At 64.0% G+C, this 230,686-nt stretch carries 203 protein-coding genes, 3 tRNA genes, 1 other RNA gene and 1 pseudogene (1 of these 208 cut by a window edge); 125 read left to right on the top strand and 83 right to left on the bottom strand.

What is annotated here, in order from left to right; genetic code table 11:
- From lysM to gcl, 4 genes are all read right to left on the bottom strand, one after another.
- Positions 1-269: the 5' portion of a peptidoglycan-binding protein LysM gene (gene lysM / locus BLV45_RS12350; protein ID WP_090533300.1), read on the bottom strand. The gene continues 229 nt to the left of window position 1, outside the view; only the first 269 of its 498 coding nucleotides appear in the window; its start codon is at positions 267-269; the stop codon falls past the left edge of the window.
- A 443-nt stretch (positions 270-712) separates the two neighbouring features.
- Positions 713-1,696 carry a 2-hydroxy-3-oxopropionate reductase gene (locus BLV45_RS12345; protein ID WP_245753250.1) on the bottom strand — a complete coding sequence of 328 codons (984 nt, stop codon included), beginning with the start codon at positions 1,694-1,696 and terminating at the stop codon, positions 713-715.
- Positions 1,693-2,502 (bottom strand): hydroxypyruvate isomerase, encoded by an 810-nt coding sequence (hyi, locus tag BLV45_RS12340; protein ID WP_090533296.1) that lies wholly within the window; start codon positions 2,500-2,502, stop codon positions 1,693-1,695. Before hyi ends, BLV45_RS12345 begins: the two co-directional genes overlap by 4 nt.
- Positions 2,503-2,547: 45 nt before the next feature.
- Positions 2,548-4,323 carry a glyoxylate carboligase gene (gcl, locus tag BLV45_RS12335; RefSeq protein WP_090533294.1) on the bottom strand — a complete coding sequence of 592 codons (1,776 nt, stop codon included), beginning with the start codon at positions 4,321-4,323 and terminating at the stop codon, positions 2,548-2,550.
- Between the two features lie 323 nt (positions 4,324-4,646).
- Here gcl and BLV45_RS12330 point away from each other — a divergent pair, with 323 nt between their 5' ends.
- Positions 4,647-5,558, top strand: a complete 912-nt coding sequence (locus tag BLV45_RS12330; protein WP_090533291.1) for a LysR family transcriptional regulator — start codon at positions 4,647-4,649, stop codon at positions 5,556-5,558.
- A 45-nt stretch (positions 5,559-5,603) separates the two neighbouring features.
- Here the strand turns inward: BLV45_RS12330 and BLV45_RS12325 are convergent, their stop codons facing one another.
- Together BLV45_RS12325 and BLV45_RS12320 are read right to left on the bottom strand one after the other, a co-directional pair.
- Positions 5,604-5,993: a cupredoxin domain-containing protein gene (locus tag BLV45_RS12325; RefSeq protein WP_090533289.1), complete on the bottom strand. Its 390-nt coding sequence runs from the start codon at positions 5,991-5,993 to the stop codon at positions 5,604-5,606.
- A gap of 11 nt (positions 5,994-6,004) precedes the next feature.
- Positions 6,005-6,901, bottom strand: a complete 897-nt coding sequence (locus BLV45_RS12320; protein ID WP_090533287.1) for a metallophosphoesterase family protein — start codon at positions 6,899-6,901, stop codon at positions 6,005-6,007.
- A gap of 143 nt (positions 6,902-7,044) precedes the next feature.
- Here BLV45_RS12320 and BLV45_RS12315 point away from each other — a divergent pair, with 143 nt between their 5' ends.
- The 9 genes from BLV45_RS12315 to BLV45_RS12275 all read left to right on the top strand — a co-directional run bounded on the left by BLV45_RS12315 (position 7,045) and on the right by BLV45_RS12275 (position 13,674).
- The gene (locus tag BLV45_RS12315) at positions 7,045-7,776 is read left to right on the top strand and encodes an RNA polymerase sigma factor (protein WP_090533285.1); all 732 of its coding nucleotides are present in this window, start codon (positions 7,045-7,047) and stop codon (positions 7,774-7,776) included.
- On the top strand, positions 7,766-8,638 hold the full coding sequence (locus BLV45_RS12310; protein WP_090533283.1) for an anti-sigma factor family protein: 873 nt from the start codon (positions 7,766-7,768) through the stop codon (positions 8,636-8,638). The genes BLV45_RS12315 and BLV45_RS12310 overlap by 11 nt, the downstream gene beginning before the upstream one ends.
- A gap of 262 nt (positions 8,639-8,900) precedes the next feature.
- The gene (rpsF, locus tag BLV45_RS12305; protein ID WP_090533281.1) at positions 8,901-9,275 is read left to right on the top strand and encodes a 30S ribosomal protein S6; all 375 of its coding nucleotides are present in this window, start codon (positions 8,901-8,903) and stop codon (positions 9,273-9,275) included.
- Between the two features lie 41 nt (positions 9,276-9,316).
- Complete coding sequence (priB, locus tag BLV45_RS12300) at positions 9,317-9,616, top strand: primosomal replication protein N (protein ID WP_090533279.1); 300 nt, start codon at positions 9,317-9,319, stop codon at positions 9,614-9,616.
- 2 nt (positions 9,617-9,618) lie between these two features.
- The gene (gene rpsR, locus BLV45_RS12295; RefSeq protein ID WP_074264854.1) at positions 9,619-9,894 is read left to right on the top strand and encodes a 30S ribosomal protein S18; all 276 of its coding nucleotides are present in this window, start codon (positions 9,619-9,621) and stop codon (positions 9,892-9,894) included.
- Positions 9,895-9,921: 27 nt separating this feature from the next.
- Positions 9,922-10,374 carry a 50S ribosomal protein L9 gene (rplI, locus tag BLV45_RS12290; RefSeq protein ID WP_090533278.1) on the top strand — a complete coding sequence of 151 codons (453 nt, stop codon included), beginning with the start codon at positions 9,922-9,924 and terminating at the stop codon, positions 10,372-10,374.
- Between the two features lie 155 nt (positions 10,375-10,529).
- The gene (locus BLV45_RS12285) at positions 10,530-11,918 is read left to right on the top strand and encodes a replicative DNA helicase (RefSeq protein WP_090533276.1); all 1,389 of its coding nucleotides are present in this window, start codon (positions 10,530-10,532) and stop codon (positions 11,916-11,918) included.
- Between the two features lie 117 nt (positions 11,919-12,035).
- A complete protein-coding gene (locus BLV45_RS12280; protein WP_090533273.1) occupies positions 12,036-12,662 on the top strand; it encodes a DUF47 domain-containing protein in 627 nt (208 codons plus the stop codon).
- Position 12,663: 1 nt separating this feature from the next.
- On the top strand, positions 12,664-13,674 hold the full coding sequence (locus BLV45_RS12275) for an inorganic phosphate transporter (RefSeq protein ID WP_090533270.1): 1,011 nt from the start codon (positions 12,664-12,666) through the stop codon (positions 13,672-13,674).
- Between the two features lie 29 nt (positions 13,675-13,703).
- Here the strand turns inward: BLV45_RS12275 and BLV45_RS12270 are convergent, their stop codons facing one another.
- The 13 genes from BLV45_RS12270 to BLV45_RS12210 form a co-directional block, all read right to left on the bottom strand.
- Positions 13,704-14,510, bottom strand: a complete 807-nt coding sequence (locus tag BLV45_RS12270) for an SDR family NAD(P)-dependent oxidoreductase (RefSeq protein ID WP_090533267.1) — start codon at positions 14,508-14,510, stop codon at positions 13,704-13,706.
- A gap of 99 nt (positions 14,511-14,609) precedes the next feature.
- The gene (locus BLV45_RS12265; RefSeq protein WP_090533264.1) at positions 14,610-15,851 is read right to left on the bottom strand and encodes a C40 family peptidase; all 1,242 of its coding nucleotides are present in this window, start codon (positions 15,849-15,851) and stop codon (positions 14,610-14,612) included.
- Between the two features lie 213 nt (positions 15,852-16,064).
- A complete protein-coding gene (locus BLV45_RS12260; RefSeq protein WP_090533262.1) occupies positions 16,065-17,891 on the bottom strand; it encodes a PhoH family protein in 1,827 nt (608 codons plus the stop codon).
- A gap of 101 nt (positions 17,892-17,992) precedes the next feature.
- The gene (locus BLV45_RS12255; RefSeq protein WP_090533260.1) at positions 17,993-18,226 is read right to left on the bottom strand and encodes a hypothetical protein; all 234 of its coding nucleotides are present in this window, start codon (positions 18,224-18,226) and stop codon (positions 17,993-17,995) included.
- A gap of 21 nt (positions 18,227-18,247) precedes the next feature.
- On the bottom strand, positions 18,248-18,709 hold the full coding sequence (locus BLV45_RS12250) for a peroxiredoxin (protein WP_090533258.1): 462 nt from the start codon (positions 18,707-18,709) through the stop codon (positions 18,248-18,250).
- A gap of 142 nt (positions 18,710-18,851) precedes the next feature.
- Positions 18,852-19,748, bottom strand: coding sequence for a polysaccharide deacetylase family protein (locus tag BLV45_RS12245; protein ID WP_090533256.1), 897 nt, complete (start codon positions 19,746-19,748; stop codon positions 18,852-18,854).
- Between the two features lie 15 nt (positions 19,749-19,763).
- Positions 19,764-20,810 carry a bifunctional UDP-4-keto-pentose/UDP-xylose synthase gene (locus BLV45_RS12240; RefSeq protein ID WP_090533254.1) on the bottom strand — a complete coding sequence of 349 codons (1,047 nt, stop codon included), beginning with the start codon at positions 20,808-20,810 and terminating at the stop codon, positions 19,764-19,766.
- Entirely contained in the window at positions 20,807-21,745 is a 939-nt protein-coding gene (locus BLV45_RS12235) for a formyltransferase (RefSeq protein WP_090533252.1), read from the bottom strand. Before BLV45_RS12235 ends, BLV45_RS12240 begins: the two co-directional genes overlap by 4 nt.
- Entirely contained in the window at positions 21,742-22,794 is a 1,053-nt protein-coding gene (locus BLV45_RS12230) for a glycosyltransferase (protein WP_090533250.1), read from the bottom strand. Before BLV45_RS12230 ends, BLV45_RS12235 begins: the two co-directional genes overlap by 4 nt.
- Before the next feature lie 6 nt (positions 22,795-22,800).
- A complete protein-coding gene (locus BLV45_RS12225; protein ID WP_090533248.1) occupies positions 22,801-23,952 on the bottom strand; it encodes a DegT/DnrJ/EryC1/StrS family aminotransferase in 1,152 nt (383 codons plus the stop codon).
- A gap of 93 nt (positions 23,953-24,045) precedes the next feature.
- Entirely contained in the window at positions 24,046-24,417 is a 372-nt protein-coding gene (locus BLV45_RS12220) for an SMR family transporter (protein ID WP_090533246.1), read from the bottom strand.
- 34 nt (positions 24,418-24,451) lie between these two features.
- Positions 24,452-26,209 carry a glycosyltransferase family 39 protein gene (locus tag BLV45_RS12215; protein ID WP_090533244.1) on the bottom strand — a complete coding sequence of 586 codons (1,758 nt, stop codon included), beginning with the start codon at positions 26,207-26,209 and terminating at the stop codon, positions 24,452-24,454.
- Positions 26,210-26,404: 195 nt separating this feature from the next.
- Entirely contained in the window at positions 26,405-26,779 is a 375-nt protein-coding gene (locus tag BLV45_RS12210) for an Mth938-like domain-containing protein (protein ID WP_090533242.1), read from the bottom strand.
- 564 nt (positions 26,780-27,343) lie between these two features.
- Here BLV45_RS12210 and BLV45_RS12205 point away from each other — a divergent pair.
- From BLV45_RS12205 to moaE, 6 genes are all read left to right on the top strand, one after another.
- Complete coding sequence (locus BLV45_RS12205; RefSeq protein ID WP_090533240.1) at positions 27,344-28,591, top strand: pyridoxal phosphate-dependent aminotransferase; 1,248 nt, start codon at positions 27,344-27,346, stop codon at positions 28,589-28,591.
- 71 nt (positions 28,592-28,662) lie between these two features.
- Positions 28,663-29,994 carry a homoserine dehydrogenase gene (locus BLV45_RS12200; protein WP_090533238.1) on the top strand — a complete coding sequence of 444 codons (1,332 nt, stop codon included), beginning with the start codon at positions 28,663-28,665 and terminating at the stop codon, positions 29,992-29,994.
- Positions 29,995-30,002: 8 nt separating this feature from the next.
- Positions 30,003-31,454, top strand: coding sequence for a threonine synthase (thrC, locus tag BLV45_RS12195; protein WP_090533236.1), 1,452 nt, complete (start codon positions 30,003-30,005; stop codon positions 31,452-31,454).
- 271 nt (positions 31,455-31,725) lie between these two features.
- Complete coding sequence (locus BLV45_RS12190; protein WP_090533234.1) at positions 31,726-32,964, top strand: molybdopterin molybdotransferase MoeA; 1,239 nt, start codon at positions 31,726-31,728, stop codon at positions 32,962-32,964.
- A 31-nt stretch (positions 32,965-32,995) separates the two neighbouring features.
- Entirely contained in the window at positions 32,996-33,253 is a 258-nt protein-coding gene (gene moaD, locus BLV45_RS12185; protein WP_090533232.1) for a molybdopterin converting factor subunit 1, read from the top strand.
- 10 nt (positions 33,254-33,263) lie between these two features.
- A complete protein-coding gene (gene moaE / locus BLV45_RS12180) occupies positions 33,264-33,734 on the top strand; it encodes a molybdopterin synthase catalytic subunit MoaE (RefSeq protein WP_090533229.1) in 471 nt (156 codons plus the stop codon).
- Positions 33,735-33,751: 17 nt separating this feature from the next.
- On the opposite strand, the gene BLV45_RS12175 is transcribed toward moaE, so the two are convergent.
- Positions 33,752-34,291: a group III truncated hemoglobin gene (locus BLV45_RS12175; protein ID WP_090533227.1), complete on the bottom strand. Its 540-nt coding sequence runs from the start codon at positions 34,289-34,291 to the stop codon at positions 33,752-33,754.
- A 463-nt stretch (positions 34,292-34,754) separates the two neighbouring features.
- Here BLV45_RS12175 and clpB point away from each other — a divergent pair, with 463 nt between their 5' ends.
- Positions 34,755-37,352: an ATP-dependent chaperone ClpB gene (clpB, locus tag BLV45_RS12170; RefSeq protein ID WP_090533862.1), complete on the top strand. Its 2,598-nt coding sequence runs from the start codon at positions 34,755-34,757 to the stop codon at positions 37,350-37,352.
- Between the two features lie 135 nt (positions 37,353-37,487).
- Here clpB and BLV45_RS12165 read toward each other — a convergent pair whose 3' ends face one another.
- The 10 genes from BLV45_RS12165 to trxA all read right to left on the bottom strand — a co-directional run bounded on the left by BLV45_RS12165 (position 37,488) and on the right by trxA (position 47,622).
- A complete protein-coding gene (locus tag BLV45_RS12165) occupies positions 37,488-37,925 on the bottom strand; it encodes a YidB family protein (RefSeq protein WP_090533225.1) in 438 nt (145 codons plus the stop codon).
- 128 nt (positions 37,926-38,053) lie between these two features.
- Positions 38,054-38,596, bottom strand: coding sequence for a ComEA family DNA-binding protein (locus BLV45_RS12160; RefSeq protein WP_090533223.1), 543 nt, complete (start codon positions 38,594-38,596; stop codon positions 38,054-38,056).
- Positions 38,597-38,879: 283 nt separating this feature from the next.
- On the bottom strand, positions 38,880-40,262 hold the full coding sequence (locus BLV45_RS12155) for an MATE family efflux transporter (protein ID WP_090533221.1): 1,383 nt from the start codon (positions 40,260-40,262) through the stop codon (positions 38,880-38,882).
- Positions 40,263-40,264: 2 nt separating this feature from the next.
- Positions 40,265-42,019, bottom strand: a complete 1,755-nt coding sequence (locus BLV45_RS12150) for an ArnT family glycosyltransferase (RefSeq protein ID WP_176954144.1) — start codon at positions 42,017-42,019, stop codon at positions 40,265-40,267.
- A 289-nt stretch (positions 42,020-42,308) separates the two neighbouring features.
- Complete coding sequence (locus BLV45_RS12145; RefSeq protein WP_090533217.1) at positions 42,309-42,572, bottom strand: type B 50S ribosomal protein L31; 264 nt, start codon at positions 42,570-42,572, stop codon at positions 42,309-42,311.
- A 138-nt stretch (positions 42,573-42,710) separates the two neighbouring features.
- Positions 42,711-43,562, bottom strand: a complete 852-nt coding sequence (locus BLV45_RS12140) for a M90 family metallopeptidase (RefSeq protein WP_090533215.1) — start codon at positions 43,560-43,562, stop codon at positions 42,711-42,713.
- Between the two features lie 3 nt (positions 43,563-43,565).
- Positions 43,566-45,122 carry an MFS transporter gene (locus BLV45_RS12135; RefSeq protein WP_090533213.1) on the bottom strand — a complete coding sequence of 519 codons (1,557 nt, stop codon included), beginning with the start codon at positions 45,120-45,122 and terminating at the stop codon, positions 43,566-43,568.
- The gene (locus BLV45_RS12130) at positions 45,119-45,667 is read right to left on the bottom strand and encodes a MerR family transcriptional regulator (RefSeq protein WP_090533211.1); all 549 of its coding nucleotides are present in this window, start codon (positions 45,665-45,667) and stop codon (positions 45,119-45,121) included. Before BLV45_RS12130 ends, BLV45_RS12135 begins: the two co-directional genes overlap by 4 nt.
- Positions 45,668-45,819: 152 nt before the next feature.
- Positions 45,820-47,082: a transcription termination factor Rho gene (gene rho / locus BLV45_RS12125; RefSeq protein ID WP_090533209.1), complete on the bottom strand. Its 1,263-nt coding sequence runs from the start codon at positions 47,080-47,082 to the stop codon at positions 45,820-45,822.
- A gap of 213 nt (positions 47,083-47,295) precedes the next feature.
- Positions 47,296-47,622: a thioredoxin TrxA gene (gene trxA, locus BLV45_RS12120; protein WP_006048864.1), complete on the bottom strand. Its 327-nt coding sequence runs from the start codon at positions 47,620-47,622 to the stop codon at positions 47,296-47,298.
- Between the two features lie 433 nt (positions 47,623-48,055).
- Here trxA and ffs point away from each other — a divergent pair.
- The 8 genes from ffs to BLV45_RS12080 all read left to right on the top strand — a co-directional run bounded on the left by ffs (position 48,056) and on the right by BLV45_RS12080 (position 56,243).
- Positions 48,056-48,154, top strand: an RNA gene (gene ffs, locus BLV45_RS12115) — signal recognition particle sRNA small type.
- Between the two features lie 203 nt (positions 48,155-48,357).
- On the top strand, positions 48,358-50,907 hold the full coding sequence (locus BLV45_RS12110; protein WP_090533206.1) for a DNA polymerase III subunit gamma/tau: 2,550 nt from the start codon (positions 48,358-48,360) through the stop codon (positions 50,905-50,907).
- Positions 50,908-50,991: 84 nt separating this feature from the next.
- Positions 50,992-51,318: a YbaB/EbfC family nucleoid-associated protein gene (locus BLV45_RS12105; protein ID WP_007182071.1), complete on the top strand. Its 327-nt coding sequence runs from the start codon at positions 50,992-50,994 to the stop codon at positions 51,316-51,318.
- Between the two features lie 115 nt (positions 51,319-51,433).
- Positions 51,434-52,030: a recombination mediator RecR gene (gene recR / locus BLV45_RS12100; protein WP_090533204.1), complete on the top strand. Its 597-nt coding sequence runs from the start codon at positions 51,434-51,436 to the stop codon at positions 52,028-52,030.
- 77 nt (positions 52,031-52,107) lie between these two features.
- Complete coding sequence (locus tag BLV45_RS12095) at positions 52,108-53,313, top strand: CaiB/BaiF CoA transferase family protein (RefSeq protein WP_090533202.1); 1,206 nt, start codon at positions 52,108-52,110, stop codon at positions 53,311-53,313.
- A gap of 117 nt (positions 53,314-53,430) precedes the next feature.
- Positions 53,431-54,468 carry an ABC transporter substrate-binding protein gene (locus tag BLV45_RS12090; protein WP_090533200.1) on the top strand — a complete coding sequence of 346 codons (1,038 nt, stop codon included), beginning with the start codon at positions 53,431-53,433 and terminating at the stop codon, positions 54,466-54,468.
- Positions 54,469-54,565: 97 nt separating this feature from the next.
- Positions 54,566-55,378, top strand: a complete 813-nt coding sequence (locus BLV45_RS12085) for an ABC transporter ATP-binding protein (protein ID WP_090533198.1) — start codon at positions 54,566-54,568, stop codon at positions 55,376-55,378.
- A 40-nt stretch (positions 55,379-55,418) separates the two neighbouring features.
- Positions 55,419-56,243 carry an ABC transporter permease gene (locus BLV45_RS12080; RefSeq protein ID WP_090533196.1) on the top strand — a complete coding sequence of 275 codons (825 nt, stop codon included), beginning with the start codon at positions 55,419-55,421 and terminating at the stop codon, positions 56,241-56,243.
- Between the two features lie 107 nt (positions 56,244-56,350).
- Here BLV45_RS12080 and BLV45_RS12075 read toward each other — a convergent pair whose 3' ends face one another.
- A complete protein-coding gene (locus tag BLV45_RS12075; protein ID WP_090533859.1) occupies positions 56,351-57,325 on the bottom strand; it encodes an NADPH:quinone oxidoreductase family protein in 975 nt (324 codons plus the stop codon).
- A gap of 160 nt (positions 57,326-57,485) precedes the next feature.
- Here BLV45_RS12075 and surE point away from each other — a divergent pair, with 160 nt between their 5' ends.
- From surE to rlmD, 6 genes are all read left to right on the top strand, one after another.
- On the top strand, positions 57,486-58,244 hold the full coding sequence (gene surE, locus BLV45_RS12070; RefSeq protein WP_090533194.1) for a 5'/3'-nucleotidase SurE: 759 nt from the start codon (positions 57,486-57,488) through the stop codon (positions 58,242-58,244).
- Positions 58,241-59,311, top strand: a complete 1,071-nt coding sequence (locus tag BLV45_RS12065; protein WP_090533192.1) for a protein-L-isoaspartate(D-aspartate) O-methyltransferase — start codon at positions 58,241-58,243, stop codon at positions 59,309-59,311. Before surE ends, BLV45_RS12065 begins: the two co-directional genes overlap by 4 nt.
- 5 nt (positions 59,312-59,316) lie before the next feature.
- Positions 59,317-60,258: a peptidoglycan DD-metalloendopeptidase family protein gene (locus BLV45_RS12060; RefSeq protein WP_090533190.1), complete on the top strand. Its 942-nt coding sequence runs from the start codon at positions 59,317-59,319 to the stop codon at positions 60,256-60,258.
- An 11-nt stretch (positions 60,259-60,269) separates the two neighbouring features.
- Positions 60,270-61,361: an RNA polymerase sigma factor RpoS gene (rpoS, locus tag BLV45_RS12055; protein WP_090533187.1), complete on the top strand. Its 1,092-nt coding sequence runs from the start codon at positions 60,270-60,272 to the stop codon at positions 61,359-61,361.
- Positions 61,362-61,365: 4 nt separating this feature from the next.
- Entirely contained in the window at positions 61,366-62,154 is a 789-nt protein-coding gene (locus BLV45_RS12050; protein WP_090533185.1) for a 3'-5' exonuclease, read from the top strand.
- 185 nt (positions 62,155-62,339) lie between these two features.
- Complete coding sequence (rlmD, locus tag BLV45_RS12045) at positions 62,340-63,707, top strand: 23S rRNA (uracil(1939)-C(5))-methyltransferase RlmD (RefSeq protein ID WP_245753247.1); 1,368 nt, start codon at positions 62,340-62,342, stop codon at positions 63,705-63,707.
- Between the two features lie 134 nt (positions 63,708-63,841).
- On the opposite strand, the gene BLV45_RS12040 is transcribed toward rlmD, so the two are convergent.
- Positions 63,842-64,642, bottom strand: a complete 801-nt coding sequence (locus BLV45_RS12040; RefSeq protein ID WP_090533856.1) for an outer membrane protein assembly factor BamD — start codon at positions 64,640-64,642, stop codon at positions 63,842-63,844.
- Positions 64,643-64,803: 161 nt separating this feature from the next.
- Here BLV45_RS12040 and BLV45_RS12035 point away from each other — a divergent pair, with 161 nt between their 5' ends.
- The 6 genes from BLV45_RS12035 to phaR all read left to right on the top strand — a co-directional run bounded on the left by BLV45_RS12035 (position 64,804) and on the right by phaR (position 72,361).
- Complete coding sequence (locus BLV45_RS12035; protein WP_090533181.1) at positions 64,804-66,060, top strand: RluA family pseudouridine synthase; 1,257 nt, start codon at positions 64,804-64,806, stop codon at positions 66,058-66,060.
- Positions 66,057-66,890 (top strand): peptidoglycan editing factor PgeF, encoded by an 834-nt coding sequence (gene pgeF, locus BLV45_RS12030; RefSeq protein ID WP_090533178.1) that lies wholly within the window; start codon positions 66,057-66,059, stop codon positions 66,888-66,890. The genes BLV45_RS12035 and pgeF overlap by 4 nt, the downstream gene beginning before the upstream one ends.
- Positions 66,891-67,456: 566 nt before the next feature.
- Entirely contained in the window at positions 67,457-69,358 is a 1,902-nt protein-coding gene (phaC, locus tag BLV45_RS12025; RefSeq protein ID WP_176954159.1) for a class I poly(R)-hydroxyalkanoic acid synthase, read from the top strand.
- Between the two features lie 134 nt (positions 69,359-69,492).
- Positions 69,493-70,674, top strand: a complete 1,182-nt coding sequence (locus BLV45_RS12020) for an acetyl-CoA C-acetyltransferase (protein WP_090533174.1) — start codon at positions 69,493-69,495, stop codon at positions 70,672-70,674.
- Between the two features lie 229 nt (positions 70,675-70,903).
- Positions 70,904-71,644, top strand: a complete 741-nt coding sequence (locus BLV45_RS12015; protein ID WP_090533172.1) for a 3-ketoacyl-ACP reductase — start codon at positions 70,904-70,906, stop codon at positions 71,642-71,644.
- Positions 71,645-71,779: 135 nt separating this feature from the next.
- Positions 71,780-72,361: a polyhydroxyalkanoate synthesis repressor PhaR gene (phaR, locus tag BLV45_RS12010; protein WP_090533169.1), complete on the top strand. Its 582-nt coding sequence runs from the start codon at positions 71,780-71,782 to the stop codon at positions 72,359-72,361.
- Between the two features lie 109 nt (positions 72,362-72,470).
- On the opposite strand, the gene BLV45_RS12005 is transcribed toward phaR, so the two are convergent.
- Positions 72,471-72,755 (bottom strand): helix-turn-helix domain-containing protein, encoded by a 285-nt coding sequence (locus tag BLV45_RS12005; RefSeq protein WP_090533165.1) that lies wholly within the window; start codon positions 72,753-72,755, stop codon positions 72,471-72,473.
- Positions 72,748-73,083 carry a transcriptional regulator gene (locus BLV45_RS12000; RefSeq protein WP_090533160.1) on the bottom strand — a complete coding sequence of 112 codons (336 nt, stop codon included), beginning with the start codon at positions 73,081-73,083 and terminating at the stop codon, positions 72,748-72,750. Before BLV45_RS12000 ends, BLV45_RS12005 begins: the two co-directional genes overlap by 8 nt.
- 291 nt (positions 73,084-73,374) lie before the next feature.
- On the opposite strand from BLV45_RS12000, the gene BLV45_RS11995 reads away from it, so the two are divergent.
- The 7 genes from BLV45_RS11995 to BLV45_RS11965 all read left to right on the top strand — a co-directional run bounded on the left by BLV45_RS11995 (position 73,375) and on the right by BLV45_RS11965 (position 79,946).
- Entirely contained in the window at positions 73,375-73,677 is a 303-nt protein-coding gene (locus tag BLV45_RS11995; protein WP_090533854.1) for a type II toxin-antitoxin system HigB family toxin, read from the top strand.
- A 5-nt stretch (positions 73,678-73,682) separates the two neighbouring features.
- Positions 73,683-74,045 carry a helix-turn-helix domain-containing protein gene (locus tag BLV45_RS11990; RefSeq protein WP_090533158.1) on the top strand — a complete coding sequence of 121 codons (363 nt, stop codon included), beginning with the start codon at positions 73,683-73,685 and terminating at the stop codon, positions 74,043-74,045.
- 480 nt (positions 74,046-74,525) lie between these two features.
- The gene (gene rimO, locus BLV45_RS11985; RefSeq protein ID WP_218133540.1) at positions 74,526-75,863 is read left to right on the top strand and encodes a 30S ribosomal protein S12 methylthiotransferase RimO; all 1,338 of its coding nucleotides are present in this window, start codon (positions 74,526-74,528) and stop codon (positions 75,861-75,863) included.
- A 3-nt stretch (positions 75,864-75,866) separates the two neighbouring features.
- Positions 75,867-76,793, top strand: a complete 927-nt coding sequence (locus tag BLV45_RS11980; RefSeq protein ID WP_090533153.1) for a sugar kinase — start codon at positions 75,867-75,869, stop codon at positions 76,791-76,793.
- 76 nt (positions 76,794-76,869) lie between these two features.
- Positions 76,870-78,054, top strand: a complete 1,185-nt coding sequence (bktB, locus tag BLV45_RS11975) for a beta-ketothiolase BktB (RefSeq protein WP_090533150.1) — start codon at positions 76,870-76,872, stop codon at positions 78,052-78,054.
- Positions 78,055-78,093: 39 nt separating this feature from the next.
- Positions 78,094-78,690 carry a hypothetical protein gene (locus tag BLV45_RS11970; RefSeq protein WP_090533148.1) on the top strand — a complete coding sequence of 199 codons (597 nt, stop codon included), beginning with the start codon at positions 78,094-78,096 and terminating at the stop codon, positions 78,688-78,690.
- Positions 78,691-78,761: 71 nt separating this feature from the next.
- Positions 78,762-79,946 (top strand): cystathionine beta-lyase, encoded by a 1,185-nt coding sequence (locus tag BLV45_RS11965; RefSeq protein ID WP_090533147.1) that lies wholly within the window; start codon positions 78,762-78,764, stop codon positions 79,944-79,946.
- A gap of 83 nt (positions 79,947-80,029) precedes the next feature.
- Here the strand turns inward: BLV45_RS11965 and serB are convergent, their stop codons facing one another.
- Positions 80,030-80,869 (bottom strand): phosphoserine phosphatase SerB, encoded by an 840-nt coding sequence (serB, locus tag BLV45_RS11960; RefSeq protein ID WP_090533145.1) that lies wholly within the window; start codon positions 80,867-80,869, stop codon positions 80,030-80,032.
- 218 nt (positions 80,870-81,087) lie between these two features.
- Between serB and BLV45_RS11955 the strand changes: the two genes are divergently transcribed.
- On the top strand, positions 81,088-82,326 hold the full coding sequence (locus BLV45_RS11955; RefSeq protein ID WP_090533143.1) for a cytochrome P450: 1,239 nt from the start codon (positions 81,088-81,090) through the stop codon (positions 82,324-82,326).
- Positions 82,327-82,486: 160 nt separating this feature from the next.
- Here BLV45_RS11955 and BLV45_RS11950 read toward each other — a convergent pair whose 3' ends face one another.
- Complete coding sequence (locus BLV45_RS11950) at positions 82,487-83,425, bottom strand: LysR family transcriptional regulator (protein ID WP_090533141.1); 939 nt, start codon at positions 83,423-83,425, stop codon at positions 82,487-82,489.
- A gap of 169 nt (positions 83,426-83,594) precedes the next feature.
- On the opposite strand from BLV45_RS11950, the gene BLV45_RS11945 reads away from it, so the two are divergent.
- Complete coding sequence (locus BLV45_RS11945; protein ID WP_090533852.1) at positions 83,595-84,611, top strand: zinc-binding alcohol dehydrogenase family protein; 1,017 nt, start codon at positions 83,595-83,597, stop codon at positions 84,609-84,611.
- 201 nt (positions 84,612-84,812) lie between these two features.
- Complete coding sequence (locus BLV45_RS11940; protein ID WP_090533139.1) at positions 84,813-85,361, top strand: DUF6013 family protein; 549 nt, start codon at positions 84,813-84,815, stop codon at positions 85,359-85,361.
- A 91-nt stretch (positions 85,362-85,452) separates the two neighbouring features.
- Here the strand turns inward: BLV45_RS11940 and BLV45_RS11935 are convergent, their stop codons facing one another.
- A complete protein-coding gene (locus BLV45_RS11935; protein ID WP_090533137.1) occupies positions 85,453-86,268 on the bottom strand; it encodes an ABC transporter permease in 816 nt (271 codons plus the stop codon).
- Complete coding sequence (locus tag BLV45_RS11930; RefSeq protein WP_090533135.1) at positions 86,265-86,996, bottom strand: ABC transporter ATP-binding protein; 732 nt, start codon at positions 86,994-86,996, stop codon at positions 86,265-86,267. The genes BLV45_RS11935 and BLV45_RS11930 overlap by 4 nt, the downstream gene beginning before the upstream one ends.
- A gap of 102 nt (positions 86,997-87,098) precedes the next feature.
- Between BLV45_RS11930 and BLV45_RS11925 the strand changes: the two genes are divergently transcribed.
- Positions 87,099-89,456 (top strand): AsmA family protein, encoded by a 2,358-nt coding sequence (locus BLV45_RS11925; RefSeq protein WP_090533850.1) that lies wholly within the window; start codon positions 87,099-87,101, stop codon positions 89,454-89,456.
- 118 nt (positions 89,457-89,574) lie between these two features.
- Here the strand turns inward: BLV45_RS11925 and BLV45_RS11920 are convergent, their stop codons facing one another.
- Entirely contained in the window at positions 89,575-90,072 is a 498-nt protein-coding gene (locus tag BLV45_RS11920) for a hypothetical protein (RefSeq protein ID WP_090533132.1), read from the bottom strand.
- A gap of 396 nt (positions 90,073-90,468) precedes the next feature.
- Here BLV45_RS11920 and BLV45_RS11915 point away from each other — a divergent pair, with 396 nt between their 5' ends.
- From BLV45_RS11915 to BLV45_RS11905, 3 genes are all read left to right on the top strand, one after another.
- A complete protein-coding gene (locus BLV45_RS11915; protein ID WP_090533130.1) occupies positions 90,469-92,079 on the top strand; it encodes a sensor histidine kinase in 1,611 nt (536 codons plus the stop codon).
- A 63-nt stretch (positions 92,080-92,142) separates the two neighbouring features.
- Positions 92,143-92,670 carry a response regulator gene (locus tag BLV45_RS11910; protein ID WP_090533848.1) on the top strand — a complete coding sequence of 176 codons (528 nt, stop codon included), beginning with the start codon at positions 92,143-92,145 and terminating at the stop codon, positions 92,668-92,670.
- A 64-nt stretch (positions 92,671-92,734) separates the two neighbouring features.
- A complete protein-coding gene (locus BLV45_RS11905; protein ID WP_090533128.1) occupies positions 92,735-94,738 on the top strand; it encodes a hybrid sensor histidine kinase/response regulator in 2,004 nt (667 codons plus the stop codon).
- Between the two features lie 106 nt (positions 94,739-94,844).
- Here BLV45_RS11905 and mscL read toward each other — a convergent pair whose 3' ends face one another.
- The 4 genes from mscL to mfd all read right to left on the bottom strand — a co-directional run bounded on the left by mscL (position 94,845) and on the right by mfd (position 101,466).
- On the bottom strand, positions 94,845-95,285 hold the full coding sequence (gene mscL, locus BLV45_RS11900) for a large conductance mechanosensitive channel protein MscL (RefSeq protein WP_090533126.1): 441 nt from the start codon (positions 95,283-95,285) through the stop codon (positions 94,845-94,847).
- Between the two features lie 231 nt (positions 95,286-95,516).
- Positions 95,517-96,566 (bottom strand): threonine/serine dehydratase, encoded by a 1,050-nt coding sequence (locus BLV45_RS11895; RefSeq protein WP_090533124.1) that lies wholly within the window; start codon positions 96,564-96,566, stop codon positions 95,517-95,519.
- Positions 96,567-96,639: 73 nt separating this feature from the next.
- The gene (argE, locus tag BLV45_RS11890; protein WP_090533122.1) at positions 96,640-97,872 is read right to left on the bottom strand and encodes an acetylornithine deacetylase; all 1,233 of its coding nucleotides are present in this window, start codon (positions 97,870-97,872) and stop codon (positions 96,640-96,642) included.
- 111 nt (positions 97,873-97,983) lie between these two features.
- Entirely contained in the window at positions 97,984-101,466 is a 3,483-nt protein-coding gene (gene mfd, locus BLV45_RS11885) for a transcription-repair coupling factor (protein ID WP_090533120.1), read from the bottom strand.
- Between the two features lie 118 nt (positions 101,467-101,584).
- Here mfd and ispD point away from each other — a divergent pair, with 118 nt between their 5' ends.
- Both ispD and ispF read left to right on the top strand, forming a co-directional pair.
- The gene (gene ispD, locus BLV45_RS11880; protein WP_090533846.1) at positions 101,585-102,295 is read left to right on the top strand and encodes a 2-C-methyl-D-erythritol 4-phosphate cytidylyltransferase; all 711 of its coding nucleotides are present in this window, start codon (positions 101,585-101,587) and stop codon (positions 102,293-102,295) included.
- A 33-nt stretch (positions 102,296-102,328) separates the two neighbouring features.
- Positions 102,329-102,808 (top strand): 2-C-methyl-D-erythritol 2,4-cyclodiphosphate synthase, encoded by a 480-nt coding sequence (gene ispF / locus BLV45_RS11875; protein ID WP_090533118.1) that lies wholly within the window; start codon positions 102,329-102,331, stop codon positions 102,806-102,808.
- Between the two features lie 165 nt (positions 102,809-102,973).
- Here the strand turns inward: ispF and BLV45_RS11870 are convergent, their stop codons facing one another.
- The 5 genes from BLV45_RS11870 to ompR all read right to left on the bottom strand — a co-directional run bounded on the left by BLV45_RS11870 (position 102,974) and on the right by ompR (position 107,878).
- Positions 102,974-103,924: a GSU2403 family nucleotidyltransferase fold protein gene (locus BLV45_RS11870; RefSeq protein WP_090533116.1), complete on the bottom strand. Its 951-nt coding sequence runs from the start codon at positions 103,922-103,924 to the stop codon at positions 102,974-102,976.
- 441 nt (positions 103,925-104,365) lie between these two features.
- Positions 104,366-104,890, bottom strand: a complete 525-nt coding sequence (locus BLV45_RS11865) for a carboxymuconolactone decarboxylase family protein (RefSeq protein WP_090533114.1) — start codon at positions 104,888-104,890, stop codon at positions 104,366-104,368.
- A gap of 75 nt (positions 104,891-104,965) precedes the next feature.
- Positions 104,966-105,514 carry a peroxiredoxin gene (locus BLV45_RS11860; protein ID WP_090533112.1) on the bottom strand — a complete coding sequence of 183 codons (549 nt, stop codon included), beginning with the start codon at positions 105,512-105,514 and terminating at the stop codon, positions 104,966-104,968.
- 233 nt (positions 105,515-105,747) lie between these two features.
- Positions 105,748-107,097 (bottom strand): ATP-binding protein, encoded by a 1,350-nt coding sequence (locus tag BLV45_RS11855; protein ID WP_090533111.1) that lies wholly within the window; start codon positions 107,095-107,097, stop codon positions 105,748-105,750.
- A gap of 46 nt (positions 107,098-107,143) precedes the next feature.
- On the bottom strand, positions 107,144-107,878 hold the full coding sequence (gene ompR / locus BLV45_RS11850) for an osmolarity response regulator transcription factor OmpR (RefSeq protein ID WP_006048917.1): 735 nt from the start codon (positions 107,876-107,878) through the stop codon (positions 107,144-107,146).
- A gap of 227 nt (positions 107,879-108,105) precedes the next feature.
- On the opposite strand from ompR, the gene BLV45_RS11845 reads away from it, so the two are divergent.
- Both BLV45_RS11845 and BLV45_RS11840 read left to right on the top strand, forming a co-directional pair.
- Positions 108,106-108,438: a hypothetical protein gene (locus BLV45_RS11845; RefSeq protein WP_090533109.1), complete on the top strand. Its 333-nt coding sequence runs from the start codon at positions 108,106-108,108 to the stop codon at positions 108,436-108,438.
- A gap of 287 nt (positions 108,439-108,725) precedes the next feature.
- Positions 108,726-109,997, top strand: a complete 1,272-nt coding sequence (locus BLV45_RS11840; protein WP_090533106.1) for a DUF1501 domain-containing protein — start codon at positions 108,726-108,728, stop codon at positions 109,995-109,997.
- Positions 109,998-110,039: 42 nt separating this feature from the next.
- Here BLV45_RS11840 and BLV45_RS11835 read toward each other — a convergent pair whose 3' ends face one another.
- Positions 110,040-110,876: a squalene/phytoene synthase family protein gene (locus BLV45_RS11835; RefSeq protein WP_090533104.1), complete on the bottom strand. Its 837-nt coding sequence runs from the start codon at positions 110,874-110,876 to the stop codon at positions 110,040-110,042.
- Between the two features lie 228 nt (positions 110,877-111,104).
- On the opposite strand from BLV45_RS11835, the gene BLV45_RS11830 reads away from it, so the two are divergent.
- Positions 111,105-111,191 (top strand) — tRNA-Leu (locus BLV45_RS11830).
- Between the two features lie 201 nt (positions 111,192-111,392).
- On the opposite strand, the gene BLV45_RS11825 is transcribed toward BLV45_RS11830, so the two are convergent.
- Together BLV45_RS11825 and BLV45_RS11820 are read right to left on the bottom strand one after the other, a co-directional pair.
- Positions 111,393-111,845 (bottom strand): MarR family winged helix-turn-helix transcriptional regulator, encoded by a 453-nt coding sequence (locus BLV45_RS11825; protein ID WP_090533102.1) that lies wholly within the window; start codon positions 111,843-111,845, stop codon positions 111,393-111,395.
- A 64-nt stretch (positions 111,846-111,909) separates the two neighbouring features.
- Complete coding sequence (locus tag BLV45_RS11820) at positions 111,910-113,055, bottom strand: glycerate kinase (protein WP_090533100.1); 1,146 nt, start codon at positions 113,053-113,055, stop codon at positions 111,910-111,912.
- A 451-nt stretch (positions 113,056-113,506) separates the two neighbouring features.
- Between BLV45_RS11820 and tig the strand changes: the two genes are divergently transcribed.
- The 8 genes from tig (at position 113,507) to BLV45_RS11780 (ending at position 122,681) form a co-directional block, all read left to right on the top strand.
- Positions 113,507-114,853, top strand: a complete 1,347-nt coding sequence (gene tig, locus BLV45_RS11815) for a trigger factor (protein WP_090533097.1) — start codon at positions 113,507-113,509, stop codon at positions 114,851-114,853.
- A gap of 143 nt (positions 114,854-114,996) precedes the next feature.
- On the top strand, positions 114,997-115,650 hold the full coding sequence (clpP, locus tag BLV45_RS11810; RefSeq protein WP_090533095.1) for an ATP-dependent Clp endopeptidase proteolytic subunit ClpP: 654 nt from the start codon (positions 114,997-114,999) through the stop codon (positions 115,648-115,650).
- Between the two features lie 185 nt (positions 115,651-115,835).
- The gene (gene clpX, locus BLV45_RS11805) at positions 115,836-117,107 is read left to right on the top strand and encodes an ATP-dependent Clp protease ATP-binding subunit ClpX (RefSeq protein ID WP_090533094.1); all 1,272 of its coding nucleotides are present in this window, start codon (positions 115,836-115,838) and stop codon (positions 117,105-117,107) included.
- Positions 117,108-117,310: 203 nt separating this feature from the next.
- Positions 117,311-119,731, top strand: a complete 2,421-nt coding sequence (gene lon, locus BLV45_RS11800; protein WP_090533092.1) for an endopeptidase La — start codon at positions 117,311-117,313, stop codon at positions 119,729-119,731.
- 349 nt (positions 119,732-120,080) lie between these two features.
- Complete coding sequence (locus BLV45_RS11795; protein ID WP_007585907.1) at positions 120,081-120,353, top strand: HU family DNA-binding protein; 273 nt, start codon at positions 120,081-120,083, stop codon at positions 120,351-120,353.
- A gap of 107 nt (positions 120,354-120,460) precedes the next feature.
- Positions 120,461-120,536, top strand: a tRNA-Val gene (locus tag BLV45_RS11790).
- A gap of 46 nt (positions 120,537-120,582) precedes the next feature.
- A tRNA-Asp gene (locus BLV45_RS11785) sits at positions 120,583-120,659 on the top strand.
- 87 nt (positions 120,660-120,746) lie between these two features.
- Positions 120,747-122,681, top strand: a complete 1,935-nt coding sequence (locus tag BLV45_RS11780; RefSeq protein WP_090533090.1) for a SurA N-terminal domain-containing protein — start codon at positions 120,747-120,749, stop codon at positions 122,679-122,681.
- 119 nt (positions 122,682-122,800) lie between these two features.
- Here BLV45_RS11780 and BLV45_RS11775 read toward each other — a convergent pair whose 3' ends face one another.
- Together BLV45_RS11775 and BLV45_RS11770 are read right to left on the bottom strand one after the other, a co-directional pair.
- Positions 122,801-123,139 carry a hypothetical protein gene (locus tag BLV45_RS11775; RefSeq protein ID WP_090533088.1) on the bottom strand — a complete coding sequence of 113 codons (339 nt, stop codon included), beginning with the start codon at positions 123,137-123,139 and terminating at the stop codon, positions 122,801-122,803.
- Between the two features lie 140 nt (positions 123,140-123,279).
- Positions 123,280-123,969, bottom strand: coding sequence for an arylesterase (locus BLV45_RS11770; protein WP_090533086.1), 690 nt, complete (start codon positions 123,967-123,969; stop codon positions 123,280-123,282).
- Here BLV45_RS11770 and BLV45_RS11765 point away from each other — a divergent pair.
- The gene (locus tag BLV45_RS11765; RefSeq protein ID WP_407671002.1) at positions 123,854-124,657 is read left to right on the top strand and encodes an ABC transporter ATP-binding protein; all 804 of its coding nucleotides are present in this window, start codon (positions 123,854-123,856) and stop codon (positions 124,655-124,657) included. The two genes, BLV45_RS11770 and BLV45_RS11765, sit on opposite strands and share 116 nt — an antisense overlap.
- Positions 124,658-124,735: 78 nt before the next feature.
- Here BLV45_RS11765 and pgi read toward each other — a convergent pair whose 3' ends face one another.
- From pgi to BLV45_RS11750, 3 genes are all read right to left on the bottom strand, one after another.
- Positions 124,736-126,358, bottom strand: a complete 1,623-nt coding sequence (gene pgi, locus BLV45_RS11760; RefSeq protein ID WP_090533845.1) for a glucose-6-phosphate isomerase — start codon at positions 126,356-126,358, stop codon at positions 124,736-124,738.
- A 355-nt stretch (positions 126,359-126,713) separates the two neighbouring features.
- The gene (locus BLV45_RS11755) at positions 126,714-128,327 is read right to left on the bottom strand and encodes an NAD(P)H-hydrate dehydratase (RefSeq protein WP_090533081.1); all 1,614 of its coding nucleotides are present in this window, start codon (positions 128,325-128,327) and stop codon (positions 126,714-126,716) included.
- Positions 128,328-128,543: 216 nt separating this feature from the next.
- A complete protein-coding gene (locus tag BLV45_RS11750; protein WP_090533079.1) occupies positions 128,544-129,845 on the bottom strand; it encodes an FAD-dependent oxidoreductase in 1,302 nt (433 codons plus the stop codon).
- Positions 129,846-130,148: 303 nt separating this feature from the next.
- Between BLV45_RS11750 and purL the strand changes: the two genes are divergently transcribed.
- The gene (gene purL / locus BLV45_RS11745) at positions 130,149-134,216 is read left to right on the top strand and encodes a phosphoribosylformylglycinamidine synthase (protein ID WP_090533077.1); all 4,068 of its coding nucleotides are present in this window, start codon (positions 130,149-130,151) and stop codon (positions 134,214-134,216) included.
- Positions 134,217-134,334: 118 nt separating this feature from the next.
- Here purL and BLV45_RS11740 read toward each other — a convergent pair whose 3' ends face one another.
- The 5 genes from BLV45_RS11740 to BLV45_RS11720 all read right to left on the bottom strand — a co-directional run bounded on the left by BLV45_RS11740 (position 134,335) and on the right by BLV45_RS11720 (position 138,251).
- Positions 134,335-135,114, bottom strand: a complete 780-nt coding sequence (locus BLV45_RS11740; RefSeq protein ID WP_090533075.1) for a peptidylprolyl isomerase — start codon at positions 135,112-135,114, stop codon at positions 134,335-134,337.
- A 10-nt stretch (positions 135,115-135,124) separates the two neighbouring features.
- Positions 135,125-135,439 (bottom strand): BolA family protein, encoded by a 315-nt coding sequence (locus BLV45_RS11735; RefSeq protein ID WP_090533074.1) that lies wholly within the window; start codon positions 135,437-135,439, stop codon positions 135,125-135,127.
- Positions 135,440-135,442: 3 nt separating this feature from the next.
- Entirely contained in the window at positions 135,443-135,973 is a 531-nt protein-coding gene (locus tag BLV45_RS11730) for a septation protein A (RefSeq protein ID WP_090533072.1), read from the bottom strand.
- A 195-nt stretch (positions 135,974-136,168) separates the two neighbouring features.
- Positions 136,169-136,597, bottom strand: a complete 429-nt coding sequence (gene msrB / locus BLV45_RS11725) for a peptide-methionine (R)-S-oxide reductase MsrB (RefSeq protein WP_090533070.1) — start codon at positions 136,595-136,597, stop codon at positions 136,169-136,171.
- A gap of 97 nt (positions 136,598-136,694) precedes the next feature.
- Positions 136,695-138,251 (bottom strand): protein adenylyltransferase SelO, encoded by a 1,557-nt coding sequence (locus BLV45_RS11720; protein WP_090533068.1) that lies wholly within the window; start codon positions 138,249-138,251, stop codon positions 136,695-136,697.
- A 139-nt stretch (positions 138,252-138,390) separates the two neighbouring features.
- Here BLV45_RS11720 and BLV45_RS11715 point away from each other — a divergent pair, with 139 nt between their 5' ends.
- The 10 genes from BLV45_RS11715 (at position 138,391) to BLV45_RS11670 (ending at position 149,470) form a co-directional block, all read left to right on the top strand.
- Entirely contained in the window at positions 138,391-140,070 is a 1,680-nt protein-coding gene (locus BLV45_RS11715; RefSeq protein WP_090533066.1) for a 3-(methylthio)propionyl-CoA ligase, read from the top strand.
- Positions 140,071-140,265: 195 nt separating this feature from the next.
- Positions 140,266-142,350, top strand: coding sequence for a 3-hydroxyacyl-CoA dehydrogenase NAD-binding domain-containing protein (locus tag BLV45_RS11710; protein ID WP_090533064.1), 2,085 nt, complete (start codon positions 140,266-140,268; stop codon positions 142,348-142,350).
- Positions 142,351-142,376: 26 nt separating this feature from the next.
- Positions 142,377-143,003, top strand: coding sequence for a bifunctional nicotinamidase/pyrazinamidase (gene pncA / locus BLV45_RS11705; protein ID WP_090533062.1), 627 nt, complete (start codon positions 142,377-142,379; stop codon positions 143,001-143,003).
- A 52-nt stretch (positions 143,004-143,055) separates the two neighbouring features.
- A complete protein-coding gene (locus BLV45_RS11700; RefSeq protein ID WP_090533060.1) occupies positions 143,056-144,234 on the top strand; it encodes an acetyl-CoA C-acyltransferase in 1,179 nt (392 codons plus the stop codon).
- A gap of 189 nt (positions 144,235-144,423) precedes the next feature.
- Entirely contained in the window at positions 144,424-145,449 is a 1,026-nt protein-coding gene (locus tag BLV45_RS11695; RefSeq protein ID WP_090533058.1) for a glycosyltransferase, read from the top strand.
- A 122-nt stretch (positions 145,450-145,571) separates the two neighbouring features.
- Positions 145,572-145,874: a Dabb family protein gene (locus BLV45_RS11690; RefSeq protein WP_090533056.1), complete on the top strand. Its 303-nt coding sequence runs from the start codon at positions 145,572-145,574 to the stop codon at positions 145,872-145,874.
- 9 nt (positions 145,875-145,883) lie between these two features.
- On the top strand, positions 145,884-146,381 hold the full coding sequence (locus tag BLV45_RS11685) for a PaaI family thioesterase (protein ID WP_176954142.1): 498 nt from the start codon (positions 145,884-145,886) through the stop codon (positions 146,379-146,381).
- A gap of 63 nt (positions 146,382-146,444) precedes the next feature.
- On the top strand, positions 146,445-147,443 hold the full coding sequence (locus BLV45_RS11680) for an NADP-dependent oxidoreductase (RefSeq protein WP_090533054.1): 999 nt from the start codon (positions 146,445-146,447) through the stop codon (positions 147,441-147,443).
- A 76-nt stretch (positions 147,444-147,519) separates the two neighbouring features.
- Positions 147,520-148,389 carry an SDR family oxidoreductase gene (locus BLV45_RS11675; protein WP_090533052.1) on the top strand — a complete coding sequence of 290 codons (870 nt, stop codon included), beginning with the start codon at positions 147,520-147,522 and terminating at the stop codon, positions 148,387-148,389.
- Between the two features lie 97 nt (positions 148,390-148,486).
- Positions 148,487-149,470: an alpha/beta hydrolase gene (locus tag BLV45_RS11670; protein WP_090533050.1), complete on the top strand. Its 984-nt coding sequence runs from the start codon at positions 148,487-148,489 to the stop codon at positions 149,468-149,470.
- 23 nt (positions 149,471-149,493) lie between these two features.
- Here the strand turns inward: BLV45_RS11670 and BLV45_RS11665 are convergent, their stop codons facing one another.
- Together BLV45_RS11665 and ygfZ are read right to left on the bottom strand one after the other, a co-directional pair.
- Complete coding sequence (locus BLV45_RS11665; protein ID WP_090533045.1) at positions 149,494-150,315, bottom strand: NRDE family protein; 822 nt, start codon at positions 150,313-150,315, stop codon at positions 149,494-149,496.
- 63 nt (positions 150,316-150,378) lie between these two features.
- Entirely contained in the window at positions 150,379-151,443 is a 1,065-nt protein-coding gene (gene ygfZ / locus BLV45_RS11660; protein WP_090533043.1) for a CAF17-like 4Fe-4S cluster assembly/insertion protein YgfZ, read from the bottom strand.
- Between the two features lie 79 nt (positions 151,444-151,522).
- On the opposite strand from ygfZ, the gene mltG reads away from it, so the two are divergent.
- The 8 genes from mltG (at position 151,523) to otsA (ending at position 158,624) form a co-directional block, all read left to right on the top strand.
- Positions 151,523-152,533, top strand: a complete 1,011-nt coding sequence (mltG, locus tag BLV45_RS11655) for an endolytic transglycosylase MltG (protein ID WP_090533041.1) — start codon at positions 151,523-151,525, stop codon at positions 152,531-152,533.
- On the top strand, positions 152,533-153,153 hold the full coding sequence (gene tmk / locus BLV45_RS11650) for a dTMP kinase (RefSeq protein ID WP_090533039.1): 621 nt from the start codon (positions 152,533-152,535) through the stop codon (positions 153,151-153,153). The genes mltG and tmk overlap by 1 nt, the downstream gene beginning before the upstream one ends.
- A 94-nt stretch (positions 153,154-153,247) precedes the next feature.
- Positions 153,248-154,288: a DNA polymerase III subunit delta' gene (locus BLV45_RS11645; RefSeq protein ID WP_090533038.1), complete on the top strand. Its 1,041-nt coding sequence runs from the start codon at positions 153,248-153,250 to the stop codon at positions 154,286-154,288.
- 54 nt (positions 154,289-154,342) lie between these two features.
- Positions 154,343-154,849, top strand: coding sequence for a GNAT family N-acetyltransferase (locus tag BLV45_RS11640; protein WP_090533035.1), 507 nt, complete (start codon positions 154,343-154,345; stop codon positions 154,847-154,849).
- Positions 154,850-154,933: 84 nt separating this feature from the next.
- Positions 154,934-155,725, top strand: a complete 792-nt coding sequence (locus BLV45_RS11635; RefSeq protein WP_090533032.1) for a TatD family hydrolase — start codon at positions 154,934-154,936, stop codon at positions 155,723-155,725.
- 51 nt (positions 155,726-155,776) lie between these two features.
- Positions 155,777-156,544, top strand: a complete 768-nt coding sequence (locus BLV45_RS11630) for an ankyrin repeat domain-containing protein (protein ID WP_090533029.1) — start codon at positions 155,777-155,779, stop codon at positions 156,542-156,544.
- A 116-nt stretch (positions 156,545-156,660) separates the two neighbouring features.
- Complete coding sequence (locus BLV45_RS11625) at positions 156,661-157,017, top strand: Rap1a/Tai family immunity protein (protein WP_090533027.1); 357 nt, start codon at positions 156,661-156,663, stop codon at positions 157,015-157,017.
- A 197-nt stretch (positions 157,018-157,214) separates the two neighbouring features.
- Entirely contained in the window at positions 157,215-158,624 is a 1,410-nt protein-coding gene (gene otsA, locus BLV45_RS11620; protein ID WP_090533024.1) for an alpha,alpha-trehalose-phosphate synthase (UDP-forming), read from the top strand.
- A gap of 91 nt (positions 158,625-158,715) precedes the next feature.
- Here the strand turns inward: otsA and BLV45_RS27510 are convergent, their stop codons facing one another.
- The gene (locus tag BLV45_RS27510) at positions 158,716-158,874 is read right to left on the bottom strand and encodes a hypothetical protein (RefSeq protein ID WP_176954141.1); all 159 of its coding nucleotides are present in this window, start codon (positions 158,872-158,874) and stop codon (positions 158,716-158,718) included.
- Between the two features lie 171 nt (positions 158,875-159,045).
- On the opposite strand from BLV45_RS27510, the gene BLV45_RS11615 reads away from it, so the two are divergent.
- Entirely contained in the window at positions 159,046-160,113 is a 1,068-nt protein-coding gene (locus BLV45_RS11615) for a glycosyltransferase family 4 protein (protein WP_090533022.1), read from the top strand.
- A 93-nt stretch (positions 160,114-160,206) separates the two neighbouring features.
- On the opposite strand, the gene BLV45_RS11610 is transcribed toward BLV45_RS11615, so the two are convergent.
- The 3 genes from BLV45_RS11610 to BLV45_RS11600 all read right to left on the bottom strand — a co-directional run bounded on the left by BLV45_RS11610 (position 160,207) and on the right by BLV45_RS11600 (position 162,265).
- Positions 160,207-160,794 (bottom strand): BPSL1445 family SYLF domain-containing lipoprotein, encoded by a 588-nt coding sequence (locus BLV45_RS11610; RefSeq protein ID WP_090533020.1) that lies wholly within the window; start codon positions 160,792-160,794, stop codon positions 160,207-160,209.
- A 363-nt stretch (positions 160,795-161,157) separates the two neighbouring features.
- Positions 161,158-161,607 carry a hypothetical protein gene (locus BLV45_RS11605; RefSeq protein ID WP_090533018.1) on the bottom strand — a complete coding sequence of 150 codons (450 nt, stop codon included), beginning with the start codon at positions 161,605-161,607 and terminating at the stop codon, positions 161,158-161,160.
- Positions 161,608-161,965: 358 nt separating this feature from the next.
- Entirely contained in the window at positions 161,966-162,265 is a 300-nt protein-coding gene (locus tag BLV45_RS11600; protein ID WP_090533016.1) for a PsiF family protein, read from the bottom strand.
- Positions 162,266-162,512: 247 nt separating this feature from the next.
- Here BLV45_RS11600 and BLV45_RS11595 point away from each other — a divergent pair, with 247 nt between their 5' ends.
- Together BLV45_RS11595 and BLV45_RS28060 are read left to right on the top strand one after the other, a co-directional pair.
- Positions 162,513-162,809 (top strand): YciI-like protein, encoded by a 297-nt coding sequence (locus tag BLV45_RS11595; RefSeq protein WP_090533014.1) that lies wholly within the window; start codon positions 162,513-162,515, stop codon positions 162,807-162,809.
- A gap of 380 nt (positions 162,810-163,189) precedes the next feature.
- The gene (locus BLV45_RS28060) at positions 163,190-164,344 is read left to right on the top strand and encodes a transposase (RefSeq protein ID WP_090533012.1); all 1,155 of its coding nucleotides are present in this window, start codon (positions 163,190-163,192) and stop codon (positions 164,342-164,344) included.
- An 87-nt stretch (positions 164,345-164,431) separates the two neighbouring features.
- Here BLV45_RS28060 and BLV45_RS11585 read toward each other — a convergent pair whose 3' ends face one another.
- Positions 164,432-165,946, bottom strand: a complete 1,515-nt coding sequence (locus BLV45_RS11585; RefSeq protein ID WP_090533010.1) for a mannose-1-phosphate guanylyltransferase/mannose-6-phosphate isomerase — start codon at positions 165,944-165,946, stop codon at positions 164,432-164,434.
- 603 nt (positions 165,947-166,549) lie between these two features.
- On the opposite strand from BLV45_RS11585, the gene BLV45_RS11580 reads away from it, so the two are divergent.
- From BLV45_RS11580 to BLV45_RS11525, 12 genes are all read left to right on the top strand, one after another.
- Positions 166,550-167,968 (top strand): undecaprenyl-phosphate glucose phosphotransferase, encoded by a 1,419-nt coding sequence (locus BLV45_RS11580; RefSeq protein ID WP_090533008.1) that lies wholly within the window; start codon positions 166,550-166,552, stop codon positions 167,966-167,968.
- 88 nt (positions 167,969-168,056) lie between these two features.
- Positions 168,057-169,484, top strand: coding sequence for a UDP-glucose dehydrogenase family protein (locus BLV45_RS11575; RefSeq protein WP_090533006.1), 1,428 nt, complete (start codon positions 168,057-168,059; stop codon positions 169,482-169,484).
- Between the two features lie 31 nt (positions 169,485-169,515).
- Positions 169,516-169,959, top strand: coding sequence for a low molecular weight protein-tyrosine-phosphatase (locus BLV45_RS11570; RefSeq protein ID WP_090533004.1), 444 nt, complete (start codon positions 169,516-169,518; stop codon positions 169,957-169,959).
- Positions 169,953-171,128, top strand: coding sequence for a polysaccharide biosynthesis/export family protein (locus BLV45_RS11565; RefSeq protein ID WP_090533000.1), 1,176 nt, complete (start codon positions 169,953-169,955; stop codon positions 171,126-171,128). Before BLV45_RS11570 ends, BLV45_RS11565 begins: the two co-directional genes overlap by 7 nt.
- Positions 171,129-171,240: 112 nt before the next feature.
- Positions 171,241-173,448: a polysaccharide biosynthesis tyrosine autokinase gene (locus BLV45_RS11560; RefSeq protein WP_245753242.1), complete on the top strand. Its 2,208-nt coding sequence runs from the start codon at positions 171,241-171,243 to the stop codon at positions 173,446-173,448.
- Positions 173,449-173,467: 19 nt separating this feature from the next.
- A complete protein-coding gene (locus BLV45_RS11555; protein WP_090532996.1) occupies positions 173,468-174,391 on the top strand; it encodes a glycosyltransferase family 2 protein in 924 nt (307 codons plus the stop codon).
- A gap of 46 nt (positions 174,392-174,437) precedes the next feature.
- Complete coding sequence (locus tag BLV45_RS11550; RefSeq protein WP_090532994.1) at positions 174,438-175,637, top strand: glycosyltransferase family 4 protein; 1,200 nt, start codon at positions 174,438-174,440, stop codon at positions 175,635-175,637.
- 2 nt (positions 175,638-175,639) lie between these two features.
- Positions 175,640-177,103, top strand: coding sequence for a glucose-6-phosphate isomerase (locus BLV45_RS11545; protein ID WP_090533840.1), 1,464 nt, complete (start codon positions 175,640-175,642; stop codon positions 177,101-177,103).
- Positions 177,104-178,318 carry a glycosyltransferase family 4 protein gene (locus BLV45_RS11540; RefSeq protein ID WP_090532992.1) on the top strand — a complete coding sequence of 405 codons (1,215 nt, stop codon included), beginning with the start codon at positions 177,104-177,106 and terminating at the stop codon, positions 178,316-178,318. It begins immediately after the preceding gene.
- A 75-nt stretch (positions 178,319-178,393) separates the two neighbouring features.
- On the top strand, positions 178,394-179,560 hold the full coding sequence (locus tag BLV45_RS11535) for a glycosyltransferase family 4 protein (protein ID WP_090532990.1): 1,167 nt from the start codon (positions 178,394-178,396) through the stop codon (positions 179,558-179,560).
- Between the two features lie 264 nt (positions 179,561-179,824).
- A complete protein-coding gene (locus BLV45_RS11530; RefSeq protein ID WP_090532988.1) occupies positions 179,825-180,088 on the top strand; it encodes a helix-turn-helix domain-containing protein in 264 nt (87 codons plus the stop codon).
- Position 180,089: 1 nt separating this feature from the next.
- Entirely contained in the window at positions 180,090-181,439 is a 1,350-nt protein-coding gene (locus tag BLV45_RS11525) for a type II toxin-antitoxin system HipA family toxin (protein WP_090532986.1), read from the top strand.
- Positions 181,440-181,604: 165 nt separating this feature from the next.
- On the opposite strand, the gene BLV45_RS11520 is transcribed toward BLV45_RS11525, so the two are convergent.
- From BLV45_RS11520 to BLV45_RS11500, 5 genes are all read right to left on the bottom strand, one after another.
- Positions 181,605-181,904 carry a type II toxin-antitoxin system RelE/ParE family toxin gene (locus tag BLV45_RS11520; protein WP_090532984.1) on the bottom strand — a complete coding sequence of 100 codons (300 nt, stop codon included), beginning with the start codon at positions 181,902-181,904 and terminating at the stop codon, positions 181,605-181,607.
- Entirely contained in the window at positions 181,901-182,176 is a 276-nt protein-coding gene (locus BLV45_RS11515; protein WP_090532982.1) for a YlcI/YnfO family protein, read from the bottom strand. The genes BLV45_RS11520 and BLV45_RS11515 overlap by 4 nt, the downstream gene beginning before the upstream one ends.
- Before the next feature lie 92 nt (positions 182,177-182,268).
- Positions 182,269-183,312 (bottom strand): GDP-mannose 4,6-dehydratase, encoded by a 1,044-nt coding sequence (gmd, locus tag BLV45_RS11510; protein WP_090532980.1) that lies wholly within the window; start codon positions 183,310-183,312, stop codon positions 182,269-182,271.
- Positions 183,313-183,337: 25 nt separating this feature from the next.
- Positions 183,338-184,018 (bottom strand): SGNH/GDSL hydrolase family protein, encoded by a 681-nt coding sequence (locus BLV45_RS11505; protein WP_090533838.1) that lies wholly within the window; start codon positions 184,016-184,018, stop codon positions 183,338-183,340.
- Positions 184,019-184,116: 98 nt separating this feature from the next.
- Positions 184,117-185,199, bottom strand: coding sequence for an acyltransferase family protein (locus BLV45_RS11500; protein ID WP_090532976.1), 1,083 nt, complete (start codon positions 185,197-185,199; stop codon positions 184,117-184,119).
- A 506-nt stretch (positions 185,200-185,705) separates the two neighbouring features.
- Here BLV45_RS11500 and BLV45_RS11495 point away from each other — a divergent pair.
- The 3 genes from BLV45_RS11495 to BLV45_RS11485 all read left to right on the top strand — a co-directional run bounded on the left by BLV45_RS11495 (position 185,706) and on the right by BLV45_RS11485 (position 192,032).
- Positions 185,706-187,892, top strand: a complete 2,187-nt coding sequence (locus BLV45_RS11495) for an NHL repeat-containing protein (RefSeq protein ID WP_407671009.1) — start codon at positions 185,706-185,708, stop codon at positions 187,890-187,892.
- A gap of 160 nt (positions 187,893-188,052) precedes the next feature.
- Complete coding sequence (locus BLV45_RS11490) at positions 188,053-189,519, top strand: flippase (RefSeq protein ID WP_090532974.1); 1,467 nt, start codon at positions 188,053-188,055, stop codon at positions 189,517-189,519.
- Positions 189,516-192,032, top strand: a complete 2,517-nt coding sequence (locus tag BLV45_RS11485) for a glycosyltransferase family 4 protein (RefSeq protein ID WP_090532971.1) — start codon at positions 189,516-189,518, stop codon at positions 192,030-192,032. The genes BLV45_RS11490 and BLV45_RS11485 overlap by 4 nt, the downstream gene beginning before the upstream one ends.
- 94 nt (positions 192,033-192,126) lie before the next feature.
- Here the strand turns inward: BLV45_RS11485 and BLV45_RS11480 are convergent, their stop codons facing one another.
- Complete coding sequence (locus BLV45_RS11480) at positions 192,127-193,317, bottom strand: acyltransferase family protein (RefSeq protein ID WP_090533836.1); 1,191 nt, start codon at positions 193,315-193,317, stop codon at positions 192,127-192,129.
- A gap of 262 nt (positions 193,318-193,579) precedes the next feature.
- Here BLV45_RS11480 and BLV45_RS27505 point away from each other — a divergent pair, with 262 nt between their 5' ends.
- Positions 193,580-193,726, top strand: coding sequence for a hypothetical protein (locus BLV45_RS27505; protein ID WP_176954137.1), 147 nt, complete (start codon positions 193,580-193,582; stop codon positions 193,724-193,726).
- A 273-nt stretch (positions 193,727-193,999) separates the two neighbouring features.
- Positions 194,000-194,893: a UTP--glucose-1-phosphate uridylyltransferase GalU gene (gene galU, locus BLV45_RS11475; RefSeq protein ID WP_090532969.1), complete on the top strand. Its 894-nt coding sequence runs from the start codon at positions 194,000-194,002 to the stop codon at positions 194,891-194,893.
- 13 nt (positions 194,894-194,906) lie between these two features.
- Here the strand turns inward: galU and BLV45_RS11470 are convergent, their stop codons facing one another.
- Positions 194,907-195,569 (bottom strand): phosphoribosyltransferase, encoded by a 663-nt coding sequence (locus tag BLV45_RS11470; protein ID WP_090532968.1) that lies wholly within the window; start codon positions 195,567-195,569, stop codon positions 194,907-194,909.
- A 271-nt stretch (positions 195,570-195,840) separates the two neighbouring features.
- Between BLV45_RS11470 and BLV45_RS11465 the strand changes: the two genes are divergently transcribed.
- The 14 genes from BLV45_RS11465 (at position 195,841) to BLV45_RS11400 (ending at position 214,293) form a co-directional block, all read left to right on the top strand.
- Positions 195,841-198,150, top strand: a complete 2,310-nt coding sequence (locus BLV45_RS11465) for a putative bifunctional diguanylate cyclase/phosphodiesterase (protein WP_090532967.1) — start codon at positions 195,841-195,843, stop codon at positions 198,148-198,150.
- A gap of 343 nt (positions 198,151-198,493) precedes the next feature.
- The gene (locus BLV45_RS11460; protein WP_090532964.1) at positions 198,494-200,725 is read left to right on the top strand and encodes a tellurite resistance TerB family protein; all 2,232 of its coding nucleotides are present in this window, start codon (positions 198,494-198,496) and stop codon (positions 200,723-200,725) included.
- Positions 200,726-200,730: 5 nt separating this feature from the next.
- Complete coding sequence (locus BLV45_RS11455) at positions 200,731-202,029, top strand: ATP-binding protein (RefSeq protein ID WP_090533834.1); 1,299 nt, start codon at positions 200,731-200,733, stop codon at positions 202,027-202,029.
- Positions 202,001-204,241: a DEAD/DEAH box helicase gene (locus tag BLV45_RS11450; RefSeq protein WP_090532962.1), complete on the top strand. Its 2,241-nt coding sequence runs from the start codon at positions 202,001-202,003 to the stop codon at positions 204,239-204,241. The genes BLV45_RS11455 and BLV45_RS11450 overlap by 29 nt, the downstream gene beginning before the upstream one ends.
- A gap of 82 nt (positions 204,242-204,323) precedes the next feature.
- Positions 204,324-205,097, top strand: coding sequence for a GntR family transcriptional regulator (locus BLV45_RS11445; protein ID WP_090532960.1), 774 nt, complete (start codon positions 204,324-204,326; stop codon positions 205,095-205,097).
- Positions 205,097-206,848, top strand: coding sequence for a fumarate reductase/succinate dehydrogenase flavoprotein subunit (locus BLV45_RS11440; protein ID WP_090532958.1), 1,752 nt, complete (start codon positions 205,097-205,099; stop codon positions 206,846-206,848). Before BLV45_RS11445 ends, BLV45_RS11440 begins: the two co-directional genes overlap by 1 nt.
- A gap of 12 nt (positions 206,849-206,860) precedes the next feature.
- A complete protein-coding gene (locus BLV45_RS11435) occupies positions 206,861-207,106 on the top strand; it encodes a 4Fe-4S dicluster domain-containing protein (protein WP_090532956.1) in 246 nt (81 codons plus the stop codon).
- A gap of 36 nt (positions 207,107-207,142) precedes the next feature.
- Entirely contained in the window at positions 207,143-208,570 is a 1,428-nt protein-coding gene (locus BLV45_RS11430; RefSeq protein ID WP_176954136.1) for an ABC transporter substrate-binding protein, read from the top strand.
- 121 nt (positions 208,571-208,691) lie between these two features.
- Entirely contained in the window at positions 208,692-209,471 is a 780-nt protein-coding gene (locus tag BLV45_RS11425) for an ABC transporter permease (protein WP_245753238.1), read from the top strand.
- The gene (locus BLV45_RS11420) at positions 209,468-210,256 is read left to right on the top strand and encodes an ABC transporter ATP-binding protein (RefSeq protein ID WP_090532950.1); all 789 of its coding nucleotides are present in this window, start codon (positions 209,468-209,470) and stop codon (positions 210,254-210,256) included. Before BLV45_RS11425 ends, BLV45_RS11420 begins: the two co-directional genes overlap by 4 nt.
- Positions 210,257-210,298: 42 nt before the next feature.
- On the top strand, positions 210,299-211,294 hold the full coding sequence (locus tag BLV45_RS11415) for a HEAT repeat domain-containing protein (protein WP_090532948.1): 996 nt from the start codon (positions 210,299-210,301) through the stop codon (positions 211,292-211,294).
- Positions 211,291-211,581, top strand: a complete 291-nt coding sequence (locus BLV45_RS11410) for a gamma-butyrobetaine hydroxylase-like domain-containing protein (protein WP_090532945.1) — start codon at positions 211,291-211,293, stop codon at positions 211,579-211,581. Before BLV45_RS11415 ends, BLV45_RS11410 begins: the two co-directional genes overlap by 4 nt.
- A 313-nt stretch (positions 211,582-211,894) precedes the next feature.
- Positions 211,895-212,818, top strand: a complete 924-nt coding sequence (locus BLV45_RS11405) for a LysR family transcriptional regulator (RefSeq protein ID WP_090532943.1) — start codon at positions 211,895-211,897, stop codon at positions 212,816-212,818.
- A 125-nt stretch (positions 212,819-212,943) separates the two neighbouring features.
- On the top strand, positions 212,944-214,293 hold the full coding sequence (locus BLV45_RS11400) for an MFS transporter (RefSeq protein WP_090532941.1): 1,350 nt from the start codon (positions 212,944-212,946) through the stop codon (positions 214,291-214,293).
- Between the two features lie 152 nt (positions 214,294-214,445).
- Here the strand turns inward: BLV45_RS11400 and BLV45_RS11395 are convergent, their stop codons facing one another.
- Genes BLV45_RS11395 through BLV45_RS11375 form a run of 5 tightly spaced genes read right to left on the bottom strand, consistent with a single transcriptional unit; the run spans position 214,446 to position 220,048 of the window.
- Entirely contained in the window at positions 214,446-215,261 is an 816-nt protein-coding gene (locus tag BLV45_RS11395) for an IclR family transcriptional regulator (RefSeq protein ID WP_090532939.1), read from the bottom strand.
- Positions 215,251-216,159, bottom strand: a complete 909-nt coding sequence (locus BLV45_RS11390; RefSeq protein WP_090532937.1) for an alpha/beta fold hydrolase — start codon at positions 216,157-216,159, stop codon at positions 215,251-215,253. Before BLV45_RS11390 ends, BLV45_RS11395 begins: the two co-directional genes overlap by 11 nt.
- 1 nt (position 216,160) lies before the next feature.
- Positions 216,161-217,495: an alkyl sulfatase dimerization domain-containing protein gene (locus tag BLV45_RS11385; RefSeq protein WP_245753209.1), complete on the bottom strand. Its 1,335-nt coding sequence runs from the start codon at positions 217,493-217,495 to the stop codon at positions 216,161-216,163.
- Between the two features lie 21 nt (positions 217,496-217,516).
- Positions 217,517-219,079 (bottom strand): alkyl sulfatase dimerization domain-containing protein, encoded by a 1,563-nt coding sequence (locus BLV45_RS11380; RefSeq protein ID WP_245753207.1) that lies wholly within the window; start codon positions 219,077-219,079, stop codon positions 217,517-217,519.
- Between the two features lie 51 nt (positions 219,080-219,130).
- Entirely contained in the window at positions 219,131-220,048 is a 918-nt protein-coding gene (locus tag BLV45_RS11375) for a LysR family transcriptional regulator (RefSeq protein WP_176954134.1), read from the bottom strand.
- A 159-nt stretch (positions 220,049-220,207) separates the two neighbouring features.
- Between BLV45_RS11375 and BLV45_RS11370 the strand changes: the two genes are divergently transcribed.
- Together BLV45_RS11370 and BLV45_RS11365 are read left to right on the top strand one after the other, a co-directional pair.
- The gene (locus tag BLV45_RS11370; protein ID WP_090532930.1) at positions 220,208-221,455 is read left to right on the top strand and encodes a metal-dependent hydrolase family protein; all 1,248 of its coding nucleotides are present in this window, start codon (positions 220,208-220,210) and stop codon (positions 221,453-221,455) included.
- A 52-nt stretch (positions 221,456-221,507) separates the two neighbouring features.
- Positions 221,508-222,830 carry an MFS transporter gene (locus tag BLV45_RS11365; RefSeq protein WP_090532927.1) on the top strand — a complete coding sequence of 441 codons (1,323 nt, stop codon included), beginning with the start codon at positions 221,508-221,510 and terminating at the stop codon, positions 222,828-222,830.
- A gap of 53 nt (positions 222,831-222,883) precedes the next feature.
- Here BLV45_RS11365 and BLV45_RS11360 read toward each other — a convergent pair whose 3' ends face one another.
- Positions 222,884-223,612 (bottom strand): Crp/Fnr family transcriptional regulator, encoded by a 729-nt coding sequence (locus tag BLV45_RS11360; protein ID WP_090532925.1) that lies wholly within the window; start codon positions 223,610-223,612, stop codon positions 222,884-222,886.
- A 168-nt stretch (positions 223,613-223,780) separates the two neighbouring features.
- On the opposite strand from BLV45_RS11360, the gene BLV45_RS11355 reads away from it, so the two are divergent.
- From BLV45_RS11355 to BLV45_RS11340, 5 genes are all read left to right on the top strand, one after another.
- Entirely contained in the window at positions 223,781-224,968 is a 1,188-nt protein-coding gene (locus tag BLV45_RS11355; RefSeq protein ID WP_090532923.1) for an acyl-CoA dehydrogenase family protein, read from the top strand.
- Complete coding sequence (locus BLV45_RS11350; RefSeq protein WP_090532921.1) at positions 224,965-226,155, top strand: acyl-CoA dehydrogenase family protein; 1,191 nt, start codon at positions 224,965-224,967, stop codon at positions 226,153-226,155. The genes BLV45_RS11355 and BLV45_RS11350 overlap by 4 nt, the downstream gene beginning before the upstream one ends.
- 44 nt (positions 226,156-226,199) lie before the next feature.
- On the top strand, positions 226,200-226,346 hold the full coding sequence (locus BLV45_RS27500) for a hypothetical protein (protein WP_176954133.1): 147 nt from the start codon (positions 226,200-226,202) through the stop codon (positions 226,344-226,346).
- Positions 226,343-227,167, top strand: a complete 825-nt coding sequence (locus tag BLV45_RS11345; protein ID WP_090532919.1) for an enoyl-CoA hydratase/isomerase family protein — start codon at positions 226,343-226,345, stop codon at positions 227,165-227,167. Before BLV45_RS27500 ends, BLV45_RS11345 begins: the two co-directional genes overlap by 4 nt.
- A 149-nt stretch (positions 227,168-227,316) precedes the next feature.
- Positions 227,317-228,504 (top strand): lipid-transfer protein, encoded by a 1,188-nt coding sequence (locus tag BLV45_RS11340; RefSeq protein WP_090532917.1) that lies wholly within the window; start codon positions 227,317-227,319, stop codon positions 228,502-228,504.
- Positions 228,505-228,805: 301 nt separating this feature from the next.
- Here BLV45_RS11340 and BLV45_RS11335 read toward each other — a convergent pair whose 3' ends face one another.
- Together BLV45_RS11335 and BLV45_RS11330 are read right to left on the bottom strand one after the other, a co-directional pair.
- Positions 228,806-230,236, bottom strand: a complete 1,431-nt coding sequence (locus BLV45_RS11335) for an ISNCY family transposase (protein WP_090532915.1) — start codon at positions 230,234-230,236, stop codon at positions 228,806-228,808.
- Positions 230,237-230,433: 197 nt separating this feature from the next.
- Positions 230,434-230,686: pseudogene (locus BLV45_RS11330) on the bottom strand (ISNCY family transposase); the annotation flags it as partial.

Here is a 230,686-nt window from a genome sequence, read left to right as displayed (position 1 = left end):
GCCGCGACGAGGATTTTTTCTTTCGTCGCCTGGTCAGGCGCTTCGCCCGAGACGGTGACGGTATGGCTCGCGCCGTCGTACGCGACCTGCAGGTTGGTGGCGTTCAGGCCCTGAACGTTGATGTAGTTCGCGATGGCGTCGCCGGCAATCTTGTTCAGTGCGTCGACATCCACGGGTGCCGCTGGATCCGCCTGCGCGGCTTGAGCCGGTGCCGCTGCCGTGCCGAACAGTTTTTCGCCTGCGTCCTTGATGAAACTGAGAATACCCATCGATCGTTCTCCTGACGTGATGAAGAGGGCGTATGCAGCCCCTGGGAATCTGATCGCGAACAACCAGACAGAACCGATCAATTGTAGGAAAGAATGCCGGGGAGATGTCAAAAAAGGTTGGAGCAGACGGCCCGGCCATGAGAGCCGGGCGCGTGCGTGGAGAAACATGAAATCCGACAGCCGGACACCCGACGACGACGTCTGACCGACCAAGGCTTCCCCGGCATCGCCGGGCGCCGCTGCGGACCCCACTAAGCCGCTCTCAGCCCAGAGCGGCCCGATTTGCCTTACCCGTCACGCGTGCCGCGCAGCGGACAAAGCGCCCCACTGATCTGGCCGCCGCGCGTGTGGCGGCGGCCATGTTGTACTGCATACGATATATCTCGACCCGCTAGCGCTGCGATGTCTGATGCATACGCGAACACGCTGGCGGGCCGCGTGAATCAGGCTGCTTTTGCTTCCTTGCCGGGCGCCTGCGCAACTTCGAAATTCGCCATGATTTCCAGCGCGCGCACCATCGCCGAGTGATCCCACGCCTTGCCGCCGTTTGCCGCGCACACGCTGAACAGCTGCTGCGCGCTCGCGGTATGGGGCAGCGCGATACCGAGCTTGCGCGCGCCATCGAGTGCGAGGTTCAGGTCCTTTTGATGCAGTTCGATACGGAAGCCCGGATCGAACGTACGCTTTGTCATGCGTTCGCCATGTACTTCGAGAATGCGCGACGACGCGAAGCCGCCCATCAAGGCTCGGCGCACGCGCTCCGGATCGGCGCCCGAACGCGCGGCAAACAGTAGCGCTTCGGCGACAGCCTCGATGTTCAGCGCGACGATGATCTGGTTCGCGACCTTGCACGTCTGGCCCGCGCCGTTGTCGCCGATGAGCGAGATGTTCTTGCCCATCAGGTCGAAGAGCGGCTTTGCGATGTCGAACGATTTTTGCGGGCCGCCCACCATGATCGTCAGCGTCGCTTCACGTGCGCCGACTTCGCCGCCCGATACCGGCGCGTCGAGGTAGTCGCAGCCGAGTGCGTTGATCTTCTTCGCGAACGCCTGGGTTTCGAGCGGCGAAATCGAGCTCATGTCGATGACGAGCTTGCCTTTCGTGAGACCGTTCGCGACGCCGTCGTCGGCGAACAGCACGTTGGCGACGTCAGGCGTGTCCGGCACCATCGAGATGACGATGTCGGCGGCTTTCGCGACGGCAGTCGAATTTTCAGCGACCGTGGTCTGCGTGCGCAGGTCGTCCGGCACCGGATACGCGCCGTTGACGATCAGCGTGTGACCGCCCTTGATGAGGTTGCGCGCCATGTGCGCGCCCATGATGCCGAGACCGATGAAACCGATTTTTGCCATTGATGTGTCTCCGTGATGCCGGGTTGATCGTTCGAAACCGTGCGATGTCGCTTGCTGGGCGTGGTCGTTGCTTATGCGGCGACGTGTGCCGCACCGCGTGACTGGCCGGCGACGCGCTGGACCCAGTCGAGCCCGGCGGTCGTCGTCGTGCGCGGCTTGTATTCACAGCCGACATAGCCTGCGTAGCCGAGCGAATCGAGCAGTTCGAACAGGAACGGGTAGTTGATTTCGCCGGTGCCCGGCTCGTTGCGGCCGGGGTTGTCGGCGAGCTGGATGTGCGCGATCTGCGGCAGGTTCTTTTTGATCGTCGCCGCGAGTTCGCCTTCCATGCGCTGCATGTGATAGATGTCGTATTGCAGGAACAGGTTGTCCGAACCGACGGTGCGAATCACGTCGAGACCTTCCGACGAGCGGTTCAGCGCGAAGCCGGGAATATCGTACGAGTTGCACGGCTCGACCAGCAGCCGGATGTCTTCTTTCTTCAGCGCCTGCGCGGCAAAACGCAGGTTGTCGACGATCGTCGAGCGCGCCTTGTCCGCGTCGATGCCGGCCGTCGGAATGCCGACGAGGCAGTTCAGCTGCGGCACGTTCAGCGCCTTCGCGTATTCGATCGCGCGCCCGACGCCTTCCTGGAACTCGCCGACCCTCTCCGGCAGACACGCGATGCCGCGCTCTCCCGCCTCCCAGTTGCCCGCGGGCAGGTTGTGCAGCACCAGCTTCAGGCGGTTCTGCTGGAGACGTTCGGCCAGTTCGGCCGCCTTGAACGGATAGGGGAACAGGAATTCGACGGCGCTGAAGCCCGCGTCTGCCGCCGCCGCGAAGCGGTCGAGGAACGGGACTTCGTTGAACAGCATGGTCAGGTTGGCTGCGAATTTCGGCATGATGTCAGTGGTTTCCGGCTGGTCGGTCAGTTGAAAAAAAGAAGCTCAGTCGAGTGTGCTGATCGCGGTCGGCGCGTCTTCGTGCCGTGCGGCGAGTTCCTCGAACTCGTTGACCGCGTCGATCTCGGTGCCCATCGAAATGTTCGTCACACGCTCCAGAATCACTTCGACGATCACCGGCACGTTGAACTCGGAGAGCATCGACTGCGCGCGTTGCAGCGCCGGCTTCAGTTCTTCCGGCTTGAACACGCGGATCGCCTTGCAGCCGAGACCCTCGGCCACCGCGACGTGATCGACGCCATAGCCGTGTACTTCCGGCGCGTTGATGTTGTCGAACGCGAGCTGCACGCAGAAGTCCATGTCGAACGCGCGCTGCGCCTGACGGATGAGCCCGAGGTACGAGTTGTTCACGACCACGTGGACGTACGGCAGGTTGAACTGCGCACCGACGGCCAGCTCTTCGATCATGAACTGGAAGTCGTAGTCGCCCGAGAGCGCGACGATCGGACGTTGGGGGTCGGCTGCGCGCACGCCGAGCGCGGCCGGAATGGTCCAGCCCAGCGGGCCTGCCTGGCCGCAGTTGATCCAGTTGCGGGCCTTGTACACGTGCAGGAACTGCGCGCCGGCGATCTGCGACAGACCGATCGTGCTCACGTAGCACGTGTCGCGGCCGAACACCTGGTTCATCTCTTCGTACACGCGTTGCGGCTTGATCGGCACGTTGTCGAAGTGCGTCTTGCGATGCATCGTGCGCTTGCGTTCCTGGCAATCCGCGACCCATGCGCTGCGGTCCTTCAGTTTGCCGGCGGCCTTCCATTCCTTCGCCACTTCGACGAAGAGTTCGAGCGCCTTTTTCGCGTCCGACACGATGCCGAGATCCGGGCCGAACACGCGGCCGATCTGCGTCGGTTCGATGTCGACGTGGACGAACTTGCGGCCCTTCGTGTAGACCTCGACGCTGCCCGTATGACGGTTTGCCCAGCGGTTGCCGATGCCGAGCACGAAGTCGGAGGCGAGCATCGTGGCGTTGCCGTAGCGATGCGACGTCTGCAGGCCGACCATGCCGGCCATCAGCGGGTGATCGTCGGGAATCGCGCCCCATGACATCAGCGTCGGAATCACCGGCACGCCCACCGTTTCCGCGAACGCCACGAGCAGGTCTTCCGCGGCTGCGTTCAGCACGCCGCCACCGGAGACGATCAACGGCTTGTCCGAATCGTTCAACAACGTCAGCGCGGCTTCGATCTGCTTGCGCGTGGCGGCGGGCTTGTAGACCGGCAGCGGTTCGTACGTGTCGATGTCGAATTCGATTTCGGCGAGCTGCACGTCGATCGGCAGGTCGACCAGCACCGGACCCGGACGGCCCGAGCGCATCAGGTGGAACGCCTGCTGGAACACGCGCGGCACGAGCGCCGGCTCGCGCACGGTGACCGCCCATTTCGTGACCGGCTTCGCGATCGATTCGATGTCGACGGCCTGGAAGTCTTCCTTGTAGAGACGCGCGCGCGGCGCCTGACCGGTGATCGCGAGAATCGGAATCGAGTCGGCCTGCGCGGAATAGAGACCGGTGATCATGTCGGTGCCGGCGGGGCCCGACGTGCCGATACACACGCCGATGTTGCCCGGTGACGCCCGCGTATAGCCTTCGGCCATGTGCGACGCGCCTTCGACGTGCCGTGCCAGCACGTGGCTGATGTTGCCGGCCTTGCGCATCGCCGAGTAGAACGGGTTGATCGCGGCGCCCGGCACGCCGAACGCGGTATCGATACCTTCCCGTTCGAGTACGAGTACGGCTGCGTCGACGGCTCTCATCTTGGCCATGAATGTCTCCTGAATGTCTTTGAATGCTGTCTGAACTGCGTCGGGCGTGCCGTTGCAGGCTGTTGAGGTCCACTTTAGGCCTCACCCGAAGGTTTGATAAGATCGGTTCAGGTCGCTTATTTCGAAACAAAAAGTATGGAATGCGGTTTCTGCGCGGGTAGCGCGGAAAAATCGCGACAGCAACCATCTGGATGGGGCCGGAGTAAGTGCTTTGCATGGGGCCGCAGTAAGCGCTAAAGCGCTAACTCCGGCCGACCGCAGGTGCCCTGCATGGGGCCGGAGTAAGTGCTGAAGCACTAACTCCGGCCGACAGGAGACAGAAAATGGACCGCTTCAAGCAGATCGAAACCTTCGTGCGCGTCGCCGACGCGGGGAGCCTCGCGGCCGCGGCGCTGGAGGAGGGCGTGTCGCCCGTGATCCTCGGGCGGCGCATCGACGCGCTCGAAAAGCGGCTCGGCGTGAAGCTGATGTACCGCTCGACGCGGCGGCTCGTCGTCAGCGAGGAGGGCACGGCGTTTCTCGAGCGATGCCGGGGGCTCCTGACCGAGTGGGATCAGGCCGAAAACGAACTGACGGCGGGACGGCGCGCGGTGAGCGGCCATCTGATCGTCTCGGCGCCGGCCGCTTTTGGGCGCAAGCACGTGGCGCCGCTCGCGCCGGCATTTCTCGCCGACAAGCCGGAGCTGCAGCTGTCGTTCAATCTGACCGATCGCGTGGCCGATCTCGTGCGCGAGGGTTACGACCTGTCGATCCGCATCGGCGGCGCCGTCGATCCGAATTTCGTCGCGGTGAAGCTGGCGACGAACCGGCGCGTCGTCTGCGGCACGCCCGAATATTTCCGCAAGCACGGCCGGCCGAAAACGCTCGAGGACCTGCCGCGGCACAACTGTCTCGCGTTCAACCTGCAGGGCGGCCAGAACCGCGGCTGGTATTTCCGGCGTAACGGCAAGCTGGCGACGGTGCGCGTCGGCGGCACGCTCGACTGCAACGACGGCGAACTGCTGCACCGCTGGGTGTCCGAAGGACTCGGTCTCGGCTGGCGCTCGACGTGGGAAGTGCAGCAGCAGCTCGCGCGCGGCGAACTGGAAACCGTGCTCGACGAATTCGCGCTGCCCGACTACGACATCCTCGCGGTGTATCCGCAGCAACGCTATGTGCCGGCGAAGGTGCGCTACTTCATCGACTATCTGAAGGACATCTACGCGCGCGACGATTACTGGAGCAGCGTGGCGTAGCCAGGGTGCGCCGCCGCCGCGTTGCGGCGGGCGGCGCTCAGACGCTCACGCGACCACGAGCGTTCCGTTCATCGTCTCGTGCCCCGATCCGCAGAAAATGTCGCACAGGAATTCGACGTTCCCGGCCGTGCCCGCCTGCGCCGGCAGCCTGACGGTCGCTCCGGGCGGCACGTCGGCGCGCACGCCCAGTTGCGGAATCGAAAAGCCCATGATGATGTCCTGCGCCGTCAGTTCGAAGATCACTTTTTCGTTCGGCGCGAGTTCGATCCGGTCCGGCGTAAAGATGAACTTGCGCGCGTGGACCTTGATGACGCGCGGCCCGGCGGCTTTCGCGTCGAGACGGGCGAGCGCGGCCGCGCCGCCGGCGGCCGCCACGAGCAGCCAGCGCCGGCGAGCGGTCGATGCCGGCGCGTGGAATCCGGTAGTTTTCTGCATGGTCGGGCTCCTTACGAGACGTCACGGATCGGCATTTCATTGAGCACGAATGCGCCCGGTGCGGTGCCGGCCTCGACGCGTCGCCAGCCCAGTCCACGATAGGGCGCCGACGCATCCCACGGAACCGGCAGGCGCTTTTCCTGCGACCCGGGCGCGGGCAGCGGAAACATCAGCGAGCGCGCGGCGTGATGCGCGATGCGTCCGGTCATCGTGTGATTTTCCTGATGGATATGGCCGTAAAACACGGTGACGTTGTCGTGCTGCTGGAGCACGTCGATGACCGCTGCGCCGTCGCGCGTCGCCCAGTCCCACTTCGGCGCGAGATCGAACAGCGGACGATGCGTGAAGATCACGATGCGGGCGTCTTTCGGCTGCTTCTTCAGGTCGGCGGCGAGCCATGCGATCTGCGCTTCGCCGACGCGGGCTGCCGGATCCGACACGTTGTCGAGCGTCACGAAATGCACGCCCTTGTGGTCGAACGTGTAGTGCGTCTCGCCGAAATGCTCGCGGTACGCCGCGCCGTTATCGAGGCTCGCGTCGTGCTCGCCGGGCATCAGATACAGCGGCTTCACGTTCAGCCCGCCCACGATCGACTGGAACTCACGCATGCGCGCGTGGCGCGTCGCGGTGTCGTCGGTGGTGTGCGTGAGATCGCCCGTGAAAATGACGAAGTCCGGCGCGGCGGGCAGGGCGTTCACCGCGGCAATGGCCTTCGGTAACGTGCCTTTCGCATCCGGATTGACGGCAGGACCCTCGAAGCCCCAATGGGCATCCGAAAGCTGGACGAAGAAGAAATCTTCGTCGCGCGCCCAGCTCCAGCCGGGCAACGCCGACGCGAACGTTGCGCCGCCGAATGCGGCCAGTTTCAGGAAATCGCGCCGTTTCAGGTGATTCAGGCCACTCGACATGATCGCTCCTCGCGTGTTGGGTTGCCTGTCCAACCAGGATTTTGCGATTCTTATTCCTGATTTATTTTTGCCGGGACGCCGCGCGAGCGGGAATAAACTCGGCTTGCGACCAGTATCGCAGCCGTGAAGCCAGGAGGGCCCGCGTGCGCCAGACCGATACCACCAGCAGGGGAAGAAACGACGAAGCTGAACGCAGCCGTCGTTTCCAGACACTGGCGCTGCCGCATCTCGATGCCGCCTTCAACCTCGCGCGCTGGTTGTCGGGCAATGCCAGCGATGCCGATGACATCGTCCAGGAAGCCTTTATGCGCGCGTTCCGTTTCTTCGATACGTTCCGTGGCGACAATGCGCGGCCATGGCTGCTCGCGATCGTGCGGCGCACCTGGTACACGGAATGGCGCCGCAGGACGAATTCGCATGAGGTGACCGGATTCGACGATTCGCACGAAGAGGCCGCGTTCGACGGCTGGAGCCCGGCGAGCATCGACCCGCAGGCACTGATGATCCGCGAGGAAGACGTGCGGCGCGTGCATGTCGCGCTGAAACAACTGCCGGTGGAGTATCGCGAGGTGCTGATCCTGCGGGAACTGGAGGAGCTGAGTTACCGCGAAATTGCGATCGTCGCCGATCTGCCGGTCGGGACGGTCATGTCGAGGCTCGCGCGCGGGCGACGCCGGCTGGCGGTGGCGCTGAGCGCGCTGGAAGCGCGCGGCGTCAAGGCTGGGCGCACGGATGCCGACGACGCGCGCAACCGCGCGGCGGACACCCGGGCGGCACATCCGGACACGCTCGATGCGCCGCCATCCGGCTGGGCGCCCCGCGATCCGGGCGCCGCGGCCGCGGGCGCAAACCAGGAGACGCCAGATGGACTGTAACGAAGTGCGTCCGCTCATCGATGCCAGTGCCGACCGCGAACTCTCGCCGGTCGATGAACGCCGTGTGCAGCAGCACATCGCGGGCTGCGCGGCCTGCCAGCGCGAAACGGAGATCGTGCGGGTACTGGCGGGCACGATCCGTCAGGCCGGCTACCATCGCGCGCCGGATGCGCTCAGGGCGCGGATCGTCGCGGGGTTGCCGGCGGCCGCGCTTTCTTCACCGCCTGAGGGTGCGCGCAGACGCGCCTGGCGGTTTCCGCGGTTCGATGGCTGGCGCCTGCCGGTGGGCGTGGGGGGCGGCGCGGCAAACAGCGGGACGGCCGGATCGGGCTGGCTGACGGTGCTGGTCATCGCACTGTGTGCGGCTGTCGCCGGCGTCACGCTGACGCTGCGCCGTCCCGCCGACGCCAGTCCGTTCGTCGACGAACTGGTGTCGAGTCACGTCCGGGCGCAACTGTCGGGACGCGACATCGATATCATTTCGACGGATCAGCACACCGTGAAGCCGTGGTTCAACGGCAGGCTCGACTATGCGCCGCCGGTGGTGGATCTCACGGCGAGCGGTTTTCCGCTGGCCGGCGGCCGGCTGGATTACCTCGACCACAGGCGGGTGGCGGTGCTGACCTACCGTTACCGCAAGCATGTGATCGATGTGTACGTGTTTCCCGACACCGCGAACCGGGCGGGCGGCGACGCTGGCGCGTGGCCGGGCTCATCCGGTGCGACGCTGGTTCGCGACGGTTATTCGCTCGTGCGCTGGCGCGAGGACGGCATGGTCTGGTGGGCCATCACCGACGCCGCGCCCGATGCGCTGAGCGCGCTGGAAACCGCGCTCAAGGCCCGCCCGCAGCCATCGGAGTGACGTTTTCGGACCGGTCGCCACGATTTGCGCGTCCGGCCGGTTGATGGGTCAAAGCGCCTGCGCCGGCCTTATCCAGCAAAAGCGGGGCGCTGATCGTCGAGCCACACGATAAGCCGTTGAAAACACGACCGAAACGGCGCGAAAACCGGTGTAATGTCTTGCGTGCCGACCCCATTCGTGTTATATTCTCCGGCTTCTCACTTGCCACACCGGATCCGACGCCCGGGTGGCTTCTATCCATAAGTCAGCACAAGGAGTGAATATGCGTCATTACGAAATCGTATTTATCGTGCATCCCGATCAGAGCGAGCAGGTGCCCGCCATGATCGAGCGCTACAAGACCACGATCACGTCGCACGGTGGCCAGATCCATCGTATCGAAGACTGGGGCCGTCGCCAGCTGGCCTACATGATCGAGAAACTCGCGAAGGCACACTACGTCTGCATGAACATCGAATGCGATCAAACCACGCTCGACGAGCTGGAGCACGCATTCAAGTTCAACGACGCGGTTCTGCGTCACCTCATCGTCAAGCAGAAAAAGGCTGAAACCGGCCCGTCGCCGATGATGAAGGAAGTGCAGCGCGAAGAAGCCAAGAAGGCGGCTGCCACGCAACCGTCCGAAGCGCAGGCTTAAGACATCGTTATTTAAGCCATCAGGATTAAAGCGTCGCTCTCGTGAACAGGCTGCAACTGACAGGCAGCGTCGTCGAACGCGAACCGGTGCGGTACACCCCCGCCGGCGTTCCGATTGCAAGCTGTACGTTGCTTCACCGCACGGAAGTCGTCGAAGCCGGGATTAAACGGCAAGTCGAACTGACCATGCCGGCGGTGGCCGCCGGCGAGACGAGCGGCAGGCTGGAAAAGTGTGGAATGGGCGTCGAAACGCTCTTCACCGGTTTTCTGGCCAAAAAGAGCCGCAACGCCCGAACCCTGGTGTTTCACATCACAGAATTGCAGGACATTGGAAAGGACTGAACATGCCCCGCCCGACTGGTAAGAAATTCGACAAACGTCGTCAGCAACAAAATCCGCTCTTCAAGCGCAAGAAGTTCTGCCGTTTCACGGCAGCTGGTGTCGACCAGATCGATTACAAAGACATCGAAACGCTGAAGGACTTCATCGGCGAGAACGGCAAGATCACGCCGGCGCGTCTCACGGGTACGAAGTCGCACTATCAACGCCAGCTGGACACGGCAATCAAGCGCGCGCGTTTCCTCGCGCTCGTGCCGTACACCGACCAGCACAAGGCCTAACCCGACGACGCAACAAGGAGCATCCGAATGCAGATCATTCTTCTCGAAAAAGTCGTCAACCTGGGCAACCTGGGCGATATCGTCAAGGTCAAGGACGGTTACGCACGTAACTTCCTGATCCCGAACAAGCGCGCCCGCCGTGCCACGAAGGAAGCGATCGCTGAATTCGAAGTCCGCCGTGCGGAACTCGAAAAGGTCGCCGCTGAAAAGCTGGCAGCCGCTCAGGTCCAAGGCGAAAAGCTGGCAGGCTCGACGGTCCAGATCGGCCAGAAGGCTGGCGTCGACGGCCGTCTGTTTGGCTCGGTGACGAACGCCGACATCGCTGACGCGCTGGTCAAGCAAGGCTTCGCTGTTGAAAAGGCGCAAGTGCGTCTGCCGGAAGGTCCGCTCAAGCTGGTCGGCGACCATCCGGTTCAGATCTCGCTGCACACCGACGTGCTCGTCGACGTGACGGTGTCGGTGCTGGGCGAACACGCTTAAGACGGTCGGGTAACACAGTAGTATTCGCCAGGCTGTTTCTGGCACACAGGCGGGAGCCGGGAAACCGGCTCCCGCCTTTGCGTTGTGCGGCGCCCGGCGTCGGAGGCCGTCTTTATGGTTTCCCGACGCCGCCATTTGCACGATAATCCGTCTCCATGAACGCACCGTCGAAAGATCCCCAGCTCGAATCGCTGAAAGTCCCGCCACACTCAATCGAGGCCGAACAATCGGTACTCGGCGGCCTGCTGCTGGATAACGCGGCGTGGGACCGCATTGCGGATTTCCTGTCGCAGAGCGATTTTTACCGCTACGACCACCGGATCATCTACGAACACATCGGCAAGCTGATCGCGGCGACGCGTCCTGCTGACGTGATCACGGTTTTCGAGGCACTCGGCACGGCGGGCAAGGCGGATGACGTCGGCGGTCTGGCCTATCTCAACGCGCTCGCGCAGAACACGCCGAGCGCGGCGAACATTCGCCGGTACGCGGAAATCGTGCGGGATCGGGCGGTGTTGCGCCGCCTCGTTTCGGTCGCCGACGAAATTTCGGCCGACGCGTTCAATCCGCAAGGCAAGGAAGTGCGCCAGCTGCTGGACGAGGCCGAATCGAAAGTGTTTTCGATCGCCGAAGACGGCGCGCGCGGCACGCAGGGTTTCCTGGAGATCGGGCCGCTGCTCACGCAGGTCGTCGAGCGGATCGACACGCTGTACCACACCGCGAATCCGAGCGACGTCACGGGGACGCCGACAGGTTTCGTCGACCTCGACCGGATGACGTCGGGCATGCACGGTGGCGAGCTGATCATCGTCGCGGGGCGGCCTTCGATGGGTAAGACCGCGTTTTCGATGAACATCGGCGAATATGTCGCGGTCGAGTATGGTCTGCCGGTGGCCGTGTTCTCGATGGAAATGCCGGGCACGCAGCTCACGATGCGTATGCTCGGGTCGGTTGGCCGGCTCGACCAGCACCGCATGCGAACCGGGCGCCTGACCGACGAAGACTGGCCGAAGCTCACGCACGCCGTGCAGAAAATGAGCGAGGCGCAGATTTTCATCGACGAAACCGGCGGTTTGAACCCGATGGAACTGCGCTCGCGGGCGCGACGCCTGTCGCGTCAATGCGGCAAGCTCGGCCTCATCATCATCGATTACCTTCAGCTGATGAGCGGTTCATCGTCGGCGGGCGAGAACCGGGCAACCGAAATTTCCGAAATTTCCCGTTCGCTGAAGAGTCTCGCGAAGGAACTCGACGTGCCGGTCATCGCGCTCTCGCAGTTGAATCGCGGTCTGGAGCAGCGGCCCAACAAGCGCCCGATCATGTCTGACCTGCGCGAATCCGGCGCTATCGAGCAGGATGCCGACGTGATCCTGTTCATCTATCGTGACGAAGTCTATAACCCGGACAGTCAGGACAAGGGCACCGCCGAGATCATCATCGGTAAACAGCGGAATGGTCCGATCGGGCCTGTTCGGCTCACGTTCCATGGTCAATTTACGAAGTTCGACAATTTTGCGGGCGCGCAGAATTTCTACGGCGAGTAAAGCCAGCGCGGCCTGATCTGTTGTAAGGACGCCCTCACAAGTGCGGCATCCGGGCCACGACGGTACAATATTGCGGTTTTATGTCAGTCATATTCGTGGCCAATTTCCGGGATCCCAATGTTCGGTCGATTCATGCCCACCGAGGGCAAGTTCTTTGAATATTTCAACGCGCATGCCGCCTGCATCATGTCGGCGAGCCGCGAACTCGAGCTCCTGATCGATAACCTGTCGGATGCCGAGATCCACAAGCAAAACGTGCAGGCCGCCGAAAAAGCCGCCGACAAACTGACGCACGAAACAATCGACCTGCTGCACAAGACCTTCATTACGCCGCTCGACCGCGACGAGATCCACAAGCTGATCACGACGATGGACGACATCCTCGACCTGATGGAGGACGTCGCGACCGCCATTTCGCTGTACGACGTACAGGCCGTTACCTCCGAAGCGAGCCAGCTGGCGCATATCTGCACGGCGACGAGCGAGCGTGTGCAGTTCGCGGTCGGCCTGTTGTCGGACATGAAGCAGGCGAGCCAGATCCTGAAAGCGTGCGAAGACATCGACCGCCTCGAATCGGAAGCGGACCGCGTGCTGCGTGCCGCGATATCGAAACTCTTCCGCGAAGAAGACAATGTAAAGACCCTGATCAAGCTCAAGGCAATTTACGAACTGCTCGAGACGATCACCGACAAATGCGAGGATGTGGCCAACATCATCGAAGGCATCGTGCTGGAAAACGCCTGAGATGCAATCGATTCAACTCGCTATCTGGGTCGTCGTTGCCCTCGTTGCCGTTGCGCTCGTATTCGACTTCATGAACGGCTTCCACGACGCCGCGAATTCGATTGCGACCGTCGTGTCGACCGGTGTCCTGAAACCGCAACAGGCGGTGGCCTTCGCGGCGGCCTTCAACGTCATCGCGTATTTCATCTTTCACCTCAAGGTCGCGCAGACGGTCGGCAAGGGCACGATCGATCCGCAAATCGTCGACCATTACGTCATATTCGGCGCGCTGGTCGGTGCGATTGGCTGGAATATCGTCACGTGGTACTACGGCATTCCGTCGAGCTCGTCGCATGCGCTGATCGGTGGCCTTGTCGGCGCCGCGCTCGCGAAGTCGGGTTGGGGCTCGCTCAACCTCGACGGCCTGCTGAAAACGGTCGCGTTCATTTTCATCTCGCCGCTGCTCGGCTTCGTGCTCGGATCGTTCTTCATGCTGGCGGTGTCGTGGCTCTACTTCCGTACGCCACCCAGCAAGGTCGACCGGCGCTTCCGGCGTCTCCAGATGGTATCCGCGGGTTTGTACAGCCTCGGCCATGGCGGCAACGACGCGCAGAAAACCATCGGCATCATCTGGATGCTGCTGATCGCGACTGGCTACGCTTCGGCAACCGCCGACGCCCCGCCGATCTGGGTGATCGGCGGCTGTTATCTGTCGATGGGCCTCGGCACGCTGTTCGGCGGCTGGCGAATCGTTCGCACGATGGGGCAGAAGATCACGAAGCTCAAGCCAGTGGGCGGTTTTTGCGCCGAATCGGGTGGCGCGATCACGCTCTTCATCGCTTCCTCGCTCGGCATTCCGGTATCGACCACGCACACGATTACCGGCGCGATTGTCGGCGTGGGCGCGACGCGAAAGCTGAGCGCCGTGCGCTGGGGCGTTGCGGGCAATATCGTCTGGGCCTGGGTTCTCACGATTCCGGCTTCCGCGGTGCTCGCCGCGGCCGGATGGTGGGTCGGACACCATCTGTTGTAAATCCTTGAAGCCTCGCGCGCCGGCTCGCATCAGATGAGCGGCGAGCTGCCCCCATCCATCGGGATGATCGCCCCGGTGACGTAGCTTGCACGCCGGCTCGCGAGGAACAACGCGACGTCGGCGATTTCTTCCGGCTTCGCGTAACGCCCAAGCGGCACCTTCGCCTGTCCGCGCGTGAGCGCCTCGTCCGTGCCGATGCCTTGCTGGCCGGCTTCCAGCTTCAATGCTTCTTCAACACGTTCCGTGAGCGTGGCGCCCGGATTGATCGCGTTGATCCGGATGCCGTAGCGTGCGTAGTAGTGCGCCAGCCCCACCGTGGCCAGCATCAGCGCCGCGTTGGCGGCGCCGCCTGCGATATGAATGTCGCTGGCGATCTTCCCGCCCATGCCGATGACGTTCACGATGGTGCCGGGCTCCGATCCTCCGCCCGCCTTGATGCGCTCGACCATCCTGCGCAGCACTTCCTGCTGCGGGTAGATGTATGGAAAATACTTCGCCTCCATCGTTGCCTTGAACGCAGCGGCATCGAGTGTTTCCGGGTCGTAGCGTTTCGCCGCCCCGGCGCTGTTGATCAGGATATCGATCGGCCCCATCGCCTGACTGGCTTCCTCCACGACGTCCGCCGCGCTGCGGGGCTCGTGCAGATCCGCGCGCGTTAAATGCACATGCAGACCTTCTTTCGCCAGTTGCTCGCGGGCACGGGCGAGATTGGCGGGATCGCGCGACACGATTGCAACCTTCGCGCCTTCCGTTGCGAACGCGCGTGCGCACGCAAGCCCGATTCCCTTGCTGCCGCCTGTGATCAGTACCACCTTGTTTTTCAGACCGAGATCCATCGCATGTCACCCGCTATCAGGAGAATATGGGCAACGATAGCAGAGCCCCAGACCTGCGGCGAGTCGGCCGAACGGCATATGGACTGGGTCGGGGGAAAGTCAGAAACTGCCGTTGGCAAAACGGGCAATCGGATCGTCGCCGGATTGCGTGGGCGCGGGAAGGGGGCGAGAGGCGGTGGAGGCGCGCATGATCCGTACGCCATCATCGGCGTCGGGTTGCGACGGTTGTTGTATTTGCCCGGCTTCTTGTCGCGCCTGCTGTGCCTGGCGCGCAGCGACAGCCGCGGGCGGCGGCGGTTCGAAGGCGTCGGCAGCGGCGTCGATCGCGTCTGGTGCCGGGGTGGCGGTGCTCGAAGGCAGCGATGGGCGCGAAGATGTGGAAACGTCGGTCTGGAGCGGTGCATCTGCTGCTTGAGCTTGTGCAGCACCAGAGATGGCGGCCGGCGAAGTTGCACCCGCCGCGCGTGCCTGCATCTGGGCGGCCGTCATGCCGGGCGGAGGCGGCTCGAACGGATCGGCGGATGCTGGGCGAGGGGCGGCAGGAACAGCTGCGAGCGCGGCCGGCTGCGTTGCCGTCGCGAAGGTTGCAGCGGGCGCGGCCGGCTGCGTTGAACGCGGCGTGCTGACGACGGTTCGCGTCAAAGGCGCGGTGGAAGTGCCACCTGCAACTGATGAAACCCCAGCCCCGTACGCGGATTGCGGGGGCGGCGAGCGCGAAGCCGTTTGCGATGGGGCCGAGCCGCTGGACTCCGGCGTGGCGGACGCCTGATAAGTCGGCGTATCGAACGGCGCGGGTTTGCCGGCGGGTGGCGCAACGCGGCGGATGCCGTCGAACCGCTTCGCCCAGTAGGGGTTCGTCAGATAGTCGATCCGCACGGTGCCGCCGGTCGATGGCGCGTTCACGAAGCGAAGCTTGCCGACGTAAATGCCGACGTGCGAGTGCGGCCGTCCGGTCGTGTTGAAGAAAATCAGGTCGCCAGTGGCGATTTTATCGGGTTCGACCGACTCGCCGCGGCTGCTCATGTCCGCCGTCGTGCGGGGCAGATTGACCGATGCCGCCCGCGACACCACGTAGCGCACCAGCCCGCTGCAGTCGAAGCCGCTGTCCGGCGTGTTGCCGCCCCAGCGATAGGGCACGCCGACAAGGCTCATCGCCTGAATCGAGATTTCCTCGCGCCCGACGGTGTGATCGACGAAATTGGGGAAGCCAGGCGGAATGGTCCGGTATGCGCCCGCACTCGACGTGGCCGAACTGGCGGGCCCACGCGTCGTCTTCTGCGGCGCGCCCGAGCAGGCGGCGAGCAGAAGCACGATCAGCAGCGAAAACCCGGTTCGGCGCATGGCGACGCGGACGGGCGTAAGCGCCCGCTTAAGGCGAAGATGTGCCGATGGTAGCCCGTCCGGCGTGGGCCAGGCAATAAAACCTCATGATTTACTTGAAGTTCGTGCGCTAACTGTTGTTGTCGCGAAACGGGGATCGAACCGGCAAAGTCATGAAAAAAGCCGCGCCGGAGTGACCCGGCGCGGCTTTCCGACCCGTCAGACTGATAAAAACTACAGGATTTCGGAAGCGTAATCGGCCAGTCGCGAGCGTTCGCCGCGAGCCAGCGTCACGTGTCCGCTGTGCGCCCAGCCCTTGAAGCGGTCGACCACGTAAGTCAGGCCCGAACTGCCTTCCGTCAGGTACGGCGTGTCGATCTGCGCGATATTGCCGAGACAGATGATCTTCGTACCCGGACCCGCCCGCGTGACAAGCGTCTTCATCTGCTTCGGCGTCAGGTTCTGCGCTTCGTCGATGATCAGATATTTGTCGACGAACGTCCGGCCGCGCATGAAGTTCATGCTCTTCACCTTCAGGCGCGAGCGGATCAGTTCCTGGGTGGCGGCGCGTCCCCATTCACCGGCGGCGTCGTCGGTTTTCTGGAGCACTTCGAGGTTGTCGTCGAATGCGCCCATCCACGGCTGCATCTTTTCCTCTTCCGTGCCGGGCAGGAAGCCGATGTCTTCGCCGACCGGCACCGTCGCGCGCGTCACGATGATCTCGTTGTAGCGCTTGTCGTCGAGCACCTGCGCGAGGCCCGCGGCCAGCGCGACGAGCGTCTTGCCGGTACCCGCCTGACCCAGCAGCGTGACGAAATCGATTTCCGGATTCATCAGCAGATTGAGCGCGAAATTCTGCTCACGGTTGCGCGCCGTGATGCCCCACACGTTGTTCTTGTGATGGCCGTAGTCGCGCAGGGTCTGCAGCAGCGCGGTCTTGCCGTTCAGTTCGCGAACGAGCGCGTGGAACGCCGGCTCGCCGTTCTGCGGCTCGAGGTAGACGAATTCGTTGACGAGCATCGACGCGCACAGCGGACCGGTCACGCGGTAGTACGTCGTACCGGTCTTCGTGTCCTGCCAGCTTTCCATGCCCTTCGCGTGCTTCGTCCAGAAGTCCTGCGGCAGCGCGCGAATGCCCGAATAGAGCAGGTCGCTGTCTTCGAGAACCTGGTCGTTGAAATAGTCTTCAGCGGGCAGGCCGAGTGCGTGTGCCTTGATCCGCATGTTGATGTCTTTCGACACCAGCACGACCTGGCGGTCCTCGCGATCGCGCTGCAACGCGCGCACGACACCCAGAATCTGGTTGTCCGCCTTGCCTTGCGGAAGGCCTTCAACCGGCTCGATGTGCGTGAGCTTCGTCTGGAAATACAGGCGTCCGGCGGCCTCGCGGCTGCCGAGGCGCGACAGCGAAATGCCTTCCGACATCTCGCCCGCGTTGGCGACGAGCGCGTCGAGCGTCCGGCTGACCTGGCGCGCGTTACGCGCGACTTCCGACATCCCTTTCTTGTGGTTGTCGAGTTCTTCCAGCGTCATCATCGGCAGATAGACGTCGTGTTCCTCGAACCGGAACAGGCAGCTCGGATCGTGCATCAGCACGTTCGTGTCCAGCACGAAGAGCTTGCGGATTTCGATCTCGTTCGTTTTGCGGCCACGGTTTTTCGCCGTGCCACGGGTGCCCGGAGCGGCCGCGGCGGGCGTGGCCGCGTCCGCCTGCTTGCCCGCGCGGGCAACGACGGGTTGTGCAGCGGGCTGCTCCGGCTCGGCACGGGCCGGCACCGGTTGCAGCAACGCGGCGGTCTGTTTCTGCCGGCGTCCGCGCGCGGGCGCTTCGGCGGCGGGTGAAGCCGGAACGGGGCGCAGCGTCGTGGCGGCGTTGGCCGCATGCGACATCGGCGGCGCGACATTGGCGCGGCCGATGTCTGCTACTGGTGCGGCTGTCTGTGCAGGCTCGCCTTCGTGCGCCTGTTTGCGGGCGGATTTCGCCGCCGGGCTGGCTTTCACCTTGTATTCATCAGGCGGCAGGAGATTGCCGAGCTTGCTGGGTGCGGTAGGCAAAGGCATGGTTTCCCTCGAAAAAAGCGGGTCACATATCGTGCGTCGCCTGTCGCATCCTGTCGTGCCCGATTTGCGCACGCAGTTTGCGTCCGGAGACGCGCTTTGGTCTAGAAATGCCGGTTCGCCTGAGTTTCGATGAGCTCCTCGAGGAAAACGCGTTGCTGAACGAAAGAGCGGCTTCGCGCAAATAAAAAAGCCGCCGCCCCGACAAACGGAGCAAGCGGCTCGACTTCGGTCGTCGCGTGGCGCCTCACTTCTTCGGCGGCGGTATCGAACCCGGCGTCAAAGTTGCCATTGAAGGCGGCACAGCGGCGGAAAGAATGGGATGGACAGTCACTCATTGCAGCCCAATATAACGCGCCTCAAAGGCCTTGTACAGTTTCCAGGATCTCGTCGACGTGTCCCGGCACCTTGACGCCGCGCCATTCGTGACGCAGCACGCCGTCGCCGTCGATCAGGAACGTCGAGCGCTCGATGCCACGTACTTCCTTGCCATACATTTTCTTCAGTTTCATGACACCGAAGAGCAGACACAGCGTTTCTTCGGGATCCGATACCAGCGTAAACGGCAGTTCGAGCTTCGACTTGAAATTGTCGTGCGAACGGACGCTGTCGCGCGACACGCCGACGATCTCCGCGCCGGCCTTTTTGAACTTCGGATACAGGTCGCGGAACTGCAGGCCTTCGGTCGTGCAGCCCGGCGTGTTGTCCTTCGGATAAAAATACAGCACCACCTTCTTGCCCCGCAGACTGGACAGCGTGAACTCGCCGCCGGTCGCGGCAGCGGTGAAGTCGGGGACGGGTTGGTCGACTGCGATAGGCACGAGGTTCTCCGTTTGTTATTGGCCGGCGCACCGCGATGAAACGGCGACGCCGGATCTTGAGCTTCGAGCGGGGAAATCAGGCGAATCGGCAAACCAGCAAACCGGCGCGGTACACGGACTGGCCCGCGGAGCGCGGCGCGGATCAGTCAGGCTGGACGATCAGTTCACCGGAGCGGCCAAGAATTTCACCCCACGTGACAGGGTACGATGGCAGCGTGTCGCGGTCCAGCGTGGCGTGGTAGTCGCCCATGGTCGCGAACGTGTAACCCTGCGCGCGCCAGCCGTCGAGCAGCTGTTCGAACACGGCCGCGAGTTTCTGCCCCTCGAGTTCCGCATGCAGGGTGAACACGTGATCGCGCGGATTATTCCCGGTGAGTTTCAGATACCAGGCCGCCACGTTGCCGGTATCCACGCCGTCGACACCCAGCACTTCGTCGAGTGTCGGCAGGGTGGTGGGCATCTGCACGTGCGACAACTGCCGCCCGTTCACGACCGGGAAGTACGGCGAATGGCCACGGCCGTCGGACGCATACTGCATGCCCCACGCGTCGATCTGCTCGAACGCATCGCCGTTCATCTGCCAGCCGGCCGCGCCGTGCGTGACGGGCGGCGAACCGAATACCTCGATGAAGCGCGCGTGGCTTTTCTGCATCTCGCCGATGGTCCATTCGCGCGAACGTGTACGCACGTTGTCCTGCCAGTACACGTGATCCCATGTATGGATGCCGCACTCGAAACCGGCCTCGTGGATCGCGCGCATGTCGGACGCGGCACGCGCGCCGACGTCGGGACCGGGCAGCAGCACGCCGTACATCAGTTGCTTCACGCCGTAATGCTCGACCACCGAGGTGCGCGACACCTTCTTCAGGAACCCCGGCCGCAGCACCCGGCGCATCGCCCAGCCGGTGTGGTCGGGGCCCAGGCTGAAAAGGAACGTCGCGCGCGCCTTGAAGCGGTCGAAAATGCGCGCGAGATTCGGCACGCCTTCACGCGTGCCGCGCAACGTGTCGACGTCGATCTTCAGAACGATACGAGGCAAGGTCGGCCCTCTGTTTTACTGCTGTTCGACCAGCGCGCGCGCTTCGCCCACATGCCCGCGATACGCTTCGAAAATCTTGCGCAGTGCTTCGTCGAACGTGGAAACCGGCTTCCAGCCGAGCTCCTGCATCGTGTTGTCGATCTTGGGCACGCGGTTCTGCACGTCCTGATAGCCGGCGCCGTAGTAGGCACCCGACGACGTCTCGATCAGTTGCACTTTCTTCGCCGTCTCCGCGTATTCGGGGAATTCGGCGGCGAGCGCAAGCATCTTGTGCGCCAGTTCGCGCACCGAGAAGTTGTTCACCGGATTGCCGATGTTGTAGATCTTGCCCGACGCGACGCCGCCCTTGTTCTCGATGATTTTCATCAGCGCGCCGATGCCGTCGTCGATATCGGTGAACGCGCGCTTTTGCGCGCCGCCGTCGACGAGGCTGATGTTCTCGCCGCGCACGATGTGGCCGAGGAACTGCGTGACCACGCGCGAGCTGCCTTCCTTCGGCGTGTAGATCGAGTCGAGGCCCGGGCCGATCCAGTTGAACGGACGGAACAGCGTGAAGTTCAGGCCTTCCATGCCGTAACCCCAGATCACGCGGTCCATCAGCTGCTTCGAGCACGCGTAGATCCAGCGCGGCTTGTTGATCGGGCCGTAGGTGAGGGCCGATTCATCCGGGTCGAACTGTTCATCGGAGCACATGCCATAGACTTCCGACGTCGACGGAAATACCAGATGCTTGCCGTACTTGACGGCCGAACGCACGATCGGCAGGTTCGCCTCGAAGTCGAGTTCGAACACGCGCAGCGGCTGCTTCACATAGGTAGCCGGCGTGGCGATCGCGACGAGCGGCAGGATCACGTCGCACTTCTTCACGTGATACTCGACCCACTCCTTGTTGATCGTGATGTCGCCTTCGAAGAAGTGCATCCGCTCGTGGTTGACGAGGTCGCCGAGGCGCTCGGTCTGCATGTCCATCCCGAACACTTCCCAGTCGGTCGTTTCGAGAATGCGTTTGGACAGGTGATGGCCGATGAAGCCGTTCACACCCAGAATCAGGACTTTTTTCATGAAGGATGGCGGGAAGAATGAATGAGCTGGGCGAACCCGGCGGGGGTGACGACAGTTTCCTGTCCGTCGCGCTGGTGCCGCAATTCGTGGATCGCGATCGCGCGGCCGTCGCCGCATATCGCAAAAACGGCATTATCGCTTACGTGCAGACCCGGCGGCAAATCCGACTGGATCGCGCCCGGCCGCGTGAGCCGCGCGCGCGCGACGACGTACCGTTCGCCGCCGATCTCGGTGAAGGCGCCCGGGTAGGGCGGCGCGACCGCGCGGATCAGGTTGTACACCTGCTGCGCGGGCTTGCTCCAGTCGATACGGCCGTCCTCGGGCTTGCGGCCGCCAAAGTAGCTGCCCTGCGCCAGGTCGTTCGGCAGATGCGGCGCCTCGCCGGCCAGCAGCGCGGGCAGCACGCGCCAGAGCGTCTGTTCGGCCGCGACGGTGGTCTTGTCGAAAACCTGCGCGGCGGTGTCGTCGGGCAGGATCGGCACGGGCGTCTGCGCGAGGATCGCGCCGGCGTCGGGCTTCGCGGCCATCTCGTGCAGCGTCGCGCCGGTTTCCGTTTCGCCGTTCAGCACGGCCCAGTTGGTCGGCACGCGGCCGCGGTATTTCGGCAGCAGCGAGCCGTGCATGTTGTACGCGCCGCACGCGGCCAGCGCCAGCAGGTCGACCGGCAGCATATGCCGGTAGTAGAACGAGAAGATGAAATCCGGCCGCGCGGCGCTCACCGCCGCGCGCAGTTCGGCGCTGTGCGGGTCGGCCGGCGTCACGACCGGAATGCCGTGTTCGGCCGCGACGGAGGCGACGCTGCCGAACCAGATGTTCTCGGTCGGGCTGTCTTCGTGCGTGACGACGAGCGCGACGTCGACGCCGCGCGCGAGCAGCACCTGCAGGCAGCGCACGCCGACGTTGTGATACGCGAATACGACCGCGCGTGGTTTCATGGTTGCGAGTCCTGGTCGATCACCGGCGCGTTCTGCAGGTTCTGCACACCCTGCACGACGGTTTGACGCGGCGTCTGCGTGACGGCCGCGCCGTCGCGCTGTTCGAGGATGGTCTGCACCAGATAGCGCGGCCGCGCGCGCACCTGCTGATAGATGCGCCCAATATATTCGCCGAGCAGCCCGAGCGCGAAAATGATCACGCCAAGCAGGAAGAACGTGATGGCGAACAGCGTGAACACACCTTGCACTTCCGCCCCGATGATGAAGCGGCGAATCAGCAGCAGCACGAAGAGCCCGGCGGATCCGAACGAAAGAATCACGCCGATGAACGACAGCCATTGCAGCGGCACCACTGAAAACCCGGTCACGAGATCGAAGTTCAGCCGGATCAGGCTGTACAGCGAATACTTCGATTCGCCCGCGAAACGCTCTTCGTGCGCGACCTCGATTTCAACCGGGTTCTGCGCGAACGTGTATGCGAGCGCCGGGATGAACGTGTTGATTTCGCCGCACCGGTTGATCGTGTCGATCACCTGGCGGCTGTACGCGCGCAGCATGCAGCCCTGATCGGTCATCTTGATGCGCGTGATGCGCTCGCGCAGACGGTTCATCGCGCGCGACGCCTTGCGCCGGAAGAGGCTGTCCTGGCGCTGCGTGCGGATCGAGCCGACGTAGTCGTAACCTTCGCGCATCTTCGCGACGAGCTTGGCGATTTCCTCGGGCGGATTCTGCAGGTCCGCGTCGAGCGTGAGCATGATCTCGCCGCGCGACTGCTCGAAGCCCGCGAGAATCGCCATGTGCTGGCCGAAGTTGCCGTTCAGCAGGATCACGCGCGTCACGTCCGGCCGCACGCGAAACTGTCCGGCGAGGATGGCGGCGGACCTGTCGCGGCTGCCGTCGTTGATGAAGACCACTTCATAGGTCGTGCCCAGCGCGTCGAGCGCTGGATACAGGCGATCGAAGAGAGCCGGGAGACCCTGTTCCTCGTTGTACACCGGAATGACGATTGAAACTTCCGGCACGACGGAGTGATGTTCCGTTTGACTCATTTCCGCTTATTTTCCGTATTGTTCGCAAATTTCATTGAGCGCGCGGCACACACGCGCCACGTCGCCTTCGTTCATCAGCGTGAAGAGCGGCAGCGTGACCGTGGTCGCGCCGAAGCGCTCCGCGTGCGGGAACATGCCTTCCCTGAAGCCGCGCGCGCGATACAGCGAAAACAGGTGAATCGCCGGGTAATGCACGCCCGAGCCGATCCCGCGCTCCTTCAGTTGCGCCATGAAACCGGCGCGGTCGAGCGACAGCTTTTCCAGCGGCAGCGTGATCTGGAACATGTGCCAGTTGCTGTTTTCGAAGTCCGCGAGCGGCAGGCCCACGCCGAGCCTGACCGCGGCGCCGCCTTCGAGGCCCGCGAAATACGCGCGCGCGAGCTTTTTGCGCTGCGCGATGAAGCGTTCGAGATGCGGCAGCTGGCCGAGACCGACGCGCGCCGCGACGTCGGTCAGGTTGTATTTGCCACCCAGCACGTCGCAGTCCATGCCGTCGAAGCCGGTCCGCGTGATGCCTTGCAGGCGGTATTTCTGCGCGAGGATCGCTTCGTCTTCGTTGTTGAGCACGAGCGCGCCGCCTTCGATCGACGTCAGGTTCTTGTTCGCGTGGAAGCTGAACGACACGATATCGCCGATCCTGCCGATGCGCTCGCCTTTCCAGGTCGAGCCGAACGCCTGCGCCGCGTCTTCGATCACGCGCAGCTTGTGCGCGCGGGCGATGTCGTACAGGCGGTCCATGTCGACGGGCAAGCCGGACAGGTACACCGGAATGATCGCCTTCGTGCGCGGCGTGATCGCCTTTTCGAGCAGGCCGAGGTCGATGTTGCGCGTTGTCGGGTCGATGTCGACGAACACCGGCGTCGCGCCCGTTTCGATGATCACGTTGCTCGTCGAGACCCACGACGCGGGCGTCGTGATGACTTCGTCGCCTTCCTTCACGCCCGCGATACGCAGGCCGATTTCGAGCGTCGCCGTGCCGGAATTGAACGTGCGCACCGGACGGCCGCCGCAGAATGCCGACAGCGCCGCTTCGAACTGCTGGTTCTGCGGGCCGGTCGTGATCCAGCCGGAACGCAGCACGTCGGCCACGCCCTGAATCGTTTCTTCATCGATTTCCGGACGGACGAACGGTAAAAACGGAACGGTTGACTCGGTCATGAATGCAGTGCTCTATAAAAAGTGTGCAAATTCGCGCTTCGGCGGGTGATGCGGGGTCCGGCCAGTTGCGCCACGCGCGCCGCGCAATTCCGGCTAGCTTCGCGCCAGCACGACAACGCCAACGAGAATGATGCCGATGCCGACCAGCTTCTGGACCGACATGATTTCACCGAACAGATACCAGGCGGCGAAGGCGTTGACGACATACCCGAGCGAGAGCATCGGATAGGCAATCGATACGTCCACCCGCGACAGCCCCACGACCCACACCGCGACGCTGATCACATAACAGGCGAGGCCGCCGATGATGGGCGGCTGCGTCGCGAGCCGCCACGCGACAGGAATGATGTTCGCACGGGTGAATTCAAAGTGTCCAACGGCATTCGTGCCCGCCTTCAGCAGCAACTGGGCGCCCGCGTTCAGCGAAACGCCCGCGAGAATACAGAAAAGGGAAACAGGGTTCATCGGCGAGAAGCGGTCCCGTAGTTGATATATGGGGTCACTGTTGCGGTTTTTCCACGTCTGGTTTTTCGGTGCCCGATTTTTCGGCATCCGGCTTTTCCACGGCCGGTTTTTCCACGCCCGGCTTTTCCACGATCACGCGGCGCGAATCGCGTGCGACGACCTGCATCGGCACATGCTGGGCCGACAGATCGCTGAAACGCTGGGTTGTCATCAGGGCCAGCCCATACGGCTCCGCGTCCCAGCGCTGGATCCATTCGGCGATGGTCGGCACCCATTTCTGCGGTTCGACGGTGACGCCGAAACGCAGTTCGTCCGGATTTTCGACCATGATCATCGTGTGACCGACGTAGAACGGCATCGTATGGTCGAGCACGCCGACCGAATAGAACGGGGCGTCGGGCGGCAGCTTCGCGATGGCGGCGCGCACGGCCGGCGCGAGCGGGGCGCCCGAGCTCAGGCGGCCGAACACGTCGTGCCCGGTGCCGGCGATCGTGCCGAGCAACACCCAGCCGGCGGCGAACGCGACCGTCGCGCCGACAATGCCGCCGCGGCTGCGGCGGTTGATCCAGAGCGCGACGATCGTCAGCACGAAGGCCACGGCGAGCGCGGCGTACACCCAGACCTGAAACGCGCGGTACAGCTCGTTCGGGTTGCGGGCGTTGCCGGCGCGGCTCAGGAAGATCGCGCCAAACGCCGCGACGACGAAAAACACCGCATAGCCGGCCAGATGCCGGCGGAATTCATCGCGTTTGAGAAGCGGCAGATACATGCCGAGCAGCAGCGCGAGCGCGGGCGCGACGGGCAGCGTGTAAGAGATCAGCTTCGAATGCGAGGCGCTGAAGAACAGGAAAATGAACGCCGACCAGACGATCAGCAGCATCGGCGGTGAAAAGCCGTTTGGCTGGCGCGGCACGCGCAGCGCGTGCCGGATGCTTTGCACGCTGACCGACAGCCAGGGCAGGAAGCCGACCAGCAGCACGGCCACGAAATAGTAGAACGGGCCGGGGCGATTCTGTTCGGGCGTCAGATAGCGCTGGAACTGCTGCACGATGAAGAAGAAATTCAGGAACTCCGGATTGCGCTGCTGCACGAGCACGAACCACGGCGTCGCGATCGTGAAGAACACGATCAGGCCGCTCACCAGATACAGACGCTTCCAGATCGCCCAGTCGCGCGCGATGAGCGTATAGAGCACGAGCGTCGTGCCCGGCAGGATCACGCCGATGAGGCCCTTCGACAGCACGGCGAGCGCCATCGTCCCCCAGCACAGCCACATCCAGAGCCGTACGTGGTTCGCGGGCACGTTGGGGCGCTGCGCGAGGAGGAGCGAGCATAGCGTGACTTCCATCCAGAACGACAGGCCCATGTCGAGCGTGTTGAAGTGGCCCATCAGGTTCCAGTACGGCGAGCTCGCGAGCACGATCGCGGCGAAGACGCCCGTCGCGGCGTTGAAAACGCGCGCGCCGGTAAAACCGATGAGCAGCACGCCCGCAAAGCCCGTCAGCGCCGTATAGAGACGCGCCTGCCATTCACCGATGCCGAACCACGCGAACGTGAGCGCGTTGAACCAGGTTTGCAGCGGCGGCTTCTCGAAGTATTTGTAGCCGTTGTAGCGCGGCGTGATCCAGTCGCCGGTCACGAACATTTCGCGTGCCATTTCCGCATAGCGGCCTTCGTCGCTTGGCAGAAGGTGGCGCCAGCCGAGCGGCACGAACCAGATTAGCGCAAGCACGAGGATCAGCAGCAGGATCGCGGTGCGGTTGAGCGGTAGCCGTGACGGCGTATCGTTCATGTGGAATCAGCCTGTTTGTCTTTGCCGCGTACGCGGCATGGTGAAGTTGGAACCCGTGGCGCCGGACGCGCGCCCGTTCGCCCGGCATGCGCGACCTGGTGGGCACGCTCCCGCCGCCCGCCGCGCCTGCCTGTGCGACGAATGCCGCGCAGTGTACGTCACCGGCGTGACACGGCCATCGGTGCGCCGCGCCAGCTAGCCTTCGATCAGCAATGCGGCCGCGACCTTGCGGCCCTCGGCCATCAGGATGTTGTAGGTTCGGCAGGCGGCCTTGAAATCCATCGTTTCGACGCCGATGCGGTGTTTCGCGAGGGCGGCCGTCAGGCGTGGATGCGGAAAACGCAGGCGCTCGCCGCTGCCGAAAATGACGACTTCCGGCGCAGGCGCGATCAGAAGCTCGAAATGCTCCGCGCTCAGCGCTTCGAACGAGGAGACCGGCCAGGCAATGACGGGCGCCTCTGGCAGCACGATAATGCTGCCCTGATGGCGCACGAGGTTGATTTCGACGTAGTCGGGCCCGTAACCGGTAACCGTGTTGAGGGCGCCGCTGGAATCCTGATGTAGTTTCAAATTCGTGATCCGGGGTCGTCGTGGAGCGTGTGTCAGATGCCGTGCGATGTTCTTACGTGATGCCGGTGCGCCCGCGGTGACCGCCGGGGGCGGGCCGCGTGTGCCGGTCGGACCGGCGCGCATTGTAAAGGTTTCGCGCAATTTGACACGAAATAGCCGAAAAGGCCCGCCAACGCGGTTGGTGCATTGCGGAACCCGGCCAAAATCCGCTAAATTATAACTTTTTAGCCGCCCGGCGGCGCCCCCTTGCTTCGCGCGTCGCCACAAGCAGCGCCGGAGCGCTCCGCCAGACGGCGGCCGGACGCGATCAGACCGGTTCGTACCCCCGCGCATGACCGGCCCACCCGGGTCCGGCTTCCCGTCTTCAGGTTTTCGCAATCCGGCTTGTCCCGACTGATCCCGGCTGCAACATCCAGACCGGCCTGTCTGGCCGACCGATGTGACCGGCTCACCTGGCCGACCTGTGTGACCGGGCCCGGGAGGCTGGACTCATATGGCAGACTAAATGGCTGATTCCACTGGCTGACCGGCCAGGCAGACCCGCCGACTGATTTACAGGACCTTGTGCCCGCCGTGAAACCGATTCTGAAATCCAACAAGCTGTTGAATGTCTGCTACGACATCCGCGGGCCCGTTCTCGAACACGCGAAGCGCCTCGAGGACGAAGGCCATCGCATCATCAAGCTGAATATCGGCAACCTCGCGCCGTTCGGCTTCGACGCGCCGGACGAAATCATCCAGGACATGATCCGGAACCTGCCCGCTTCGTCGGGCTATTCCGACTCGAAGGGCGTTTTCTCCGCGCGCAAGGCGATCATGCACTACGCGCAGCAGAAGAACGTGCAGGGCGTCGAGCTCGACGACATCTTCATCGGCAACGGCGCGTCCGAGCTGATCGTGATGGCGCTTCAGGGCTTGCTGAACGACGGCGACGAAGTGCTGCTGCCCGCGCCGGATTACCCGCTGTGGACGGCGGGCGTGAGCCTCGCGGGCGGCACGCCGGTACACTACATCTGCGACGAATCGAACGCCTGGATGCCCGACCCGGACGACATCCGCGCGAAAATCACGCCGAACACGCGTGCGCTCGTCGTGATCAACCCGAACAACCCGACCGGCGCGCTGTATTCCGACGCGCTGCTGCTGGAACTGATCCAGATCGCGCGCGAACACGGTCTCGTGATTTTCGCCGACGAGGTCTACGACAAGATCATCTACGACGGCAAGACGCACACCGCGATCGGCTCATTGTCGGAAGACGTGCTGACGGTCACGTTCAACAGCCTGTCGAAGAGCTACCGTTCGTGCGGTTACCGTGCCGGCTGGATGTTCATTTCGGGCCTGACGGGCGAAAACCGTCGCCGCTCGAAAGATTATGTCGAGGGGCTCGGCATTCTCGCCTCGATGCGGCTGTGTCCGAACGTGCCGGGTCAATACGCGATCCAGACGGCGCTGGGCGGCTATCAGAGCATCAACGACCTGATTGTGCCGACCGGGCGCCTCTACAAGCAGCGCGAACTCGCGTACGACATGCTGACGGCGATTCCTGGCGTAACCTGTGTGAAGCCGCAGGCCGCGTTGTACATGTTCCCGCGTCTCGACCCGAAGATGTATCCGGTCCAGAACGACCAGCAGTTCATTCTCGACCTGCTGCTCGCGGAGCGCGTGCTGCTCGTGCAGGGCACCGGTTTCAACTGGACCGCGCCGGACCATTTCCGCGTCGTGTTCCTGCCGAACGTCGACGATCTGGCGGATTCGATCACCCGTATCGCCCGTTTTCTCGACGGCTACCGCAAACGGCATATGCCATAAGGTCAGGTGTTCAACGCCATCGCCGCACGCAATACTGTTCCCTTAATCTCTTACTCGAAAACACACGCTGCATGGAACCGATCAAAGTTGGACTGCTGGGCTTCGGCACGGTAGGCAGCGGCACCTTCACCGTACTGCGCCGCAACCAGGAAGAAATCAAACGTCGCGCGGGTCGCGGTATCGAAGTCACGCGCATTGCCGTGCGCAACCCGGCGAAGGCGACTGCCGCGCTCGGCGATGCGGCCGGCGCCGTGGAGGTCACGGACAACTTCGGCTCGGTGGTCGACGATCCGTCAATCGACATCGTCGCGGAAATGATCGGCGGCACGTCGATCGCACGCGAACTCGTGCTGCGCGCGATCCGCAACCGCAAGCACGTGGTCACCGCCAACAAGGCGCTGCTCGCGGTGCATGGCACGGAGATTTTCGAGGCGGCGCGCGCGAATGGCGTGATGGTGTCGTTCGAGGCGGCCGTGGCCGGCGGCATTCCGATCATCAAGGCGCTGCGTGAAGGGTTGACGGCGAACCGCATCCAGTACATCGCCGGCATTATCAACGGCACGACGAACTACATCCTGTCGGAAATGCGCGACCGCGGCCTCGATTTCGCGACGGCGCTCAAGGCCGCGCAGGAACTCGGTTATGCGGAAGCGGACCCGACGTTCGACATCGAAGGTGTCGACGCCGCGCACAAGGCCACGATCATGAGCGCGATCGCGTTCGGCGTGCCGGTGCAGTTCGATCGCGCGTACGTCGAAGGCATCAGCAAGCTCGCCGCAATCGACATCACATATGCCGAAGAACTCGGCTATCGCATCAAGCTGCTGGGCATCGCGCGCCGCGCGGAAAAGGGCATCGAGCTGCGCGTGCATCCCACGCTGATTCCGGAAAAGCGTCTGCTCGCCAACGTCGAAGGCGCAATGAACGCGGTCGTCGTGCATGGCGACGCGGTGGGCTCGACGCTGTACTACGGCAAGGGCGCGGGCGCGGAGCCGACGGCTTCCGCCGTGATCGCCGATCTCGTCGACGTGACGCGCCTGCACACGGCCGACCCGGAGCATCGCGTGCCGCATCTGGCGTTCCAGCCGGACAGCCTGTCGAGCACGCCGATCCTGCCGATCGACGAAGTGACGAGCGGCTACTACCTGCGCCTGCGGGTTGCCGACGTGACCGGCGTGCTGGCCGATATCACGCGCATTCTGGCCGACCGGGGAATCTCGATCGACGCGCTGCTGCAGAAGGAATCCGAGCACGTGGACGCGAAGGGCAAGGGCGAAACCGACATCATCCTGATCACGCACGAAACGGTCGAAAAGAACGTGAACGCGGCAATCAGGACGATCGAGGCGTTGAAGACCGTCGTATCGCAGGTCACGAAGCTGCGCATGGAAGCGCTGAACTAGGCAGACACATGAACTACATCTCCACGCGCGGCGCCGGTGCCGGCGAGCGCCACACCTTCTCCGACATCCTGCTCGGCGGTCTCGCGAAAGACGGCGGCCTGTATCTGCCCGCGCAATACCCGCGCGTCTCGTCCGGTGAACTGACCCGCTGGCGCACGCTGCCGTATGCGGATCTCGCGTTCGAGATCCTGTCGAAATTCAGCGACGATATTCCCGCGGAAGACCTGCGCGCGCTCACGCGCCGCACATACACGGCCGAAACCTACTGCAACGTGCGCGACGACGAAAGCGCCGCGCAGATCACGCCGCTGAAAACGCTGGGCGTCGAAAACGGCGCGCCGCTGTCGCTGCTGGAACTGTCGAACGGCCCGACGCTCGCGTTCAAGGACATGGCGATGCAGCTGATCGGCAACCTGTTCGAATACGCGCTTGCAAAGCACGGCGAGACGCTGAACATTCTCGGCGCGACCTCGGGCGATACCGGCAGCGCGGCCGAGTACGCGATGCGCGGCAAGAAGGGCATTCGCGTCTTCATGCTGTCGCCGCATAAAAAGATGAGCGCGTTCCAGACGGCACAGATGTACAGCCTGCAGGATCCGAACATCTTCAACCTGGCGGTCGAGGGCGTGTTCGACGACTGCCAGGACATCGTGAAAGCCGTCTCGAACGATCACGCGTTCAAGGCGCGGCACCGGATCGGCACGGTCAACTCGATCAACTGGGCGCGCGTCGTGGCGCAGGTCGTGTATTACTTCAAGGGCTATTTCGCCGCAACGAAATCGAACGACGAACGCGTGTCGTTCACGGTGCCGTCGGGCAATTTCGGCAATGTCTGCGCGGGTCACATCGCGCGGATGATGGGTCTGCCGATCGAGAAGCTCGTGGTCGCGACGAACGAAAACGACGTGCTCGACGAATTCTTTCGCACCGGCATCTATCGCGTGCGCAAGTCTGCCGAGACGTATCACACGAGCAGTCCGAGCATGGATATCTCGAAGGCGTCAAACTTCGAACGTTTCGTGTTCGACCTGCTGGGTCGCGACCCGAAGCGCGTGCTGCAGCTGTTCCACGACGTCGAGGAAAAGGGTGGTTTCGATCTGGCGGCGAGCGGCGATTTCGCGCGCGTCGCGGAGTTCGGCTTCGTGTCCGGGCGCAGCAGCCACGCTGACCGCGTCGATGCGATTCGCGACGTGTTCGAGCGTTACGACACGATGATCGATACGCACACCGCCGACGGCCTGAAGGTGGCGCGCGAGCATCTGCAACCGGGTATCCCGATGATCGTGCTGGAGACGGCGCAACCGGTCAAGTTCGGCGAGACGATCCGCGAGGCACTGCAGCGCGAACCGGAGCGGCCAGCCGCGTTCTCGGGCATTGAAGCGCTGCCGCAGCGGTTCGAGGTGCTGCCGGCGGATGCCACGCGCGTGAAGGACTTTGTCGCGGCGCATACGGTCGATTAAGCAGGCAACCGCGCGCCTCCGGGTAGACCGCAGCGAGTTATTACAGTCAGAAGACCCATGAACGGCCATGACGGGCCTCGCGACGCGAGGCTGGCGTCATGGCCGTTCTGCCATCTGTGGTTCCACCATCTGTGACCCAGGCCCTGGCCGGATGGCCGACATGCCGGCTTGCACGCCCGTCGAAGGCCGCCGCCCGCTACAATGTTCTTTTCGGTCCCGCGCATTCGCCCAATCGATGTCCACGCCCACTTATCCCGCGCCTCGTGCGCCGATGCTTTCGACTGCCGAAGCGCTCGTCACGCTGCTCGGCGCGGCCCGCGCGGTCGAGGGTACCGAAACGTTGCCCACGCTTGGCGCGCTGAACCGCGTACTTGCCGCCGACGTCGTCTCGTCGCTCGACGTGCCACCCATGAACACCAGTTCGATGGATGGCTACGCGGTGCGCGTCGCCGACCTGTCGCAGGGCGATCGCCGGCTGCCCGTGTCGCAGCGCATCCCGGCCGGTCACGCGCCGCAGCCGCTCGCGGCCGGCACGGCGGCGCGCATCTTCACGGGCGCCACGGTGCCGCCGGGCGCGGATGCCATCGTCATGCAGGAGCAGGCCGAAGCCGACGGCAGTGAAGTGTCGATCCTGCACACGCCGAAAGCCGGCGAGTGGATCACGCAGCAGGGCGCGGATATTCGCAGCGGCTCGGTGATCCTGCCCGCCGGCACGCGCCTGACGCCGCAGGCGCTGGGGCTGGCCGCGTCGGTCGGAAGCGCGTCGCTGACGGTGGCGCGACGTGTGAAAGTCGCGGTCTTCTTCACCGGCGACGAACTGACGATGCCTGGCGAGCCGCTCAAGCCGGGCGCGATCTACAACTCGAATCGCTTTACGTTGCGCAGTCTGCTGGAAAACCTCGGCTGCGACGTGACGGACTACGGCATCGTGCCCGACCGGCTCGACGCGACCCGCGCCACGCTGCGCGAGGCGTCGCAGGCGCACGATCTGATCCTGACCTGTGGCGGCGTGTCGGTTGGCGAGGAAGACCACGTGAAGCCCGCAGTCGAGGCGGAAGGGCATCTGTCGATGTGGCAGATCGCGATGAAGCCCGGCAAGCCGCTCGCGTTCGGCGCGGTGCGGCGCGCGGGCGGCGACCGGGCCAATGCCGCTGCGTCGGCGTCGAATGAAACGTATTTCATCGGCCTGCCGGGTAATCCTGTTTCGGCCTTCGTCACGTTTCTGTTGTTCGTCAGACCGTTCATCCTGCGGGTTGCCGGCGTGCGCACCGTGTCGCCGCGCGCGTTGTCGCTGCGCGCCGATTTTTCGCAGTCGAAGGCGGACCGTCGCAATGAATTCCTGCGCGCGCGCATCAATCCGGCGGGCGGCCTCGAACTGTTTCCGAACCAGAGTTCGGCCGTGCTGACATCGACGGTGTGGGGCGACGGGCTGATCGACAATCCGCCGAATCACGCCATTACGACCGGCGAGACCGTGCGGTTCATTCCCTTTTCCGAATTGTTGGGTTGACGGCTGTCGCCAGCCGCGCCCAGGACAGAACATGAAGATCCAGCTGAAATATTTTGCGAGCGTGCGTGAGGCGGTCGGGATCGCGGACGAATCCGTGGTGATCCCCGACGGTATCGCGACGCTAGGTGACGTGCGCGCCTGGTTGCGCGTGCGCGGCGGTGCGTGGGCCGAGGCGCTTGCCGAAGGCCGCGCGTTGCGGATGGCCTGTAACCACGTCATGACCGACGCCAGCACACGCGTCACCGAAGGCTGCGAAGTCGCGTTTTTTCCGCCGGTCACGGGCGGGTGAGGAGTCTCCGATGACCGTTCGCGTCCAGACCGAGGATTTCGACCTGACAACCGAGGTCGCCGCGCTGCGCGCCGTGAACCCGAAGGTTGGCGCGGTGGCGTGCTTCGTCGGCACGGTTCGCGATCTGAACGACGGCAGCATCGTCGAGACGATGGAGCTCGAACACTATCCGGGCATGACGGAAAAGGCGCTGGAAGCGATTGTCGCGACGGCGCGCGAACGCTGGCCGGGCATCGAGGTCCTGATCGTGCATCGGGTCGGCAAGCTCTATCCGCTCGACCAGATCGTGCTGGTCGCGACCACCGCCGCACATCGCGGCGAAGCGTTCGCTTCGTGCGAGTTCGTGATGGATTATCTGAAGACGCAGGCGCCGTTCTGGAAGAAGGAAAAGACCGGGCAAGGCGAGCGCTGGGTCGATGCGCGCGTCACGGACGATGCTGCGTTGGCGCGCTGGGGTCTGGAGTCGGGTAACGCGAAGTAGCCAGTCGATCGCGCGGCTCAATCCTCCGTCGAACGGCCGACGATCTTCGTCGGAAATGGCTCGCCGCGTGGGCGCGGCGTATCGGGCGCGTCATCGTCTCTGTGCCGGCGCGGCGCGAGTCGTTCCAGCAACGCTTTCTGTTCCTCGGGGATCGTGTAATCCCAGCCAAATTTCGATAGCTGCAGACTCTGCGCGATACGCAGCGCGGGCTCCATGAAACGCACGGCAGCCGCGGGCTCGTAGCGCGATTCCACGGTATCCAGGAACAGGTACAGCCAGCGGCTGAAATGCTGCGGCTCGATGCCCGGCAGTGGCTGGTGCGCCTGCTGCACGTTCCCGCGATATCCTTTCTGGCCAAGCACGATGCTCGACCAGAATGTACACATCTTCGGTAAATGTTCGTCCCAGCGTCCCGCAAGCTTCTGCTCGAAGATGGGGCCCAGCATCGGGTCGGCCTGGACGCGGTCGTAGAACACATAGACGAGCGTGCGGATGTTCTCTTCGGTCGGTTCGGGCTGGCGCGCGACGGCCGGCTGGGGCGGAAAAGTCGGATTCATTGGGTGAGCACAGTGAAAAAGTCAGCGCACACGACGCGGGCACGCTGTAAAGCAAAACCGGGCGATGTTGCCTGAAGCTGCAACCAGGCGACAACCCGGCGATATCTGACCACCAGCCCGGCCTGTCGCACAACGCGAAAAAGCATCGTCAGACAGGCGAAATAGTTACATTAAGACTACATCTTATTGTGTACATGCAGGATCGACAACCCTCGCGCCGACGTGGTCTGCATGCGATCCGCGAACTCGTCCGGCACCAACCGGCCGAACCACTTGCCGTGCCGCTCAGGATCGGGCAGATTGTTCCGGTCGCACGGATGTGCATCGCCTCCGGCCGACGCTGAAACGGGCGTCGGCAGTTTGTTGGCGAATTTGAAAAAAAACGCCAGTCGAGTGCGATCAGGCGCTTGAAACCCGCATAAAACGCCTCATTTTGGTGATATTCGAAATTGGAGGTCTCTTGATGAGAATCGACAAACTCACCACCAAATTCCAGGAAGCATTGGCGGATGCGCAAAGCCTGGCTGTCGGTCACGACAATCAATACATAGAACCGGTCCACGTTCTTGCCGCGCTCGTCGCGCAGCAGGACGGTTCGGCCCGCTCGCTGCTCTCGCGCGCAGGCGTCCACGTGCAGCCGTTGCAAACCGCGCTGAACGACGCGATCACGCGCCTGCCGCAGGTGCAGGGCACCGACGGTAACGTGCAGATCGGTCGCGACCTCACTGGCCTGCTCAACCAGGCCGACAAGGAAGCGCAAAAGCTCAACGACACGTTCATCGCGAGCGAGATGTTCCTGCTCGCCATCGCCGACGACAAGGGCGAGGCGGGCCGGCTCGCGCGCCAGCACGGCCTGTCGCGCAAGTCGCTGGAAGCGGCGATCGTCGCGGTGCGCGGCGGCTCGCAGGTACACAACCAGGACGCCGAAAGCCAGCGCGAGGCGCTGAAGAAATACACGGTCGACCTGACCGAGCGCGCCCGCGCCGGCAAGCTCGATCCAGTGATCGGCCGTGACGACGAAATCCGTCGCTCGATCCAGATCCTGCAACGTCGCACGAAGAACAATCCGGTGCTGATCGGCGAGCCGGGCGTGGGCAAGACGGCGATCGTCGAAGGCCTCGCGCAGCGCATCGTCAACGGCGAGGTGCCGGAGACGCTGAAGGGCAAGCGCGTGCTGTCGCTCGACATGGCGGCGCTGCTGGCGGGCGCGAAGTATCGCGGCGAGTTCGAGGAACGCCTGAAGGCCGTGCTCAACGACATCGCGAAAGACGAAGGTCAAACCATCGTCTTCATCGACGAAATCCATACGATGGTGGGCGCCGGCAAGGCCGAAGGCGCGATGGACGCGGGCAACATGCTGAAGCCGGCGCTCTCGCGCGGCGAGCTGCATTGCGTCGGCGCGACCACGCTCGACGAATACCGCAAGTACATTGAAAAGGACGCGGCGCTCGAACGCCGGTTCCAGAAGGTGCTGGTGGACGAACCGTCGGTCGAGGCGACCATCGCGATCCTGCGCGGCCTGCAGGAAAAGTACGAGCTGCACCACGGCGTCGACATCACCGACCCGGCGATCGTCGCGGCGGCGGAACTGTCGCATCGCTACATCACCGACCGGTTCCTGCCGGACAAGGCCATCGACCTGATCGACGAAGCTGCGTCGAAGATCAAGATGGAAATCGATTCGAAGCCGGAAGAGATGGACCGGCTCGACCGCCGGTTGATCCAGCTGAAGATCGAACGTGAAGCTGTCAAGAAGGAAAAGGACGAAGCGTCGCAGAAGCGCCTGCAACTGATCGAGGAAGAAATCGAGCGGCTCGACCGCGAATATTCGGACCTCGAAGAAATCTGGACGGCGGAAAAAGCGGCGGTGCAGGGCAGCGCGCAATTCAAGGAAGAGATCGAGAAAACGCGCGCGGAAATCGTGCGTCTGCAACGTCAGGGCAAGCTCGAAAAAGTCGCCGAACTGCAGTACGGCACGTTGCCGCAGCTCGAGGCCCAGTTGAAGCAGGTCACGCAGGCCGAGGCGCAGGAGCAGAACAATCCGACGCGTCCGCGGCTGTTGCGCACGCAGGTCGGCGCGGAGGAAATCGCGGAAGTCGTATCGCGTTCGACCGGCATCCCGGTGTCGCGGATGATGCAGGGCGAGCGCGAAAAACTGCTGCAGATCGAAGAGAAGCTGCATGAGCGCGTCGTCGGCCAGGATGAGGCGATCGGCTCGGTGGCCGATGCGATCCGCCGTTCGCGCGCGGGCCTCGCCGATCCGAACCGTCCGTATGGTTCGTTCCTGTTCCTCGGGCCGACGGGCGTCGGCAAGACGGAACTGTGCAAGGCGCTCGCTGCGTTCCTGTTCGATTCGGAAGATCATCTGATCCGTATCGACATGAGCGAATTCATGGAGAAGCACAGCGTCGCGCGACTGATCGGTGCGCCGCCGGGTTATGTCGGTTACGAAGAGGGCGGCTATCTCACGGAAGCCGTGCGCCGCAAACCGTACAGCGTGATCCTGCTCGACGAAATCGAGAAGGCGCATCCGGATGTGTTCAACGTGCTGCTGCAGGTGCTGGACGACGGTCGCATGACCGATGGCCAGGGGCGCACCGTCGACTTCAAGAACACGGTGATCGTGATGACGTCGAACCTTGGGTCGCAGGTGATCCAGTCGATGGTCGGCGAGCCGCAGGATGCGGTGAAGGACGCGGTCTGGGAAGAGGTGAAGCTGCACTTCCGGCCCGAGTTCCTGAACCGGATCGACGATGTGGTCGTGTTCCACGCACTCGATCGCTCGAACATCCAGTCGATTGCGCGGATCCAGTTGCAGCGCCTGCAGGAACGGCTTGCGAAGCTCGACATGGAGCTCGTCGTGTCGGACGCCGCGCTGGAACACATCGGCAAGGTCGGCTACGATCCGCTCTTTGGCGCTCGACCGTTGAAGCGCGCGATCCAGCAGGAGATCGAAAATCCGGTCGCGAAGCTGATTCTGGCTGGCAGGTTCGGTCCGAAGGATGTGATACCGGTCGACGTGGACAACGGCACACTCGTTTTCGAGCGCGTCGTGCATTAAGGCGGTACGCCGGCGTCGGCCGTGATTACGGTGCTGGTTCGGGCATGTCGTTCTGGTACACGACGCAGCGGTCAAGGCAGTGAAAAGGGCAGCGATTTCGCTGCCCTTTTTTTCAAGCGTGCGACCGTCCTGATATCAAGCCGTCTTGTCGTTCTTGCCGAGGAGCGCGCTGAGACCGCCAAGCGCGCCGAGAACCGTCGTGGCGTTGAGCTTGCCTTCGGCCGGCACTTCGCCTTCGGGCGTCGCCGCGTTCACCACGTGCGGCAGGATCTGCGAGAGCAGACCGCTGACCTGCTCGGGCGCCACACCCGCCTTCGACGCGAGATTCGTGACGGTGTCCGAACCAAGCACGCTGTGCAGCGTGTCCGGCGAGATCGCCTGGTTCTCGCCGTTGCCGACCCACGAACTGATGATGTCGCCGGCGCCTTTATCCTTGAATTGCTGGATCAGGCCGTTCAGGCCGCCCGGCTGGTTGTTCACGAATTCGAGCGCGGTGGCGATCAACGCCTGCTGCCCGCCACCGCCTTCAGGTGATTTACCAAGCAGGGAACCGATAGTGTCAAGTAGGCTCATGGCTGTCTCTCTGGAATGCCGGCACGACAGATATGCGCCAGCGGATGAAATGCGCCGCGCGGGGGCACGGCGGGGATGACGCGGATCGAACGGGCGGGGGCGCCAGCGCGATCTTCAGATGTCGAACCTCAGGCGCCCGATGCTGCCGATGCGGCCTTGGCCTTCTTCGACTTTTTCTTCGATGCTTTCGTGTCCGATGCGCTCGCTGGTGCCGCCGCCGCAGTGGTAGCCGGTGCCGAAACCTCTGCGGCCGCCTTGCTCTTTTTGGACTTCTTCGTCGAAGGTGCCGCCGCTGCGGGTGCGCTGGCGGGTGCCATCGCCGTCGTGGCGGCAGGTGCCGCCGGCTTGCTCACCGGTTTCGCCGCTGCCGGCGTGGCGGCCTTCGCGCCACTCGGCGGCGCCGTCGAACCGTTGATCGTCAAACCGGCCGCTTCAAGATTGACTACCGACTTGGTGCCGATTCCCTTCACGCGTGTCGCGAGATCGTCGGCGTCCTTGAACGGGCCGTTTTTGGTCCGTTCGTCGATGATCGCTTTCGCATGGACCGGGCCGATGCCCTTCACCGATTCAAGCGCGGCCTGATCGGCCGAATTGACTTCGACGGCCATCGCGAAACCGGCGGAAAACGACAGGACAAGCGCAACGCAGAGCATTAACAGCTTCTTCAGCATGGCAGACACTCCATTGAGGGCAAAAAAAGTAGCCGGGAACGGACGACGCATCCAGTCAGCAGGCGCTGGCTTCAAGCATAGGATAGATTGCGCGCCCTTTTTATGAAAGCGCTCGATTTATACCCATCGATTCGTGACAAGTAAATCAATACCGGTATTTTTTGACAACTCTTGGCGTGAATAAAGCCCATGAGCGGGGAAGGAAGGCGGGCGCAGCCTGCCTGCGTGTGATCGAAGTGATGCGTTTTGCGTCGCTTCGGAGCCGGGCGCAATACGGTTACGGCTACGCGACGGGGCCGGTGTGCGGGGTACGCGCGCCGGCACGCAGATGGCGCGCGCTGACCGTGCGCCAGTAGAGTGCAAGGCCGATGCCTGCGAGCGCGAGACTCGCCGCATTGGCGACCCAGAAACCGCGTGCCCCGGTGAACCATGCGGGAATCGAACCGCTGACGTTGAAGCCGAGCAGATAGCCGCCGCCAAGGCCGACGCCCCACAGCGCGACGGCATAGATCACGGTCGGCACAACGGCCACGCGATACGCGCGCAGCACGAACGCGGTGGTGATCTGGAGCGCGTCGAAGAGGTGATAGACGATCACGATCAGCACGAGCGGCATCGCGGCCGCCGCGACCTGCGCGTTCGACGTGTAGCCCGCGATGATGAAAGGCCGCAGCACAAGCACGATCACCCCGTAGCAGCACGCGATCGCACATGCCATCAGGATGCCGTGCCGCGCGAGCGTGTGGGCATCGGCGGGACGCTGCGCGCCGAGCGCCTGGGCGACGAGCGTCGAGGAGGCGATGCCGATCGAAAGCGGCGTCATGTACAGCACCGCACCGAGATTGCCGGCGATCTGGTGGCCGGCGAGCGTCGTCGTGCCGAAGCGCGCGATGAAGAGCGCCATGAACGTGTAGGACGTGACTTCGATCAGGTACGACAGGCCCATCGGAATGCCAAGCTTCAGCAGCGCGGCCTGACGCTTCCATACAGGCCAGCAGAAGCGCGAGAAGGTGGCGAACGGCCGGAAGATGTCGAGACGCACCAGCAGCGTCATGCCGACGATCGCGAGCACCCAGTTGATCGCGGTACTCGCGAGCGCGCAGCCGGGGCCGCCGAGCGCGGGCACGCCTGCGCCACCAAAGATGAACCACAGGTTGAGCGGAATCTTGAGCAGCAGCGCGCCGACCTGCAGGATCATGACGAGTCGCGGCTGCCCCACGGCGTTGGTCAGCGAACTGTAGACGCGAAACGCGAGGCTCGCGGGCAACCCGAACGAGAGAATCTGCAGGTACGCGACGGTACGCTCACGCAGCGCCTCGGGCGCATGCGCGATGCGCAGCAGCGGCCCGGGAAAATACAGGATCGAACAGCCGAGCGCCATCAGAACCAGCGCGAGCCACAGCGCCTGGCGCACTTCCTCGCCGATCTCGCGGTCGCGCCGCGCGCCATAGAGCTGTCCGGCGATCGGCTGCAGCGCGGTGAGAATGCCGGTCAGGCCGATATACACCGAGATATAGATCGACGAGCCGAGGCCGAGTGCCGCGAGATCGATCGCGGAATAGCGTCCGACCATCGCCGTGTCGATCACGCCGAACGCGATGATCGCGAGTTGTCCGATCAGCACAGGCCACGCGAGCGCGGCGATTTTCCGCACGTCGGCGAACATGGTCAGCCCGGTTTCTGACGCGGGTTGCGGCGTTTGACGGGCGGTTTCGGGCGGTCGATGCGGACATACAGACGGAAACGTTCGTCGCGGTCAGCAACGCGGCGGCCTTCCCACACCAGCTTCCAGACGAAGTTCGACATCGAGCTGGGTTCGCCGAAATCCTGCGTATCCTGGCGCAGGATCACGTCGCAGTCTTCGTCGAACGAAAAATGCATCCGGCCGAAATAGGCGAAAGTGGCGATCTGCGCATCGCCGAGACGGACCGGCGAGATGCACGTGTAGTCATCCGGCAGATGGCTTGCGATCTGCTGCGCGACGTCCTTGTACGTCCGGCTGTAGTTCACCACCGGCAGCCAGAGCGTCATCAGCAGCACCCACATGAGCGTCGTGCCGGCGCTCGAGAGCACCACGCTGCGCCACAGCACCTTCGGATGCCGGGCAATACGCCATTGCACGAGCGCGAACCAGCAGATCGTGACGGCCACGGCGCACAGGAACGACAGGATCTTGAACTGCGGCGTGAAGCCGGGCGCGAGACGCGCCAGATTGCGCGCGAGCGGATGCGGAAAACCTGTCATTCCGGCAAGCCACACGAGCCACACAAAACTGCCGAGAATCGTGAAGCTCAACACCGCGAACCAGTCGATCGCGTTGATCGTGCCGCGCTTGAGCGTGGGCAGCGCGAACGTGGCGAGCACCGCGAGCGCGGGCAGCAGCAGCATGTAGAGACGGTTCGTCGAATGGCTTTGCAGCACGACGAGAATCAGCAGCGGCGCGATGACCGACAACGGAATCGCAACGTGTGGCGCGCGGCGCAATCCCGACCAGCTGAACCACGCCCAGATGGCGAGCGGCCACGCGGGCCACGTGAAGAGCGGCAGGTTTTTCAGCGCATAACGCAGCACCGAGCCGGGCGGCCCGCCGAACGTGTTGATGCTGACATGCACCCACTGGTGGAGGAACCAGACGGCATCGTCGGGGAATGCGACCAGCGCGGCGACCGGCCACGCGACCGACACAACCAGCGCGACCGGCAGACCCGCCAGCAACAGCCAGCGCAGTTGCGCGTCGCGCACGATGAGCGTCATCACCAGCGTCCCGACCAGCAGTGCGCCCACCAGCACGGGATTGGCGGTCATCGCGACGAGCCCGAGCGCCAGCCCCCAAAGCAGCGAGCCTTGCACGGGCTTGTCGATCATCCGCACGAGTCCGTACACGAGCATCGCGATACAGACGAACTGCGCGAGTTGCGGCGTGGTTTCGTGGCCGCGCTCGGCAAGACCGAAACAGGCGAGCAGAATCAGCAGTGCGCCGTCGGCGAGCGTGCGGCCGTAGTCGCGCGGCTCGGGCTCGCCGCCGAACGCATACTTGAACGGCTGCACTTCGGGCCTGCGGCCGAGCAGATACGCGGCGTACCAGACGAACGCGCAGGCCGCGCAGAACAGCAGGCCGGTGAACACGCGTGACGCGTTGCTTGCATCGACCCACGGCGACAGCACGCGGATCGCGATGGCGCCGAGCCAGTAACCCAGTGGACCATCCGACGTGATGTATTTGCCGACGATGTTCGGCAACATCCAGTCGTGCGCGGTGCCTTTCGCCATGGTCCACATGACGCCGAAGCCGGCGGCATCTTCGTTCTTCCACGGGTCGCGCCCGAAGAGCCCGAACGACGCGTAGACGATACAGATGGCAAGCAGTAGCCAGCGCGGTAGCGCGCTGGTGGCGGAGGCAGTCAGACGGACGACAGATCTCATGCAGTTGGGCGGTGGTATCGGATAAACGGGCTGGCGGGCGGCGGGCGATGTGTCCGGGCGTGGCCGGCCCTGAGCATCCGGCATTGTAGACGGGCGGCATGGCGCGCGTCACGGCGGATGGCAGGCGGCAACAGCGAGATTGCAACAAGTTGGCAACGGCTGCGCCGGCAAGTCACCCGGCTACGGGGCGTGTGCGATTGCTTCGTAAAATACGGAGACAAAAAAAGGGCAGCGAATGCTGCCCTTTCTGCATCGACCGGCTCGTGAACACGCCGGGATCGAAGCCGTATTACGTGGTCGCCTTGCCCGTGGCACGCGCGCCGAACTTCTTGTTGAACTTCTCGACGCGGCCGGCCGTGTCCATGATCTTTTGCTGGCCGGTGTAGAACGGATGCGATTCCGACGACACTTCGATCTTGGCGAGCGGGTACGTCTTGCCTTCGAATTCGGCCGTTTCGCGCGTCTGGATGGTCGAGCGGGTCACAAACTTGAAGTCGATCGACATGTCGACGAACAGGACTTCGCGGTAATCGGGGTGAATGCCTTCTTTCATGGTCTTTCCTTTAATCTGGCGGTAGCCAACCCGCGTGCCGTTGCGAACCGACGCAGCGGACTTCGGCGCGAGCCACTTGCCTAAGGTCGAAAAACGGCGATTATGCCAGAAAATCAGTCGCTTGACGAATTTCCTGGGCTATTTCGCGGGAACAGGGCTGGTTTCCGGCAATAACGCGCCCACACGAGCCGGATCCTGCCGGTAAAAGCGGGCCAGAAGGCGATAAAGCTCGGGATATTCGGCTTCGAACGCCCGCGGCTGCACGAAGAGCGCCTCGCTGCACACGGCAAAAAACTCCGACGGATGATCGGCCGCGTACGGGTCGATCAGCGAATCGCGCTCGAAGCGCGCCCAGCGCCGCTCGGATATGCCGTCGACCTTCGCGCAGAACTGGTCGTAGGCTGTGTCGAACACGTCGGCCCATGCGGTGGCGTCGAGCGGCGCGTGCCAGCGGCGAAAAAGCGGCGGGTGGCCGTCGGCTTCGCCCGTCAGCATGTCGATCTTGTGCGCGAACTCGTGAATGACGACGTTGTAGGCATCCGTGCCGTCGGTCATCTGCGCGTCTTCCCACGACAGCACGACCGGGCCGCCTTCCCACGCCTCGCCGCTTGCGTCCTGCTCGATTTCATGGACCACGCCGTCTTCGTCTTCCACCGTTTTGCGGATCACGAACTCGCCGGGGTAGACGATCACGCCCACCCAGCCGCGATAAAGATCGAGGCTCAGGTTCAGCACCGGCAGCGACGCCTGCGCCGCGATGGCGACCGTCATCGCGTCCGTCAGTTCGAGTTCGTGCGCGGTCGAAAACGACTTTTGCGCGATGAAAAGGCTCGTCAGCTCGCGCAGGCGCACAAGATCGGCGGCTTCGAGGTGCGCCAGAAAGGGCAGGCCCGCGAGCGTGGATTCCCATAGCGCATCGGGGATCGCGTGCGTGCGCAGCGCGCGGTCGCGGCGGCGGGAGTCGAACCAGTGGGTGAGTTTCGAGAGCATGGGTCAGTCGATCTGTTTTTGCCACGCGGCGAAGATTCCGCCGCAGACGGCCACGCCGATCAGAAAATAGAAGCCGTCCAGCGACGCAAGGAAACTCGCCTGCTGCTCCAGCATCCGGCTCACCTGAACTACCGCCAGCGCATGCGCTTCGCTGATTGAACGTCCAGCGGCGGCGAAACCGCTCGTCAACGTCGCGATCGTGCTCTGGAACACTGGATTGTACGGATTCGCGAATTCGGCGAGGCGCGACTGATGCAATGCCCGCCGGTGCTGCTCGACGATGATGACCGACGCCGTCGCAAATGAAATCGTCAACTGGCGCACGACGTTCTTCAGCCGGTAGCCGTGCGTGAACTCTTCGATCGCGAAGATCCTGAACGTCAGGTTGGCCACCGGCAGAACGATGAAAAGCAGCAGCAGGCCGCGCAGCAGCAGCGGACCGATCAGCGCGCGCTGGTCGACGTCAGGCGGCATATGCGCCATCCACGCCGCGACCAGCGCGGCAATGGCGAAGCCCGGCACGATGATCCACTTCTTGCGCGGCAGCAGCTTTGCGTAGCGCAGGTAGACGAAGAGCGCTGTCGACGAGATCAGCGAGGTGACGCCGACGAGCCGCCCCGCATTTTCCACGGGATAACCGAGCCCCTGTTCGAGAAAGCGCGACACCAGGTAACTGAAGCCGGTGGATTCGTAGTAATAGAACATGTACAGCACGAGGCCGACCTGGAAGGTCTTTTCGCGCAACGCATTGAGCCGCATCAGCGGCGACGGATGATGCCACTGCTGGTACGCAAACCACGCGAGCCCGACGATACCCGCGACTGTCAGCATGATCAGACCCGGCGACGCGCTGAAGAGCTGGTAGCGCACCTGCTGCATGACGATCTGCAGCGCGCCCTGTGCGAGGGCGAAGATGATGTACGGCCAGAAGTGCGATGCGCCGCGTTCTTCCGGCAGGAGGTTGCCCGAGTCCGGCAACGCGAGCAGCGCGAGGCCGGCGAACAGGACACCTGCCGGCGCGCTGCACATGAAGAGCGCGCGCCAGTCGAAATGCGCGACGAGCTGCCCGCCGGCGAGCGGCGCAAGCGCGCTGCCGAGCACGATCAGGATGAGAAAGGCGCGCGTCGCGCCGGCCCGCTGCTGTGGCGTGAAACTGATCTGGATCAGGATGCGGCAGGTGCCCATCATCGGACCGATGAAGTAACCCTGGAAGCCGCGCGCGAACGCCAGCTGGAACGATGTTTCGCACAACGCCGCGGCGACTGCGCCCGCCGAAAACAGCAGCATGCAGCCGGCCACGTAGCGCCTGTAGCCAAAGCGCTCGACCCACCATTGCTGTTGCAGGATGCCGAGCACGGCCGCGACCGCGTACGCACTCGACGACCACACGAGCTCATCCGGCGACGCGTTGATCCCGCCCGCGATATAGCTCGCGAAGAACGAGAAGATCGCGTTGTCGAAATAGTCGAGACCGGTGACGAGCGCCAGCACCCACGGAAAGAAATCGCCGCGCAGCTTCGTGGCGCCGAAAAGCGGCACGCGTGAGGAGGCCGCGCTCATGCGGCGTCGTCTCCGGGAGGGGCTTTCTTGCTGAGCCTCACCGCCGCGCCCGACGACGCCTGCGCTTTCTTTTTCAGGCCGGCCGCGTTGCGTTGCGCGAGGAGTGCATCGGCGCTTTCGCCGGCAAGCCGGCGTTGCACGTAATCGAGGTCGTCGCCGAGTTCGGCTTTGAGGTTTTGCACTTCCTTCAGCTCACGGCGCGCCGAATCGATGCGCGCATTGAGCGCGTCGACCCGTTGCGCGAGCGCGTCGCGGATTTCCAGCAGGGATTGCGTGGAGTAGCGGTTGCGTCCGCCTTCGACGGTTTCTAGCGGACGCTTGAGCATCTCCGTGATGCCCTGTAGCGAGAATCCCAGCGCCCGGAAACGCAGGATGCGGGCGAAACGTTCGAGATCGTCGTCGTCATAGAGACGATAGCGGCCTTCGCTGCGGGTTGGCGTGACGAGTCCACGCTCTTCGTAGTATTTGAGCGTGCGCGGGGTGACGTTCAGGCGTTTCGCCGCATCGCGAACGGTCAGCAGGTTGGGGCTTTCTTCACTCGGCATGGCGGCGCGGGGACGTTCGGAGTCTGCGTCGCATTATAGTTCAACGTACACGTATACGTACAGGTTGCAACCCGGCGCGATCCGCGGACGAAAAAAAACCGCCCGCGAATGAACGCGGACGGTTTTCTGATGCCTGCTGCGGAACGCTAAACTCAGCTGCCGCGACGCATCATGTCGAAGAACTCGGAGTTGCTCTTCGTCTGGCGAATCTTGTCGAGCAGGAATTCCATCGATTCGACTTCGTCCATGTCGTGGATGAACTTGCGCAGCACCCAGATCTTCTGCAGCACTTCGGGCTTGATCAGCAGCTCTTCGCGGCGCGTGCCCGACTTGTTCAGGTTGATCGAAGGGTACACGCGCTTTTCAGCAAGACGGCGCTCAAGGTGTACTTCCATGTTGCCGGTGCCCTTGAATTCTTCGTAGATCACGTCGTCCATGCGGCTGCCGGTTTCGATCAGCGCCGTGCCGATGATGGTGAGCGAGCCACCTTCCTCGATATTACGGGCCGCGCCGAAGAAACGCTTCGGACGTTGCAGCGCGTTGGCGTCGACACCGCCGGTGAGCACCTTGCCCGAGGCCGGCACAACCGTGTTGTACGCACGCGCGAGACGCGTGATCGAGTCGAGCAGAATCACGACGTCGTTCTTCATTTCGACGAGGCGCTTGGCCTTTTCGATCACCATTTCGGCGACCTGCACGTGGCGCGCGGCCGGTTCGTCGAACGTGGAGGCGATCACTTCGCCGGCTACCGAACGCTGCATTTCGGTCACTTCTTCCGGACGTTCGTCGATCAGCAGCACGAACAGCACGATATCCGGATGGTTCTGTTTGATCGCGTGCGCGATGTGCTGCAGCATCACGGTCTTGCCCGACTTCGGCGAGGCGACGAGCAGGCCGCGCTGGCCCTTGCCGATCGGCGAGATCATGTCGATGATGCGGCCCGTGACGTTTTCCTCGCCGCGCATTTCGCGCTCGAGCAGCATCACCTTGTTCGGGTGAAGCGGCGTCAGGTTTTCAAACATGATCTTGTGCTTCGAGGCTTCGGGCGGCTGGCCGTTGACCTTGTCGACCTTCACCAGCGCGAAATAGCGCTCGCCGTCTTTCGGCGTGCGGACTTCGCCTTCGATCGTGTCGCCGGTGTGCAGGTTGAAGCGGCGGATCTGCGACGGACTGATATAGATATCGTCCGTGCTCGCGAGATACGACGTTTCCGGTGAGCGGAGGAAGCCGAAACCGTCCGGCAGCACTTCGAGCGTGCCGTCGCCGAAGATCGTGTCGCCTGCCTTGGCGCGCTTTTTAAGAATGGCGAACATCAGTTCCTGCTTGCGCAGGCGATTGGCACTTTCGATCTCGAGGCCATTGGCCATCTCGATCAATTCGGACACGTGCTGAGTCTTAAGCTCGGATAAATGCATACGGAGAACCCGCCGGGGAGGAGAAGGTGCGACGAAATGGAATCTGGGAGGAGAAGTGAGCGGAACCGCTCAGGGACTTACACGTCTTTTCGACGTTTAATTGATTCTAGCATAGCACATGCCGGATTCCGCCTGTGCAGCGGAAAAGCCTGTTCACGGGGCGCGTTGTTGTCCGGTGACAACAACGCGCCCCGGGCGCATCACAAGACCGGCTTAAAGATTGCCGTCGAGGAACGCGGTGAGTTGCGACTTCGACAGCGCGCCGACCTTCTGGGCAGCAACCGCGCCGTTCTTGAAGAGGATCAGCGTGGGGATGCCGCGCACGCCGAACTTGACCGGCGTGGATTGATGCTCGTCGACATTGATCTTGGCGATCTGCAGGCGATCCGCGTAGTCCTTCGCGACTTCGTCGAGGATCGGCGCGATCATCTTGCACGGTCCGCACCATTCGGCCCAGAAGTCGAGCAGCACGGGTTTGTCGGATTTGACGACGTCCTGTTCGAACGATGCGTCGCTGATATGCTTGATTTGTTCGCTCATTGTATGAATACCTCTATCGGATCGCGGTCGCCCTGATGGCTCGCCACGATACATCAAACCAGGAAAACTTCTGTTCGCCTCGCCGCATTCATCGCCTGGCGGGACACCCTTCGGCACTACCCGATGGACGCGCCGCAGACCGTGACGTTACGGGTCATTCGTACGCCAGTTTAGCCTAAATCGCTATGCGTTGCCGGTGGTGATAGTAGTGATGCCGGCAGGGCAATATGCCGATCCCTGGCGTTTCGTAACGTCTGTTCCACATCGGTCTGTGCATTTGCACGGTGTGCTGCTTCAGTGCTTATCTGGTGACGCGCGCAAGTAAATACAAGAGCGATGAACGCACGGCGGCAGGGCGCTGTGTGCTGATCGTCGCGCGTTTCGCCGCCATCAGGAGTCGCGTTATGCGGCGACCGGTGATAGAATGCTTCGTGACGGGCCTCCTCGCATGGAGGGATGGTCAACCTGGTCAGGTCGGGAACGAAGCAGCCACAGCCGTTTTCCGCCAGTGCCGAGGGTCGGGCTCGTCACCTTCCTCCTTTCCGCAGTTCGCGTTTTTCCTCTCTGCTGGTTCTGTCTGCTCCCGCGTTTTCGCTTCCACGTTTTGCGTTCCGGTCGACTGCCGTCCCTGGTTTTCTGCTATCGATTCGTTAGCAAAATACAATGAAGCGGCAGCCTGTCGTCGGGTCGTTCCGATTCGTCTTTGCGCATCATCGTTGCTGATACAATTTCCGGATGACCTATCAAGTTCTCGCACGCAAGTGGCGGCCGAAGGATTTCGCGTCGCTCGTCGGACAGGAGCACGTGGTGCGCGCGCTCACGCACGCGCTCGACGGCGGGCGTCTGCATCACGCCTATCTGTTTACCGGAACCCGGGGCGTCGGCAAGACGACGCTGTCGCGGATTTTCGCCAAGGCGCTCAACTGCGAGACCGGCGTGACCGCGACGCCGTGCGGCGTGTGCCGCGCGTGCCGCGAGATCGATGAAGGCCGTTTTGTCGATTATGTCGAGATGGACGCGGCGAGCAATCGCGGCGTCGACGAGATGGCGGCGCTGCTCGAGCGCGCGGTCTACGCGCCGGTCGACGCGCGCTTCAAGGTCTACATGATCGACGAAGTACACATGCTCACGAACCACGCCTTCAACGCGATGTTGAAGACGCTGGAGGAGCCGCCTTCGCACGTCAAGTTCATCCTCGCGACGACCGATCCGCAGAAGATTCCCGTGACGGTGCTCTCGCGCTGTCTGCAGTTCAATCTGAAGCAGATGCCTTCGGGGCACATCGTCTCGCATCTCGAACGGATTCTCGGCGAGGAAAAAATCCCGTCCGAGCCGCAGGCGCTGCGTCTGCTCGCGCGCGCGGCCGACGGTTCGATGCGCGATGCGCTTTCATTGACCGATCAGGCGATCGCCTATTCGGCTAACCAGGTCACCGAGGAAGCCGTGCGCGGCATGCTCGGCGCGCTCGACCAGAGCTATCTGATTCGCCTGCTCGACGCACTCGCCGCGGGCGACGGCGCGGGTGTGCTGGCGGTCGCCGACGAAATGGCGCTGCGCAGCCTGTCGTTTTCGACGGCGCTGCAGGATCTCGCGAGTCTGCTGCACCGGGTCGGCTGGGCGCAATTCGCGCCTTCGTCCGTGCTGGACGAATGGCCGGAAGCGGGCGATATCCGCCGGTTCGCCGAGATGTTGAGCCCGGAGCAGGTTCAGCTTTTCTATCAGATCGCGACCGTGGGGCGCGGCGAACTCGGTCTCGCGCCCGACGAATACGCCGGTTTCACGATGACGCTCCTGCGGATGCTCGCGTTCGAACTGGCGCCGAATGGCGGCGGTGGTGGTGGCGTCGCGCCCGCTACGCGACCGGCTGGAGCCGGTGCAGCGGCGGCTTCGCGGACGGCCGCGCCCATGGCGACTGCCCGGCAAGGTGTCGCGGCGAATGACGTGAGGACGGCAGCGGACGCGGTGGCGCCCGCAGGTCGTGAGCCGGCGAGTGCCCAGTCTGATAGCGGTGCGCGACCGGCGTCGGTTGTGGCTGCGGATGTTGCGACCGGCGACGTGCAAGACAAGGTCGATGCGGTCGTTACTGTGAAGGCGAATGTGGCGCCGGTTGCGGCCGACGCTGTCGCCAGAAGCGTCGCCCTTGAGCCGGTTGCGAACGAAGCGCCAGCCAATGTCGCATCACCGGAACCAGTCGCGCACGAAGACGCACACGCTGTCGAGGCCTCTGCTTCGGCGAATCCTGCCGTGCGGGCCGACGAAGACACTCGCGCGCCGGCCGACAGCGAACCTGTGATTCGTGCGCCAGAACAAACAGCCGTTGCGGCCACGCCCGCGCCCGTTTCCAGCGTGACGCCGAACGAAACCGCAGCGGCCTCGCTGCAGCAACAGGAATCCGCGGCCGCGCCGCGCCGCGCCGGCGGCGCGAGCGCGGCGCTCGACGTGCTGCGCAGCGCGGGCCTGAAAGTATCGTCCGACCGTGGCCGTGCCGCCGCACCGGCCGCAGCAGCGCCTGCGCCGAAAGCCGCCACGCCGAAGCCGGCGCCGCGCGTCAACGTCCCGGTCCCGGCGCCCGCCGCGCCGCGCCGCGCGCAGGACGCCGCGCCCACGCGCGAGCCGGCCGCCCAGCCGCAAGCGCGTAACAACGGCAATCAGGGTGGCTCGTCCGTCCCGCCGTGGGACGACATGCCGCCAGACGACTACATGCCGATGTCGTCGGACGATGCGTTTTTCGCGCCGCCCGATGACGGCTACATGCCCGTCTTCGACAGCGGTCCCGACGACGTGCGTCTTGCGCCCGCTGCAAAAGAACCCGCGCCCGTCGTCGACACGCGTCCGCTGCCGCCCGCCGTTCCGCTCGACGCCATCGGCTTCGAGGGCGACTGGCCCGCGTTTGCCGTCGGCCTGCCGCTGAAGGGCATTTCGTATCAGCTGGCGTTCAACAGCGAACTGATGTCGCTCGACGGCACGACGCTCCGGTTGAACGTCCCGGTGCAGCAATACGCGGACGCAGCGCAGGTCGCGAAGCTGAAAGCGGCGCTCGCCGAACGCCTCGGCAAGACGGTCGACGTGCAGGTCGAAGTGGGCGCCGCGCGCCGCACGGCCGCCGCGCTCGATGCCGCGGCACGCGCGCAGCGCCAGCAGGACGCGGAACGTGAGATCCGGCAGGATCCGTTCGTGCAATCGCTGATCCGCGATTTCGGCGCGAGCATCGTGCCGGATTCGATCCGGCCGATCGCGCCGGACGCCGGGCAGGGCGCGGCCGGCAACGCATCCGCCTCGCATTGAACTGAACACACATCGAAAGGCGCGGTTGATACGAAGCGCCGCCGCCAGACCCCTGAATTTCAAACGATCAAGAAGGAGCATGCCATGATGAAAGGTCAACTCGCCGGGCTGATGAAGCAGGCCCAGCAGATGCAGGAAAACATGAAGAAGATGCAGGAGCAGCTCGCGCTGATCGAAGTCGAAGGACAGTCGGGCGCGGGCCTCGTCAAGGTGACGATGACCTGCAAGAACGACGTGCGCCGCGTGTCGATCGATCCGAGCCTCCTCGCCGACGACAAGGACATGCTCGAAGACCTCGTTGCCGCCGCGTTCAACGATGCCGTGCGCAAGGCCGAAGCCACCGCGCAGGAAAAGATGGGCGGCATGACGTCGGGCCTGCCGCTGCCGCCGGGATTCAAGCTGCCGTTCTGATCCGGCAGCGTCAGCTTCGCGGGTCAGGTAACGGGACGCACCAGTGAACCCGTGAACGACCTGAAGCACGACCCGCAGCACTTTCGCCTTGCTTTTTTGACGACGCCGATTTCGCATGAAACAACCTTCCGCCCTGTCGGCGCTCGTCGAAGCGCTGCGCGCGCTGCCCGGAGTCGGGCCCAAATCCGCGCAACGCATGGCGTATCACCTGATGCAGCACGATCGCGACGGCGCCGAAAAGCTCGGCCGCTCGCTGCTGTTCGCGACCGAACATCTCCAGCATTGCGAGAAGTGCAACACGTTCACCGAGGCGCGGATCTGCGACGTCTGTCTCGATGAGGAGCGCGATCCGGCGTTGCTGTGCGTCGTCGAAACGCCGGCTGACCAGATCATGCTCGAGCAGACGATGACCTACCGCGGTCTCTATTTCGTGCTGATGGGGCGGCTCAGTCCGCTCGACGGCATCGGCCCGAAGGAGATTCATTTCGACCGGCTGGTGAAGCGCGCGTCGGACGGCGTCGTCAAGGAAGTCGTGCTCGCAACCAATTTCACCAACGAAGGCGAGGCGACCGCGCATTACCTTGGCCAGACGCTGAAGGCGCGCGGACTTGCCGTGACGCGGCTCGCGCGTGGCGTGCCGGTCGGCGGCGAACTCGAATACGTGGACGCCGGCACCATCGCCCGCGCCATGCTGGACCGGCGTTCGATGTAACGCGGGCTCTCTTTGCACCGACACGAACACCGGCAGCGATTGCCTTTCGCAGACCCAGCCAGAAACGAAGGAGACACATGAGCGCAACCACAGGCCCGCTCGCGGGCGTCAAGGTGCTCGAACTCGGCACGCTGATCGCAGGTCCGTTCGCGGCGCGGTTCATGGGCGAGTTCGGCGCGGACGTCATCAAGATCGAAGACCCGAACGGCGGCGATCCGCTGCGCAAGTGGCGCAAGCTCTATCCGGAAGTGGGCGGCACGTCGCTGTGGTGGGCGGTGCAGGCGCGCAACAAGAAGTCGGTGACGATCAACCTGAAGGCCGAAGAGGGCAAGGAAATCGTCCGCCGTCTCGCGAAGGAAGCCGATATCGTCATCGAGAATTTCCGCCCCGGGCTGCTCGAAAAGCTCGGGCTCGGTTACGACGTGCTGTCCGCGGAAAATCCCGGTCTCGTGATGGTGCGGCTCTCCGGTTATGGCCAGACGGGCCCGTATCGCGACCGTCCGGGCTTCGGTGCGATCGCCGAATCGATGGGCGGCCTGCGCCACATCACCGGTTATCCGGACCTGCCGCCGCCGCGCATCGGCATTTCGATCGGTGACTCGATCGCCGCGCTGCACGGCGTGATCGGCGCGCTGATGGCGCTGCATCACAAGCAGGTGAATGGCGGCAAGGGGCAGGTCGTCGACGTCGCGCTGTACGAAGCCGTCTTCAACATGATGGAAAGCGTCGTGCCGGAATACGGCGTGTACGGCATGGTGCGCGAGCGCACCGGCGCGTCGCTGCCGGGCATCGTGCCGTCGAACACGTATCCGTGCCGCGACGGCAGCATCGTGATCGGCGGCAACAGCGATCCGATTTTCAAGCGCCTGATGATCGCGATCGACCGCGAGGACCTCGCGAACGATCCGGGCCTCGCGCAGAACGACGGCCGCGTGCCGCGCACGCTCGAGATCGACGCGGCGATCGCCACGTGGCTCGCCACCCGCACGATCGACGAGGCGCTTGCCGTATTGAACGCGGCTGACGTGCCGGTTGGGCGCATCTACAGCGTCGCCGACATGTTCACCGATCCGCAGTATCTCGCCCGCCAGATGATCCAGCGCTTCAAGTGGCAGGACAACGTCGAGATCACGTTGCCGGGCGTCACGCCGAAGCTCTCGGACACGCCAGGGGAAACGCGCTGGCTCGGCCCGGAACTGGGTGAACATACCGATGAAGTCCTCCATTCACTAGGTTATGATGCAGGCGACATTGCCCGGCTGCACGCGGAGCGGATCGTTTGAGGTGACGTCCACGCAGGGCGCGTGAGGCGGCAGAAACACGAGACACAGCAAGACTCGCGATAACCCGGCACACGGGGCCGGGTACAACAAAAACACGACTGGAACGGAGACACCGGGATGCAACGCAGAACATTCCTGAGCGGCTCGGCCGCACTCGCTGGCGCCGCGCTCGCCGGCACGCCGCTCGCCTTCGGGCAGGGCAAGCTGGAGACGACGAAGGTATCGATCGCCGTCGGCGGCAAGAACCTGTTCTATTACCTGCCGCTCACGATCGCCGAGCGTCGCAACTTCTTCAAGGACGAAGGGCTCGACGTCGAAATCTCCGATTTCGCGGGCGGCTCGCAGGCGTTGAAGGCCGCGGTCGGCGGCAGCGCGGACGTCGTGTCCGGCGCGTTCGAACACACGCTGCTGTTGCAGGCGAGAAGCCAGATGTTCCGCGAATTCGTGCTGCAGGGGCGCGCGCCACAGATCGTGCTCGCCGTGTCGAAGAAGGCGATGCCGAACTACAGGACGATCGCCGATCTGAAGGGCAAGAAAATCGGGGTCACGGCGCCGGGTTCGTCGACGTCGATCATGGCGAGCTTCGTGCTCGCGAAAGCCGGGCTCACCGCAAAGGACGTCGCGTTCATCGGTGTGGGTGCGGGCGCGGGCGCGATCTCGGCGCTGCAATCCGGCCAGATCGACGCGATCGCCAATCTCGATCCGGTGATGACGAAGCTCGAACGCGCGGGCGACATCCGCGTGGTGTCGGACACGCGCACGCTCGCCGACACGCGCACGGTGTTCGGCGGCAACATGCCGGCGGGCTGCCTGTACGCGTCGCAAAGCTTCATCACGAAGAATCCGGGTACGACACAGGCGCTGACCAACGCAATGGTGCGCGCGCTCAAATGGCTGCAGACGGCCACCGGCAGCGAGCTGATCAACACCGTGCCGGAGGGCTATCTGCTCGGCGACCGCGCGCTCTATCTCGACGCATGGCAGCACGTGAAGGAAGCGATGTCGCCGGACGGCCTGATGCCGGCCGACGGTCCCGCGACATCGCTGAAAACGCTCCAGACGTTCGATGACACGATCAAGGGCAAGCCGATCGACCTGTCGAAGACGTGGACGAACGACTTCGTCAAGAAAGCGCTCGCCACCGTCAAGGCCTGAACGCCATCTCACGCTGTTTCGCGCATGACGGGCCGGTGGTTCATCACGGCCCGTCATGCTAACGAACCCCAACGCATCCGAAGAAGCGAATCGAACGATGACCGTTCCTGCACTGGCGCTCGACAACATCACCTGCACGTTCGCGTCGCGCGATGACCGCACGCAACGCTACACGGCCGTCAAGGACACGACGCTGCACATCGCGCCCGGCGAATTCGTGTCGGTCGTGGGTCCGACGGGCTGCGGCAAGTCGACGTTGCTGAACGTCGGCGCGGGGCTGCTGGAACCGTCTTCGGGCGGCGTGACGGCATTCGGCGAGCCGCTGAAGGGCATCAACCGGCGCGCGGGCTACATGTTCCAGGCCGACGCATTGATGCCGTGGCGCTCGGCGCTCGACAACGTGATGGCCGGCCTCACGTTCCACAACGTGCCGCGCGCCGAAGCCCGCAGGCGCGCCGACGAATGGTTAAAGCGCGTGGGCCTCGGCGGTTTCGGCGACCGGTATCCGCATCAGCTGTCGGGCGGCATGCGCAAGCGCGTCGCGCTGGCGCAGACGCTGATTCTCGACCCTGACATCATCCTGATGGACGAACCGTTTTCCGCGCTCGATATCCAGACGCGCCAGCTGATGGAAAACGAGCTGCTCGACCTGTGGGCCGCGAAACGCAAGGCCGTGCTCTTCATCACGCACGATCTCGACGAAGCGATCGCGATGTCGGACCGTGTCGTCGTGCTGTCGGCGGGGCCGGGCACGCGTCCGATCGGCGAATTCACGATCGATCTGCCGCGTCCGCGCGACGTCGCGGAAATCCGCTCGCATCCGCGTTTCGTCGAACTCCACGCACAGATCTGGAGCGTGCTGCGCGACGAGGTGCTCAAGGGCTACCAGCAGCAACTGACGGCCGCCTGAGCGCGGCTTTCCACCGACGACCAACAAGGTAACGAAAGACATGTGGAAGCGTGTGCTCCCGAATCGCGCCAACCTGGTGATCTGGCAGTGGCTGCTGCTCGTGCTGAGCTTTCTGCTGTGGTATGCGCTCACCAGCCCGACGCTCCTGCCGCCGTTCTATTTCGACGACCCGAACAAGGCCGCGTTCTTCTTCGGCGAACCGCAGAAGGTGCTCGTGCGCATCTGGGAGTGGTTTTCTGGCGGGGAGATCTATCTGCATCTGTGGGTCACGCTGATCGAAACCGTGCTCGCGTTCGCGTTCGGCACGGTCTTCGGTCTTGGCGTCGGCTTGTGGCTCGCGCTTTCGCCGCTGACGAGCGCGTTGTTCGATCCCTACGTCAAGGCCGCGAACTCGATGCCGCGCGTGATTCTCGCGCCGATTTTCGGCGTGTGGTTCGGGCTCGGCATCTGGTCGAAGGTCGCGCTTGGCGTGACGCTCGTGTTCTTCATCGTGTTCTTCAACGTCTATCAGGGCGTGAAGGAAGTCAGCCCCGTCGTGCTCGCCAACGCCCGCATGCTCGGCGCGAACCGCAAGCAGCTGTTGCGCAACGTGTATCTTCCCAGCGCGATGAGCTGGGTGTTTTCGAGCCTGCATACATCGGTGGGGCTCGCGTTCGTCGGCTCGGTGGTCGGCGAATATCTGGGCTCGGCGCGTGGCGTCGGTTATCTGATCCTGCAGGCCGAAGGCACGTTCGATATCAACACGGTGTTCGCGGGCATCCTCGTACTGACCGCGTTCGCGCTGATTCTGGATGGCATCGTCGGCGTGGCGGAGCGCCGTCTGATGAAGTGGCAGCCAAAGAGCGGCGAAACCGAGAAGCTGTAAAGGACGACCCGGTAAAAAAGCAGGTCCGCAAACGAAAACAGCGCGCGATGTGTGGATCGCGCGCTGTTTTTTTGGGGGCTTTGTTGTCGCGAGGAAAACGTAGCGCTTCAGGGCGTAATGACGATCTTGCCGATCACGCGTCGTTCCGCCATGTCGCGCAGCGCGCGTGGCGTATCCTCGAGCGCGTAGCGCGCCGAGATGTGCGGACGCAGCTTGCCCGCCTTCATCCAGCCGACCATCTCCTCGAAGGCCGCGACGTTGTTCTGTGGCTCGCGCCGCGCGTAATCGCCCCAGAACACGCCGACGATGCTCGCGCCCTTCAGCAGCGTCAGGTTCAGCGGCAGCTTCGGAATTTCGCCGTTCGCGAAGCCAACCACCAGATAACGGCCGCGCCAGCCGATGCTGCGAAACGCCGGTTCCGCGTAGATGCCGCCAACCGGGTCGTAGATCACGTCGGGACCCTTGCCGTCGGTGAGCGCCTTGATCCGCTCGCGCAGATCCTCGCGGCTGTAGTTGATCGTCGCGTCCGCGCCGTGTTCGACGCAGATCGCGAGTTTTTCGTCGGTCGATGCGGCCGCGATCACGCGTGCGCCGAGCGCCTTGCCGATCTCGACCGCGGCGAGGCCCACACCACCCGCGGCGCCCAGCACGAGCATCGTCTCGCCGGCTTTCAGTTGCGCGCGATCGACGACCGCATGGTGCGAGGTGCCATACGCCAGCGTGAACGCGGCGGCGACGGCGAAATCGGCGTCGTCGGGAAGCGGCACGCAGGCGGAGGCGGGCGCCACGGCCTGTCCGGCGAACGCGCCCGAACCCGTGAACGCGACCACCCGCTGGCCCACCCTGAAATCGCGTACGCCATCGCCGAGCGCACGCACGACGCCCGCGGCTTCCGAGCCCGGCGTGAACGGCAGGGGCGGCTTCATCTGATACTTGTTCTCGATGATCAGCACGTCCGGGAAATTGACGCTCGCCGCCTTGACGTCGATGACCACTTCGCCGGCCTTCGGTTCGAGGTCGGGAAGCGTTTCGACGGTCAGGCTTTCCGGCGGACCATACTGATTACAGCGAATTGCGCGCATCGTGTCTTCCTTCGCGTTGTTGACCGGGTTGAACGATCGAGTGTAAATCAACCCGCACGAGCGTGCTATTCATGCCGGGCCTCGCTGCGCGCCGCGTGTCGGTCAGCGGGACGACCGCAACGCGTGTTTAATCGCCGGGTTCCTCGGTTACAATCGCCGCATGCGAATCCTGATCAGTAATGACGATGGTTATCTGGCGCCCGGCCTCGCCGCGCTTCACGAAGCGCTGAAGCCGCTCGCCGATATAACGGTGATGGCGCCCGAGCAGAACTGCAGCGGCGCGTCGAACTCGCTGACGCTGTCGCGGCCGCTTTCGGTGCTGCGTTCGTCGAACGGTTTCTACTACGTGAACGGCACGCCGACCGACTCCGTTCACATCGCGCTGACGGGCATGCTGGACCACACGCCGGACCTCGTCGTCTCGGGTATCAACAACGGCCAGAACATGGGCGAAGACACGCTCTATTCGGGCACCGTCGCCGCCGCGACCGAAGGCATCATGTTCGGCGTGCCGGCCATCGCGTTTTCGCTCGTCGACAAGGACTGGGCACATCTCGAAGACGCAGCGCGCGTCGCCGCTGAAATCGTCGCGCATTATCTCGGGCGTCCGCTGCCGGGGTGTCCGCTGCTGAACGTCAATATTCCGAATCTGCCGTACGACGCGTTGCGTGACTGGCAGGTGACACGGCTGGGCAAGCGCCATCCGTCGCAGCCCGTGATTCGCCAGACCAACCCGCGCGGCGAACCGATCTACTGGATCGGGCCGTCGGGCAGCGCGCGCGATGCCAGCGAAGGCACCGATTTTCACGCCGTCGCGAACGGCCATGTTTCGATCACGCCGCTGCAACTCGACCTGACCCACACGCAGATGCTGCCCGCGGCGCGCGACTGGGCGCGCGCCGGGAGCGGCGCTCAATGACGTGCGATCGCGCAAAGCGCTTTCCGCTCGGTCTCGCCGATCTCGTGCGTGAACCGCGCCGGCCCGAAGGCCGCGCGGGCGAGACGCGCGCGGTGGCGAGCGGCAAGCCGGGCGGCGCGAAGCCTGCCACAACGGCGGCCGTGAAGCCCGTGGCGCTGAAACCCGCGAATGCCACCCCTGCAACGGTCAAGCCGCTGCACGCGCGTCCGGCCGCCACGGTCGCCACGCCGGCGAGCAGCCATCCGGCAGTGGCGAGGCCCGCGGCCGCGCAACCCGTCATCGTTAAATCCGCGGCGGTCAAACCAGAGGCAGCCAGAGCGCCGGCGTTGAAACCGTCGACGGCCAGACCGTCCCAGATAAAACCGGCCGCTTCGCCTGCCGGGCGCAGTGCCGCGCCGAACGTCGCGCTCAGCAGCGCGATGGCGCTGACCTCGGAACGCGTTCGCGAACGCATGGTCGAACGCCTGCGAGCGAATGGCGTAACCGATCCGCGCGTGCTGAATGCGATGTCCGTCGTGCCGCGTCACATGTTCGTCGATCCCGGTCTCGCGACCCAGGCCTACGAAGATGCGGCGCTGCCGATCGGTCATCACCAGACGATCTCGAAGCCGTCGGTCGTCGCGCGCATGATCGAGCTGGCCGCGGCGGGCCGGCCGCTCGCGAACGTGCTCGAAATCGGCACCGGCTGCGGTTATCAGGCGGCCGTGCTGAGCCAGGTCGCACGCGACGTCTATTCGATCGAGCGTATCAAGCCGCTTTTCGAGCGCGCGAAGATCAACCTGCGGCCGTTGCGCATCCCGAACATCCGTCTGCATTACGGCGACGGCCGCGTCGGTCTGCCGGCGGTCGCGCCGTTCGATGCGATCGTGATTGCCGCCGCGGGCCTCGACGTGCCGCATGCGCTCCTCGAACAGCTGGCGATCGGCGGGCGGCTCGTCGCGCCGGTCGGCTCGCAGGAAGGGCAGTCGCAGGTGCTGACGCTCGTCGAGCGCGCGGGCCCCGCGCAGTGGCGCGAGTCGCGGCTTGATCGCGTTTTCTTTGTACCCTTAAAATCCGGAGTGATCTGAAACCGATGAGTATGTTGCGCGCGATGCAAACAACCAGCCTGAACGACTCGACCGTCATGACCATAGCCCGGCGTAGCGCATGCGTAGTCGCGCTCTCCCTGTTGACGGCCTGCGCGACGCGCTTTGACGCAGCGCCCGTCGTCGACCTCTCCGGTACGGGCGCAATCGGCACACAGGGCGGCGCGGCGACGCAGCCGGCCGTGCCGCTCGGGCCGCCGCCTCCGGGCTACTACCGTGTGAAGCCGGGCGATACGCTATACCGGATCGCGCTGGAGAACGGCCAGAACTATCGCGACATCGCGACCTGGAACAATCTGACGAACCCGAACCAGATCGAAGTCGACCAGTTGCTGCGCGTGGCGCCTCCGGGCGCGAACGTCGCCGCGCTGACGCCGGGTGTCGCCACGTCGCCGGTCGGCGGTGGTGGTGTGCAGGCCGCACCGCTTGGCGGTACCGCGGCCGGTGTGACGACGGGTGTCACCGCCGCGCCGCCGGTCTACGGCTCCGGCCTGACCGCGACGACACCGCCGGCAGCGACGCCGCAGACACCCGCAAGCGACGCCAGCACGGCGGCGAACGGCAACATCGTGTTTGCGTGGCCGGCGCGCGGACCGATCCTCGGCACCTTCGACGATGCGAAGAACAAAGGCGTGAATATCGGCGGCACGGCGGGCGAGCCGGTGAAGGCCTCGGCGGATGGCCGTGTCGTTTATGCTGGAAATGGGCTGCGCGGATACGGCAATCTCATTATCATCAAACATGACGCGACTTATCTCACCGCATATGCACATAACCGTGCTTTGATGGTAAAAGAGGGTGACGCTGTAACCCGCGGGCAGAAAATCGCCGAAATGGGCAACAGCGATTCGGACCGCGTAATGTTGCATTTCGAAGTTCGCCGGCAGGGTAAACCTGTCGACCCACTGAAGTATTTGCCGCCGCAATAAGCGATACGACCATGCCGAAACCGAAGCGCCGCCCGCCGCAAGCCGGAACTGAGACAGTCAGCCGCGCCACGCCTGTTTCGGTGGAAGACGGCAGCGCTGTGACCGACGACGACAGTGTGGACGAAATCGACAACGCCGCCGGTCTTGACGAGCGTCAGGCCGGCGGCGAAGACGGCGTTGACGCACGCGATGGCGCAAACGAAGCCCCGCCCGATGCGGACGATTTTCGCGCGCTCCTGCAGGCGGAGCTCACCGCCGACACGATCCAGCATTATCTGAATCGCATCAGCGTCAAGCCGCTCCTGACGGTCGAGGAAGAGCAGCGTTACTCGCGGCTCGCGAAGGCCGGCGAGTTCGAGGCGCGGCAGGTGATGATCGAGCGCAATCTGCGGCTTGTGGTCAGTATCGCCAAGGGTTATCTGAATCGCGGCGTGCCGCTGCTCGATCTGATCGAGGAAGGCAACCTCGGCCTCATGCATGCGATCGAGAAGTTCGATCCCACGCGCGGCTTCCGCTTTTCGACGTATGCCACATGGTGGATCCGCCAGAGCATCGAGCGCGCGATCATGAATCAGGCGCGCACGGTGCGCCTGCCGGTTCATGTGATCCGTGAGCTCAATCAGGTGCTGCGCGCCAAGCGCCACCTGGAAAAGAATTCGATGAATTCCGGTCCGGCGGCCGACCGCCGCGACGCCAGCATCGACGATATCGCCTACCTGACCGGCAAAACCACCGACGAAGTCACCGACATCCTCGCGCTGAACGAGCACACGGCGTCGCTCGACGCGCCGCTGGATCTCGACCCGGCGAGCAGCCTGCTCGATCTGCTATCGGACGACCAGAACCAGTCGCCGGATGCCGAGGTGCAGCACCGCGAACTCGAAACGCTGACGCGAGCATGGCTCGCGCGGCTGTCGGACAAGCATCGTCACGTGATCGAGCGCCGCTTCGGGCTGAATCACATCGAGCCGGCCACGCTCGAAGAACTCGCCGACGAAATGGGCCTCACGCGCGAACGCGTGCGCCAGATCCAGCAGGAAGCGCTGGTGCGCCTGAAGCGGTTCTTCGCCTCTAACGGTGTGCGCAAGGACGCCGTTCTGTAACCTGATGACACCTATTCTTGTTTTCGACATCGAGACGATTCCCGATGTCGCCGGCATTCGCCGGCTCGAAGGACTCCCCGCCACGCTGACCGACGACGAAGTCGCCGAACACGCCTTCGCCGCGCGTCGCGAGAAGACGGGGAGCGATTTTCTGCCGCATCATCTGCAGCGCATCGCGGCGATTTCGTGCGTGTTTCGCGACAACGCGGGTTTTCGCGTGCGCTCGCTTGGCACGCTGGCCGATGGCGAGCCAGCGCTGATCCAGTCGTTCTACCGGGTGATCGAGAAGTACACGCCGCAACTGGTGTCGTGGAACGGCGGCGGCTTCGATCTGCCGGTGCTCAACTATCGGGCGCTGGTGCATGGCATTCCGGCATCGCGTTTCTGGGATCTCGGCGAGGACGACCGCGATTTCAAGTGGAACAACTACATCAGCCGCTATCACGCGCGTCACACCGACCTGATGGACGTGCTCGCGATGTATCAGGCGCGCGCCAACGCGCCGCTCGACGCGCTCGCGAAGATGTGCGGCTTTCCCGGCAAGCTCGGCATGGACGGCGGCCAGGTGTGGCATGCGTTTCAGCAGGGCCACATCGAGGAAATCCGCAATTACTGCGAGACGGACGTGGTGAACACGTACCTGCTGTATTGCCGCTTCCAGTTGCTGCGCGGCGGTTTTTCCGCAGCGGAGTACGAGGACGAAATCGTCCTCGTCAAGAATGCGCTCGCGCAGGAACCGGCGGCGCATTGGGCCGAGTACCTGGCGGCGTTCGGCGAGGCGCCGGCCGGCTGACCGGTTTTGCCGGTTTGCCGCATGCCGGCCGGGCCAGTGGCGCTCGCGGCGTCCGCGGTGTTCGATGTGGCTGCCGGTCGTGCTTCGTCTACAATCTCGGCTTTCTCCACATGTCTGTCAGGAAGCCGCAGGTGTCTCGAACTTCCCATCATCGTTCGCGTAGAAACAGGTCCAGGTCCACGCCCATCAGAACGGCCGCCGGCGACGCGCCCGTTATTGCCCCCATTCTCGAAATCGAATCGCTCGACATGGAAGCGCGCGGCGTCGGCCGTACCGTCAATGAAGACGGCGAGCCGGGCAAGGTGATTTTCGTCGAAGGCGCACTGCCGGGCGAGCGCGTCAGCTATTTGAGTTATCGCAAGAAATCGAAGTTTGAGCAGGCGACGCTCGTCGACGTGCTGCGCGAAAGCGTGATCCGCACGAAGCCGCAGTGCCGGTTTTTCGGCACATGTGGCGGCTGCTCGATGCAGCATCTGGATATCCGCGCGCAGATTGCCGTGAAGCAGCGCGTGCTCGAAGACAACCTTTCACATCTCGCGAAGCTGCACCCCGAAACGGTGTTCCGGCCGATTCACGGGCCGTCGTGGGGCTATCGCTATCGCGCGCGCCTGACCGTGCGCGACATCGAGAAGAAGGGCGGCGTGCTGATCGGCTTTCACGAGAAGAAAAGCAGCTACGTCGCCGACATGACGAGCTGCGAAGTGTTGCCGCCGCATGTGTCGGCGATGCTGGTGCCGATGCGCCGTCTGGTGGAAGGGCTGTCGATCCGCGATCGCATGCCGCAGATCGAGCTTGCGGTGGGCGCGTCGGTGACGGCGCTCGTGCTGCGCGTGCTGGAACCCATCAACGCCGCCGACGAACAGCTGCTGCGCGATTTCGCCGATGCGCACAACGTGCAGTTCTGGCTGCAGCCGAAGGGACCGGAAACTGTCACGCCGTTCTATCCGCTCGACGCACAGCTGGATTACACGCTGCCGGAATACAACATCCGGATGCCGTTCAGGCCGACCGATTTCACGCAGGTGAACCACCAGATCAACCGCGTGCTGGTGAGCCGCGCGCTGCGCCTGCTCGCGCCCGCCGCGACGGATCGTGTGCTCGACCTGTTCTGCGGAATCGGCAACTTCACGCTACCGCTCGCGCGGGTGGCGAGGGAAGTCGTCGGTATCGAAGGCAGCGAAGTCCTGACGGCGCGCGCGCTCGCCAACGCCGAAGCTAACGGCGTGGCGGGTCATACGTCGTTCGCGTGCCGCAACCTCTTCGAAGTCACCGCCGATGACCTGCGCGGGCTCGGTCACTTCGACAGGTTTCTGATCGATCCGCCGCGCGAAGGCGCGCTGGCGGTGGCGAAGGCGCTCGCCGAGATCGCGCAGAGCGGCGACGGCCCGCTGCCGAAGCGTATGGTCTACGTGTCGTGCAATCCGGCGACGCTCGCGCGTGACGCGGGGCTGCTGGTTCACGAGGCGGGCTATCGCCTGAAGGGCGCGGGTGTGGTGAACATGTTCCCGCATACGTCGCACGTCGAATCGATCGCGCTGTTCGAGCGAGACTAGACGAGCGGTTTGCGCCAGTCTTCAGGAATGGTGCAAACCTTGAGGACGGACAACAATCCGGCCACCGCAAACAGAAACGCCACGGAATTCCGTGGCGTTTCTGTTTGACTCTGCTTGACCTGGCCCAGACTGGTCTAGAACTGCCACCAGGATTTTTTCGCACCCGGGCGAGCACGACCCGTGACGTACGGGCTGTCCGGGAAAGTGCCGGCCAGCACGCGCTTCGTATCGTCGGCCAGTTGCGGCTGGTCGAGCTTCTCGTACGACAGCATCATGATGTGCAGCGCGTCTTCGATCGCCGGAGCGTTCTTGTATTCCTTGATCGCGAGCTGCGCGCGATTGATGGCGGCCACGTACGCACCACGACGGTAGTAGTAGTCCGCTGCGTGTACTTCGTGCGAAGCCAGCGCATTCACGATGTAGCGCATGCGTTGCGCGGCATCCGGTGCGTACTTGCTGTTGGGATACTTGTCGACGACCACCTTGAACGCGTCATACGACTCGCGCAGCGACTTCGGATCGCGCTCGCTCATGTCCTGACCGGAGAAGCGGCCGAACAGACCCAGATCGTCGTTGAAGTGGATCATGCCCTTCAGGTAGTACGCGTAGGCGATGTCCGGGTGATCCGGGTGCAGCTGGATAAAGCGGTCGACGGCCTGGTCGGCGTTGGCGGCTTCACCGTCTTTCCAGCTGCAGTACGCCACGTTGATCTGCGCCTGTTGCGCGAAATGACCGAACGGGTCGCGACCTTCGAGCTGTTCGAAGTACTTCGCGCACTTGCCCCAGTCGCCGCCGGAGAGCGCGTCCTGCGCCTCCGTATATAATTTGTTGTTGGTCCAGACGGCTGTCTCGTCCGTCTTTTCGGGCAGGCCGTGGCAGGCTGCCACGATCGCGAGCGCTGCTGCACAGGCAAGATAACGGGCGACGTTTTTCATGCTGCGGGCCGCTTTCAGCGGCGCGGCGCGGCGGGTTGAATGTGCTGCCGCCTGTGTCGCTGCTTGTGCCGCCACTCGTGCCGTTGTTTGGGCCATATTAGTAATGATGTTCAAGGCTCGCATTTTCCAGTCTAGCTTTACGTCCAGGTGACCCAGACTCAATGACCCGCTCAAAAACTCCGGGTACCGCTGCCGGTACTCCGGATAGCAACAAAGATTATAGCCCAAGCGCCGAGCCCGACGACGCGCTGGCAGCCGATTCCCTCGACGACGATCTCGGCAGCGACGCACTTGTACCGCAAGCCGCGCAGATGGTGGCGGGCCGGCCGGTCGACGAAGCGCCGCGTATCGCGCAGGTGCCGGACGGCATGGCAGGCGAGCGGCTCGACAAGGTGCTCGCGAAAGTCTTCCCCGAATTTTCCCGTAACCGGCTGCAAAGCTGGATCGAGGCGCAACGTGTGCGCATCGACGGCGCGCCCGCGAAAATCCGTCAGCCGGTGCCGCTTGGCGCCACCATCGAACTGATTCCCGATCTTTTGCCCGAGCAGTTGGCATTCACGCCGGAGCCGGTGCCGCTCGACATCGTCTACGAAGACGACACGCTCGTCGTCATCAACAAGCCAGCGGGCCTCGTCGTGCATCCGGCGGCGGGCAACTGGGGCGGCACGATGCTCAACGGCCTGCTGTACCGCTATGGCACGTCGGCCGCCGGCCTGCCGCGCGCGGGCATCGTACACCGGCTCGACAAGGAAACCTCCGGGCTGATGGTCGTCGCGCGCACGCTCGAGGCGCAGACCGACCTCGTGCGCCAGTTGCAGGCGCGCACGGTGAAGCGGCGCTATCTCGCGCTCGTGTGGGGCAACATGCCCGAAACGGGCACGATCGACGCGCCGATCGGCCGCGATCCGCGCGAACGCACGCGCATGGCCGTGGTCACGAGCGCGGCGGGCAAGGCCGCGCGCACGCACTTCCGGCGCATCGATTCGACGATGTGGGAACGGCAGCCGGTGTCGGCGATTCATTGCGACCTGGAGACCGGCCGCACGCATCAGATCCGGGTGCATTGCGCGCACATCGGTCATCCGCTGCTCGGCGATCCGGTGTACGGACGCGCACGCGGCAAACGCTCGGTGACGCCGCTGCCGGATGGTTTCGCGCGCCAGGCGCTGCACGCGTGGCGTCTTGGGCTGATCCATCCGGAGACGGGCCGCTCGATGCAGTGGCGCGCGGACGTGCCGGACGACATGGCCGCGCTGTCGGCGGCCCTCGGCCTCGGCCGCGACGACGAAGACGCGTTCGACGACGAATACGGCGAGGAGTATGACAACGACGACGACGCTGATGACGAAGACGACGCATCCGCCAACCTGCCGCACGGCGACGATGAAGACACAGACGACACGGACGACGCACGATGAGCGCACCTGAGCTGACGTTTGCCGACGTGCTGCAACCCGCGTGGCAGGTCTCGCCGCGCGTGCGCTCACTCGTCACGACGCGTAACGGCGGCGTGAGCCGGCCGCCGTTCGGACGCTGGACGGATGGCGTCGATGCGCCTGGTGGCCTGAATCTGGGCCGTCGCGCGGGCGACGATCCCGAGGCCGTCGAAATCAACCGCGCGCGTCTTCTCGCGCTGACCGGCACGCCGGCGGCGTGGCTCGAGCAGATCCACGGCGCGCAGGTCGTGAACGCCGCCGACGTGCTCGAAGGCGCGCGGCGGGGCGCGGCGCCCGTGCGCGCCGACGCCAGCGTGACAGACCAGCCCGGCACGATGTGCATCGTGATGATCGCCGACTGCATGCCGGTGCTGCTGTGCGATGCGAACGGCCGCGCGGTCGGCGCGGCACATGCGGGCTGGCGAGGTCTCGCCGCTGGCATCGTCGAGAAGACCGCGGTGCGCGTCGCGCAACTCGCGGGAACCGGGCTCGAAGGATTGCATGCGTACCTCGGCCCGTCGATTGGACCGACGGCATTCGAGGTCGGGGCAGACGTGCGTGACGCCTTCATGAACGGTGTCGACGGTGCGCAACGCGACGCCACGTCGAAGGCATTCGTGCCGCGTGCTGAACGGCCCGGTAAATACCTCGCCGACCTTCCGGCACTTGCACGCATCCGTTTGAACCAGATCGGCGTGATGCAGATCACCTGCGCCGATGCCTGTACCGTGACTGAACGATCGCGCTTTTATTCATATCGACGCGATGCCGAAACGGGGCGCATGGCGGCGATGATCTGGCTCGCCGGGTGAGTTGATTGAGCGTGTTGCGAACGGATCGAAAGCGCGCGGCACGCTGCCTGACTGGAGTGCCGCCGGTGTTTCGTGCCGGCAATTTTGCTGCGCCGCCGGATTCGCGTCCGGCCGTGCGACCGATAACGCTCGTCAGGTGAACGGGCTAGCACAAAAGACTGCATAAAAACGCGGTCGAGACGCCAATAGATGTAAAACAACCGCGCATTCACGTCGCTTTTACGATTATCCAGTGCGTTGACAAATCGCGATTTCAATGCCCGTTAAAAGGACATGGGGAAAACGATAATTAAAAAAATATCGCACTGCGGCAGAATCGGCTTCAAGCATTGACATGCCTTGCAATGGGGAGCAAGAATGTTCCTCACCACGGGACAGGGCGTGACGAGGTCGCGAGCAATCGCCCACGTGCGCAATCACCTGCCTCTCAACCAGTCCGTCAGGACTTACCGGTCAAAGCAGGTATGGCTGCATCAAAACGTTCTACGACTTCTTCCCGTAAGGCCGCGAAACCGGATGCCGCACAACCGCAGGCCGCACCCGATACCGCAGCTTCTCCCGCCGGGATGCAGCAGATGTTCGACGCCTGGATGAATGCATGGCGTGCGGCCGGCAGTGCGGCCCAGCCCGCGGAAGGTGCCGCGGCGGCCAGGGCCGCAGCGCCCTGGTGGACGGGTGCGGGTTTCGGTGCGAACGGTTCGCCGTTCCCGATGCCAGCCATGCCACAGATGCCGGCCATGCCATCATTCGCCGGCATGCCGGGGGCGGCGGGTGGGCCGGGTGTGTCAGGCGGGCCATTCCCCGGCATGCCCGATTTCAGCAAGGCAGTGTCGTCGATGTCGCCGTTTGCCGGGTTGAACATGCCGTCGGCGGCGATTCCGCCTGAGCGTCTTCAGCAACTGCAGTCGGACTATTCGCGCGAAGCGCTGCAACTGATGCAGCAGGTCACCGATGCAAAGCCAGCCATCCCCGAACTGAAAGACCGGCGTTTCAGCGCCGACGCATGGAGCGCGACACCCGCGTATGCGTTTACCGCTGCGTGGTATCTGCTGAACGCACGCTATCTCCAGGAACTCGTCGACGCAATCGAGACCGATGCGAAGACGCGTGAGCGCATCCGCTTCGCCGTGCAGCAATGGACCGCGGCGGCTTCGCCGAGCAACTTCTTCGCGTTGAATCCCGAAGCGCAAAAGACGCTGCTCGAAAGCCAGGGCGACAGCCTGCGTCAGGGCGTGATGAACCTGCTGGGCGACCTGCAGCGCGGCAAGATTTCGCAGACGGACGAATCCGGCTTCGTGGTCGGCAAGAATCTCGCGAACACCGAGGGCTCGGTTGTCTTCGAAAACGAGCTGCTGCAACTGATCCAGTACAAGCCGCGTACGGCAACGGTGCGCGAGCGGCCGTTGCTGATCGTGCCGCCGTGTATCAACAAGTTCTACATTCTCGATCTGCAGCCGGAGAATTCGCTCGTCGCGCATGGTCTCGATTCGGGGCATCAGGTGTTCCTGATTTCGTGGCGCAACGCGGATGCCTCGATTGCCCACAAGACGTGGGACGACTACATCGGTGACGGTGTGCTCGCCGCGATCGAAACCGTTCGCCAGATCAGCGGACGTGAGCAGATCAATACGCTTGGCTTTTGCGTCGGCGGCACGATGCTCGCCACCGCGCTTGCCGTCGCGGCCGCGCGGGGCGAACATCCGGCTGCGTCGCTGACGCTGCTCACCGCGATGCTCGATTTCAGCGACACCGGCGTGCTCGACGTGTTCGTCGACGAGTCGCATGTGAAGATGCGCGAGCAGACGATCGGCGGCATGGGGGGCGCGAAGCCTGGCCTCATGCGCGGCATCGAGTTCGCGAATACGTTTTCGTTCCTGCGGCCGAACGACCTCGTGTGGAATTACGTCGTCGACAACTACCTGAAGGGTCGCACGCCGGTGCCGTTCGATCTGCTCTACTGGAACAGCGATTCGACGAACCTGCCGGGTCCGATGTATGTCTGGTATCTGCGCAACACGTATCTCGAGAACAAGCTGCGCAAGCCGGGCGCGCTGACCGTGTGCGGCGAGCCGGTCGACCTCTCGCGTATCGATGTGCCGACCTTCATCTACGGTTCGCGTGAAGACCATATCGTGCCGTGGCAAACGGCGTACGCCTCGGTGCCGCTTCTCGCGGGGCCGGTCAGGTTCGTGCTCGGCGCGTCCGGACATATCGCGGGCGTGATCAATCCGCCCAGAAAGAACAAGCGTAATTACTGGGTGCTCCAGGACGAAGCGAAGAACCTGCCTGAGACAGCCGACGCCTGGTTCGAACAGGCTGCCGAAGTACCCGGCAGCTGGTGGCCGGAGTGGACGGCATGGCTCGACCAGTACGCCGGAAAGAAGGTGAAGCCGCGTGCCGGGCCTGGCTCGGCCGCGCATCGCGAAATCGAACCCGCGCCGGGTCGCTACGTGCTTCAGCGCGACTGACAGCGAAGGGGAGCCGCGGCAACGGCGGCAGCAGCAACGGAAACCGCAATCGAAGCAGGCAACAATCGAAGTAGATGGATTTTTAACTTGACGGGCTGCGAAGTGTCAGACCGTAACGCCCGAAGGAACTGAAAATGACTGATGTTGTGATCGTATCGGCCGCACGTACTGGAGTCGGCAAATTCGGCGGGTCGCTGGCGAAAATCGCCGCGCCTGATCTTGGCGCGACGGTTGTCCGCGCGGTTCTCGAACGTGCGGGCCTGAAACCCGAGCAGATCAGTGAAGTCATCCTCGGTCAGGTGCTGACGGCGGGCTCGGGCCAGAACCCGGCGCGCCAGGCGCTGATCAAGGCCGGACTGCCGGCGGCCGTGCCGGGCATGACGATCAACAAGGTGTGCGGCTCGGGCCTGAAAGCCGTGATGCTCGCTGCCAACGCGATCATCGCGGGCGACGCGGATATCGTCGTCGCCGGTGGGCAGGAAAACATGAGCGCGGCGCCACACGTGCTGCCGGGCTCGCGCGACGGCTTTCGCATGGGCGATGCGAAGCTCATCGACAGCATGATCGTCGACGGCCTGTGGGACGTGTACAACCAGTACCACATGGGCGTCACCGCGGAAAACGTCGCGAAGGAACACGACATCACGCGCCAGCAGCAGGACGCGTTTGCCGCGCTGTCGCAGAATAAGGCGGAAGCCGCACAGAAGGCCGGCCGCTTCGATGATGAAATTGTCCCGGTCGAGATTCCGCAACGGAAGGGCGATCCGGTACGCTTCGCGACCGACGAATTCGTGCGCCACGGCGTGACCGCCGAATCGCTCGCAGGCCTGAAGCCCGCGTTCTCGAAGGACGGCACCGTCACGGCCGCGAACGCGTCGGGTCTGAACGACGGCGCGGCAGCCGTGGTCGTGATGTCGGCGAAAAAGGCCGAGGCGCTGGGCCTCACGCCGCTCGCGCGCATCAGGGCATACGCGAGCGCGGGCGTCGATCCGAAGGTGATGGGCATGGGTCCGGTGCCGGCGTCGCGCCGCTGTCTGGAGCGCGCGGGCTGGAGCGCATCGGACCTCGACCTGATGGAAATCAACGAAGCGTTCGCGGCGCAGGCGCTCGCCGTGCATAAACAGATGGGCTGGGACACGTCGAAGGTCAACGTGAACGGCGGCGCGATCGCGATCGGTCACCCGATCGGCGCGTCCGGTTGCCGGATTCTCGTCACGCTGCTGCACGAAATGCAGAAGCGCGATGCGAAGAAGGGTCTCGCGTCGTTGTGTATCGGCGGCGGGATGGGCGTGGCGCTGGCAGTCGAGCGCTATTGACGCCGGATGGCGGTTGTCCGTGCGGCGCGGCGTTGCTTGGAGCAACGTCGCAATGCGTGGGTGGCGCCGTCATGCGGTTCGCGCGCAGGCGCCCGTCGCGGCTATCGAGGTCGGCCGGGATTCGCGCAGGGCAGAGGGCACGGAGACAGTAGTGGCGAGGAAAGAGGCTGCCCGTTGATATCGGCGGGCACCGGCAGGCACCTCGCACAACGATAATGGAGTGTGGTTTATGTCACAGCGAATTGCGTATGTAACGGGCGGGATGGGTGGCATTGGCACGAGCATCTGCCAGCGGCTGCACAAGGAGGGCTTCAAGGTGGTCGCGGGCTGCGGCCCGAAATCTCCACGTCGTGAGAAGTGGCTGGGCGAGCAGAAGGCGCTCGGGTACGACTTCATCGCGTCCGAAGGCAACGTCGGCGACTGGGATTCGACCAGGCAGGCGTTCGACAAGGTGAAGGCCGAAGTGGGCGAGATCGACGTGCTGGTCAACAACGCCGGCATCACGCGTGACGTGGTGTTCCGCAAGATGACGCATGAAGACTGGACGGCGGTCATCGACACCAACCTCACGAGCCTCTTCAACGTGACGAAGCAGGTGATCGACGGCATGGTGGAGCGGGGCTTTGGCCGCATCATCAATATTTCGTCGGTGAACGGACAGAAAGGCCAGTTCGGACAGACGAACTATTCGACTGCGAAGGCCGGCATTCACGGCTTCACGATGTCGCTGGCGCAGGAAGTGGCCACGAAGGGCGTGACGGTCAACACCATTTCGCCGGGCTATATCGGCACGGACATGGTGAAATCGATTCGCCCCGATGTGCTGGAAAAGATCGTGGCGACGATTCCGGTGCGCCGTCTTGGGCATCCGGACGAAATCGGCTCGATCGTGGCGTGGCTCGCGTCGGACGAATCGGGTTTTTCGACAGGCGCCGATTTTTCATTGAACGGCGGCCTGCATATGGGCTGATCCTGCTCGCGCCCCGTTCCGGCGGGGCGTTGCGGATCAGATGGTTCCGGCGGCGTCTCGCGTTGCGCAAGCAAGGGTTCGATTGCGCGTGCGACGGGCGCCGTTTCTGCGCTTCCGGGCGCTTAAAGGCGTTAAATGACAACGACTACTACAAAGAAGACGACGGCCGAACGACTCATCAAGAAGTATCCGAACCGCCGGCTGTACGATACCGAGACAAGCACGTACATCACGTTGACGGACGTGAAGACGCTCGTCCTGGATCAGGAAGACTTCAAGGTCATCGACGCCAAGAGCAACGAAGACCTGACGCGCGCGATCCTGCTGCAGATCATTCTCGAAGAAGAAAGCGGCGGGCTGCCGATGTTTTCTTCGTCGATGCTCTCGCAGATCATCCGTTTTTACGGGCACGCGATGCAGGGCATGATGGGCACATACCTGGAGAAAAACATCCAGGCGTTCATCGACATTCAGGCAAAACTCACCGACCAGTCGAAGACGCTCTACGAAGGCAACGCGATGAACCCGGAAGTCTGGTCGCAGTTCATGAACATGCAGGCGCCGATGATGCAGGGGATGATGACCAGCTACATCGAACAGTCGAAGAACATGTTCGTGCAGATGCAGGAACAGATGCAGAGCCAGGCGAAATCGATGTTCAGCACGTTCCCGTTCAACAAGCAGCCGAATCCGAATCCGGAACCGGAGAAGAAGTAAGGGAGCCGGGCGCGGTACCTGACATCCGGCACCAGGTACCGGCCTGCGCGGCGACGCTGGAAAACGGTCGATCTGTGCGCGCTGTATCAGGCCTTTTTGAGGTCTTTTTTCAGGCCGCTTTCAGGTCTCGCAGCGCATCCGGGTGGAGCGCCGCGACCCGCAGCAGGGTTTGCGCGGCCCCGGTGGGGTGCCGCCGGCCTTGCTCCCAGTCCTGGAGCGTTCGGGTCGATACGCCGAGCAGCGCGGCGAATGCACTCTGCGACAGCCCGACTTTCGCGCGTGCCAGGGCCGCCGCGGTCGGCTCGATTTTCGTGACGCGCGCGGCGCGCCCCGCCTTCATGTCGCGGACAGACTTCAGCAAGTCCGCCTGAAACTGTTCCAGTTCTTTATCCATGTTCGATCTCCTGGCGTAGCTGGTTGAGAAACGTGGTGGGCAGATCGTCGAATTTTGCCTTCGTGTAAGCGATCAGCAACCAGATGCAGCCGTCCTCGGGCAGGTTGTAGTAGACGACGCGTGCGCCGCCACGTTTTCCCATACCCGGCCTCGACCATCGCACCTTGCGCAGGCCTCCCGTTCCCGGGATGACATCTCCGGATAACGGATTGCTGGCGAGCCACGTAATAAATGCCTCACGCTCATCGTCGTACCAGATTTCCTCCGCATAGCGCTGGAACGTCCTCGTTTCGATGACCGTGTATACAGGTTTGTATTGTACGGCCATGCCGTATATTACGCAAGAATTCATTGTGATAAATGTTGGAGCCGGACATGGGCATGGGTTGAGCTGATAAAGCGAAAGGCTGTGCGGGAAACAGGCTAAAAACCGCTGCGTGGCCTCGCTGCAAGGGTGGTGTCGAATGCTATTGCCGTGGCCATGCGGCGACAATCCGGCGACCGGACGACTTGCATTAACCCGCGCGGTGTGCTGGTTCGGAACCCAGAGGCGAATCTGCGCGGTCAGCTTTTCATGACTGGCTTTACATGGTCCCAAATTGGGACTATGATTGGGTCCATGCGAATCTTTGCTAGGCGAACCATCCTCGACTTCTGCGAGCGACATCCTGCAGCGAAGCAGCAAGCGCTCGCGTGGCACGATGAAACGGTCAAAGCAACCTGGGCGAACCCGCAGGACATCAAGAACCGATATGCGTCGGCCAGTTTTGTTGGCCGCAACCGCGTGGTGTTCAATCTGAAAGGGAATGACTACCGGTTGATCGTCGCAATCGCATACCGGATCGGCGCGGTCTACATCAAATTTATCGGTACGCACGCCGAATACGACAAGGTGGACGCGGAAACGGTGGAAATGGAGTGAAGGATATGGAAATTCGACCGCTGCACAACGAAGAGGACTATCGCGCTGCGCTGGCGAAAGTGTCCGTGCTCGTCGATCTCGATCCAGAGCAAGGGACGCCAGAAGGTGACGAGCTCGAGGTGTTGGGTGTCCTGGTTGAACGCTACGAGCAGGAGCGCTTTCCACTCGAACGACCTGACCCGATCGAGGCGATCCGGTTTCGTATGGAACAGGGTGGGCTGTCGGTCACGGACATGAAGCCGTACATCGGTCCCGCGAACCGCGTATATGAGGTTCTGAGTGGAGCGCGCCCGCTCAGCCTGGCCATGATCCGGCGCTTGCATGAAGGTTTGCACATACCGGCCGAAGTATTGATCGGTGTAGCGTAGACTGAATGTCCTCTGCCCGGCTTAAGCGGAACTCCGACTGCCGACAAAGCTTGAGGCTGGATCCGCGTACAGTGGATGCGAAGTCCGCGACAGAGCGACCAGACCAGTCATGGGCCACGCGGCACAGTCCAGCGGCGCGATGCATACGGAGTAACGTTCCCCGCCATCTGCCGAGCCGCTCCACAGCACGAACCTTTTCCCTCTGACACCCGAATCAGGCGCTGGCACGCGACCGAAGGCCAGTTGTCTTATTTGTTCTTTCCCGATAGTGCTCGATCGGACGCCGCAGCGGTTGTTCTCAGGATCAGTGGAAAGGCAGAGGCGCTCTTCGACGTTCGGGCAGAGGCACTTTGCACTGGCTCCGCGGAGTAAAATAGCGGCTTCGTGGCCTTCGGCGCCACGGTGCCCACAAGAACGGACGCATTAGTGAAAAATCATTCTGAATCAAGTAGTACCGTCAATTCCGCGCCAAAAATCGGCATGGTTAGCCTCGGGTGTCCCAAGGCGCTCGTCGATTCCGAGCAGATCATCACGCAGCTGCGTGCCGAAGGTTATGAAATCTCCGGCACGTATGACGGTGCGGATCTCGTCGTCGTCAACACCTGCGGGTTTATTGACGAAGCCGTGCAGGAGAGTCTCGACGCGATCGGCGAGGCGCTTACCGAAAACGGCAAGGTGATCGTCACCGGCTGCCTCGGCGCGAAGAAAAGCGCGAGCGGCACCGGCCTCATCGAAGAAGTGCATCCGAAGGTGCTCGCCGTCACCGGCCCGCACGCGCTCGGCGAAGTCATGCAGCACGTACACAACCATCTGCCGAAGCCGCACGATCCGTTCGTCGATCTCGTGCCGGCCGCGGGCGTGAAGCTCACGCCGCGCCATTACGCGTATCTGAAGATCTCCGAAGGCTGCAACCACCGCTGCACGTTCTGCATCATTCCGTCGATGCGCGGCGACCTCGTGTCGCGTCCGGTCGCCGAAGTCATGCTCGAAGCGGAGAACCTCTTCAAGTCCGGCGTGAAGGAGCTGCTCGTCATTTCGCAGGACACGAGCGCGTATGGCGTCGACGTCAAATACCGCACCGGTTTCTGGAATGGCAAGCCGGTCAGGACGCGCATGACGGACCTCGTCGGCGCGCTGGGCGAGCTCGCCGCGCAATACGGCGCGTGGGTGCGTCTGCACTATGTGTATCCGTATCCGAGCGTCGACGAAGTCATTCCGATGATGGCCGAAGGTCCGTACAGGGGCCACGTGCTGCCGTATCTCGACGTGCCGTTCCAGCACGCGCACCCGGAAGTGCTGAAGCGCATGAAGCGCCCGGCCAACGCGGAAAAGGTCATGGAGCGCGTGCGCCGGTGGCGCGAAATCTGCCCCGATCTGACGATCCGCAGCACGTTCATCGCGGGCTTCCCGGGTGAGACGGAAGAGCAGTTCGAGACGCTGCTCGACTTCATCCGCGAGGCGGAACTCGATCGCGTCGGCTGTTTTGCGTATTCGCCCGTGGAAGGCGCGAGCGCGAACGAGCTCGACGGCGCGTTGCCCGACGAGGTGCGCGAGGAGCGTCGCGCGCGCTTCATGGAAGTCGCCGAGGAAGTCTCGGCGAAGCGCATCGCGAAGAAGGTCGGCAAGACGCTGAAAGTACTCGTCGACGAGATCAACGCCGATGGTGGCATCGGCCGCACGGCGGCGGACGCACCGGAGATCGACGGCGTCGTGTATGTCGCGCCGGCCGCGAAGGCGTCGAAGCGCTACAAGGTGGGCGACTTCGTGCAGGTGAAGATCACCGGCGCCGACGGCCACGATCTGTGGGGCGAGGTCTAGGCCATGGCATCGGCGTTTCCCGAAATTCTCGCGCTGGGCGAGGCGATGGTCGAATTCAACCAGTCGTCGAAAGACCAGCCGGATTACCTGCAGGGCTTTGGCGGCGACACGTCGAACTTCTGCATCGCGGCTTCGCGCCAGGGTGCGCGTACCGGCTTCGTGTCAGCGGTAGGCGACGACCACTTCGGGCGTCTTCTGATCGATCTGTGGAACACGGAAAACGTCGATACGTCGATGGTGCGCGTCGACGGCGGCGCGCCCACGGGCGTCTATTTCGTCTCGCACGGCCCGGGCGGTCACCAGTTCGACTATCTGCGCGCCGGTTCGGCCGCGAGCCGCTACGCGCCGCGCGATCTGCCGCTCGATGCGATCGCGGCCGCGAAGGTCATCCATCTGTCAGGCATCAGTCTCGCGATCAGCGTGAGCGCGTGCGATGCCGCGCTTGCCGCGATCGGGCATGCGCGCGCGAGCGGCGTGACCGTGAGTTTCGACACCAACCTGCGTCTGAAGCTGTGGCCGCTCGCGCGGGCACGCGCGGTGATGCTCGAAGCGATCCGTCAGACGGACATCTGCCTGCCGAGCTGGGACGACGTCACGGAACTCACGGGCCTCACCGGTCGCGATGAAATCGTCGATTTCCTGCTGACGCAGGGGCCGCGCGTGGTTGCGCTGAAGCTCGGCAAGGAAGGCTCTTACGTAGCGACGCCGCATGAACGTCGCGTCGTGCCGGGTCGCGTCGTGCAGGCCGTGGATGCGACCGGCGCGGGCGACTGCTACGGTGGCGCGTTTATCGCGCGCATCGTTGCCGGCGACGACCCTTTCGAGGCCGCGCGTTACGCGAATGCGGCGGCGGCACTGTCGACGCAGGGCTTCGGTGCCGTGGCGCCGATTCCGCAACGTCAGGCGGTCGAGGCGCTGCTCGCCAGCTAGCGCGCGGTACGGACGGGGGTTGGACAACCGGCTCCCGCGCCGCTATCAGGATCATTCAAAAAGAGAGGAGCGAACGATGCAACGTGAAGTCGTGGTGGTGAGCGCGGTGCGTACGGCAATCGGCGACTTCGGCGGCAGTCTGAAGGATTTCTCGCCGACGGACCTGGGTGCGCGCGTGATACACGAAGCGCTGGCACGGGCGAACGTTCCGGGTGACGATGTGGGCCACGTGGTGTTCGGCAACGTCGTTCATACCGAGCCGAAGGATATGTATCTCGCGCGCGTCGCGGCGCTCAACGGCGGCGTTGCCCAGCATGCGCCGGCGCTCACGGTGAACCGTCTGTGCGGCTCGGGCCTGCAGGCGATCGTCTCGGCGGCGCAGGGCATTCTGCTCGGCGACTCGGATATCGCCATCGGCGGCGGCGCCGAAAACATGAGCCGCGCGCCGTACATGATGCCGGCCGCGCGCTTCGGCCAGCGCATGGGCGACGCCCGTCTCATCGACATGATGCTCGGCGCGCTGAACGATCCGTTCCAGTCGATCCACATGGGCGTGACCGCTGAAAACGTCGCGAAGAAGTACGACATTTCGCGCGACGCACAGGATGCGCTCGCGCTCGAATCGCATCGCCGCGCGGCCCACGCGATCCAGAACGGTTACTTCAAGGATCAGATTCTCCCGATCACGATTCCGTCGAAGAAGGGCGACACCATATTCGACACCGACGAACACGTGCGGCTGAACGCATCGCCGGACGATTTCTCGAAGCTCAGGCCCGTGTTCGCGAAGGAAAACGGCACGGTGACGGCAGGCAACGCGTCGGGTATCAACGACGCCGCGGCAGCCGTCGTGCTGATGGAGCGCGGCGTCGCGGAAAAGCGCGGCGCGAAGCCGCTCGCGCGTCTTGTTGCGTATGCGCACGCGGGCGTCGATCCCGCGTATATGGGTATCGGCCCCGTACCGGCCACGCGCAGGGTGCTGGAGCGCGCGGGACTCACGGTCGCCGATCTCGACGTGATCGAGGCGAACGAAGCGTTTGCCGCGCAGGCGTGCGCGGTCAGCAAGGAGCTCGGTCTCGATCCGGCGAAGGTCAATCCGAACGGCTCGGGCATTTCGCTCGGCCATCCTATCGGCGCCACCGGCGCGCTGATCACCGTGAAGGCGCTCTATGAGCTGCAACGCATCGGCGGTCGCTATGCGCTGGTGACGATGTGCATCGGCGGCGGCCAGGGCATCGCGGCGATTTTCGAGCGGATCTGACGGGCCGCAACGCGTGTGCATGAACGAAGGAACGAAAGGATGCAACAAACGAAGTCGATGAAGCAGTGTGTGTCGTGGCATGGCCTGACGGTGTCCATGCTGTGCGGTGCGGGCATGGTGGCACTCGCGCTGCTCTCCGCGCCCGCGCACGCGGAGAGCGACGCGGTGAAGGAACTGGCCGCGCCACCGCCCATCGAGTTGCCGTTAAAGCCGAGCCGCGAATTCGCGAAGTTCCCGCGTTACGCGGGCATGCTCGGCAGCCGGCAGATCGTGCTGCGGCTCGGCGCGAAAACCGACGATCCCTCGGGCGTGCATGGCGAATATCAGTTCACCGATAACGGCGCGGTGATCCTGATTGCCGGCGATCGCGACGGAGACACGCTCGAAGTCGAGGAATCGAACGACGGCACGCATATCACCGGCAACTGGGTCGGCAAATTCGCCGCTGACGGCACGCTCTCCGGCGAGCGGATGAACGTCGACGACTCCGATCCGCAGCCGTTCGACCTGCGTCCGCTCGCGGCGGGTCAGCCGGTGCCGCCGCCGGCTGCCGCAAAGGCGCCGGCGGAGACGTCCGCGCCTGCGCCGGGCGGCCATCCCGTGGGCGGCGTCAGCAACGTCACAACGGGCGACTGACCGGCACCGTCCATGCCCGCACCCACCCCGGACAACCTGATCAACCACGTTTCTATCCGACCGGAATCACCATGACAGACACTCCCTCCAGACGCGGCCTGCAGACCCGCATCGTGCGCGCGGAAGACGACCTCACGCCCGGCTTCGAATCGTTTGCCGTGCCGGTCACGCGCGCGTCGACGGTGGTGTTCCCCGATCTCGCGACGATGCGCGCGCTCGACTGGCGCAACGACGCGCAATGGCGTTACGGCCTGCACGCCACGCCGACGTCGCTCGTCCTCGCGCAGCGGCTCGCCGCGATCGAAGGCGGCCATCACGCGCTGTTGCAGCCGTCGGGGCTGTCGTCGATCTCGAACGTGTACTTTGGCCTCCTGAAAGCGGGCGACGACGTGCTGATTCCCGACAACGTCTATTCGCCGAACCGCGATCACGGCGACTGGCTGGCGCGCGATTTCGGCATCACCGCGCGTTACTACGACCCGATGGTGGGCGCCGGGATCGCGGCGCTGATCCAGCCGGATACGCGTCTCATCTGGCTCGAGGCGCCGGGCTCGGTGACGATGGAAGTGCCCGACGTGCGCGCCATCACGAGCGCTGCGCGGGCGCGCAACGTCGTGACCGCGATCGATAACACGTGGTCGGCCGGTCTGGCGTTCCGTCCCTTCGAACAGGGCGTCGACATTTCCGTGCAGGCGTTGACGAAGTATCAGTCGGGTGGCGGCGACGTGCTGATGGGCGCGACGATCACCGCGGACCGCGGGCTGCACCTGAAGCTGAAGGCGGCGCGCATGCGCATGGGAATCGGCGTGTCGTCGGACGATTGCTCGCTGATCCTGCGCAGTCTGCCGGGCATGAAGATCCGCTTCGAGCAGCACGACCGCAGCGCGCTCGCGCTCGCGAAGTGGCTGAAGACACGGCCGGAAATCGCGGCGGTCCTGCATCCTGCGTTGCCCGATTGCCCGGGCCACGAGTTCTACCTGCGCGACTTCACGGGCGCAGGGGGGCTCTTTTCGGTTGTGTTCGACGGCAAGTACAGCGCGGCGCGGATCGACACGTTCTGCGAGTCTCTGGAACTGTTTTCGCTCGGCTGGAGCTGGGGCGGCGCGCATAGTCTCGCGATGCCGTACGACGTCGCCTCGATGCGCACCGAAGCGCAGTGGCCGCATCGCGGCACGCTGGTGCGGTTCTACATCGGGCTCGAGGAAGAGGCCGATCTGCGCGCGGATATCGAGCAGAGCCTCGCGACGCTGGCCTGAGCGCCGTCACAACGGCGTGCCGGAATGCAGAACGCCGCCATCGAGGCGGCGTTCTGCATTTCAGGCGATACGTTGTGCGCGCGTCAGAACAACCGCAGCAATCCGTCGAGGCCGACGAAGTTAAACGCGACGCTTGCCGCCTCGCGCACCACCGGCTTCGCGCGAAACGCGACCGACAGGCCCGCTTCGGCCATCATCTTCAGGTCGTTCGATCCGTCGCCTATCGCGATGGCGCGTTTGGGCTCGATGCCGAGCTGCGCGCAGGTTTCGCGCAACGTGCGCGCCTTGACGTCGGCGTCGACGATTTCGCCCGTCACACGCCCGGTCAGCTTGCCATCGACGATTTCGAGCGTGTTCGCGCGCGCGAAATCGAGCCCGAGACGCGCCTTCAGTTTTTCGGTGAAGAACGTGAAGCCGCCGGAAACCAGCAGCGTTTTCAGGCCGGCCGCCTTCGCGCCCGCGAGCATCCGTTCAGCACCCGGCGACAGCTGGAGCCGCTCTTCGTAAACCCGCTCGAGCGCGCTGGCACCGAGCCCTTCGAGCAGCGCGACGCGGCGCGTCAGGCTTTCGCTGAAGTCCCTGATTTCGCCGCGCATCGACGCCTCGGTGATTGCCGCGACCTCGGCTTTCAGTCCGCAAAAGTCGGCGATTTCGTCGATGCATTCGATCGTGATGAGCGTCGAATCCATGTCCATGGCGACGAGGCCAAAATCGCGCAACTGGCGGCCCGGTTCGATAAACGCATAGTCGAGGCGGTGCGTCCCGCAGTACACGTCGAGATCGGCGCGCTGCGATGGGTTCGCTTCCTCGATACGAAGCGTGTGGGCGTCGAGTGGCGTCGCGCGCGCGCCGCGCGCAAGCCCGACGAGTGGTTTGAAATGGGTTTCGGCGATCGGTGCGAGGCTTTGGATGACGAGGTTCATGACGACGCAGGTAAAGGCACGGGGCGGGTATCGGGCGGGCGCATGCACGCGCGGGAAATCCGGTTATTGTAACGGTTCGGCGCGAGCGCTTCGGCCGGATGGGCGCAGCGGTGCCGCATACTCGCGTAACGGATGGCACGCCCGCGCAACATCCACGCAACGCGCGCCGGGCAAAAAAGCACAGACGAACGCCAGCAGACGACAACCGGAGACCCGCGATGCCCTCAGACACCGACGAACGAGCGCTCGTCCGCGATTTCGACCTTCGCCATCTGACGCCCGCGTTCCATGCCGATCCTTACCCGGTCTATCGCGCGCTGCGCACACACGAGCCGGTCAGGCGCATGCCGGACGGCTCGCTCTTTCTCACGCGCTATCGCGACGTGCAGGCCGTGTATCGCGATCCGAAGACGTTCAGTTCCGACAAGAAGGTCGAGTTCCGGCCGAAATACGGCGAATCGCCGCTATACGCGCATCACACGACGAGCCTCGTCTTCAACGACCCGCCGTTGCACACGCGCGTGCGCAAGCTGATCGCCGGCGCGCTGACCGCGCGCGCGATCGCGGCGATGGAGCCGGGTCTGATCCGGCTCGTCGACGGCCTGCTCGATGCGGCGGCCGAACGCGGCGAGATCGATCTGATCGGCGAGTTCGCGTCGGCGATTCCGGTCGAGGTCATCGGCAATCTGCTCGACGTGCCGCACAGCGAGCGCGCGCCGTTGCGCGAGTGGTCGCTCGCCATTCTCGGCGCGCTCGAACCCGCGCCGACCGAAGCGCAACTCGAACGCGGCAATCGCGCGGTGACCGGGTTCGTGAGCTATCTGAAGGGCCTCGTCGCCGCGCGTCGACGCACGCCGGGCGATCCGCAGCACGACGTGCTCACGCGCCTGATTCAAGGTGAAACTGAAGGTGAAAGCGGCGGCGAGCGTCTTTCCGAGGTCGAGCTGCTGCAGAACTGCATCTTCATCCTCAATGCAGGTCATGAGACCACGACGAACCTCATCGGCAACGGTATCGTCACGCTCAGCGAATGGCCGGACGCACGCGCGGCGCTGCAACGCGAACCGGACCTGATCGCGAGCGCGGTGGAAGAATGCCTGCGCTTCGAAAGCTCGAACCAGCTGGGCAATCGCATGACGACGGTCGACACGGAAATCGGCGGTGTCGCGGTAGCGAAGGGCACGCCGGTCACGTTGTGCATCGGCGCCGCGAATCGCGATCCGGAGCAGTTCGCCGAGCCGGACCGGTTCGACATTCGCCGCGCGCCCAACCGGCATCTTGCGTTCGGTTTTGGCATCCATCAGTGCGCGGGGCTGTCGCTCGCGCGGCTCGAAGCGCGCATCGCGATCGGCCGGTTCGTGCAGCGCTTTCCGGCCTGCCGGCTGAGCGGCGAGCCGGTGAGAGGCGGGCGTGTGCGCTTTCGCGGCTATGCGGCCGTGCCTTGCCGGGTGCGCTAGTCTCACGCTGGTTCCACGTTGTCCTACGTCAGTCCCACGCGCGGACGCATCGACGTCTGCATCTTTTTCTGGCGCCACGCAAGAAGTTGCAGCCTGATCACGCAGCGTTTGCGCACGCTCGAAACGCCACGGCGCGCACGTCTTCACCGCACCCGCACAGCTAACGCGGCGCCTGATCCCAGTACGGCGGATCGCCGAAATGCGCCGCGAGAAAATCGATGAAGGCGAGCGTCTTCGGCGGCACGAAGGTGCGCGTCGGATACACCGCCCAGATCGCCACCGTCTCGGCGAGCGGATAGTTGTCGAGAATCGTCACGAGCTCGCCGCTACGCAGGTGCGCCGCGACATCCCACGTCGACTTCAGCGCGATGCCGAAGCCGTCGAGCAACGCGTCGCGGATCACCTCGCCGTTGTCGGTGGCGAGACGGCCGTGTACGCGCACGTTGACCCGGCCGGTGGGTGTCACGAACCCCCAGTCGCGTTGATCCGAGAGCATCACGCATTCGTGATCGACGAGATCGGACGGATGCCGCGGCGTGCCGCGCGCCTTCAGATACGCGGGCGAGCAGCAGATCACGCGGCGGTTCACCGCAAGCCGCCGCGCAACCAGCGACGAATCCTTCAGCGCACCGAGCCGGATCGCGACGTCGATCCCGGCGTCGACGAGATCGACCATCTGGTCGGTCAGGCGCAGGTCGATGCTCACGCCCGGATATTGCCGCAGGAAGGTGGGCATCACGGGCGACACGTGCTGACGCCCGAACGACGAAGGCATCGTCACGCGCAGCCGGCCTTGCGGCCCCGACTGCGCATTGCCGACCGAGCCGCGTGCCGTATCGGCGGCATCGAGCAGCGTCTGCGCATGCGTCATGAACGCTTCGCCGTCCTGCGTGAGACTGATACGACGCGTCGTACGGTGCAGAAGCCGCGCGCCGAGCAGTTGCTCCAGGCTCGCGATCCGCGCGCTCGCCACGGCAGCCGACAGCCCGAATTCACGCCCGGCCGCCGAGAGGTTGTTCAGCAGCGCGGCGCGCACGAACAGCGCGACGTCGAGCAGATCGAGCCGTTCCCGCTCCCGTTGCGGTCGAGAAGAGGTCATTGTTCGGAAAATCAGGAAAATGTTTCAGTCATTATCGCGGTTTTAGAAGAATAAAGAACGGCCTACGATGACATCAGTCCGACCGGAACGCGCCATAGAGGAACAGAAAGCCCGCTTAGGCGTGCCGGTCGCCCGTTTCGAACTGAAATCCGTGAATCAGGAGTTCCCCATGAAAGCCATCGGTCTTCATCGCTATCTGCCCATCGACAACCCCGAATCCCTCATCGACATCGAGATCGCCAGACCCGAGGCCGCCGGCCACGATCTGCTCGTCAAGGTGGAGGCGATTTCCGTGAATCCGGTGGACGCCAAGGTGCGCGCGCCGAAGGACCAGACCGAGGCCACGCCTCGCGTACTCGGCTGGGACGCAGCCGGAACGGTTGCCGCCGTCGGCCCCGACGTCACGCTCTTCAAGGTGGGCGATCCCGTGTTCTATGCAGGTAGCATCACGCGGCCGGGCGCGAACAGCGAATACCATCTGGTCGACGAGCGGATCGTCGGGCGCAAGCCGGCTTCGCTCGATTTCTCGCACGCGGCGGCGTTGCCGCTGACGGCGATCACCGCATGGGAAGCGCTTTTCTCACGCCTCGGCGTTTCGCCGGAAGGCAGGGACGGCGGACGGACGGTGCTGATCGTCGGCGGCGCGGGCGGCGTGGGTTCGATCGGCATCCAGCTCGCGAAGCAACTCGGCAAGCTGAAGGTGATCGCGACCGCATCGCGGCCCGAATCGGCGAAGTGGGCGACAGAACTCGGCGCGGACCATATCGTCGATCACTTCAAGGACATCCCGGCGCAGTTGAAGGCGCTCGGTCACGAACAGGTCGACTACGTGCTGATCTTCAACGACACCGACCGGCATTTTCCGGCCGCCGCCGCTGTCATCAAACCGCAAGGCGGCATCTGCACGATCGTGGAAAACAGCGCGCCGATCGCCGTCGAGCTGCTGAAGGCGAAGAGCGCCGCGTTTCACTGGGAATTCATGTTCACGCGTTCGATGTTCGGCACGCCCGACATGATCGAGCAGCACAAGCTGCTGACCGAAGTGGGGCGTCTGATCGATGCCGGCACGCTGCGCACGACGCTCGGCGAGAACCTCGGCCCGATCAACGCCGCGAACCTGCGCCGCGCGCATGCGATGCTCGAACAGGGTCGCGCGATCGGCAAGCTCGTGCTGAGCGGATTCTGACGCGGTCGAACTCACTCGAACTCAGGAATACCCAGGAACAGGCAGGAACAGAAATGGCGCCGCCGCAAGCGGGGTAATACCCGATTCGCCGGAAGCGCGCGCGTTGCCGCCTGGCGGTAGACTAGACGGGTAGCGTATCGTGTAACAACGGCTGCGCGACCGCCTGGCGGGCACGCAGCGGCACAACAACGAGGTGACGATATGAGTCCCAGCCTTAGATGTTTCGCCGTTTCTGTTGCTGCTTTAGCCGTATGCGGGTTTGCGACGCTGTCGCAGGCCGCGACGCCAATCACGGTCACGTCGCAGTCGGCGATGGACGGACCGATCAAGTACACGGTCAAGGTCACGTCGAAGCAGTTCGGCAACTCGCAGGAGACCCGCCAGATCCGCTCCGGCCAGATGGACGACTACACGTGGAAGACCGTGCCGCCGGGTGGCCCCGTCCCGGGCTCCGACCAGTGCCCGAACTACTCTTCGCTGCCGGTCGACGCGAACGGCGCGATGATCCGTCAGACCCAGGTGCGCCTCGCGCCGGTCGTCGCGAGTGACGGCACCGCCACCGTGCAGATGAACTTCCAGGCCCAGACGCCGAAAGGCACGAAGTCGGTGACGGCCGGCGGCCAGAAGCTCAAGTGTCCGAACGACGTGACGATAAGCCAGGTCGTCCGCTTCACGATGCAGACCAACGGCACCGCGAAGACGATCAAGATCAACGATGGCACGCAGGTCGTCGTGTCGGCGCGGCGCTGACGGGTTGACGTGCTGACGTGTTCACGCGCACCGGCGGAACCGGACGCAAACGCGAACCCGAACCCGCCGCCTGACGGCGGCGGCTGCGCTTTCAGCGTCGCGCGCGCGCCGCGCGGTCAACGAGCCGCGACGCGAGGAACCGGTGCTCGGCGGAAAAGAGCCGCCGGTACGTGAGCAGCACGGCGCCCACCGTGCCGAGCGCCGATGAAGCCGCGATCAGGAACATGATCACGATCTGATAGCGCACCGCCTGCAGCGGCGATTGTCCCGCCAGCACCTGGCCCGTCATCATGCCGGGCAGGCTCACCACGCCGACGACAGCCATCTGGTTGAGCGTCGGAATCATGCCCGCCCGCACCGCCTGCCGCGCGGGGCCCTGCGCCGCTTCCCAGCGCGTCGCGCCGAGCGCGAGCGCCATGTCGACGCGATCGCGCCGCGCGGTCAGCTCTTCCATCATGCGTTCGATGCCCAGCGAGACACCGGTCAGCGTATTGCCGAGGATCATCCCGAGAATCGGAATCGCGTATTGCGGTTCGTACCACGGATGAATGCGGATCACGGCGAAAAGCCCGACCGCGGCGACGAGCCACGAACTGACCCAGATCGACACGATGCTGTCCGCACGCTGTCCCGCGTAGGTGCGCAGCCCGCGCTGCGCGCCTGCGAAGCCGGCAATCAGCGTCATCAGGATCATCAGCGGCAGGACCACGAACCAGCGGGCGTAGGCGAACACCCAGCCGAGCACGTAACCGATCGCGAGAAGCTGGACGACCGTGCGAACCGCCGCCCATGCGAGCTTGCGTTCGAGGTCGAGCTTCAGCGCCACCGATACCGCGCCGTTCACCACGATCAGGAGCGCCGCGATACCGACGTCCCACAGGCTCAGGTTCTGCAGGCCCTGGCTCATCGCGTACCCTCCCGAACGTCACCTTGTGTACCCGGCGGCGCAGCGGGTTGGGTGATTTCGGTCAACACACCCGCGCGCATCGTGAGATGACGGTCGCTCACGCGCGCCGCCTGGGCCAGGTCGTGCGAGACCCACACCGAAGCGCGCCGCGCATCGGCCGGATCGAGCCACGCGTTGACGAGCGCTTCGATCGCATGCGAGGACTCGGGGTCGAGCGACGCGGTCGGTTCGTCGAACAGCAGCACCTCCGGCTCGAGTTGCAGCACGCGGATGAGCGCGGTGATCTGCGCCTCGCCGCCGGACAGCTCGCTTGCGTACCGGTCGAGAAAATCGCCGCCGCGACCCGCCTGTTCCGCGAACGAACGCGCGCGTTCACGATCGAACCGCACGTCGCGATACGCGCGCAAGGTGTACGGATAGCGCAGGTTGTCCTCGACCGTGCCATCGAGAATGGCGGGCCGCTGCCGGATATACGCGATGTGGCGCCGGTATTGCGGCATCCTGATCCGTGAAACGGCTTTGCCATGCCATTCGATGCGGCCTGCATCGAGCGGGTCGAGCAGGGCCAGCGCGCGCAGAAACACGCTCTTGCCCGAGCCGGACGGACCGGTAACGGCGACGCGGTCGCCGGCGAAGAGCGAAAACGAAGTCGGCTGAAGCAGCACCTGGCCGCGCTCCGCATCGCGGCGGCACAGGTCGAAGGTCTCTACGATCGGAATGTCCGGCATGGTGTTTCGGGCGGGCTGTGTGGCAGTGCGTCATGATAGACGCAGCAGGGCGGGCACGGCGTGTGCTGCGCCATCGATAAAGAAAAATGGAAGGGAATGCTCATGGCGGTATCGCGACGGACCGGAAAAATCTTCGCATGGGTGCTGGCGATACTCGCCGTGGTCATTGCGGCGCTGGTCGTTTTCATCCTGACGTTCGACTGGAACCGTGCGCGTCCGTATATCAACGACAAGGTGAGCCAGGCGATCGGTCGCCCGTTTGCCATCGAAGGCGACCTCAAGCTGGGCTGGCGCCATCCGGTCGGCGAGACCGGATGGCGCGCGTGGGTGCCCTGGCCGCGCCTTTCCGCTGAAAACATCACGGTCGGCAATCCCGACTGGGCGAAGCAGCCGCACTTCGCGACGCTCGATGAAATCGATTTCCAGATCAAGGTCCTGCCGCTGCTCGCGCACGACATCGTCATTCCCGCGATCAATCTCGTGAATCCTTCCATCGATCTGGAGCGGCTTCGCGACGGGCGCAACAACTGGACGTTCAGGATTGCCTCGTCTGCGGGCCCGTCGGAATGGAAGCTCGAACTGCATGATATCCAGTTCGCCAAAGGCAACATCGCGTACGCCGACCAGCAGAAGAAGGCCGACATGCAGATGGTCGTCGATATGCTCGGGCAACCGGTTCCGATTGGCGACGTCATGAAGGCGCAGGAAGAGGCTTCGCGCAATGCGTCGGCGCAGGTGGTGGGCAAGCAGGGTGCAAGCAGGCTCGCGAAGCAGGTCGCGGCGGCTTCGGCGGCTTCCGCGGCATCGGCCGCGTCGGCTGCATCGGAGCCGGCTGGCGTCTCTGGCGCGTCGGTGACGGCGGCGGTGTCCGGTGCCAGCGTGCCCGTCACGGCGAGCGCGCAACGGAGCGCGCCGACGTATGGCATCGGCTGGACGCTCAAGGGCACCTATAACGCGACGCCGCTTTCGGGCAGCGGGAAGGTCGGCGGCGTGCTCGCCGTGCAGGACACGACGCGCCCGTTCCCCATCCAGGCCGACGTACGGGTCGGCGATACGCGGATCGCGGTTGTCGGCACCGTGACCGATCCGGTCCACCTCGCGGCGATCGACCTGCGGCTCTGGCTGCAGGGCGTGAGCATGGCGCACCTGTATCCGTTCACCGGGGTCACGCTCCCCGACACGCCGCCCTACGCGACGGAAGGGCACCTGATCGGGCAGTTCAAGCCGGATGGCGGCGTCTTCAAATACGAAAATTTCACGGGCCGGGTAGGCGGCAGCGATCTGAACGGATCGATGACTTACACCGCGCAGAAGCCGCGTCCACTGCTGCAGGGCGTGCTGGTGTCGAACCTGTTGCAGTTCAAGGATCTCGCGCCGATCATCGGCGCCGATTCGAACGCAAGCAAGGCGAAGCGCGGCGCCGCGCCCGACCAGCCGTCCGGCAAGGCGTTGCCCGTGGAGGAATTCCGCACGGATCGCTGGAAGGAGATCGATGCCGACGTGAAGTTCACCGGCCGTCGCATCATCAAGGATCCGGGCCTGCCGATCACCGATCTCTACACGCACGTCGTGATGAAGGACGGCGCGCTCGCGCTTGAGCCGCTCAGGTTCGGCGTGGCGGGCGGCACGCTCGATTCGAACATCAACCTCGATGGCAGCACCACGCCGCTGAAGGCGCGCGTCGGCTCGCAGGCGCGGCATCTGAAGCTGAAGCAGCTGTTCCCGACCGTGAAGACGATGCAGAGCGCACTTGGCGAAGTGAATGGCGACGCCGCGCTCTCGGCCACCGGCAATTCGCCCGCGACGCTTGCGGCGACGTCGAACGGCGAAGTGAAGGCGCTGATCACCGACGGCACGGTGAGCCGCCTGTACATGGAAGCGGCCGGGTTGAACGTGGCGAACGTCGTCTATGAAAAGCTCTTCGGCAAGCGCGACGTGAAGATCAACTGCGCGGCGGCGGATTTTGTCGTGACGAACGGCGTGCTCGACTCGAAAGTGTTCGCGCTCGATACCGACGACGCCGTCATCAACATGGACGGCAACATCAACCTGAAGAACGAGACGATGGACCTCAACATCCATCCGCACACGAAGGGTTTCCGTGTCTTCTCGCTGCGCTCGCCGCTGTACGTGAAGGGAACGTTCAAGGACCCGCACGTCGGCGTGAACGCGACGGCGCTGGCGGTGCGCGGCGGCGCGATGATCGGCCTCGGCCTGCTCAACCCGTTCGCCGCGTTGATTCCGCTGATCGCGCCAAGCAACAACAAGGCGCTTCCGTGCAACGATCTCCTCACGCAGATGCGTGCGCGTCCCGACGCGCCGCCGCCCGGCCAGAAGATGAAGACGCCGCGCGGCGTGGACGCGGCGGCCTCGGAGGCAAACGGGGCGCGCGTTCAGGCGCCGTCCGCGCCCGCCATGCGGATGTCGCCGGCCAGCGCGGCCCAATACAAGGGGAGTTGAGCGTCGTGGTCGCCGCGCCGCTGCGCGACGGCATAAACAGTGCAGCAGGCGTCCATGGTGAAACGACAGTCACTGTCGCGCTGGAATAACGACCGTCTGCTGGATTTGAACCGGAGCGCTAGCGAAGCGAGCGCGGGGCCGCATCGCCCGCTGCGTCCTGCCGGCGCACGCCGCGATGTGTACCGGCGGCGGCCTTCGCCGCGCCGAACTCGGGCAGGATGCGCGCACGTGCCCGGCTCGCGAACACCAGAAAGCCGAAGCCGTTCGCCTCGTACCAGTAGCCGCCGTTTTCGAGTCCGTCGAGCGGCTGCTCCAGCGCATTCGCAATCGATTCGATGCAGCGCCGACGCAACTCGGCGACTTCAGGATAAGGAGGATGGGCGCCGCGCACGCTGCACAACAGCACGTCGAGCCCCGGGAGGACATGAGCGTAGAGCACGGGTTCGTCTTGCGCACGGGCCCGCGCGATCTTGGTGTCGAGCTGGCCGAACGGCTTGAAATGCCGCAGCACCGCGAGGAACGACTCATCGCCGTCCGTCTTCGCGCGCCTGCGCTTTTTCGGGAAGGACATAAAAATTCGCCTGAAAAAGAATTGCAAGAAACGCAGCGTCCTCATGCGACCACTCCCGGCTTCGCGCGCCGCACGTCGATCTTTTATAGCATACGACGATGCCGGATTCACGGTGATTCGACGGTTCGTCCATCACTCGATCCGCACGATTCATGTCGTATCCGCTCGCCGCGCGCTTTCGCATCTCCGAACATCTAACACCATAATAGACTCAGCCGCCGCGCTGTTGACTCCGGCACCCATAAAAAAGGCATTTTTATGTGCGGCACCGCATCTGCCGGTTGCGTCGGGATGTCGCCGATTCGGGGCATAATGTCCCGGCCCTTTCTCTTCGGTCCGCACCCGCGTCACACCGGAACACGGTGGCGCGGTGCGGCCAGAAGGCAAGACCCGATGGCAGGTCGCCGCGATTCCCTGGACTCCCTGGACTGCCGGACATTCATGAACCTGTACACCAAAGGCCTGTTGCTGATCGCAGTGCCCGGCGCCATCGAACTGGCGCTGCTCGGTGCCGTCTTCAACACGCAGGCGCAGACGGCCGATGCCGCGCGATCGGTCGCGGGCAGCGCGCAGATCCTGTACCGGGCTTCTTCCCTGATGGACCCGTTGCTGGGCGAGGCGGTGCGCGTTCGCACGGCGCTTGTCGCGGGCGATGCGTCGCTCGCCGGCAGCGACGCGGTCTGGGCCGATCTCACCAGCCGGCTCGCCCAGCTCGACCATCTTGTCGCCGACAGTCCGCCCGCGCGCCAGCACGTGCGCGAAATGCGCGCCGCGCTCGACACCTGGCACGCTCATGCCGACGCGATCAGGCAGGCGCTGCGCGACAAACGCGACGTGAGCGCGCTCGCCGCGGCGGAGCGCGACGACGTACCGGCGCCGATCGCCGTGTTCCGTGACCGCCTGGACGCGCTGGTCGCCACGGAATCGGCGCGCGACGCCGCGCGCCGCGCCGCGCTCGCGGAAACCCGCGGGCGCCAGCAGTCCACGCTGATTGGCGCCATCGTTGGCTCGATGCTGATCTGGGCGCTCACGGCGCTCGTCGTCGCGCGCCATTTCGGGCGGCGCATCGCCGTGCTGACGGACAACGCAGCGCGCCTGGGCGACGGCCTGCCACTGGCCGAGCCGCTGCCAGGCCGCGACGAAATTTCCGCGCTCGACGCCGTCCTGCACCAAACCGGCGCGCGCCTGCGCGCGGCCGGGAGCGAACACGCGACGCTCAAGGCGAAGCTGCAGGCGCGCGCGGCCGAACTGGCACACGTCAACGAGGAATTGCGGCAGGGCGCGCAGGACAACGAGATGTTCATCTACAGCGTGTCGCACGATCTGCGCTCGCCGCTCGTCAACCTGCAGGGGTTCTCGAAGGAGTTGCAGGTTTCGTGCGACGATCTGCGCGCCACCGTCGAATCGGCGAACCTGCCGGCGCACGAACAGCAGCGTCTCGCCGCGGTGCTCGATGGCGACATGCGCGAATCGCTGCGGTTCCTGCGCATTTCCGTCACGCGCGCCGCGGCCATCATCGAGGCGTTGCTGACGATCTCGCGCGCCGGGCGGCTCGAATATCATCCACAGCGTGTGAGCGTCGGGCGGGCGGTGGCGCAGGCCGTCGATGCATTGCAGGGCGCCGTGCGCGAACGCGCGGCCGTTGTGACCGTGCGCGACCTGCCCCCGGCGTGGGGCGATCCGGGCGCGATCGAGCAGGTCTTCACCAACCTGATCGGCAACGCGCTCAACTATCTCGATCCGGCGCGGCCGGGCCGGATCGAAGTCGGCGCGCTCGAACCCGATGCGCCGTCGGCACGCGTCCCCGCCGACCGCACACGGACCTTCTATGTGCGCGACAATGGGCTTGGTATTCCGTCGGCTTACATGTCGAAAGTGTTTCACGCGTTTCAGCGGCTGCACGGAGACATCGCGAAAGGCGAGGGCATCGGCCTCGCGCTCGTGCGGCGGGTCGTCGAGCGTCACGGCGGGCGCGTGTGGGTCGAATCGACGGAAGGTGTCGGCTCGACGTTCTTCGTCGCGCTGCCGGAGCAGCCCGCGCGAAACGTATGACGAAGCGCCGTGCAGCACGCGTAAGCGGCGCATCACGGACGGATGGCGACAACGGAGGAAAACATGTCACACGGGGAATCGGTTGGCATCATCCTGATCGAGGACGACGACGGCCACGCGACGCTCGTTGAGCGCAACCTGCGCCGGGCCGGGCTCACCAACGGCTTCCTGCGGTTTGCCGACGGCCAGGAAGCGCTCGACTATTTTTTCGGCGAAGCGCCGGCCCGAGACACGGCGTCCGGCCTGCCGTCACGCGACGATCTGGCGAATTTTGTCGTGCTGCTCGATCTGAAGATGCCGCGCGTAGATGGTTTCGAGGTGCTGCGCCGCCTGAAAGAAACGCCTTCGACCGCCGCGCTGCCCGTGATCGTGCTGACGACAACCGACGATCCGCGCGAAATCGATCGTTGCTACGAACTGGGATGTAACGTCTACATCACGAAGCCGGTCGAATATGATGCGTTTATCGAAGCCGTGCGGCGGCTCGGATTTTTCCTTCAGGTCGTGAAGCTGCCGCCGGGCCAGCGCGTGTCGGCGCAACATCCGCAGCAAAACCCGCAGCAACACCCGCAGCAACACCCGGCGCAATGAGTCGCGCGAGTTGCCTGCCGGGGCTCTCCAGCACAAGAAGCGCATTCGCACCCAAACCGCCAGCATGACCGACGACGTCACATCACCTCAACCAGCCTTCGTGCTCGTCGTCGACGACGACGAGGGCATCCTGCGCCTCGCGCGCAAATCGCTCGAACGGGCGGGGTGTCGTGTGGCGACGTGTCCGACGGTCGGCAGCGCGCGTGAGTCCATCGCACGGGAGGCGCCGAACCTGCTCGTGCTCGACTACCAGCTCGGCAACGCCGAAACGGGCCTCGACTTTTTCCGCCGCCTGCGGGCCGAGGGCGTGCGCATTCCGGCGATCCTCGTGACCGGCTTCACCGACGAATCGCGCGTCATCGAGGCGCTGCGCGCGGGCGTGTCGGACGTCGTGCCGAAATCGGGCGATTACCTCGACTATCTGCCCGAAGCGGTTGACCGCGTGCTGGCGCAGGTGCGTCTGCAGAAGGCATCGGATGAAGCCGCGTTGCTGCGCGATCGCGAGCAGCACTACCGCACGCTTTCGGAGGCGTTGCCGCACCTGGTGCTGACCTGCGACGCGCACGGCGACTGCGATTTCTTCTCGAAGCAATGGTTCGAATACACGGGTCTGAACGAAATCGCGTCACACGGTCTTGCGTGGCTCGAGGCCGTGCATCCGGACGATCGCGAGGAAATCCGCCAGACGTGGCTGAAAGCCGTGCGCAGCGGCGCGACCGATTATCGTCACGAATTGCGCATCCGTCGCCATGACGGCGCCTGGCGCTGGTTCGCCGCGCGCATCGTTGCCGTTCTGGACCCCGACGGCGGCGTGAGCAAGTGGTTCGGTAGCTGCACGGACATCCATCCGCAACGCGAGGCGATCGAGGAGCGCGAACGGCTGCTTGCATCCGAGCAGGCCGCCCGCCAGATTGCAGAAGAAGCGAACCGCGCGAAGGACCGTTTTCTTGCAATGCTCTCGCACGAGTTGCGCACGCCGCTCACGCCGGTGCTGGCGGGCGTGCGCGTGCTCGAACTGATACCGGACCTGCCGGAAAGCGCGAAGGCCGGCTTGCGGATGATCCTGCGCAACGTCGAACTGGAGGCGCGGCTGATCGACGATCTGCTCGATCTCACGCGCGTGGCGAACGGCAAGTTGCGACTTTCGCTGGAGACCGTCGACGTACACGACGTGATCGACGGCGTGCTCGAACTCTTTCGCAGCGAAATCCAGGTCAAGCAGCAGGACGTACACGTCGAGAAGGCCGCGCTAAATCACTATGTGCTCGCCGATCGCGCACGGCTGCAGCAGATGCTGTGGAACCTGATCCGCAACGCCGCCAAGTTCACGCCCGACGGCGGCCATATCTACGTACGCACGCACGACGAGCGCATGCAGATCCAGATTTCCGTTGAAGACACCGGCATCGGCGTCGAGCCCGAGCAGATCGGCAAGCTCTTCAATGCGTTCGAGCAGGGCAACCAGAGCATGACGCGCCAGTTCGGCGGCCTGGGTCTGGGACTCGCGATCACCAAGGCATTGACCGACGTGCACGGCGGCACGGTCACGGCGAAAAGCCCTGGCGCGCACTGCGGCGCCACGTTCACGATCACGATGCCGACGGCCGCGAAACCGGCGGAGCCGGCGTCGATCGTCGCGCGGCCGGATTCGCATCTGGAAGGGCGGCTCGCGATCCTGCTGATCGAGGATCATGAGGACACAGCCGAAGTGATGGCGCAGCTCATTCGCGGGCTCGGTCACGACGTGACCGTGGTGGGCCGCGTGGCCGACGCGCTGGCGGCGGCGCAGGCCGCTGCGTTCGATCTCGTCGTGAGCGACGTCGGCTTGCCCGATGGCAGCGGGCTCGATTTCATCATGACGTTCCGCGAGCATTCGGACGTGCCGGCCGTCGCGCTGACCGGTTTCGGCACCGACGACGACGTGCGGCGCTGTCTGGCGGCGGGCTTCACGTCGCACCTGACCAAGCCCGTCAATTTCATCCAGCTCGAGCAGATGATCGAGAGCGCCGCGAGCGTGAAGGCGGGCAAGGCAGGCAACGCGGGCGGACGCGGCGCCGCGTCGGCCTGATATCGCGCGGGCGTCTCGCCGATATCTGGCGTCAGCAAAACAAAAAGGCCTGCGCGATGTGTGCGCAGGCCTTTTTGTTTGTGACGATGCCGTGAACGTATCGGGCTTATCGTTGCTGGCTCTTCAGCGTGTCGCGGATTTCGCGCAGCAGGACGACGTCTTCCGGCGGGGCGGGCGGCGGCGCGTCGGCGACCGGTTTGCGCAGGTTGTTGATGAATTTCACCATCAGGAAAATGATGAACGCAAGGATGATGAAGTTGATCAGCACCGTGATGAACGAGCCATAGCCGAATACGGCGACGCCGGCCGTCTGCAGGTCTTTATATGAATCGGGATTGCCCTTGAACGTGGCCGGTATCTGCCCGAGCCGGATAAACATGTTCGAGAAATCGAGGCCGCCGAGGACGACGCCGACCACCGGCATGATCAGGTCTTTCACGATCGAATTGACGATGGTGGAAAATGCGCCGCCGATAATCACACCGACAGCGAGATCCATTACGTTGCCCTTGACGGCAAATTCCTTGAATTCCTTGACTATGCTCATTGGTTGCTTCTCCCTTGAAATCGAGGCATGGACCTTCGGTTTTGTACTTGCGGCAGGACAATGATAGCCAACGTGGGCGACAAGGGGTAGCGTTTTGCGCCAAAGGGGCGGCGCCGGCAGGGATTGCCTCAATCAGGCCGGTCTGTATTCGTTTTGCCGCATTTTTGCCGGTCCCGCCCGGCGCAACCGGTACGTGCGGTACGTGCGTGCGTCGCGTATCACGCGCACGGCTCAGAACGATGCATGGGGTGTGCGCTGCAGCAGTGCGCGAGCGCTGTCGATATGCGCGGTGAAAGTCGCGGGGGCGGTGTTCGTTCCGCTTAGCAAGATGCCCACGCGCCGGCCCTGCAGTGTCTCGCGCAGCGGTCCGAGAAGCGCTGCGACGGGCGCCGCGCACGCGGGTTCCACGGCGATCTTCAACTCGTTGAACAGCGTGAGCATCGCGAGCCGCAATGCATCGTCGGTGACGGTGACGATGCGTTCGATATGCCGGCGGCACAACTCGTAGCTGTATTCCTCGGTATGCGGCGCGATCAGCGAATCGGCGATGCTGTGCTCGTGATGCAGCTTCACCGTGTGATTCGCCGCGAAGCTCCGGCTCATGGCGCATGCGCCTTCGGGTTCCACGCCGTACACCCGGACGCGCGGATTCGCGAGCCGCAGGGCGGTCGACACGCCCGCCGCGAGTCCGCCGCCGCCCACCGGCAGGACGACCGCGTCGAGATCGGGCGTCTGCACGGCCCATTCGTAACCGAGCGTCGCCGCGCCCAGCACGGTGCGATAGCCGTTGAACGGATGCACGAAATACCGGCCTTCCTCGGTTTCGATGCGGCGCACGGCATCGAAGGCGTCAGCGGGGCCGCCCGCCATCACGATCTCAGCACGATAGTGCCTGCACAGCGCGATGTGTGCGGGATTCGCCGAATGGAACATCACGACCTTCGCGCTGATGCCAAGACGCATCGCCGCGCACGCCACCGCTACGGCATGGTTGCCGCCCGGACCCGAAACGCACGTGACACCGGCGCTGCGCTGGGCGTCATCGAGCGCGAGCAGGTTCGTGAACGCGCCGCGCGTCTTGAAACTGCCACCCGATTGCAGCAGCTCGAACTTGAAGTTGAGCGTCGTGCTTTCCAGCGACGGGAAATCCCGGCGCTCGAACACCGGCGTGCGCACGATCCACGGCGTCAGCGCGAAGTGCTGCGCGGCGATGTCATCGAGCGTGGGAATCGGCTCACCGTCGATGGTATGGTCGGTGTGCTGCGGTGTGGCGGTGGACATGACGTGAGCTCGAAGTGATTCGCGGTATTTCGCCGTGACGACACGGCGTGAATGCGTCGTTCAGACGCGACGCTCAATGTGCATGGGGATCGACCGACATGCTGTTGATGAACTTGCCAAGAAAGCGTTCGCACGCGACGAGCTGATCGAGCGCGACGAATTCGTTGGCCTTGTGCGCCTGCATGATGTCGCCAGGACCGCACACGATGCTCGGAATGCCCGCGAGCGAGAAGAGGCCCGCTTCGGTGCCGTACGCAACCTTGCGCTTGTCCTGATCGGCCGTCAGCGCGCGCACGAGTTGCGTGATCGCCGCCTGTTCCGATGAATCGAGGCCGGGCGCCGCGGCGATCTTCGTGATCTCGATGGCGGCCGCCGGATGCTCGCGCAACATTTTCGGCAGCAGCGTTTCGCGCGCGTATTCGTCGATGCGCGCGAAGATCGGTTCGGGATCGAGCGTCGGCAGGTTGCGGAATTCGAACGCGAACCGGCATTCGGCGGGCACGGTGTTGATCGCGTTGCCGCCTTCAATCGTGCTGGTCTGCGCGGTCGTGAAGGGCACGTCATAGAGTTCGTCGAACGGACCCTCGGCGCGGAACCGGTCGGCCATGTCGCGGATGTAGCAGATGAGGCGCGCGGCGTATTCGATCGCGTTGAGGCCCGTCGGCGTCAGCGACGAATGCGCGGCCTGGCCGCGCACGCAGCACTGATACGCGTTGATGCCCTTGTGCGCGATGATCGGCCGCATGCTGGTCGGCTCGCCGACGATGCAGCCATCCGGCTTGATGCCGCGTTTCATCAGATCGGCGATCAGCAGCGGGGCGCCGACGCAGCCCACTTCCTCGTCGAACGAGAGCGCGAAGTGGATCGGCTTCGCGAGCTTCGTGTTCTGCATCTGCGGCAGCAGCGTGAGCGCCGCGCCGATGAAGCCTTTCATGTCGCAGGTGCCGCGTCCATACAGTTTGTCGCCGCGGATTTCGGGCTTGAACGGATCGCTGTCCCAGTGTTGTCCGTCGACCGGCACGACGTCGGTATGCCCCGACAGCACGATGCCGCCGTTTGTCTCGCCGTCGTGCGCGGGCACCGTGGCGAAGAGGTTCGCCCATTTGCCGCTTTCGTCGTGCGTGAGGGTGGCTTCGATGCCCTGCGCGCGCAGATCGTCGCGCACCATTTCAATCAGGCCGAGATTCGGATTGCGGCTGACCGTGTCGATCGACACGAGGCGTTTGACCCAGGAAAGCGAAGCAGGGGAAGCGGAGGACGCGGGCGTGGAGGGGGTGGATTGTGCCGTTTCGGCGACGTGTGACATGACAGAACTCCAGCATGGCTATCGTTCGATCATACCCAAAAAACATACGTCAGGCCAAAGCTGGCAATAACAAAGGCATGTTGCGGCGCGCACATGACGCGCCGCAACATGTCACGCCTGGCGCGCTGTGGCGGGCGTGGCGCGGGTCGGCGCGCCGAGCGCGCGCAGCGTTTCCTTCACCGTCGAAACACGCACCGCGAGGTCGGGCGTGCGCGTCTCGATGCGCAGCTTGTCCTGCCCGGCGAGCTTGATGTGCTTGTGCTTCTGGACCATCTCGATGATACGCATCGCGTCGATGGGCGGATTCGGGATGAACTGCAGGCCGATCACCGTTTCGCCGGCATCGATCTTCGAAATGCCGAGCGGCCTGGCGGCGAGCCGCAAGCGATGCGTTTCGACGAGCGCCAGCGCCTGCGGCGGCAATTTTCCGAAGCGGTCGATCAGCTCTTCCTGAATGCCGTCGATCGCGTCGGCGTGTGCGCAGTTCGCGAGGCGCTTGTAGAGCGAGAGCCGCTCCTGCACGTCGCCGCAATAGTCCGCCGGCAGAATCGCGGGCGCGTGCAGGTTGATCTCGGTCGTGGCGGCAAGCGGCGCGGTGAGGTCCGGCTCGCGACCTTCCTTCAGCGCCTTGACCGCGTCGTTCAGCATGTCGGTGTAGAGCTGGAAGCCGATCTCCTGAATTTCGCCCGATTGCTTGTCGCCCAGCACTTCGCCGGTGCCGCGAATTTCGAGGTCGTGCATCGCGAGATAGAAGCCCGCGCCGAGTTCCTCCATCTGCTGGATCGCTTCGAGACGGCGCTGTGCCTGTTTCGTGAGCCCTTGCGGATCGTGTACGAGCAGATACGAGTACGCCTGGTGATGCGAGCGCCCGACGCGGCCACGCAACTGATGCAGCTGCGCAAGCCCGAACTTGTCGGCGCGATGGATCAGGATCGTGTTCGCGCTCGGCACGTCGATGCCGGTTTCGATAATCGTCGTACACAGCAGCACGTTCGCCCGTTGCGCGACGAAATCGCGCATCACGCGCTCGAGCTCGCGCTCGTGCATCTGTCCGTGCGCGACGGCGATGCGCGCTTCCGGCACGAGCGCTTCGAGCATCGCGCGACGGTTTTCGATCGTCTCCACTTCGTTGTGCAGGAAGTACACCTGGCCGCCGCGCTTGAGTTCGCGCAGCATCGCCTCGCGGATCACGCCGTCTTCCTCGCGACGCACGAAGGTCTTGATCGCGAGGCGTTTCTGCGGCGCGGTCGCGATGATCGAGAAGTCGCGCAGGCCCTCGAGCGCCATGCCGAGCGTGCGCGGAATCGGCGTGGCGGTGAGCGTCAGCACGTCGACTTCGGCGCGCAGCGCCTTCAGCGCTTCTTTCTGGCGCACGCCGAACCGGTGTTCCTCGTCGATGATGACAAGACCCAGCCGCTTGAACTGCACGTCCGACGACAGCAGCTTGTGGGTGCCGATCACGATGTCGACGGTGCCTTCGTTGATCTGCTGGATCGACGCGTTGACTTCCTTCGTCGACTTGAAGCGCGACAGTTCCGCGATGCGCACCGGCCAGTCGGAGAAGCGGTCGGTGAACGTCTGCGTGTGCTGTTCGGCGAGCAGGGTCGTGGGCGAGAGCAGCGCGACCTGTTTGCCGCCGAGCACCGCGATGAACGCCGCGCGCAACGCGACTTCGGTCTTGCCGAAACCGACGTCGCCGCACACGAGGCGGTCCATCGGCTTGCCGCTCGTCATGTCGCCGATCACGGCGGCGATCGCGGCGGCCTGATCGGGGGTCTCCTCGAAGCCGAAGCTTTCGGCGAATTTCGTGTAGTCGCGCGGCTCCAGCGCGAACGCGTGACCCTGACGCAGCGCGCGGCGCGCATACAGGTTCAGCAGTTCGGCGGCGGTGTCGCGGATCTGCTGCGCGGCCTTGCGTTTGGCCTTTTCCCACTGGCCCGAGCCGAGCGAATGCAGCGGCGCGCTTTCCGGATCGGCGCCGCTGTAGCGCGAGATCACGTGCAGTTGCGACACCGGCACGTAGAGCTTGCTCTCGCCCATGTATTCGAGGTGCAGGAACTCGGTGTCGCCTTCGCCGAGATCCATCGTCACGAGGCCCATGTAGCGGCCGATGCCGTGCTGCGCATGCACGACCGGGTCGCCGATCTTCAGCTCCGACAGGTCGCGCACCATCGAGTCGACGTTGCTCGCCTGTTCCTGGCGGCGTCGCCCCGCGCGGCGCGCGAGCGGGCCGTACAGTTCGGTCTCGGTGATGAGCGCGATGCCTTCGGCGGGCAGCGCGAAGCCGTTCGCGAGGGGCGCCACGCCGAGCGCGAAACGCGCTTCGGTGGCGAGCCAGTCGCCGTAGCTGTCCGTCGACGCCGGCAACAGATGGTTGTCGACGAAAAGCTGCATGATCGTCTCGCGTCGCCCCGCCGATTCGGCGGCGAACATCACGCGATGTGGCGTCGTGTCGAGGAACGCGCGCAACGCGGAAATCGGGTCTTCGGCGTGACGGTCGATCGCGAGGTTCGGCAGCGGCGTCGCCCAGCCGCCGCCCGCGTTGCCCGGCAACACGAGGCGCGCGAACGGCTTCGCGAGCGTGAAGAAGTCTTCGTCGGAGAGAAAGAGGCGCGCCGGATCGAGAATCGGCCGGTCGCGATCGTGCGACAGAAAGTTGTGGCGCTGCTTCGTGTCGTTCGTGAAGCGGCGGATCGCGGCATCCAGGTCGCCGACGAACGCAAGCTGGGCGTTTTCGGGCAGATAGTGGAAGAGCGTGGCCGTATCGTCGAAGAAGAGCGGCAGGTAATACTCAATCCCCGCCGACGGCACGCCATTGCCGATGTCCTTGTAGATCGACGCGCGGCTCGGGTCGCCCTCGAACACCTCGCGCCAGCGGCTGCGAAACGCGGTGCGCGCCGCTTCGTCGAACGGAAATTCGCGGCCCGGCAGGAGGCGCACGTCACGCACCGGGTAGAGGCTGCGCTGCGTGTCGGGATCGAACGCGCGGATCGAGTCGACCTGGTCGTCGAAGAGGTCGATCCGGTAAGGCAGGGGCGAGCCCATCGGAAACAGGTCGATCAGCGAGCCGCGTACGCAGTATTCGCCTGGCCGCACGACCTGGCTCACATGTTCGTAGCCCGCCAGCGTCAGCTGCGACTTCAGCTTCGCTTCGTCGAGCCGTTCGCCCTGGGTGAACGAGAACGTGTAAGCGGCCATGAAGGACGCCGGCGGCATGCGGTACAGCGCGGTCGTGGCGGGCACGAGCAGGATGTCGCAGCGGCCTTCGCCCAGGTCGTGCAGCGTCGCGAGCCGTTCGGAGACGAGGTCCTGGTGCGGCGAGAACGTGTCGTAGGGCAGCGTTTCCCAGTCGGGAAGCAGCCGCACGCGGGCTTCCGGCGCGAAGAACGCGATTTCCTGGGTGAGACGCTGCGCATCGACCGCGCTCGCGCAGACCACCGCCAGAAGCGGCACCTGCTCGCGGTAAGCGAGGTGATAGCGGGCGATCAGAAGCGCATCGGACGAGCCGTGCGTGCCGTCGAAGGCGAAACGCTGCCCGGCCTTGACCAGCGCGACGGGCGGGGTGGACTGCGATGAAACGGCGATATCTGGCATAACAAAAAGGCAGCCCTGGCTCACACGTGAGCGGCAAGTTTACGCGCGTCTCGACGTGGACGCGAAGGACCTATTATAAAATCCGTCCTTCACTTTGACTTTCCCGGCGTTCGCCCTCGTGACTTCACGTCTTTTTGCCCTGATCCCATCCGCGGGAACCGGCAGCCGCTCAGGCGCCGCGATGCCCAAGCAGTACCGCACCGTCGCGGGCCGGGACATGCTTCATTACTCGCTGGCCGCGTTCGATGCGTGCAGCGAATTCGCGCAGACGCTCGTGGTGATCGCCCCCGACGACCAGCATTTCGACGCCCGCCGTTTTGCCGGCCTGCGCTTCGCGGTGCGCCGCACGGGCGGGGCGTCGCGCCAGGCATCGGTGCTGAACGGCCTGCACGCGCTCGCCGAATTCGGCGCCGGCGACGACGACTGGGTTCTGGTGCATGACGCCGCGCGCCCCGGGATCACGGCGGCGTTGATCCGCTCGCTGGTCGCGGCGCTCAAGGACGACCCGGTGGGTGGCATCATGGCGTTGCCCGCCGCCGACACGTTAAAGCGCATCACGCCGGACAGCGACAACCGGATCGCCCGCACGGAGGCCCGCGACGGCCTGTGGCAGGCGCAGACGCCGCAGATGTTTCGCGTTGGCATGCTGCGCGAGGCGATCCTGCGCGCGCAGCAGGACGGCCACGATCTCACCGACGAAGCGAGCGCGATCGAATGGCTCGGCCACGCGCCACGCCTCGTGCAGGGTAGCCTGCGCAACTTCAAGGTCACGTATCCCGAAGACTTCGATCTCGCGGATGCGATTCTCAGCCGGCCAGCGGCTTCCTGATTCAACAACGTACGACGACAGGTTAAAGAGCATATGGATATCAGGATCGGACAGGGCTACGACGTACACGCGCTCGTCTCGGGGCGCCCGCTCATCATCGGTGGCGTGACGGTGCCTTACGAGCGTGGACTGCTCGGCCATTCCGACGCCGACGTGCTGCTGCACGCGATCACCGACGCGCTCTTCGGCGCGGCGGCGATGGGCGACATCGGCCGTCACTTTTCCGATACGGACGAGCGCTTCAAGGGCGCGAACTCCCGCGTGCTGCTGCGCGAGTGCGTGAAGCGGGTGACCGAAGCGGGTTTTGCGATCGGCAACGTCGACAGCACGGTGATCGCGCAGGCGCCGAAACTCGCGCCGCATATCGACGCGATGCGCGCGAACATCGCCGAAGACCTGAATCTGCCGCTGGATCGCGTCAACGTGAAGGCGAAGACCAACGAGAAGCTGGGTTATCTCGGGCGCGGCGAGGGGATCGAAGCGCAGGCGGCGGTGCTGCTGTCGCGCGTTTGATCGCGTTGCGATGCTTTGCTTTGCGGCGGGTGTTGTACACGGGCCCGCTGGATGTCGCACGCAAGCTTTTGAGTGAATGAAAACGCCACGGGCTGAAAGTCTACCCGTTCCACAAAGGTGCTGGAGACGGCCCGAACACAGGTTATTGAGCGTCTTTTTCGGGGCTCACTTCCTATCCCACTGGGGAAGATATTCCTGAACCATCTTCTCAACCACCTCCGCCTGTGAGACATCCCGCCGGCGCTTCAGGGTGTCGCGGTCTTTCAGACTACCCATCCAGCGCTTGAACCGGACGAAGGCCATCGGCTCGAGCGTTTCCATTCGGGCCATGTTGCCGTTGGTCGCCACAATCACAGCAGAAAAAGCCGCGCAATCGAGCAACTCTTGCGCACGTGGTGCCTGGGTCACCCAGAAGTCGTTTTCGTCGTCACTGAGTTGCACCGGATGCGGGTCATCGGCCGTCGTCTCTCGCCGGAGGATGTCCACTTCGAAGCCATCCTTGTTGACTGCTGTGTATTTTTGCGAGTCCCGTACCCTGAAGGTGGGATCCACCTTGCGCAGAACCCCGAGCATCGAGCTATCGAGCTTCTTCAATGCGGTGGCGAACTGGACACGCTTGCGGACATCCCACAGCAGATCAATATCCTGGGTCGCAATAGTCGCGTTGTCGACACGTACGCCCGCCGCTGATTCATATGCGTAAAGGGCGTGGGTGCCAATCACCCGAAAATGGTCGCGCAACCCCGAAGTAGCGAGCCGGTTGAGCAGGTCGACAATCAACGGGTTCACTCGCCCCACGCGCAGAGCCCTGTTCATCCGGCTCTGCTTTTCCACAGCTTCGCGTAAGCCGGACACCCGTGTCTGTGCCTCACGCTTGCGCGCCTGGAACGTGTTGTAGATCCGTTCCGTATCCCCGGAGCGGGAACCAAGGCTTTTCTCGCTGCCAGACGGCGTGGTGCGCACGAGATAGAAGTCATCGGGCGCGGAGCTATGCCCTTTGTGCCAGTACATCCCTCCCCGCACATGCGACTGCTCCCGTTCGGCTTCCTCCAGGGCGGTGAAGGCGGACGAGGCGTCAATGTACTGCCTCATTACATCATCTGCGAGCTCGAGCATGTGCTGTTCGGTATAAACAAATGTTTTCACAAAATATACCGAAACGTTATATATTTCAATTGCTTAATTTTTAAACGACAATCAGGACGAGTCGTTGCGCTTACTGACCATCTTTGGCAAGACGCCAAAATTCGCGCATGCGGGTTCTCGCAGAAGTTGACCCGCAGGTCGGTCACCTCGGGCAGACTACGTGACAATGGAGCGTTGGGAGAGCCCGTAGGGGACCTGGCGAGGGGTAGACGCCCTCGCTGCTATCTCCCGTAGATATTTCCGGCAAAGTGAAATCCCGCTAACGTAGATACGGGGCGGGATCTGATGAATTAATGCCCGTTTTCCAACACCTTTGTGAGACGGGTAGCCTGAAAGCCGGTGGCGTTTTTTATTGCGCTGTCAGACGCCCGGTAAAGGCCAGATAAGGCCCGGGCGTCATGACACGGCGACTTACTTCCCTTCGGCCGCGATCACCAGCGCCGCTGCGTTGATCACGGCAGCGATACGACCAACGTCGCGCAGTTGCGTGGCGCTCACGCCGTCGGCGACCAGGTTCTCCGCGTGCGATTTCACGCAGAAGTGGCACTTGCCGATGATCGATGCCGCGAGCGCGTACATCTCGAAGCGACGCTTGTCCACGCCGCCGTGCGACGCGTACGCGTTCATCCGCAGGCCAGCCGGTTGTGTCTTGAGGTCGGCGTTGTCGGCCATCTCGAGATACGGATACCACACGTTGTTCATGCCCATCAACGCGGCGGCCGTCAGCACGCCGTTGATTTCTTCCGGCGGCAACGCGCCCGAATTGCGGATCGCATCGACGATCACGTGGCTCTTCGCCGCGAACGCCGCGGCCAGCGCGACGCCGATCGCATCCGTGCCTTCCAGCGACGAGCGGGCAATCGTGCCGTCCAGATTCAGGCGGATATCTTTCGCGTAATCGGGAACGAGTTCTTTAATCGAAGCCAGAAATTCCATTGATATCTCCTATCAGATCGCCGATAAAAAAGCCCGCGGCTCTTTCAAGCTTAGCGGGCTTTTCACTGCAGATGCTTACAGCGTTGCGCCGCCCACTGCACGGTTGCACGGGCACAGTTCGTCCGTTTGCAGACCGTCGAGAATACGCAGCACTTCTTCCGGGTTACGGCCGACGTTCAGGTTGTTCACCGAAACGTGCTGGATCGTGTTGTCCGGGTCGACCACGAACGTAGCGCGCAGTGCCACGCCGGCTTCCTTGTCGCGCACGCCGAGCTGATCGATCAGTTCGCCCTTCACGTCGCCGAACGAGTAGTGGTTCAGCTTGCTCAGGTCCTTGTGCTCACGGCGCCATGCGAGCTTGACGAATTCGTTGTCGACGCTGCCGCCGAGCAGAACGGCGTCACGTTCCGCGAAATCCCTGGCGAGCTTGCCGAATTCGACGATTTCCGTCGGGCACACGAACGTGAAATCCTTCGGGTAAAAGTAGATGATCTTCCACTTGCCCGGGAACGACTGTTCGGTGATTTCTTCGAACGCCGACACGCCGTTTTCTTCATGATTGTTGAAGCCCGGCTTGGCTGCGGTGACGGTGAAAGCTTCGAGTTTATCGCCCACGGTTTTCATGCGGATACTCCTGTGTGTGTTGAAAAAACAATCTGCAATCTGTTCAGGCTGCCTGCTCGCTGTAACGGACAAGACGTTACTCGAGGCCCACTATAACTCTATTAAACAATTAAATCAATAGTTTTTAACTAACAAACGGGATAGGTTTTTTTCACTGGCCCAATAGACAAGGCCATGCGTCTCCATTTTTGGGTGTCGAACGGTTGCCGCCTCGCGCTGAATCCGGAAGGCAATCAGACGCCTTTCGCGAGCGGGAAGTCGATCGTGACTTCGAGCCCGGGGCCGGGCGTCCGGTTGCGCAGACGCAGCGAGCCGCGATACCGGCTCACCAGCCGCTGCACGATCGCCATGCCGAGCCCGGTGCCGTTCGCCTGGCTACGCGCCGAATTCACACGATAGAACGGTCGTGTGACAAGCGCGAGCTGGTCTTCGGGAATGCCAGGCCCTTCGTCGACCACGGACAGTTCCACGCGCGAATGCGACACCCGCGTTTCGATGACGACGCGCGGAATGCCGTCGCCGTCGCTCAAGCCGTACTTGCGCGCGTTCTCGACCAGATTGCCAACGACGCGCCGCATGTCCGTTTCGTCCGCCTCGACCACCGCCGACGGCGCGAGCCGCGTCACGAGACGCATGCCGTCTTCGCTTGTCATGCGCGCGGCCACTTCGCCTGCGATGATGGAAAGGTCGACAGGTTCCGTCATTCTCTGCACGGGGCGCGCGTAATCCAGGAACCGGCCGATGATCATGTCCATCTGTTCGATGTCGTCGACCATCGCGTCTTTCGTGTTCTGGTCGGACGGGCTCATTTCCGTTTCGAGCCGCAGGCGAGCGAGCGGGGTGCGCAGGTCGTGCGAAATGCCAGCGAGCATCAACGCGCGATCGGCCTCGAGCTGTTCGAGGTCGGTCACCATCTGGTTGAAGCTGCGGTTCGTTTCCGCGGCGACGCCCATGCCGCGTTCGGGCAGCGGCTCGGGCGACTGCCCGGAACCCACCTTGCGCGCGGCCATCGCGAGCCGCGCGAACGGCCTGTTCACGAGACTGGTGATGAACGCCGCGCCGAACAGCGAAAGCGCGAGCGCGAAGATGCCCCATCCCGCCCACTGCAGGCCGGTGACGTTGTCGAGCTGGTCGCGATCGAGCGCGACCCAGTAGTCGTCATCGTCGATCTTGAAGCTGATCCACACGCCGGGAATATCGTTGACCGTCTGCGCGATGACCGTGTCGTCGCCAAGACGTCCGCGGATGTCGTGTTCGATCAGCCGGTTGAGCGACTCGTCCGGCTGAAGGCGATATTTGTCGGTGGTCTCGCGCGGATACACGCGCACCCCTTCGTTGCTTTCCAGATCCTGCAGCAGTGCGCGCCGCAGGTCGGGATCGGAATAAAGGAGGGCGGTGCGCGTGAGCTTCACGATCGCGACGAGCTGCAACGCCACGCGCTGCGCGCGCGGCTCGCGTTCGATGACCCGGAAGCTCTGGAACCATGCGGCGAGGCTGACCGCGATCAGGAGCGCGATCAGCAGAAAGGTCCGCCAGAAAAGGCCGCCGAACGCGAGCGTCAGGAGGCGCCGGTCGATCCGCATGGACCCTTCTCGTCAGAAAGCAGGCGCGACAGCCTCGGGAAGACCGTCAAGCCGCGCCGTCGGGAATGAAGACATAGCCGAGACCCCACACCGTCTGGATGAAACGCGGGCTGCCCGGATCCGGTTCGATCAGCTTGCGAAGGCGCGAAATCTGCACGTCGAGGCTGCGGTCGAACACTTCGTATTCACGGCCGCGCGCAAGCTCCATCAGCTTTTCGCGCGACAGCGGCTGGCGCGGATGGCGCGCGAATACCTTCAGCACGGAGAACTCGCCCGTGGTGAGCGGAATTTCCTGGCCGGCCTTCGTCAGCGTGCGGGTTGCGAGATTGAGCGCGAATTCGCCGAACTCGAAAACCTCGGTGGTTTCGGACGGCGCACCCGGCAACTCCGACGGCGACTGGCGACGTAGCACCGCATGAATGCGCGCGACGAGTTCGCGTGGATTGAATGGCTTCGGCAGGTAATCGTCCGCGCCCATTTCGAGCCCGACGATGCGGTCGACGTCTTCACCCTTCGCCGTCAGCATGATGATCGGCGTGCGATCGTTGCTGCCGCGCAGACGCCGGCAGATCGAGAGGCCATCCTCGCCAGGCAGCATCAGGTCGAGCACGAGCAGATCGAACCGCTCGCGGACCCACAGCTTGTTCATTGACGGCGCGTTTTCGGCGACATAGACATTGAATCCCTGTTCGCCCAGATAGCGGCGCAGCAGATCGCGCAGACGCGGATCGTCATCGACGACGAGGATTTTTGAAGGGTTTTTGGTTTCCATAGTCGGCATCTTAGCGCGATTACAAAGCGGTGCCCGTTCGCACCAATTATCAGGTTACAGTCAGTTACAAAATTTACCCTGCCCGTGGCACGACGTAAAGCATGCGCGCTTACACTCCTTTACTGTTTGCGGCTGTTCGGTAGATACTTCACTCGACAAAAACTCTCGCTCCCGGTTATCGCCGGGGTCTGCATACGCATTTGAGGTACCGGTTGTCGCGCAACGAAGGGAAAAAGATGAAGGGAGGGGTTTGGCCGAATGTGCGCTTGCGCGTGATTGCACTGGCGATTGCCGGCACGCTGACAGGCACATTGGCTTCGATGCCCACCCACGCCCAGCCTGCGCAAGACCGGGCGGCGAATTCCCGTTCGTCCGGACACAACGGAAATAAACCGCCGCGTTCGCCGCGCGGCGCACATGTTGATTCGCCTGCATCGGACATCATGATGCGCACCGTGGTTCCCCCCGATCTCGATCAACGTCGTCGCGACGGGCACATGACGCCCGACGAGCGACGCCTCCTGCGTCAACACATCGAAGACGCCGTTCGCGAGCTTTACAAGCGGTAGGTGTTTCGTCTGCCGTCGTGCGCGAACGTTCCGCCTGGCGCTTCCAGCGCGCTTCAAAAATTTCCCGGCTGTTCCTTCGTCACGATGTCGTACCGGACTTCGTTGAGCGTGTAACGTACAGGCTCAATGCTGGCGCGAACATGTGACATCTTTCGCTTCCGCGTGAGCGACACTGCGACTTCAACAACACCGCGACAACACCGCGATAACACCGCCAGATCGCGAAGGGCGTAAGGAGCTGCCCCGGGTTGACTGGAACGCAAAACAGAAGAGGAACGAGGTGTGCAATGAAACGACGCGATTTCCTTGCGATGGCATCCGTGGCATCGGCGGCCGGTGCCGCCATGTGGCTGCCGGCGGCGTTCGTTGCGGAGCAGGGCATGGCGCGCGTCGATGAACCGGCATCTGGTGTGTCTCCCGGCACGCCAGATGCGCGCGGTTATCGCAACCTGCTGATTCTCGTCGAACTGAAGGGCGGCAACGATGGCCTGAACACAGTCATTCCCTACGCCGATCCGGCGTATTACACGCTGCGCAAAAACATTGGCATCAAGCGCGAGCAACTGATTCAACTCGACGGGCGAGCCGCGCTCCATCCCGCGTTGCAGCCGCTGATGCCGCTCTGGCAGGCGCGCGAACTCGCCATCGTGCAGGGCGTGAGCTACGCTCAGCCGAACCTGTCGCATTTTCGTTCGATCGAAATCTGGGACACCGCGTCGCGCGCGGATCAGTATCTGCGCGAAGGCTGGCTGTCGCGTGCGTTCGCGCAACGTCCCGTACCGGCCGGTTTTGCCGCCGACGGCATGGTGATCGGCAGCGCGGAAATGGGCCCGCTCGCAAACGGCGCGGACACGATCGCGCTCATGGACCCAGTGCGGTTTGCGCGCGCGTCGCGGCTTGTCGCGCCGGGTTCATTGCATGGGCGCAACGTTGAACTTCACCACGTCCACGATGTGGCCGGAGATATCGTCAAAGCCGCTCCGTTCGCGCGTCCCGCGACCGATGCACACGATGGACAATCTGCATTGAAGACAGCGTTTCCACCTAGCGCGTTCGGCGCGTCGATCAGGACGGCAATGCAGGCGCTGTCCACGGGCGACAACCTTCAAGGGTTGCCGCTGGCCGGCGAGGGCGTCGCGGCGATCCGCCTGACGTTGAATGGTTTCGACACGCATCAGAACCAGCCCGGCCAGCACGCGGCGCTGCTCGCGCAACTGGCGGAAGGTTTGATGTCGATGAAAGCGGCGCTGGTTGAAATGGGCCGCTGGGACCGCACGCTTGTGATGACGTACTCGGAATTCGGACGGACTCCGCGCGAGAACCTGGGCCACGGCACCGATCACGGTACCGTGGCGCCGCACTTCGTAGCGGGCGGCCGGGTGCGCGGCGGCCTGCATGGCGTGCCGCCAGTGCTCACGCGACTCGACGGCAACGGCAATCTGCCTGTGAGCGTCGACTTTCGCGAGATGTACGCGACAGTGCTTGCGTCGTGGTGGGGGCTCGATCCGGCGATTGTGCTTCGCGACCGGTTTGCACCGCTGCCGTTGCTGCGGGTTTGACTCTGGTTCTATCGTTCTATTCGCGCGCGAAGCTCAGGCAGATCAGTTCGATTTACGCGCCGCGCGCCACGCAATCCAGAGCTTGCGGACCGGCGTGAGCGCGATCCGCTGATGCAGGACCTGGTAGCCTTCGCGCTCGATCTCGTCGAGCACCGCGAGCGAAAGCGCCGCTTGCGCGCGAAGCGTGCGCTGCGTCGGCCGTTCGTCGGCGGGGATCGCGGCGAGCGCGGCGTTCAGCGCGTCGCGCGCGCGCGTTGTCTGGAAGCGCATCAGTTCGGTGAACGCGTCGCTGTACCGGCGGTTGATCAGGTCCGCGGCCGTCACGTTGAAGCGCTGCATTTCGTCGATCGGAATATAGATGCGGCCGTGGCGCGCGTCGTCGCCGAGGGCTTCGACGAACTGCGCGAGCATCAGCGCCTGGCCGAGCGCCGGGGCCCAGTTCGACGCCTGCGCCGGATTGCGGGCGGTGGCGTGCGCGACGAGCGTGGCGAACGTGCCGCCGACGCCCGCCATATAACGCTGCAGATTCGGATAGTCGAGATAGCGGGCCTGATCGAGATCCATCTCGTAGCCGGCGAGCAGCGCCTGCAGCGCGGGATAACTGTCTTCGATGTCGCCCAGCCAGGCGGTGAGCGCCTTCGACACCGGATGTGACGGTGTGCCCTCTACGAGCGCGGCCATTTCCTTTTGCCACCACGCGAGCTTCGTGCGACCGATGGTCGGATCGCTCGTTTCCTTGACGGTCTCCTCGAATTCGCGGCGCAGCGCGAAGAGGGCGGTCAACAGCGGCTGGCGGGCGATGGACGCCTGACGAAGCGCGTAATAGGCGCTGGAGCCGGGTGGCGCGGCTTTCTGCTGGCAATAGTCGTCGAAATTCACTGGAATCGGGGTGTGGGGATCGGATGCAGGGGGCGCGCACCGTGCGGTGCGGCAAGCCGAAAATTGTAGCATCGCGATCGATTTCGCAGATGCAGACAAGCGTTGGCCAATCGGTTAGAATTCCGCGCTTACGCTTTCGGGCGCGGCTTCAGCGGGCAGCATCCGCTGCTGAGCGGACGTTGGCGAGCCAGAATATCTGGGTAGCGTGCTCACGCATTCAGCCCGGCTGCGAGGATGGCGAAATTGGTAGACGCACCAGGTTTAGGTCCTGACGCCAGCAATGGTGTAGGGGTTCGAGTCCCCTTCCTCGCACCACTCTTTTTTCATATCGATTCTTCCCGGCAGGTTCACCGTTTGGATGTCACCACGTGACATCGCGCGCGGCCACGCGCGCCCTGCTGGTTGCACACGCAATCAGTTACGCCTCGCCTGCGCTGGCATGCACCGCTTTCAAGGACAGTGTGATGCTGCGCAATCGCAGGCGAGGAGACTGGAAGTGCCGGCGCTCGATGCACATCAGGCTTCACGCGCCTCCATGCTCTGGATGACCTTGTCGAGCGCGCTGCTCAGCGAGGCCTGTTCGTTCTCGTCGAGGCAAGCGAAGAGATCCTCGTTCCACTTGCGCGCGACAGGCATCACGCGACGATAGAGCGCGCGTCCTTGCGCCGTGAGCGAAACGAGCACGACACGGCCATCGTCCTCGCTCGCCTCGCGCATGACGAGCCCCTGCTTGATGAGCGCCTCGGCCGCGCGGCTCGCCTGGCTCTTGTCGAGATTCGCGTGCCGTGCGAGATCCATGATCGAAAACGGTCCGAACGATCCCACCGAAGCAATCACGCGCGCTTCCGGAAGCGTGATGTCGAGCTTCTCCTGATAACGTGTGCCGATGCCGCGTTCGGCGAGCTTGTTCAGAACGTGCAGGCGATACGTCAGGAACTGCTCGAGTCCGGCTTTGGCGGATGCCTTCATGATGTCCCCGGGTTGGATGGATGCAAGCGTGCCGCTGTGATTGCTGGCGCGTGCGCCGGGCGGATCAACGCGCGCCGTATTTCAGCCGCGCAAGCTGTTCCGCCTCGTTCGCGAGCAACCGCGCCGCGTCGCGGATCGCGACCTCGAGCGTGATCGGACCCGGCGCCGGCGAGAAGCAGCCCGTGAAGTGTTCCGACAGGCGCGGCAGCGCGGCGGAGTCGATCGCACCGGAAAGCAGGGTGGCCGGCACGCCCGCCGCCGCGGCATGCCGGCACGCGATGAACGGCGCCTTGCCATGCAGCGTCTGGACGTCCGAGCGGCCTTCGCCCGTGATCAGCCAGTTGGCGCCTTCGAGCGCGGCATCGAGGCCGATCTGCTGGGCAACGACTTCAGCGCCCGGCTGAAACTGCGCGCCGAGCATGTGAAGCGCGAAACCCAGCCCGCCCGCCGCGCCCGCGCCGGCTTCATCACGCGCCACGCGATTGAGCGCGGGTTCGAGCAGATCGGCAAAGCGGGCGAGGGCCGCGTCGATTGTCGAAACCTGGTCTGGCCTCACGCCCTTTTGCGGACCGAACACGGCGGTCGCGCCGTGCTCGCCGGTGAGTGGATTATCGACGTCCGACATGCCGGTGAAGCTCGCGTCAGCGAGCCGCGCATCGAGTTGCGACGCGTCGACGCACGCGAGCTTCGCGAGCTGTTCCGGCGTCGGCTCGAGTTCCTGGCCTTGCGCATCGAACAGTTTCAGCCCGAGCCCAACGAGCAGGCCCGCGCCGCCATCGTTCGTGCTGCTGCCGCCGAGCGCGACGAAGAACCGGCGCACGCCGGTGTCGAGCAATGCACGGATCGCCTCGCCCATGCCGCGCGTGCTGCGCGCCTCGACGGGCACGCTCATGCCGACCGGATCGGTGATGCCGACGATTTCCGCCGTTTCGATGATCGCGCTGCCGTCGGCCAGCAGGCCCGTGGCCGCCTCGCGCACCGGGCCCGCCGCACCGCGTACCGACAGCATCGAGCGCTGGCCGCCGTGCGTGAGCATTGCGTCGAGCGTGCCTTCGCCGCCATCGGCCATCGGGCACGTGCGCACGATCGCGTCTGGCCGCGCGCGCTGGATGCCGGCGGCGATGGCCGCGGCGACCTGATCGGCGCCAAGCGAGCCTTTGAAGGAATCGGGAGCGATGACGACGACAGGCGTGGACGACAGGTTCGGCATGGTGTCTCGTATGGGGTTGTTGTCGGGCGATGCGCACCGCGGCGAGCCGAGGTGCGAGCGTGGGCGATAGCTTAGCAGCATGGCGCTGGCCACTGAATATGTCGTATGGCATAGCGGCTATCCCGTCGCCTGTCCGCTTCGCCCGGCCGGGCGAAGCGTTGCCGGAAACATGGGTTGTCCGCGCGGGAAAAAGACTGGAAAAAGGTGGTAATCCGGGCCCGGCGGCAGCAAAAAATGCGCGAAAAGATCGAATCCCGGCTAGGCGCGCAAATAGTTTGCTAAAATATTCGGCTCTTCTGACCCAAACCGCGTTGCAGGCGCCCCGAGGGCCCGCGGCGAGAGGTGCGCGATCGATGCAGGCTGTGCCCGGACCGGGCGTCAAAAGCGGCATCGGGAGGCAGCGCGGAAAAGATAACTGATTCGCTCGAATAATTTTAGGACGATTGAAGCCATGGCTAACGTTGTTGAAAACCTCGGCAAGCTCGAACGCCGCGTAACGATTTCCCTGCCGAAAGACACCGTGCAGAAGGAAGTGGACTCGCGCATCCGCCAGCTGGCGAAGAATGTGCGCATGCCGGGCTTCCGCCCGGGCAAGGTGCCGCTCAAAATGGTGACGCAACAGTATTCGGGCCAGGTGGAAGCTGAAGTGCTGAGCGACAAGGTCGGCAAGGAGTTCTTCGACATCAGCCGCGCTGAAAACCTGCGCGTGGCCGGCCAGCCGAGCTTCGCGCCGAAGACCGACGCCGCAGAAAACGACTACGCGTTCGACGCCACGTTCGAGGTCTATCCGGAAGTGAAGCTGGGCGACGTCGCGACGGCTGAAATCGAACGCACGACGACCACCATCAGCGAAGCGGAAATCGACCGCACGCTGGATATCCTGCGCAAGCAGCGCGTCCACTACCACGCACGCGGCGAAGCCGGCGAGCATGGCGACGGCGGCGGCGAAACGGCAGCGAAAGACGCCGACCGCGTGACGGTCGACTTCGTCGGCAAGATCGACGGCGAAGTGTTCCAGGGCGGCAGCGCCGACGATTTCGTGTTCGTGCTCGGCGAAGGCCGCATGCTGCCGGAATTCGAAAAGGCAGCGGCAGGCCTTGCAGTCGGCGAATCGAAGACATTCGATCTGGCGTTCCCGGCCGACTATCACGGCAAGGATGTCGCCGGCAAAACGGCGCAGTTTACGATCACGATGAAGAAGATCGAATGGCCGCACCTGCCGGAAATCGACGCTGAATTCGCGAAGTCGCTCGGTATCGAAGACGGCGACCAGGTCAAGATGCGCGCTGAAATCAAGGACAACCTCGAGCGCGAAGCGAAGCGTCGCACGCAGTCGATCGTCAAGAACCAGGTCATGGACGCGCTCCTGAAGATCTCGGAACTCGACGTGCCGAAGGCGCTGATCGAGCAGGACCAGCAACGCCTCGTCGAAATGGCGCGCCAGGATCTGCAGCAACGCGGCGTGCCGAACGCAGCCGACGCACCGATCCCGGCGGAAATGTTCGCCGAGCAGGCCGAGCGCCGCGTGAAACTCGGCCTCGTGCTGGCTGAACTCGTGAAGGCAAACGACCTGCAGGCGAAGCCGGAACAGATCCGCGCCGAAGTCGACGAATTCGCGAAAAGCTACGAAGACCCGAAGGAAGTCGTCCGCTGGTATTATTCGAACCAGCAGCGCCTCGCGGAAATGGAAGCGTACGTCGTTGAAGCGAACGTCGTCGATTTCGTGCTCGGCAAGGCCAAAGTGACGGACAAGGATGTGAGCTTCGAAGAACTGGCAAGCGCAACGGCGCAGGCGTAAGCGTCGTTGTAACGGCGTGCCGGCTGTCGGAGCGACGGCCGCACGCCGTTTTTTTATGTCCGGCGTATCGTGCGGGCTTGAAACTGGCGTCGTCGTACTCACCTGCCTCACGAACAAGAACATTCCAGACAAGGATCCACTGCATGACCTTTCGCGCTCAATTGCTGGACACGTTAGCCTCCCACGCGCCCCGGGATCTCGAGGCGCAGGCGCTCGGGCTCGTCCCGATCGTCGTGGAAACGAGCGGACGTGGCGAGCGTTCGTACGACATCTACTCGCGTCTCCTGAAGGAGCGGGTGGTGTTCCTGGTCGGCGAAGTGAATGACCAGACGGCCAATCTCGTCGTCGCGCAGTTGCTGTTCCTCGAAAGCGAGAATCCGGACAAGGACATCAGCTTCTATATCAACAGCCCGGGCGGCTCGGTGTCGGCCGGCATGGCGATTTATGACACGATGCAGTTCATCAAGCCAGACGTGTCGACGCTGTGCATGGGTCTCGCCGCGAGCATGGGCGCGTTCCTGCTGGCAGCCGGCGCGAAGGGCAAGCGTTTCACGCTGCCGAACGCGCGCGTCATGATTCACCAGCCGCTGGGTGGCGCACGGGGTCAGGCGTCGGACATCGAAATTCAGGCACGGGAAATCCTGTACCTGAAGGAGCGTCTGAACCAGCTGCTCGCGCATCACACGGGTCAGCCGGTCGAGCGTATTGCGCGCGACACCGATCGCGATAATTTCATGTCGGGTGACGACGCGCAGGCTTACGGTCTCGTTGACCAGGTTCTGCACAAGCGTCCCTGATCGGGTAGAACGCGCCCCAAAACAGGGCAAAGGGTCGGACGACAATCCAATGAGAAGCATCTGACCCGTCCCTGAGCGCCTGCGGCGAACACGCCGCCCCAGCCTTCGCGCGTCGTCCTGGGCCGACTGCGGGGCTGGAGCAAACGGCGTATTATGTAATCGAGTGTCCGGAGGCTCACACATCTATGGCGGACAAAAAGGGTTCTAACAGCGAAAAGCTGTTGTATTGCTCGTTCTGTGGCAAGAGTCAGCATGAAGTCAAAAAGCTGATTGCCGGACCGTCGGTATTCATCTGTGATGAATGTATCGACCTGTGCAATGAAATCATCCGCGACGAAGCTGCTGGCTCAGGCGTGGAAACGGGCCTGTCCAAGTCCGATCTGCCGAGTCCGCAGGAAATCCGCGAAATCCTCGATCAGTACGTGATCGGCCAGGAACGCGCGAAGAAAATCCTCGCTGTCGCGGTGTACAACCACTACAAGCGCCTGAAGCATCTCGACAAGAAAGACGAAATCGAGCTGTCGAAGAGCAACATCCTGCTGATCGGCCCCACGGGCTCCGGCAAGACGCTGCTCGCGCAGACGCTCGCGCGTCTTCTGAACGTCCCGTTCGTCATTGCCGATGCAACGACGCTGACGGAAGCCGGCTATGTCGGCGAGGACGTCGAGAACATCATTCAGAAGCTGCTGCAGAACTGCAATTACGAAGTGGACAAGGCGCAGCGCGGCATTGTCTATATCGACGAAATCGACAAGATCAGCCGCAAGTCGGACAACCCGTCGATCACCCGCGACGTATCGGGCGAAGGCGTGCAGCAGGCGTTGCTGAAGCTGGTCGAGGGCACGATGGCGTCGGTGCCGCCGCAAGGTGGCCGTAAGCATCCGAACCAGGACTTCATCCAGGTCGACACGACCAACATCCTGTTCATCTGCGGCGGCGCGTTCGACGGCCTCGAAAAGGTCATCGTCGACCGCACGGAAAAGACCGGCATCGGCTTTGGCGCGAGCGTCAAGAGCAAGCAGGACCGCGACGCCGGCGAAGTGCTGCGCGAAGTCGAACCGGAAGATCTGATCAAGTTCGGCCTGATTCCGGAACTGATCGGCCGTCTGCCGGTGGTGGCTACGCTCGGCAAGCTCGACGAAGCCGCGCTGATGAAAATCCTCGTCGAACCGAAGAACGCGCTGATCAAGCAGTATCACAAGCTCTTCAACATGGAGCGTGTCGAACTGGAGATCCGTCCGGGTGCGCTGCAGGCTGTCGCGCGCAAGGCGATCCGGCGCAAAACGGGTGCCCGGGGTCTGCGATCGATCCTGGAACAGGCCTTGCTCGACGTGATGTACGAGTTGCCGACGATGAAGGGCGTAAGCAAGGTCATCATCGACGACAACGTCATCGACGGCGACGGCAAACCGTTGCTGATCTACGAAGATGCGCCCAAGGTCGCGGGTTCGAATTGATCGGCTTTCCGGGTTCTGCAAAAAAGCCGTTCATGGCGACGTGAACGGCTTTTTCGTTTATCTTGTGGTCAGGATGGTTGTTTTCTCTATTGGAGTCACTGAACTTTCGGAGTCACTGAACTTTTCCCACACGCGGAGGCCTTGCAATCTTTTTTGCTGGCCTCACCTATCGAACGAACTGATTCCACTCATGGGGAAATGAAATGTCAGGAACCCAACTCCTTCCGCCGGAACGCATTACGCTCCCGCTGCTCCCGCTGCGTGACGTAGTCGTATTCCCGCACATGGTGATTCCGCTCTTCGTAGGCCGCCCGAAGTCGATCAAGGCTCTCGAAGCAGCGATGGAAGGCGGCAAGCACATCATGCTCGTCGCCCAGAAAACGGCTGCGAAAGATGAGCCGACCGAAAAGGACATGTACGAAACAGGGTGTATCGCCAACATCCTGCAGATGCTGAAGCTGCCCGACGGCACCGTGAAGGTGCTCGTCGAAGGTCTTCAGCGCGCGAAGACGCTTTCCATCGAAGAACAGGAAACGCAGTTTTCGTGCGAAGTCATGCCGCTCGAACCCGACCACGCCGACAGCGCCGAAACTGAAGCGCTGCGTCGCGCGATCGTGTCGCAGTTCGACCAGTATGTGAAGCTGAACAAGAAGATTCCGCCGGAGATTCTCACGTCGCTGTCGGGCATCGATGAAGCAGGGCGTCTGGCCGATACGATCGCCGCGCATCTGCCGCTGAAGCTCGACCAGAAGCAGCACATTCTCGAGATGTTCCCGGTCGTCGAGCGCCTCGAGCATCTGCTCGCGCAACTCGAAGCCGAGATCGACATTCTCCAGGTCGAAAAGCGCATCCGTGGGCGCGTGAAGCGCCAGATGGAAAAGAGCCAGCGCGAGTACTACCTGAACGAACAGGTCAAGGCGATCCAGAAGGAACTCGGCGAAGGCGAGGAAGGTGCGGATCTCGAAGAACTCGAGAAGCGCATCACGGCCGCCCGCATGCCGAAGGAAGCCAAAAAGAAGGCCGACGCCGAGCTGAAGAAGCTCAAGCTGATGTCGCCGATGTCGGCTGAAGCCACTGTCGTGCGCAACTATATCGACACGCTGATCGCGCTGCCGTGGCGCAAGAAGAGCAAGGTCAACAACGACCTCTCGAACGCCGAGACCGTGCTCGACGAAGACCACTTCGGTCTCGAGAAAGTGAAGGAACGCATTCTCGAGTATCTCGCGGTCCAGCAACGTGTCGACAAGGTGAAGGCGCCGATCCTGTGCCTCGTCGGGCCTCCTGGTGTCGGCAAGACGTCGCTCGGCCAGTCGATCGCTCGCGCGACGAACCGCAAGTTCGTGCGCATGGCGTTGGGCGGCGTGCGCGACGAAGCCGAAATTCGTGGTCACCGTCGTACGTACATCGGCTCGATGCCGGGCAAGATCCTGCAAAGCCTGACGAAGGTCGGCGTGCGCAATCCGCTCTTCCTGCTCGACGAAGTCGACAAGATGGGCCAGGATTTCCGCGGCGATCCGTCTTCGGCGCTGCTGGAAGTGCTTGATCCGGAACAGAATCATACGTTCGCCGATCACTACGTCGAAGTCGACTTCGATCTGTCGGACGTGATGTTCGTGGCGACGTCGAACTCGCTGAACATTCCGCCGCCGCTGCTCGACCGGATGGAAGTGATCCGTCTGGCGGGTTACACGGAAGACGAGAAGGTCAGCATCGCGCAACGTTATCTGCTGCCGAAGCAGAAGAAGAACAACGGCCTGAAGGAAGGCGAGGTCGACGTGACGGAATCCGCGATCCGCGACATCATTCGTTATTACTCGCGTGAATCGGGCGTGCGTTCGCTCGAACGTGAAATTTCGAAGATCTGCCGCAAGGTCGTGAAGATGCTTCTGCTGAAGAAGGCGGAAGGCGCGGTGACAGTCGACGGCAGCAATGTCGACACTTTCCTCGGCGTGCGCAAGTACGACTTCGGTCTGGCCGCGAAGGAAAATCAGGTTGGCCAGGTCACGGGTCTTGCGTGGACGGAAGTCGGCGGCGATCTGCTGACTATCGAAGCCGCGGTCATGCCGGGCAAGGGCAATGTGATCCGCACGGGTTCGCTTGGCGACGTGATGAAGGAATCCGTCGAGGCAGCGCGCTCGGTGGTCCGCTCGCGTTCGCGCCGTCTGGGTATCAAGGACGAAGCGTTCGAGAAGCAGGACATTCACATCCACGTGCCGGAAGGCGCGACGCCGAAGGACGGTCCTTCGGCCGGTGTCGCGATGACGACCGCGCTGGTGTCGGTGCTGACCGGCATTCCGGTGCGTGCCAATGTCGCGATGACGGGCGAAATCACGTTGCGCGGCGAAGTGCTTCCGATCGGCGGCCTGAAGGAAAAGCTGCTGGCGGCGCATCGTGGCGGCATCAAGCTGGTGCTGATCCCGGAGGAAAACGTCAAGGATCTGACGGAGATTCCGGACAACGTGAAGAACGCGATCGAAATCGTGCCGGTCCGCTGGATCGACAAGGTGCTCGAACTCGCGCTCGAACGTGTGCCGCAACCGTTGCCGGAAGAAGAACCGAAGGCCGCGCCGGCTGTTGCAGCCGAACCGGCCAAGGATTCCGCATCGGAAGTCGTGAAGCACTGATCGACCCAGGCGGTTCCTGCAGCACGAAAACCCGCGGCCCTGTGCGCCGCGGGTTTTTTTATTTCCAGGAGCGTTTGCGGGCGCGGTTTTCACGTCGCTGACACATTTTTTCCCAACATGTGTGCAACGCATGTCCGCACCATGCAAACCGGTTGCACGTGCATCGATCGTCTGCAAAATTTCGTCATGAAACGCGTGCGGAATGTGTGCTCGAATCAGGCTCAACCCCGCTTGACACAAGGGTTTAGGCCCATTCTAATTAGCTGGCCCGGCGTTTTTGCCGTGCCTGCTTACAAACCGGCGCCTAAGGCGCTATCACGATTGCCCAATAACATTCTCGGGGGCTGGAATGAACAAGACGGAATTGATCGATCACATCGCGCAACAAGCAGACATTTCGAAAGCTGCAGCGGGACGTGCACTCGATGCTGTGATCGGCGGCGTCAAAGGGACGTTAAAGAAGGGCGGTTCGGTCACGCTGGTTGGCTTTGGTACATTTGCCGTGGGCAAGCGCACGGCACGCACAGGTCGCAATCCGCGCACGGGCGCCGCGATCAAGATCAAGGCAGCCAAGGTGCCTAAATTTAGGCCTGGCAAAGCACTGAAGGATGCGCTAAACTAATTGGCTCGCTGACTGGGGTTCCTGTAAAAGCTACTTGATATACAGTGCATCAGTCAGCGTCAGTTCGATGCGTAGCGAACGCGGGCAGTTCGCGTGAATCGTGGAACGGGTGCTTAGCTCAGTTGGTAGAGCGGCGCCCTTACAAGGCGTAGGTCGGGAGTTCGAGCCTCTCAGCACCCACCAGTTCCAGATGTCGCAGCAGCGAACGAGCAGTCAGTATGTGCAAAAAGGAGTGGTAGTTCAGTCGGTTAGAATACCGGCCTGTCACGCCGGGGGTCGCGGGTTCGAGTCCCGTCCACTCCGCCAGTATCCTCGAAAGGCGAACTCCGGTTCGCCTTTTTTATTGCCCGCTGTTGTAATATCGGGCGTTCTGTTTTTGGCCAATCCTCACGCATGCTTGATTTCTTCCGCAATCACAAACGCCTGATGATGTTCATGCTCATCCTCGTCATTGTGCCGGGGTTGGGGTTTGTCGGCATCCAGGGCTTCCGCGGTTTCTTTGACGAGAGCGCGAACGTCGCAAGCGTCAACGGGCACAAGATCACGCGGGTCGAATATGACAACGCGATGCGCCAGCAGCTCGATCGCGCGCGTCAGGTACTCGGCGCACGGTTCGACATGAAGTCGTTCGACACACCCGAGCGCCGCCGCGACATGCTCGACGGCCTGATTCAGGAACGTGTGCTCGCCGACGAAACGCAGCGCCTGCATCTGACGGCGTCTGACGACGCGGTGCGCCGCACGTTGCTGGCCGATCCCGTTATTTCTTCGCTGAAGAATGCCAACGGTACGATCGACGTCGACCGCTACAAGCAACTGCTGGCGATGCAGGGCATGACGCCCGAGCAGTACGACGAGCGGGTGCGTTACGGGCTTGCCACGCAGCAATTGCCCGCGGCCATTCAGTCGAGTGCGTTCACCTCGAAGACCCTCGCGCAGCATCTCACCGATCTCGCTGAACAGCAACGCGAAGTGCAGGGCCTCGCGTTCCGCGCACGCGATTACGCGTCGAAGGTGCAGCCCACAGACGCCCAGTTGCAGGCTTATTACGATGCGCATCGCCAGGCGTTCGCCACGCCGGAAACCGCGACGATCCAGTACCTGGTGATGTCGCCGGCCGTGCTTGCCGCAACGGCGCAGCCGTCCGATGCCGACATCAAGAAGTACTACGACGACAACATCGCGCATTACCGTACCGACGGTGAAGTGCGCGCGAGCCACATCCTGATCGCGGTGCCGAAAGACGCGAGCGCGGCAGACAAGGCCAAGGCGAAGCAGAAGGCCGACGAATTGCTCGCACAGGTCAAGGCGCATCCGGACCAGTTCGCGCAGATCGCGCAACAGAACTCGCAGGATCCGGGTTCGGCGGCGAAGGGCGGCGATCTGGGTTACTTCGGGCCGGGCATGATTGCCGGCGGCAAGGCGTTTGATGACGCCGTGTTCAAGCTGAAGAAGGATGAAATCAGCGACATCGTGCAGACGGATTTTGGTTATCACATCGTCAAGGTGACGGACGTGAAGCCGGCCGTCACGAAGCCGCTCGACGAAGTGAAAGATTCGATCATCAAGGACCTGAAGGCGCAGGAAGCCAGTAAGGCGTTCGCTGACGACTCGGAAGGCTTCACGTCGCTCGTGTATGAGCAGGCAAAGAGCCTGCAACCGGCCGCCGACAAGTACAAGCTGCAGATCCAGACCGCCACCGTCACACCGCAGCCTGACGCGAAGTTGCCACAGGACAGCCCGTTGAACAACTCGAAGTTTCTGGCCGCGGTATTTTCGAGCGATGCGACGAAGGCGAAGAACAACACGCAGGCCATCGACGTTGGCGGTAACACGCTGATCGCGGCGCACGTGACCGACTACAAGGAGGCGACGGTGCCGGCACTCGACGTCGTCAAGGACGCCGTGCGCCAGAAGGTGATCGTGGAGCAGTCGGCGGAGATGGCACGCAAGGACGGCGCGGCGAAGCTGGCGGAACTGCAGAAGTCGAAGTCGACGCAAGGGTTCTCGTCGGCGTTGAAGGTCTCCCGCAACGACGCGCAAGGCGTGCCGCCCGCTGCGTTGAGCGCGATCTACAAGACGGATGCGCAGAAGCTCCCGGCCTATGTGGGTGTCGATCTCGGCGACGACGGTTACGCGATCTATCGCGTGAACGCCGTGGTGCCGGGCGCTCCGGTTGACGCACAGCGTCTCGCCGCCGCCGAGCAGCAGATCGCGCAGATCAACGCGCAATCCCAGGTCGAGGCGTATGTCGACGCGCTGCGCGCACGTTCGAAGGTGAAATTCTTCGGCGCGCTGGATGGCTCGGCGCAACAGCAGGATGATTGACGTGATCTGATGCAGCGCCAGCTCACCGGCGCCACGCACCACAGAAAAAACAAAGCCCCGCATGAGCGGGGCTTTGTTTTTGGACACGCGCTTGCGCGACGCGGCGTCTCACATCACGACTACAGGCAGGCCGTGATGTCGCTCGTGTCGCCACCGGCGCCGCGACCTGAACGGAAGCCGACCCACGAGCCCGGGCCGCTGTACGACGGACGCACGATTGCGGCCGCGCCATCAGGCGGCTGCTGCCCCGGAACGTAGACGTCCATGGCGGCATCGTTCGCAAGCGCATCCTGCGACACCACCTGTTGCTGCGATTTGTCAGCCCACTTCTGCGCAATACACTGGCCGACTACCTTTGGCGGCTGCTGGCTTTGTCCGACAGACTGAACACCTGCCGGCGGTTGCCCCGCACAGGCAGAAAGTGCCACAGTCAAAGCGATAAACGGTAAGTATTTCACGTTATCTCCTTTCAGAATCGCTCAACTTCGAGCCGGGTTTCAAGGTCAGGCAATAGTGTCGGAGCATCAAAGGCCAACCTCGTTCCCGCGTTTTCGAAACAAGTTGTTAATAAGCCTGTGGAGACGATGGACTGCGGAGATCAGGGGGTACGCAACAACGGCTTCAACGTGGGCCACACGTTGTTCAGCAGGACGGGCTGCGCCTGCTGTGTGGGGTGAATCTGGTCGGCCTGGAACATGTCGGGTTTGTCCTCGATTCCGGCGAGCAGGAACGGCACGAGCGGCACGTGAAACTGCTTCGACAGATCGCCATACAGGCCATGGAACTTTTGTGTGTACTCGGGGCCGTAATTAGGCGGCACATACATACCCACGAGCACCACCTTCGCGCGTGCCTTTTGCGATTGCTCAATGATCGTACGAAGGTTGTCTTTGGTGGTGGCGAGTGGAACGCCGCGCAGGGCGTCGTTGGCACCGAGTTCGACGATCACCACCGAGGGTTTCAGCCGTTGCATCAACGCAGGCAAACGCGCGAGTCCACCGCTCGTGGTGTCGCCGCTGATGCTTGCGTTGGCAACGTTATAATCGATGCGCTCGTCGGCGAGCCGCTGGCGCATCAACGCGACCCAGCCAGTATCGCGAGGCAGGCCGTACTCGGCGGAGATGCTGTCGCCCAGTACGACAATCACCGGCTTGCCGGATGTGGGCGCTACGGTGCGGGTTGCGGTGCTGGCGGCATCGGCCGCATGCGGCACGATCGCGATCCACGCCGCGGCGCAGATCGATGCACCCAGCGCCACCATGCGCACTTTCAACCTGTGCTTCACCATGCAAAATAAAACTGATCCAGTCATTGAAGTGCGGGGTTTGAGCAAGCGGGTTAGGGATGCAACGGGCGAACTGACGATTCTCGATCATATCGATCTTTCGATTGCGCCAGGCAGCAGCGTGGCGATCGTCGGCGCTTCCGGGTCGGGCAAGTCCACGTTGCTGGGACTGCTAGCGGGATTGGACAGCGCGAGCGCAGGCTCGGTTCGCCTGCTCGGACGCGAGCTCTCCGAACTCAACGAAGACGGCCGTGCCGCGTTAAGGAGCGGCTCGGTGGGCTTCGTGTTCCAGTCGTTCCAGTTGATGCCGCATCTGACCGCACTCGAAAACGTGACCTTGCCGCTCGAACTGCAAGGCGGCATCTCGACCCGCGATGCCGCAACGCGGGCGCGCTCGCTGCTCGACCAGGTCGGGCTCGGCAAGCGGACGGGACACTATCCCAAGCTGCTTTCCGGTGGCGAGCAGCAACGCGTGGCGCTTGCGCGCGCGTTCGTCACGCATCCGGCGATTCTCTTCGCCGATGAACCGACGGGCAGCCTCGATGCCGCCACCGGTCATGCCGTGATCGACCTGATGTTCGAGATGAACCGCGCGAACGGCGCGACGCTCGTGCTCGTGACGCACGATATCGAACTCGCGCGCCGCTGCGACAGAACGGTGACGATCGAAGCAGGGCGTCTCGTCGCCTGACACCACGCAAGACCGCGCGTTCTGGCATGCACGCGGGGCAAAAAAACGGACGCCGCAGCGTCCGTTCGTAACGTCGAATCAGCGCTTCAATGCGGCCCGCGCGCGCCTGATCAGCGCGGACGTCGACGAATCGTGCTTCTTTTCATCGACGGAAGCCGCCGTCAAATCCGCCTCGACGACCTTGCCGAGAATCTTGCCGAGCTCGACGCCCCACTGGTCGAACGGGTTGATGTCCCACACCGACGCCTGCACCAGCACCTTGTGTTCGTACATCGCGATCAGCGCGCCGAGCGAGCGCGCGGTCAACGCATCGACGAGCAGCGTCGTGGTCGGACGGTTGCCGGGGAACATCAGATGCGGCGCGAGTTCCGGCTTGTCCGGGCCCGCCACCTTCTTCGCTTCTTCGAGCGTGCGGCCGAGCATCAGCGCCTCGCTTTGCGCGAAGCAGTTCGCGAGCAGCTTCGAATGATGGCCGGCAAGCGGATGTTCTGGCGTGAGCACCGCGACGAAATCGATCGGCACGATCGTCGGCCCCTGATGCAGCATCTGGAAGAACGCGTGTTGCCCGTTCGTGCCGGGCTCGCCCCACGTGACCGCAGCGGTCGGGTAGTCGACGATCGCGCCGTCGAGCCGCGCCGATTTGCCGTTGCTCTCCATTTCCAGCTGCTGCAGGTACGACGGCAGGAAATGCAGCGCTTCCGAATACGGCGCGACCAGATAGCTCTGCGAGCCGAAGAAGTTGCGATACCAGATGCCGATCATGCCGAGCAGCACCGGCAGGTTGCGTTCGAGCGGCGCGTCGCGGAAATGCTGGTCCATCTCGTTTGCGCCCGCGAGCAGTTCCGCGAAGTGGGCCGGTCCGACCGAAATCATGATCGACAGACCGCAGGCCGACCACAACGAATACCGGCCGCCGACCCAGTCCCACATCTCGAAGACGTTTTCCCGCGCGATGCCGAATTTCACGACTTCAGCCGGATTCGCCGACACGCCGACGAAATGCTTCGCGAGCGCGCTTTCCGGGCAGCCGCTCCTGATGAACCAGTCGCGCATCGAGTGCGCGTTGGTCATCGTTTCGAGCGTGGTGAAGGTCTTCGATACGACGATCGCGAGCGTCTCTTCGGGGTCGATCTGCTCCAGCACGCGGTACATGTCGGCGCCGTCGACGTTCGATACGAAGAACGACTTGATGTCGGGCGACGCGAGATGATGCAGCGCATGCACGACCATCTTCGGCCCGAGATCGGAGCCACCGATGCCGATGTTCACCACGTAGCGAATGCGCTTGCCGGTGTAGCCGGTCCACGCGCCGCTGCGCACCCGGTCGGAGAACGCGGCCATTCTGGCCAGCTCGGCCTTGACCTGCGCGTTGAACGGCGCTTTCGGGTCGGTGGCGCGCAGCGCCGTGTGCAAGGCCGCGCGGCCTTCGGTCGGGTTCACGATTTCGCCCGCGAACATCGCGTCGCGGCGTTTTTCGACGCCCGCTTCGCGCGCCAGTTGGACCAGCAGGCGCAACGTTTCGTCGGTGATGCGGTTCTTCGAAAAATCAGCCGCGAGCCCGCCGCCCGACAGCGTGAAACGTTCGGCGCGGGTCGGTGCCGGATCGTTCGCGGGGGTGAACCAGTCGCGCAGGTGCGCGTCGCGGATCTGTTCGTAATGCGCTTGCAGCGCGGACAGGGCGGGGAGCGGATTCGATGGCATATAAACGGTCCGTCTGGCGAAATGACACGAATGAATGGCGGCATGCTGCATGTGCCGCCAGCGATGAAGCCCGGGAGCGTCGCTGCGCCCTCGGGTGTCGCGCACGGTTCAATGCGCGCGGGGTGCGTCCGGCGTTTCAGGCGCCGTCATGCGGCGAGGCAGTCAGGCACTCGACCGGCATGGTGATGCGCTCAATCGAGCAGTATAGCGGCGTTGGATGACGGCGCGCATCCCTGTGTGCGTATCCGCGGATGACGGGAACGTTCGCGACGGATGCGGATGCTGAACGGCCGCAAGGGGCACACACGCGATCACGGGCTCACCGGATCGATCGAAAGCCGCGCCCGCACCCACGTCACGCGCGCAGCGGATAGAACAGGCGATTGAGCAGCGTGCGCACCATCGGCGCCAGTTCGCCGGCGTTCAGCCCAGCGGGGCCGTTACCTTGCGCGGTGAGCGTATCGGCCGCGCGGCCGTGCAGGTAGACACCCGCCAGCGCCGCTTCATAGCCGGGCACGCGCTGCGCGAGAAACGCGCCGATGATGCCGCCGAGCACGTCACCCGTGCCGCCTGTCGCGAGCGCGGCGTTGCCCGTCGGATTGATCGCGACGCGGCCATCCGGCGCGGCGACGATCGTGCCGCTTCCTTTCAGCACGACGACACTCGCATAACGCGCCGCCAGCGACCGCGCGGCGGCCAGCCGGTTGGCCTGCACCGTGCGCGCATCGGTGGCGAGCAGGCGCGCGGCTTCGAGCGGATGCGGCGTCAGCACGCACACGTGGCCGTTCTGCGCGCCACGCGCGTGGACGGCGGCGGCGAGTTCTTCGTCCTTCGAAATGAGGTTGAGCGCGTCCGCATCGAGCAGGATCGGGCCGGCGAATTCGAGGGCGTCGAGCAGCGTGACCGAAGCCCGGTCCCGCTGGCCCATGCCGCAGCCGATCGCGAGCGCGTCCATCGCATCGAGCGCAAGGTCGTCGACGCCGCCCAGCATCAGTTCGGGGTGGGGCGCGTCGTAGGCGGGCGCGCCGCTGCCGACGAACCCGATGTGGACCTTGCCGGCTCCGGTGTACAGCGCGGCGCGTGCCGCGAGAATCGGGGCGCCACACATGCCCGTGTCGCCGCCGATCACGGCAAGACTGCCGAACGTCCCCTTGTGTGCCGCGAAATCGCGCGATGGCAGGGATGCGTCGAACAGCGACGGCGCATTCAGATGCACCTGGGTATGCGCCGCCGCGCCCTCGACGCCGATCGGCGCAACCGTCACCGAGCCCGCGAGATCGCGGCCCGACGCCGTGAACAACCCCGGCTTCGCGCCGATGAACGTGACCGTGTGGGTCGCGCGCACGGCCGTGCCGGTATCGGTCGCAGCGATCGCAGCGACCACATTGCCAGTGTCGCTGTCGAGGCCGCTCGGCACATCGAGCGCGAGCACGTGCCCCTTGCCGCGGCTACGTTCCGACAGCGTCCGGGCAAGTTCGGCGAAGACACCTTCGAGCGGCCGCGCAAGTCCGATGCCGAACATGCCGTCGACCAGCCAGCCGTAGCGATCGAACGAAGCCGGCGGTGTCGTGGCGATCGGCACGCCTGCCGCGCGGGCCGCTTCGAGTGCCCAGCGGGCGTCGTCCGGCTTGACTTCGACCGGCATGCAGACATCGACCGCGAGGCCCGCGCGGTGCAGCTCCGTCGCCATCACGAGCGCGTCGCCGCCGTTGTTGCCCGGGCCCGCGACCAGCCAGACCGGATGGTCGGCACAGGCAGACGATTCGTGGGCGTTCTGGTCGAGCAGGAAGCGGGCCGCCGCAGCGCCTGCGCGGGCCATCAGCGTGTGTTCGGGGAGCGCCGCGGCGGCTTCCTTTTCGAGTGCGCGGAGTGCCTCGACCGAAAGAAGCGGCAACGGACGGTCGTACGGATCGACGAGCGTGGCGGCGCGAGGGGCGTTGACGGAGGCGGGCGGCGTAGTGTCGGTCATGGCGCAGGCAGGACGAAGACAAACGGAAAAGGTGCGGGCGGGTTCCCGCGCGATCAGGCGCGACGCACCGGCCCGGAACTGCTTGACGATGGGCCCGCGCAGTCGCTGTGAGCGGCGGCACGCTGAACCCATGCCCGCTGCCGTCTTACCGCACGAGGGCCGCCTGACAGAACACCGCAGCGCAGAACAGCCCGACCACACCGCGCCCGACGCACCTCAATCGCGAAACCGTTCCGGCCGTAGTGCTGCAAGCGTATCGGGCGGCACATCGGGCGTCGCACCGGCGAAGAGATCAGCGATCACTTTAGCAGACCCGCACGCCATTCCCCAACCGGACGGCCCGTGCCCGGCGTTCACAAAAAGCCGCGGATGCAGCGCGTTGCCGACGAGCGGCAAGCCATCCGGCGACAGCAGCTTCAGGCCTTCCCACGGCAGCGCCGCCGAGATCTTCGCGGCACCCGGAATCCAGTCGTGCGTGGCCTGGCCGAGCAACGCGAGCGCTTCGCTGGTGAGCGCCTCGCCAAGCGGCTTGTCGACGAGGTTCGCCGGCTGCACCACCGCACCGCCGGCAATACGCAGACGATGATTCATGCGCGTGATCGTGATGCGTTTGACCGCATCGATCACGGTCATATGGGGCACGCACTCCTCGTGCGCGACCGGCGCGGCAAGCGTGTGCATGCGCAGCGGATGCAGCGGCAGGCGCAGGCCGAGCTGCTCGAGCAGCGGCAGGCTGCCGACGCCCGCCGCGACGACGATCGCGTCGCCCGCAATCACGTCGACTTCGCGCGAACGCGACGATTCGCCCGTGTGCGGCGCCAGTTCGACGGCGGCACGCTGGTTGTCGACACGGATCGCGGTCACTTCGCGGCCGGTCTGGAATGTCACGCCGCCTTGCTCGTCGAGCTGCTGCTTCACGAGCTTCGCAAAAAGCGGACAGTTCGCGGTGCGTTCTGCTTCGAAATGCACGCCGCCCGCGAAATCAGGGTCGGTCGGCACCGAATGTTCGAGCGCGGCGCATTCGGCCGCGGAGAGCACATGATGCGGGATCTCGTAGCGGCGCAGCAGGTCGAGCGCCGGCTGGGTCAATTCCCACTCGTGGGCGGAGCGCACCAGGTGAAGCACGCCACTGCGCTGCTCGAACTCGAGACCAAAGCGCGCTTCGATATCGGCGAGCGTGTCGCGCGACAGCTCGATCAGTGGACGCAGGCGGCCCATCTGCGCTTCGAACGCGGCGGGCTCCTGCAAGGTCGCGAGGCGCTTCAGGAAGTCGCGGGCACCCGAATTGAAACCGGTCTTCGTCACCACGCCGCTTTTCGCGGCGCGCCGGCTTTCCATGAAGGTCGGGCCGAACCAGACGTCGAGCGCGGTGGGCAGCACGGTGCCGCTGTGGCCGTAGGTTGCGCCCTGGGCGACCGTCGCATGCCGTTCGACGACGCACACGCGATGGCCGGCCGCGCGCAGCTGATAAGCGGTGGCGACGCCGGTGATTCCGCCGCCAATGACTATGACATCCATGATTGATCTGATTTGCGGGCAGGACGCGAGTGACCGGGCGTGCCCGTGTGCGTGACGTGCGGCGCGGGTGGGGGACCTGCCGCGCCGGTCGGTGGAAAGGGCGAATGATAGCAGCCAAACGGGCCCGCCCGCCACGCCGCTGGCGGCGGCCCCATGCGATGCCGGGCCACGCCGGACGTTGCTGACAGAAGGTCCGTCGCGCCACGTAGGGCGGCTCTGACGGGCCGTCCCGAGGTATAATCTGCGACTTCCTTTCGCCTCCCGTCGCCTGCACGCGCGACTGATCGACGCAACGTCAAGTTCATGGCCCACTTCTCGTGTTTCCCCGGCGCTTCGGCCCTCTCCGATTTCCGTCAAACCCGCCTGCTCGATACGCTCACCCGCATCGACGCCAATATCACCGGCGTACGCGGACAATTCCTGCATTTCGTCAACGCATCGACGCCGCTTTCGGCTGACGACAGCGCGAAGATCGAGGCGCTGATGCACTACGGTGAACCGTTCGACGCAGCGAAAGAGCGCGGCACGACCGAAACCGTGCTCGTGGTGCCGCGCTTCGGCACGGTGTCGCCGTGGGCGAGCAAGGCCACCGATATCGCACTGCATTGCGGCCTCGCGAACGTGCGCCGCATCGAACGCGGCATCGAATACACGGTGACCCTGAAGTCGGGCCTGCTGGGCGGCAAGAAGGCGCTCTCCGACGAGGCGCGCGCCGCGGTCGTCGCCGCGCTGCACGACCGCATGACCGAAAGCGTCGCGCCGTCGCGCGATCACGCGATGCATCTGTTCGACGAGCTGCCGGCGAAGCCGCTGCAAACCGTCGACATCCTGAAGGAAGGCCGCACGGCGCTGGCAGCCGCGAACACGGAACTGGGCCTCGCGCTCGCGGACGACGAAATCGACTACCTCGTCGACGCGTTCAGCAAGCTCGGCCGCAATCCGACCGACGTCGAACTGATGATGTTCGCGCAGGCGAACAGCGAGCACTGCCGCCACAAGATTTTCAACGCCGACTGGACAATCGACGGCGAGCGTCAGGACATCTCGCTTTTCAACATGATCCGCAACACGGAGAAGTTGAACCCGCAGGGCACGATCGTCGCGTATTCGGACAACTCGTCGATCATGGCGGGCGGCATGGCCGAACGCTGGTTCCCGCGCAGGCCGGCTGCTGCTGGCGAGCGCGCCGAACACTACGGCCGTCACACCGAACTCACGCACACGTTGATGAAGGTGGAAACGCATAATCACCCGACCGCGATCTCGCCGTTCCCCGGCGCCGCGACGGGCGCGGGCGGCGAAATCCGCGACGAGGGCGCGACGGGTCGCGGCGCGCGTCCGAAGGCGGGTCTCGCGGGCTTCACGGTGTCGAACCTCGACTTGCCGGACGCGCGCGAAGCGTGGGAAAACGCCCGCGACGCCGCGCAACCGGTCGCGCATCGCAACGAGGCCGACACGCAGGAAGCGTACGGCCGCCCGGATCGCATCGCCTCGCCGCTGCAGATCATGATCGACGGTCCGCTCGGCGGCGCCGCGTTCAACAACGAATTCGGCCGGCCGAATCTGGGCGGCTACTTCCGCGTGTACGAACAGAACGTCGCGGGCCACGTGCGCGGTTATCACAAGCCGATCATGATCGCGGGCGGCATCGGCAATATTTCGGACCAGCACACGCACAAGCACGACCTGCCGGAAGGCTCGCTGCTGATCCAGATCGGCGGCCCCGGCATGCGCATCGGCATGGGCGGCGGCGCCGCCAGCTCGATGGCGACCGGCACGAACACGGCCGAACTCGACTTCGATTCCGTGCAGCGCGGCAACCCGGAAATCGAACGGCGCGCGCAGGAAGTCATCAACGGCTGCTGGCAGCTAGGCGAGAAGAACCCGATCCTGAGCATTCACGACGTCGGTGCGGGCGGGCTGTCGAACGCGTTCCCGGAACTCGTCGATGGCGCGGATAAAGGCGCGCGCTTCGAACTGCGCCAGGTTCAACTGGAAGAGAGCGGCCTGTCGCCGCGCGAAATCTGGTCGAATGAAGCGCAGGAGCGCTACGTGCTGGCGATCGCACCGACCGACCTGCCGATGTTCGAGGCGATCTGCGAACGCGAGCGTTGCCCGTTCGCCGTGATCGGCGTGGCCACGGCCGAGCGTCAGCTGCAACTCGTGGACACGGACAAACACAACGCGGACGCACACGAACCCGTCGACATGCCGATGGAAGTGCTGCTCGGCAAGCCGCCGCGCATGCATCGCGACGTGAAGCGCGAAACGGTCGCGCTGCAGCCGGTCGACGTCACGCACGTGAATCTGTCGGAAGTCGCGGTGAGCGTGCTGCGTCATCCGACGGTCGCAAGCAAGTCGTTCCTCATCACGATCGGCGACCGTTCGGTGGGCGGCACGAGCGTGCGTGACCAGATGGTTGGTCCGTGGCAGGTGCCGGTCGCCGACTGCGCGATCACCGCGGCGGATTACGCCGGTTTTCGCGGCGAAGCGATGACGATGGCCGAGCGCACGCCGCTTGCCGTCATCGACGCGCCCGCGTCGGGCCGCATGGCCGTCGGCGAGGCGGTGACAAACATCGCGTCGGCGCCCATTTCTTCGCTGGACAGGCTGAAGCTGTCGGCGAACTGGATGGCTGCGTGCGGCAGCCCGGGCGAAGACGCGGCGCTCTACGACACGGTCAAGGCGATCGGCATGGAACTGTGCCCGGCGCTCGGGATCGGCATTCCGGTCGGCAAGGATTCGCTGTCGATGCGCACGAAGTGGGAAGACCGTGGCGTCGCGAAGGAAGTGGTCGCGCCGGTTTCGCTGATCATCTCGGCGTTCGCGCCGGTCGAGGACGTGCGCCGTCACCTGACGCCGCAGTTGCGTCGCGCGAGCGAAGTGGGCGACACGGTGCTGATCGCGATCGACCTCGGCCGCGGCAAGAACCGCCTCGGCGCGAGCATTCTGGCGCAGGTGACGCAGCAGGTCGGCGACACGGTGCCGGACGTCGACGATCCCGAAGACCTGAAGCGCTTCTTCAGTGTGATCCAGTCGCTGAACGCCGATGGCAGGCTGCTCGCGTACCACGACCGCTCCGACGGCGGCCTGTGGGCGACGGTGGCTGAAATGGCGTTCGCGGGTCACGTGGGCGTGTCGCTGAACGTCGACATGCTGGTGCTCGACCCGAACCACGAATCCGACTACGGCGACGCGAAAGACTGGGCGAAGCAGACGAGCGGCCGCCGCGACGATCGCACGATCCGCGCGCTCTTCAGCGAGGAACTCGGCGCCGTGATCCAGGTGCGCGCGGCGGACCGTGACGCGGTGCTGGGCGCGCTGCGCGAACATGGCCTGTCGGCGTGCTCGCATGTGATCGGCAAGCCAAACGAGCGCGACACGCTCGAAGTCTGGCGCGACGCGAAGAAGATCTACGAAGCGCCGCGCACCGAACTGCATCGCGCGTGGGACGAAGTCAGCTGGCGCATCTCGCGTCTGCGCGACAACCCGGCCTGCGCGGATGCCGAACACGACACGCTGCTCGACGCAGCCGATCCGGGCATCACGCCGCATCTGAGCTTCGATCCGGCGGAAGATGTCGCCGCACCGTTCGTCCACAAAGGCGCGCGTCCGCGTGTCGCGATCCTGCGCGAGCAGGGTGTGAATTCGCACCTCGAAACCGCGTACGCGTTCGATCGCGCGGGCTTCGACGCGTACGACGTTCACATGAGCGACCTGCTGTCCGGCCGCGCGACGCTTGCTGATTTCGCGGGCGCGGTGGCGTGCGGCGGTTTCTCGTACGGCGACGTGCTGGGCGCCGGCGAAGGCTGGGCAAAGACGATCCGTTTCAATCCGCAACTCGCCGAAATGTTCGCGATGTTCTTCGGCCGCGCCGACACGTTCGCGCTCGGCATCTGCAACGGCTGCCAGATGATGAGCAGCCTTGCGTCGATGATCCCGGGCGCCGAAGCCTGGCCAAAGTTCACGCGCAACAAGTCGGAGAAATTCGAAGCGCGTTTCTCGATGGTCGAAGTGCAGCCGTCGCCGTCGATTTTCTTCGACGGCATGGAAGGCTCGCGCATCCCGGTCGCGGTCGCGCACGGCGAAGGTTTCGCGGACTTCTCGCAGCAAGGCGACGCGTCCCGTGCGGCCGTGGCGATGCGTTACGTCGACAACCGCGGCCAGGCGACGGAGCAGTATCCGTTCAACCCGAATGGCTCGCCGCAGGGCATCACGTCGGTGACGACGCCGGACGGCCGCTTCACGGTGCTGATGCCGCATATGGAACGCGTGCATCGCACGGTGACGATGAGCTGGCATCCGGAAGGCTGGGGCGACGCAAGCCCGTGGATGCGCGTGTTCCAGAACGCACGCCGCCGGCTGGGTTGATCGCCGGCCATTGAACGAACCCGGCGCTGCATCGCAGGCGCCTGGTTATCGCAAAGGCTGGACCCAGAAACGACAATGCCGCCCTCGGGCGGCATTGTCGTTTTCAAGGCAAAAACGCTTACTGGATCTTCGCGTTCTTGCGCAGGCCTTCTTCGAACGCCTGCAGTTTTTCCTGCTGCATCTGCTGGACGATCTGCGCTTTCACCTGGTCGAACGGCGGCGGCGCGACCGCGCGCGTGTCGTCCAGACGGATGATGTGCCAGCCGAACTGCGTGTGGACTGGCGCGTCGGTCATCTGGCCTTTCTGCAGCTTCATGGCCGCATCGGCGAATTCCGGCACGTAGGCCTTCGGGTCCGACCAGTCGAGGTCGCCGCCGTTCTTGCCCGATCCCGGATCCTTCGAGTACTGCTTCGCGAGATCTTCGAAGCTCGCGCCGGCCTTGATCTTCGCGATCAGATCCTTCGCCTGCTGCTCGTCTTCGACGAGGATGTGGTGAAGGTGATATTCCTTGCCGCCCGTGCTCTTGACGAGGTCGTCGTAACGCGCTTTCACGTCGGCGTCGCTCGGGGCGTTGTTCTTCACGAAGTCTTCGATCAGCGCGCGCAGCACGACGGTCTGCTGCGCGACGGCGACCTGCGCCTTCACGTCGGGACGCGTCGGGATGCCGCGGCGGGCCGCTTCCTGCATCAGGATTTCGCGGTTCACGAGTTCTTCGCGCACCGCCATCTGAAGCTGCGGCGTGTCCTGCTGGCCCTGATGGACGAGCTGGTCGATCAGCGCGTCGGCGCGTGCCTTCGGGATCGGCGTGCCGTTCACGACGGCGATGTTCTGTGCGAACGCAGGCGCGGCCGCGAATGCGGCCAGCAATACCCACGAGCGGGTTTTCTTCAAGGTCATCAGAAGGTTCCTAACGGGGCAACAAGTCGAATTCTTCGGGCGTGTAAGCCGTGATTGCGAGTGCGTGAATGCCGCGCTGCATGCCATCGGCCAGCGCATCATACACCAGACGATGCCTTGCCACGCGGGCCTTCCCGGCGAATGCGGCGGCGACGATCGTGACACTGAAATGACCGCCCGCGGCGGCGCCGGCATGACCGGCGTGCTGCGCGCTGTCGTCGCGCACGTCGATCGAGACGACCGGCGCGAGCGCCGCCGAAAGACGCGTTGCGATCAGCGCGGCGCGCTCCGGGGTGGTGGCGTTGAGGAAGACGTCATCGCTCATCGCTCATTCCTCTTTCATATATTTGGCGAGCCACAGGCTCTGGCCGACGATGAACACCACGAGACAGCCCGTCGCACCGAACAGCTTGAAGTTGACCCAGGCGTCGGTAGAAAAGTTGTACGCGACGAACAGGTTGAGGATGCCGAGCAGCACGAAGAACACCGCCCACACGTAATTGAGCTGGGCCCAGACGCGATGCGGCAGCGTGATCTGCTTGCCCATCATCGCCTCGATCAGGTTCTTGTTGAACGCGAACTGCGAGACGACCAGCGCGACCGAAAACGCCCAGTACAGCACGGTCGGCTTCCATTTGATGAACGTGTCGTTGTGCAGCACGAGCGTCGCGCCGCCGAACACCGTCACGACGCCGAGGCTCACCCACAGCATCGGATCGACCTTGCGATGCCGGAAAGCGACGAAGGCGATCTGCACGAGCGTCGCGGCGATGGCGACGGCCGTCGCCGTGAAGATGCCCCAGATCTTGAACGCCACGAAAAACAGGATGATCGGGAACAGGTCGAACAGGAATTTCATTGTCAGGTCGGGAATCCGCTGAGTGATGCGCTCAATAGGGGGGCCGGTGCGCGGCGGGAAAGGCGCGTGCCGCGCCTCATCCGCGCCCGCCACGGGCCGGCAGCCGGCTCGACAGGCCCGGCGGCGCAGTCCGGACGCGGCGCCGGTGTGCCGGCGGCCTGACGGCCGCCAGAACCCGGCCGTGCCCGGCCTGCGTTACTTGGGCTCGAATTGTAGCGCAGCCGAATTGATGCAGTACCGAAGGCCCGTCGGCGCGGGACCGTCCTCGAACACGTGGCCCAGATGCGCGCCGCAGTTCTTGCACTGCACTTCGATTCGCAGCATGCCGTGCGAGCGGTCGGTTTTCTCGGCGATCACTTCGCCGTTGATCGGCTTGAAGTAGCTCGGCCAGCCGCAACCGGCGTCGAATTTCGTCGCCGATTCGAAGAGCGGTGTGCCGCAGCAGACGCAGTCATACACGCCGCGGTCGAAGTGGTCCCAGTATTCGCCGGTGAACGGCCGCTCGGTCGCGGCCTCGCGCGTCACCCGGTACTGGGTCTCCGAAAGCTGTTTGCGCCAGATGGCGTCGTCTTTCTGCACCGTGGGCGTGTCGGTCGTGCCGGGTTTGAGATCGTCTGGATTCATGGTCGGGTCCTGTCGATAGGAGGGGCCTGATCGTTCGCGTGAATGGAACCGGTACAGCCAGTTCGGCATGACGGAACAATCAGTGAAGCGATAAGGCTCACGACGAGCAGCTGACTTCGAGCGAACTCGCCCAGTCGGGCGGCAGCGCCGCGTACGCTTCGTTTTCAGGTTGTTCGTCGAACGGACGGCGCAGCACCGCCGCCAGTCGCTCGACTTCGGAGAAGTCCTTTTCTTTCGCCTTGCGGATCGCGGTTTCCGCAAGGTGATTGCGAAGTACGAATTTGGGGTTCACCCGGTTCATTGCAATGGCCCGCGACGCGTCATCGCGTGTTTCGTGCGCAAGCCGCGTCCGGTAGCCGGCGGCCCACGTGTCGAACGCCGCGCGGTCGAGGAACAGGTCGCGTACGGGCGCGTCGCCGCTCGCATCGCGCTTCGACAGACGCGCGAGGTGACGGAACGTTAGTGTGAAGTCCGCGCGGTTCGCGTGCATGATTTCAAACAGGCTGTTAGCCAGCTGGTCATCGCCGGGTTGCGCGGTTTCGAGCCCGAGCTTCTCGCGCATGCGGCGCTCGAGCGCCGGCGCGAAGCGCTCCTTGAAGCCTTCGAGCACGCGCTGCGCGTCCTGCACCGCGCGCTCGCCGCGCACGCTTTCCTCGTAACGTCCGCCGAAGAGCGGCAGCAGGCCCTGCGCGAGACAGAAGAGGTTCCAGTACGCGATCTGCGGTTGCATCCGGTACGCGTAGCGGCCCTGGTTGTCGGAGTGATTGCAGATGTAGTTCGCATCGAACGCATCCATGAAACCGAACGGGCCGTAGTCGATCGTGAGACCCAGGATCGACATGTTGTCCGTGTTCATCACGCCGTGGCAAAAACCGACCGCCTGCCATTCCACCATCAGGTCGGCCGTCGAGCGGACCGCTTCGCCGAGAAGCGCGAGATACGGGTCGTCGGCCTCCTTTAACGCGGGATAGAAACGCTCGATCACGTGATCAGCGAGCGAGCGCAACGCGTCGACGCGATCGTTCGAGTAGAAATGCTCGAAGTGACCAAAGCGCACGAAGCTTGGCGCAACGCGCGTGACGACCGCGGCCGTTTCCACTTCTTCTCGCCGCACCGGTTGATCGGAGCCGATCACGCAGAGCGCGCGCGTCGTCGGGATGCCGAGGTGATGCATCGCTTCCGAACACAGATATTCGCGGATCGACGAGCGCAGCACCGCGCGGCCGTCGCCCATGCGTGAATAGGGCGTGCGGCCGCCGCCTTTCAGTTGCAGTTCGAGACGCGTGCCGTCGTGTTCGACCTCGCCGAGACCGAGCGCGCGGCCGTCGCCCAGCTGGCCCGCCCACACGCCGAACTGATGGCCAGAATAGACCGTCGCATAGGGCAGCGCCTGCGCGGGCCAGTCGCGCGTCGTGTTGCCCGAGAAGAATTCGGCGAACGTCGGATCCTGTGCGATCGAAGAATCGAAACCGAGCAGCGCGGCGGTTTCAGCGGAAAACCCGACCACATGGGGTGCGGGCAGCGGTGCGGCCGGCAGCCGGGTCAGGAACGTGGTGCCGAGCTGTGCAAACGAACCCGCGCGCTGGTTGCCGATTGTGCCGGCCAAAGCCGACATTGACGCCGACAGACCCGCATTGCTTGGGGAAAACGACATATTGAGCGCCTCATGTTTAACCGATATTGTAAGTCCGCGCCCGCGGGCCTGCAGGACGGCCGCCAGCGGCCGCGCGGGGCGCATCCAGGCGCACCCCGGGGCTGCACCTTTCACGGACCATGGCGAGGAGACAACACCGATGACAACGCCGCTGCTGGGACAGATGATGGATGTGCCGCTCACCGTGTCCTCGTTGATCACGCACGCGGCACGGCACTTCGGCGGCGTGGAGATCGTGTCGCGACGTATCGAGGGCGACATGCACCGCTACACGTATCGCGATTGCGAGAAGCGCGCGAAGCAGCTGGCGCAGGCGCTGATCGCGCTCGGCGTGGCGCCGGGCGAGCGCATCGGCACGCTCGCCTGGAACGGCTACCGGCATCTCGAGGCGTATTACGGCGTCGCCGGTTTCGGCGCGGTGTGCCACACGATCAACCCGCGGCTCTTTCCGGAGCAGATCGCGTGGATCATCAACGACGCGCAGGATCGTTACGTGCTCTTCGACACGACGTTCGCGCCGCTCGTCGATATTCTCGCGCCGCAGTGTCCGCATGTGCGCGGCTGGATCGCGCTCGCCGACGAAGCGCATCTGCCGAAGATGCAGACCGCGCTGCCGGTGCCGCTTCTCAGCTACGAAACCCTGATCGCGGCCCACGACGGCGCGTTCGACTGGCCGCGCATCGAGGAAAGCCAGGCTTCGTATCTGTGCTACACGTCCGGCACGACCGGCAATCCGAAGGGCGCGCTGTACTCGCACCGCTCGACGGTGCTGCATGCGTTCGGCGCGTCGCTGCCGGATGCGATGAGCCTCTCCGCGCGCGACTCCGTGCTGCCCGTCGTGCCGATGTTCCATGTGAACGCATGGGGAATTCCGCACGCCGCGCCGCTGACGGGCGCGAAGATCGTCTTCCCCGGCAAGGATCTCGACGGCAAGTCGCTCTTCGAACTGATGGAAGCCGAGGGCGTCACGTATTCAGCCGGCGTGCCGACCGTGTGGCTCGGCCTGCTCAACTATCTGAAAGAAGCACAGGTGCGCTTCACGACGCTCAGGCGCACCGTGATCGGCGGCTCGGCGTGCCCGCCCGCGATGTTGCGGATGTTCGAGGACGACTACGGCGTCGAGGTGATCCACGCGTGGGGCATGACCGAGATGTCGCCGCTCGGCACGCTCTCGAAGCTGACATGGGAACAGTCGCGGCGAGCACCCGACGAGCAGCGCAAGCTGCGCGAGAAGCAGGGCCACGTGATGTACGGCGTCGACATGAAGATCGTCGGCGAGGACGGCAACGAACTGCCGTGGGATGGTATCGCGTTCGGCGACCTGCACGTGCGCGGGCCGTGGGTGATCCAGCGCTACTACCAGAAGGACGAATCGCCGCTGGTCGACGGCTGGTTTCCCACCGGCGACGTCGCGACGATCGACCCCGACAGCTTCCTGCACATCACCGACCGCAGCAAGGACGTGATCAAGTCGGGCGGCGAGTGGATCAGTTCGATCGATCTGGAGAACGTCGCGATCGCGCATCCGGCGGTAGCCGAAGCGGCGTGCATTGCCTGCGCGCATCCGAAGTGGACCGAGCGGCCGCTGCTCGTGATCGTGAAGCGTCCGGGCATGGACATCACGCGCGAGGAACTGCTCGCGTTCTATGAAGGCAAGGTCGCGAAGTGGTGGATTCCCGACGACGTCGCGTTCGTCGACGAACTGCCGCACACCGCGACCGGCAAGCTCCAGAAGCTCAAGCTGCGCCAACAGTTCCGCACGCACATCCTGCCCTCGGCGCTCGATGTTCCGCATTGTCCCTTCCCCGAACCGTCCTGACGACAGACGCACCTTCCGAAACGGTACGCGACGCGGGTATCTACGGGCAAACCCCGTGTCGCAATAAATTGAACGAGCGTGCTTTTTTGTGTATTCTGCTCCTGATCCTGGAATATCGGACAATGAGTTCGACAACACGTCGGGCAATGAGCCGGCAGGCAATTTTCGCGCAGCCAGGCGCATGGAGGCAGGCACATGGCAGTGGATTACACAACCCGTGACGGCGTCGCCGTCATCACGCTCAACAACCCGCCGGTTAACGGTCTCGGTCTCCCGACACGGGCCGGTATCGTCGAAGGCATCGAACGCGCGCTGAACGACGCGTCGATTACCGCGATCGTGCTGGCGGGCGCCGGCAAGGCGTTTTCCGGCGGTGCGGACATCACCGAATTCAACACGCCGAAAGCGACGCAGGAACCGACGCTCGCCACGGTCATCAAGGTCGTCGAGGGCAGCACGAAGCCGGTCGTCGCCGCGATTCACAGCGTCGCGATGGGCGGCGGTCTGGAACTCGCGCTCGGCACGCATTACCGTCTCGCCGCGCCGGGCGCGCAGATCGCGCTGCCCGAAGTGAAGCTCGGCATCCTGCCGGGCGCGGGCGGCACGCAGCGTCTGCCGCGCGCCATCGGCCTCGAAGCCGCGCTCAACATGATCGTGTCGGGCGCACCGGTCATGTCGGAAAAGCTCGCGGGCACGGGGCTCTTCGATGAGGTCGTCGAAGGCGACCTGCTCGAAGCCGCGATTGCGTTCGCACGCAAGGTCGGCGCGCAGGCCGGCCCGCATCCGCGCGTGCGCGACCGCAAGATCGAGCATCCGAACGCCGAAGGGTTCATCCAGTTCGCGCGCAATGGCGTCGCGGGTGCGGCAAAGAATTTCCCCGCGCCGCACAAGTGCATCGACGCAATCGAAGCCGGCGTGAAAAACGGCTTCGACAAGGGCCTCGCGTTCGAGCGCGAATGCTTTGTGTCGCTCGTGCAGACGCCGGAAAGCCATGCGCTGCGTCATGCGTTCTTCGGTGAACGTGCTGCCAGCAAGATTCCCGATGTGCCTTCCGACACGCCGGTTCGCGACATCCGCCAGGTCGCCGTGATCGGCGCCGGCACGATGGGCGGCGGCATCGCGATGAACTTCGTCAACGCGGGTTTGCCGGTCACGCTGCTGGAAACGAAGCAGGAAGCGCTCGATCGCGGCGTCGCGACGATTCGCAAGAACTACGGAGGCACCGTCAAGAAAGGCAAGCTCACGCCCGAGGCGCTCGAACAGCGCATGGCGCTGATCACGCCGACGCTTTCTTACGAGGACCTCGGCAACGCCGACCTGATCATCGAAGCCGTGTTCGAGGAACTCGGCGTGAAAGAGCAGGTGTTCAAGCGTCTCGACGAAGTGGCAAAACAAGGCGCGATCCTCGCATCGAACACGTCGACGCTCGATCTGAACAGGATCGCCGCCTTCACGAAGCGTCCGCGGGACGTGGTCGGCATGCACTTCTTCAGCCCGGCCAACGTGATGAAGCTGCTCGAAGTGGTGCGCGGCAAGGACACGTCCAAAGACGTGCTCGCCACCGTCATGAAGATCGCGAAGAAGATCAGGAAGACCGCCGTGGTCTCGGGCGTGTGCGATGGCTTCATCGGCAACCGGATGATCGAGCAGTACATCCGTCAGGCGCTCTTCATGCTCGAAGAAGGCGCGCTACCGGCGCAGGTCGACCGCGCGATCGAAAAGTTCGGCTTCGCGATGGGTCCGTTCCGCATGAGCGATCTGGCGGGCAACGACATCGGCTGGGCGATCCGCAAGCGCCGCTATCTGGAACACCCGGAGATGCATTACTCGAAGATCGCGGACCGTCTGTGCGAGACGGGGCGCTTCGGCCAGAAGACGGGTGGCGGCTGGTATGACTACAAGGCGGGCGACCGCACCGCGCATCCGTCGAAGTTCGTCGAGGAAATGATCGCCTCGTTCTCGAAGGACGTGGGCGCGGAGCGCCGCAAGATCAGCGACGAGGAAATCGTCGAGCGTCTGGTGTTCGCGCTCGTGAACGAAGGCGCGAAGATTCTCGAAGAAGGCATCGCGTCGAAGGCGTCGGATATCGACATGGTCTATCTGACCGGCTACGGCTTCCCGCTGTGGCGCGGCGGTCCGATGCTGTATGCGGACACCGTCGGCCTCTACAACGTCGAGCGCGCGATTCGCCGCTACGCTTCGCGCCCGAACGGCGACGCGTGGCAGATCGCGCCGGGCATTGTCGAGCTCGCCGCGAAAGGACGCGGTTTTAACGGCTGAACGCGACACGTCAAGCGGAGAACGGAATGAAGGGCGCGGACGCAGTGTTGCTCGTGGTCGACGTGCAGAACGATTTCATGCCTGGCGGCGCACTGGCCGTCGCGCATGGAGACGAGGTCGTGCCGGTGGTGAACCGGCTCGCCCGCGCGTTCAGCCACGTCGTGCTGACGCAGGACTGGCATCCCGCTTCACATGTCTCGTTCGCCGCGAATCACGCGGGCCGCACGCCGTTCGAAACGATGACGCTGCCGTATGGCGAACAGGTGCTGTGGCCCGTGCATTGCGTGCAGAACACGCCGGGCGCGGCGCTCCATCGCGATCTCGATGTGCCGCACGCGCGGCTCGTGATCCGCAAGGGGCATCACGTCGACGTCGACAGCTACTCGGCCTTTCTCGAAGCCGATCGCACGACGCCGACCGGCCTCGCGGGTTATCTGCGCGACACGGGCGTGAAGCGCATTTATTGCTGTGGCCTCGCGACGGATTATTGCGTCGCGTGGTCCGCGCTCGATGCGCGTGCCGCTGGATTCGACGTCGCGGTAATCGAGGACGCATCCCGCGCAATCGATCTGAATGGTTCGCTCGACGCCGCCTGGCGCGATCTGCACAACGCGGGGGTAACCCGCATGCAGGCCGCCGCGCTGCTTGCCTGAGGCCGGGCCGGCCTCGCGAACCGCAAACAAACACTGGAAGCAGGAGACTTGCATGACTGACGCCGTAATCGTATCGACCGCCCGCACGGGTCTTGCCAAATCGTGGCGCGGCGGCTTCAACATGACGCACGGCGCGACGCTGGGCGGCCACGCGACGCAGGCCGCCGTCGAGCGCGCGACAATCGACCCGGCGCGCGTCGAGGACGTGATCATGGGCTGCGCCAATCCCGAAGGCGCGACGGGCGGCAACATCGCGCGCCAGATCGCACTACGCGCCGGCCTGCCGGTCAGCGTGCCGGGCATGACGGTGAACCGCTTCTGTTCGTCGGGCCTGCAGACGATCGCACTCGCCGCGCAACGCGTGATCGCGGGCGAAGGCGACGTGTTCGTCGCGGGTGGCGTGGAATCCATCTCGTGCGTGCAGAACGAAATGAACCGCCACATGCTGGCCGAAGGCTGGCTCAGCAAAAACAAGCCGGAAATCTACTGGTCGATGTTGCAGACCGCCGAAAACGTCGCGAAGCGCTATTCGATTTCGAAGGCGCGTCAGGACGAATACGGCGTGCAGTCGCAGCAGCGTGCCGCGGCCGCGCTCGAAGCCGGCCGCTTCAAGGACGAAATCGTGCCGATGACGGTGCTTGCGGGCGTCGCCGACAAGGCAACCGGCCGTGTGGTCACGAAGGAAGTCACGGTTTCCGCCGACGAGGGCATTCGCGCCGACACGACGCTCGAAGGCGTGTCGAAGATCCGCACGGCGATGCCGGGCGGCGTGATCACGGCTGGCAACGCGAGCCAGTTTTCCGATGGCGCATCGGCGTGCGTGGTGATGAACGCGAAGGTCGCGGAGCGCGAAGGGCTGCAGCCGCTCGGTATTTTCCGCGGCTTCGCGGTGGCCGGTTGCGAGCCGGATGAAATGGGCATCGGCCCGGTGTTCGCGGTGCCGAAACTGCTGAAGCAGGCTGGCCTCAAGGTCGGCGACATCGACCTGTGGGAGTTGAACGAAGCGTTCGCGGTGCAGGTGCTGTACTGCGCCGACACGCTCGGCATCCCGATGGACCGCCTGAACGTAAACGGCGGCGCGATCGCGGTCGGCCACCCGTACGGCGTGTCCGGTGCGCGTTTGACCGGGCATGCGCTGATCGAAGGCAAGCGGCGCGGCGCGAAGCTGGTCGTCGTGACGATGTGCATCGGCGGCGGGCAGGGCGCGGCGGGTTTGTTCGAAGTCGTTTGATGCAACGAGGGCGAGTGACGGCGTGGGTTTGCGCCGTCACTCGTATCAGGCCCGCATTTGCGCGCGTTTCGAATTATTTTTTAATTTCAGCGGAATTACGTTCCGGGCGAGCCTGCTAGGCTGGCAGGCACCATAGTGGAGAAACTGTGTTCCCGTTTTTCCATTCGACCCTTACGCAATGGACCCGCCATGAAAATCTCGATCGCGATGGCTGCCTACAAGGGGGAACGTTTCTTGCGCGAGCAGCTGGACAGCATCGCTCGCCAGACGCTCCTTCCATACGAACTGGTCATCACCGACGACAGCCCGGACAGCGGTACCGCCGATATCGCGCTGGATTTCGCGCATCGCGTGCCGTTTCCAGTGCGCGTCGTGCGCAATGCCGAACGTCTCGGCTTTCACGCGAATTTTTTCAAGGCGATCTCGCTGTGCGATGGCGATTTCGTCGCGTTTTGCGACCAGGACGACGTCTGGGCCGACAACAAGCTCGAACGCGTCGCGCGTGAATTCGCGGACCCGGAGGTCATGCTGGTGGTTCACGGCGTGAAAGTGGTGAACGGCGAGCTGGACGAACGCGACGACAACACGGCGAGCCACTGGTCGTATCGCGGCGTCCATGATCCGCTGACGACGAACCCGTGGTACGTGCTGTTCGGCATGTCGACGGTCGTGCGGCGCGCGATCTACGATTACATCGACTGGCGCGAGCGCCCGGAGCATCCGATCGATCCAGGCTTTCCGATGTCGCACGACACGTGGGCGTGGTTCGTCGCGACGTCGCTCGGCAAGATCTCGGCGATCGACGATGCGCTCGTGCTGTACCGCCAGCACGGCGCGAATAGTTGCGGCGTCGCGCCGGATCGCGACGTCGGCGCAAAGGTCAAGATGTCGAAGGCGGCGGGCGCCACGCATTACCGGCGCATGGCGAACGCCGCGTTTGGGCGCGCCGACAAGATGCGCGACGTCTCGCGCGATGCGCCGCTGCCGGTTCGCGAGCGCGCCGCGGCTGCCGCGCGCTACTACCGCGCGCTCGGCGAGCGCCTCGGCCGGCGCGCCGGTTTGTACGGCGCGGCAACCTCGACGGTCCGCCGCGCGTGTACGGTCGCGCGGCTGCTGGTGTCTGGCGCGTACCGTCCGTTGGACCACGGCGGCCTCGGGCATCGCGCGTTGCTGAAAGACGTGCATGCGACGGTATTTCGCGTCAGCATCGAGTGAGCTGGCTTTCAAGGGCGTATCAGGCGGTTTTCGTGCGTCGGTCACCGGTCACGCGAGATTGCGACCAGGACAGGCCGTTATTTTGATAGGCTTGAGCGTTTCAACTCAAGCAAGGTGAAACCGTGATCCGTCATATTGTGATGTGGAAGCTGAAAGATTCCGCCGAGGGCGCGAGCCGCGACGAAAACGCGCTGAAACTCAAGGAAAAACTCGAAGGCTGCCGCGATATCGTGCCGGGCATCCTGAGCCTCGAAGTCGGTATCGCGAAGCCCGGCCTCGAATCGACGTATGACGTCGTGCTCATTTCCGATTTCGCCGACAAGGCCGCGCTCGACGCCTATCAGGTTCACCCCACGCACGAGGCGCTGAAGGGCTTCGTCGGCGCGGTGCGCGAAGCGCGTCAATGCGTCGATTTTGTCCTGTGACGCGCGGCGATGACTGACGCAGGCAAACCCGGCGGCGAAGCGCCGGCGCACGCCGCGCCGATGATCGAAAGTCCGTTTGTCGATCATCTCGGCGCGAAGCTGGTCTCGGCGGTGGACGGCGTGAGCGAAGTGGTGCTGCCGCTGCAACCGCAGTTGCTGAACACGTGGGACGTCGCGCACGGCGGCGTCACCATGACGCTCGCCGACGTGGCGCTGGCGATGGCCGCGCGCAGCGTGGCGGGTGACGGCGTCGGCGTCGTCACGGTCGAGATGAAAGTGAACTTCATGCAGCCGGGCCGGGGCGAGCTGCGCGCCACCGGCCGCGTGCTGCACCGCTCGACCACCATGGCGTATTGCGAAGGCGAAATCCGCGACACCGAAGGTCACTTCGTCGCGAAAGCACTCGGCACGTTCAAATACATGCGCCGTCTCGCGGTGGGCCGCGACGTGAAGCAGCAACGCATGCGCAGCGATCCGACGGCGACGCCGGGTCCAAGCGACGGCTGAGCCTGGCGCTTCGTCGCGCAGGTCCAGACACATCGACACATACCTATTACGGAGACACCCCTCATGGCTGAAGTCAATCGTCAGATTCTGCTCGCGTCCCGGCCGCAGGGTGCGGCTTCCGTGGACAATTTCCGGCTCGTCGAAACGCCGCTGAAGCCGCTCGCGGATGGCGAAGTGCGCGTGCGCAATCACTACCTGTCGCTCGATCCGTACATGCGCGGCCGCATGAACGACAGCAAGTCGTACGCACAGCCGCAACCGCTCGACGAGGTGATGATCGGCGGCACGGTGGGCGAGGTGGTGGAATCGAAGCACCCGGGTTTCGCGGCGGGCGACAAGGTCGTCGGGATGTTCGGCTGGCAGGAATTCGGCACCTCCGACGGCAAGGGTATCCAGAAAGTCGATATCACGCATGTGCCGCTTTCCGCGTATCTCGGACCGGTCGGCATGCCGGGCGTGACGGCGTGGTACGGGCTCAACAGGATCATCGCGCCGAAAGCGGGTGAAACGGTCGTCGTCAGCGCGGCGAGCGGGGCGGTCGGCAGCGTCGTCGGGCAACTCGCGAAGCTCGCGGGCTGTCGCGCGGTGGGCATTGCCGGCGGCGAGACGAAATGCCGTTACGTCGTCGAGACACTGGGCTTCGATGCATGCGTCGATTACAAGGCTGGCAACCTGTACAAGGACCTGAAAGCGGTCACGCCGGATGGCGTCGACGGCTACTTCGAAAACGTCGGTGGCGAAGTGCTCGACGTGACGCTCGCGCGGATGAACGCGTTTGGGCGCATCGCGCTGTGCGGGATGATCGCCGGCTACGACGGCCAGCCCATGCCGCTCAAACAGCCGGCGCTGCTGCTCACGCAACGGCTGCTCGTGCAGGGCTTTATCGTCAGCGAACATATGGACGTGTGGCCGCAGGCGCTGAAGCAGCTCGGCACGCTCGTCGCGCAGAAGCAGTTGCACTACCGCGAGAGCATCGCACAGGGGCTCGAAAACGCACCGGAAGCGTTTCTCGGCATGCTGAAGGGCAGGAACTTCGGCAAGCAGCTCGTCAAGCTGATCTGACCAGACATTGCAGCAGGCGGGCCCGCCCGCGTGACGGATCGGCGCGGACCCACACGATAAAAACGCGAGGAGAACAATGTTTCAGTTCGATGGAAAAGTCGCCGTGATCACGGGCGCGGCGAGTGGATTTGGCCGCGCGTTCGCGCGGAAGGGCGCGGCGCTCGGCATGAAGCTCGTGCTGGCCGACGTCGATGCGAACGCGCTGGCGCAGACGGTCGACGCGCTGCGTGCCGACGGCGCCGATGCGATCGGCGTGCGCACCGATGTGTCCGATCCGTCGCAGGTCGAGGCGCTCGCGATGGCCGCGCTCGATGCGTTCGGCAAGGTGCATCTGCTGTTCAACAACGCGGGCGTGGGCGCAGGCGGTTTTGTGTGGGAAAACAGCGCGAACGACTGGGCATGGGTCTTCAACGTGAACGTGATGGGGGTCGCGCACGGCGTGCGCGTCTTCACGCCGATCATGCTGCGCCAGGACGAGCCGGCGCATATCGTCAACACGGCTTCGGTCGCGGGGCTGCTGTCGCCGCCCGCGATGGGCGTGTACAACGCGTCGAAGCACGCAGTGGTGTCGCTGACCGAGACGCTCTATCACGACCTCAAGCTCACGGGCGGGCAGGTCGGATGCTCGTTGCTGTGCCCGGCGTTCGTGCCGACCGGCATCGCCGATGCGGAACGCACGCGTCCCGACACGCTGCGCAACGACGCCGCGCCGACGCGCTCGCAACTCGCCGCCGACAAACAACTGCATCGCGCGGTGCAGTCGGGCAAGCGGACCGCGGCCGACGTCGCCGACCTCACGTTCGAAGGCATCGCCGCGGGACGCTTCTATCTGCTCACGCATCCGGGCATTCTCGACACCGTGCGCCTGCGTCACGAAGATATCGAGCAGCAGCGCAATCCGACCGATCCGTTGTCGCTGAAGCCCGAAGTGAAGCACGTGGACTGAGCATCGCGGCGTCACGCAAAAGCCCCAGCGGCGGCTTCATGGCATCATACGGCGCTCATTTCCCGAGAGCGGCGCACGTGCGCCGCGTTGACGTCCGATGCCGCTGAATCCGAAGGTCAAGCAAGTGCTTGAGATGATCGCGAAGGCGAAACGCCCCGAGTACCACACGCTCACGCCGCAGCAGGCGCGCGCTTCCTACGAACGCAGCGCGCCGATTCTCGAGATCGCGAGCGCGCCGATGTTCAGCGTCGAAGACCTCGCGGTGCCGGTGCGCGACGGCGCGTCGATTCGCGCGCGTCTCTACTATCCCGTCGAGCCGGTGTGGGCTGAACCCGCGCCGGCGCTCGTCTACTTTCACGGTGGCGGCTTTACCGTCGGCAGCGTCGATACGCATGACGCGCTGTGCCGCATGCTCGCGCGCGACGGGCGATGCATCGTGATGTCGGTCGATTACCGGCTCGCGCCTGAATATCGCTTCCCGACCGCGGTGAACGATGCGTTCGATGCGCTCACGTGGCTACATGTCAACGCGGCGGTGTATGGCGTCGATCCCGAACGGATGGCCGTCGGCGGCGACAGCGCGGGCGGCACGCTCGCGACCGTCAGCGCCGTGCTGGCGCGCGACGCCGGTATCCAGCTCGCGCTTCAACTCCTGATTTATCCCGGCACGACCGGTCATCAACAGACCGCTTCGCATGCGCGGCTCGCGAACGGTTTTCTGCTGTCGGGCGAAACGATCCAGTGGTTTTTCGAACTGTACGTGCGCGATGCCGCCGATCGTGACGACTGGCGTTTCGCGCCGCTCGACGGACACGAGGGCTACGGCCATTCGCACACCGGTCCGGATTTTCATGGCGTAGCGCCCGCGTGGATCGCGACCGCGCAATACGATCCGCTCAGCGACGAAGGCGTGGCCTATGCCGACAAACTGCGCGCCGCGGGCAACGTCGTCACGCTGAAAATCTACGCGGGCATGATCCACGAGTTCTTCAAGATGGGCGGCTTCGTGCCGGATGTGGCCACGGCGCATGCCGATGCGGCTTTGGCGCTACGGCATGTGTTCGGCGTGGAGGATGACTGACGCGGCGGCGCAAGCAGCGCGATCTAGCCGGTGATGTCGAACGTATAAGCGCGCTCGAAATCGCCGGGCCGCGTGATACGGTGCGAGCCGTTGTCGTCGCTGCGCTCGATGGCTTCGACTGTCAGCGTATTGCTGGCGACGCTCACCCGTAACGCGGTCGTCCCGCGCGTGCCGTACTCGGGCGTGTCGATAAACGCCGCCGACAGCGCGCGTTCGCGTTCCAGCGGAATGCCCGTCGAAGGCAGTTCGTCATCGCGGGCGAGGCGCGGGTCGCGCATCATCCCGATCAGTTGCGCGAGCGGCGGCGCCTGTCCGTCTTCTACGAACGCCGCGAGTTCAGCACGCTTTTTCACGAGTTTCGGCCAGCGGGTGTCGAGCACCGCATTCGAAATGCCGTGCGTGCCGGCTTCGAGCAGCACGGGTGCGGCGTCCGAACGATTGCAGTACCAGCCAAGTTCGCGCCGCGCAAAATCGCCGACCAGCAGGTTAAAGCCGTTGTAGATATCGCCGGCGCGCGCGACCTGCCGCAGGTAATCCAGCGGCGCGCCGCGCTCGCCGGGCGTGCCGGACAGCCAGTCGCTGACGAGCGCGCCGCGCGTCGGCGCATCGGGGCGCATTTCGTGCGGCGCGCGATAGTTGGTGAGCGCGGCGAACCGGCCATCGCGGGTGACGCCCAGCCACGTGCCGCCGCCGACGAGATCGCGTCCCGCCAGCAGGCCGGGCACATCCGCCCACCATTGCATCGGATCGGCGGTGCGGCGCAGGAATTCGTCACGATTCGCGGCGAGCGTGAAAAGCGCGCCGGTCGATGCCTGCGGGCGCCAGTCGAAGACGATCAGACACATGTGCGTGCCGCCTTGAGCCCGTCCCGGCAAACCGGTGCCAACCGGGTCGTGGCGGCCAACGCGTCAGACCTCGACCGGCAGCGAATACGGCAGCGGCAGGATTCTCAACGCCGGGCCGTCGGCGGCGCCGAGATGCACCGAGCCGCCTTCGAGCGCGGTGAGCTTGAGCTCGACCAGCACGTCGACGCCGCCTTCAGGCGCCGACGCCGCGTTGACCACCATGCCGCACGGCTGGCCCGGATCGCCGGAATGGAACAGCTCCGCGCCCGGCGCGACGGCCGCGAGCTCGCCCGCGACATTGGCGAGCGACGTACGGCGCTTGATCGTGCCGCGATACTGGCTGCGCGCGACGACTTCCTGTCCCGGGTAGCAGCCCTTGCGGAAATTGACGCCGCCGAGCACGTCGAAATTGACCATCTGCGGCACGAACTGCTCGACCACCGGCTGCGTGATGCGCGGTTCGCCCGCGCGGATATCGAGCCAGTCCCACACGGCCGGCGACACGCGTGTGAGCTTTTCCTCGAGCGCGGGCAGGCGCGCCTCGACCTCGGCCTTCGGACCGATCCACAGATAGCGCAGGCGTCCGGCCGCATCCGGCACGTGGATCAGCGAACCCAGCGGGCCATCGACCTTCACGTGTACGCCGTCGGGAATCGCGTCGAACACGCGCGAAAGCGCCGGGCGCACATCGCCCGCAAAACCGATGACTGCCAGTTCGGCGGTCGCGTCGGTGAGCTTCGCCTTGGCGCGCAGCACGAACATCGACAGCCGTTTCTGCACGGCCGCCTGGATATCGCGCGAAATCAAGAGACGCACGGTGTCGCCGCAGCGCCACGTCAGGAACGACGCCAGCAGCCGGCCCTTCGGCGAGCAGTAACCCGACAGGCGCGCGTTCGCGGCGTCGAGATGCTGGGTGTCGTTGGTGAGCTGGCCGTGCAGGAACGTGGCGGCGTCGTCGCCGGTGGCGTCGATCACACCGAACTGCGTGAGCGGCATGAACGCGCCGCCCGTGAGCACGGCGTCGAAGTCAGCGGCGGCGGGACGCGGAAACGAAACGGGCGCGGGGGAAGCAGGAGCGGCCGGAGCCGTTGCCGGCGTACCCGGCGTGGAGGCGAGCGGTGCAGTCATGGATTCGCGGTCGAAGTCAATTCTGACTTTAGCTTAGGCAAGCAAGTATTATATGGGGTCCACCCCAGCCACGTTACGCATGTCCCTTTTGAAGAAATGTTTCATCGCCGGCGTTATCCTCGTTGCGCTGGTGGCAGCCGCTATCGCCGGCACCTGGCACTGGGCCACGACACCGATCGATCTCAGCACCCCACAACTCGACGTCACGATCAAGCCGCATAGCAGCCTGCGCAGCGTCACGGGCCAGCTCAATCGCGGCGGTGTGCCGGTCGAGCCTGAACTCTTCGTGCTGATGACCCGCGTGCTGGGCCTGCAAAGCCAGCTGAAGTCCGGCAACTATGAGTTCAAGACCGGCATCACGCCTTATGACGTGCTGCAGAAGATCGCGCGCGGCGACGTCAACGAATATGTCGCGACGATCATCGAAGGCTGGACGTTCCGCCACATGCGCGCCGAACTCGACGCGAATCCCGCGCTGAAGCACGACACGGCGGGCATGACCGATGCCGACCTGATGACGGCGATCGGCGCGCCGGAAGCGTCGGTTGGCAACGGCGAAGGGCTCTTTTTCCCGGACACCTACCTGTTCGACAAAAATACGAGCGACCTCGAGGTGTACCGCCGCGCGTACCGTCTGATGAAGTTGCGGCTCGACGAAGCCTGGAGCACGCGTGCCGCGGGCCTGCCGTTCAAGACGCCGTACGAGGCGCTGACGATGGCGTCGATCATCGAAAAGGAAACCGGCAGGGCGTCCGACCGGCCGATGGTCGCGGCGGTGTTCGCGAACCGGCTGAAGGTCGGCATGCCGTTGCAGACCGACCCGACGGTGATCTACGGCCTTGGCGACAATTACGCGGGGCGCCTGAAGAAGCGCGATCTGCAAACCGACACTCCCTACAATACCTATACGCGCAGGGGCCTGCCGCCCACGCCGATCGCGCTGCCCGGGGTGGCGTCTTTGCAGGCCGCGATGAACCCGGCGCAAACTACGGCGCTGTACTTCGTGTCGCGCGGCGACGGCAGCAGCATCTTTTCTGACACGCTCGACGCCCACAACAAGGCCGTCGACAAATACATCCGGGGTCAATGATGGCGCGGGGCAAATTCATTACGTTCGAGGGCATAGACGGCGCCGGCAAGACGACGCACCTCGCATGGTTCCGCGACCGGCTGTCGGAGAAGGTTGCCGCGAGCGGGCGGGAGGTGGTCATGACGCGTGAGCCGGGCGGCACGAAGCTCGGCGAGGCGCTACGGGACATTCTGCTGCACCAGCCGATGGACCTCGAAACCGAGGCGCTCCTGATGTTCGCCGCGCGCCGGGAACACCTGGCCGAAGTGATCGAGCCCGCGCTCGCGCGCGGCGACTGGGTGCTTTCCGACCGTTTCACCGACGCCACCTTTGCCTACCAGGGCGGCGGCCGCGGCCTGCCGCGCGACAAGCTCGAAGCGCTGGAGCGCTGGGTGCAGGGCGGTTTCCAGCCGGATCTGACGGTGCTCTTCGACATTCCGGCCGATACCGCCAGCGAGCGCCGCAGCGCCGCGCGGGAGCCGGACCGCTTCGAGAGCGAATCCGAGGCGTTTTTCAACCGCACGCGCGCCGAATACCTGCGCCGGGTGGAAGAAGCGCCGTATCGTTTCGCGGTAATCGACTCCACGCAAAGCATTCCGCGAATTCAGATTAAGCTTGAAGAATTGATTGCAAGTATTTGAATTTAAACAAATATAATTGTAAATTATATTGCTGCCCAATGTTCGCAATCCACGCGAGCAGACGATGCTAACTGATTGAACATAAAGATAAACCATGATCTATCCGTGGCAAACCGATGACTGGAACCGCCTGCAACAGCTGCGCGCGCACTGGCCGCATGCGCTGCTGCTTCACGGGCAAGGCGGCATCGGCAAGCTGCGGTTCGCGCAGCATCTCGCGCAAGGGTTGCTGTGCGAGGCGCCGCTCGCGAACGGCGAGCCGTGCGGCACGTGCGTGGCGTGCAACTGGCTCACGCAGGGCAATCATCCGGACTACCGGATCGTGCTGCCCGAGGCGCTCGCCGCCGAAGCTGGCTTCGCGGCCGCCGCGTCCGACGAAGCCAAACCCGACAAGGCCGACGCCGACGAGGGCAAGAAGACCCGCGCGCCCAGCAAGGAAATCAAAATCGAACAGGTGCGCGCGTTGCTGGATTTCACCGGCGTCGGTTCGCATCGCGGCGGTGCGCGCGTGGTCGTGCTGTATCCGGCCGAAGCGCTGAACGTCGCGGCCGCGAACGCGTTGCTGAAAACGCTCGAGGAACCGCCGGCCGGCGTTGTGTTCCTGATGGTTTCGGCGCGCGTCGACCGCCTGCTGCCGACCATCATCAGCCGCTGCCGCCAGTGGCCGATGACCACGCCCGCGCCGGACGTCGCGACGGCCTGGCTCGCGCAGCAGGGCGTCGACGACGCGCCCGCGCTGCTCGCCGAAGCCGGCGGCGCGCCGCTCACCGCGCTCGCGCTGGCGAGCGACGAGAGCCGCGCGCTGCGCGACTGGACGCTGAAGCAACTGGCCGCCGGCCCGAACTGCGACGCCTTCGCGTGCGGCGAGACGCTGCAGAAGCTGCCGGTGCCGCTCGTGCTCGGCTGGCTGCAACGCTGGCTGTACGATCTGCTGGCACAGCGCACGGCGGGCGCGCCGCGCTATTTCCCGGCCGCGTCGGCGGCGCTCGCGCGGTGCGCCGGCGCCGTCGATGCCAACGCGTTCGCGCGGTTCCAGAAAACGGTGACGCGCCAGCGCGCCGTCGAGAACCATCCGCTCAACGCGCGCCTCGTGTTCGAAGAACTCTTTCTGGGCTATCGCGACCTGTTTGCGTAGTCATGATCACCCGGTCAATTCGACTGCATTTCCTTCTTTCAAGCTGCCAGAATCATGAGTCTTCTGTACCGCGACGCCACGTTCGATGACCTGCCCGCCATCGTTGCCATCTACAACTCGACGGTGCCGTCGCGCCAGGTCACGGCCGATCTGGAACCGGTGAGCATCGAGAGCCGGCACGCGTGGTTTCACGCGCACGGGCCGAACGCGCGCCCGCTGTGGGTGGTCGAGGAAGCCGGCCGCGTGATCGCGTGGCTCAGCTTTTCGGACTTCTACGGCCGGCCGGCGTACTCGCGCACCGCCGAAGTCAGCATCTATCTGGACGAAGCCGCGCGCGGCAAGGGCCTCGGCAAGAAGCTGCTGACCGCCGCGCTGGAAGCCGCGCCAGCGCTGAAGATCGACACCGTGCTCGGCTTTGTGTTCGGCCACAATGAGCCGAGCATGCGGCTTTTCCACAGCTTCGGCTTCACCGACTGGGGGACGCTGCCGCGCGTCGCGGTGCTGGACGGCGTCGAGCGCGATCTCGTGATCCTCGGCCGCCGGCTCGATCATGCGGCCTGAGTGCCGGGTTTAAACCCACGCTTAAACCCGCGTTAAACGCCCACGCTGAACGCCGCGCCCACCGTCAACCCGCAGGACATCACCATGTTTGTCGACTCGCACTGCCACATCAACTTCGAAGGCCTCGCCGACCGTCTGCCGCAGGTTCTCGAAAACATGCGCGCGCATTCGGTGACGCACGCGCTGTGCGTCTCCGTCGACCTCGAAACGCTGCCTTCGGTGCTCGAGATCGCGCGCACGTACGACAACGTCTACGCGTCGGTCGGCGTGCATCCGGATCACGAGGACATGCGCGAGCCGACGCTCGCCGAACTGGTCGAGCTGGCGGCGCATCCGAAGGTCGTCGCGATTGGCGAGACCGGGCTCGACTACTATCGCCTCGAAGGCCGCTCGATCGACGACATGGCGTGGCAGCGCGAGCGTTTTCGCACGCATATCCGCGCCGCGCATGCGACGATGAAGCCGCTCATCATCCACACGCGCTCGTCGTGGGAAGACACGCTGCGCATCATGGAAGAGGAAAACGCGCGTGTCCCGGGCGGCGTGATGCACTGCTTCACGGAGCCGTGGCACGTCGCCGAAAAGGCGCTCGCGCAGAATTTTTACGTGTCGCTCTCCGGCATCGTCACGTTCAAGAGCGCGACCGAGGTTCAGGACGTCGCGCGCCGCATGCCGCTCGACCGTTTGCTGATCGAAACCGATTCGCCGTACCTCGCGCCCGTGCCGTATCGCGGCAAGCCCAATGAACCTGCGTACGTAAGTTATGTCGGACGCTTCATCGCGCAGCAACGCGACATGGCCGAAGCCGATCTCGCCGCCGCGACGACCCAGAATTTTTTCCGTCTGTTCAGGATTCCCCAAGCGGCATCCGTCTGACGAAAAAATTCATACTGATCAAATGGATAGGGACGTTTCCTAAAGCAATCTATGAAAAATATTCCGACGCAGTCATCGACCCACGGCGACGCAGCTCATACATCGGCGGGCTACCGCGCGCACGCCGCCGTGCGGCGCGGCGTGGCGCGCCTCGCGCTCGCGGGCGGTTTCGCCTGCATGGCGTTCGGTGCGCTGCCGGCTCAGGCCGCGCCCGCCGATACGATGATCAAGGCCGTCAAGTTCGACGACGTGAAGGAAGTCCAGAAGCAGCTTTCGCAGGGCATGGATCCGAACATGACCGACGACCAGGGCATGCCGCTGCTGGTGCTCGCCGCCCGCGAGAAGTCGGACCAGGTCGGTCAGGCGCTCGTCGACAATCCGAAGACCAACGTCGAGATCGTCGACAAGGCAGGCGAAAACGCGATGATGCTGGCCGCGCTGAACGGCGATATGGACTTCGTGAAGCTGTTGATCGCCAAGGGCGCCGAGGTCAACAAGAAGGGCTGGACGCCGCTGCATTACGCCGCCGCGAACGGCCACGACGACATCGTCACGCTGCTGATCAGGTATTCGGCCTACATCGACGCCGGCTCGCCGAACGGCACGACACCGCTGATGATGGCCGCGCGCGGCGGTCATGTCTCGACGGCGAAGCTGCTGCTCGACGCCGGCGCGGACATCAACGTGAAGAACCAGATCGGCCTGAATGCGCTCGACTTCGCGAAGCAGTACAAGGAGCCGGACACGGTCAAGGGACTGACGGCGCGCATGGAACAGATGCAGAAGAAGCAGGCCGGCAGCGCCCCAGCAGCGCAGTAAAACAGTGCAAAATAGCAGCCTTGGCGCGGCGGCCGGTGCCGCGCCGATCCGAAGCGGCCTGCAAAGACTCGACCGCTCGATGCTGCTCCTCAAACCGCTCACATAAAAGGGATACCATGCTGCGGGTTTTGATTTGCGCGGGCGCGCTGGCCGTACCGCTGTCGGCAGCCGCGTTCACGGGGGGAGACCTCAACAAGTTGTGCACGAAGACCGACGTTGCGTCGCGCAGCGCGTGTGCGGCCTATATCGAGGGCGCCGCGGACGGCGTCTTCAACACCATCGACGCGATCGGCGGCACGACCGGGCCGCGTGTCGGCCAGTACTTCTGTTTGCCGCAGGATGCGCGTTCGGCGCAACTGACCGACGCCGTGCGCAAATACATCGCGGACAACCCAATGGTCGCGGGCTACAACGCGAGCACCGCGGTTTCGCTCGGGCTCGGCAAGGCGTTTCCCTGCAAGATGGGCGGTTGAACGGGCGGCCGGATTGTCCTGGACGCCCGCCCGGGTCTCCATTGACCGTCGACCGCCGTCCGTCGATCGCCGCCTGATGTAGCGGGCCGCGCATCTCGCGCCGCAAGCCTTACGCGTCACGCGAGATCCACCTGCCGTGCCTCGCGCGGTAATCCGGCGCGTTTTCGGGTGCCGCATCAACAGGGAGGACCGGATCTATGGGCCGCTTGATCGTCGTATCGAATCGCGTGGCGACGCCGACTGAAACGAAGGGATCGGCAGGCGGGCTGGCCGTCGGGGTCTTCGGCGCGCTGAAGGACGCCGGCGGCGTGTGGTTCGGCTGGAGCGGCGACGTCGTGAGCGAAACCGTTGCGAACGCGGGCCCGACGCTCGTAACCGATGACGCGGTCACGTTCGCGACCGTCGGCCTCACGCGCAAGGACTACGACCAGTACTACCGGGGGTTTTCGAACGCGACGCTGTGGCCGGTTTTCCACTATCGCAACGATCTCGCGCGCTACGAGCGCGAGGAATACGCGGGCTACCGGCGCGTCAATTCATGGCTCGCGCACAAGCTCATCAAGCTGCTGCAACCCGACGACGTCATCTGGGTTCACGACTACCACCTGATCCCGTTCGCCGAAGCGCTGCGCTCCGAAGGCGTGACGAACCGTATCGGCTTCTTCCTGCATATCCCGTTTCCCGCGCCGCAGATCCTGCTCAACATTCCGCCGCACGAAGAACTCGTGAAGTCGCTGTGCTGCTACGACCTGCTGGGCTTTCAGACCGACACCGACGAGCTCGCGTTTCACGATTACATCACGCGCCACGCGCGCGGCACCGTGACGGAGGGCAACCGCGTCGAAGCGTTCGGCCGCAAGCTGCGCACCGGCGTATACCGCATCGGCGTGTTCCCCGATGAGATCGCGGAGCAGGCCAAACGCTACGAGAGCCGTCAGCACGTGCTCGACCTGAAGCAGAGCCTCGAGGGGCGCAAGCTCATCATGAGCGTCGACCGCCTCGATTATTCGAAGGGGCTGGTCGAGCGCTTCAAGTCGTTCGAGCAGTTGCTGGAGCGCTCGCCGGAATGGCGCGGCAACGTCACGCTCGTGCAGATCGCGCCGCCCACGCGCTCGGACGTCGCGACGTATCAGCAGATCCGGCAAGACCTCGAATACGAAGCAGGGCGCATCAACGGCCGCTATTCCGGGCTCGACTACACGCCGATCCGCTATCTGAACCAGCAGTACGACCGCTGGAAGCTGATGTCGCTGTTCCGCGAGTCGCAGATCGGTTTTGTCACGCCGCTGCACGACGGCATGAACCTCGTCGCCAAGGAATACGTCGCCGCGCAGAATCCGGACGATCCCGGCGTGCTCGTGCTGTCGATGTTCGCGGGGGCGGCGGCGGAGCTGACCGGCTCGGTGATCGTCAATCCGCACGATTCGGTCGGCATGTGCGAGGCGCTGCAGCGCGCGCTGGGCATGCCGCTCGATGAACGCAAGCGCCGTCATGAGACGAACATGGCCGCGTTGCGCAAGAACGATCTTGGCAAATGGCGCGATTCGTTTCTGCGCGACCTGCGCAGCGTGCCGGCCAGCGAGGCCACGCGCCGGTCGAAGCGGTGATGGGGGCGCGCTTGATCCGGGTGCCCGGCCATGCTGATGACGTGCTGCGATCGTCGGGTGCCGTTGCTGGTTGCTGGTTGCTGGTTGCCGGTCAAGGCGAAAGCGTCGCCGCAAACGCCCGCCGGCGAATGTTTCGCGACTGTAACAGCGCCGAGCAATTGAAATAGCGGCGGTTTTCATGCCCGAAATACCCAATAATCAGGATATTCGCGTCGATGAATGCATTGATCGCACGGATGCGCGCTGGCATACTCGGGCGCCGCTGACGCCCGTGGCCGTGGGAAATACCCGGCCCGTTTCAGCAAATACCTTGCATGGGACCCGAGTAAGTGCTTTGCACTAACTCTGGTCGACCGCAACAATTTGCATGGGACCAGAGTAAGTGCTTTGCACCAACTCTGGTCGACAGGAGACACACACAATGAGAATTGCGCAGATCGCCCCCCTCACCGAATCGGTGCCCCCCAAGCTCTACGGCGGCACGGAGCGCGTCGTGTCGTACATCACCGAGGCGCTCGTCGAACTCGGCCATGACGTCACGCTGTTCGCGAGCGGCGACTCGGTCACGAGCGCGAAGCTCGAAGCCGTCTGGCCGCGCGCATTGCGGCTCGACCCGGGTATCCGCGACCGCATCGCGCCACACATGCTGCTGATGGAACTGGTGCGCCGTCAGGCCGACGAGTTCGATGTGCTGCACTTCCACATGGACTACTACTCGTTCTCGGTGTTCAAGCGCCAGGAAACGCCGTTCGTGACCACGATGCACGGCCGTCTCGATCTGCCCGAACAGCAACCGGTGTTTGACACGTTCAACACCGCGCCCGTGATCTCGATCTCGGACGCGCAGCGCGCGCCGCTGCCGCAGGCGAAATGGCTGACCACCGTCTATCACGGCCTGCCCGAAAATCTCTATACGCCGCAGCCGGTCGAGCAGGAATATCTCGCGTTTCTGGGGCGAATTTCGCCGGAAAAACGCGTCGATACCGCGATCCGGATCGCGGGCCACTGCGGCATGAAAATCCGTATCGCCGCGAAGGTCGACGCCGCCGACCGCGAGTATTTCGAGCGCGACATCAAGCCGTTGCTCGCGCAACCTCATGTCGAATTCATCGGCGAAATCGCCGATGGCGAGAAGGCGGGTTTTCTGTCGGGGGCGCACGCGCTGCTGTTCCCGATCGACTGGCCGGAGCCGTTTGGTCTCGTGATGATCGAGGCGATGGCCTGCGGCACGCCGGTGATCGCGTTCAATCGCGGCTCGGTGCCGGAAGTGCTGGACGACGGCGTGTCAGGCTTTATCGTCGAAGATGAAATCGGCGCGGTGGCCGCCGTGAACCGTCTGCACAAGCTACCGCGTGCGGGCGTGCGCAAGCGCTTTGAAGAACGCTTCACGTCGCACCGGATGGCGCAGCAGTACGTCGAGGCGTATCAGGCGGTGATTCGCGCGCAGAAGCGTTCGCGCTTCAAGGTGATCGACACGTCGTCGAGCTGAAGCGACAGGTTCAGCGGAATTCAGGGGGATGGCGGCAGGTTTCAGCGGCGCATGCCCCGGCGCGCACGCCGGGGCATGGCATAACGGACAAGACTAGATCTTCAGACGGGATACCTTCGTGCCGGCGATCGAGACGTCGCCCATCAAACCGGCATTGGTCAGGATGAACACCTCGACCGGCGCCGTAGCCGTGGTGGTGTCGATGGCGCCGTTCGCGCCCATCTTCACGAGCGCGACCGATGCGTCGCCACCCGCGGACCAGCCATCCGAGTTACGGAATTTGTCCAGCGCATCCTGCGTCATGAACAGGAAGATGATGGCCTTCGACTGCGCGCCGGCCTGCAGGCCAAACGACCCCGACACCGTGCTGTAGTACCCGACCGTGCCGCCGCCCACGCGCAGCGAGCCTTCGCCATACTGGCCACCCACGATGAAGCCAGCCTGGATGACAGACGGGAACACCAGGATGCCACGGGACTTCGACACCAGTTCCCGCGAACCGGCCACCGTGGAATAAAGGCGTGAAATGGTGCCATCGACGCTGGCGTCAATCGACTGGCGCTTCGACGCATTGGTCGCCGCGGAATCCGGCTTGTTTCCCGTCGTTGTACAGCCCGTGATTGCAAGGCTTCCGAAAGCGAGCGCAGCGGTAGTCTTCAGAATGAAGTTTCGTCTTTGCATCGTTTTTCTCCGTCGTGGTTCTGGGTACAAACTCATTGGTGAGTCGGATTGCCTGTTCAGTTATATCACACGGAACCCGAAAGATCGCGCTGGCCGGATCGCGAAAGCCCTTATGGTGCGGGCCTTTGCGCGTGGTCATGAGCGTGGCGTTGTAATTATGACCGATGCTGCGACGCGAAAAATCCCTCGAATAAACAACACGCGATGCGATCCGGATACCGCCATCCTTTCCATCTGACATCCTGTTCCGGCCACATGCGGTGACGCTCCCGCCGGTCATTTTTTCCACTTTTTTCGCGTCGCAGCGAGCAGGCCACGGGGCCGCCGAAAGTGTTGCTGGAAAGCCGCAGCCGGCGCCGGTGATCAGTGACCGGCGGTGCCCTTGACGGGCGGTGGCGGGCGGCGAAGCGCGCGGCGCACGCCGCCAATGAGCACGCCGATCACAAAGAGCGTGGCGGCCGGCACTACCCAGTAGCCGACGAACGCATGCCACAGGTAACTCGCAAGCGTGCTTTTGCGCACGGCGTATTCGTCGATGGCCAGTTGCTGACGGGGTGCATTGGCGCTCAGCACGTCGGCGGGACAGCCGGCCGCGCGCGCGTCGTCGGGTATGCCGTGGCAGTGCGCCGGGGCACCGGCGGCGCGTTGCGCGTCGGTGAACTGCCAGGTGGTGAGTGCGGTGTTGAGGTCGACGGCGTTGTAGGCCATCTCCTCGCGAATCTCGTTGACCGCGACGATCGCCACCGGCACCGCCCAGAAGACGATGACGACGAGCCAGCGCCTGAGCCAGCGATTCTTGTGTCTCCCAACCATTCTTGCCTCCGTTCCATGCTCTTCGGCATCAACGACAAGATGGCGGCCCTGCTGCTTATGTTTGTGGGTACCCGGGCCGTCTCCGCAGCCATCATAGAAGAAAACGGCGTGGCGCGGCGAACCCGATGCGCAAACGGGGAGAGCGCCAGGAATAAAGGCAGGAAACGTGGATGGCGGTGCGGGTGATGCATGCCGCGTGCATCGTCGGACGCGGCATGCAGGTGTCACGCCGGGCTGCTAAAAGCCATGGAAGAAGACATGGCCTTACCGGCTGTTAAAGCGGGCTGTTAAAGCGCGAAGCTCAAGGCAGGCGCTTCAACGCGCGACGCGATGCGATGTATCGCGTCGCGCGTCATGCTCAGCCCTTGTTGCTAAGACAGCTCTTCATGAACGCCTTGCGGTCGTCGCCTTTCTTGCCGGTTGCCTGCGTGTTGCAGGCGGTCATTTTCTGCTGCTGCGTCATCGGCGCGGAAGCGGCGACCGGGGCGCTGGCCGACAGGCAGCTCTTCATGAACGCCTTGCGGTCATCGCCTTTCTTGTCGGCCGCCTGCTTGTTGCAGACGGTCATCTTCGACTGCTGGCTGTTGTCGGCGAACGCGAGGGGCGAGGCGAGCATGCCGCCGAGGATGAGCGCAGCGATAGCGGACTGGATCTTCATGGGACACTCCATCGTTGTTGAACGTTGTTGGTGGTCGTGCGAGCGGGCGTCGAAAGATCCATGGCCCATCGCCGTTACCATTATGGCAAAGCTGTCCGTCAAAACGAATAAAACCATAATACGGTTGACAGGTGCGCCGTAAGGTTCTTCCCTGATACCGGCGAAGCACCGGCGCGCATTGTCGCGCAGCAGTACGTCTTTTCGCTGTTTCATTGGCACATGGATACACAGACACGGAGGCGGGACCATGCACTATCTGTTGATGTACGACGTATCGGCGGACTATCTGGCGCGGCGCGGTGAGTATCGCGACGAACATCTGCGCTACGCGTGGGCCGCGGTCGAGCGCGGCGAACTGCTGCTCGCGGGTGCGCTTGCCGATCCCGTCGACGGCGCGATCCTGCTCTTCGAGGCGGATTCGCCCGCGGTTCCCGAAGCGTTCGCGCTGTCGGACCCTTACGTGCGCGAGGGACTCGTTACACACTGGCGCGTGCGGCCGTGGACGACCGTCGTCGGAGAACGTGCGAGCTCTCCGGTACGTTAAGCGCATTTGCATGCGGATGTATTGAATGTCTGCGCATCATCGTCGATTGTGTAGGTCACGATCACGACAATTCCGTGAAGACGGAGGGTGAAACAACGCCGCGAAAAGGACAAGTTTGTTTCCATCCGTAACACTTGTCTCATGCATATTCATGCAAACCCTGGTGATGGTATGCTTCCTGCACCAATTCTCCCATGCACGAGTGAGACCACGTTTTGTGCGTCGCTAACGGGATTCGCCGCACTAAGGCTGTGCGGTTTCCCCTAAACGGACCAGAACGTATAAGCATATTGTGCAACCGGGGGCACGACACAGGTCGCGAAACAAGAAATCTGTGCTTGTCCAAAGCCGCAGCGTGGCCGTGCTGCGTGGAGAAACGCATGTTTTTCGATGAGCTAAATGATGACGAATGGGCGCTACTATCCGCGCTCGTTTCAGATGAACCGGCTGTCCGTCTTAACCGACGTGGCCGTCCTCGCGCCGAACCGCGCATCGTGACAAACGCGGTGCTGTGGATCCTGACCACCGGCGAACCGTGGTCCAAACTTCCTGGCCGTTACCCCTCGGGGCCAACATGCCGTCGCCGCTTCGAAGAGTGGCAACTGAACGGCACGCTGGCCGAGGTGGTGCAGCTTCTGTCGCAGACCGGCCGCCGGTTTGCCTACATTCCGGAACCGTCGTCCGTACCCGTGGCGCCGCAACGCGCCGCACACCCGGCACACCAACCCGTCACCACGCCTTCGGCATGCGACGATGAAGGCGTGCGCGGTGTGTTCTGGAAGAGCCCCGAGTCGTGGCAGGCACCGCACGAAGGCGCGCAGGATTCGCGTCCCGTCGATCCGTTCGCGGAGATCACGCGGCAACTGTCGGGCTCGCCTGACGACGCGCCCACGCGCGCTAACGGAACCGATGCAGTGGCGGATCACGCTGCCGCGCATCAGGACGACGGCAGTCGCGCGGCGATGTGGCTGGGACTTTCCGAACAGGGGACGCAGTTCGCGGACCGGCGCGGTTATGGCATCTACGTGATGGCGCAGCCTGTGCCCGGCGAGATGTATCGCGCGTGGGCCGAGATCATGAAGGACGGCAAACGCGTCGAGCGTTCCGGCCTCGTGGGCCCGCGTTTCGAAACACCTGAAGCCGCCGAACAGTACGCGCTCGAATGGGCACAGCAGTGGATCGATCGTGACGAAAGCACGCTCGCCGCTGCCGCGCAGGCCGACACGTTGCATGCGGGCGCGTTGCGCCCGGTGTCGCGTCCGATGCCTGCGCCACGTCCGGCGGCAACGTCAGCGTCGGGTCCGGTGGTCGCGGCCGCTGCGCCCGCGCCTGCGCCGTCCGCTGCAAAGGCCATCACGCAACCCGTTACCGTTACGTCGGCGAACATGCACGCTGCCGCGCAGGCGAACGTGAATGCACACCGGATTCCGCTTCGCCGTTACCCGGAAAGCACCAGGGAAAGCAGCACCGAAGACAGCACCACCGGCCGTGACCGTTTCGCGCCGGCCGCCGAATTCATCTCCCACGCGGGATGAGCGCAGGAGACACCCGCGGCAGGTAACGCGACAGCAGCGACAGCGTCACCAGCCCACGGGATCACGACAACACGTCACGCTGATTCTTCATTGGCGTCCATAGGTATCGTCGAAGCGCACGATGTCGTCTTCGCCGAGATAGGAGCCGGACTGCACCTCGATGATCTCGAGCGGCATCTTGCCGGGATTTTCGAGGCGATGGGTGACACCCAGCGGAATGTAGGCGGACTCGTTTTCGGAGACGATGAAGCGCTCTTCGCCACGCGTGACGAGTGCCGTGCCGCGAACGACGATCCAGTGTTCCGCGCGGTGATGATGCATCTGCAGCGAAAGGCGCGCGCCCGGTTTCACCACGATCCGTTTCACCTGGAAGCGCTCGCCCGTGTCGACCGAATCGTAGTAGCCCCACGGACGGTGAACCTTGCGATGGTTCGCCGCCTCGGGGCCGTTCGCGGTGCGGATGCGGCCGACCACCTTCTTCACGTCCTGCACATGCGCGCGGTCCGCGACGAGAATCGCATCCGCGGTTTCCACGACGACCAGATCCTGCGTGCCGACGCATGCAATCAAACGGCCTTCCGAATGCGCGAACGTCGAATTCGCGCCCTCGAACATCACATGACCGCGTCCGACGTTCTGGTCGGCGTCTTTCGGCAGGATCTGCCAGATCGCGTCCCATGAACCGACATCCGACCAGCCCGCATCGAGCGGCACGACGACACCCGCGCACACGGAAGTATCCGTGTTCAGCCGTTCCATCACCGCGTAGTCGATCGAATTCGACGGCGACGCGCTGAACGCTTCGCGCTGCAGCCGGAAGAAATCGCCATCGGTCTTGCCGCCCGCGAACGCCTGCGCGCACGCCGCGTAAATGGCCGGCTGGAAGTGCTTGATCGCGCGAATCCATGTCGACGCGCGCATGATGAAGATGCCGCTATTCCACCAGTATTCGCCCGAACTCACATAGCGCTGCGCGAGTTCGAGATGCGGTTTTTCGACGAAGCGGTCGAGCCGCCGCGCATTCGACGTACCGGCGTCAGGCGCGGGTTCGCCCACGCGGATATAACCGTAACCGGTCTCCGCGCGGGTCGGCACGATGCCCATCGTCACGATATGGCCGAGCGCGGCCTGCTGCACGCCCGCGCTCACGCTTGCATGAAAACGCGCGACGTCCGCCACCGCATGGTCGGCGGGCATGATCACCATCAAGCCGTCCTGGGCATCGGCGATGATCGACAGCGCGGCGATCGTCAGCGCCGGTGCGGTGTCACGGCCGACCGGTTCGAGAATCAGCTGCGCCGCCTTGCCGCTCACGCGCAGTTGCTCCGCGGTCGTGAAGCGATGCTCCTCGTTGCTCACCACGACCATCTGGTCCGCGACGGGGTAGCCTGCGTCGAGCGCATCGAGACGGCGCGTGGTGGACTGCAGCAGCGACTCGTCGCCGAGCAGATCGATCAGCTGCTTGGGATGCTGCTCGCGCGACATCGGCCACAAGCGGGTGCCGGACCCACCGGCCAGAATCACGGGATGAACTTTGAGTTTCACTGTGGCGGCATTTGAGGACCGGATGTCTGTGTCGGGCGCTGCGATGTGCGCTGTCATGCGAGTGCTCCTGAAGGCTGGTTCAATGCGTCGAGTTGTATCACGACGTAAATTGCCAATAAAAGAAGCAGTAAATTCCCGTTGCTCGAATGTAATGGCGAAATTAATAGCCGATATATCCTGTGTGTCAGGGTTATTTATCAATAAAAATAAAAATTGAAAAAAACTGAAAAAAAAGAGGCGCTGTATTTTTTTATCGGAAAAAGCGCGACGAGGGAGGAGGGGGTGCCGTTTAGATATGACTGCCACAGGGCGTCAGAAAATGCGTCCGTTTTGCCTGTTTACTGGGCAAAAGGTAATTTTTGCGGAAATTGTTGCTGATAAAAAAGCCAGAAAATAACGTAATAATTGCCGATACAATTTGAGATATTTTGCCGCCTTGCCACCCGAATTTTAATATCGCTTTATCTATACCTGTACGAGGGTATTCACTCATTCAGACCAGATATTTCGCTCGACAGGTCGATAGCCGGGATTCGCCGTCATTGCAATGAACGGGCGCCCGGGCTGAATGGCACGACCGCCTGTCCATGCCGCCCGGCCGGGCAGCGCGAATGCAATCAAACACGGACGGAACTTGACTGACGAACCGAGGGGCGACTCATGCTGAGCGTTCTATCCAGGATTATCGACATCGCGATGGTGGGGCTCGGCGCGCTTGTCGCGGCTGCCGTGTACCACGGGACGTTTGTGTGGCTGAACGACATGCAGAGCGTGTCGCTGCTGTTCAACTGCCTGCTGATGGTGCTGTTCTTTCCTGCGCTCGGCATCTATCAGTCGTGGCGCGGCAAGCCCGTGTACGACCTGCTGTGGCGCGTGTCGGGCGCGTGGCTGATGGTCGAGGGCACCGGCATCCTGATGATCTTCAGCCTGCACCGCTCGGATCTGCTGTCGCGCCTGTGGCTCGCGTACTGGGCCGTCGCGACGGTCGTGCTGCTGATGATCACCAAGGCGCTGGTACACGGCGTGCTGAAAGGACTGCGGCGCGAGGGCTACAACCAGAAGGCGGTGGCGATCGTCGGCGGTGAGCTGTATGGGCGCTTCCTGATCGAACAGATGAAGAGCCGCCCGGAAGCGGGCTTTAGCCCCGTGATCGTGTTCGATGAACCGGGTGGCCGGCGCGCGAGCGATCGCATCGAGGCGTCCGCGGGCGCCGCGAACCTGCCGGCCGAACTCGAGGGCGTGCCCGTCGAGCGCGACTTCGACCGGCTGGTGCGGGTGGTGCGCACGCGCGGTATCCGCGAACTGTGGCTCGCGCTGCCGATGTCGCACGAACGCACGATTCATCGCTGCGTGATGGAGTTTCGCAACGAGTTCGTGAACATCCGCTTCATCCCGGATGTGCGCAGCCTGAGTCTTTTCAACCAGCCGGTGGTCGACCTGCTGGGCGTGCCGGCGATCAACCTGGCGGCGTCGCCGATCACCGATGTGCGCGTGCTGCCGAAGTTCGTGTTCGACCGCCTGTTCGCGCTCACGGCGCTCGCCGCGCTGTCGCCGCTGATGCTGGCGATCGCGGCGATGGTGAAGCTGTCGTCGCCGGGGCCGGTGTTTTTCCGGCAAAAGCGCAAGGGCATCGACGGGCATGAGTTCGAGATCTACAAGTTCCGCTCGATGAAAGTGCATGCGGAAACCAGTGGCAAGGTCACCCAGGCGACGCGCGGCGATCCGCGCATCACGGCTGTCGGCGCGTTTTTGCGCAGGACGAGCCTCGATGAGTTGCCGCAGTTCATCAACGTGCTGAAGGGCGAGATGTCGGTGGTGGGTCCGCGTCCGCATGCGCTCGAACACGACGACATCTACAAGGACCTGGTGAAGGGGTACATGCACCGTTATCGCATCAAGCCCGGCATCACCGGCTGGGCGCAGATCAACGGCTATCGGGGCGAGACGGACCGCATCGAAAAAATGATGGGACGCGTGAAGCTCGACCTGTACTACATGCAGCACTGGAGCTTCTGGCTCGACATCAAGATCGTCGTCCTGACGCTCTACAAGGGTTTCGCCGGTCGCAACGCGTATTGAGCGGGCCGCCGCCGCGCGAGGCAGGACAGCGACCCGCGGCACATGCGTTTTCCGCTTCTGGAATGTTCAAATTTTCGAGGTGTAACAGATGAACCTGACGATCATTGGTACCGGCTATGTAGGGCTCGTAACGGGCGCGTGTCTTGCCGACATCGGCAACGACGTGTTCTGCCTCGATCTTGACCAGCGCAAGATCGACGTGCTCAACGGCGGCGGCGTGCCGATCCATGAGCCGGGCCTGCAGGAAGTCATCGCGCGCAACCGCAAGGCCGGGCGCCTGAAGTTTTCGACCGACATCGAGGCGGCCGTCGCGCATGGCGACGTGCAGTTCATCGCGGTCGGCACGCCTTCGGACGAAGACGGTTCCGCCGACCTGCAATACGTGCTCGCCGCCGCGCGCAACATCGGCCGTTACATGAACGGCTTCAAGGTGATCGTCGACAAATCGACGGTGCCGGTCGGCACCGCGCTGCGCGTGCGCGAAGCGATCGCGGAAGAACTCGCCGCGCGCGGCGAAAAGCACATGTTTTCGGTGGTGTCGAATCCGGAGTTCCTGAAGGAAGGCGCGGCCGTCGAGGATTTCACGCGGCCCGACCGCATCGTGCTCGGCTGCGACGAGGACGTGCCCGGCGAAAAGGCCCGCGACGTGATGAAGCGCGTGTATGCGCCGTTCAACCGCAACCGTGAACGCACGCTGTACATGGACGTGCGCTCCGCCGAATTCACGAAGTACGCAGCAAACGCGATGCTCGCCACGCGCATCTCGTTCATGAACGAACTCGCGAATCTGGCCGACCGCGTGGGCGCCGACATCGAAGCCGTGCGCCGCGGCATCGGCTCCGATCCGCGCATCGGCTACGACTTCCTGTACGCCGGTTGCGGCTACGGCGGCTCGTGCTTTCCGAAGGACGTGCAGGCGCTCATCCGCACGGCGGGTGAACACAGTGCCGACCTGCGCATCCTGAACGCGGTGGAAGCCGTCAACGACGGCCAGAAGGAGATCCTCGCGCACAAGATCGTGACGCGTCTGGGCGACGACCTGACGGGCCGCACGTTCGGCGTGTGGGGTCTCGCGTTCAAGCCGAACACCGACGACATGCGCGAAGCGCCGAGCCGCCGCCTGATCGCGGCGCTGCTCGCACGCGGCGCACGCGTGAAAGCCTGGGACCCGGTCGCGATCGACGAAGCGAAGCGCGTGTTCGCGCTCGATCTGCAGCACGTGCCGCAGCAGCGCGCCCGCCTCGAATTCATGAACGAGGAAATGGATGTCGCGCAGGACGCCGACGCGCTCGTGATCCTGACCGAATGGAAGGTCTTCAAGAGCCCCGACTTCGAAAGTCTCAAGGCGTTGCTGAAGTCGCCGCTGGTTTTCGACGGCCGCAACCTGTACGAGCCGGAATCGATGCAGGAACTCGGCATCGAGTATCACGCGATCGGCCGCCAGTCCGCGCGGCGCGCGCCCGCGCATGCCACGCCCGCACGTGCGGACGAGGCCAGCGCGGCCGCGGCCCGCTGAACGCACACCACGTACCTCACGGAACCGGTCCATGTTCGCCAATGTTCTCGTCGTCTGCCACGCCAACGTGTGCCGCTCGCCGGCCGCGGAGATGCTGTTCAAGGCCCGCGCGTTGCCCCGTCTGGGCGCGCGCATGGTCTTCCAGTCGGCAGGCATTCGCGCGCTCGACGGCGACGGCATGGACCCCGTGATGCGGCGCCTGCTCACCGAGCGTGGCGTCAGCACCAGCGGACACCGGGCGCGGCGCCTCGACCGCCGTCTCGTGCGTAACGCGGATCTGGTGCTCGTCACCGAGCGCGCGCAGGTGAAGGAGGTCGAGGCGCTCGATCCGACTTCACGCGGCAAGGTCTGGCCGCTTGGCAAATGGGAGGACTCCGATGTCGCCGATCCGCATGGCGGACATGAAGCCGGCTATCGGGCAAGTCTCGTGCTCATCGAACACCTGGTCATGGGATGGCTAAAAAAAATATGCTGATGCGAAATCTCACACTCTCTTTGTTGCTGTTGCTGACGGCCTTTCTGTCGGCCTGTGCGACCGCGCCGGGGAATTACCTCGACACGTCGCGGCTGAAGGAAGAACCGCAAAGCGCACCGGCTGAAGACTATCCGGTGCATCTGATCACCGCGCAGGTCGTGATGGACCAGGCGAAGGCCGCCGACGTGCCGCAGGTGCTGCCGCAATCGCGCTTTGCCGATGCGTCGCACTGGGTCTACCGGATCATGCCGCAGGACATTCTGGGCGTGACGGTATGGGATCACCCTGAGCTCACGACGCCGAACGGCAGCACGCTGTCCTCAGGCGGCAACACGACGCAGTCGGTCGGTGCCGTGCTGCAGCAGCCGTACACGACGGCGTTGCCGGGCCAGGCCGATCCGTACGGCCAGACCGTCGCCTCCGACGGCACGATCTACTTCCCGTTCGTCGGCCGCGTGCGCGCCGCCGGCAAGACGGTGGGCGAGCTGCGCGACCAGCTGGCCGCGGGCCTCGTGCCGTACATCAAGAACCCGCAGGTGGACGTGCGCATCCTGTCGTATCGCAGCCAGAAGGTGCAGGTGACAGGCCAGGTGAAAACACCGGGGCCGCTTGCCATCAGCGACGTGCCGCTGTCGCTCGTCGACGCGATCACGCGCTCCGGCGGCTTCACCGGCGACGCCGACCTGCAGCGCGTGCGCCTCACGCGCAACAAGAAGCTGTACGTGCTCGACGCGAACCGCATGCTCGACAACGGCGACGTTTCGCAGAACGTGATGCTGCAGAACGGCGACATCATCAACGTGCCGGACCGCATCGACAGCCGCGTGTTCGTGATGGGCGAAGTGAAGGCGCCGGTGCAGCTGCAGATGATCAAGGGGCGTCTCACGATCGCCGATGCGCTAACGCAGGCGGGCGGCATTCTCGACACCGATGCGAATCCACGCCAGATCTACGTGATGCGCGGCATGCAGAACAAGCCGACGACGCCCGACGTGTATCGCCTCGACATGACGCAGCCGGACGCCATCATGCTGTCCGCGCAGTTCCAGCTGCAACCGATGGATGTGGTCTACGTGGGCACTGCCGCGTCGACAACGTTCAACCGCGTGCTGCAGCAGGTGTTGCCGACTGTCCAGACGTTGTTCTATCTGAAGCAGCTGACGCGCTAGTCGCATGACCCGCCCACGGCCCGCGAGGCCCGCACGGAACATCGTCGCGGGCCGCGCGGGACCCGGGCGAACCAACCAGGATCGAACTGTGAGCACTCACGCAAACACTCAACTGGCCGGACCGGTCAGGACCGAAGAAGAGGACGTCGTCCTCGGTCAACTGGTGCAGGTGATCCTCGACGACATCTGGTGGCTGATCGCCATTGCGCTGTCGATCGTCGCGGTCGCCGCGCTCTATTGCTACGTCGCGAAGCCGGTCTATTCGGCCGATGCGCACGTGCGCGTCGAGCAGTCCGACAACACGTCGCAGGCGCTCACGCAGACGCAGACCGGCGCGAACATCTCGTCCGGCCAGACCGCGCTGCCCACCGACGCCGAGATCGAGATGATCAAGAGCCGCGGCGTGGTGGCGCCCGTCGTCCAGCAACTGAAGCTGAACTTCAGCGTCGCGCCGAAGATGATGCCGGTGCTCGGCAACATCGCCGCGCGGCTCGCGACGCCGGGCGAACCGGCGCGGCCGTGGCCGGGTCTCGACCGCTTCAGCGGCTACGCGTGGGGTGGTGAAATCGCCGACGTCGATTACGTCGAGGTGCCGCCCGCGCTCGAAGGCCAGAAGATGATCATGACCGCGCTCGCAAACGACCAGTTCGAACTGCAGGCGCCCAACGGCTCGCTGCTGCTGCGCGGCTCGGCTGGCCAGCCGGCGCAGGGCAACGGCGTGTCGATTCTCGTCAACCGGCTCGTCGCGCGTCCAGGCACGCAGTTCAACGTGATGCGCGCGAACGACCTCGATGCGATCGCGGCGTTCCAGTCGTCGATCCAGGTGTCGGAGCAGGGCAAGGGCACGGGCGTCATCCAGATTTCGCTGGAAAACCAGAATCCCGAGCGTGCCGCTGAAATCGCCAACGCGCTCGCGCAGTCGTATCTGCGTCAGCACATCGAGAACAAGCAGGCCGACGCCAGCAAGATGCTCGCCTTCCTGAAGAGCGAGGAGCCGCGCCTGAAGGGCGATCTCGAACGCGCCGAAGCCGCGCTGACCGCCTATCAAAGCAAGTCCGGCTCGATCAACGCAAGCGACGAGGCGAAGGTCTACCTCGAAGGCAGCGTGCAGTACGAGTCGCAGATTTCCGCGCTGCGCATCCAGGTGGCTTCGCTCGAACAGCGCTTTGGCAACGAACATCCGATGTTGATCGCCGCGCGCCAGCAGCTCGCCGAACTGCAGGCGCAGCGCGAGAAATACGCGGACCGCTTCCGCAACCTGCCGGCCACCGAAGTGAAGGCCGTGCAGCTGCAACGCGACGCCAAGGTTGCCGAGGACATCTACGTGCTGCTGCTGAACCGCGTGCAGGAACTGGAGGTGCAGAAGGCCGGCACGGGCGGCAACGTACACATCGTCGACGCCGCGCTGCGTCCGGGCGTGCCGGTCAAGCCGAAGAAGACGCTGATCCTCTCGGCGGCGGTGATCCTCGGCCTGATCGTGGGCACCGGTTTCGTGTTCCTGCGCCGCAATCTCTTCAAGGGCATTGACGATCCGGAGCATGTCGAGCGCATGTTCCACCTGCCGGTGTACGGCCTCGTGCCGATGAGCGCGGAGCAGGCGGTGCTGGAAAACAGCTTCGAGCGGGGCGGCAACCGTCTGCGCAAGGTGCTGGCCGCGGCCTGCCCGAAGGATGCGACGGTCGAGAGCATGCGCAGCCTGCGCACCTCGATGCAGTTCACGATGATGGACGCGCGCAACCGCATCGTCGTGCTGACGGGCCCGATGCCGGGCGTCGGCAAGAGCTTCCTGACGGTCAACCTCGCGACGCTGCTCGCGCACTCCGGCAAGCGCGTGCTGATGATCGACGGCGACATGCGGCGCGGCGCGCTGGAACGCTGCCTCGGCGGCACGCAGGAGAACGGCCTGTCGGAACTGCTGAGCGGCCAGATCTCGCTCGAGGAAGCGATCCGTCACACGGAAACCGACAACCTGAGCTTCATCTCGTGTGGTCATCGTCCGCCGAATCCGTCGGAGCTGCTGATGTCGCCGCGTCTGCAGACGTATCTCGACGCGCTTGCGACGCGCTATGACGTGATCCTGATCGACACGCCGCCGGTGCTCGCCGTGACCGACGCGTCGATTGTCGCGGTGCATGCGGGCGCCACGTTCCTCGTGCTGCGTTCGGGCATGCACAGCGAGGGCGAGATCAACGATTCGCTCAAGCGCCTGAACAACGCGGGCGTGACCGTGCAGGGCGTGATTTTCAACGCGATGCCGGCGCGCGCGCGCGGCAACTATTCGCGCGGTTATGCGGCGATGCAGGAATATCTGAGCGCCTGAGCGCGTGCAAGGACCCACCATGAAACTTTCCGTACTGGTTCCGACGTTTCGCCGTCCCGCCGATCTCGCGCGCTGTCTCTCGGCGCTCCAGCGCCAGCAGCGCGCGCCGGACGAGGTGATCGTCGTCGCGCGCCCCGATGACGCCGGGACGCTCGCGTACCTGCACGACCCCGCGGTGAAGGGCATGTTGCCGCTGCGCGTCGCGATCGTCGAAGCGCCAGGACAGGTCGCGGCGCTCAATCGCGGGCTCGACGCGGCGACGGGCGACGTGATCGCGATCACCGACGACGATGCCGCGCCGCACCCTGACTGGGCACGCCGCATCACCGATGCGTTCTCGAACGACCTGCTGCTGGGCGCGCTCGGCGGACGCGACTGGGTACACCAGAAGGGCGGCATTCTCGACGGCGCGCGGCCGCTCGTGGGCAAGCTGCGCGCGTCGGGCAGGATCATCGGCAACCACCATCTCGGCGTGGGCGGCGCGCGCGAAGTCGACCTGCTGAAGGGCGCGAACATGAGCTACCGGCGCGAGGCGATCCGCACGATCCGCTTCGATCCGCGCCTGCGCGGCACGGGTGCCCAGGTCCACAACGACATGGCGTTCAGCATGAGCGTGAAGCACGCGGGCTGGAAGCTCGTGTACGACCCGCAGGTCGCCGTCGATCACTTTCCCGCCGAACGCTTCGACGACGACCGCCGCGACGCGCAGACGATGCAGGCCGTGCGCAACGCCGCGTACAACCTGCACCTGATCCTGCGTGACCATCTGCCGCCGCTGCGACGCGAAGCCGCGTGGTGGTGGTACACGCTCGTCGGCACGCGCGTGTACCCGGGCATGGCGCATGCGGTGCTCGCGCTGGCCTCGAAGCGCGGCCGCGCGACGCTGTCGCGCTGGCGCGCCGTGCGTACCGGCGCGCATGAGGCGCGGCGTACGGCCTCCTGAGCGCCACCCAAGCCGAAGTCCTTCATAACAAGCCGGGAGTTCCTGCATGAGTGTGACCCACGTCCACGTCCATCTGTTTTACGGCGCCGATCCGCGTTTCTATCGCAAGGGCGAGGACATCGGCTGCCTGTACGGCTATCACCATGCCGAATCGGATGAATTCGCGCTGAGCTATTCGCAGGACGCCCGCGAGCGTCTGCCGATGCGGCTCCTGCGCCGCGGGCTGAAGGCCGTGCTTGGTTTCGACTTCATTCACACGCTGCGCAATCGCGACGAAATCATGCGCTCCGACGTGGTGTGGACGCACACGGAACACGAACATCTTGGCGTGGCGCTGTTGCTGCTGCTCAATCGGCGGCAAAAACGCCAGCCGCTGCTGCTCGCGCAAAGCGTGTGGCTGCTCGACAAATGGCCGCACTACGGCGCGCTGCGCCGCTGGGCGTATCGCAAGCTGATCGCGCGCGCCGACGTGCTGACGACGCTCGCCTCGGAAAACGCCGCGCTGTGCCGCCGTTACTTCGACCGTGACGCCGTGCATGTCTACTATGGCCTGAACACGCGCGATTTTCCGGTGCAGGAACCGGTTGCCTGGCAGCCGCACACACCGGTGCGCATCGCCGCGATCGGCAACGATCGCGATCGCGACTGGGAAAGCCTCATCAGCGCCTATGGCAACGATGCGCGCTACACCGTCAGGCTGGCGACGCGCCGGCGCATTCCGTCGTCGCTGCGCGCCCCGAACGTCGAGATCGCGCCCGCGGCCGGCCTGAAGAAGCAACGCGAGCTGTACGACTGGGCCGATGTGGTCGTCGTGCCGCTGCGGCCGAACGCACACGCGTCGGGCATCACGGTGATGCTCGAAGCCGCGGCGCTCGGCAAGCCGATGATCGTCACCGATGTCGGCGCGTTGAAGGACTACTTCACCGACGCGCAGGCCGCGTACGTGCCGCCGTTCGATCCAGAGGCGCTGCGTCAGGCGGTCGACCGGCTCGTCGCCACGCCCGGCGACGCGTTGCGTCAGGCACAGGCCGCCGCGCATCAGGTGACCACGCGCGAACTCACCACCGTGCAGTTCGCGCAGCAGCACGTGCGCATCACGCGTGATCTGATGAGCCGGCGCGCGGCGCCGCGTGGCCGCTCCGTCGACGAAGCGCGGCGCCGCGCGGGCGGCGGTGGCGCGCAAGCCGCACAGCCCGCGCAGGCCACGCAACCGCGTTCACGGCATCAGGCCGGCAGGGGGCAATGACGATGGCCGTCGCACGCGCCGAAATCGACGAGCGTCCGTCGCGCTTTTTCAGCGGCGATCGCAAGGCGTGGCTGCCGCAGGCGCTGCTGTGGCTGGTCACGGCCGTGCTGATCGGCGCGCACCAGGGCAACGTGCTGAGGCTTGCGTTTCCCGTGCTCGCGATTCTCACGGGGTTCTGGCTGTACTTCAAAAGCCCCGCGCGCTATGTCGGCTTCATGTGGTGGCTGTGGTTCCTGAGCCCCGAGGTGCGCCGTCTCGCGGACTGGTCGAAGGGCTCGTTCACGCCGACGAGCCTGATCCAGGTCGCGCCGCTCGCTGTCACGATGATCAGTGGCCTGTCGCTGCTGCGCTATTACCCGCTGCTCGCGCAGCGGCGCGGCCTGCCGGTGCTGCTGATTCTCGCGGGTCTGGCGTATGCGTTTCTGGTCGGCGTCGTGTCGAGCGGGCCGCTCGCCGCGCTGTACGACCTCGCGAACTGGATCTATCCGGTGCTGATCGGCTTTCACATCATGGCGAACACGCGCCAGTACCCCGAATACCGCGAGGTGATCGTCAACACGTTCATCTGGGGCATGCTCGCGATGGGCGCGTACGGTCTCGTGCAGTTCTTCATCATGCCGCCGTGGGACGCCATGTGGATGCTCGGTTCGCAGATGAACTCGCAGGGCGACCCCGTGCCGCTCGGCGTGCGCGTGTTCAGCACGATGAATTCGTCCGGCCCGTTCGCACTCGCGATGATGGGCGCGATGGTGTTCGTGATGGCGGCGCAGCACCGGGTGCGCTGGATCGCGGGCGCGCTCGGCTTTATCGCGTTTGCCCTGAGCCTCGTGCGCTCGACGTGGGGCGGCTGGGTCGTCGCGCTGATGATCCAGCTCGTCAAGTCGAACAACCGCGTACGCGTGCGGATCGTCGCGAGCGCCGTGCTGCTCGCGGGCCTGTGCGTGCCGCTGCTGGCCGTGGGCCCGGTCGCGGAGCGCATGCAGACGCGCCTGCAAACCCTCGTCAACCTCAACGACGACACGAGCTATGCGGCGCGTAACGAGTTCTACGCGACGTTCGCGAAAACCGCGTTCACCGACGTGCAGGGCGAAGGGCTCGGCGCCACCGGCACGTCGACCAAGCTGTCGAGCGACAGCGGCGGCGAACTCGGCAAATACGGCAACTTCGACAGCGGCGTGATGAACATTCCGTTCGTGCTCGGCTGGCCCGGCACGCTGCTCTACATGTCGGGCGTTCTGTGGCTGCTGGTGCGCGCCGTGCTGGCTTCGTTCGCGCTTCGCGACGACAAGTTCGCGGGCGCGTGCCTGAGCCTTGGCCTTGCGTGTTTCTCGATGCTGGTCTTCACCAATTCGCTCGTGGGCACGGGCGGTCTGCTCCTGTTCATGAGCTTCTTCTCGATTCTGTCCGCGGCGCACTGGCAAAAGCTGAACCGCCGGCGGAATCTCATTCTTCATGGAGTGTACTGAGTGAGAGTCGCCATCGTCACGCACGTCGTGCGTCACAACGACGGTCAGGGGCGCGTCAACCATGAAATCGCGCGCGCGGCCCTCGATGAAAATATCGCGGTGACCCTCATTGCCTCGCACGTCGCGCCGGAATTGCTGGCGTACCCGGACGTGCGCTGGATTCCGATACGGATCGGCAAGGGGTGGCCGTCGAACCTGCTCCGCCAGCAGGTGTTCGCGCTCAAGAGCGCGTGGTGGCTGCGCCGGCATCGTCGTGAATACGACGTGCTGCACGTGAACGGTTTTATCTCGTGGATCGCGGCCGACGTGAACACCGCGCACTTCGTACACAGCGGCTGGTTCGGCAGCAGGTACTACCCGTTCGGGCTAGCGAAGGGCGTGTGGTCCGCGTACCAGTTCCTCTACACGGGCATCAACGCGCGGCTCGAACGCTGGGCCTACCGGCGCTCGCGCGTGATCACGGCCGTCTCGCAGAAGGTCGCCGACGAAATCCGCGCGCTCGGGCTCACGCCGCGCAACCGCGTCGACGTGATCTATAACGGCGTCGATACGCAGGGTTTCGCGGCCGCCACGGGCGATCGCGCGAAATTCAACCTGCCGGCCGACGCGTTCCTGCTGCTCTTTGTCGGCGACCTGCGCACGCCACGCAAGAATCTCGGCACGGTGCTCAAGGCGTTGAAGGAATTGCCCGAGCACGTGCAGATCGCGGTCGCGGGTTACCTGCCGGGCAGCCCGTATCCGGACGAGGCGCGCGCGCTCGGCATCGAGCACCGCGTGCATTTTCTCGGGCTCGTGAAGGAGATGCCGGTGCTGATGCATTCGGTCGACGCCTTCGTGTTTCCGTCGCGCTATGAGGCGATGAGCCTGTCGCTGCTCGAGGCGATGGCCGCGGGTCTGCCCGTCGTCACGGCGCGCACGGCGGGGGGCGCGGAAATCATCACGCCCGAGTGCGGCATCGTGCTCGAGGATCCCGACGATCCACACGCGCTCGCCGGTGCGATTGCGCGCCTCGCCGCGTCGGACCCGGTACGGCGCGCGATGGGCCGTGCCGCCAGCGAACTCGCGACCGGCTTCGGCTGGGCGCGCATGGCGCGCCAGTACATCGACCTGTACCAGCAGATCGCCGGCCATCGCGACGATCCGCGCGACGCGCGCGGCACCGCAGGCGAAGTCGTGCGCACGCCCGTGCTCGCGCACCGGGAGACGGTCGAATGAATCACGTACCGGTGATCGCCACGCGTACTGCTGCCCGTCGTTGCAGCCACGTTCAAAAATAACCAGGGAACAGCCATGACAACCCGTTCAATCAAATCGCTGCAAATCGGCATGCACTGGTTCCCCGAGCGCGCCGGTGGCCTCGACCGCATGTATTACTCGCTCGTCGGCGCGCTGCCGGGCGCGGGCGTCGCGGTACGGGGCGTCGTCGCGGGCTCGTCGCGCGTCGCCGAAGACACCGATGGCGCGATTCGCGGCTTCGGCCCGGCTGCGCAGTCGCTGCCGCGACGTCTGATGGCCGCGCGCCGCGCGTTGCGCGCCGCGATCGAGATCGAGCGTCCCGACGTGGTCTCGTCGCACTTCGCGCTGTACACGTTTCCGGGTCTCGACGTCACGCGCGGCATTCCGCAGGTCTCGCATTTTCAGGGACCGTGGGCCGACGAAAGTCACGTCGAAGGCGCCGATTCGCTCGGCCAGCGCGCGAAGCACTATCTGGAGCAGGCCGTGTATGCGCGTTCGTCGCGCCTGATCGTGCTCTCGGATGCGTTCGGCAAGATCCTGACGTCGCGCTATGGCATCTCGCCGGAGCGCATTCGCGTCGTGCCGGGCTGCGTGAACGTCGAGCAGTTCAACCTGCCGGTGACGCCCACGGAAGCGCGGCTCAAACTCCAGTTGCCGCTCGGACGCCCGATCGTGCTGGCGGTGCGGCGGCTCGTGCGGCGCATGGGACTGGAAGATCTCGTCGACGCAGTGAAACTTCTCAAACGCCAGCAGCCGGACGTGCTGCTGCTGATCGCGGGCAAGGGCCGGCTCGAAACGGAGCTGCAGGCGCGTATCGACGAAGCCGGTCTCGCGGACAACGTCAAGCTGCTGGGCTTCGTTCCCGACCAGCATCTTGCCTCGCTGTATCGCGCCGCGACGATCAGCGTGGTGCCGACCGTCGCGCTCGAAGGATTCGGGCTGATCACGGTGGAGTCGCTCGCATCGGGCACGCCGGTGCTCGTCACGCCAGTGGGCGGATTGCCGGAAGCGGTGGCGGGGCTGTCGCAGGACCTGGTGCTGCCGGCCACCGGCGCTGCGGCGATCGCGCAGGGGCTGGCGGCGGCGCTCGACGGCTCGCTCAAGCTGCCGGACGCCGACGCATGCCGTGCGTACGCGCGTGAGAACTTCGACAATGCGGTGATCGCGAAGCGCGTGGCTTCGGTGTACGACGAGGCGATCGCGGCGGGCGTCGTCCATTAGGACGCTTCCTTCAATACGCGTCGGGAACATGCCGCGGAAACCGGTGGCGTTCAGTTGCGACGGGCCTTACCCTGAGCCACTGCCCGTCGTGATGCGGCGCCCCGGTTCGTTCCATCCGTAAGCGCCTGCCGGTTACCCTGATACCCCACGGCCGCCGGATATTTATCCGTTTCCCGGATATTCATAGAATATCCGTATTTCGGATATTGGAAAAATATCTTAATTTCAGCTAAAATGAAAATAGCTGAATTTCGGATATATCCTATGTCTCTCACCTCGCAGTCCCAACTGCTCGTGACTGCCTTGCAGCTCGGTCAATTGCTGAAGGCTGCCCGCAAGCACCGCAAGCTCACGCAGGCGGAGGTGGCGGTCCGGTTGGGCTTGAGCCAGAACCGCGTCTCCTACCTGGAGCAGCACCCTGACGAACTGAGCTTCAGGCAGTTGCTGGGCTGGTGCATGGCCGTCGGACTGGAACTGCGGCTGGGTGAGCGCGAGAGCCAGGAACCGGCCAGCAAGACGGAGTGGTGAGATGGGGCGGCGCTCACACAGTCAAACCCTGGCGCTCTGGGCCAACGGCGAATACGTAGGCCGCTGGACCATCACGGCTCGCGGCGACATGGAGCTGCAATACGATGCGGGCTGGCTTGCCTCTCCGCGTGGACGGCCCATATCCCTGTCGCTGCCCTTCAACCTGAACAACGAACCGTTGAAAGGCGCCAACGTCGCCCACTACTTCGAAGGTCTGCTGCCTGACAGCGACATCATCCGCAAGCGCGTTGCCGCCCGCTTCAAGACCGGGTCCACCGAAGCCTTCGACCTGCTGGCCGCGATCGGGCGCGATTGCGTCGGCGCACTGCAACTCCTGCCAGAAGGCGAGACGCCTTCCGGTCTCGACCACATCGACGGCATTGTCATGGACGACGAAGCCATCGAACGCCACCTGCTGGAAGTCGTGACCCCGGACCGCTTCACCGGCGCGAGAGACCCTGACGACGACTTCCGGATTTCGCTGGCCGGCGCCCAGGAGAAGGATGCTTTCCTGTGGTGGGATGGCAGGTGGATGAAGCCGCGCGGCGCGACGCCCACCACGCACATCTTCAAGCTGCCGCTTGGCCTCGTCGGCGGCCGGCGGGCAGACTTCAGCACCTCGGTGGACAACGAGTGGCTCTGCCTTCGCCTCTTCAAGGCGTACGGGCTGTCCACGGCGCAGGCTGACATCGCCACGTTCGGCAAACAGCGGGTACTCGTCGTCGAGCGGTTCGACCGCCGCGTGTCGTCCGACGGCACCCGGCTGTTCCGGCTCGTGCAGGAAGACTTCTGCCAGGCCACTGGAACATCGCCACTCGTCAAGTACGAGAATGAAGGCGGGCCGGGCCTCAGGCAACTATTCACGCTCGTGCAGCAGTCGCTGGATGCCGGGCGGGACCTGCGCGCGCTCATGGCTTCGCAGATCCTGTTCTGGATGCTGCGCGCGCCGGACGGCCATGCCAAGAACTTCAGCATCCAGCTACGGGCCGGGACAGCCGGACGGTTCCGGCTCACGCCGATGTATGACGTGATGTCCGCGTATCCGGTCATCGGCGAAGGGCCGAACCAGTGGGCTGCGCAGGACCTTAAACTGGCGATGGCGCTGCTGGGCAAGAACCGGCACTACCAGACGCATGACATCCAGCGCCGGCACTTCAACAGCACGGCCAGAAAAGTCGGCTATGGAGAAAACGCCGAGCCGCTGCTCGAGGAGCTGGTCACGCGGACGCCCGAGGTGGTGGCGCAGGTCCATGCAGAGCTGCCGCAAGGCTTTTCGCAGCAGGTGGCCGACAAGGTGCTGGGCGGGTTGCTGGGTGCCGCCCGGGCGCTCGGAGACATGTCGCCCGGCTGAGGCGTGCAGCCATCGGGGCAACGGGTGGCTTACCTAAAGTAAAAACGCCTCAATTCATGAACTGAGGCGTGGAGCAAGCACTGTAACTGGCAACGCTTTAACGGAACGGCTGGCGGTTTCGGTGGCATTCAGTCGCGTGGGCAAGCCCTCGTCAAAGGGCGGGGACTAGTGGTAGTCGTCTTCGCGTTGATGGCGGATGGCGAGAATCGTCACCGTGGTGTCATCCTCGATCTCGAACAAGGCAACATATCCAGAGCCGCCAAAGCTTACGATCAGCTCCCGCAGGAAGGGATTGGCAGGATCGGCTTTGCGACAGGAGAAGGGAAACGCTCTGAGGACTTCAGTGCTCTTGCGGATGACTTCAATGGCCCGCCCGGCCGCGGCTACATCATGTTCGAGCATGAAACCGTACAGCCGCCGCAAATCAGCGCGCGCGGCACTGGTATAGCGTACGCGATAACTCAACGGTTGCCCTCGTGCCCTTTCGCGGCAGTCAGCATGTCCTCGAGCTCGGCATACACTTCGTCTGCGTCGAAGTACTCGCCCGTTCGGCGCGCCTCGTCCCTTGCAGCCAGCCCACGTGCAATGAATTCCTTTTGCATCTGACGGCGAGCGACATTGGCACGCAGTGATTCTTCCGCAAACGACGACAGGCTTTCCCCCTCGAGCAACACGCTTTCGGCCGCTTCGCGCAGCTTGGGATCAACCCGCAGGGAAGGGATGGTGGCGGTTTTCATCGACTAACTCCGTGCATTGCAATTGCGACGCAGACATTGTACGCCGTTGCACCGCAAATGCAACGCAGGGGCATCCGCAACACGAACCAGCCTTAGAACGTCTGACGATGTTCATTCCGCGCGAGATCGGCAGCGACCATCATCTTGCACAGCTGTTCGAGCGTGGTTTCCGGTTTCCAGCCCAGTTTTTCATGGGCCTTGTCCGCGCAACCGATCAGCAGGTCGACTTCGGCAGGACGGTAGAACTTCGGATTCACGCGCACGAGCGTCTTGCCGGTCGCGACGTCGATGCCGGTTTCCCGCTCGGCCTTGCCAGACCACTCGAGCTGGTAGCCCGCCGCCGCGAACGCCATGCGCACGAAGTCGCGCACGGTTTCGGTACGGTTCGTGGCCAGCACGAACGTATCCGGCTCGTCGGCCTGCAGCATGCGCCACATGCCTTCGACGTATTCCAGCGCGAAACCCCAGTCGCGCTTCGCGTCCATGTTGCCGAGTTCGAGCGCGTCCTGCTTGCCGAGCTTGATTTTCGCAACCGTATCCGTGATCTTGCGCGTGACGAATTCGCGGCCACGTAGCGGCGATTCGTGATTGAACAGAATGCCGCTGCTCGCAAAGAGCCCATACGATTCGCGATAGTTGATCGTCGACCAGTGCGCGAACAGTTTCGCGACGCCGTACGGGCTGCGCGGATAGAACGGCGTGTCCTCGCGTTGCGGGACGGCCTGCACCTTGCCGAACATTTCCGATGTCGACGCCTGATAAAAACGCATCTTCGGGTTCACGATGCGGATGCCTTCGAGCAGGTTCAGCGCACCGACGCCCGTCACTTCGGCGGTCGTGACGGGCTGGTCAAACGACACGCCCACGAAGCTTTGCGCGGCGAGGTTGTACACCTCGTCGGCCTGCGTGGCGATGAGCAGGCGCATCGTCGAACCAAGGTCCGTCAGGTCGTGCTCGACGAGCGACAGGGACGGATGGTCGAGCACGCCAAGTTCTTCCATGCGCCAGAAGTTGACGGAACTCGTGCGGCGATAGGTGCCGGTGACGTGATAGCCCTTGTTGAGCAGCAGTTTCGTCAGATAGGCGCCGTCCTGTCCGGACACGCCCGTGATGATCGCCTTGCGTGGAGTGCTCATGGATGATCCTTCAGGGTAGTGAGATTCATTGATGGGAGGCGTGAACGGCGTTACCGCTGTCGAGCATCTGTCGCACCAGCGGGTCGATCACGTTGAAATCCTGTTCTGCCTTGAGCCGGTAAAGATCGGGCTTCGGGTGCGCGCCATCGGACATCATCGATTTCCAGTCGGGCAGCGCGCTGATGTACGCAAACTGGTCGACGAGCAGCACGTGCTGCTCGGCGGCGACACGGCGCGTCATCGAGGCCATCGCCGCGAGTTTCGCGTTCAGGCGTCCGTCGGGCATCGGGTTCGACGTTTCCAGCACGACCTGCTTGCCGAGCGCGCGCGCGGTCGCGACGAGATCGCTTTCCGCCGCATGAAACTGCTCGGGCGTCTGGCCCTGCATGACTTCGTTGATCCCGTAGTTGATCGTCACGATCTGCGCGCGCGAGGCCGCGAGCCGTGTCTTCCACGGCGTGCCGCGTCCGCGCTCCGTGCCGTCGCGCAACTGCGATGCCGTCGTGCCGCCCACGCCATGGTTCACGACCGAGACGCGCCAGCCGTGCGCGGCCTGCAACGCGTCCTGCAGATACGTGACGGCGTTCTGCACCCGGGCGCTGCAATGACCGTCGCTGCATGAGATGCCGAGCGTGGTCGAGTCGCCGTACGCCTCGATCAGCACGTCCTGCTGCGCGGCGCCGGCGGGCCGCACACAGGCCCACATCGCGAGCGCCGCGACGATCAGCGCGCGGGCAGTGGCGAAAAATGACGCGGCGGCGACACGCATGGAGAATCGATGTCGAAGTTGAAAGCGGCGCGCGCTCACGTGCGCGATCCGGCGGACCCGCCCTGCGCCGGCACCGCTTGCACGCTCGCCCGACCCGCGCCCGCCCCGGCAATCAGACGCCGCTCGAACGCGAACCACGTGAGCGTGGCGTAGGCGAGCGTGATGGCGAGCGCAAGCGCGGCGGTGACGTAACGATTCAGCGCAAGCGGCCACAGCATGTAAAGCACGGTCAGATGAATCAGGTAAATCGTGTAGCTGACCGTGCCGACATAGACGAGTACCGGATGCGACAGAACCTGCCTGACGATGCCCTTCGACTGCAACGCGATCACGAGCGCCGATGTACACAGTACGAGCGAGATGCTGTAGAGGCACGCATTCGAAAGCGGCGTGTTTTCCGCGCGAAAGCGGGGGAAATGCAGATGCAGCGCGGCGAGCACGGCCAGTGCCGCGAACAGCGCGAACACGGCGGGCACCCGGAAGCGTTCGAGCGCGTTGCGATCGCGCCGTACCGCCACCGCGAGCAGCGCGCCCGCCGACAGCAGATCCATGCGGAACGGCGTGAGGTAGTAGATCGGCCAGAACGTGTCGAACCATGGCGTCGCGACCGCGCGCAACAGCGGCACGAGCACGATCAGCGCGGCGGCGAGGATCGCCAGCGCGCGCTGCGACAGCAGCAGGACCGCGAACGGCCACACGATGTAAAACTGCTCCTCGACCGCGAGCGACCACAGCACGTTCAGGCTGTCGTGGCCGCTTTGTCCGAGCGCGTCGCCGATGTTCGTCGCGAAGAACGCATACCACTGCCAGTGCCGCGCCCAGCCAAGCCCGAACACGAGCGACGAAACGAGCATCAGCAGCAGATAAGGCGGCAGGATGCGGCGCGCGCGGCGTGCGTAAAAATAGCTGAAATACGACTGCTGGCGCGCCTTGCGTTCCAGCAGGATGCCGGTGATCAGAAAACCGCTCAGCACGAAAAACAGGTCGACGCCCATCCACAACGGCGCCTTGAGCGCATGCTGGGCAAACACGGCAAGAACCGCGAGGGCGCGCAGTCCGTCGAGCTGGACGATGCGACGGGAATGAGAGGGCGAGGCAGGCTGTACGCTTGCTGTCATGAGCCATCCGGAAAGGGCGTGTTGTAAGCGCGCGCACGCATACGTGCTGTGCGCAACGGCAGGTGCCATTCATTCTAGGGAAAATAAACTGATGAAAAAACGAATGCGGAACTGATAAGCCGAAACAAAAGAATCAGAATGTAATCAACCCGGTCGGAAATGAGGCTCTCATGCGGATCCATTCACTGAATGCAACCCGGCGCGTGCATGAAGGCGCGCAGCCTTGCGGCAAAAACGGCCGCTTTATGACGGCTTGCCTTGCATATCGGTTACATGACCCGATTCGCGGGCATAAATCAAACAGAACGTCAGGCAGAACGGATATCGGTGAATATTCCCTGAATATTTTTGAATTATTTTCGATTTTCATCGGCGCGGATTTCCCGCGTAAGGTGATCTGGTGGAAACAGCCTGCTTCGATCGCGCGCGACCCGCGCCGTGAACGGCCCCTGACCGGAGGATCTGTATTGCCGCGTTCACTGTCTGCCTCGCAGTTCGCTGGTTCCGTGGCAAAGCGCCTGTGCGCGCTGCTCTTCTGGGCGTCGCTGGCATCGTGCCCGCTGCATGCCGAAAACGTGCTGAACGTGAAGACGTCGTGGATCGGCAACACGTTCGGTTTCGGCAACGGCACGTGGATGCAGATCGACATCGCCGCGATCGCCGTTTCGCCCGATGGCAAGGTGTACACGAACACGATCTGGGACGAGAGCGGCGCCGAGGCGAGCATCTATCAGAACGGCAAGGTGCTCGGTGTCGCGAGCGACACGCACGGCTGGGGCAACCTGGGCGGCACGGCCGTCGCGATCAACCACAAGTACGAGTTTCTGGCGGTTTCGGTCGGCAACGAACGCGGCCATCTGGTTTCGCCCGGCGTGTGGCCGGAGAAGGGCAAGCAGTGGTACGGCGTGTCGCGTCGCGAGATCGCCGATCCGAAGCGCAGCGCGCCGTTTCACAGCGGCGCGAACGTATCGCTCGCGCTCGATCCGCGTGCACGGCTCGCGGCCAGCTTTCTGATGGTGAACGAAGTGCCGTCCGACCAGAAGGCGGAGATCGACGGGCTCGCCGCGAACGACACGACGCTCTACGTGGCGAACACCGCGCGTGACCGCATCGAGGTCTACGACGCCGAGTCGATGCTGCAGAAAACGACCTGGAGCGTGCCGGAACCGGGCCGTATTGCTCTCGCGCCGGACGGCACGCTCTGGGTATTGAGCGGCCCGCGCGGCGACCGTACGCGGCGCGTGTTGCATTACACGGCCGACGGGCAGCGTCTGAACGACACGTTGCCGCTGCCGGACGACACGGTGGTCGCGGACGTCGCGGTCGACGGCCAGGGCCGCGTGCTGGTGGCCGACAACGGCCCGCGTCAGCAGGTGCTGTTTTTCAGCCGGACGAATGGCCGCTATGCGATGAGCGGCACGCTCGGAGAACGCGGTGGCATTTTCTCCGGCGTCTCCGGCAGGCCGGGGCCGCAGCGCTTCAATGGGCTGACGGGCGTGGGCGTCGATGCGCGCGGCAACGTGTATGTGTCGTGCAATGGTGTTGGCCCGATACGCAAGGTGATCGGCGCGAATCTGGGTGCGACGCTCGAGAGCTACGCCCCGGATGGGCGCCAGTTGTGGCAGTTGCAGGGGCTGCTGTTCGTCGATGGCGCGTGGATGGATCCGTCGCGGCCCGACAGCGTCTACACCGGCAACAAGCGGTTTGAACTCGATCTGTCGAAGCCGGCGGGACAGGACTGGAAATACGTGGGCTTTCTGTCGAACCGCTTCAAGTATCCGGAAGACCCGGTGTTTACGGTGGCCGAGTGGCCGGGTCTGCCGATCGCGCGCAGGTTGAAGGGGCGTACGTTCCTGTTTCTCACGGACATGTACGCGGATCACATCAAGATCTATCGCTTCGACGCGGCGCACGATGGCGAAACGGCGATTCCCTCGGGATTCATCGCCGGCAGCGCGAAGGCCGTCGAACACATCCCGAATGCGCCGCCGGGCGGCGACTGGCTCTGGCGCGACACGAACGGCAACGGCCGTTTCGATGCGAACGAATTCTCGCCGAACAACACCGGCGCGAAACTGCCGGGCGGGTGGGGCTGGTGGGTCGATTCCGCCGGCGACATCTGGCGCGCGCGTGACAAGAAGGGCATTTTCCGCCTGCATTTCGGCGGGCTGGATGCGAAGGGTAACCCGATCTACGCGTGGTCCGACATGACGACGTATCCGGTGCCCGCGCCGTTTACGGAACTGCGCCGCGCCGTGTATGACGCGGACACCGACACGATGTACGCGTCGGGCTATACGGCCGATCTCGGCGTGGACCGGGCGTTCTGGAAGGAAGCGGGCCGCGTGCTGGTGCGTTACGACAAGTGGTCGTCGGGCAAGCCGGTGCAGCGCTACGCGATCACGCTGCCATGGGAAACGAAGGCGCGGCCGGTCTCGACGATCATGGGCTTCGCGGTCGAAGGCCAGTACATCTTCGCCGTCGAACCCTTCGCGACCGTTCACGTGTACGACAAGGCATCCGGCCGCGAAGTGGGCGTCTTCCGGCCGGGTCCGGAAGTGGGCCGCGCATCGGGCTGGGTCGACGTGCCGAACGGCATCAGCGCATTCAGGCGCGGCGATGGCGAATACCTGATATTCGTCGAGGAAGACGCGCGCGGCAAGGTGCTGATGTATCGCTGGAAGCCCACCTGACACAAAAGTGTTTTAAAGCCTTTTTCAAGGCATTTTCTTCGCACCCGAGCGGATTATTTTCCTGGCGCGCAACACCGCCAGGTGTCATTTTTTACGTGCTTTACTCGAAGCATCTCCCGGCGCGCAGGCGGCGGACGCATTACTGACTCTAAGGCATCTGATGGAAAAAGGCATCCTCAAGAACGTAGCGATCAACTTTTTCGGGCTGGTGCTGCCAACTTTCGTATCGCTCGTGACGGTGCCGGCCTACATCAAGGCGCTGGGCGTGGAACGGTACGGCGTGATCAGCCTCGTGTGGACGCTGATCGGCTACTTCGGGATTCTCGATCTCGGCATGAGCATGGCCGCGCAGAACCACATCTCGAAGGCGCGCGCCTCGAACGACGACGAAGAATGCGCGCGGGTGTTCTGGAGCGCGTTCTGGCTCAACCTCGGCACCGGCATCGTCGGCGGCCTCGTGATCTATTTCGGCGCGTTCATCTACACCGCGTATTTCACGCGCGTATCGCCGGCGTTGCAGCACGAGGTGTATATGGCGCTGCCGTGGCTCGCCATCGCGATTCCGATTGCGAACGTCTCGTGGGTGTTTGCCGGTTCGATCAACGGCGCCGAACGCTTTGGCATCTACAACACGAACCAGACGATCGGCACGTTCCTGTTCCAGCTGCTGCCGCTCGCCGCCGCGTGGTTCGTCGCACCGAACCTGCAAAGCGTGCTGGCCGCGGCGGTTGTGGCACGGCTTCTGGCCGGGCTGCTGCTGGGGCACTCGGCGCTCAAGGTGCTCGGCATTCGCCGCGTCATGCCACCGCAGTTGAAGGTCACCAAGGGCCTCTTCAACTTTGGCGGCTGGATGCTCGTCACGAGCACGACGAACATGGTCTCCGATTCGCTCGACCGCATGATGCTCGGCACGGCAATGGGCGCGCGCTTCGTCACGTATTACACGGTGCCGCAGAATCTCGTCTACCGGCTCAACATCGTTTCGACGGCGGTGGTGCGCACGCTCTTTCCCCGCCTGTCCGCCGTGCGGCGCGATCATGCGGACGTGCTCGCGCAACAGGCACTCGAATTTCTCAACGCGGTGTTCACACCCGTTGCGATCGTCGCGATTTTCGGGCTCGAGCCGTTTCTGCATCTGTGGGTGGGCGCTGAACTCGCACGCGAAGCGGCACCTGTAGGCCGCATTCTCGTGTTGAGCGTCTGGCTCATCGGGCAGGCGAACGTCACGCGCGTGCTGATCCAGTCGCAGGTCAACCCTGCAGCGGCCGCCAAGGTCGCGCTCGTCGAGCTGCCGCTCTTCGCAGCGGGCCTGTGGTTCGGCATCGCGCATTTCGGCCTCACGGGCGCGGCGGTGATCGTGGCCGCGCGCTCGCTCTTCGATTACGCGGTGCTGTTGTGGCTCTCGGCGATCCGCGCCCGGCCCATCTGGCTCGACATGTTGCCGCATCTCGTCTTTCTGCTGGGCAGCCTGTATCTCGCCGACTTCCTGTCGAGCTTCGCGATAGCACTCGCGGCGGGCGCGCTCGTCGTGCTCGCGAATACCGGCTGGTCTCTCACGATGACACCCGCGGTGCGCGGGCTTGCCCGCTCGCTGTTGCTGCGACTGAACCCGAGGAAAAGCGCATGAACCACGACGTCCTTGACGAACCCGTCCTGCGCGCGAACCCTGACGCACCGGCCGCGCCCGCCACGCGCATCCCCGATGCGCTGTTGCCCGCACCGCGCCCGGAACTGCCGGCGCGCCGCCCGCCGCCTTCGGGCAAGTCCGTTCGCGTGGCGATCGTGCATGACTGGCTCGTCACCTACGCGGGCGCCGAACGCGTGCTCGAACAGATCATCGCGTGCTTTCCGGATGCGGACCTGTTCAGCCTCGTCGACTTTCTCGACGACCGCGCGTTCATCCGCAACAAGCCGGTGACCACGTCGTTTATCCAGAACCTGCCGCTCGCGCGCACGAAGTACCGCGCGATGCTGCCGCTGATGCCGCTTGCGATCGAGCAGCTCGACGTGTCCGCCTACGACGTAGTGATTTCCAGCAGCCACGCTGTCGCGAAGGGCGTGCTGACGGGCCCCGATCAGGTCCATATCAGCTACGTGCATTCGCCGATCCGCTATGCGTGGGATCTGCAACATCAATACCTGAAGCAGTCGAACCTGATCAACGGCCCGCGTTCCGTCATCGCGCGGCTGATTCTTCACTACATCCGCAACTGGGATATCCGCACGTCGAATTCCGTGGACGAGTTCGTCGCCAATTCGGCGTTTATCGCGCGGCGTATCAGGAAGGTTTATCAGCGCGATGCGCAGGTCATCTTTCCGCCTGTCGACGTCGACGCGTTTCTCGTCAACGAGCACAAGGAAGATTTCTATCTGACCGCTTCGCGCATGGTGCCGTACAAGAAAATCGATCTGATCGTCGAGGCATTTGCGAAGATGCCCGGGCGGCGTCTCGTCGTGATCGGCGACGGCCCCGACATGCAGAAGATCCGCGCGAAGGCGACGCCGAACGTCGAGATCATGGGTTACCAGCCGTTCGCGGTGCTGCACGACCAGATGCGTCGCGCGAAGGCGTTCGTGTTCGCCGCCGAGGAAGACTTCGGCATCTCGGTGGTCGAGGCGCAGGCGTGCGGCACGCCGGTCATCGCGTACGGCAAGGGCGGCGCGCTCGAAACGGTGCGCGACCTGTATGACGCGCGGCCCACGGGCATGTTCTTCGACGAACAGAGCACCGCTTCGATCATCGCGGCCGTCGAGGCGTTCGACGACAATCGTGGGCGTTTTTCGCCCGCGGATTGCCGCGCGAACGCGGAGCAGTTTTCGGCGCGCTACTTCCGCGAGCGCTTTTTCGAACACGTCAAGGAGAAGGTGCCGGCGCTGCGCAATGCAACGCTGCCTGCGTTCGATGCCACGCCGCCTTCCGACGGCGCGCTCAAGGCCGGCAGCATCGGCGTGCTCGCGATCGACCAGAGCGGCGTGCTGGGCGGCGCCGAGCTGTCGCTGCTCGAAGTCGTGAAGACGCTGCGCGCGCGCATCCAGGTCGCGCTCTTCGACGATGGTCCGTTTCGCACCGCGCTCGACGAAGCCGGCGTCGCGGTCGACGTGCTGGACGCCGGTGCGCTGCGCCACGTGCGCAAGCAGGGCGGCAAGCTGCCGAAAGGTCCGGCGCTAACGGGGCTTGCCTCGCTCGTACGCGCCGTGACGGCACGCGCGCGTAAGGCCGACGTGATTTACGCGAACACGCAGCGCGCGATGGTGATCGGCGCGCTGGCCGGCAGGCTCGCGCGCAAGCCGGTGGTCTGGCATCTGCGCGACATCGTCAGCGCGGAGCACTTTGGCCGCAAGCAGCTGGCGATCATCAAGTGGTGCGCGAAGTTCGGGCTTGCGCATGTGGTCGCGAATTCGGAGGCTTCGGCGCGGGCGTTTTCCGATCTGACCGGCTTCGACCGGAAGCGGATCGACGTCGTGTTCAACGGCATTTCCGCTGCACCGTTCGATGCGTTGCGCGGTGTGCCGCAACGCAGCCTGCGCACGCGGCTGGGCTTGCCGCAGGACGCGTTTCTCGTCGGCTCGTTCAGCCGCCTCGCGCACTGGAAGGGCCAGCACGTGATGCTCGAAGCGATGCTGCACAACCCGCGCATGCACGCGGTGTTCGTCGGTGCGGCGCTCTTTGGCGAAGATGACGAATACGAAGCCGGGCTGCGTGCGTTCGTCGAAGCGAACGGTCTTGCCGAACGCGTTCATTTCCTCGGATTCCAGCACGATGTCGCGGCCTGCATGTGCGCGGTGGATGTCGTCGCGCATACGTCGATCACGCCGGAGCCGTTTGGACGCGTGATCGTCGAAGGCATGCTCGCGCTGCGTCCGGTGGTTGCCGCGCGCGCGGGCGGCGTGCTCGAAATCGTCGAAGACGGTGTGGACGGATTGCTGTGCGAGCCGGGCGATGCGGGCGCGCTAGCCCAAACGCTCGATAACCTTCAGGCGGACGTTGCGTTACGCGAACGGATTGTCGCGAACGGTCATCGCACGGCGGTGCGGCGCTTCGGTACGGCGAACTATGTCGCTGGCGTCGAGCGCATTCTGAAGAACGTGGCGGGGCAGGCGGGCAAGCGCGGGAAGCTGAAGAAAGCGGCCGTCGCGTAGTGCGGCGTTACCGGTGGAATCGAAATGAAACCGGCCGCATCAGCGGCCGGCACAAACGGGAAACGACAGGAATCAACAGCCAGGCGGCGCCTGCTCAGGTTCGAGCGGGCGCCGCTTTTGCCTTGGGCTTGAGGCTTGCCGACCACTTCATCGCGGGCAGTTCGACCAGACGGTAAAACACCCACGCGAACGGAATGGCGAGCAGCAGGAACGCGAACGAAGGCCAGATCGCGACCTGTAGCGAAGAATGAAACACCAGCGCTGACAGCAACACGAAAAGCGGCAGGTGGACGACGTAGAGCGAAAAACTGAAGTCGCCGAGATGCGACAGCAGCGGAAAGCGCGGGGCCTTCGAATCGGGACGATCGAGCGCCTTCAGCAGATAGCACGCGAAACCGGCGGCCCACAGCTGGAACGCAACGTATTGCCCGAAGTGAAACGCGACGAAGCCGGCGAGGGTGAACGCGGCCGCGCCGGCATAAAGCCATCGCGAACGCGGGCGCGCACGGGTGCCCGCATGCGCTTTCGCTTCGGCGATCCAGGCGCCGAGCGTCCACGAGAGCCAGTACGACGTGAAAAACTGCATGTCGTGGCGCTCCAGCACGAGCGCCGACACGACATTGAGCGCCGCGACGATCGCGACGACCCAGCGCATGTCGAGCCGGCGGCGCAACGCGAACAGCAGCGGATAGACGGCGTAGAACTGCACTTCGAGCGAGAGCGTCCACAGCGCGCCGTTCGAACCATAGGTTCGGCCCGCCACGCCCTGCAGCGAGAAGAGATTCACGAGGAACACCGGAAGGCCGATGTCCTTCAGCTTGTGACTCACGGGCGGCAGATGGTAGCTGATCGAATCGAGCGCGAACGTGAGCAGGAGCGCCGCCAGCAGCACCGGATAGATGCGGGCGAAACGGCGTGCCCAGAAGTTCACCGCATCGAGCCTGAATGACGGATTCGCGGCCAGCCGCCGCGCGCCGCCGCGATGGATGCAGTAGCCGCTGATGACGAAGAAAATCGGCACGCCTGCCGAGCCCCATGCGACCGGCAGCGTCAGGTACGCGACGATCGTGTTGAGGTCGAGCACCTTGCCGGCGGTGCGATGAAACGTCTCCATGCCGACCCACGTGACCTGACGGCAGTGGAAATAGGCCACGAGCAGGGCGGCGAAGCCCCGCATCGCGTCGACAACGTGCTCTCGCGCGACGCTTTCGGTACGCGTGTGGGTGCGCGAGGCGGATGTGAACGGCAGCGATGTGCCGGAGGCATTCGATGCCGGGTCGCTCATACGGAATCCCTGGTTCATGCGTTCGAGAACGCTGGTGCCGATGCGGCGATGGCGGACCGTCATGGACGCACGCGGCCGCATGAGTATCGTAATGCGCGGCGGCAATGAATAAATGAATAAAAAATCGCCTTTCAAAAGTAATTAAAAGGCATTCAGATGACGGCCCGGTAATGAAAATAAATGGATTCAGACGGGCGAATTATTTATCCGTTTTTGTCATGCTAGTTTGAAGGCTGGATTGCTGAAATGAGGGAGTAGCGCCATGAACATGCATCTGCTGGCAGGTGTCGCCGTATTGCTGATCCTCGTCGCGATTTCCGCGTATCGCGAGGCATTGAGGAACGAGCCGATCAGCCGGTTCCGGATGAATCAGGGCAACAAGTTGCCGCCCATGGACGAGAACGAGTAATTCAGAAAATCCGCTCACGCGGATTTTATTCACCAGGCGTCGCATGCTGCCTGCAAGGTCGGAAAATCCTTCCGCCTTTCATTTAACCGGCATGTAACTGTTTCCGCCTGAATTTCATAATATGACAATCCCGTCTGATTGATTATGCATATTGCGATTTAATCGTTATTTCGGTTCTCCGGACGATTTATTTTCCGCTAATCTTTTCAGGGAGCGTAGCGCCGCCGGAGTCGGGTGGCACGCATCGTCATCCACAGATGTGAGAGCACAACCATGCTGAAAGTCACTAAAGCCGTGTTTCCCGTGGCGGGCCTCGGCACGCGCTTTTTGCCCGCCACCAAGGCGAGCCCGAAGGAAATGCTGCCGATAGTCGACAAGCCCCTGATCCAGTACGCGGTGGAAGAAGCGATCGAGGCGGGCATCACGGAAATGATCTTCGTCACGGGCCGCAGCAAGCGCGCCATTGAAGATCACTTCGACAAGTCATATGAAATCGAAGCCGAGCTCGAGGCACGCGGCAAGGAAGAACTGCTCGATCTCGTGCGTGGCATCAAACCCGCGAACGTCGACTGTTTCTACGTTCGCCAGGCGACGGCGCTCGGCCTCGGTCACGCCGTGCTGTGCGCGGAAAAGCTGGTGGGCGACAGCCCGTTCGCCGTGATGCTCGCGGACGATCTGCTGCACAGCACCGAGCCCGTCATGAAACAGCTGGTCAACGTCTTCAACCACTATCACAGCTCGGTGGTGGGCGTTGAAACCATCGCGCGCGAAAAGAGCCGCTCGTACGGCGTGGTCGATGGCCGCGAATGGGAAGAGGACGTCATCAAGCTGTCGGGGATCGTCGAGAAGCCATCGCCCGAGACGGCGCCGTCGAACCTCGGTGTCGTGGGCCGTTACGTGCTGATGCCGACGATCTTCAAGCACATCCGCGCGCTGGAACCGGGCGCGGGCGGCGAGTTGCAGCTGACCGACGCATTGCAGTCGCTGCTGACGGAAGAGCAGGTGCTCGCGTACCGCTATTTCGGCACGCGTTTCGATTGCGGCAGCAAGCTTGGCTATCTGAAGGCGACCGTCGAATTCGCGCTGCGCCATCCCGAAGTGAAGGCGGATTTCGAAGCGTATCTGCAGGACTATCTGCCGCTCGCGCTCACCGCGCAGGCTGCCTGAATCCATCGCGCCATCAGGCGTTCCCGCTTGCGTCGCGACGTGAGCGGGCGAGCAGGTCGCGGACTTCGTCGTCATCGGTTTCGCTGAAGTCCGCGTAAAACTGACCCACGCTGAAGAAAACGTGCGGCTTCATCGCGCAGACCAGTTCATCGACGCTGTCCCCGAGCCGGTGCGCCGCATCCGCGGGCGCCACCGGCAACGCCGCGACGATGGCCGCCGGCGCGTTCGCGCGCAGCGCCGCCACGGCGACCTTGAGCGTCGCGCCCGTCGCCATGCCGTCATCCACCACGATCACCGTGCGTCCGGCAACCGGCAAGGCGGGCCGCGCGTCGCGGTAGAGCGCTTCGCGCCGCGCCAGTTCGACGCGCTCCTGCGCGTGTACGCGCGCGAATTCCGCCTCCGTCACGCCGGTTTCGCCCCGCAACTGACGGTCGACGTAAAGCGCGCCGCCCGACGCAATCGCGCCCATCGCGAGTTCCGGCTGCATCGGCAGGCCCAGCTTGCGGACCACCAGCACGTCGAGCGGCGCGCCCAGTGCTGTTGCCACTTCGAACGCGACCGGCACGCCGCCGCGCGGCAAACCCAGCACCACGACGTCGCCGCGGCCGGCATAGGCGCCCAGCTGGCGCGCGAGCACGCGGCCAGCCTCCGCTCGATCGGCAAAACGATGCTCCATGATCGCCCTCATCACGGTTGACGCACGAGGCCCGCCGCGCCGCATGACGTCGCGGCAGGCCGCGGCAGATTGCGGCAAGCCCCGCCAGGCTTTGGAACGCGGGTCCGGCCATTCCCGGGTGCCTGTTGCATATTTGGCCCTACCGGCAGCGGGCCGGCTTCGTGTATTGTCAATCCTGTGGACGATCCCATGCTTCTTTTCGCAGCTGTTAGCGTAAACCCCAGTGTGCCAGGGCTCTGGAACTGCCGATGTCGGGTTAGGGAGCGCAACTATGATTCGTCAAGAGACCGCAGGGTTCGCCATTGACGCCGAGCCGGAGAGCGCACGCTACCGGTCGAGTCTGGCAGAAGAAGTGCTCGCGTCCGAACAGAGTGTGTTGCGCCTGATCACGCGTAATACGCCATTGCCGGAACTGCTTGTCGAGGTATGCCGACGCGCCGAGGCGCTGCTGGGTATCGGCGCATCATGCACGATCCTGCTGCTCGACGAAGACGGCTGCCGCATGCGGATGGGCGCCGCGCCGTCCTTGCCCGCGTCTTACAGCGCGTCGCTCGACGGACTCCAGATCGGCCACGGTCGCGGTTCTTGCGGCACGGCGATGTTCGAGCGGCGCATGGTGGTCGTCGAAGACATCGAGACCGATCCGCTCTGGGAAGAGTTCAGACATCTGGCGCTGCCGGTCGGGCTGCGCGCCTGCTGGTCGATTCCGTTGCAGGACGACGCGGGCACCGTGCTTGGCGCGTTCGCCGTCTATTACCGCACACCGCGCCGGCCGGGCGGGGAAGAAGAAGCGATCCTGCGCGACATCGGCCGCAGCGTCGGGCTCGCGGTCCATCAGGACACCATCGCGCGACGCCTCGCGCAAAGCGAGGAGTATCACCGGCTGGTGGTCGACCACCTGAACGAAGGCATCGTCGTGCAGTCGCCGGATGGCGTCGTTCTGGCGTGCAATCCGAGCGCCCGGCGCATGCTTCACGCGAAGACGCGTCTCGTGGGCGACAGCATCTACAGCGTGCTCAGGCACGCCGTGTGGGAAGACGGCACGCCGATTCCCCCGGACGAACAGCCAACCCATCGTGTGCTCGCAAGCGGCAAGCCGCTGTTGGGCCTCACCATGGGCCTCGTGCTGGCCGACGGCGAGATGGTGTGGATCACCGAAAACGTCGTGCCGATCATCAAGCCGGGGGAAAGCGAAGCGGGTTCGGTGCTCATCTCGTTCAACGATATCGGCCCCGTGCGCGAGGCGCACCGGCAGCTCCGGGAGCTCGCGACGCGCGATTCGCTGACGGGCCTCTACAACCGCGCGTACCTCGCCGACCGGATGCGCGAGCTGTTCGAACCCGCCGACGGCAGCGCGCCCCCCGAACGGATCGCCGTGCTGTTCGTCGACCTCGATGGCTTCAAGAAGGTCAACGACACCGCCGGACACGACGCGGGCGATGCACTCCTTTGCAGCGTCGCCGGACGGCTCGCGCGCTGCGTGGGCGAAGCGGACACGCTCGCGCGGGTGGGCGGCGACGAGTTCGTGATCGTCGTGAGCGGTTATCGCGACGCCAGGGATCTCGCGACGCTCGCGCGTCAGGTGCTCGACACGATCGCCGTGCCGTTCGAGATCGCCGACAACGAGTATTACCTCGGCGTCTCGATCGGCATCAGCGTGTCGCCTGGCGACGGGCAGGACGCCACGATGCTGATGCGCCACGCCGATTCCGCGATGTATCACGCGAAACAGCGCGGCCGGAACAACTTCCAGTTTTTCACCGCCGAGTTGAACCAGCGTCTGCAACGGCGCTTCATGATTGAACAGTCGTTGCGGCGCGCGCTGGCCGCGGGCGAGCTGAGCCTCGTCTACCAGCCGGTGATCGACAGCGGCTGCGGCCGCACGATCGGCGCGGAGGCGCTGCTGCGCTGGCACCACGAAGAGCTCGGCCAGGTGTCGCCGGCGGAGTTCATTCCGGTGGCCGAAGACACCGGCCTCATCGTCGCGATCGGTCACTGGGTGCTCGAACGCGCCTGCGAGCAGGCCGCCGAATGGCGTCGCACGATTGCCCCCGATCTCGTGATCGCCGTGAACCTGTCGCCGCGCCAGTTCAACGACGGGCTCGTCGAGCGCATCGCCGCCTGCCTTGCGCGCACGCGGCTCGATCCCGGCGCGCTGGAACTTGAAATCACCGAAGGCCTTCTGATGCGCGACAGCGAAGCCGTGCTGCCGATGCTGCTGGCGCTGGCCGGCATGGGCGTGCGGATTTCCGTCGACGACTTCGGCACCGGCTATTCGTCGCTGTCGTATCTGAAGCGCTTTCCGCTGCACAACCTGAAGGTGGACCGCTCGTTCGTCGCCGGCCTGCCGGACCATCGCGATTCCGTGGCGATCACGCAGGCCGTCGTCGCGATGGCGCATTCGCTGGGGATGAACGTGACCGCCGAAGGCGTCGAAACGGTGGAGCAGGCGGCCTTTCTGCGCACCATCGGTTGCGACAAGCAGCAGGGCTATCTCTTCAGCCGGCCCGTCGAGGCGCACGCCTATGCCCATCATCTGCTCGCCCCGTACGATGCCCCAGGTGTCCAGATGGCGCGCTGAACCGGCCATGCCAGGTCTGGCATGTCATGGGCGCCGGATGTGTGCGCCCGTTGTACCCGTCACGCCAGGCACGCCCCGCCATATCCGGCCGGGCGCGGGCCTTGTTTTTGCTGGGGCATCGGCCGAAGAACGCGGCTTCGCGCGCGTCCCTCGCCGCGCTGGAACCCGTAATATAATCAACGGCTAACCCCAAGCCAGTCCGCTGTGCTGGCACCGGCCGAAGCGCATCAGGCGAGGCGGGCAAGGAAACGAAAGGAAGGGGGCGGGGGCGAAGCAGATCGAACGCCCGCACCCATGCCGCGCCTGCATTCACTTCGCACAAGGCTCGCAAGCCTGTTATTCCATGACAAATCCTTCCGGCTCACACGACGACGAGCCGCTGGTCACCGTTCCGGTTTCGGGCAACGACGGTCCCGCCGATGCCGGCAGTTACCGGATCAAGACCCCGGCGGGTGCGTCGACATCGTCCACCCGCTGGATCATGCCAGGCGAAACGGTCGACATCGACGACCTGTCGATCGGGCGGGGCTTCTTCTACGTCGGCGATTTCCGGCGGGCGCGTCCGGGTCCGGTCGACGCGTGCGTGGTCGACACCGGCGCTCCGCTCGCGCCGGAGGCGACCGATCCCGCGGTGGACATCGGCGTCCTGCCGCCTGGCTACGCGACCCTGTCGGGTGAAGAGCGGCGCACGTACCTTGAATGGCTCGCGTCGTCGCGCCGGAAATCGGACATCCATACCCGCTACCTGTTCCTGCATCTGTTCGGCTTCGAGCGGCGCGTGCTCATCGACGGCGCGGCCGGCAAGGTCAGCGCAGCCGAATACGAAGAGATGACGCGTGAACTGCTGCGCATGCTCAACCTCGATGCCGACTACTCATGGCAGCGGCACGTGCGCAATCTGCTCGACATCATCGGCCTGATGGCCGCGCGAACCGGCAAGGTCTACGACCAGAAGCCGCCGAACGGTTCGGCGACGGGGTATCAGGTGCCGCTGAACGTGCGCGTGGCGTTCGGCCAGGCCGCGCTCGACCGTCACCCCGTGCCGGCCGGCTGGGCGCTCGCATGGGTCAAGCTCGATCCGATGATGATCCGCCGCGCGGCCGTGGCGCGCTGTCCGGACGAGTTCGACCGCGTCTTCATGCGCCGGTATCGCGAGCGTTCTCAGGAGGGCATGCTGGTGCCGGTGAACCGCACGCGGCTCAACGTGCTGCCGCAACCCGCGTTCAAGGCGCTTCAGAACGTACCGCTGCCGGGGTTTCTGCTCGGGCTGCCGGATGTCGCCGCGGTCACCGGGCCGCGCAACCGGCTGCAGTTGCTGATGAACGAATCCGCCGACGCGCTCGGCGCGTTCAGCCGTTATCTGGCCCGCAATCCCGACGCGTACGGCTCGCTCGAAGCGACGCTGATGTTGCCGCCCGACGTGTGGCCCGATGCGACGCGCGACGCGCTTGCCGCGCTCGCGAGCGACGTGGCGGACACGACGATGGTGACCACGTTCGGCACGCTCTTCGCGCGCTTCAAGGTGATGGGCACGCTCACGCGCGACAGGATGGCGTCGTTCAACGCCGCGCTGTCGCAGGTGGGTGTCGCACTCGAACCGGACGTGCGGCTTGGCGCGCGCACACCGAAACCCGACGATGCCGTCGTGCTGTTCGCCGCGCCCGCAACCTCCGCGCCCGCGCATACCGACGATGCGTACGTCGTCGCGACCTTGATGGTCGATCTCGCCGCGGCGGTGGCGACGGCGGACGGCAGCGCATCGGCGGCGGAAATCGCGCTGATCGAGCGGGAAATCGACGCGTGGTCGCATCTCGAACCGCTGCAGCAGACACGCCTGAAGGCGAGAAATCTCGTGCAGCTCGCGCAGGCCGCATCCAGCGCGGGTTTGAAGAAGAAGCTCGAACCGCTGCCCGCCGCGGTCAAAAAGGCGATCGCGTGTTTCCTCGTGCAAACCGCGAACGCGGACGGCACGGTTTCGCGCGAAGAGGTGAAGCTGCTGGAAAAGATCTACCGGATGCTTGATCTCGACCCGCAGCGTCTCTATATCGATCTGCATCAGGGCGCGAGTGCCGCGTCGGGTTCGCCGCGTGGCGCGCGCGCCGCTGGTGCAGCAAAGCCGGGAAGATCGGCATCGAAAGATGCCACACCGGACGCACGCCCGGCAGGCGCGGAATTCGTACTCGACACGGCGCGAATCGCGGCGCTTCAGCACGAAACCGCACGCGTGTCGGCGATTCTCGCGGATGTGTTCGTCGAAGAGCAGCCGGCCGTGCCGCTGGAAGCGTCGAACGCGCAGGCATCCGTCGAACCGGAAGAGCCGGAAGAGGTCGCGGCAACGCCAGGCGCGTTGCTCGGGCTCGACGACGCGCATTCGACGTTCCTGCGGCTTCTGGTGTCACGTCCGGCGTGGACGCGCGCTGAACTCGCCGATGCCGCGGCGGACCTCGAGCTGATGCTCGACGGCGCGATCGAACAGGTCAACGAGGCGTCGCTCGATCACTGGGACGAGCCGCTCACGGACGGGGACGACCCCGTGGAAATCAATCAGGATCTGGCACAAAGGCTGGCAGCATGACAACGATTCCAACGATTCGCCCGAAGGACCGCGATGCGGTCCTGCAGTCCCTGCGCGCCGGCGTCGTGCCGCGCGCCGGACAGCACCTGATTCAGGTGGGCCGCGCGCGTGAACTCGAAGCGCTGCTGCAGGACGTGGAACGGGTCGCCGATGGCGGCTCGAGCTTTCGCATCGTCGTCGGCGAATATGGCGCGGGCAAGACGTTTTTTCTGAACCTGGTTCGCGCGATCGCGCTGGAGAAAAAGCTCGTCACCGTCCATGCCGACCTGAATCCGGACCGGCGCCTGCACGCGTCCGGCGGGCAGGCGCGCTCGCTCTACGCGGAACTCGTCAAGAACATGGCGACGCGCACGAAGCCCGAAGGCGGGGCGCTGGCGGGCGTCGTCGAAAAGTTTATCGGCCAGGCGAAGACCGAAGCGAAAGCGACCGGCCGCACGAGCGAAGCCGTGATCCGCGCGCAACTCGCGCAACTGACCGAAATGGTCAACGGCTACGATTTCGCGGACGTGATCGCGGCGTACTGCCGGGGTTTCGAGGAAGGCAACGAGCAGCTGAAAAGCGACGCGGTGCGCTGGCTGCGCGGCGAATTCTCGACGCGCACCGATGCACGCAACGCGCTGGGCGTGCGCACGATCGTCGACGACGCCAGCATGTACGACCAGTTGAAGCTGCTCGGCCGCTTCGTGCGGATGGCCGGTTATAGCGGGTTGATGGTGTGCCTCGACGAACTGGTCAATCTCTACAAGCTCGCGAACGTGCAGGCGCGAAACGCGAACTACGAACAGATCCTGCGCATTCTCAACGACTCGCTGCAAGGTTCGGCGGCGGGTCTCGGTTTCGTGCTGGGCGGCACGCCGGAGTTTCTGCTCGACACGCGGCGTGGTCTCTACAGCTATCCGGCGCTGCAATCGCGGCTTGCGGAAAACACGTTCGCGACGAACGGACTCGTCGACTATAGCGGCCCGGTGATCCGTCTCGCGAGCCTCACGCCCGAGGATTTTTACGTGCTGCTCGACAAGATCCGCATCGTCCACGCGTTCGGCGACGCGGGCAAGGCGCTCCTGCCCGTCGAGGCGATCCAGGATTTCATGGCGCATGCCGCCGCGCGTCTTGGCGAAGCGTATTTCCGCACGCCGCGCACCACGATCACCGCGTTCATCAACCTGCTTGCCGTGCTGGAACAGAATCCCGATGCGAACTGGCGACAGCTGATCGGCGGCCTCGAAGTCGAGCGCGATACCGGCGGCGCAGCGGACATCGCAACCGACAGCGACGATGAACTCACCAGCTTCCGGCTCAACTGAGTCACGCAGTTTCGACCTGCTCGACGAGCGGATCCGCCGCTGGATCTGGCGCGAGGGCTGGACGGAACTGCGCGACGCGCAGGAGCGCGCGGTGCCCGCGCTGATCGACGCCGATCGCGACGTCATCATCGCTGCCGCCACGGCCGCCGGCAAGACCGAGGCGGCATTCCTGCCGATCCTGTCGAACCTGCTGCGCGATGGACGTTGCGTCGGCTCGGTGCTGTATGTGAGCCCGCTGAAGGCGCTGATCAACGACCAGTGGTCGCGTCTGGAGCAACTGTGCGAGTCGCTCGACATTCCCGTGACAGGCTGGCATGGCGACGTATCCGCGGGCCGCAAGCAGCGCTTCCTGAAGCATTCCACGGGCGTGCTGCTGATCACGCCGGAATCGCTCGAGGCGTTGTTCGTCAATCGGGGCGCGTCGCTCGCGACGATTTTCAGCACGCTGCGCTATGTGGTCGTCGACGAGCTGCACGCGTTCATCGGCGCCGAGCGCGGCATGCAGTTGCAGTCGCTGATGGCGCGCGTCGATCACGTGTGCGGCCGTGCGGTGCCGCGTGTGGGGCTCTCGGCGACGCTCGGCGACATGCAGCTCGCCGCGCGCTTTCTGCGCGCACGGGCGAAGCAGCCCGTCGAGATCATCGAGTCCGGCAGCGCGGGGCAGGAACTGAAGGTGCTGATCAAGGGATTCGTCGAAACGGGCGCGCGGCTCGATTTCGATCTCGCGCCCGGCGAGCGTCCCGCGCTCGAAGACGACGTACCCGGCAGCACGCTCGAAGTCGCCAGCCAGATCTATCGCGCGCTGCGCGGCTCGAACAACCTGATCTTTCCGAACAGCCGCCGGCTGGTGGAAAACTACGCGAGCCTGCTGCGTCGCGCGTGCGAGCGCGACGGCTATCCAAATGAATTCTGGCCGCACCACGGCAGTCTTTCGAAGGAACTGCGCGAGGAAACCGAGCGGGCGCTGAAGGCCGGCGACCGGCCCGCGAGCGCGGTGTGTACGACGACGCTCGAACTCGGCATCGACATCGGCGCCGTGAAGAGCGTCGCGCAGATCGGACCGCCGCCATCGGTGGCGAGCCTGCGGCAGCGTCTGGGACGCTCGGGGCGCCGCAAGGGCGAAGCGGCGATCCTGCGCTGCTACTGCGTCGAGGCGGAACTGCGCGACGACTCTGATCTCTCGGACCGGCTGCGCGAAGGTCTCGTGCAATCGGTCGCCATGGTGCGGCTGCTTTTGAAGCGCTGGTTCGAACCACCGCGCGCGGGTGGGTTGCATCCTTCGACGCTCGTGCAGCAGATCCTGTCGATCATCGCGGAGCGCGGCGGCGCCACGGCAATCGACCTGTGGCAGACGCTCGTCGTGGACGGCCCGTTCGACACGATCGACAAGCCCACGTTCGCCGCCATTCTGCGCAGCCTCGGCAGCCGGGACCTGATCGTGCAGGAGCAGGGTGGCTTGCTGCTGCATGGCGTCGCGGGCGAGCGGCTCGTGAATCACTACGCGTTCTACGCGTCGTTTTCCAGCGACGACGAGTTCAGCGTGATCGCCGGCAACCGGCACCTGGGTTCGCTGCCGGTTTCGCATCCGCTCACGCCCGGACAGAGCATCATTTTCGCCGGGCAGCGCTGGCGCGTGGAGGATGTCGATGCGGAAAAGAAGAGCGTCTTCGTTCATCCGGATCGCGGCGGTGCGCCGCCCGTTTTCGACGGCGCGGGCGCCCGGGTCCACGACGAAGTGCGGCGCGAGATGCACCGCGTGCTCGCGGAAACGGAGCCGGTCGCGTTTCTTGATGCCAGAGCACAGATGTTGCTCGACGAGGCGCGGCGTTATTTCGCTTCGTCGAACCTTGCGACGCAGTCGATCTTCGTCGCGGGCAGCAGCGTGATGCTCGCGACGTGGTCCGGCGACTGGCTGAACGACGCGCTCGTCGTGCTGCTTCGCGCGCAGGGTCTCGATGCGTGGAATCAGGGGCCGGCGGTCAGCGTCCGCGCTTCGGGGACCGGCACGGTGCGCGACGTGTTGCAGCGGATCGCGACGATGACGGCATCCGAAACCACGGCCGCGTTGCAGACGATCCAGAACGTCGACAACGAAAAGTGGGACTGGACGCTGCCTGACGACGTGAAGCGGACCGCGTATGCGTCGCTAAGGCTCGATCTGGCCGGTGCGGTGGCCGAGGCGCGACGGCTCTCCATGGGTATGTCGGCCTAGCACCTATCGATATCAGAAAATCTTCGTTTGTCGCGTTTAACAGCTTGTTTAGACTCGCTTCGTCTTGTCATGACAAGTTGCGATGACCCACTCCGTTGCCACTGTATTGCCGCTATCGGCTGTGCCGCTCTACGTCCAGATCAAGGAGGTGCTGCGCGCACGCATCCTCGACGGGACCTATGCATCGCGCAGCCAGATGCCATCCGAGCATGAGCTGTGCGCGATGTTCGAGGTCAGCCGGATCACGGTCAGGCAGGCGCTCGGCGACCTTCAGAAAGAGGGCTTGCTGTTCAGGATTCACGGCAAGGGGACCTTCGTTTCCAGACCCAAGGCATTCCAGAACGTGACGTCGCTGCAGGGCTTCGCGGAGGCGATGTCGTCGATGGGTTATGAAATCGTCAACCGGCTGCAGCGCTTTCGGGTCATCAACGCGGATCGCCATATCGCTTCCCGCCTGCACCTGCCGGAAGGCGCGCGGGTCGTGGAGATTCACCGCGTGCGGATGCTGAACCGCGCGCCGGTCTCGCTGGAAGTCACGTACGTACCCGAGGCGCTCGAAAAACGTCTCGCGAACGCCGATCTCGTGACGCGCGACATCTTCCTGATCCTCGAAAACGACTGCGGACTGTCGCTCGGCCATGCGGATGTGTCGATCGACGCGATCCTCGCCGACGACGACATCGGCGCCGCGCTGCAGGTGGAGGAGGGCAGCCCCGTGTTGCGGATCGAGCGCCTGACCCATTGCGCGGACGGCACGCCGATCGACTATGAATACCTTTATTTTCGCGGCGACGCATTCCAGTACCGGATGCGCATCGACCGTGAAAAGAAACGCAGAAATGCGAGGAAAGCGTGATGAACACACATGTTCTGGAATACGACGTAGTCGTGGTGGGCGGTGGAACCGCCGGGCCGATGGCTGCGGTGAAGGCAAAAGAGCGCGATCCGTCGCTCAGGGTGCTGCTGCTCGAGAAGGCCAACGTCAAGCGCAGCGGCGCGATATCGATGGGCATGGACGGGTTGAACAACGCGATCATCCCCGGCCACGCGACGCCCGAGCAGTACACGCGTGAGATCACCATTGCAAACGACGGCATCGTCGATCAGTCAGCGGTGTATGCGTACGCGCGCCACAGCTTCAAGACCATCGAGGAACTGGACCGCTGGGGCGTGAAGTTCGAAAAGGACGGCACGGGTGACTACGCCGTCAGGAAAGTACATCACATGGGCTCGTACGTGCTGCCCATGCCCGAAGGTCACAGCATCAAGAAGGTGCTTTACCGCCAGCTCAAGCGCGCGCGTGTGGCCATCACCAACAGGATCGTCGCGACGCGGCTTCTGACCGATGCGACCGGGCGCGTCTGCGGCGTGCTCGGCTTCGACTGCCGCACCGCCGACTTCTATGTGGTGCGCGCGAAGGCCGTGATCCTGAGCTGCGGTGCCGCCGGCCGGCTGGGGCTGCCGGCCTCGGGCTACCTGATGGGCACGTACGAGAACCCGACCAACGCCGGCGACGGTTACGCGATGGCGTATCACGCCGGCGCGGCACTCGCGAACCTCGAGTGCTTCCAGATCAACCCGCTCATCAAGGACTACAACGGCCCGGCCTGCGCGTACGTGACTGGACCGCTCGGCGGTTTTACCGCCAACGGCAAGGGCGAACGCTTCATCGAGTGCGATTACTGGAGCGGCCAGATGATGTGGGAGTTCTATCAGGAACTGCAAAGCGGCAACGGGCCCGTGTTCCTGAAGCTCGATCACCTCGCCGAGGAAACGATCCGGACCATCGAGGACATCCTCCACACCAACGAACGTCCGAGCCGCGGACGCTTCCATGCGGGGCGAGGCACCGATTACCGGCAGCAGATGGTCGAGATGCATATCTCCGAGATCGGTTTTTGCAGCGGCCACAGCGCGTCGGGCGTGTATGTCGACGAGCACGCGCAAACCACGGTGCCGGGTCTCTACGCCGCGGGCGACATGGCGGCGGTGCCGCACAACTACATGCTGGGCGCGTTCACCTATGGCTGGTTCGCGGGATGGAACGCGGCCGGCGACGTCGCGGGACGTGCGTTCTCGCCACTCGACGACGAACAGATCGCCGCCGAGCGGCAGCGGATCCATGCACCGCTCGAACGCGAAACCGGACTCGCGCCGGCGCAGGTCGAATACAAATTGCGGCGCATGGTGAACGACTATCTGCAACCGCCCAAGGTCACGCGCAAGATGGAAATCGGGCTGCAGCGGTTCGAGGAAATCAGCGCCGATATCGGCGACATCAAGGCGGACAACCCGCACGAGTTGATGCGTGCGGCTGAGGTTCGGGCCATACGCGATTGCGCGGAAATGGCGGCGCGCGCGTCGCTCTTCCGGACCGAGAGCCGCTGGGGGCTTTATCACCATCGGGTGGACTATCCGCAGCGCAACGACGCCGAGTGGTTCTGCCACACGCACCTGTTCAAGGACGCGTCCGGCCGGATGACGAGCGTGAAGCGTCCGGTCGAACCGTATGTGGTTCCGCTCGGCGACCACGAAAGCCAGGCTTATCAAAAACTGCGTATCGGCGCCCGGGCACCTGAACCCGCGCTCGCGCCGGAATCTGTCTGAACGGAGCCATCCATGTCCCATACGCCTCACGAGATATTCCACCGCAGCACGGCGCCCGTCACCGTCGACGAAAGCCGGTGCATCGCGGACAAGGGCTGCACCGTGTGCGTCGACGTCTGTCCGCTGGACCTGCTCGCGATCGACCTCACCAAAGGCAAGGCCTATATGAAATTCGACGAATGCTGGTACTGCATGCCGTGCGAACAGGACTGTCCGACCGGAGCGGTCAAGGTCGAGATTCCCTATCTGCTGCGCTAACGCGGCGTTCCACCGTTATTCATTCGGGGTTGTGTGATGAAAAGTCTTAAATGGATGCAAGCTCTGGCGGTTCCTGTCTTCCTTGTTGCATCGATGGGCGTCGCGCGCGCCGAGACGATTCGCGTCGCGATCGGCACGCAGGATACGACGATCAATTGCGCGACCGGCGGCCTGATGATCCGCGAGTTGCATCTGCTCGACAAATACCTGCCGCATGACGGCAAGTACAAGGACGTCCAGTACGACATCGAGTGGAAGGACTTTACGTCGGGTGCGCCGCTCACCAACGAGATGGTGGCGGGCAGGCTCGATTTCGGCGCGATGGCCGATTTTCCCGGCACGCTCAACGCGGCGGCGTTCAGGAAAGCGGGCAAGAAGAGCGAGTTCATCACCGTGCTCTCGGGTAGCACCGAAGGCAGCGGCAACGGCATCGTCGTGCCGGTTGGCTCGCCGGTCCACTCGCTGGCGGACCTCAAGGGCAAGACGATTTCGGTGCCGTTCGCCTCGACCTCGCACGCCATGCTGCTGCGCGCGATCAAGGCGCAGGGCTGGGATCCGGAGACCGACGTCAACATCATCACGCAGGCACCGGAAGTGGCCGGCAGCGCGCTCAAGGCGCACAAGATCGACGCGCATGCCGATTTCGTGCCGTTCGCCGATCTTTTCCCGTATCGGGGTTTCGCGCAAAAAATCTACGACGGCTCGCAAACCCATGCACCGACGTTCCACGGCGCGCTTGTCAACGTCGACTACGCGAAGAAGTATCCGGAGATCGTGGTCGCCTATCTGCGCGCAACCATCGAGGCGAATCGCCTGATGGCGCAGGACCCCGAAAAATATAGCCTGCTGATCGAAAAGGTGACCGGCATCGAGGCGACCGTGGACTATCTGTACCACGGGCCGCTCGGCCTGCAGACGCGCGACCTCACCTGGAAGCCGGAATATCGCCAGGCGGTGGCGAACGCGATCGACACGCTCAAGCTGCTGAAAAAGACCGACGTCGAACTCGACACCAGCTCGATCATCGACGACCAGTTCATCCGTCAGGCGTTCAAGGAGTCAGGGCTCGACTATGCCGCCGCGCTCGCCAACTACGCGAAGCAACCGCTCGTCGCAAACGACGCGCAGACGGGCAAGCCGATCACCCGTTTTAACGACGTCGCCCAGATATGGGTGGAGGGTGAGAGCAGGGTGCGCAGCTACGCGCAGCCGCAGGAGGCATTCGGCGCGCTGGAAAACCTGACGAAGCAGAGCAGGAAGGTGCGTGCCGTGTTCGCCCAGGACCATGGGACCGGCCTGAAGCTTCTCGCCAGTCAGGCATGGTATGTCCGCTCGGCCAACGGACAGATCGCGGCGTTCCTGTTGAGGACGAGCGCGGACACCTACGCGAAGCAGGTCAGCGGAAACGTCGTCGATTACGCGTCGGCGCGCGCCGACGCTGCCCAGGCCCTGGCCGCGCGTTAACACAGGTTAACGCGGTTTCAGCCCGGCATCCCACCCTGCGAGGAATTCAAGCATGGCAACTTCTCTTGCAAGTACCGAAAGCGGCGGCATGCCGTCGGCCTCCGGACGGGTATCGTCCGGCATGCCCGCCGGACGATGGATCTGGCGTTGCGTCTCGCTGCTCGCATGTCTCGGCCTGTGGCAGCTCGCGGCGCAATACAAGGCGTCGCTCGGCTTCGTGACAATGGCGAACGTGCCCGCGCCCACCGACGTCGCGCCGGCGTTCTGGCATCTGCTGCATTCGCCGAAGCTGCCGATGCATCTCTTCTCCAGCATCACGCGCGTGCTGGTCGGATTCTGCGCGGCCGCGGCGGTGGGCATCGGCTTTGGCCTCGCGATCGGACGGTACCGCGCGTTCGAGGACACGTTGCTGCCTTCGCTGGAAGTGCTGCGCCCGATTCCCGCCGTTGCCTGGATCCCGTTGTCGATCCTGATGTTCCCGTCGTCCGAGGTGAGCATGATGTTCATCACGTTCGTCGGCGCGCTGTTCCCGATTCTGCTCAACACCATTCATGGCGTCGAGGGCGTCGACCCGCGTCTCGTCGCGACGGCGCGCAGTCTCGGCACGCGCCGTCTTTCGCTCTTCAGCGAAGTGATCCTGCCGGGCGCCGCGCCCGCCATCGTGACCGGCCTGTCGATCGGCATGGGCACCGCGTGGTTCTGCCTGATCACGGCCGAGATGATCGCGGGGCAGTACGGAATCGGCTATTTCACGTGGGAGTCGTACACGTTGCAGAACTACGCTGACATCGTCGTCGGCATGCTGCTGATCGGCGCGCTCGGCATGGGCAGCAGCGTGCTCGTCAAGCGGCTGGGGCTTGCGCTGATGCCGTGGTACCGGCTGAGCGAGGTTCGCCGATGAGCGCCGTGCCGGTCACCGGCGCGGACGTCGGACGCGTCGACGTCCGTTCCGTCAGCATCGACGTGGGCCCGGCGAACGAGCGCTTCACCGCGCTCGACCGTCTGGACTTCACCATCGAGCCGGGCGAATTCGTCTGCGTGCTCGGTCCTTCGGGTTGCGGCAAATCCACCTTGCTCGGCGCGATGGCGGGTCACGTGGCGCTCACGCGCGGCGAGATCGCCGTCGATGGCGAACCGGTCGACGGTCCGCACCGCAACCGTGGTCTCGTCTTCCAGCAGCACACGCTGTTTCCGTGGAAGCGCGTGATCGACAACGTCGCGTTCGGACTCAAGATGAACGGGCTCTGCCTCGCGGAGCGGCATCGCGAGGCACGTGAGCTGCTGGCGCTCGTCGGCTTGCAGGGTTTCGAATCGCGCTATCCAGTGCAACTGTCGGGCGGCATGCAGCAGCGCGTGGAGATCGCGCGCACGCTGATCAACCGGCCCCACGTCCTGCTGATGGACGAGCCGTTCGGCGCGCTCGACGCGCAGACCCGCCGGATGATGCAACGCCTGCTGCTCGACATATGGACGCGCATGCGGACCACCGTGCTCTTCGTCACGCACGATATCGACGAAGCGCTGTTTCTGGCGGATCGCATTCTCGTGCTATCGCACCGGCCTGCGCGGATCGTCGCCGATATCGCCGTGCCGCTCGCGCGGCCGCGCGACGACGAAAGCACCGTTGCCGCCGGGTTCATCGACATCAAGCGGCGGTGCCTCGCGTTGCTGCGCGAGGCGGCCTGAAGAGAGATTCACTCCGATTTTTGTTTTCATCCCAAGCGACTCATGACTGATTTTCCCCCGCTGACATTCGACCCCGACGCGCTGGACCCCGAGGCTTCCGTGCTGCTGCCGCGCCTCTCCGACGGCGACCCCGTGGTGCGCCGCATCGCGCTGCTTGAACTCGCGGATCTGGAAGACGAAAACCTGTTGCCTCCGATCGTCGATGCGTTGCGGCACGACAATTCGGCTGACGTGCGCCGCGAGGCGGCACGCGTGCTTGCTGCGTGGGAGAGGGAGGAGGTCGTCGACGCGCTGTGCGGCGCGCTGCTCGATCGCGACGAAGCGGTGCGTCTGGCCGCAGCCCAGAGTCTTTCTGAGCTTAAGGACGCGACGTCGGGGAAGGTGTTGCTGCGCTGGGTCGCGCGCACGGAGCCCTTCGTGCAGGTGGCGGTCTTGCGTGCGCTGCGCGAATTGCGGCTCGCCGATGCATTCGATCCGGCCTTGCGCGCGCTCTCGCATTCGCTGGCGACGGTGCGTCTCGAGGCGGTCGGCGTACTGGGATGGCTCAAGGACCCGCGCGCGCTTGCGCAACTCGCGTCAGTGGCTGCCGGCGACGCCGATCCCGACGTGCGCCGCGCGGCGGTGGGTGCGCTCGGACTGTGCCCGGAGCCCACGACGCCGATCGTCGATGCGCTCCTCAGCGCGTTGCGCGACGACGCGTGGCAAGTGCGTGAAGAAGCCGCGACGACGTTGGGCAAACTGCGCGCGCCAGGCTCCGGCGAGGCGCTGGTTGTATCGCTTGACGATCCCTACTGGCAGGTCCGGCTGACGGCAGCACGCGCGCTCGGTCGCTTGCGCGATGCGGCCGCAGGACCGGCGCTTGCCGTGTTGCTCTCGCATGCCATCAGCAATCTGCGCAAGGAGGCGGCGCTCGCGCTCGGTGAACTCGGCGACAGTGGCGCGTTGCCAGCGCTTCTGGCGGCCCAGGGCGACGCCGATCCGGAAGTACGCAAGGCGATACGCATCGCGCTGCAACAGATTGGAGGCCACCCGGCATGAAGATGCCCGTACGAGTCGAGCTTGATTCCCGCACGCATACGATGACGCTGCACTGGCCCGACGCGGTGACGCAGCGCTTGAGCCACGGCGCGTTGCGCAGCGCCTGTCCGTGCGCGGCCTGCCGGCGCGTGCGCGTTGCGGGCGACGAGGTGCGCGCCGCGGAAGGTGTCGCCGTGATGGATATTCAATCGATGGCGTATGGCGTGCAGCTCGTTTTCAGTGACGGGCACGCGCAGGGTATTTTTCCGTGGGCGTTTCTGGAAGCGCTGGGGGGTGATGCGGTGTGAGCGAAGCGGTAATCCGTCGGGGACAGGTTGAATGATCTTTGAACCGGTCGAGCTTCAAGATAAAAGAATCGGCCATGCCGACCTCGCCGGTCGCCACTCACGCTGTACAAACGCGAGATGCCAGGCATCCTGATTGACGGCGATTTCGCTTCTCACTATATTCGCCCTGTCAGACATGGCATATATCGACAAGACCAGTCTGTAACCAGGCCGCCCAGACTCATACCGCTGATCGGGCAGTCCTCGAGGTGTCTATCTTGCCCGGCCGACGTGCCCGAATCTGGCAAAGGGCCAGGCAATCTATCGGACGGTCGTGAATCTACGTCAGCTTGAACATATCGTCGCACTGGCTGAGGAGGGCAGCTTCGCGCGTGCCGCGCAGCGCGTCCACCTTAGTCAACCCGCATTGAGCCGCAGCATTCAGGCCATCGAGCAATTTCTCGGCACGGCGCTTTTTGATCGAACGACACGCGAAGTGCGAATCACCCCGACGGGGCAGACGGTCGTGCGGCGCGCGAAGAAGGTACTGTTCGAGACACGCTGCCTGCTACGCGATGTCGACCTGATGAAGAATCACGACATCGGTTCGGTCAACTTCGGGGCAGGGCCATACCCCGCCGCCATGCTGCTGTCCGCGGCACTCGACGACCTCGCACGGAATCATCCCGGGCTGCGTGTCAACGTGACGGTGGACAACTGGAAGCCGCTGCTGACACTGTTGCAGGAGGAAGCGCTCGACTTCGTGATGATCGACATACGCGGATTCCCGGCCACGAGCGAGATCGACTTTATCTCGTTGCCGAAACAACGGGCGGCATGGTTCGTGCGCAAGGGGCATCCGCTTGCCGGTAAAAACAACGTGGAAACGCAGGCGCTGCACGACTACCCGATCCTGTCCGTGCCACTGCCTGATGCCATGCAACAGTCGCTTCGCAAGTGGCTTCGCTACGCGCCGAATCAGGAGATGGAATTTCATCTGACCTGCAACGACGTCAACGTTCTGCAGGAGTACGCGAAAAAGACCGACGCACTCGTGCTGCTTACGACCAATGCGATGTGGCGCCCGGCCGACACGGCGGAACTCGTGCCGCTTTCGCTGCCCACCCGTTCGCCACTCACGCTTCAGTGCGGAATTGCCCATCTGGCGGGGCGTACGCTTTCGCCGGCCGCGCAGCAGTGCATCGTCGCGATCCGGCGCATCGCCGCGGCCCATCCGCCGGCGGCTTCCCCCGATTAATGTGGTCCATGCATTGAGTTTATGAAAACTATGCAATTGCCTTATTGATGGGCACGCGGTCCAATGATCCCCACGTGGCAGCGTAACGGGCAACGCCCGGCGAAATAGCCGCGACAGGAGACGACATGACAGCTGTGCCCCGCAATATCCAGCATCGATGGATCATCCTCATCTGCCTGTTTTTCTTTCTCGCGATCAATTTTGCAGACAAGGCGGTCATCGGTCTCGCAGCAGGGCCGATCATGCGTGAACTCCATCTCACGCACGGCCAGTTCGGACGCATTGCCGCCAGTTTCTTCACGCTGTTCTCACTGTCCTCGCTGCTTGTTGGATTGCTCGCCAATCGCATCAAGACCCGCTGGCTGCTGCTGGCGATGGCCCTGATATGGTCGCTGTCGCAACTTCCGCTGCTGCTGGTCGCCGCACCCACGACACTCATCGTATCGCGCGTTCTGCTGGGCGCGAGTGAAGGGCCAGCCTATCCGGTCGCGGTCCACGCGCTCTACAAGTGGTTCGTCGATGAAAAGCGCGCGTTGCCCACGTCGCTGCTGACGATCGGCGCTGCATTCGGCGCGGGACTGATCGCGCCGCTCGTCACGTGGATCATCGTCGCGTTCGGCTGGCGCTCGGCGTTTCTCGTGCTGGCAGGCGTGGGCGTCGCGTGGAGCGTGGTCTGGCTCTGGCTCGGACATGAAGGTCCGCTCGACGCGCTGCCGCACGGCGCGGTCGGCGTGCCGACGACGTCGTCTGCACGCATTCCGTTACGCACGCTGCTGCTGTCGCGCACCTGCTTCGCTGGCAACCTGTCGGGTTTTTCCGCTTACGTCCTTCTCACGTTGTCGACAATCTGGCTGCCGAGCTATCTCGTGCGCGTGGCCGGATATTCGCTGCTTCAGGTCGGCTGGATCATCGTATTGCCCGCATTCGGCCAGATGGTTTCCGCGCCACTTCTCGGCTGGTGGTCGCAGCGCCTGATGCGGCGTGGCGTATCGAGCCGGCATGCTCGCGGAACACTGGGCGGCGCGGTCGTGGTGATATCGGGTGTCGCGCTCGCGCTGATTCCCTCTTTGCCGCACGGGCCACTTCTGATCGCCGCGGTCACCCTCGCGTTTTCACTCGCGTCGTTCACGTTCACGACGGGTGTGACACTCGCCGGCGAAATCGTCCCGGCCGCCCAACGAGGAGGACTGCTCGGTATTAACGTCTGCATTACCACGCTCGCTGGCCTGGTGACGCCGGCCGTCATGGGGCAACTCATCGACGTGGCGGGCGATCCGCTCAACGGCTATCGCGCCGGCATGCTGGCAGCCGGTGCGTTCGCGGTCGCGGGTGGCGTGATTTCAGCATGGCTTGTCGATCCCGCCGGAGATCGGCGGCGATTCGCGGCGATGGCACAGGCGATGGCCGGCGGCCCGGCGCCGACAACCCCGTCGTCGCATGCAGACAAATCCGCGGCTGCGCAGCGCGGTGTCTGATTTCCTGAACACGATCGGCGCGTGGCGATGTATTTCAATCGGTCGACTTTTCCGGAGCCGGCATCGCCCGCCGTAACGAGTGTGTGCGCAACGGCACATTCGTACCCGGGAACCGCCCCTGGACCAGAGTACAGGTCGCAGGCGCCATCCGCTCAGGGTTTCAGCAGCTTCGCGTTGATGATCTGGGCGGTGGCGAGGAGGGCGTTGCCTGCGCGCTGTTCGAGTACCTCTTTCTCCTGCTCGTTGATATCGAGCACACACGAGAGGACCATGAGTCCGGACCCCGGTCGACGGCGAAGTGGCAGGGCCATGGCGGTGGTGTTGATACGCCGGGTGTTGGAGAGCTTGATATACCCCAACTGCGTAAACTGCTTCTTGAGCGCGTCGTAGCCGGGCTTGCTTCGTGCCCAGCTGCCGGGCTCCGCATGCTCCAGTTCACGGACAGCGCGCTGACGTTCGTCAGGACTCGCTCCAATCATCCATCCCATGCCCGTGGCCGAGGACAGCAGCGGGAGCGTGCGTCCGACGGACGGATTGCCACCCAGAACATCTCTCACGATCGCGCTCTCTATCGCCACCACGCTCAGGTGCGCGCGAACATTGATCGCCACCGCGCCGTCGATCAGATCGGCGAGGTCTTTCATCGGTCCCGCCGCGAGACGACGCAGTTGCAGACTGGCGAGCAGCGGATAGCCGAGAGAAAGTACGCCCATGCCCAGTCCGAACCCGGCATTACCCTGGCTGCGTTCGAGATAACCCAGCTTGACCAGGGTGTGCGTAAGCCGTGACACCGTTGCTTTGGGCAAGCCCGTGCGCAGGGTGATTTCGGCGTTTCCGAGCTCGGGTGAATCGACAGAAAAGCACTGCAGCACCCGAAGACCGCGCTCGAGCGTGCTGGCAAACTGCCGGTCGCCTTGCTCTCGCGTAACGGGCTTCACTACGCGGCGTGCAGGGTCTTTAGTCGCCATCGTCCAGTTCGTTCAGGAACGCCGCAAGGTGGTCGTTGATCTTGTGTGGAAACTCATGAACGACCCAGTGGCTGCCTTCCGGAATGCGCTCGACGCGCAGTTGCGCAAAGTAGTGTTCCACGCCGTCCAGACATCCTCGCAGCAGGAAGCGGTCTTGCTCGCCCCAAAGGATCAGGGTGGGCACCCGCACCTGCATGTCCGCGTCGTTGAAGAAAACGGCTGAAGCGCCAGGATCTTCAGGTGTCGCCGGATGCAGCGCCGATGCACGATAGTAGTTGATTCCCGCCTCGATCGACCCGGCTTTCAACCATGCGTCGCGATACGATTGCCGGGTCACGGCGTCAAGCCATGACGGCAAAGTCCCGTCTTCGGAGAACATATCGAGGAGACATGCGCAATCGTCGGCGCGAATCTTCCCGACGGCCCCTTCCGACGTGAAAAAATTCATGTAGGCGCTGGCGGCCTGCTGGACGGGATTTTCCACCAGTTCGCGTCGATACACACCGGGATGGACTGCGTTGATCATCACCAGTGCCCGCAGGCGTTCCGGCTGCGCGAGGGCCAACGCGCAGGCGATCGCACCGCCCCAGTCATGACCAATCGCCACGCATTGCTGGTAGCCCAGATGCTCGATCAGCGCGGCCAGGTCGCGCACCATATTCCCGGCCCGATAGCCAGACACCGCTTCGGGCCCTGATGATTCGTTGATGCCGCGCGTATCGGGCGCAACAGCGAAGTAGTGCTCGCCAAAGCGCTTCAACTGGGCACACCACGCGGACCAGCATTCCGGGAAGCCGTGGACGAATAGCAGCAACGGACGGCCCGGTTGTCCGCAGGACGCGTAATGCATGTCGAATCCGTTGATTGCCGCTTTGTGATGTTGGATATCGACATTCATTTCAATTCCACGAAAACCCGGCAACGGGATCCTGCCCGGCGGTGCTGCCTGTTGGCAAACCGAGCAGTTCCTCGGCGCTGCTCAACAGCAATTGCCGGGAAACGATCGAGGGTACCTGGGTCGCCCTTTCACGGCAGAGTTGCGCCTTCAGTTCGCGTGCCGCCTTGACTTCTGGCACGTCCGTGTCGGCTAGTGCCAGCAGATCCAGCACGTGCAGCGCCAGCTGGGTTTCGCCTTCATCCTGCAACGCCCTGGCTTCGGCCAGCACACGCAGCGGATCGGGCAGCGCGGAAAGAACGGCCGCCGCCGCATCGCGTGGACGCGCGGGATGCAGATGCGTCGGGTTGCGGTCCCACCAGCCGTTTTCCATTCGCCAGATTTCTCGCACGATGTAGTCCGGCGCACCGTAAATCGGCCGCATGAACTTATGGCCGAACAGGGCCTCTGGCAATTCGATATCGTGCAGGATGTCGCGTTCGTTCATTCCTAGGTTCATCCGTTTGACCACTTCCGCGCGCAGATAGCGCAGCGCACGGGCAGGGATCAGGAACGCGTCTTCGATCTCCTGAGGGTCGCTGATCGGATCGCCGAACTCCGGGAGCACGATGGCGGGATCGAGTGCATACAGCTTGTCGAGCGTGTCGGCCCAGCGCAGCGGATCGCGGAGGGTTCTCAGTGGCGTCCCGACGTTCGGGATACTGCGGATCATCGCGGCGCTGCCGTAGAGTAGTCGTTCCGCCGGGAGCCACACGGCCAGCGTGTCCGACGTCTCCGAAGGCGCGGCGATCAGCTCGATCATCCGGTCACCGCAGTCAAGCGTCAGGTGATCCTCGAACGTGATATCGGGTGTGGAGAAGTGCGCGGGCTGCGCGGGTTTCATCGCCTTGCGAAACTGGCGGCTGTTTAGCCACGCCTGCAGTGGGGCCGTTTCGACATAACGGCGATACCGCTCTGGCACGCCCGCTTGAGCGATCAGGATCGGGCGCGGTTCGCTGCGTTCCGCGGCGTGCACCATCCAGACCCGCACGCCGGCGTTATAGCCTGCGTGTCCGTGGCTGTAGACGATGGCATGCACAGGTTGCGACGAAACCAGTCGCAACCGGGCGATCATCGAACGGGTTACGTCGCCACCCGGGCCTGCGTCGACGAGCACGATGCCGCGCGCGGTTTCGATGATCATCGAGTTGCCCTGGCCGCCGATCGTGTGGACGCCCGGAACGATTTGGGTGAGTTCCGGCCGGGGCATCAGTACGCCAAGGCCCGTATTCTGTTTCGTTGCGCCGGCGGCCGTCAGCGGGGTCGCCTGTGCGGTGGTCTGGGTTGCGATGTGTTGCATGTAGTGTCTCCGGTCCGGTACCTAGTTCCAGTCGTATCCCGCTTCTCCGCGCGCGCGATCCGTCGCGCCAATCGTCAGTCCTCGCAGATCTTCGGCCGAGCTGAGATACAGATGTCGCGATACCACGGAGGTCACGGTTTTCTCGCGCGCGACGCACAGCGCGGCCTTCAGTTCGCGTGCCTGCTGTGCAATCGCGTCGTCCGACGGATCGTCGGCCAGCAGATCGATGACATGCAGCGCGAGTTGAAGCTTTCCTTCCTCCTGTAACACCCGCGCCCGGTCCAGCACGTGCTGGGGGTCGCCGATGGCGCGCCGTATCGCGGCCGCCACGCGGTCGGGCCGGGCAGGGTGCATGTCGGTTGGGTTGCGATTCCACCAGCCGTTCTCCGCGCGCCATATGTCGCGCATGATGAACTCGGCGCACCCGTAGCCCGGCTTCATGAAGCGGTTGCCGAACAACGCATCGGGAAGTGGGACATCATGAACGATGTCGTCGATCACCATCCCGTTGTTCATCCTTGACACCACTTCGCTGTGCAGATAACGCATCGCCTGTGCGGGCACGCCCAGCGCTTCTTCGATCTCTGCCTTATCCGTCAGCGGCTTGCCGAACTCAGGAATCAGCACGTCCGGCGACAGCGCGGAAAAGCGTTCGAGCGTATCGATCCAGCGTACTGGATCTCGCAGAATCCGGTACGGCGAGCCGGCGTTAGGACACGCTTTGATAAACGCATTGGACCCGTACAGTACGCGCGATTCGGGAATCCATACCGCGGTGCCGTCGTCGGTTTCGGACGGAGCGTGCAACAGCACGGCCTTGCGCGCGCTGCCTTCCAGCGCGAGGCGATGTTTGTACGTCAGGCCTGGCATCTGGAACCAGTGCACCGGTGGCTCGGCGGGGTACGGGCTGCGAAATTGCCGCGTGTTGGTATAGGACTGCAGGCCAGCGGTTTCCCTGTAGCGACGATAGCGCGCGGGCAGGTTGGCGTGGCCGACAATTTGCGGTGCAGGTTCGCCGCGTCGGGCTGCCGCGTCGAGCCATTTGTTGACGCCGTTGTTATAGCCCATGTGTCCATGGCTATAGACGATGTAGGCGACCGGCTTGTCGATGCTGTCTCGCAACCGGGTGATCATCGTGTCCGTGATGTCGCCACCGGGGCCGGCGTCGACCAGCAGCAGTGTTTCTCCCAGATCGACGACAAGGGAATTGCCCTGTCCACCCAGCGTGTACACGCCGTCGGCGTGCCGGACGAGGGCTTGCTTCACCATCAGGATATGGGTTGCGCTCACAAATATGTCTCCTCGATAGATTACTGCGTCAGACGGGCACGACACTTCGCGGCCGGAACATGCGATCGAGACTTCCATGATTGAACACCGGGAAGCTCTCCTTGAAGCTGAAGACAGGATTCGAACGGATTCAATCGTAACGTCGTCGCAGGTGGTTGCTTCCAAAAGTTCCGCATAGTGGAACAACGCGTTTGCATGTCGGGACAGCGGCCGGCGAGGCAGGACACTGCTTGAGCGAACGCAGGTCTTCAGGTAGCGATCGATCCAGAGATACGTTGAAACCACGCGGAGCATGCGTGTTCCGGACGGCTCAGACCCGCTGAGGGCCTCCGGTAAAGCAAAAATTCATTCCGTTTCGCTAGTCGTGCCAGAGGTGCCGAATAGCTCGATGATTTTTTGCTTCAACCAGTGATGGGCTGGGTCCTGTGCGCTTCGTTTGTGCCAGAGCAGCTTGACTTGCCGCTGTGGAGCCGGAAGCGGAACGGGCAGCACGCAAAGCGCGTCGCGATATGAGACCCCCTGCGCGATGTCGACTGGAAGGACACCGATGAGGTCGGTGGTGGACAAAATGCGCGGCGCGAGCAGGTAGTGGTTGATGCTCAGCTTCAGATTCCGGGCCAGTCCCTGCGTCGACAAAAAATCGTCGTAGGACGGCTGGGTTTTTCCCGCAAGGCTCACGTCGAGATGTGCGGCGCCCAGAAACCGCTCCAGCGTCATGGTGCCCTGCGTGAGCGGGTGGCCTCGCCGCATGAGGCATCCGTATTCAACGGCCCACAGGACACGCGTCTCGAGCGGGGTGGGTTTTTGTGACTCGTCAACGTAGACGCTGATCGCAAAATCGATCTCGCCCCGCTCGAGGGCCGGCGGCAGGTTAACAATCGTGTTCGGCATGCAATTCAGGGTGATGCCGGGCGCCTGCTGCTCGAGCAGACGCAGAAGCACCGGCAGTACCTTGTCGGCGACGTAATCCGAGCACATCAACGTGAACGTGGCCGCGGAATCGAGCGGCTCGAAACCGGGTGGTTCCAGCACGCTCCTGATTGCATTGAGGGGGCCGCGCAGCGATTCCCAGAGTTCCAGCGCTTTCGGCGTTGGACGAATGCCTGATGATGTCTTTTCGAAAACCGGATCTTCGAGTGCGTCACGCAGCCGGGACAATGCGTTGCTTACCGCGGGCTGGGTGATATTGAGCTTCGCCGCGGCACGCGTGACGTTGCCTTCCGACATCAGCACATCGAACACCTTCAGCAGGTTCAGATCCATTCGACGATAGTTCATAACGTTTATATCGCTCATCACGCGAATCAATTGGAGGGCTGTTTTTGACCTGGCCAGAATCGGTTCTGGTGGCAATGGGCGGGCGTCGAATTCTTCGATGCGTCCAGGGCCGGCTTGCTAATCGTAGTGGCTGAAGGCGCGGCAATGAAACGAATCCTGCTTGAAAACTGTGCGTTACTCGATCCCGGCTGCGGCGAGCTGAAAGAAGGATACAACGTGTTCGTCGAAGGCGGCATCGTCCGGGAGGTTTCCGACCGGCCGATCAAGACCAGCGCTGACGTTGTCATCGACGTCGCTGGCAAGACCTTGATGCCCGGCCTGATCGACCTCCACGTTCACGTCACCGCCAGCCAGTTCAACGTGCCGGCACAGGTGAACATGCCCAACGTATTCGTCACGTTGCGCACCGTCCCCATCCTGCAAGGCATGCTGCAGCGTGGCTTCACTTCCGTGCGCGATGCGGCGGGAGCCGAATTCGCGCTTGCCGATGCAGTCGAGAAAGGTCTTGTCGAAGGACCTCGTCTTTTCGTATCGGGTCATGCCCTTAGCCAGACCGGCGGGCACGGCGACATGCGCATGCGTTCCGACTTTCTTGCGTCTTCCGAACTCTGCGCGTGTGGCTTTCGCGTCGGCAGCTTTACGCGGGTAGTCGATGGTGTTGATGCCGTGCGCAAGGCCGTGCGGGAAGAGCTTCAGATGGGCGCGCACCAGATCAAGATCATGGCCTCCGGTGGCGTGGCCTCGCCGACCGATCCCGTCGATGCGTTGGGGTATTCACTTGACGAAATCCGCGCCGCGGTCGACGAGGCTACAGCGCGCAATACGTATGTGATGGCGCACGCGTACACGCCCAAAGCGATCAGGCGCGCGGTGGAATGCGGTGTTCGCACGATCGAACATGGCAACCTGGTTGACCGGGAAGCGGCGGCGGTCATGCGCGAGCACGGCGCGTATGCCGTGCCGACGCTGGTGACATATGAAGCGCTTGTCGGCGAAGGAGCCAGTCTCGGCCTGCTGCCGCAAAGCGTCGAGAAGGCGAAGTACGTCCGGAATGCGGGCATCGAATCGCTTCAGATCTGGAAAAATGCCGGCGTCAAAATCGGCTTTGGAACGGACCTTCTCGGCGAATCGCATCGATTGCAATCGGACGAATTCCGGATTCGCGCGGAGGTCCTGTCAGCCAGTGAAATCATTGCCAGCGCTACGACGACCGCAGCGGAAATCCTGAACATGGAGGGCAGGCTCGGTGTCATCGCGGAAGGCGCGATCGCGGACATGCTGGTCGTCGATGGCAATCCGCTGCGCGATCTGAATTGCCTCCTCGGGCAGGGAGAACGGCTCGATCTCATCATGAAAGACGGCAGGCTCTACAAGAACCGCCTCGATAGATGATCCTGCAGAGACAGGGGCGGAACAATCAAAATCACAAGGCACGGAGGACGACATGCAGGCAACCACACCCACGGCAGAAGGCCACGATCGGATCGTGACGAAACCCCATGCGCTGGCGCCCACCTGGGGCGTCGTAACCGCAGTTGTTCTGGGTAACGGTCTCGAGTTTTTTGACTTCACCGTCTACAGCTTCTTTGCCAGCATCATCGGCAAGCTGTATTTCCCCTCTCATGTTCCATTGATCTCGCTGCTGGCCGCGGTGGGAACCTTTGGCATCGGGTTTCTGCTTCGTCCACTGGGGGCCATGGTCCTCGGAGGCTATGCGGACCGGCATGGGCGAAAAAAGGCCATGAACCTCACCATCCTTCTGATGGCCGCAGGCACGGGGTTGATCGGGTTCGCGCCGACATATGCGAGCATCGGCCTCGCCGCTCCAGCCATCATTCTCTTCGCGAGAATGCTGCAAGGCTTCTCGGCAGGCGGCGAGGTCGGTACCGCAGGTGCGTACCTCGTTGAACATGCGCCGCCCGGCCGGCGCGGACTTCAATCGAGCTGGCTGCTGGCCGGCGCCGGCGGTGCGATTCTGCTTGGAGCAGGCCTCGGCGCGGCGCTCTCGACGGTGTTGAGCCAACAGGCGCTCGAAAGCTGGGGATGGCGGGTTCCATTCATCCTTGGTCTTCTGATCGGACCCGTGGGTGCATATATACGCCGTTATCTGGACGAGACGCTTCCTGAAGAGGTCCACGGTCGCGAGGCGAGGAACGCACCATTGCGCGAGTTGTTCAGGAATCACCTGCGGACCGTTCTTGCGGTATCGAGCGTGGCTGCCGTGGGTACGTCAGCCACTTACGTCCTGATGTACTACATGCCCACCTATGCAACACGCTCGCTGGGTCTTCCCATGTCGACGGCGCTTCTCTCAAGCTGCCTCGCAGGTCTGATGATGCTGGTTCTCTGTCCGCTGGCAGGCATGATCTGCGACCGGATCGGCCGCAAGAGAGCGATCGCTATCGGCGTGATCGCGATGGCGGTGCTTATCTATCCGTCGTTCATGCTGCTCAAGGCATTTCCGCGCATCGAAGTCCTGCTGGGCGTGATGTCCGTGCTGGTTTGCATTTATGTCATCTTTGCCGTGCCGCAGATCACGTTGATGGCCGAGCAGTTTCCGCAATCCGTGCGAGCGAGTGGCATGTCGATTGTGTACGCGATCGCCGTGGCGATCTTCGGCGGCTTCTCACAGCTCTTTGTCACGCTGCTGATTGCGTGGACAGAAAGTGCTCTCGCGCCGGCTGGGTATCTGCTTGCTCTCTCCCTGATCAGCGTGCTCGCGCTCTTTTTCGTTAAGGAAGAGCCGGGTCAACTGGATGCAGAGTGAAATCCGGAGTCAGCGTAAAAAACGAGACTGGATAAGCACGTGATGCAGTAAAACTACGGAATGATTTCGTGATCTGCCAACGCCTGCAACGCAGGCAGATCCACGATCTCGATTTTCCCGTAATCGACAGTGACGAGCCCCCGGGCTGACAGCTTGCCGAGTTCCTTGTTGATGGTTTGACGTGATCTCCCGAGCATTGATCCCAATTCACTCTGGCTCAGGCGAACATGCCGTCTGGAGCCACGACCCGCGGAACCGTCAGACGATGCGGTCAGTTGCACAAGCATCGCGGCGAGGCGCCCCGAAAAATCGCTGAGTGCGCCTTGCTGCATGGACGCGGCGTTGTCGCGTTGTCTCGTTAGCGCAAAGAGCGCCACCGAACGCCAAAGGATGGGTTCGGCGTCCATGAGCGTGGTCAGGGCGTCGCACGGCACATGCACGAGAAGTGCATCTTCAAGCACGACATAGTCATAAGGCGCGCGCAGCTCGGGCAGGAGACGGATGACCCCGGAGCAGTCACCGGCACGCAGCAGGACTATCACGAACTTGGAACCCCCGGCATTCGTCCGGCTCACTTCAACACACCCGGAAACCACGACAAGCACTTCTCGCCGCTGCCTGTCCGCTGCCAGCACCTGCATGCGTTTTTCGTGGCGTTCCAGCCGGGCAGTCCGGGCGAGACGCTCCACGCTGGCGAGGGGCCAATCGGCGAAGAGCGTCGTACTTCTGAGCGCGCGGCAGATCAGCGCGGAAGAATCGACGGTGTTCGCGCGATGGCGCATGGATGTCTCCAGATTCCAGATGAGCAACGGTCGAATGCGGGAATACCCGACGCTCTCCGTCGACAAGATTGTCAACTCGTTGACTGACTCGGCGGAGTGCGCATTTTATCGTACCCCAGACAGAACACGGCGCCCGCGCGCCACCTTCCATCCTCTGGAAAACAGACCATGTTTGAGTCACCTGAACTATCGGCATTCAAGCGCCGGACGCGTGAATTCGTGCAGGCCCATTTGCCCGTGGACATTCGCGATACCGTTCGAAGTGGCCGGCAGCTCTCACCGGAGCGCGTGATTGCCTGGCATGAAATCCTCGCGGCCAACGGCTACCTGGTTCCGCACTGGCCGCGCGAATGGGGAGGGCAGGGGTGGACGGTGGAACAGCAAATGGCGTTCGAGGAGGTGCTCTGTATCAACGATGCGCCTGAACTTTTCCCTGTCAGCTTTTCGATGATTGGGCCCGTGCTGATGCGCTACGGAAGCGATGCCCAGCGCAAGCGCTTTCTGCCTGCGATCGCGTCGGGCCGGCAATGGTGGTGCCAGGGGTACTCGGAACCCAATGCGGGATCGGATCTGGCGTCGGTAAAAACACGCGCGCATCGCAGCGGCGACAGGTTCATCGTCAACGGATCCAAGATCTGGACTTCCTATGCGCAGTATTCGGACTGGATATTCTGCATCGTTCGCACGGATCCGGCCGCGAAGCCGCAGGAAGGCATTTCGTTTCTCCTGATCGACATGAAGACACCCGGGCTCACGGTGAGGCCCATCGTGGGCATCCACGGCTGGACCGTCTTCAACGAGGTGTTCTTCGATAACGTGGAAGTCCCGTCGGAAAATCTCGTGGGCAACGAGAACGAAGGATGGACGATCGCCAAATCGCTACTCGAATTCGAACGCCTCAAACTTGCGCGGATCGGTGAGAACAAGCGGCGCAGGGCGCGTGCGCACGAAGTCGGTCTGACGCACACCGAAGTCGGTGAACGCGTTGCGGACCGGCCCTGGTTTCGCCAGCGGTTCGCCGAACTGGACATGCGGTTGATGGCACTTGAAGCCAATGCAGCCCGTTTCATCGAGCGCGCCAATGCAGGCCAGCCCGTGGGCGCGGAGGTTTCCATGCTCAAGCTGCGGGGAAGCCGTCTGATCCAGCTCTGGGAGGAACTGATCGTCGACGCGCTTGGACAGGAAGGCCTTGTGCTCGACCCGGAGGTTCTTCAGGAGGGGCCGCCATTGCCAGAACAGGATTTCATTGCGGGCACCGCGTCGTCGCGGCGGTTTCTCGCGTGCGGCTACACGATCGCTGGCGGCAGCAGCGAAATCCAGCACAACATTCTTTCCAGAGCGGTGCTCGAATCATGAGCGAACAGACTCTCAACAACGAGCAGACCATGCTGGCTGACAGCGCCCGCAAATACATCGCGCGCGGTTATGGTGCGGCCGTGCGTGAGGCATCCGTGGCGCACCCCAATGGATGCCAGCCCGAGCGCTGGCAGGAATTCGCGGAATTCGGATGGCTTGCGATGCCGCTTCCTCAAGCTGACGATGGCCTCGGCAGTTCACTGGTCGACATCTGTGTCCTTGCCGAAGAGTTTGGGCGTGGACTGGTCAACGAGCCCTTCGTCGCATCCGCGGTACTGGGTGGCATGCTGCTCGCCGATGTTGCCGGCGCCGGGTTGCGCGCGCGGTGGCTGCCCGGTATCGCCGGTGGCAGCCTGCGGGTTGCCTTCGCTGCATGGGAACCCGGCGGTGCGTTCGACCTACGCGCCATGGCGACAACCGCGCAGCCCACGGAGCGGGGCTTCCACCTGTGTGGCCGGAAATCGCTGGTTCCCGGTGGCGCAGGCGCCGATGCATACCTTGTTGCGGCCAGGGTTCCGGGCAACAGGATCGGCTTGTTCCTGGTGGAGGCGGGCACGCCGGGCCTGACGGTGACGCCCCATGCGCTCTACGATGGCCAGCGGGTCGCGCACCTGACGCTCGACACGGTGCCGTCCTCCTTCGCATTAACCATCGGACCGGACGACGAGGTGCTTGCGTTGCTGGAGCGGGCGATGGATCGCGCCATCGTTGCACATTGCGCCGAGACCGTGGGGGTCATGGCCAGTGCGTTCGAGATCACCCGCGAATACCTCGCGACGCGAAAACAGTTCGGCCGCGCCATCGGAACAAATCAGGTCATCCAGCATCGCCTGGTCGACCTGCTGGTTGAAATCGAGGAAGCGCGCGCCTTGACGCGGGTCGCCGCCGGTGTGGCTGACCGGGAGACCGGGAGCGAGTCCGCGGTGCGCCGTCGTTACAGCGCGGCTGCCAAAGCCTTTGTCGCGAAGACCGCGACGCACATGTGGGAAGAGGCGGTGCAGTTGCACGGCGCGATCGGCATGACACAGGAGTATCGCCTCGGGCAATTCGTCAAAAGACTGGCGGCATCGTCGACGCTCTATGGGGGCGCTGAGCAACAGCTGGAACGCCTGGTCAGTGTTTCGCTTGGATCCTGGCGATCACATTTGACTGAGCCGTCATCCCAGGACATTGCATATGCCCGATAAACCAGAATCGAAGCAACCCGGCTAATCGACCAGAGGAGCACAGCATGAGCAATGAATTCAATCGCGTGCCACGGCGTTTCATCGTCGGGTGTCCCAGCTATGCGGATTTTTCAGACTGGATCTCGCAGGCTGTCCAATGGATGGTGACCGATCTCGAACAGAACGGTACGCTGGCGGAGGTCGCAGCATGACGGAGAACAACACGCTGCTTGTGGACGTAGTGGATGGTGTGGCCACGCTTACGCTGAACCGGATTGAACAGAAAAATGCGCTGAATCTGCCGATGCGTTCCGCACTAAACGACGCGATCCATCGTATCCGCCACGACCGCGCGATTCGCGCGGTGGTTCTGCGCGGTGCGGGGAACGAATTCTGTTCGGGCGGCGACGTGCGCGGCATGACGACGCGAAGCGCGGAGGAGGGGCGTAACGCGATCGACGATCTGCACGGGTGGGTCGCTGCCCTGATGGATCTGGACCGACCCGTGATCGCGGCAGTAGACGGCGTCGCGTACGGTGCGGGGTTCAGTCTCGCATTGGCCGCCGACTTCCTGATCGCCACACCGCGTGCGCGCTTTTGCATGCCGTTCATCAAGATCGGGCTCGTGCCGGACTGCGGCGCGTTGTATACGTTGCCGCGTGCGCTGGGCCTCGCGCGCGCGAAAGATCTCGTCTTCACCGCGCGCGAAATCGGTGCAGAAGAAGCGCAACGCATCGGCGCCGTGTTCGAAATCGCGCCCGCTGAAAGCGTGCATGCGCGTGCCGTGCAGATCGCACAAAGCCTCTGCCAGACTTCGTCGGTGGCGTTTGGGCTGTCGAAGCGGGCGTTGAATCTCTCGCTTGGCAGCGATCTGCGGACGATGCTCGAACTCGAATCCGCCGCGCAGGGTATTGCGATATCGACGGCGTTTCATGCGGAAGCCGTGCAGCGTTTCAAGGACAAGCAGCCGCCACGCTTTCAGTGGCCCGCCGCACAGGCTGCACAGGACGATCGAATCTCAAAGGCATCGTGACTGACCGTGGTCGCCCGTCAAACCGGGCGAGGCGATCGTGTACGGTCCGGGTTGCCGCGCGCGGGCACGCAAATGAATAGTCGAGGTCACTTGCCCCTGTACCGCCCGTATTGCCCGCCGTGTTGACATCAACTTTGAGGAGACAGGACATGGGTTGTCCAGTTCACGTTGTCGGGATCGGAATGATTCCTTTCACGAAACCTGGCGCAAGCCAACCGTACACGACGATGGGCGCCCATGCAGTCCGGGCTGCAATCGATGATGCCGGTATCGGATACAACGCGATTCAGCAGGCTTATGCGGGCTACGTTTACGGGGACTCCACTGCCGGGCAGCGTGTGCTGTACGACGTGGGGATGACGGGCATTCCTGTTTTCAATGTCAACAACAACTGTGCCACGGGAGCAACCGCGCTCTTCCTCGCTCGCCAGGCGGTCGCCGCCGGAATCGTGGATTGCGCACTCGCGGTGGGGTTCGAACAGATGCGCGCGGGTGCCATTGGTTCGATCTTCACCGATCGACCGACGCCTTTCGACCGGTTCGATGAAACGGCGGCACGCCTCGTCGATGAGCCGGACATTCCGCTCGCGCTTCGCTATTTCGGAGGCGCCGGTCTCGCCCATATGCGGCAATACGGCACGCGCCTCGAGACCTTCGCGAAAATCCGCGCAAAGGCAAGCCGGCATGCCGCGAACAATCCGATGGCGGTCCTTCGTAAGGTGATCACCGAGGAGGAGGTCATGAACTCGCCGGTGATGTGGCCAGGCGTGATGACGCGTCTGATGGCTTGCCCGCCTACCTGCGGGGCGGCCGCCGCGGTGCTGTGTACGCAGGAATTCGCAGCCCGTCACGGACTGCGCCGCGACGTCGTTATCGCGGCGCAAGCGATGACCACCGACAAACCCGATGCGTTTGCGTCAAACGACATGCGTCAACTGGTCGGGGTCGGGATGACCCGTGAAGCAGTGCGCCAGGTCTATGAGCAGGCTGGCGTCGGTCCCGGGGATATTGATGTTGTCGAACTCCATGACTGCTTCGCGCACAACGAGCTCATTACTTACGAGGGTCTCGGCTTGTGCGTGGAAGGCGAGGCAGAAAAAATGGTCTGCGACGGCGACAATACTTATGGCGGGAAATACGTCATCAACCCGTCTGGCGGGCTGCTATCCAAGGGTCATCCGTTAGGCGCGACGGGTGTTGCCCAATGCGTGGAACTCGTCCAGCAGTTGCGTGGGACGGCAGAGGCGCGGCAGGTGGAGCGTGCCCGCTTCGGGTTGCAACACAACCTTGGTCTTGGCGGTGCGTGTGTGGTGACGCTTTATGAAAACGTGGGTTGACTGATGGTAGCCACCACGGGTTGAGCCTGCCGTCGGCGGCGTCATGGTGATCGTCCCGGATGTCGTCATGCGAGCCTCCCGTCAAAGGTCAGCCAGCATGACATGCGACGTTTCAGCTTTGCCCCAAACACGACATTCTCATATTGCTCCTACACCCAGTGTCGAGGCCATTCTGGAATGTCGTAGCGCTGGCCAGATAGAAATGTCGGGTTTTGACGTTGAGTTTGACTCCGTCTTTAACGGTTTGAATCTCACGCAGCGTTGAAGGACAGCCTTGAACGGGCAGGGCGTGTCAGTCCGTTCAGCCAGATCCTGCAGACCGACGACCAGGTTTGCGCAGTTGCTTCGGTTGATTGCGTTGCGCCAGCTGCACGATCACTTCATCAACATCGGCCTGCGTGAACTCGCGCTGCTTCTTCGTGCCCAGTTTGCGCTGGTCACGTTCGGCCGCCAACCCACGATTCGTGCGTGACGGCGAACCCGATGCGCGCCGGTCATCACGCTGCGCCTGCAGCGCCTGCGCGACTTGCAGCGCGTGACCGAGCCGCTTGTGCTCGATCACCGCGCCCTGATCGATCGCGGAGAGCCGGTCATAGGGGATGCAGGGAAGGGCAGCGCCATCCGCCCTGACCTCGATGCGCCCGTCCGGATACTCCCACACGTCGATATACCGGTGGATCAGCTTGCGGTTCGCCGGCGTGTCCGCCAGCAGGTACATCACGCGGTCGTACTGTACCGTCAGCGACTTCGTCACGCGCCGCAGTTCGCGCCACGTCAGCAGCACGTCCAGATCCTCATCGTCGCGCAGCGGCCGGTGGGCGTCGAACGCGCTTTTCGGCGGTTTCGCAAAGTGCGCGTTATACGACGCGATGAAGGCGGGCGCATACGCGTTCGCGGCGTCAATGATGCTGATGCCACGCAGCCGCAGCTCCTTCACGAGGCGGTCCTGCAGCGTCAGGTGGGCGCGCTCGACGCGACCCTTCGCGGAACTGCTGTTCGCACAGAACGTGTCGATGTTCAGCTCGTACATCGCGCGACCGAAGTGCGTGACACCGCGCTCACCGGTCTGTGTGTGCGTCGGCCGGAACACGCTCGCCTTGTCGCTGTAGAACGCGACCGGTTTGCCGTGGCGCTCCAGATACCCGCGCGTCGCCTCGAAGTAGCTGAAGGTCGATTCCGTCGCCGTGAAATGCAGCGCCATCAGCCAGCTCGTCGCATCGTCGACATACACCAGCAGCGTGCACTGCGGCGACCGTGCCTCGAACCACGGATGCTCGCTGCCGTCGATCTGCACCAGCTCGCCCAGACACGCGCGCCGCGCACGCGGCTGGTAGATCTTCGGCGGGCGCTGCCGGCGCGGAATCCACAAGCCCGCTTCAGTCATCAGATGCCGCACGGTTTCCTTCGACAGTGTGATCCCGTGGCATTCGTGCAGCTTCTCGCAGGCCAGCGTCGGCCCGAAATCGACGTAGCGCTCACGGATGATCGTCAGGGCCCGTACAGCCAGGCCTTCGTCGAGTTTCCGGTTACCCGGGCGGTCGCGTCGACCCGAGCACAAGCCGGCGGCACCCGAAGTCCGATAGCGGATCACCAGCCGTTCGACCTGGCGCACGCTCAGCCCGAGCCGTTCAGCAGCTCGCCCAGGCTTCAGCCCGAGCTCCACAATCGCCTGAATCACCTTTAAACGGTCGAGTTCGCGCATGTTCAGTGTCACCAGTTCGGCTGCACGCATGGCGGGCTCCCGCAATCAGACCGGAAACGCCGAGCATGGCAGCAGCCCCAAAACGCGACATCTGTATCTTGCTGAAACACGACATTCTCATATTGCTCCTACACCCATGTCAAAGCCATTCTGGAATGTCCGCTTTCCAGCTAAATAGAGATGTCCGGGTTTCAGGGGTTAAAGCTTTGTCTTTAACGGGGTACTGCTTACGCAGTGTCGAAGAGTTGATCCTGAATGGGCAGGGCGCTTACGCCTGTTCCACTGTCGTTTGCGGACCGACGACCCGGTTTGCGAGTTTGTGGCGCAGCCTGTCTTCGCTGAGACAGATCCACGATCACGTGCTCGATGTCGGCCTGCGTGAACTCGCGCTGCTTCTTCTTGCCCGGCATGGGTTTGCTCCGATCAGTCGTGGTCGAATCGCCTCGATGCGTGCGCGACGGTGCCTTGCCGATCCGGCTG

The organism is Paraburkholderia sartisoli (genome assembly GCF_900107685.1).
In the GTDB taxonomy this organism is placed as follows: domain Bacteria; phylum Pseudomonadota; class Gammaproteobacteria; order Burkholderiales; family Burkholderiaceae; genus Paraburkholderia; species Paraburkholderia sartisoli.
This window is presented reverse-complemented; position numbering and strand designations above follow the sequence as displayed.

Coding starts and splice junctions, on each gene's coding strand:
- BLV45_RS12240 (WP_090533254.1), bottom strand. CDS start 20,810: ATGAAAAAAGTCCTGATTCTGGGTGTGAACGGCTTCATCGGCCATCAC.
- BLV45_RS12275 (WP_090533270.1), top strand. CDS start 12,664: ATGCAATCGATTCAACTCGCTATCTGGGTCGTCGTTGCCCTCGTTGCC.
- pgi (WP_090533845.1), bottom strand. CDS start 126,358: ATGCCATCGAATCCGCTCCCCGCCCTGTCCGCGCTGCAAGCGCATTAC.
- BLV45_RS12130 (WP_090533211.1), bottom strand. CDS start 45,667: ATGCCGAGTGAAGAAAGCCCCAACCTGCTGACCGTTCGCGATGCGGCG.
- BLV45_RS11450 (WP_090532962.1), top strand. CDS start 202,001: ATGAACTCACCAGCTTCCGGCTCAACTGAGTCACGCAGTTTCGACCTG.
- rplI (WP_090533278.1), top strand. CDS start 9,922: ATGCAGATCATTCTTCTCGAAAAAGTCGTCAACCTGGGCAACCTGGGC.
- BLV45_RS11795 (WP_007585907.1), top strand. CDS start 120,081: ATGAACAAGACGGAATTGATCGATCACATCGCGCAACAAGCAGACATT.
- BLV45_RS11490 (WP_090532974.1), top strand. CDS start 188,053: ATGGAAAAAGGCATCCTCAAGAACGTAGCGATCAACTTTTTCGGGCTG.
- ispF (WP_090533118.1), top strand. CDS start 102,329: ATGGATATCAGGATCGGACAGGGCTACGACGTACACGCGCTCGTCTCG.
- ygfZ (WP_090533043.1), bottom strand. CDS start 151,443: ATGACTGCACCGCTCGCCTCCACGCCGGGTACGCCGGCAACGGCTCCG.
- BLV45_RS11470 (WP_090532968.1), bottom strand. CDS start 195,569: ATGGAGCATCGTTTTGCCGATCGAGCGGAGGCTGGCCGCGTGCTCGCG.
- BLV45_RS12285 (WP_090533276.1), top strand. CDS start 10,530: ATGAACGCACCGTCGAAAGATCCCCAGCTCGAATCGCTGAAAGTCCCG.
- BLV45_RS11575 (WP_090533006.1), top strand. CDS start 168,057: ATGAACCTGACGATCATTGGTACCGGCTATGTAGGGCTCGTAACGGGC.
- BLV45_RS11335 (WP_090532915.1), bottom strand. CDS start 230,236: ATGCGTGCAGCCGAACTGGTGACACTGAACATGCGCGAACTCGACCGT.
- BLV45_RS11480 (WP_090533836.1), bottom strand. CDS start 193,317: ATGAGCGACCCGGCATCGAATGCCTCCGGCACATCGCTGCCGTTCACA.
- BLV45_RS11645 (WP_090533038.1), top strand. CDS start 153,248: ATGATCTATCCGTGGCAAACCGATGACTGGAACCGCCTGCAACAGCTG.
- BLV45_RS11855 (WP_090533111.1), bottom strand. CDS start 107,097: ATGCGGATCGACCGGCGCCTCCTGACGCTCGCGTTCGGCGGCCTTTTC.
- phaR (WP_090533169.1), top strand. CDS start 71,780: ATGACAACGACTACTACAAAGAAGACGACGGCCGAACGACTCATCAAG.
- BLV45_RS11700 (WP_090533060.1), top strand. CDS start 143,056: ATGACTGACGCCGTAATCGTATCGACCGCCCGCACGGGTCTTGCCAAA.
- BLV45_RS11965 (WP_090533147.1), top strand. CDS start 78,762: ATGACAGACACTCCCTCCAGACGCGGCCTGCAGACCCGCATCGTGCGC.
- BLV45_RS12095 (WP_090533202.1), top strand. CDS start 52,108: ATGAGCGCAACCACAGGCCCGCTCGCGGGCGTCAAGGTGCTCGAACTC.
- BLV45_RS12215 (WP_090533244.1), bottom strand. CDS start 26,209: ATGAACGATACGCCGTCACGGCTACCGCTCAACCGCACCGCGATCCTG.
- BLV45_RS12090 (WP_090533200.1), top strand. CDS start 53,431: ATGCAACGCAGAACATTCCTGAGCGGCTCGGCCGCACTCGCTGGCGCC.
- BLV45_RS11755 (WP_090533081.1), bottom strand. CDS start 128,327: ATGACCGACACTACGCCGCCCGCCTCCGTCAACGCCCCTCGCGCCGCC.
- serB (WP_090533145.1), bottom strand. CDS start 80,869: ATGAACCTCGTCATCCAAAGCCTCGCACCGATCGCCGAAACCCATTTC.
- BLV45_RS12145 (WP_090533217.1), bottom strand. CDS start 42,572: ATGAAAGAAGGCATTCACCCCGATTACCGCGAAGTCCTGTTCGTCGAC.
- BLV45_RS11380 (WP_245753207.1), bottom strand. CDS start 219,079: ATGCTCCGCGTGGTTTCAACGTATCTCTGGATCGATCGCTACCTGAAG.
- recR (WP_090533204.1), top strand. CDS start 51,434: ATGAAACAACCTTCCGCCCTGTCGGCGCTCGTCGAAGCGCTGCGCGCG.
- BLV45_RS11930 (WP_090533135.1), bottom strand. CDS start 86,996: ATGCCGGACATTCCGATCGTAGAGACCTTCGACCTGTGCCGCCGCGAT.
- rpoS (WP_090533187.1), top strand. CDS start 60,270: ATGCCGAAACCGAAGCGCCGCCCGCCGCAAGCCGGAACTGAGACAGTC.
- BLV45_RS12085 (WP_090533198.1), top strand. CDS start 54,566: ATGACCGTTCCTGCACTGGCGCTCGACAACATCACCTGCACGTTCGCG.
- pgeF (WP_090533178.1), top strand. CDS start 66,057: ATGAGCGCACCTGAGCTGACGTTTGCCGACGTGCTGCAACCCGCGTGG.
- BLV45_RS11870 (WP_090533116.1), bottom strand. CDS start 103,924: ATGCTCGAGCTCGCAGATGATGTAATGAGGCAGTACATTGACGCCTCG.
- BLV45_RS11840 (WP_090533106.1), top strand. CDS start 108,726: ATGAAACGACGCGATTTCCTTGCGATGGCATCCGTGGCATCGGCGGCC.
- BLV45_RS11820 (WP_090533100.1), bottom strand. CDS start 113,055: ATGCCGAACCTGTCGTCCACGCCTGTCGTCGTCATCGCTCCCGATTCC.
- BLV45_RS11420 (WP_090532950.1), top strand. CDS start 209,468: ATGAGCGCCGTGCCGGTCACCGGCGCGGACGTCGGACGCGTCGACGTC.
- rimO (WP_218133540.1), top strand. CDS start 74,526: ATGGTTAGCCTCGGGTGTCCCAAGGCGCTCGTCGATTCCGAGCAGATC.
- BLV45_RS11570 (WP_090533004.1), top strand. CDS start 169,516: ATGTTCGCCAATGTTCTCGTCGTCTGCCACGCCAACGTGTGCCGCTCG.
- BLV45_RS11685 (WP_176954142.1), top strand. CDS start 145,884: ATGACTGACGCAGGCAAACCCGGCGGCGAAGCGCCGGCGCACGCCGCG.
- BLV45_RS27500 (WP_176954133.1), top strand. CDS start 226,200: ATGAGCAATGAATTCAATCGCGTGCCACGGCGTTTCATCGTCGGGTGT.
- BLV45_RS12075 (WP_090533859.1), bottom strand. CDS start 57,325: ATGCGCGCAATTCGCTGTAATCAGTATGGTCCGCCGGAAAGCCTGACC.
- BLV45_RS12260 (WP_090533262.1), bottom strand. CDS start 17,891: ATGCCTTTGCCTACCGCACCCAGCAAGCTCGGCAATCTCCTGCCGCCT.
- BLV45_RS11545 (WP_090533840.1), top strand. CDS start 175,640: ATGGCCGTCGCACGCGCCGAAATCGACGAGCGTCCGTCGCGCTTTTTC.
- gmd (WP_090532980.1), bottom strand. CDS start 183,312: ATGAGCACTCCACGCAAGGCGATCATCACGGGCGTGTCCGGACAGGAC.
- BLV45_RS11370 (WP_090532930.1), top strand. CDS start 220,208: ATGAAACGAATCCTGCTTGAAAACTGTGCGTTACTCGATCCCGGCTGC.
- gcl (WP_090533294.1), bottom strand. CDS start 4,323: ATGGCCAAGATGAGAGCCGTCGACGCAGCCGTACTCGTACTCGAACGG.
- BLV45_RS11580 (WP_090533008.1), top strand. CDS start 166,550: ATGCTGAGCGTTCTATCCAGGATTATCGACATCGCGATGGTGGGGCTC.
- BLV45_RS11670 (WP_090533050.1), top strand. CDS start 148,487: ATGCCGCTGAATCCGAAGGTCAAGCAAGTGCTTGAGATGATCGCGAAG.
- hyi (WP_090533296.1), bottom strand. CDS start 2,502: ATGCCGAAATTCGCAGCCAACCTGACCATGCTGTTCAACGAAGTCCCG.
- BLV45_RS12060 (WP_090533190.1), top strand. CDS start 59,317: ATGAGTATGTTGCGCGCGATGCAAACAACCAGCCTGAACGACTCGACC.
- BLV45_RS12225 (WP_090533248.1), bottom strand. CDS start 23,952: ATGACCGAGTCAACCGTTCCGTTTTTACCGTTCGTCCGTCCGGAAATC.
- BLV45_RS11910 (WP_090533848.1), top strand. CDS start 92,143: ATGTCACACGGGGAATCGGTTGGCATCATCCTGATCGAGGACGACGAC.
- BLV45_RS12160 (WP_090533223.1), bottom strand. CDS start 38,596: ATGCTGAAGAAGCTGTTAATGCTCTGCGTTGCGCTTGTCCTGTCGTTT.
- BLV45_RS11600 (WP_090533016.1), bottom strand. CDS start 162,265: ATGAAGATCCAGTCCGCTATCGCTGCGCTCATCCTCGGCGGCATGCTC.
- BLV45_RS11430 (WP_176954136.1), top strand. CDS start 207,143: ATGAAAAGTCTTAAATGGATGCAAGCTCTGGCGGTTCCTGTCTTCCTT.
- trxA (WP_006048864.1), bottom strand. CDS start 47,622: ATGAGCGAACAAATCAAGCATATCAGCGACGCATCGTTCGAACAGGAC.
- BLV45_RS11485 (WP_090532971.1), top strand. CDS start 189,516: ATGAACCACGACGTCCTTGACGAACCCGTCCTGCGCGCGAACCCTGAC.
- BLV45_RS12310 (WP_090533283.1), top strand. CDS start 7,766: ATGGACTGTAACGAAGTGCGTCCGCTCATCGATGCCAGTGCCGACCGC.
- BLV45_RS11635 (WP_090533032.1), top strand. CDS start 154,934: ATGTTTGTCGACTCGCACTGCCACATCAACTTCGAAGGCCTCGCCGAC.
- BLV45_RS11345 (WP_090532919.1), top strand. CDS start 226,343: ATGACGGAGAACAACACGCTGCTTGTGGACGTAGTGGATGGTGTGGCC.
- BLV45_RS12200 (WP_090533238.1), top strand. CDS start 28,663: ATGGAACCGATCAAAGTTGGACTGCTGGGCTTCGGCACGGTAGGCAGC.
- BLV45_RS12330 (WP_090533291.1), top strand. CDS start 4,647: ATGGACCGCTTCAAGCAGATCGAAACCTTCGTGCGCGTCGCCGACGCG.
- BLV45_RS11865 (WP_090533114.1), bottom strand. CDS start 104,890: ATGGAATTTCTGGCTTCGATTAAAGAACTCGTTCCCGATTACGCGAAA.
- BLV45_RS12000 (WP_090533160.1), bottom strand. CDS start 73,083: ATGGCCGTACAATACAAACCTGTATACACGGTCATCGAAACGAGGACG.
- BLV45_RS12165 (WP_090533225.1), bottom strand. CDS start 37,925: ATGAGCCTACTTGACACTATCGGTTCCCTGCTTGGTAAATCACCTGAA.
- BLV45_RS12255 (WP_090533260.1), bottom strand. CDS start 18,226: ATGAGTGACTGTCCATCCCATTCTTTCCGCCGCTGTGCCGCCTTCAAT.
- phaC (WP_176954159.1), top strand. CDS start 67,457: ATGCAGCAGATGTTCGACGCCTGGATGAATGCATGGCGTGCGGCCGGC.
- BLV45_RS11425 (WP_245753238.1), top strand. CDS start 208,692: ATGCCCGCCGGACGATGGATCTGGCGTTGCGTCTCGCTGCTCGCATGT.
- BLV45_RS11360 (WP_090532925.1), bottom strand. CDS start 223,612: ATGCGCCATCGCGCGAACACCGTCGATTCTTCCGCGCTGATCTGCCGC.
- rpsR (WP_074264854.1), top strand. CDS start 9,619: ATGCCCCGCCCGACTGGTAAGAAATTCGACAAACGTCGTCAGCAACAA.
- BLV45_RS11740 (WP_090533075.1), bottom strand. CDS start 135,114: ATGACCTTGAAGAAAACCCGCTCGTGGGTATTGCTGGCCGCATTCGCG.
- BLV45_RS12080 (WP_090533196.1), top strand. CDS start 55,419: ATGTGGAAGCGTGTGCTCCCGAATCGCGCCAACCTGGTGATCTGGCAG.
- BLV45_RS11625 (WP_090533027.1), top strand. CDS start 156,661: ATGCTGCGGGTTTTGATTTGCGCGGGCGCGCTGGCCGTACCGCTGTCG.
- BLV45_RS12040 (WP_090533856.1), bottom strand. CDS start 64,642: ATGAAAAACGTCGCCCGTTATCTTGCCTGTGCAGCAGCGCTCGCGATC.
- msrB (WP_090533070.1), bottom strand. CDS start 136,597: ATGAATCCAGACGATCTCAAACCCGGCACGACCGACACGCCCACGGTG.
- BLV45_RS11500 (WP_090532976.1), bottom strand. CDS start 185,199: ATGACAGCAAGCGTACAGCCTGCCTCGCCCTCTCATTCCCGTCGCATC.
- BLV45_RS12005 (WP_090533165.1), bottom strand. CDS start 72,755: ATGGATAAAGAACTGGAACAGTTTCAGGCGGACTTGCTGAAGTCTGTC.
- BLV45_RS11640 (WP_090533035.1), top strand. CDS start 154,343: ATGAGTCTTCTGTACCGCGACGCCACGTTCGATGACCTGCCCGCCATC.
- BLV45_RS11735 (WP_090533074.1), bottom strand. CDS start 135,439: ATGAGCGATGACGTCTTCCTCAACGCCACCACCCCGGAGCGCGCCGCG.
- BLV45_RS11770 (WP_090533086.1), bottom strand. CDS start 123,969: ATGGTGAAGCACAGGTTGAAAGTGCGCATGGTGGCGCTGGGTGCATCG.
- argE (WP_090533122.1), bottom strand. CDS start 97,872: ATGTCACACGTCGCCGAAACGGCACAATCCACCCCCTCCACGCCCGCG.
- pncA (WP_090533062.1), top strand. CDS start 142,377: ATGAAGGGCGCGGACGCAGTGTTGCTCGTGGTCGACGTGCAGAACGAT.
- BLV45_RS11375 (WP_176954134.1), bottom strand. CDS start 220,048: ATGGATCTGAACCTGCTGAAGGTGTTCGATGTGCTGATGTCGGAAGGC.
- BLV45_RS12270 (WP_090533267.1), bottom strand. CDS start 14,510: ATGGATCTCGGTCTGAAAAACAAGGTGGTACTGATCACAGGCGGCAGC.
- BLV45_RS11465 (WP_090532967.1), top strand. CDS start 195,841: ATGATTCGTCAAGAGACCGCAGGGTTCGCCATTGACGCCGAGCCGGAG.
- BLV45_RS11925 (WP_090533850.1), top strand. CDS start 87,099: ATGGCGGTATCGCGACGGACCGGAAAAATCTTCGCATGGGTGCTGGCG.
- surE (WP_090533194.1), top strand. CDS start 57,486: ATGCGAATCCTGATCAGTAATGACGATGGTTATCTGGCGCCCGGCCTC.
- BLV45_RS12015 (WP_090533172.1), top strand. CDS start 70,904: ATGTCACAGCGAATTGCGTATGTAACGGGCGGGATGGGTGGCATTGGC.
- tmk (WP_090533039.1), top strand. CDS start 152,533: ATGGCGCGGGGCAAATTCATTACGTTCGAGGGCATAGACGGCGCCGGC.
- BLV45_RS27510 (WP_176954141.1), bottom strand. CDS start 158,874: ATGCCAGCGCGCATCCGTGCGATCAATGCATTCATCGACGCGAATATC.
- BLV45_RS27505 (WP_176954137.1), top strand. CDS start 193,580: ATGAACATGCATCTGCTGGCAGGTGTCGCCGTATTGCTGATCCTCGTC.
- BLV45_RS11535 (WP_090532990.1), top strand. CDS start 178,394: ATGACAACCCGTTCAATCAAATCGCTGCAAATCGGCATGCACTGGTTC.
- purL (WP_090533077.1), top strand. CDS start 130,149: ATGGCCCACTTCTCGTGTTTCCCCGGCGCTTCGGCCCTCTCCGATTTC.
- BLV45_RS11340 (WP_090532917.1), top strand. CDS start 227,317: ATGGGTTGTCCAGTTCACGTTGTCGGGATCGGAATGATTCCTTTCACG.
- BLV45_RS11845 (WP_090533109.1), top strand. CDS start 108,106: ATGAAGGGAGGGGTTTGGCCGAATGTGCGCTTGCGCGTGATTGCACTG.
- BLV45_RS11935 (WP_090533137.1), bottom strand. CDS start 86,268: ATGAGCCAGGGCCTGCAGAACCTGAGCCTGTGGGACGTCGGTATCGCG.
- BLV45_RS12035 (WP_090533181.1), top strand. CDS start 64,804: ATGACCCGCTCAAAAACTCCGGGTACCGCTGCCGGTACTCCGGATAGC.
- mfd (WP_090533120.1), bottom strand. CDS start 101,466: ATGCCAGATATCGCCGTTTCATCGCAGTCCACCCCGCCCGTCGCGCTG.
- BLV45_RS11945 (WP_090533852.1), top strand. CDS start 83,595: ATGAAAGCCATCGGTCTTCATCGCTATCTGCCCATCGACAACCCCGAA.
- BLV45_RS12190 (WP_090533234.1), top strand. CDS start 31,726: ATGCTTTCGACTGCCGAAGCGCTCGTCACGCTGCTCGGCGCGGCCCGC.
- BLV45_RS12110 (WP_090533206.1), top strand. CDS start 48,358: ATGACCTATCAAGTTCTCGCACGCAAGTGGCGGCCGAAGGATTTCGCG.
- tig (WP_090533097.1), top strand. CDS start 113,507: ATGGCTAACGTTGTTGAAAACCTCGGCAAGCTCGAACGCCGCGTAACG.
- mltG (WP_090533041.1), top strand. CDS start 151,523: ATGTCCCTTTTGAAGAAATGTTTCATCGCCGGCGTTATCCTCGTTGCG.
- BLV45_RS11365 (WP_090532927.1), top strand. CDS start 221,508: ATGCAGGCAACCACACCCACGGCAGAAGGCCACGATCGGATCGTGACG.
- BLV45_RS11895 (WP_090533124.1), bottom strand. CDS start 96,566: ATGTCCACCGCCACACCGCAGCACACCGACCATACCATCGACGGTGAG.
- mscL (WP_090533126.1), bottom strand. CDS start 95,285: ATGAGCATAGTCAAGGAATTCAAGGAATTTGCCGTCAAGGGCAACGTA.
- BLV45_RS11355 (WP_090532923.1), top strand. CDS start 223,781: ATGTTTGAGTCACCTGAACTATCGGCATTCAAGCGCCGGACGCGTGAA.
- BLV45_RS11955 (WP_090533143.1), top strand. CDS start 81,088: ATGCCCTCAGACACCGACGAACGAGCGCTCGTCCGCGATTTCGACCTT.
- BLV45_RS12175 (WP_090533227.1), bottom strand. CDS start 34,291: ATGAATCCGACTTTTCCGCCCCAGCCGGCCGTCGCGCGCCAGCCCGAA.
- moaD (WP_090533232.1), top strand. CDS start 32,996: ATGAAGATCCAGCTGAAATATTTTGCGAGCGTGCGTGAGGCGGTCGGG.
- BLV45_RS12140 (WP_090533215.1), bottom strand. CDS start 43,562: ATGCTCTCGAAACTCACCCACTGGTTCGACTCCCGCCGCCGCGACCGC.
- BLV45_RS11730 (WP_090533072.1), bottom strand. CDS start 135,973: ATGAAATTCCTGTTCGACCTGTTCCCGATCATCCTGTTTTTCGTGGCG.
- BLV45_RS11585 (WP_090533010.1), bottom strand. CDS start 165,946: ATGACAGCGCACATCGCAGCGCCCGACACAGACATCCGGTCCTCAAAT.
- BLV45_RS11720 (WP_090533068.1), bottom strand. CDS start 138,251: ATGTCGTTTTCCCCAAGCAATGCGGGTCTGTCGGCGTCAATGTCGGCT.
- bktB (WP_090533150.1), top strand. CDS start 76,870: ATGCAACGTGAAGTCGTGGTGGTGAGCGCGGTGCGTACGGCAATCGGC.
- thrC (WP_090533236.1), top strand. CDS start 30,003: ATGAACTACATCTCCACGCGCGGCGCCGGTGCCGGCGAGCGCCACACC.
- BLV45_RS12325 (WP_090533289.1), bottom strand. CDS start 5,993: ATGCAGAAAACTACCGGATTCCACGCGCCGGCATCGACCGCTCGCCGG.
- BLV45_RS12065 (WP_090533192.1), top strand. CDS start 58,241: ATGACGTGCGATCGCGCAAAGCGCTTTCCGCTCGGTCTCGCCGATCTC.
- BLV45_RS11460 (WP_090532964.1), top strand. CDS start 198,494: ATGACAAATCCTTCCGGCTCACACGACGACGAGCCGCTGGTCACCGTT.
- clpP (WP_090533095.1), top strand. CDS start 114,997: ATGACCTTTCGCGCTCAATTGCTGGACACGTTAGCCTCCCACGCGCCC.
- BLV45_RS12235 (WP_090533252.1), bottom strand. CDS start 21,745: ATGAAACCACGCGCGGTCGTATTCGCGTATCACAACGTCGGCGTGCGC.
- BLV45_RS11505 (WP_090533838.1), bottom strand. CDS start 184,018: ATGTGGGCCTGTGTGCGGCCCGCCGGCGCCGCGCAGCAGGACGTGCTG.
- BLV45_RS11615 (WP_090533022.1), top strand. CDS start 159,046: ATGAGAATTGCGCAGATCGCCCCCCTCACCGAATCGGTGCCCCCCAAG.
- BLV45_RS12230 (WP_090533250.1), bottom strand. CDS start 22,794: ATGAGTCAAACGGAACATCACTCCGTCGTGCCGGAAGTTTCAATCGTC.
- BLV45_RS11665 (WP_090533045.1), bottom strand. CDS start 150,315: ATGTGTCTGATCGTCTTCGACTGGCGCCCGCAGGCATCGACCGGCGCG.
- BLV45_RS11350 (WP_090532921.1), top strand. CDS start 224,965: ATGAGCGAACAGACTCTCAACAACGAGCAGACCATGCTGGCTGACAGC.
- BLV45_RS11630 (WP_090533029.1), top strand. CDS start 155,777: ATGAAAAATATTCCGACGCAGTCATCGACCCACGGCGACGCAGCTCAT.
- clpX (WP_090533094.1), top strand. CDS start 115,836: ATGGCGGACAAAAAGGGTTCTAACAGCGAAAAGCTGTTGTATTGCTCG.
- rho (WP_090533209.1), bottom strand. CDS start 47,082: ATGCATTTATCCGAGCTTAAGACTCAGCACGTGTCCGAATTGATCGAG.
- BLV45_RS11675 (WP_090533052.1), top strand. CDS start 147,520: ATGTTTCAGTTCGATGGAAAAGTCGCCGTGATCACGGGCGCGGCGAGT.
- BLV45_RS11400 (WP_090532941.1), top strand. CDS start 212,944: ATGACAGCTGTGCCCCGCAATATCCAGCATCGATGGATCATCCTCATC.
- BLV45_RS12135 (WP_090533213.1), bottom strand. CDS start 45,122: ATGAGCGCGGCCTCCTCACGCGTGCCGCTTTTCGGCGCCACGAAGCTG.
- BLV45_RS11410 (WP_090532945.1), top strand. CDS start 211,291: ATGAAGATGCCCGTACGAGTCGAGCTTGATTCCCGCACGCATACGATG.
- BLV45_RS11825 (WP_090533102.1), bottom strand. CDS start 111,845: ATGAAGGCATCCGCCAAAGCCGGACTCGAGCAGTTCCTGACGTATCGC.
- BLV45_RS11595 (WP_090533014.1), top strand. CDS start 162,513: ATGCACTATCTGTTGATGTACGACGTATCGGCGGACTATCTGGCGCGG.
- BLV45_RS11750 (WP_090533079.1), bottom strand. CDS start 129,845: ATGGATGTCATAGTCATTGGCGGCGGAATCACCGGCGTCGCCACCGCT.
- BLV45_RS11860 (WP_090533112.1), bottom strand. CDS start 105,514: ATGAAAACCGTGGGCGATAAACTCGAAGCTTTCACCGTCACCGCAGCC.
- BLV45_RS12280 (WP_090533273.1), top strand. CDS start 12,036: ATGTTCGGTCGATTCATGCCCACCGAGGGCAAGTTCTTTGAATATTTC.
- BLV45_RS12020 (WP_090533174.1), top strand. CDS start 69,493: ATGACTGATGTTGTGATCGTATCGGCCGCACGTACTGGAGTCGGCAAA.
- BLV45_RS11385 (WP_245753209.1), bottom strand. CDS start 217,495: ATGCAACACATCGCAACCCAGACCACCGCACAGGCGACCCCGCTGACG.
- BLV45_RS11950 (WP_090533141.1), bottom strand. CDS start 83,425: ATGACCTCTTCTCGACCGCAACGGGAGCGGGAACGGCTCGATCTGCTC.
- BLV45_RS11565 (WP_090533000.1), top strand. CDS start 169,953: ATGCTGATGCGAAATCTCACACTCTCTTTGTTGCTGTTGCTGACGGCC.
- BLV45_RS11415 (WP_090532948.1), top strand. CDS start 210,299: ATGACTGATTTTCCCCCGCTGACATTCGACCCCGACGCGCTGGACCCC.
- BLV45_RS11905 (WP_090533128.1), top strand. CDS start 92,735: ATGACCGACGACGTCACATCACCTCAACCAGCCTTCGTGCTCGTCGTC.
- BLV45_RS11980 (WP_090533153.1), top strand. CDS start 75,867: ATGGCATCGGCGTTTCCCGAAATTCTCGCGCTGGGCGAGGCGATGGTC.
- BLV45_RS11780 (WP_090533090.1), top strand. CDS start 120,747: ATGCTTGATTTCTTCCGCAATCACAAACGCCTGATGATGTTCATGCTC.
- rpsF (WP_090533281.1), top strand. CDS start 8,901: ATGCGTCATTACGAAATCGTATTTATCGTGCATCCCGATCAGAGCGAG.
- BLV45_RS11995 (WP_090533854.1), top strand. CDS start 73,375: ATGCGAATCTTTGCTAGGCGAACCATCCTCGACTTCTGCGAGCGACAT.
- BLV45_RS11990 (WP_090533158.1), top strand. CDS start 73,683: ATGGAAATTCGACCGCTGCACAACGAAGAGGACTATCGCGCTGCGCTG.
- BLV45_RS11610 (WP_090533020.1), bottom strand. CDS start 160,794: ATGCAAAGACGAAACTTCATTCTGAAGACTACCGCTGCGCTCGCTTTC.
- BLV45_RS12155 (WP_090533221.1), bottom strand. CDS start 40,262: ATGTTCGCCGACGTGCGGAAAATCGCCGCGCTCGCGTGGCCTGTGCTG.
- BLV45_RS11555 (WP_090532996.1), top strand. CDS start 173,468: ATGAAACTTTCCGTACTGGTTCCGACGTTTCGCCGTCCCGCCGATCTC.
- BLV45_RS12265 (WP_090533264.1), bottom strand. CDS start 15,851: ATGCGCCGAACCGGGTTTTCGCTGCTGATCGTGCTTCTGCTCGCCGCC.
- otsA (WP_090533024.1), top strand. CDS start 157,215: ATGGGCCGCTTGATCGTCGTATCGAATCGCGTGGCGACGCCGACTGAA.
- BLV45_RS12220 (WP_090533246.1), bottom strand. CDS start 24,417: ATGAACCCTGTTTCCCTTTTCTGTATTCTCGCGGGCGTTTCGCTGAAC.
- BLV45_RS11435 (WP_090532956.1), top strand. CDS start 206,861: ATGTCCCATACGCCTCACGAGATATTCCACCGCAGCACGGCGCCCGTC.
- ompR (WP_006048917.1), bottom strand. CDS start 107,878: ATGCCGACTATGGAAACCAAAAACCCTTCAAAAATCCTCGTCGTCGAT.
- BLV45_RS11395 (WP_090532939.1), bottom strand. CDS start 215,261: ATGGCGACTAAAGACCCTGCACGCCGCGTAGTGAAGCCCGTTACGCGA.
- lon (WP_090533092.1), top strand. CDS start 117,311: ATGTCAGGAACCCAACTCCTTCCGCCGGAACGCATTACGCTCCCGCTG.
- BLV45_RS11530 (WP_090532988.1), top strand. CDS start 179,825: ATGTCTCTCACCTCGCAGTCCCAACTGCTCGTGACTGCCTTGCAGCTC.
- BLV45_RS11680 (WP_090533054.1), top strand. CDS start 146,445: ATGGCTGAAGTCAATCGTCAGATTCTGCTCGCGTCCCGGCCGCAGGGT.
- BLV45_RS11940 (WP_090533139.1), top strand. CDS start 84,813: ATGAGTCCCAGCCTTAGATGTTTCGCCGTTTCTGTTGCTGCTTTAGCC.
- BLV45_RS12105 (WP_007182071.1), top strand. CDS start 50,992: ATGATGAAAGGTCAACTCGCCGGGCTGATGAAGCAGGCCCAGCAGATG.
- clpB (WP_090533862.1), top strand. CDS start 34,755: ATGAGAATCGACAAACTCACCACCAAATTCCAGGAAGCATTGGCGGAT.
- BLV45_RS11710 (WP_090533064.1), top strand. CDS start 140,266: ATGGCAGTGGATTACACAACCCGTGACGGCGTCGCCGTCATCACGCTC.
- BLV45_RS11390 (WP_090532937.1), bottom strand. CDS start 216,159: ATGAATGTCGATATCCAACATCACAAAGCGGCAATCAACGGATTCGAC.
- BLV45_RS12150 (WP_176954144.1), bottom strand. CDS start 42,019: ATGAGATCTGTCGTCCGTCTGACTGCCTCCGCCACCAGCGCGCTACCG.
- BLV45_RS11550 (WP_090532994.1), top strand. CDS start 174,438: ATGAGTGTGACCCACGTCCACGTCCATCTGTTTTACGGCGCCGATCCG.
- BLV45_RS11920 (WP_090533132.1), bottom strand. CDS start 90,072: ATGAGGACGCTGCGTTTCTTGCAATTCTTTTTCAGGCGAATTTTTATG.
- BLV45_RS12050 (WP_090533185.1), top strand. CDS start 61,366: ATGACACCTATTCTTGTTTTCGACATCGAGACGATTCCCGATGTCGCC.
- BLV45_RS11445 (WP_090532960.1), top strand. CDS start 204,324: ATGACCCACTCCGTTGCCACTGTATTGCCGCTATCGGCTGTGCCGCTC.
- BLV45_RS11440 (WP_090532958.1), top strand. CDS start 205,097: ATGAACACACATGTTCTGGAATACGACGTAGTCGTGGTGGGCGGTGGA.
- BLV45_RS11515 (WP_090532982.1), bottom strand. CDS start 182,176: ATGAAAACCGCCACCATCCCTTCCCTGCGGGTTGATCCCAAGCTGCGC.
- BLV45_RS11715 (WP_090533066.1), top strand. CDS start 138,391: ATGACAACGCCGCTGCTGGGACAGATGATGGATGTGCCGCTCACCGTG.
- BLV45_RS11970 (WP_090533148.1), top strand. CDS start 78,094: ATGCAACAAACGAAGTCGATGAAGCAGTGTGTGTCGTGGCATGGCCTG.
- BLV45_RS11695 (WP_090533058.1), top strand. CDS start 144,424: ATGAAAATCTCGATCGCGATGGCTGCCTACAAGGGGGAACGTTTCTTG.
- BLV45_RS11915 (WP_090533130.1), top strand. CDS start 90,469: ATGAACCTGTACACCAAAGGCCTGTTGCTGATCGCAGTGCCCGGCGCC.
- BLV45_RS28060 (WP_090533012.1), top strand. CDS start 163,190: ATGTTTTTCGATGAGCTAAATGATGACGAATGGGCGCTACTATCCGCG.
- BLV45_RS12320 (WP_090533287.1), bottom strand. CDS start 6,901: ATGTCGAGTGGCCTGAATCACCTGAAACGGCGCGATTTCCTGAAACTG.
- moaE (WP_090533229.1), top strand. CDS start 33,264: ATGACCGTTCGCGTCCAGACCGAGGATTTCGACCTGACAACCGAGGTC.
- BLV45_RS11605 (WP_090533018.1), bottom strand. CDS start 161,607: ATGGTTGGGAGACACAAGAATCGCTGGCTCAGGCGCTGGCTCGTCGTC.
- BLV45_RS11525 (WP_090532986.1), top strand. CDS start 180,090: ATGGGGCGGCGCTCACACAGTCAAACCCTGGCGCTCTGGGCCAACGGC.
- galU (WP_090532969.1), top strand. CDS start 194,000: ATGCTGAAAGTCACTAAAGCCGTGTTTCCCGTGGCGGGCCTCGGCACG.